Raw genomic sequence first — 230686 nt, forward strand, 5'->3', positions numbered from 1 at the left:
CTGGACCAGGCGCGCTACCCGTGGGTGCTTCCGGGCGTCACCCTCCCGCAGGCGCCGCCCGCGGTGAACAACTGCTGCACCTTCGTGGAGGCCCTGACGGTGAAGGCCTTCTCCGACGCGCACGGCAGCGCCTTCGAGTGGGACTCGCGCCGTCACCGGCAGATGATGATTGCGTCCTCGGAGGACTACTTCTCACCCGTGACGGCCGCCGTGGAGAGCGGCATGGGAATTCCCTCGCCGTCCCCGGACGTGCCGCCCCACCCGTGGACGCTGGTGCAGGGCTGGCGCAACCAGTGGCGCTCGGGGCACACCTTCCTCGTCGTGGACCACCACGCCGCCACCGACAAGGTCCTCATGCTGGAGTCCAACACCTCCTACGGACTCGATGGGGTGGGCTACCGCGGCATTGGAAACCTACGCGACAAGGGGCTCAAACCGCCCGCCCGGTGGTGGGAATTGCCCGACGTGTGGACCTGGCGCCGCGTCACCTCCACGTACCTCTTCCGGCAGCAGGCGTGGCTGAAGGTGCGCAATCGCACGCTGTCCGGGCTCGAAAACGCTCACTCCTGAAGCGCCCAAGCATTTCTGGTATTCCAGTTCTGGCGCGAGTGCATCTGCCTTTCACCCTCGCGCCAGGAAAGGGACCCGGACATGCGAGAGCGTCGAATGGAATGGAGCTGGGGAGCGGTGTTCCTGGGAGTGGCGGCGGCCCTGACGGGCTGCGCGCCGGACACGGGCGAGGCGAAGGCGATTCCGCTCACGGAGCAGCAGGCGCTGGCGGCCTGCTCGTACGTCATCACCACGAACACGTACGTGGGCGCGGACTGGTGGGGCACGCTCGTCTTCAAGAACACCGGCACGGCGGCGATGACGAGCCCCACCATCGCCTTCGGCGTCCCCAGCGGCGTCGTCTGTGATTACGACGAGCCGGGCTGGACGCACACGCAGAGCGGCACGACGTGCACGTACTCGAGGACGTCCGGGCTGACCGTCGCCGTGAATGCGTCCTACACGTTCTATTACTCGACGTCGTCGTCCACGTCCTTCACGGCCGCCAACGTGAGCATCAGCGACCCGAGCTGTGGAAGCACCCCGCCTCCCACGGGCACCGGGCTGAGCGCCAACCAGAAGAAGGTGTCGGAGGACCTGACGAGCATCTGGGAGAACGACACGCCCAACATCGACTACGCGTACTCGGAGAACATCCAGGACGGGCGCGGGTACACGAATGGGCGCGCGGGCTTCTGCACGGGGACGGGCGACGCCATCCAGGTCATCCAGTGCTACGTCAACCTGCGCAGCGCGGCCAACGGCAACCTGATGGCGAAGTACATGTCCGGGCTCACCACCATCAACAACCGCTTCCTGTCCACGGGCGAGGACCAGGCCTCCACGGCCGAGCTCGACTCGGTGGGCAACTGGCGGGCGGACTGGGCGACCAGCTACAACAACACCACCACTCGCGCCGACTTCAAGAGCTGCCAGGACCAGATCAGCGACAAGCTCTATTACACGCCGGCGATGACCGAGGCCGCGAAGTGGGGGCTCACCCAGGCGCTCTCGAAGGCGGCGCTGTACGACGCGTTCATCAACCACGGCGAGTCCGGCGCGCGGAGCATGATTCGCTCCGCCAACACGGCGCTGGGCAACTCGGGGCAGGTGGCGCCGGTCATCGGGTACAACGGCATCACGGAGAATGCGTGGCTGCAGAAGTTCCTGGAGAAGCGCCGCGACGTGCTCGCCTCGGACTCGACGTGGATTGACGCCGTGGACCGCGTGGCCGCGTACGAGAAGCTGCGCCGCAAGGGGAACTGGGACCTGGGCACGGCATTCCGGAACGATGTTCGCGCGCGGGATTGCTGGGGGACGACGTACCCGGCCAGCGGCTACACGGTGCGCGCCATCAACCCGGATGGGACGTGGAGCACGCCGGCCTCATACACGTACTCCTGCCAGTGACGGGCTGACGCCTCACCGCCGGAGCGCCCCTGCACGGGTGCGCTCCGGCGAGTGGACGACTCACGCCGTGAAGCGTCGACGGCGCAGGTCCAGCATCCACGCCTCCAGGGCGTCGACGGCGGCCTCGGGCGGGTCCTCCGGCAGCACGGACTCCGCCAGGGCCGCGTCGAGCACCTCGAAGGAGCGCGTCACCTCGGCGCGCCACTTCTGGCTCAGCTCATCCGGAAGCTCGCTCTTCTCTCCGCGCTTCTTCTGCTCCACCAGCGCGTGCGCCTCCGAGAAGCCATACAGGTCGAGCAGCTCGGTGACGTCCGTCTCCACGGTGCCGGTGCGCAGCGCGTGCGTGCCCGTCAGCGTGGTGCGCAGGACATAGAGCAGCTTCTTGGCGGACTTGAAGCCGCTCTTCTCCCACTCGCGCAACTGGCCGTAGGCGAAGCCCCGGTAGTGCCGGTGCACCCGGCGCGACAACACGGCGCGCACGTGGGGCTTGAGCCCCTCCAACTCCGGCGAGGCGCGCACGCAGATGGCGCCCAGCACGCGCTCGATGTAGTTGCCGTTGCCTTGCAGGATGCCCTGGAGCACCGGCTGCAGCTCGTTGGACGAGTAGTCCACCTCGACGCCGTCCACCACTTGAAGCCGCTCGGCGGTGATGTGCTTCGGCTGGAGGCCGAGCAGCGTCGCGGTGGGGACGACGTGGATGGACTTCAGGTCCAGGTCACTGTCGGGAGAGGGAAAGCCATACGCATGCGCCCCGGACAGGGCGATGACGAGGTGCTCGCGCTTCGCCGACTCCTCGTCGAGCACCCGGTCCGCCACCACCCGCTCATGTTCCTTCAGCGTGCCCTTCATTCCGCATCCCTCCACTCCATGGCCGGGGCCTCTGGTGCGTCTCGTCCCAGCGGGCCGGGCTCCTTCAGCACCCAGCGCCGCGCCACCTCGTCTCCCACGCGCCGCAGCAGCCGGTCCGCCCGCTCATAGTCCGGGTGCTCCGGCAGCTTGCTCTCGCGGTGCGCCGCCTCCAGGTCCGGGGCCATGGCCTCCGCGTCGCGCAGCACGTCCTCCAGCGGCACGCGGCCCGCCTTGATGTCCAGCAGCCGCGCCTTCAGCGCACCCGACGCCTCGAACGTGGGCGTGCCTTCCCGCAGCCACCCGGTGGCAGTGGCCACCAGCCGCAGCAGGTTGTAGGCGTTCTTCGGCCGCAACTCGCGTGCGGACGGAGGCCGCTGCCCGCCGCCCCGTGCGTACGCAGTGAGCGCCGCGAAGTCGTTGGCCGTCAGGAGACCCTGGTCCCACAGCGAGCGGTAGAGCTGCTTCACGTACGTCTTCGCCGCCAGCAGGGCGTCCTGCTGCGTCGGCGCGCTGCGCGGAGACACCGCGGCCAGCCGCTTCGCCACCTCGTCCAGGTCCGGGGCGGGCTCCTCGCACAGCCACTCCAGGAGCAAATCGCGGTGCTCGGCCAGCCGCTGGCTGCGGGTGAGCTTGTCGAGCTGGCTCATGGCGTACCGGCCGAAGCTGCCGAAGATGGCCTTGGACACGAAGGCCTCGCGCTCGGCGAGAAGCCACTCGCCCAGCACGTCCGTGGCCTTCGCGCCGGGGACGAAGAGCGTCTCCAGCGTGTTCGGGTCCGCGCGCAGCGCCTGCTCCACTGCCTTGCGCACCTCCCAGTAGGTGGTGCTGCCGTCGGCGCTGACCAGGTCCATGGGTGCTTCCACCAAGCCGAAGGTCCACGCCAGCGGCAGGGCGAACACGCCGCGCACATCCACGTCCGAGTTCTCGTTGGCCAGGCCCCACGCATGGCTGCCCACGCGCGTCTCCAGCACCACGCAGGGCGTCAGCGCGCTCCACGCGGCCTCGCGGCGCCGGGCGAAGTTCACCTGTCCCACGCGCCGGGGCACCAATTCCTCGCGCGCGAACCACACCTCGCCCATGCCGACAATCTGCACGTCGAAGCCGCCGTCATGGGCGCGGACCACGCGGCCCACCACACCCTGGGGGATGCGGCGCCCGCCCGAGGCCATGCGCTCCACGCGCGTCGTCACCTCGGTGCCGTGCGGCAGGGGCACCGACAGCCGGTCCACCTGCTCCAGGCCCCGGATGCGGCCGGCGCCCGTGCGTGGAGAATCCGTCGGAGAATCACTCATGGCTCACACCTCCCGTTGCTCAGCGGGTCATCGTGGACGGGGCAGCCCACGCGGACCTGACGTCGCGCCGCCATGTTAGTGGAACCCCGCGAGCTGCGAGCATGCGACGTCAACACAGTGGGTCGCGGGAGGGCCCATACCGCCCGTGGTGGATGGCCTCCACGACGTGCTGCGGCGGACGCGCCCAGCCTCGCCGCGCGCGGCGAGGGGTTTCCCCGGGTACCCGCCGCGCGGCGAGGGCCGGCGGGCCTGTCAAGAAAAGGTATTGGGCCTCCAAGGTGTCTGTATTCACCCGCCCTTCAGTCAAGCTCAATTTTTTACGCATTGAGAGGAATATCTAGAATCCTCGGATGCGAAAACTTTGCCATCAGCGGAGATTCCTGACGCTTGTCTTCTGTCTATGGGGGTTCATCCCCCTGCACACAGCCCGAGCCGAGGGAGGATTTACAGAGCGCATCGTTGAAGCCATCCGCTTCTACGAAAACCTCGACTACGAGCTGGCACTCGAGCAACTCCAGCTCGCCAGGAAGGTCGCACGGAGCGCTGAAGACACGGTCACCGTGGCGCTCTACGAGGGAATCGTCCAGGCAGAGCTGGGCCAATGGGAGGAGTCGCGTGCCGCGTTCCGCGAGGCACTGAGGGGCCGCCCCGAAGCGCGGCTGCCTCAGCGCGTCTCTCCCAAGCTGAACCGGGAGTTCGAGTCGCAGCGAGCGCTCGTGGAGGAGGAGCTGAAGGCGTCGCGCCAGGAGGCGCCAGCGTTGGCGAATGTGGCACCCACTCCGGCGGAGGTTGCGCGAACGGATGAAGCACGGCCCACGAAGGAGGCTTCGGGGGCATCCGCGCAGCTGGGGACAGACCTGCCTGAAGCCGGGCTGGCGAGGGCTCCGTCCGTGACGACGAGCCCGGCGCTGGACGTGGTGTTGCCGGAGCCCTCCACCGCGGATGCACGCTCGAGCCGCGTGCCCGTGCTGACGTGGGCACTGCTGGGCGTGGGCGTGGCCGCGGGAGGAGCAGGCACCGTCTTCGGACTCAACTCGCGCACTCAACTGGAGGACGCGCGGAGCTCCATGCTCCGGGGTGAGCTGACCGACAACCACTCGCGCTCACAGCGCAGCGCGCGGACGGCCAATGTCCTCTTCGGTACGGCGGGGTTGGCGGCGGCAGGAGCGGTGGTGACGTGGCTGCTGGGTGGCAGCGCGGCGGAGCCCATGCAAGGAGTTGCGCAATGAAAGCCTTGATTTCGTGGGGTGCCGCCGCGCTGATGACGCTCTCGGCGTGTACAGTCCCCAACCTGGAAGACATCGACCCGGGAAGCAGCATTGAGGTGGAGGTCTCATTCGACTTCCGAGCCGGCTGTATCACCGTGCTCTCCCGTGACAAGGCAAACCCGGCCAACTCGGAGCGCCAGACGTTTCCCGTGATGGACCGCGACGCGGCGACGCGCCTGGTGAAGGCTTCCGTGAAGCGAACGGCCTCGTGGGGCCCGGCGTTGGAGATCATCTCCACCGCGCACGAGCACACGTGCGACGGGGCGGAGGTGGCGCGCAATGCCCAGGAGGCGACCCTGGAGCGGCTGGGCATCCAGACGCTGACGGTCCACCTGAGCGCGGTGGATGCGGACGGTGATGGCTACGTCCCTGCCGCGAATGGAGGCACGGACTGCGATGACGGCAACGCCGAGGTGGTCACGCGCAGCTTCTACAAGGACGAGGATGGGGACGGGTACGGAGCGGGGACGGCCGTGCGGGGCTGCGTAGCAGCCCCCCAATACGTGGAGCAGGGGGGAGACTGTGATGACGCGTCCTCCGCGAGAGCCCCGAACCAGGCAGAGCTCTGTGATGGCGTGGACAACAACTGCGTCGACGGCATCGACGAGGGGCTGCCTTCGAGAACCTTCTACCTGGACTCCGACCATGACGGAGTGGGAGCAGGGGCAGCCCTGAGCGCCTGTAGCGCACCGGCGAATCATGTCAGCGACAGCGGGGATTGCGATGACAGCGATGCCGCGCGCAAGCCGGGACTCGCGGAGGTCTGCGACGACAAGGACAACGACTGCGACACCGTGGTGGACGAAGGGCTCACGGTGTCCAGCTACTACCGGGACGCGGACGCGGATGGCTACGGCAACCCGGCGGACTCGCGGGAGAAGTGCGACCAGCCCACTGGATACGTGGCCAGCAATACCGACTGCAATGACACCCTTGCCTCGGTGCACCCGGGCGCCGCCGAGGTGTGCAACGACGTGGACGACAACTGCGTGGGCGGTGTCGATGAGGGCCTGCCCGTCAGCACCTACTTCCGGGATGCGGACACCGACGGCTATGGAAGCCCGACGGACGCGCGGCAGAAGTGCGACCGGCCCACTGGATACGTGGCCAGCAACACCGACTGCAATGACACCCTCGCTTCGGTGAATCCGGGCGCCGCCGAGGTGTGCAACGACGTGGACGACAACTGCGGCGGCGGCACGGACGAGGGCTTCAACAAGACGTGGTACCGGGATGCGGATGCGGACGGCCATGGGGCTGGCGCCGCGGTGACGGCCTGCACCGCACCGGCCGGACATGTCGCGACCAGCGGGGACTGCAACGACACCGTCGCCGCGGTACACCCGGGCGCCACCGAGATGTGCAACGACGTGGACGACAACTGCGCGGGCGGTGTCGATGAGGGCCTGCCCGTCAGCACGTACTACCGGGACGCGGATTTGGACGGCCACGGAAACCCAACGGACTCGCGACAGAAGTGCGACCAGCCCGCCGGGTACGTGGCCAACAGCACCGACTGCAATGACGCGCTCGCATCGGTGCACCCGGGCGCCACCGAGGTGTGCAACGACGTGGACGACAACTGCACGAGCGGTGTCGATGAGGGTCTTCCCGTCAGCACGTACTACCGGGATGTGGATAAGGACGGCTACGGCAACCCGGCGGACTCGCGGCAGAAGTGCGACCAGCCCACCGGATATGTGCCCGACAGCACCGACTGCAATGACAGCCTCGCCTCGGTGCACCCGGGTGCCACCGAAGTGTGCAACGACGTGGACGACAACTGCGTGGGTGGTGTCGATGAGGGCCTGCCCGTCAGTACGTACTACCGGGATGCGGACTCGGACGGCTACGGCAACCCGGCGGACTCGCGACAGAAGTGCAACCAGCCCGGCGGGTACGTGCCCAACAACACCGACTGCAATGACGGCCTCGTCTCGGTACACCCGGGCGCCAACGAGGTGTGCAACGACATAGACGACAACTGCGCGGGCGGTGTCGATGAGTACATCAACAAGACGTGGTACCGCGACGCGGACGCGGATGGCTATGGGACTGGGGCCGCGGTGACCGCCTGCGTTGCACCGGCTGGCCATGTCGCGGCCAGCGGAGACTGCAACGACAACGCGAGCTCCGTGCGGCCGGGTGCCACCGAGGTGTGCAACGACGTGGACGACAACTGCGCGGGCGGTGTCGATGAGGGCCTGCCCGTCAGTACGTACTACCGGGACGCGGACTCGGACGGCTACGGGAACCCGGCGAGCTCACTGCAGAAGTGCAACCAGCCCGGTGGGTACGTGCCCGACAGCACCGACTGCAATGACAGCCTCGTCTCGGTGCACCCGGGCGCCACCGAGGTGTGCAACGACGTGGACGACAACTGCGTGGGCGGTGTCGATGAGGGCCTGCCCGTCAGCACCTACTACCGGGACGCGGACGCGGACGGCCATGGAAACCCGGCGGACTCACTGCAGAAGTGCAACCAACCCTCCGGGTACGTGGCCAACAGCACCGACTGCAATGACGTCCTCGCCTCGGTGCACCCGGGTGCCAACGAGGTGTGCAACGACATAGACGACAACTGCGCGGGCGGTGTCGATGAGTACATCAACAAGACGTGGTACCGCGACGCGGACGCGGATGGCTATGGGACTGGCGCCGCGGTGACCGCCTGCGTTGCACCGGCTGGCCATGTCGCGGCCAGCGGAGACTGCAACGACAATGCGAGCTCCGTGCGGCCAGGTGCCACCGAGGTGTGCAACGACGTGGACGACAACTGCGCGGGCGGTGTCGATGAGGGCCTGTCCCTCAGTACGTACTACCGGGATGCGGACTCGGACGGCTACGGAAACCCGGCAGACTCGCGGCAGAAGTGCAACCAGCCCAGCGGGTACGTGGCCAACAGCACCGACTGCAATGACGCCCTCGCCGCTGTGAATCCAGGCGCCACGGAGGTGTGCAACGACGTGGACGACAACTGCGTGGGCGGTGTCGATGAGGGCAGCAACAAGAACTGGCACCTGGACTCAGACCAGGACGGCTACGGAGTCGCCGGCAACGTCGTCGTGAGCTGCAGCAAACCCGCCAACCGTGTAGCCCCGACCGCCACCTTTGATTGCAATGACGCGAACAGCGCCGTGAATCCCGGCGCCGCCGAGCGGTGCAATGACATAGACGACAATTGCGATGGCAATGCAGATGAAACCTGGCCAAACAAGGGCAAGGGGTGCCTTTATGGCGGCAACTGCCCTGGCGTTTATGTGTGTCGTTCCGACGGCACCGGCGTGACTTGCACTCTAGCGATTGAGCCCATCGTGGATACGGACGGAGACGGGGTCAGCACCAGCACCAGCCCTGGTCAGAATGCGCAGTGTTTCGCGGACACTCCTCCGTCCAGCCTGGCGGCCAGACAGGACGACTGCGATGACTCGGACCCCTACAACAAGCCGGATGGCGTGGAGGTCTGTGACGACCGTGACAACAACTGCGGAGACGACGTCGACGAAGGCGACATCTGCGCCGGAGCTGGCTGGAAGGAGCTCACGGACGCGGCGGTGCTCGGGCGCGACTGGTACGCCGTCGCAGTGAATCACGGCAACCCCAGCGGCTACCCGGTCTGGCTGGCGGGTGAGCAGGACGCACTCGCCCGGCGTGCCGGCCCCGACGAGCCGTTCGTCAGCTTCGACGGAGAGTGTGGCGCGGGCGTCCGGTGGACCGCCGCCTGGGTCCGGCCGAGCGACGGCCATGTCTTCCTGGCCGGGAGCAACGGCTTCCTGGCCGAGCACACGGGCGAGAGCTGCACAGTGACACGGTTCTGGGGTGAGACCAGCGAGGCCATGCGCATCCAGGGCTTCGCGTCAGGAGAGACCACGACGCTCTCCATCACCGCGGGGCGTGGAATCTTCAGCTGGTCTCCAGGCAGCGCGCCCGTGAAGGTCGGCACGGCCAATCCAGCCCTCCGGGGCGAGCCGTCCCTGCCTGACACGACGGAAGCGCGCGGCTTCACTCCCACGGCAGTGGCCGCACCTGACCCCTCCTCTGTCTACGTCACGGACTCGGAGGGGGCCATCCTGCGCCATACCGGAAGGGCGGGCACCGCCACCTCGAGCTGGGTCACCCACTTCCGTGCGAGTGGCGTGCTGCTGGACCTCGACCTGGCCTCGTCCGCCAATGTCTGGGCCGTGGGCCCTGACGGGCGCGTCGTCCACTTCCCGGAGCCGTAGCGAACTGGCTCCCCGGGCCCACCAGGGGCCCGGGGAGTCATCCCCGGCGTCACGCCGCGAAGGGCCGGCAGGACGCCATCGGGCTCAGTGCGTCCCCGTCACCCCGGCGTCGTGCCCGCGGTCCGCGGCCAGCGTCACCTCGGGGTCCGGCCGCTTGTCGCGCATGGTGACGAACTCCTCGGCCGCGGTGGGGTGGATGCCCACGGTGGCATCGAACTGCGCCTTGGTGGCGCCGCACTTCACCGCCACCGCCAGGCCCTGGATGATTTCGGGCGCGTCCGCCCCCACCATGTGGCAGCCCAGCACCTTGTTGGAGGTGCGCTCCACCACCAGCTTCATCATCGTCCGCTCGTTGCGTCCGCTGAGCGTGTGCTTCATCGCCTTGAAGTTGGCGACATACACGTCCACCTGCCCGTGGCGCTCACGCGCCTCCAGTTCCGACAACCCCACGCACGCCACCGGCGGCTGGCTGAAGACGGCGGACGGCACGTTGGTGTGGTCCATCTTCATCGGGTTGTCGTGGAACAGCGTCTCCGCCAGCGCGCGTCCCTCGGCAATCGCCACCGGGGTGAGGTTGAGGCGGTCCGTCACATCTCCTACCGCGTAGATGTTCTCCACCGACGTGCGGGACCACTCGTCCACCATGACGGCGCCGCGCGGATCCAACTTCACGCCCACCTCCTCCAACCCCACCCCGCCCGTGTTGGGCACCCGGCCCGTGGCGTACAGCACCGCGTCCGCCTCCACCGTCTCGCCCGCCTTCGTCAGCAGGCTCACCCCGCCGTCGGCGCGCTTCTCGATGTCCCGGATGAAGGTGTCCACCAGGAGCTCGATGCCCTTCTTGCGCATCTCCTCCGTAAGCACCGCGCGCACGTCCCCGTCGAACCCGCCGAGCACCGTGGGGCCGCGGATGATGACCGTCACCTTGGAGCCCAGCCCGTGGAACACCCCCGCCAGCTCCACGCCGATGTACCCGCCTCCCACAATCGCCAGCCGCTTCGGCAGCGAGGGGAAGGACAGCGCGTCATCCGAGGTGAGCGCATGCTCGATGCCCGTCACCTCCGGAGGCAGGTACGGCCGCGAGCCCGTGGCCACGAGGATGCGCTCGGCCGTGTACCGCTTCCCGGCCACCTCCACCGTGTGCGGGTCCACCAGTCGCCCCCGCCCCTCCACCACCGTCACGCCCGAGTCGCGCAAGAGCCGCGCGTATACGCCGCCCAGCCGCGCCAACTCCTTGTCCTTGGCGTCGCGCAGCCGAGCCCAGTCGAACGTGGGCTCCTGCACCGTCCAGCCGTACCCGGCCGCATCCTGGAAGTCCTCGTGGAAGTGGGAGCCGTACACCAGCAGCTTCTTGGGCACGCAGCCCCGGTGCACGCAGGTGCCGCCCAGATCACGGTCCTCGCACAGCCCCACGCGCGCCCCGTAGGAGCCCGCCCGGCGGCTGGACGCCACGCCTCCAGAGCCTCCGCCGATGGTGAACAGGTCGAAGTCGTAACGGGCCATGGTCCTCTCTCCTCCAGATGCGCCGCGCGTGTCCCCCAGAGATAGCCTCTGGGGGGCGCACGCCGCACCCGAAGTGTGGGGCCGGGGGGCCCGAAATCCGCGACAGCGGACACTGCGAGCATCAATTCAGGGGCGAGGCGAGCGCCATGATGCGCTCGCGCAACTGCGCCAGCAGCCGCCGCGTCCCCTCCAGCTCCGCCTTGCAGCGCTCCAGGCGCTCCGCCATGCCCTCCATGCTGGCCGAGTCGGCGCGCAGCTCGATGTCGCGGCAGTGCGCCTCCAGGGCCGTGGCCCCGAACCAGGCCGCGTTGGACTTGAGCGTGTGGGCCGCCCGGCCCAGGTCGTCCATCCGCCCCCGCCCCAGCGCGGTGTACGCGTCGTCCAGCAGGGCCGGCATGCTGTGCAGGGCGGTCTCGATGAGCTCGGGCAGGATCTGCCCCGACTGCGCGCCCAGTTCCCGCCACAGGCGCGCGAGCGCGGAGGGCTCCAGGCCGGGGATGCGCGCGGCCTCCGGCAGCTCGTCCACGTACGAGGGCGCGGGGGCGGCGGGCGTGGGGGCCGGCCGGCGGGAGGTGACGGCCTCGGAGCGGCGCGGCTGGCAGCGCAGCAGCGACGCGGCCAGCGCCTCCACGCGGATGGGCTTGCCCAGGAAGTCGTCCATGCCCGCCGCGAAGCACTGGTCCCGGTCCGAGTCCATGGCGTTCGCCGTCATGGCGATGATCCACGGCTGCGCATGGGGCGGCACGTCCGCGCGGATGCGGCGGGTGGCCTCCAGCCCGTCCATCTCCGGCATCTGCAGGTCCATGAAGACGACGTCGAAGCGCTGCTGCGAGACGGACTTCACCGCCTCCACCCCGTTGAAGGCCACCTGCGCGCGGTAGCCCAGCTTCTCCAGCACGAGCAGCGCCAGCTTCTGGTTGGTGGGGTTGTCCTCCACCAGGAGGATGTCCAGCGGCAGCCGGTCTCCCGGGCGTTCTCCGGGGAACGGCCCCCGGCGCGGCGGGATGCGCTCCACGCGGGCCGCGTGCGCCTGCCGGGCCACGTCGTGGGAGAAGCACGCCATCAGCGCGTCATGGAGCTGCGAGGCCTTCACCGGGCGGGACAGCACCCCGGAGAACAGCCCCTCGGGGGTGGCGCCCCGGCGGCCGGGCGAGGTGAGAAGCAGGAGCGGCAGCGCCCGCATGTCGCCCCACTGGCGGATGCGCGCCGCCAGCGCCGGCCCGTCCAGCCCCGGCATCTGGTGGTCGATGAGGGCCACGTCGAAGCGCGCGCCGGCCTGCAAGCTCGCCAGCGCCTCCGCGCCCGAGGCCGTCTCCACGAAGTCCAGCCCCCAGGACTGGAGCTGCCGGCCCAGAAGCCGCCGGTTGATGGCGTTGTCGTCGACGATGAGCACGCGCCGCCCCTGCAGGAGGGGCTGCTCCGGGAGCAGGTGCACCGCGGGCTGCTGCGCCGCGGCCCGCGCGCTCAGGGAGAAGCGGAAGGTGGTGCCGCTGCCGCGCTCACCCTCGTTCTCCACCCAGATGCGGCCACCCATGGCCTCCACCAGCCGCTTGGAGATGGCCAGCCCCAGCCCCGTGCCCCCGAAGCGCCGGGCCACGGACGCGTCGAGCTGGTTGAAGGGCTGGAAGAGCCCCGCCCGCATCTGCTCGGGGATGCCCGGCCCGGTGTCCTGCACGGCGAAGGTCAGCTCCCACGGTGCATCCGCCGCCTCGGAGGCCCGCACGGCGTCCACCGCCACCACCGCGCCGCCCCGCTCGGTGAACTTGAGCGCGTTGCCCACCAGGTTGAGCAGCACCTGGCGCACGCGCGACGCGTCGCCCACCAGCATCTGCGGCACGTGCGGGGCGATGTCGCAGCCCAGGTCCAGCCCCTTCTCGCTGGCGCGCACCGCCAGCAGGTCCAGCACCGACTCCACGCACTGGCGCAGGTCGAACGGGTGCAGCTCCGTCTCGAAGCGCCCGGCCTCAATCTTGGAGAAGTCCAGCACGTCGTTGAGCAGCGTGAGCAGCGCCTCGCTGCTCTGGCGGATGGTGGAGACGAAGTCCCGCTGCTCCTCCGACAGCGCGGTGTCGAGCAGCAGCCCCGTCATGCCGATGATGGCGTTCATCGGCGTGCGGATTTCGTGGCTCATCGTCGCCAGGAAGAGGCTCTTGGCCTGGTTGGCGGCGTCGGACGCCTGGCGCGCCTTCTGGAGGTCGGTGATGTCGTGGTAGATGGCGATGAAGCCCAGCTGCCGCCCGCCCACGGATACCGGCAGCGCGAGCAACTCCACGTCCACCACGCTGCCATCCTTGCGCACCCGCCGGGTGACGGAGTGGACGCGGCCCCGCGCCACCACCTCGCGGCTGGCCCGCTCCGCCTCCGGCAGCACGGACTGCTCGGTGGCGACGAGCTCGAAGATGTGCCGCCCCAGCGCCTCCTGCGGCGTGTACCCGAAGAGCCGCTCCGCCTCCGGGTTCCACGACAGCACGCGGAACTGGCGGGTGATGGTGACGATGGCCACCGGGCTGTTGCGCACCACCGCCTCGAAGAACTCCTTCTGCTGGCGGATGGACGCCTCCACCTCCAGGCGCCCCGTCATGTCCTGGAGCTGCAGCACCCAGCCCCCGCTGGCGCCGTCCGTGAGCGGCAAGGGCAGCGTCAGCACGCGCAGGTAGTACGCGGTGCCCCCGCCGCCCGGACGCTGGCCGGCCAGCTCCGTCTCCTGCGGGGCTTCCGCGGAGGGGCGCGACTCTGGCGGACGCCACCCCGGGAGGACCTGCGTCACCGGGCTGCCCACGAGCCCGGCGCGCGGCCCGAAGAACCGCTCCGCGGCGCGGTTGAGCTCCAGGATGCGCTGCGCGGAGTCGAGCACGAGCACCGCGTCACGCGAGTGCTCGAACACGGCGGAATGTGCGCTGGACGCCAGGTCGGACACCCTTCCCCCTACCTCCCAGTGTAGGTCGGCCCATCTGCCCTCCACCTCGCGGCGGACGGCTTTGTTCGGAGCCCGCATCATGCCAGACAGGCGAGCGGCGCAGCAGCGGACGACGCTTCCCGGTAAGGAAGCCGGAAAGCCCGGAGGAGCAGCGAGCAAGGAAGAGACGTCGCCCCGCGTCAGGTGAACCAGGCCCCGCCCACACTCGGGGAGCTTTCCCTGGTGCTCGGGAGTCAACGAAGATGGGCGGACAGGAGCCTCCCCCATGCGCCCCATCGCCCTTCTGCTGGGCCTCGCCACCACGCTCGCGGGCGCCCAGCAGCCGGCCGCCGCCGACCCTCCCCAGGATTCGCTCCCACCGCCTCCACTCACGTCCTCGCCCACGTCTCCGGACGAGCCCGAGTGGGCCACGCCTCCGGCCTTCACTCCTCCCGCCGCGTCCGAAACGGAGCAGCAGGAGGTGCCCACCCCCACCGCGCGCCCGGCACAGGAGCCCGCGCGTGAGCCACGCCCGCCGGCCCCCGTCGCGGAACCCGCGCGTGAGCCGGGCCGCCCACCGGCGTCGGCGCCGCTGCGGGCCCTGGAGCCGCCGCCGAAGCGCTCCTCCGTGCGCTACAGCCGCCTCTCCGCGGAGTCGGGCGGCCCCACGCTGGTCCTCTCGGAGGCGCTGGGCGGCATGGTCCTCGGCGCCATGCTGGGTGACAGTTACGACACGCCCGGGGGGCGCAGCGACAACGCGTACATGGGGGCCATGGTGGGCGCGCTCACCCTCGGCACGGCGAGCACCCTCTACCAGTACTTCATCCCCGTGAAGCGCAACGAGTCGGTGCTCGCCGCGGGCGCCGCGACGCTGGGCTTCACGGCCGGGGTGAGCGCCGCCAACGGGTGGGATTTGGACAGCCGGCAACGGGCGCTGCTCGCCCTGGGCACCTCCCAGGTCGGCGTCGCCAGCGTGCTGCTGCTCACCGCGGGCGGCGAGGACGTGAGCGACGGCGACACGGGGCTGGTGGGCATGACGTCCTTCTATGCCCTCATCACCACCGGGCTCGTCGAGTACATCGGCTCGCGCCAGTCGGGGGACTCCTTCCGCTACACGCCGCTGCTGATTGCCCCGGCGGCGGGGATGCTCATGGGCGGGCTGCTGGCCATTCCGCTGGAAATCGAGCCCTCCTCCATCCGCGACGTCACCCTGTTCCCCATGGGCATGGGGCTGACGGCGCTGCTCGTCGGCTCGCGGCTGGACGTCAGCAACGTCACGGTGGCGAAGACGGTGCTGGGCACGGTGGCGGGGACGTTCGCCATCACCGTGCTCCTGTCCGCGCTGGCGCCGGACGAGCCCACGCAGCGCGAGCGCCGGGCGGACGGCTCGTTCCAGCCAGTGCCCGTGCCAGTGGTGATGCCGGCGGGCCGGGGCAACGACGCGGTGGCCGCCGGCCCCGGTCTGTTCATGCGCTTCTAGCGGCTGGTCCACCAGGCCTTGAAGGCCTTCCAGGAAATCTTCCCGGTGCGCTCGGTGTCGACGCTGTCGACGGCGATTTCCAGCTCCTCGTCGTTGACGGGCTGCCCGAGCGCCTCCAGCAGCCGAGCGAATCCGGCGCGGTCGATGGAGCCGGTGCGGCTGCGGTCATAGCGCTGGAAGATGTCGAGCAGCTCGTTGCCGGAGCTGGTCAGCTCGTCCACCGCCGCGTGCTCGGGCGCGAGCGGCTGGATGCCGGCGGACGAGGTCTCCACCTGCTCCACGAAGGGAGAGCCCGTGGCCGGCCGTTCGCTCCAGGCCGGAGGCGCGGTGCGCTCCTCGCTCGGGGGCGCCGCCTCCACCGTCGGCTCGCTCGGGGCGGAGGGCCTCGCCGCGGGCTTCCGCGTGCGCGCCGCCGGAGTGGGGGCCGTCCGGGCGCCGGCCGGCTTCGCGGCGGACTTCCGGGCACCCGCGGGCTTCCGAGCAGCGGCCGGCTTCGCGGCGGGCTTCCGGGCACCGGCCGACTTCGCGGCGGGCTTCCGGGCACCGGCCGACTTCGCAGCGGCCTTCCGGGCACCGGCCGACTTCGCAGCGGCCTTCCGGGCACCCGAGGACCTGGCCGCCGACTTCTTCACGGCCGCCTTCTTCGCCGCGCCTCGCTTCGAGGCGGACTTCCTCGCGCCGGCCTTCTTCTTCGCGGGGGCCTTCTTCTTGGCCGCCTTCTTCGATGTGGGGGCACGCCGGGATGACTTCTTCGCAGCACTCGTCTTGCGTGACTTCGTCGCCATGATGAGACCCTCCCTGGACGGCGCTCATCGTAACGCTGTTGCGGTGCGGGTCAGCAGCCTTGTGTCGCGCGCCCCCGGCCCCCGGGAGCCCAGCGTCCGGAACGCCTCGGGGCGTCCATGAGCCGAACGACGACAACCGCACGGGGGGGATTCCCGTTGGTGCCACGTTTCATGCACTCTGCGCCCGAAACGCACGCGGCCCCTGGCGCCTGGCCGCGTGCCACTCCAAATCTGCGGAATCGGATGATGAGGGGATGCGTGCAACAGAGGGACTGGACGTTGTCTGGCATCTGCCTGGCGGTGCTGCTTGGTCAGGCGCCGGTGGCCGCGGGGCCGCCGGCCCAGGGCACTCCGGCGGGGAAGACGCTGCCGGCCCGGACCGCGGACTCCGCCTTCTTCATCGCCCGGAGCACGAACCGGAACCAGGTCCACTACGGCATCCGTGTCGACGCGGACTGCCGCCCCCAGGGGCCGCAGCCGGTGCATGCCTACTGGCGGATGCTGGAGAAGGGCGAGAAGAACACCGAACCGCTGCTCGGCCGTGAAGCGCCCGCCTACGGGCTGGGCGACGTGCAGCCGGTGGAGGCCACCTCCACCGGCTGGCGGGTCCACGTCCGGCTGCGGGCCTGGCCGGACCGTGTCATCGACCTGGACGTCTTCCGGGAGAACGGCCAGTGCGCCGCCCGGGCGTACACCCTCATGGAAGGCAGGGTGGCGCAGATTGAGCGCATCTTCGTGAAGACGGCCTGGCCCACGGGGGTTGACTACGTGCTGCTCAGCGGCACCGGGGTGGATGGCCGCTCGGCCCGGGAGGTCATCAAGAAGTAGGCGCCCCCGGGCGCCATGAGCGAGCCACCGGACAGGCGCCTGCCTGTCTGCCGAAGTCTTTAAAGACCCACCCCAGGCAGCAAGCCCTGGCTATCCTGGAACCCTGGCGTGCAAACTGGTAGCAGGCCGTGCGCTGGTCCTCATGGCAGCTTGGCGTTGGATGGCGGTAGCAAGAGGGACCTGCGAGATGTTCACATGCCGCCATGCGCAGCGAACAGGGCCGCCCGCGCACCCAAGCGAGACACCCGCCCGGACCCCATTGGACTTCCGCGTCTGAATGAATGACTCACTAGAGACTCTCCTCGCCGACGGCATCATCGAGGCCGTCATCGGCCAGTTGAAGACCGGCAAGGAGGCGGAGGTGTGGCTGGTCCAGCACGCCGGCCAGGTGGTCGCGGCCAAGCTGTACAAGGAGCGCCACGAGCGCAACTTCCGTAACAACGTGGGCTACCGCGAGGGGCGCGAGGTGCGCAACTCGCGCACGCGCCGCGCCATGGAGAAGGGCAGCCGCTTCGGTCAGGCCGCCGCCGAGGAGGCGTGGAAGAGCGCCGAGTCGGACTCGCTCTACAAGCTGCACGCCCAGGGTGTGCGCGTGCCCCAGCCGGTGCTGTTCTACGAGGGCATCCTGCTGATGGAGGTGGTGCTCGACGCGCAGGGCCACCCCGCCCCGCGTCTGGTAGAGGCCCCGCCCGCCACGCCCGAGGAAGCCCAGGCCCTGTACGTGGACCTGCGCTCCCAGGTCGTGAACATGCTGTGCGCCGACCTCATCCACGGGGACCTGTCCCCGTTCAACATCCTGATGAGCTGGCAGGGCGCCATCATCATCGACTTCCCGCAGACGGTGGCGGCGGCGCGCAACAACCGCGCGGAGTTCTACTTCCGGCGTGACCTGGACAACGTCCGCAACTTCCTCGCGGGCATCGCCCCGTGGCTGTACGACGCCGCGGGCGACACGGGTGAAATCTGGAATGCCTACGTGCGCCGGGAGCTGACCCCGGACTTCACGCCCCGGGGCAACTTCCGCGAGGCGCCCCGCCGCAACGGCGCGCCGGCCCGGGGAGGCTTCAAGGGTCCGCGTGATGGGCGCCAGGGCTTCGCCCAGGAGCACTCGGAGCCGGCTCCGGCGGAGCTGGTGCCGGTGGTCCAGTCCACGATGACGCCCGAGGAAGCGGCCGAGGCCGAGCTGCGCGAGCTGGAGGCCCTGGTGCTGAAGCAGGGTGGCGGCGAGCGCGGCAAGCCCGCGGCGACGCCTCCTCCGCGAGGGGGACGCAATCGCGCTGGCGGTGGCCGTCCGCCGCCGCGCTCGGGTGGCAATGGCGCGCGTCCGCCCATGGGTGGAAACGGCGCGCGTCCGCAGAACGGGCAGCGCGCGGCGAACGGTGCCCCGCCCGCCGCTGGTGGACCTCGGGGTGGCGGCAACGGCCGTCCCGCGGCGAACGAGCCGCGCGGTGGAGGCAATCCAGGCGCACGGCCCCATGAGCCGCGTGCGAACGGTATTCCGGGTGCGCGGCCCGAGCAGCGTGCCGGTGGCAACCCGGGGGCGCGTGTCGAGGAGCGTGCGAACGGAAACCCGGGGGCGCGCTCCAACGAGCCGCGCGGACGTGGCAACCCGGGCACGCGGACCAACGAGCGTGCTGCGAACAACCCGGGCGCTCGCATCAACGAGCCGCGCGCGGGGGGAAGCCCTGGCACACAGCCCAACGAGCAGCGGACCGGCGGCAACGGGCGTCCGCCCCGGAACGAGCAGCGGCCTGGACGCAATAATGGCCGCCCGCCCCGGAACGACGCACAGGCCGCCGGGGGCAATGGCTTCGCCCCGGCGGGCGAGCCGCGCAACGAGCCGCGTGGCAACGGCGCCCCTCCGAGGGGCGAGCGGCGCGGAGGTCCTGGCCGCTCGCAGCCCGTGGTGGAGACGCGGCCGGCGAGCAGCGCGGCGACCACCGGTCCGGCGACCAACAACCTCCGCGAGGCGCGCTCGGCGGGTCCGGGCAACGGCAACGGCCCGGCTCCCAGGCAGCAGCGGCAGGGACCGAACCGTGGGGGCCCCCGGCCCGCGCGGACCTCGGCGCCCCAGGTCTCGTTCGTCGGCCGGCCGGCCCCGTCCTCAGACCCGGGGCCTCACGAGACGGGTTCCTGAGCAGTCCGAGCCCCCGCCATCATGGTGCGGGGGCTCACCCCACCCGGATGACCACCTTCCCGAAGTGCGCCCCGCTCTTGAGGTACTCGAAGGCGGCGCGCGCCTCGGCGAAGGGGAACACGCGGTCCACCACGGGCCGCACGCCGTGCAGCGTCAGCGCGCGGTTCATCGCCTCGAAGCCCTGACGGTGGCCCACGAGGATGCCCTGCACGCGCAGGTTCTGCATCAGGATGGGCGTGAGCGGCACCGTGCCCGCGCCGCCGCTGAGCACGCCGATGACGGACACCGTGCCGCCGACGCGCACCGCGCGCAGTGACTTCTCGAACGTCCCCGCCCCGCCCACCTCCACGACGTGGTCCACGCCCACGCCGCCCGTCATCGCCCGAGCCGCCTTGTCCCAGTCCGCCGTCGTCGCGTAGTTGATGACCTCGTGCGCCCCCAGCGCGCGGGCCTTCTCCAGCTTCTCGTCCCGGCTCGACGTCAGGATGACGCGCGCCCCCAGCATCCGCGCAATCTGGAGCGCGAAGATGGAGACACCGCCGGTGCCCTGCACCAGCACCGAGTCCCCCGCCTTCAGTCCCCCGTACGTGACGAGCGCGCTCCACGCCGTGACGGCCGCGCACGGGAGCGTCGCGGCCTCCTCGTCGGACAGGTGCGCGGGCGTGAGCACCACGCCGTCCTCATGGAGCAGCATCGTGTCCGCGAGCGCGCCATCCAGCGGCCCGCCCAGCGTGCTCGTCTGCGCCACACGGCTCGGCTCCCCGGCGAGCCACGCCTGCGAGAAGAGGCCCATCACCCTGTCACCGGGCTTCACGCGCGTGACACCCTGCCCCACCGCGTCCACCACGCCCGCCCCATCCGAGTTCGGAATCAGCGGCAGCTTCTGGCGCGGGTTGTAGCGGCCCTCCACCATCATCAAGTCGCGCTGGTTGAGGCTCGTGGCCTTCACCCGCACGCGCACCTGGAACGGCCCGGGCGTCGGGTCCGGCCGCTCGCACGCCACCAGCTTGTCCAATCCGAATCCGTCTCGAATCTCGTAGGCCTTCATGGGGCCGTTCTATCGCGCTCCATCAGTGTGGGGTCGCCCTTTCACCGCCCGCGCGCCTACACTCTGTCGCCAACAGTGCACGCCCTCCTCCTCACCCTCGCGCTGCTCGCCGCCGCGCCCACGCCACGCTTTCCCCAGGGCACGGCACGGATGGAGCCGGGGCCCGCGCCGCACGGCCTGCCCGACTGGGACGTGAAGCGCTGCGAGGAGTGCCACCCGTCCCAGGTGGAGTCCTGGCGAAACAGCGGTCACGCCAACGCTCGCATCGACGACGTCTTCCAGGTCGCCATCACCGAGGACCGCCCCGCCTGGTGCGTGCAGTGCCACGCCCCTCTCGCGCGCAACCTGGAGCGCGGCGCCCTCCCACCCAACAGCCCCACCGAGGAGCACGGAGTCACCTGCGCCGGCTGTCACGCCACGCTCGGCGAGGCCCGCACCACGCCGGGCATGCCCTGCGCAGGCTGCCACCAGTTCGGCTTCCCGGTGCTGGACGGCGGAGGTCAGCGGGTGCGCCTCTCGTCCACTCAATGGCAGCAGGACACGGTGGGCGAGTGGACGCGCTGGCGCGAGCAATCGCATGACACGCGCCACTGCACGGACTGCCACATGCCGCGCGGAGACCACGGCCTGGGCGGCACGCGACGCACGGAGTCCCTCAAGGCCGCGCTCGTGGTGGAGCAGACGCGAGGCGCGCTCCGAATCTCCACGCGAGAGGTGGGCCACGCCTTCCCCACGGGCGACGTCATGCGCTGGGTGAGCGTGGAGGTGGCGAACGAGCCCCTCTTCGAGTCCCCGCGAACGGTGGCCACCTTCGGCCGTCGGCTCGAAGTCCGCGCCTGGCCGGGCGAGCCACTGCCGCACCTGGGCGCGGTGGAGGACACCCGGCTGCGGCCCGGAGAGACGCGCCGCGTGCCCGTGCCCGAGAGCGCCCGCTACGCCCGCATCGTCTATCACCTCGTGTCCCGGGAGCAGGAAGACTCGGGGCTGTACCCCGCGGGGCTGTCGCGGCTGGTGCTGTGGGCCGCGCCAGTGCAAGCCCGCCCGCCGTCCAAGGACAAGGAGCACGAACCATGATTCTCCTCTCACTCATCCTCGCCGCCGCGCCGCCGGTGATGCTCGAACCCGACGCGGGCGGTGCGCACCGGCTGCACCCGCGACGCGTGACGGCGTCCTCCTTCCTGGAGAACGGCTGGAACAAGCACGCGCAGAACTACCTGCCCCTCTACGTCGCGGACGACGACCCGACCACCGCGTGGGTGGAGGGCGCGAAGGGACGCGGCGAGGGCGAGGCCCTGGAGTGGTGGGGCCCCGCGCTCACGAAGGCGAAGTCCTTCCGCGTCTTCCTGCGCAACGGCTTCCAGAAGTCCGACAAGCTCTTCCGCGCCAACGCGCGCCCGCGCAAGGTGAAGCTGGAGCCGCTCGTCCAGGCCGAGACGGGCGCGCAGGTGACGGGCACCGCGCTGGAGGCGGAGCTCAAGGACGTGCAGGGCTGGCAGGAGGTGCGCCTGCCCGTGCCGGCGCAGGTGCAAGGCGTGCGGCTCACGCTCGTGTCCACGTACCCCGGCAGCGCGTACGACGACACCTGCCTCAGTGACTTGCGCGTCTACGTGGAGGGCGAGGACCCCTACAAGCCCGAGGCGGAGGCCGCCGCCTACGAGCAGGTGCGCTCCTTCGCCTACGAGCGGAAGCAGGCCGCCGAGCGCAACGACACCCAGGCGAAGCTGGAGTGGGCGCCGCGCTACAAGGCGGAGAAGCTGCTGTCGCTGAAGCGCACCTGGGAGCAGGGCGCCATTCCCGAGGGCATGTCCGGAGCAGTCGGCGTCCTCGCCACCGTCCCCGAGAAGGAGGCCTACCGCGAGGCGCTCGCTCGTGCGCGCGAAGTGGCTACCCTGTTCGACCGCGCGGACCTGGAGCGCGAGGGCCAGGACTCGGAGGCCCGGGCGAAATGGACGCGCGTGAAGCCCGCCCAGCTCCGGCCCCAGCGGGCCGCCGCGCGGGCCGCGCTCTCCGTCATGGATGACGACGGCCTGGTGCGCATCGCGGGGTTGCTGCACCAGGGGGACGCCTCCTTCTTCGAGGCCGATGCCACCCAGGCGCAGATGCGCGCGCGAATCGAGAAGACCCGCAAGCAGGAGGCCCAGGTGCAGAAGGTCTGCGTGTCGCAGTGCGTGGAGCGCCGCAAGACGGAGGCACCGCCCGCGGACGGCTATGACTGCAGCTGCGAAGAGGAGTGCATGGGTTGCTTCGACGGCCCGCTGAGCAGCAAGGAGGAGCAGCTCAAGCACCAGCTCACCGGCGGCGAGTTCATCGTCGGCCCCCTCGCACGCCCCACCGCCTTCCTGCGCGGACTGACCGAGGAGTCCGGAAGCCGCGAGTCCTGGCTCACCTTCCGTCAGACGCTCGTCAGCTACGCGGGGGACAAGGCCAGCGTGGTGATCATCCGCTCGCACGCGGAACAGAACCTGGAGGTCGGCGAGCCCCTGCGCATCCACGTGCTCGAGTGGACCGAGGCGGGCGGCAAGGCCCGCGTGTCGTCCATCACCTCCTTCATCGTCAATGAACTCACCGTTCGCGTGGTGCGCTACCGCCCCGCCACCAACGCCTGAAGGCGCTCCACGGCCTGCCGCACGGTGAGGATGGTGAAGGGCAGACCGCTGCGGCCGGCCATGGACAGCACGCGCTTGTCCTTGCTCACCAGCCACACGGCCCCGGCGCGGGCGGCCAGGAGGAGGAACATCTGGTCGTCCCTGTCGCGACAGCGGGGCAGTTCCGGCGTGGGTGTCCCCTCCCCCGCCGGCACCACGCGCACCAGGGCCCGGTAGCGCTCCTGCGTCTTCTGCCGCGCCGCCGCGTCCCACCCCGGACGGAAGTTGCGAGACGCGAGCACGTAGCCCAGCTCCGCCAGCGTGTCCGCGTCCGCCCAGGCCGTGAGCGTCCCCGCCTCGAGGGCCTCGGCCAGGGGGCGGGCGTACGCGTCGTCGAAGGCGAAGAGGTCCAGCACCACGTTGGTATCGAGGACGACTGGGAGCGAGGAAGGCATGGGGGATTCCGGGGTGGGTGCGCTATGTTCGCCCCGGAGAACGCGAGGGCGGGATGGAATTACAGCTCCTGAAGTGTCCTGGCTGCGGCGCGAAGCTTCCACCACCTTCCTCGCCCAACGGCATCCTCGTCTGCGAGTACTGCGGCGCCATGGTGTCCGCGTCGGGCTCGGCGGTGTGGCCCAGGCCCGCGCGCCCCGCGGACGACCCGCCCTTCGCGCCGGACCGCCCCCGCGTCACCGTCGCGGGCACGCGCTACGTGCTGCTCGGGAGATTGGGACGCGGGGACAGCAGTGACGTCTTCCTCGCGCGGCGCGACGCGCGAATCACCGAGATGGTGGTGCTCAAGGTGGTCCGGGCCCTCTCGGACGCGGACCTCGTCGCGCGCGAGTACGAGATTCTCGAAGAACTCCACGGTAGCAAGGCCCAGGGCGCCGAGCACTTCACCCGGCTCCTCCCGCAACCGGTGGCGAGAGGCCCCGTGAAGGACCCGGAGGGCACCCCGCGCGCGGCGGCGGTGTACCGGTGGAACAGCGGCTTCCAGCACTCGCTCACCGGTGTGCGCGACGTCCACTCCAGCGGCGTGGACCCGCGCGCGGCGGTGTGGATGTGGAAGCGGCTGCTGGAGGTGCTCGGCTTCGCGCACCGCAGCGGCTACGTGCACGGCGCGGTGCTGCCGCCGCACCTGCTCATCCACCCGAGGGACCACGGCCTCATGCTGGTGGGCTGGTCCAGCGCGGTGCGCTTCGCCTCGAACCAGCCCCTGCCCTGCACCAGCGCGCGTCATCGGGACTTCTACCCGGAGGCCCCCTGGAATGGCGCCGCGCCCACGCCCACCACCGACCTGGTGATGGCCGCGCGCTGCATCGCCTGGGTGATGGGAGGAGACCCGGCGACGGGCTCGGTGCCGGGAGCGGTGCCGCCGCCACTGGCGGACCTGCTGAAGCAACAGTGTGACGTGGACCACCGCCAGGTGGCCTACGACGCGTGGCAGCTCAAGGAGCGCGTGTCCCAGGCGGCGCGCGAGTCCTTCGGGGAGCCGAAGTTCATCCCCTTCACGATGCCGGGGTGGCGCTGATGGGACACGGGAGCTACAGCTACGAGGCTCACGAGACGATGACCCGGGCGCGGTCGGAGTTGCCGCGCCAGGAGGTCTTCCGGCAGGAGCGCTGCCATCCGCTGATGGAGCCGAACGGCGTGAAGTGGCGCGAGAGCCGCGACAGCGAGGCGCATCCACAGTCGCTCGGCATCATCTTCTCGCTCGACGTCACCGGCTCCATGGGAGAAATCCCCGACCTGCTGGCGCGGCATCGGCTGCCGGCCTTCATGAAGGCGCTGCTGGACGCGGGCATTCCCGACCCGCAGGTGCTCTTCATGGCGGTGGGTGACGCGGACTGCGACCGCGCGCCGCTCCAGGTGGGCCAGTTCGAGTCCTCCGAGCGGCAGATGGACCAGTGGCTCACGTGGAGCTACCTGGAGGGAGGCGGCGGCGCGGCGGGGACGGAGTCCTACGAGCTGGGCATGTACTTCGCTGCCCGCCACACGGACCTGGACTGCTGGCGCAAGCGCAAGCGGCGCGGCTACTTCTTCATGACGGGAGACGAGCGGCCCTACGGCTATGTCTCGCGCAAGCAGGTGAAGCAGCTCATCGGCGACACGCTGGAGCAGGACCTGCCGGTGAAGCAGGTGGTGGACGAGCTGCAACACACCTACGAGCCGTTCTTCCTCATCCCTGACCTCGCGCGGCGGCGCAACTGCGAGCGCGACTGGCGGGAGCTGCTCGGCGACCGCGTCATCTGCATGGAGGACCCCACCGACACCGTGGAGGTGACAGCGGGGCTGGTGGGGCTGTGCGAGGGCGCATTCTCCGACCTGGATGCGGTCGCCCGGCACTTGAAGACGCAGGGCCTGACGCGGCAGCGACTGGGTGCCGTCATCCGCGCGCTCACGCCCTTCGCGGCGACGCTGGGGCGGGACGGCATCCCCCGGCCCGAGCTGGAGGACGAGCACCTGCCCACGAACGACGACAACTCGGGGCACCGGCGCCTGCGCTGATTCGCGGCCGATTCCCCATGGAGCGCTGCCGGACCTCACGGGCATTGTCACCCCGTGGGCCTGTTTTCGCCCGGGCACGACCAGACTCATGCGCCCGTTGCGAATACGTCGTCAGGACGTCCGACATTCCCGCGACAGGTGCCGCATGCCTCTCCCCAGACTGACCCTGCTTTCCGCCGTTCTGCTCACCGGCTGTGCGACCAGCCCCGCCGCGAACCGCACTGAATCCACGCCTGCGCCCTCGGCGTCAGCACCCGCCGAGCCGCGCACCGTCCGTGAGGCGCTCGCCCGGGAAATCACCGCACCCTTGCCGAGCAGGCCCGTGGAGGCCGAGGGAGTCCTCTTCCGAGGCCAGGTGCTGGCCGCGGGTACGCCGGAGCTGATGAAGCGCCCCAACGGAGTCACCATCCTCACCCTCCCGATTGGGACCTCCGAGCCAGTGACCTGCCTCTTCTACACGAGCCCCATCGATGCCGGGGCCGCGGCGAGGGGCCTGCTCGAGGCAATCCTCGATGACGTCACCGTGGAGCGGGTGCGCGCCACGGACGTCAAGTCCTTCACGGGCAGCCCCGCCATGTACCTCGAAGCCGACTACTCGCGAGGCACCGCTCCTGCGGTGCAGCCAGGCCGCATCAAGGTAATGGTCCACGCGGACCCCGTGCTTCCCAAGTCCTGCTTCCACAACGAACTGGGATACGCGCGGACCTTCCTCGACGTCACCGAATCCATCGCCACGGGCCTCACCTCCACGGCGCCGGAGCAGCCGGTGGCGCCCTACTACAGCGACGTTCAGGTGATGCGGGTGGGCGAAGTACCACTCGGGTTCCAGTACACCGCGCTCTTCGGCTCCAAGGCGGGCGGGAGCATCCTGGAGGTCAGCACCACGACGGTGCGTCCCGGGGCTCCGGGCCAGCAGCTCCAGTTCCAGGACACCAACATCACCGAGCAGGCGGATACCTCGGGGGTGCTCGTGGCCAAGAGCTATTCCAAGCGGGTCAACGACACGGTCGCCGCGAACGTGCGCTTGCGCCGGCAGCAGGACGGGGGCTACGGCGTCGAGGGACAGGTGGGCGCCAAGGACGCAAAGGCGCAATTGGGGGGAGAGCTCATCGGTGAGGTCGGGCTCGCCGCGCGGCTTCGCGAAGGCCTGCTGAAGGGCCAGGATGGGGCGCTGGAGGCCATGCTGTGGGTGCCTCCCGCCGACGCGTCCGCGCCGACGAAGGTGGTGGTCCGCCCCCGCGCGGAGGCGGGAGCCCGCGCCGCCACGATGGAGTTGGGACCAATGTCCGTGAAGGTGGAGCTCGACGCCCACGGCTTCCCCCAGCGGATGGAGATTCCCTCGGGAAGCGCCACCGTCGTCCAGGAGCGGCTGTCCCAGACTGGCGAGCCGTAGGAGCAGGCAGGGCCGCGTTCGGGTTCGACGCGGCCCTGGGCGGCTGTACACCGTGCGATGCTGTGGGCCGTCCGCCGCGTCACGCCCTGCCCATGAGTTCCTCCCGCACAGCCCACCTCGTCGTCGACCTCGGCTTCGGAGATGCCGGGAAGGGCACGCTCACCGACTGGCTGGTGCGCCGCCACGACGCGCGCCTCGTGGTGCGCTTCAACGGAGGAGCCCAGGCCGGCCACAACGTCGTCACCGATGACGGGCGGCACCACACCTTCTCGCAGTTCGGCGCGGGCACCTTCGTCCCGGGCGTGCGCACGCACCTGGCGCGGCCCACCATCCTCCATCCGCTGGCCATGCGGGTGGAGGCCCGCTACCTCGCGGAGCGCGGCGTGCCGGACGCGCTGGACCGGACCACGGTGAGCGAGGGAGCGCGAGTCATCACGCCCTTCCATCAGGCGGTGGGCAGGCTGCGCGAGCTGGCGCGAGGCGCGGGGCGCCACGGCACCTGCGGCGTCGGCGTGGGCGAGACGGTGCGGGATGCGCTCGCGCACCCGGAGGACGCGCTCCACGCGGGAGACTTGAGCCAACCCGTGTCGCTCGCGCGCAAGGCCCGCGCCGCACAGGAACGGCTGCGCTCGGAGCTGGCGGACGTGCTGCGCGCCGCGAGGACACATCCCCAAGCGGCGCCAGAGCTGGCGCTCCTGGATGACCCGGACGTCGCCGAGCGCTGGGCAGAAGCCGTGCAGGCCCTGCGCCCCCGCGAGCGCGTGGTGGGCGACGACGCGTTGGGAGCACGGCTCCGCGAGGGCACCACCGTCTTCGAGGGTGCACAGGGCGTGCTGCTGGACGAGTGGCGCGGCTTCCACCCACACACCACCTGGAGCACCTGCACCTTCGACCTCGCGCTGGAGCTGCTGCGCGAGCAGGACTTCGACGGTGACATCCACCGGCTCGGCGTCCTGCGCACCTATGCCACCCGCCACGGCGAAGGCCCCTTCCCCACCGAGGAGCCCACCCTCGCGCCCGCCCTTCCCGAGCCACACAACGGCGCCGCGGGCTGGCAGGGAGGCTTCCGCGTGGGCGCCTTCGATTCCGTGCTCGCGCGTTACGCCCTGGCCGCTTGTGGCGGCGTGGACTCCCTGGCACTCACCCACCTGGACCGGCTCGCGGCCCGCTGGCCCGTGTGCACGGCGTACCGTGCACCGTCGATGGAGGACGACGTGCTCGTCCGGGACGCAGCGGATGCGTCCCGCGTGACGGCGCCGCGCCTGGGCCCACACCGCGACCTCGCCCACCAGGAGCGCCTCACCCGCGCGCTGGCCGCGTGCACGCCCAGCCGCGAGGAGCTCCACCTGGGAGAGCCTCCCGCCGGGCGAGCGGACCGCTTCGTGGCGTGGGTGGAATCCACGCTGGGAGTCCGGGTGTCGGTGACGTCCCACGGCCCCGCCTCACGAGACAAGCGGGAGCGGGGGCTGACGGGGCGAGCGGCTCCAGGCTAGCCTTGGGCCCCACACACGAGGGGGTCGTGACATGGGGTACGGCAGCTACAGCTACGAAGCGCACGAGGCGATGACGAAGGCCCGCAAGGACCTCCCGCAGCAGGAGGTCTTCACGCAGCGCGCCTGTCACCCGAAGATGGACCCTCACGGCGTGCGGTTCCGCGAGAGCCGTGACAGTGAGGCGCACCCCAACTCGCTCTCCGTCGTCATGGCGCTCGACGTGACGGGCTCCATGGGCAACATCCCCGAAATCCTCGCGCGCCAGACGCTGCCGTCCTTCATGAAGGACCTGATGGAGGCGGGCATCCCCGACCCACAAGTGATGTTCATGGCGGTGGGCGACGCGTACATGGACCGCGCGCCCCTCCAGGCGGGCCAGTTCGAGTCCTCCGAGCAGCAGATGGACCAGTGGCTCACGTGGATGTTCCTGGAGCGCGGCGGCGGCAACAACCCGGGGGAGACGTACGAGCTGGGCATGTACTTCGCCGCCGAACACACCGCGATGGACTGCTTCGAGAAGCGAGGCAAGAAGGGCTACTTCTTCATGACGGGCGACGAGCCCGCCTTCCACTCCGTGTCGAAAGAGCACATCGAGAAGCTCATCGGCACGAAGCAGGGGCGCGACGTGCCCATGGAAGAAGTGGTCAGCCGGCTGGACAAGACCTTCCACCCGTTCTTCCTCATCCCCGACCAGAACCGCCGCGGCCGCTGCGAGGCGTTCTGGCGCAAGTACATGGGCGACAGGGTCATCTGCATGGACGACCCGGCGGACACCTGCGACGTGGCCGCCGCGCTGGTGGCCCTCACCGAGCGCGCCGTCCCCAGCGTCGACGCCGTCGCCGCTCGGCTGCTTGCCTCGGGCACGCCGAAAGAGCGCGTGAAGGGCATCGTCCGGGCCATCGAGCCCTGGGCTCAGGTCCTCCGGCGCGCGACGTAGGACACAGACACGCCAGGGCTCTCCCACGGGGCCTCGCGCCGTGGTAGCCCGGGGGCGTGAGCGACTCCTTCGAAACACTCGGCCTCTCGCGGGAGACGCTCGGCGCCCTGCGCCGGGCGCGCTTCGCCCGGCCCACTCCCATCCAGGAGCAGGCCATTCCTCCCGCCCTCGACGGGCGGGACATCATCGGCTGCGCCGCCACCGGCACCGGCAAGACGGCCGCGTACGTGGTGCCCCTGGTGGAGCGCTTCGCCAGGAGGAAGGGCACGCTCGGCCTGGTGCTCGCCCCCACGCGCGAATTGGTGCTGCAAATCGCGGAGCCGGTGCGCTTCTTCGCCGAGCCGCTCGGCCTCACGCACGCGGTGGTCATCGGCGGCGAGGACATGGGGGCCCAGGTCCATGCGCTGAAGGAGCGTCCCACCTTCGTGCTCGCCACGCCCGGTCGGCTGGTGGACCTGCTTGAAAACGACGCCGCCGCCTTTCCGCACCTGGAGGCACTCGTGCTCGACGAGGCGGACCGGATGCTGGACATGGGCTTCCTGCCGCAGCTCGAGCGCATCTTCGCCGCCCTGCCCCACCGCCGGCAGACGCTCCTGTTCTCAGCGACGCTGGGCCCGGACGTGAGCCGCTTCGCCCGCCAGCGCCTCTACAACCCCGTGCGCGTGGAGGTGACCCGCAGCGGCACTCCCGCCGAGCGCGCGGAGCAGCGGCTCTACTTCGTGAGGGCGGAGGAGAAGACGCCGCTGCTGCTCACGCTGCTCGCCAGCGAGGAGCAGACGACGCTCGTGTTCGCCCGGGCGAAGGAGCGCGTGGAGAAGGTCCACAAGGCGCTCCAGAAGGCTGGCTACCGCGCCGCCCTGCTGCATGCGGACCGCACGCAGAACCAGCGCCGGCAGGCGATGGAGGGCTTCCGCGACGGCACGTACCGCGTCCTCGTGGCCACGGACATCGCCGCGCGCGGCCTGGACGTGGAGGACGTGGGCCACGTCATCAACTACGACCTGCCGCACGCCCCCGAGGACTACGTCCACCGCATCGGCCGCACAGCGCGCGCCGCGGCGAGTGGCGTGGCGTCCACCTTCGCGATGACTCGGGAGGGACAGGTCGTCACGAAGATTGAGAGCATCATGCGCGCGGAGATTCCCCGCGTCGCCGTGCCGCGCGAGGACCCCGTGTTCAAGGAGCACTGGGAGAACTTCCTCGCCGCGCAGAGGGACCCGGGGCCGCCGCAGCAGGGAGCGAGCCAGCCCAAGCGCTCTCCGGACCAGGGCCCCGGACGGCACGCGCGGACGCACAAGAAGCGCGGTTCCTAGGACCTGCGCTCCTTCTCCAGCTCCGCCCGGAAGAACGCACTGCCCCGGGCGAGCTCCTCCATGTACGGCCGCACGTCCTCGCGGGCCTCGGGGGACAGCTTCGCGAAGGGAATCACGTGCTCGTCGGGCACGTAGCGGAACGTGAGGTTGATGCGGCGGGTGCGGAAGTCTGGCAGCTCCGGCGGCATCTCGTGACCAGCGCGCGTGTCCACCCGCTGCACGCGGTGGAACGTCTGTTCCTTCCACCGCGCACCACCGAAGAGCTGGAGTGCGCCGTCGTCCAGCCACTGCTCCAGCACCACCTCGTCGCGCTCACCCGGGCGGGTGGAGGTGACGAATTGGAGGAGGGCGCGCTCGCCGAAGGACAGCGAGGCCACCGGCCCCGGCTCGAAGTCCTTGTGCTCGCCCACCCGCGCGGTGTCCACCCAGCGCCCGTCCTCCAGGCGGTTGCCGTAGAAGTTCACCAGGCACGTGTTGAGGTGCCAGCCCTTCGGCATGTCCGGCCCGCGGAACATCCGCCGCGCCAGCTCCTCAATCTTCGTCACCTGACGCTGGAGCACCGCGGGGAAGGGCTCGGCCTTCACGCACCGGTTCAGCACGCCCTTCGGCGGGCGGTAGTAGTCCAGGCACGCGAACTGCCAGTTGCCCAGCCAGTACACCGGCCGCAGCAGCCGCCGCTGCGACTGCCCCGGCGGTGGCGGGAAGTGCTTCGAGTAGCGCTCCTCCCACAGCGGATGGAGCGTACCGAGCCACGCGACCGCCTCCGCCTTGTCCGCGGCGGACAGGAAGCTCGCGTTGTAGTGGTGGCCCGGGGTGCGCTGGCGGACCTTGTGGGCCAGTGAGCGCCCCCGGTGGGGAGGAAATGCCATGGACGCCTCAGCGCCCGTGCGAGATGCCGGCGGAAGCCCCCTCGGCGGCTCCCGTGCCCACGGCGGGCGCGGCGGCGGCACCCGCGGTGGTCACATTCACCATGGGCGCGGCGGCATCAGGCCCGGGCGCGGCGGTCTTCACCACGGCGGGCTCGGTGGCAGCGGCCGGAGTGGCCTTCACCTCGGACGCGGCGGCACCCTCGGAGGTCTTCGCCACGGCGGGCACAGCGGAGCTGCCCTCGGCGGTCTTCGCCACGGCGGGCTGCACGGAGCTGCCCTCGGCGGCGACACCCGCGGCGGGCACGACGGCGTTGCCCTCGGAAGAAGCAGCCACGGCCGGCACGGCAGCGGCCGGAGCCGGCTTCGCGCAGCCCGAAGCGGCCTGGGCCTTCGCGGCGACGAGCGCAGGGGCCGGAGCCTCGGGCGGCAACCGGCGCGGAGGCAGCAGGAACGGCGGAGGCACGGGGCAGTGCGTGCAGGGCCCGCGCAGCGGCACGGACAGCCGCTGCCCGGCGCGCAGGAAGTTGCTGCGCATCCGGTTGGCCTTCTTGATCATCGACACCGTCGACCCGTACTTCAGCGCGATGCCGCCCAGCGTGTCACCGTTGCGAATCCGGTGCGTGGTGACGTTGTACTCGGGCTGGAGCGCCAGCAGCGGCTGCACCCGGCGGCCCAGCTCCTGCGCGCGCGGGTTGTGGAAGCGCACGTGGAAGTGGTCGCGGTGCCGGCGCGCGTGGCGCACGACGCCGTTGGGGCCGTCGTTGAAGAGCGAGTCGAGCCACGCCTTGTCCTCGCCGATGGACACCGCGTAGTTGTAGATGACCTGCCGCACGCGCTTGTCCACGAGGACCATCTGCACGTCCGTCTTCGTGATGAGCGCGCGCAGGAACGCCCAGTTGAGCGGCACGTTGATGTACTTCTCGCGCTCGCGCTCACGGATGGGGTCCACCGTCGGGTAGTAGAAGCCGACGTCCACGTCCCGGCCGTTCTGGTGGCTCTTGTGGGGGCGCAGGTAGCCGCCCTCCTTGTTGCTGATGCCGTTGACCCGCAGCGGCGGCGCTTCCGGGAACTTCGCGCGCACCTCGCGGATGGCCTCGGTCAGGTAGTTGACGGTCTCCTCGGTGGCGTAGGCCACCTCGGGGGAGACGACAATCCACTCCGGCCCCTGCGGGAAGCGCTTCGAGTTCACCAGCCGGCCGCTGTGCACGAAGCCCACCGCCATGGACCCGAGCGCGGAGATCTCGTCCTTCCACTTCTTCGCCAGGTCCTCGTCGGAGATGTCCGCCGAGTACAGCGGCCCCGTTGGCACGTCCCCCGTGGTGGCCACGGCCTCCGGGGACTCGCCGTCATCACCCGCCTCGCCGTCGGCGACCTCTGCCTCGTCGTCCTCGCCCTCCTGGTCCTCGGCGGACAGCGCGCAGTTCCCGCTGGGAGCCGCGGCCACCGCTTCCGCGGCGCCAGTCGCCACGGGCGAGGCACTCTCGGCGGCGGGAGCCGGTGTCGGGGCAGGCGTCGTCGGCGCCTCGGAGCGCGGCGCGTCCGAGACCTCCGGACGCACGGCGGCGAGGGCCGGCGCAGTGCCAGCAGTGGGGGCCACGCGCGCGGCACAGCCGGCGCAAACGAGCAGGAGCCAGATTGGGTAACGCACCGGGGCGAAGGATGACCCGGAATCCGTCCGGGCTCCAAGTACCTGCCTCGGATTTGTGAACGCCTCCCTGCCCCTGGGGGCAGAACGGGCCCGCCCACCACACGTTTCCAGAGGGAAGCGCTCCACCCCACCACCCTGCCCGGCTGCTGTCCGGCGAGGCGCGGCGGGGCCGGTTGACGCCCGCATCCCGCTCCGCGTGGGACTCACGCCAAAGCGGGATGCGGAAGGGACTTCAGCCCGCCTTCGGAGCGGGGGCCGCGGGCGGCGGCTCGGCGATGGCGACGTCCAGCGCCAGCTCGATCATCTCGTCGAACGAGGTCTGCCGCTCCTGCGGGCTGAGCGCCTCGTGCGTGAGGAGGTGGTCGGACACGGTGAGCAGCGCGAGCGCGCGGGCGCCCGTCTCGGCGGCGATGCCGTAGAGCCCGGCGACCTCCATCTCCACGGCGAGGATGCCCATGCGCCCCAGCGTGGCGTTGAGCTGCTCCTGCGGGTGGTAGAAGAGGTCGGAGGAGAAGACAGTGCCTGCGCGTACCGGCCGGCCGCGCTTCTCGGCCGCTTCCACCGCGCGCCTCGCCAGGGTGAAGTCCGGCACCGCGGGGAAGTCGTGGTCCATGAGCCGCATCCGGTTCACCCTGGAGTCGGTGCCGGCGCCGGTGGCGACGATGACGTCGCGCAGCTTCACGTCCGTGCGCAGCGCGCCGCAGCTGCCCACGCGGATGAGGACGCGCGCGCCGTACGTCTTGATGAGCTCGGTGGCGTAGATGGAGACGGAGGGGATGCCCATGCCGTGCCCCATCACCGAAATCCTGCGGCCCCGGTACGTCCCGGTGAAGCCGTACATGTTGCGCACGGAGGTGACCCCACGGGCCTCCTCCAGGAAGCGCTCGGAGATATGACGAGCCCGCAGGGGGTCGCCGGGCATCAGCACCACGTCGGCGAAGTCACCGGGTGCGGCGGAGATATGAGGAGTTGCCATGGCCGCGCACCATACCCTACGGGCCGGCCACCCAGGACACGTGGAAGTGCGCATCCAGCGTGGACTGCGTGTAACTGGCCGGGAGCGCCGGGAAGGGCGCGGCCTGCTTCACGGCCGCCAGCGCGGCGGCATCCCACGCCTTGGAGCCCGACGCCGTCGTCACGGTGGCGGACACGAGCTTCCCGTCCCGGCCAATCACCGCCTGCACCACCGCCTTCTTCCCCAGGGCCGGAGTGCCCTTCGGCTGCCGCCACTTCCCGGCCACGCGGGAGTAGACCTTCTGCTGGTAGGCAGCACTCTTCATCTCGTTCTGGAAGAAGGCCTCCAGGCGCGGGCTGCCGGCGGCGGCCAGGGCCACGGGGGCCACGGCCAGTGCGAGCAGCGTCACGAGGGCCAGGCGGCGGGTGCGGAACAGGGTGTCCATGGTGCGCGCGAGGCTACCTCCACCCCCGGAAGGGAGCACGGGCCACTATCGCCCGCGCCAGCGCGGGTCGAGAATGGGACACCCGCCCGCCAGGGATTGCGCCCGCCATGTCCTCCACCCTCATCGACTCACCGTCCATCGCCCCGCTCCTGCCTCCCGGACCGCGCGGTGAGCCGCTGCTGGGCAACCTGCGCGCGCTGCGCAGAAATCCGCTCGCCTTCTTCCCCGAGCAGGTGCGCGAGTACGGCGACGTGGTGCGCATCCGCGTCGGGCCGATGCACGTGACGCTGCTGGCCCACCCGGACCTCGTGCGCCACGTGCTCCAGGACAACGCGCGCAACTACAACAAGCAGACGCGCGGCTTCGCGGTGATTCGCGAGCTGCTCGGGCAGGGGCTGGTCACCAGCGAGGGGGACTTCTGGTTGCGCCAGCGCCGGCTGGCCCAGCCCGCCTTCCACCGCCAGCGGCTCGCGGGCTTCGCGAGCACCATGGTGGACGCGACGGCGGACCTGGCCCGCGCGCTCGAGCCGCGCATCGCCAGCGGCCAGCCCTTCGACGTGGCCGAGGACCTCACCCACCTGACGCTGCGCATCGCCGGCCTCACCCTCTTCGGCACCGAGGTGGGCGACGAGTCGCGCGCCGTGGGCGACGCCCTGGGCCGCGTGCAGACCTTCGCCAACTCTCGCCTCACCCAGCTCATCCCGCTGCCGCGCGCCCTGCCCCTTCCCTCGCACCGGCGCTTCGAGAAGGACGCGGGCACGCTGGACCGCGTGGTGCGCGCCATCATCGAGCGCCGCCGCCGCGAGGGCGGTGAGCACCACGACCTCCTGCAGATGCTGATGGACGCGCGCGACGAGGACACCGGCGAGCGCATGAGCGACACCCAACTGCGCGACGAGGTGATGACGCTGCTGCTGGCCGGGCACGAGACGACGGCCAGCGCGCTCGCGTGGACGGTGATGCTGCTCTCGCAGAACCCCGACGTGCGCGGCAAGCTGGAGGCCGAGCTGGCGCGGGAGCTGTCGGGCCGCACGCCCACGGTGGAGGACCTGCCGAAGCTCGCGCTCACCCGCCGCGTGGTGGACGAGTCGCTGCGCCTCTATCCGCCCGCCTGGATTTTCTCCCGCGCCGCCATCCAGGACGACGTCGTGGGCGGCTTCCGCATCCCCAAGGGCTCGTACGTGCTCATCGTCCCGTGGGTGCTGCACCGCCACCCGAAGCTCTGGGAGAACCCCGACGCCTTCGACCCGGACCGCTTCCTCCCCGAGCGCGAGCGGGAGCGTCCGCGCTTCACCTTCTTCCCCTTCGGCGGCGGACCGCGCCAGTGCATCGGCAACCAGTTCGCGCTGATGGAATTGGTGCTCGTGCTGGCCACGCTGCTCCAGCGCGTGCGGCTGGACCTGGCACCGGGGCACTCCCTCGCTCCGGCGCCCGCCATCACCCTGCGCCCCAGGCCCGGCGTCTGGGTGACGGCCACCCGGGCCTGACCTTCGGGTGGCCTGCCTCGTGGAATGAACGTTCCTTCCGGTCCTGCCGGCCGCCGGGCAGGGGCGCGTCATGTCCACTCCATGCAGGCCCCGCCCGCGCCCGACTCAAGCCGCCAGGGCCGGGTAGTCCGTGTAGCCGCGCGCGTCGCCGCCGTAGAACGTGGCCTGGTCCGGAGCGTTGAGCGGCGCGCCCTTCTGGAGCCGCTCGGGCAGGTCCGGGTTGGCCAGGTACGGAGAGCCGAAGGACACCAGGTCCGCCAGCTTGTCGTTGAGGACGGCATTGGCACTCTGGAGCGAGTAGCCGCCATTCACCATCAGCGGTCCGCGGAAGCGCTCACGGATGAGCGGCAGCAGGCGGGGCGTCTCCGGAGCCGCCACGGGCGCCATGACGTGCAGGTACGCCAACCCGAGCTTGTCGAGCGCACCGGTCGCGTAGCCGAACGTCCGCGCCGGGTCCGAGTCCGACATGCTGTTGAACGCGTTCATCGGCGACAGCCGCACGCCCGTCCGCTCAGCGCCGATGGCGCCGGCCACCGCCTCCGTCGCCTCCAGCAGCAGACGCGCGCGGTTCTCCACGGTGCCGCCGTACGCGTCCGTGCGGTGGTTGCTGCCGTCGCGCAGGAACTGGTCGAGGAGATAGCCATTGGCGCCGTGCACCTCCACGCCGTCGAAGCCCGCTTCCCTCGCCCGGCGCGCGCCCTCGGCGAAGCCCTGGACGATGCCCGGCAGCTCGCTCGACTCCAGCGCACGCGGCGTGACGAAGTCCTTCGGGCCCTGGGTGGTGTAGAGCGTGCCCTCGGCGGCGATGGCGGACGGCGCCACCGGCAGCGCCCCGCCCGGCTGCATCACCGGATGGGAGATGCGCCCCACGTGCCATATCTGCAGGTAGATGCGCCCGCCGCGCGCGTGCACGGCGTCCGTGACGCGGCGCCAGCCCTCCACCTGCGCGTCGGTGTGGATGCCCGGCGTGTTCGGATAGCCGTAGCCCTGGAGCGAGAACTGGGTGGCCTCGGTGATGAGCAGGCCCGCCGACGCGCGCTGCGCGTAGTACTCCGCCATCAGCGGCGTGGGCACCTGCCCCTCCGCGGCGCGGTTGCGCGTCATCGGCGCCATGACGACGCGGTGGGGAAGCTTCAGGGAGCCGATGCTGACCGGCGTGAACAGGGGCTGCTGCGACATGGTGCGCCTCCGCGAGGACCTCGATGGCGCATCGAAGTAATGGGCACCCCTCAAACAATCAAATGAATGTTTGAATGCCCCTTGGCGACGTCGCTCAGTCCAGCAGGTCCTTGAAGGCCTTGGCGAGCAGCGCGCGGTTGAGGACGCAGTAGGCGTGGGGGCCATCCTTGCGCTTCGTGATGATGCCCGCGCCCTCCAGCACCTTGCCGTGGTGGGACAGCAGGGCCCCGCTCACACCGAGCGCGTCCGCGAGCTCGATGCCGCACATGTCCCCCCGCCGCGCCAGCATCTCGACGATGCGGACGCGGCACGGGTCGGCGAGCGCCTTGAAGACCTTCGCCCGCTGCGCGGTGCAGGCCTGGTCGGAGAGCTGGGGAGCGGGAGATGCCACGAGGCAACCCTAACCAGCGCGGCCCGTGCGCCGCAACGCAACAGGCCCCTGCCACGGAGCACGAACCCCGCCCCCACGCCCGCGAGCTGGATGGCGGACAGGGCCCGGCCCGGCCGCAAGCACGGCGAGCGGGCACGGGGAGACACCGACCCTTCGGGTTGCATCCCCTCCCCCCGTCCGGGACATTACCGGGGAGGTAGGGTCCATGCTCGGCTATCAGGCCAACTCACAGTGGCGGGACATGTCCGACTTCGTGGTGCACTTCACGAAGCCGGGAGCGCCGTACCATGACTCCTACCAGAACATGATGAGCATCCTGGGCTCGCGGACGCTCATCCCCGGCGCGGAGGGCTTCGGCATCGCCCGCAGGGAGCTGACCGTCGCGGAGCGCCACCGCTCGGTGTGCTTCAGCGAGATTCCGCTGGACCAGCTCTCGCGGCTCGTCCAGCGCCGCAGCCTGTACGGCATCGCCTTCAGCAAGAGCTACGTCCTGTCCCAGGGCGGCGGCCCCGTCTGGTACGTCCAGTACGGCTCGCCCGCGCACCTCGCGCTGAAGCACCAGGTGCAGCAGGCGCTGGTGGCGAAGGAGCCGCAGCGCGAGCCCATCTGGTCCATGACGCCCTTCGTGGACATCCAGGGCGACACCCACAACGCGCCCTACAGCTACCGCTTCGACTGGGAGCGCGAGTGGCGCGTGCCGGGGCTCCTGCGCTTCACCGAGTACGACGTCGCCGCCCTCCTCCTTCCCGAGGAGTTGCATGCCACCGCGCGCGGCTTCTTCGAGTGGGCCGTGAAGGAGAAGGCGGGCCCGGGCTACTTCTGCCCGTGCCTGGACCCGCTGTGGACGTCCGCGCAGATTGCCGACGCCCTGGCGAAGCACGCCGAGCAGTCGGCGCGCCTCAAGACGGGGTAGTACGGCCCTACTCGAACAGGGACACCTCGGCGAGGGAGGAGAGGGTCCTGTGGAAGCCGTTGTTCCCGTTGGCGTACGACGTCCCGGTGAGCCGCACGTAGCGGACCGGCCCCACGTCCTCCAGGGGCGTCTCCCCGAAGAGGCCTGCGCCATCCGCCCTGTAGAGGCGCCCATCGAAGGGGCTGTCCCACTGGGTCTGGTCGGCGAGGCGCCAGCGGCCCCGGTCGATGGGGTCCTCGGACAACAGGAGGGGCGTGAGGGCCATGCGCGTCCACTGCTCGCCGTCCACGCTGCCTTCGAGGATGAAGTAGCTACCGTTCGAGCCTTCCATGCCCCGCACCACGGCGTGCTTCAGCCGGGCGGGCTCGGGCAGCGTGAGGGTGAGCCACACGGGGGGCGGGAGGCCCAGGGGGAGCCGCACCGGCTCCAGGTGCCCGTCCGTCCACGGGCAGGGGTCCTCGGGCTTGGGCACGGGCGTGCAGGACACGCCCCGGCTGATGGGCTTGAGGGTACCGGCGGGCACCGGCAGGGGCGCCGTGCGCCACTCCTGGCGGAACGTCAGGGGAGAGTGCTTCGCCCCCAGCGGGTAGAACCACCACTCGCCAATGCTCATGGCCCGCAGCTGCACCTCGGGGCTTGCGAAGTCCTCCAGCACATAGGGGCTCGCCGTCCATGGCGAGGGGGCGCCCCACCAGTGGAACACCGGCTTCCCGCCGCTCGTGAGGAAGAGCACCGGCTCGGGCGCCGACGGATGGCCGGGCACCACCTCATTCTCGAGCGTGACGATGTTGGCCTCCTCGCCGGTGACGGGGACCTCCGGCGCGGGGGGTGCCGGCTCGAAGGACACGACCTGCCCCTCGGGCCCCGGCGTCAGCGTCAGGCGCGCGTCCCAGGTCTTGAGCAGCGGCAGCTCCACGTCGTCCCAGAACTCGAAGGACACGAAGGTGCCCGCGCCATCCTCCTCCAGCCGCGAGACGCGGTAACGGTAGGCAGTGGGGAGCTCGGCCTGGTTCGGATTCACGGCTTGCACGTCGCCAAAGCGCATCTCCAGGAAGTAGTCCCCGGTGGCCTCGGTGGTGGCCGTCCCATAGGGCGTGAATTTCGGCTTGGGCCAGGGCTCCGGCGGGCCTCCCGAGTTCGTGGGGTACTCCACCTTCGCCCGCTCGTAGGCCAGCGTCGCGCCCACCAGCGGCGAGCCGTCCCGCTGCTCGGCGCGGCCATAGACGAAGACGGGGTCGTCCTGCAGCCGGTCACATCCGGTGGAGGCGAGGACGAGCAGCCCCAGAAGCTTGAATGGATGGCGCATCTCAGTAGCTCCCCTTCAGGCCGAGCAGTGGAACGATGACGGGAATCCCCACGGACTCGCGCTGCAGCTTTCCGCCCTTCCGCGTGTACTCGTAGGCGAACACCTCCGTTTGGAGCGAGAGGTTGAGCACGTCCAGCGAGGCCTCCAGGTTGAAGTCGTCGACGGCCCAGGACTTCGCCACGCGGAAGTCCACGCGGAAGAACGGCGCCAGACGGTCCACCTGGTCCGCGTCCTTGCGCACCCACGCGTTGAAGTTGTCCGCCGTGCGCACCTCGCGCTGGGTGACGGAGGAAATCTCCCCGGACTCCGGCCGGCCGGTGTTGAAGTGCACCACCGTGCCCACCGTCCAGTTGTTGCGCAGCTTGTAGCTGAGCGCCGCGTTGAAGACGTGCGCCTGCTCGAACGCGAAGGGCACGTCCGCCTCCGCCATCTCCCGGACGGAGGTGTCGTCGTTGTACCGGGCGAACCGCTTGTGCCGCTTGCTCTGGAGGAAGCTGTACGTCACCCAGCCGAACCAGTTGCGGCCCAGCGGGTGGCGCGCCATCAAGTCAATTCCATACGCGTAGCCGCTCGCTGCCGGGTCCTCGCGCAAGAGGCCCCGGCGCTGCCGGTTCTCCAGCACCTGCTTCACGTCGAACTCCACCGTGCGCCACAGCGGGTTGTAGAAAGCGTCCGCGCTCAGCTCCAAGCCCTCGGCCGCCTTCCACTCGGCGCCCACGTCGAACTGGGCGCCTTCCTGCAGGCCGTAGCGCAGGCCGGACACGTCCATGGCGGGCAGGTGGAGCAGGATGGTGGGCGGCTGGTGGAAGAGGCCCGCGCCGCCCTTGAGGGTGAGCGTGTCACTGAAGACGTGGCGCACGCTGAGGCGCGGCTCCACGGCGACGTGGTTGATGCCGGGCACCAGGTGGTACGAGTCCACGCGCGCCCCGGGCACCACCAGCCACTTCTCCGCGGGCCGCCACGTCGCGGAGACGTACGCGCCGGAGAACGTGCCCAGCGACGAGGGCTGCTTGAGCGGATGCGCGTCATCCGAGGGCCGCCAGCCTGGAGGCCGCGCGGAGCCGGTGATGGTGGTGGCCACGCGCCGGTGCTCCACGTCTCCGCCGACCTGCACTTCCAGCGCGTCCGAGAACCGCCGCTTCCAGCCCGCGCGGGCCGAGAAGGACAGCTGGTCCAGCCCGTACTCGCCCGAGGTGACCTGCGTGAGGCCCTCCCCCGGACGCAGCTCCAGCGTCCGCTTCCCCACCAGCCCCACCTCGTCGAGGCCCACGGTGAGGCCCAGCTCGCCCTCGCCGCCCGCCAGCGGGTGCGTGCCGCGCAGGTCCACGCGGTGGAAGCGGGAGATGATGGTGCCGCCCAGGCCGCCCTCGTAGTTGCCCGAGTCCTCGCCGACGTCATCCGAGCTGCCCAGCGCGAACAGGCGCAGCCGGCCCTCGCCCACCTTCTGCTCCACGCGCAGCTGGTAGTCCCAGAAGCCGGCATGGAGGGGGTTGTCCTCCTCGTCGTTGAAGATGGCGTAGGCCACGGGGATGAGCAGCCCGGTGTAGCTGTAGCGGCCGGCCACGGTGACGGAGGTGCCCGTCTTCTCGAAGGGGACCTCGACGAAGCCTCCCGCGTTGATGAGGTCCGCGTAGGCGGTGGCGTGCAGCCTGTCGTCATGGGGCCGGGACAGCCGCCCCTCCACCGCGCCGCCCAACACGCGCCCGTACTGCACCGGCGGCGAGCCCGGATAGAAGTCGATGGTGTCGATGAAGTCCGGGTGGATGACCGCGGGCCCCAGCAGCAGGTGATACAGCATGGGGACGCGCACGCCGTCGAGGAAGTAGCCCGTGGCGGCGGGCTGGCCGCCGCGCACCACCGGGTAGCCCAGGCCGGAGGCGACGCTGGACACGCCGGGCATCAGCATGATGACGCGGAACGGGTCGCCCTGCGTGCCGGGCACCTCGCGAATCTCCTGCTCGCGCAGGCTGATGCGCGTGACTTCGGTGCGCGGCCGGTCATCGCGCACCACCGTCTCGTAGGGGTTCACCACGGTGGGCTGGAGCCGGTACACCACCGCGAGGCTCTGCCCCTCCACCACCGTCTCCTCGAAGGTGAAGGGCTGGTGACCCGGCGCGCGGACCTCCAGTCGGTGCGCGCCCGCGGGCACCTCCACCTCGAAGCGGCCCTGCTCGTCCACCAATGTGGCCGGCTCCGGGCTCCCGTCGACGAAGAGCGCGGCATCCACCACCGGGCGCCGCGTACCCCGGGCGCGCACCTCGCCCTGGATGCGGGCCTGGGTGAAAACGAGTCCGGCGGGAGGCTCGAAGCGGTAGCTGTAGTTGATGCGCATGCCCACGGGCTTGCCGGCCATGAGCCCGGGGGTGAAGCGCAGGCCCGGGGCGGCCTTCACCGCGGCCTCGGTGAGGGCCTCGTGCACGGAGGGCTCCGCCACCTTCACCTCCGTGACGGCGCCGTGCTCGTCCACGAGCAGCACCAGCTTCACCTCGGACTCGGTGCCCTTCAGTCCCTCGGGCCACGCGGCGGGGGAGTTGGCGACCAGGGTGGGCGGCTGCAGCCACACCGCGCCGCCGTCGGCGGCCAGTCCCAGGCGGGATGCATCGTCGGAGGAGACGACCGTGCCGGCATCCGTGGTCTGGACGTCCACCTCCACCGCGCGGGGCTCGCTGGTGGCGGTGGGCGGGGCCTGGGCCCCGGCGACACCGGGCAGGGCGGACAGCGCGAACAGGAACACTGCGAGTCGTCTGGAGATGGTCATCACCTGGTCGGGATACGCAGCCAAGTGTGCCACCTGGCTCTCGACGGCCTCCGCGCCCCTGGACCTGCATGTGCGAGCGAAACTGTCTACCCCTCGCGACGGGTCGGATGCCGTGTCCGGGACACCGCGCGCCACGCCCGCAACCATCTGGGAGCCGGAGCGAAAGGCGCTTGACCCTGCACCTTGGTGCAGACCGTAGCCTCCTTCGCATGAACCGACCCGAAGCCCTCCGAACCACGTCCCGCGTCGTCCGTGCCAGCGCCCTCTACGACCTGGTCGTCACCCTCCCCTTCGCCACGCCCTTCACCGGAGGCTGGCTCCTCCAGCAGTTGCACCAACTGCACGGGTGGCTCGGCCTGTCCGGCGCCACCCCGCCCGACTTCGGGCCGATGCACCTGTTGTTCGTGAGCCTCATGGGCACCATCGTCACGCTGTGGGCGGTGCTGCGCATCTATCGCCCCGAGCCCCTCTTCGGCGCGGTGGACACGGCGGGGCGCGCCTTCTTCTCCCTGTGGATGGCCTGGGCGCTGTGGAAGGGGCAGACGTCCATCCTCGCCGTCATGCTCACCCTGGAGCTGGCATGGTTCTTCGTGCAGGGTGGTGCCATCCTGTGGTGGAGGAACCACCATGAGCACGCGCGCCTCTCCCCAGCGGTCTGACGTCCCCGCCAGCCTGCGCATCAGCGACCTGGCCACCGCCGCGGGCGTCGGCATCCCCACGCTGCGCTTCTACGAGCGGAAGAAGCTGCTGCCCGCCCCCCGCCGCACGGCGAGCGGCTACCGCGTGTACGAGCCCCGGCACGTCACGCGCGTGCGCTTCATCCGCCGGGCGCAGGAGCTGGGCTTCTCGCTGCGCGAGGTGGGCGCACTGCTGGCCGTCTCGGACCGGAAGGTGCCCTCCTCCACCGAGGTGGAGCGCTTCGCGGCGGCGAAGCTGGAGGCCATCGACGCGCGGGTGAAGGACCTCCAGCGCATGAAGCGCGCAATCCTCAAGCTGCTCGCGGAGGGCGTCTGCGACACGGAGGCCGAGTGCCCCGTCCTCTTGTCCCTGGGCGGACTCCCTCCGGCCCGTCGCGCGAGGGGCTGACCCGTCCGGGCGCCGGCCCATCACCGCCCCGCGCGCCTTCGAGGCGAAAGACGCGTCATTTGATGCGGGCGGGCTGCGTCCGTAGGGTAGCGCCCCGGAACACCACACGGGGCCACACGCCACCACCATGGACCTCACCCTCTGGGCCACCTTCGCGCTGACGATATTCGTCCTCTCCATCACCCCGGGACCGGCGGTTCTGCTCGTCATCTCCCAGGCGATGTCGCGCGGCTTCAGCGCGGGAATGGGCGCGGCGCTCGGGGTGCAAGCGGGGAACGCGGTCTACTTCTTCATCTCCGCCGCCGGGCTGGGCGCGGCGCTGGCCACCTCCCCCATCGCGTTCAACGTCATCCGCTACGCGGGCGCGACGTACCTCGTCTACCTCGGCGTCCGCACCATCCTGAGCGCCCGGACGAGCCTGTCCCTGGAGCAGCGGCCCCGGCCCGCGCTGTGGGACAGTGGCTTCGCGCAGGGCTTCATCAAGCAGCTGGCCAACCCCAAGTCCATCCTGTCCTTCGGCGCGCTGCTGCCCCAGTTCATCCACCCCGGGAAGAGCGCCGTCACGCAGTTCGCCGCGTACGGCCTCACCTGCGTCGTGGTGGAAGTGCCGGTGCTGGCCGTCTACGCGTGGCTCGGCGTCGCGGGGGGACGGCTCTCCAGCTCCTCGCGGGCCATCGTCTGGCGCGAGCGGGTGGCCGGCGTCGCCCTGGTCTCCGTGGGCGCAGTGCTCGCCACGATGCGCGGCGCCGTCTGACGCGCCTGCCTGGCTGCTCCTTCCCGTTCGAGGGCGGACAGTGACGCGCCCCGACTGACTCCCCGCGCCGTCACCGGATGGTTACTCCTCTGGCCCTGAAGGCGGGATGGGCGAGGGGGAGGACTCAGGTGGCGGGGAAACGCTTTGCGGGCGTCTTGCTGGCATGTGTCACGGGCCTGATGGTAGCCTGCGGAGGCTCCAGCGCGGGCGGTGGAGGAACGGACGCACCCGGGCCGGGGGACGAAGCCCCGGGTCCCAGCCCCTCCCCGACTCCAGACGGCGGTCAGCCCGACGCGGGCCTGCCGCCCCCCGAAGACACCGACAGCGGGACGCCCGACGCCGGCCAGCCTCCAGACGAAACGGACGCTGGCACCCCGGACGCGGGGACGCCGCCGCCGAAGCCCACCGTGTGCGCGCCCACCGCGGGCGAAGCGCGCTGGGTGCAGGAAGGCGAGCCGGTGACGGCCACCGTGACGTGCGGCACGGGCCACAAGGCCACGGACGTGCGCTTCACCGTGGACAACCTCCCGCAGGGCGCGAGCTTCGACGAGCCCACCGCCACGCTGCGCTGGACTCCCACGCGGGCCCAGTCGGCGGTGTGGAACCTCGTCCTGCGCGAGCAGAGCACCGGCGAGACGGGCACGCTCAAGGTGGGCGTGGCGCCGAACATCGTGGCCGCGGACAAGGTCGAGTTCGCTGACCCCGCGACGTACACGGAGGAGTACGGGCTGCCCGTGTTCCATCTGTCCTTCGAGGGCGGCCTCACCTCGGGTGGCTACCGGCCCGCGCAAATCGTCTACCGGGGGCGCCGCTTCGAGATTGAAGCGCAGTACCGCGGGGCCACCTCCAGCGTGTTCCCCAAGCGCAGCCTCACCTTCAAGTTCAAGGACGAGGACCTCTTCAGCGAGCCCGTCTTCGGAGACGGCTTCAAGGACAGGAAGCGCGTGGTGCTCATCACCACGTTCAATGACAACTCCTACGTCCGCGCGCGCCTGGCCTTCGACCTGTGGAACCGGATGGCGCCGGACCACGTGAAGATTCGCACCTACAGCGCGGTGCTCTACATGAACAACCGCTTCATGGGCGTCTACACGGTGGCAGACCACGTGGACAAACGCCTCATGGCCGCGCACGGCATCTCCAAGGACGCGGACCTCTTCAAGGCCGTGGACAACAACGCCAACTTCTCCCGCCTGGACCATGCTGGCCAGCCCAAGCCCTCGCTCGACCTGGGCTTCGAGAAGAAGGAGGGCACGCCCGAGGAGGGCAAGCCCCACGCCTTCGACACGCTGAATGCCTTCGTGGCCTTCGTGGCCGACTCGGACGCGGCCGCCTTCCGCACGGGCTTCCCGCAACGGGCGAAGGCGAGCGACTACGAGGACTGGTGGATCTTCAACACGCTCATCCTGGGCACGGACTCGCAGGGGAAGAACGCCTACCACGCCTTTGACCCGGCGACCGGCGGGCCGTGGCGCTTCATCCCGTGGGACATGGACGCGAGCCTGGGCCAGAACTTCGACACCACCCGCTCGTCGCCCACCGCGCGCCTCACCTTCGAGGGCGACAACCTGCTCTTCAAGCGGATGCTGGACGAGCCGTCCATCGCCGGGCCCATGCGCGAGCGCTACCGGAAGCTGCTGCGCGAGGAGTTGAAGCTGGAGACGGCGCTCTCCCTCATCGACGGCTACGTGAAGGAGACGGCGCCCGCCGCGAAGCGCGACTGGGCGAAGTGGGGGCCGAAGTACAAGACGTTCGGCACCGAGGCCAGCGGAGGCGCCGGCAACTTCCCCGCCTGGGACGACCGCCAGGACTTCAACGAGTACGAGGGGGAAGTGGACTACGTGCGCCAGTGGGTGAAGACGCGCTGGCCCGCGCTGCAGGAGCGGCTGCCGTAGGCCGGCGCAGCCGCTCCAAAGGTGGGCGCGGTTAGAACTGCTCCCAGCCCGGCACGCGCGGGTAGCGTCGCACGTGGTGTCACCACCGGCCCCCGTGCCCTGCCTTGGAGATTCCTCTGACTCCTTGGACGAGGCATCCGGTGCGCCCATACCATGCGCGCAATGCCTTCCCTCCGAACACAGGCCTTTGCGCTACAACTTGCGCTCGCCTGCACTGCCCTGGTGTCGGGCTGCTCCCGGCCCGCACACTCCAGCGCGGGCCGCGGCTACTACGCCCAGTCCACCTGTATGGATAGCGAGACATGCTGCCTGCAGCGCAACCCAGGAGTTCCTGATGCGTGCGGGCTTTCAGCCGCGGAAGCCGCTGTACTCATGGGCGGCGCGAAGGCCGCGTCGGACAGCGCGGCCTCGGAGTGGGACGACTCGCACAACGCGGACCTCCCAGAGTGGAAGCGGCGCTGCATCCGGACGTATGGCGAATGCCAGGAGGACGGCTGGACTGGCTCCTGCTACGAGTGTTTTCGCTACTGCGAGGGCCAGCAGGAATGGCCCATCGACAAGTGCTACCGGCGGAAGGAGGAGAAATAGCCCATGTCCTACGCAATCGACTGGGACCCCATCCGGGCATTGGCTCGCCGGGTCCTGCGCGAAGGCGCTCCGCTCGTGCTCACGGATGAAGTGCGCTCGCTCCTCATGCGCACCGCTCGCGAGGTCGCCATCAGTGACGACGACGCGGCGCGGGCACTCTCCACGGAGGCCGGAGCGCTCGAACTGCTCCGGGCGACCTCTGCGCGCATCACGGATGGCTCCAACAGGCTCGTGGACGCGCTCTACAGGATGAAGCGTCACCGACTGGCGGGTGACTACGACAGCGCACGACAGGAGATGCGCGACGTGCTCGCCGTGGAAGTCGTGCCCTTCTACCGCGAGCGCGCGCAAGATGCGCTGGACGACCTGGCCGACGACCCTTGAGGGGCGGAGGCGCCGGCAACTTCCCCGCCTGGGGACGACCGCCAGGACTTCAACGAGTACGAGGGGGAAGTGGACTACGTGCGCCAGTGGGTGAAGACGCGCTGGCCCGCGCTGCAGGAGCGGCTGCCATAGACGGGCGCAGCCGCTCCAAAGGTGGGCGCGGTTAGAACTGCGCCCAGCCCGGCACGCGCGGGTAGGGAATGGCGTCGCGGATGTTCTGCAGGCCGCACATGTAGACGATGAGCCGCTCGAACCCGAGCCCGAAGCCCGCGTGCGGCACCGTGCCGTAGCGGCGCAAGTCCCGGTACCACTGGTAGTGCTCGGGCTGGAGGCCGAACTTCCGCATGCGCGCGTCGAGCACGTCCAGCCGCTCCTCGCGCTGGCTGCCGCCGATGATTTCGCCGATGCCGGGGGCCAGCACGTCCATGGCCGCCACCGTCTTCCCGTCCTCGTTGATGCGCATGTAGAAGGCCTTGATCTGCTCGGGGTAGTTCATCACCACCACCGGCCGGCCCACGTGCTCCTCGGTGAGGTAGCGCTCGTGCTCCGTCTGTAGATCTTTGCCCCACTCGGGCGTGTACTCGAACTTCTTCTTGGCCTTCTTCAGGATTTCGATGGCCTCGGTGTAGTCGATGCGCTCGAAGCTGGAGTTGATGAACTTCTCCATGCGCTCGGTGACGCCCTTCTGCACGCGCTCCTCGAAGAACTTGAAGTCCGGCGCGCAGTCGGCGAGCACCGCCTTGAAGACGGACTTGAGGAAGCGCTCCGCCAGGTTCGCGTCCTCGTTGAGGTCCGCGAAGGCGATCTCCGGCTCAATCATCCAGAACTCGGCCAGGTGGCGCGTGGTGTTGGAGTTCTCCGCCCGGAAGGTGGGGCCGAAGGTGTAGACCTTCGACATGGCCATCGCGTAGGCCTCCACGTTCAGCTGGCCGGAGACGGTGAGGTACGCCTCCTTGCCGAAGAAGTCCTTGTGCCAGTCAATCTTGCCTTCCGGCGTGCGAGGCGGATTCACCGTGTCCAGCGTGGAGACGCGGAACATCTGCCCGGCGCCCTCCGCGTCGCTGGCGGTGATGATGGGCGTGTTGACCCAGAAGAAGCCCTCTTCGTCGAAGAAGCGGTGGACGGCCTGGGCCGCGCGGTGGCGCACGCGCGTAATCGCGCCGAAGGTGTTGGTGCGCACGCGCAGGTGGGCCACGTCGCGCAGGAACTCCAGCGTGTGCTGCTTGGGCTGGATGGGGTAGGTGTCCGGGTCGTCCACGAAGCCCAGCACCTGGACCTCGTCGGCCTGCACCTCGAAGGCCTGGCCCTTGCCCTGGGACTTCACCAGCGAGCCCCGGGCGACGACGGAGCAGCCCGCGGTGAGGTGGAGGATCTCCTTCTCGTAATTGGGCAGCGTGGCCGGGGCGACGACCTGGATGGGGTCGAAGGTGGAACCGTCGCTGACGTTGACGAAGCTGATGCCCGCCTTCGAGTCGCGCCGGGTGCGCACCCAACCACGGACCTCCACCTTCGCCCCCTCCTCCACCGCGCCCGCGAGGACCTTCTTCACACTGACGACCTGCATTGACGCTCTCCCTTGAGCCGATTCAGGGAGGCGAGTTAGCCGTGCGCGGGCCCGGAGGACAAGCTCGGAGACGCCCCGGAGCACCCGGAAACCCCGTCCGGCAGGCCGTTCCCCGGCCTGGAACCGGCGGCTCCAGGGGCCCCGCCAGGGGCCGGAAGCCGGGGGGCCCTGGACTCCCCCCTTCCCCACCCCGTCCGGAGGCCCTTCTGGGGGCATCCAGGGGCCCTGGCGGGTGCCTGGACGGCCACCGAGCATGTCAGACCCCATAGGTATCTTCTTCCCATGGCCGCCAGAAAGGGGCCTCGCACTCCCCGCAGAACTTCCACGCCATTCGCGGGCCCTCGGGCCTGCCCTGGCCTTGCCATACCTGGAGAGTCACATGGCTTCTCGCACCACGTCCAAGCGCAACGCCGTCGCCCGCAACCGCTCCACCGAGGCCACCAAGGCCGCCTTCGACGAGCTCGCCCGCAAGGCCCGCAACAAGCCCGTCGTCGTTTCCAAGGAGCAGGAGGCGCTCGACACCCACGCCAAGAATGTCCTCGCCGACGTTTCCGGCCTCACCGCCGAGACGGCCGTGAAGAAGGTGACCGAGGCGGGCCTCACCATCAACAAGACGCTGGCCGGCATCAACGAGCAGGTCATCTCGCTGGTGGAGGAGCTCAAGCAGCTCGACGAGGCCATCCAGCTCAAGACGGAGGAGCTCAACGGCCTGCACGGCAAGGACGTGGCCGCGAGCGCCATCGACGTGCTGGTGGCCGAGTACGACAAGAAGAAGGCGGAGCTCGAGGCGGAGATGGAGCGCCTCCAGAAGGACATCGAGGACACCCGCGCGAAGGCCGCCGCGGAGCTGGCCACGGAGCGCGAGGCCGCGGAGCTGGCGCGCAAGCGCACCGAGGAGGCGTACTCCTACGACACCCAGCAGCTGCGCAAGAAGGAGCAGGACGCCTTCGCCGAGGGGCTGCGCCAGCAGGCCGCCACCGAGCGCGACCGCAAGGAGAAGCTGGAGAAGGAGTGGGCCACGCGTGAGGAGGCCCTGAAGCTGCGCGAGAACGAGCTGGAGACCCTGCGCAAGCAGGTGTCCGAGTTCCCGCTGGTGCTGAAGAAGGAGACGGACACAGCGTCCGCGATTGTCGGCAACCGCGTGAAGTCCGAGTGGGAGCTGAAGCTGACGCTCGCCACGAAGGACGCGGAGACGGCGCAGCGCGTGGCCAGCATGGAGATTGCCTCGCTGAAGGACACCGCCACGAAGCAGGCGCAGGCCATCCAGACGCTCCAGGCGGAGCTGAACGAGGCGAAGCGTCAGGTGCAGGCGATTGCCGAGAAGGCCCTCGAGTCCGCCTCCGGCGCCCGCGCGCTGGCCGAGGTGCAGGGCGTCATCCAGAGCCGCGAGTACAACAAGGGCAAGTAGTCCCAGCGGTCCTGGGTGCACCGGCCCCCGCGCTCTCCTCCCACGTGGGAGGGGACCGCGGGGCGCCGTGCTTGCCTGCGGCGGATGCTCCATCCGGGTGACTGACGCAATCCTATTACGCACTGCGGGGGAGCCGGATTTCACCCGTGGAAGGTGGAGTTCTGCCCATCGTTCGCGGCGGCAGGCGCGGAGCGTTTGCGACCGGGGCGAGTCACGGGATGTCTGGCTTCTGACATAGGATGCGCGGCCCATTCCGGAGTCCCCATGGTTCGCGCTGAACGCCCATCCCGTCTGTTGCTGCTCGTTCCCATCCTGGCACTGCTCTCCTCGGTAGCCTGTGGCGACGACCCACCGAACAACACTCCTGACAGCGGCACGCAGGTCGTGGACTCCGGCACGCGTCCCGGTGACGCCGGCACAACGGACTCGGGCACGGGTGACACGGACAGCGGCACCGGCACGACGGACGCGGGAACGGACGACGCGGGCACCGGTGGGACGGACAGCGGCACGGGTGATACGGACGCAGGCCACGGCGACGTGGACAGCGGCACGGGCGACACGGACGCAGGCCACCACGACGTGGACAGCGGCACGGGTGACACGGACGCGGGCCACCACGACGTGGACAGTGGGACGGGTGATACGGACGCGGGCCACGGCGATGTGGACAGCGGCACGGGTGACACGGACGCAGGCCACGGCGATGTGGACAGTGGCACGGGTGACACGGACGCGGGCCACGGCGATGTGGACGCAGGTCCGGGCGACGTGGACAGCGGCACCGGCAGCACGGACGCGGGCTCTGGCGACACGGATGCGGGCACGGGTAACACGGACGCCGGCACCGACGGCGGCGTGGCCTGCATCCCCAGCGGCTACGACCCGGGCCCGGGCAACCCGGACGTGGTCGCCGACCCGTCGGCGGACATCCTCGTCCGCCTGCGCGCCATCCCCGGCCTCACCGTGCAGGAAAACCCCAACGGCAACAACCTCCCCGCGGGCTACCGCTTCTTCGTCATGCGGTACAACCAGCCGGTGGACCACGCCCACCCGGAGTGCCAGCGCTTCGAGCAGCGCCTGACGCTGCTGCACACCTCGGCCACGAAGCCCATGGTGCTCTTCACGAGCGGCTACTACGTCTCCACGTCTCCCAGCCGCTCGGAGCCCACGCAGTTGCTCGGCGCCAACCAGGTCTCGCTGGAGCACCGCTTCTTCCCGCCCAGCATCCCGGAGCCCGCGGACTGGAGCCAGCTCACCATCCGCCAGTCCGCCGACGACTTCCACCGCATCACCCAGGCGCTCAAGCCCATCTACACCGGCAAGTGGGTCTCCACCGGCGGCAGCAAGGGCGGCGAGACGGTGGTGTTCTTCCGCCGCTTCTACCCGGACGACGTGGACGCCACCGTGGCCTACGTGGCACCCATCGCCCGCCGCGACGATGAGCGATTCCCGGCCTTCCAGGTCACGGTGGGCGGGGATGCCCAGGCGGCCTGCCGCGAGCGGCTGTGGGCCTTCCAGCGCGAGACGCTCTCGCGCCGCGAGCGGATGCTCGAACTGCTACAGGCCTATGCCCAGGACACGGGCCTGACCTACACGCAGCTCGGCTTCGAGCAGGCGCTGGAGCACGCCGTCATCGAGACCTACTTCGCCTTCTGGCAGTACGACGCCCCGTCGCGCTGCAACCAGAACATCGCCGGCACCACCGCCTCGGACGAGGCGCTGCTGGCGACGATGGACTACGAGGTCGGCCTGAGCAGCTACTCCGACCAGGGCATCAGCGGCTACTGGGCCTACTACTACCAGGCGGCGCTGGAGCTGGGCTGGCCCCAGCCCTACGAGGCGCACCTCGGCTCACTCATCCACCACCCGGGCACGGACACCGGTGACGTGTACTCGCCACCCGGCATCCCCTTCGTCCACCGGCCCCAGGCCATGGTGGACATCCAGGACTGGGTGTCCTTCCAGGGCCAGCGCCTGATGTTCGTCTACGGCAGCCTGGACCCGTGGACGGCCGCGGCCTACGCGCTGGGCAATGCGCAGGATTCGTACTTCTACCTCGTTCCCGGCGGCAACCACGGGTCGCGCATCGTCCAGCTCCCGTCGGACCAGCAGCAGGCGGCGAGGGCAACCCTCAACCGCTGGATGGGGCTGTCCACCCTGAAGTACGCCCCGCCCGTGTCGCTCGAGGAGGAGCCGCCCGAATTCGGACCGCGCCTGCCGCCACGGCTGCGCTCGGACGAGGTGCGCTAGAAGCGCGCGCAGGGAGATCCGCTTCTCCGTGCCCCGGGACTGCGTATGGGTAGTCCCGAGGCATCCGCCCTACCCGCAGGCCTTTTCCATCAAGGCTTGAAAGCGCAATTGCTCCCGGAGGGGCGCCAAGTCGGGGTCGTCCATCGCTAGTTCCCGAGTGGGAACCGGCCGCAACTCGAGCGCTTGGGACAGGCACTCCAGCGCCAGTTCCCCGGCACCGGCTCTCGCATGGCAGCAGGCCAAGTTGTACAGGACGTTGCCGCGCGCCTCGCCCTCGGGGCTCAACATCAGTGCCTGGGAGAAGCTCTTCACTGCCTCGTCAAAGGCTCCCAGGCGAAGCATCGCGAGGCCCCGGCCGGTCCAGTCCTGGGCCGAGCCGGGAGTCAGCTCCAGGGCCTTGTCGAAACTCCCCAGGGCCTCTTCGTACCGCGCCAGTTGCATGAGCGCCGCCGCTCGCCCGCGCCAAGTGACAACGTCCTTCTCCCAGCGCTTCAACACCCGGTCGAACAGGACCACCGCCTCCGCGTAGCATTCGAGCAGGAGGAGATTGCTGCCCTGGAAACGCCAAGTGAAGGGTCCGAGAGCCGCCGGTTTCAGGGGAGCGCCGCGAGACTGAACCAAGTGCTGGAGGTTCTCCCCACCCCTCCACGCTTCCAACCATTCCCCTCCTGAAAGGTCGACCATCACGGTGACGTGCTCGTCGAGCATCGCCTGGAGTTCATCTGGCCGCTGCAGCTGAATCAACGCCATGGCTCGCCCCATAAGCAACTGGCCATCATCAGCGAGTCCCGCGCCCAGCGCACGCGCGTAGCTCTCGAGAGCCTCGGGGTAGCGCTCCAGCACCACCAGAGCATGAGCGCGCATGCGCCAGAAGACGGGCTCTCCTGGCAGGTGATCCAGTGCCCTCTCGCATGCCGCGATGACCTCATGGAAGCGCCCGGCATCGAAGAGTGCATCAACCCACAAAGGCCAATGAGCGCCATCAGGCACGGATGGAGCGCCCCTGCCCAGGGAATCCGCCGCTTCACTGAACCGCCCGAGCGCGACCAAGGTGCCGCCCCGCAGCCTCCAGAGCATGCTGTCCGAGGGGGCGCTAACGAGGAGAGCATCGAATTGTGAGAGCGCTAACTCATAGCGCCCCGCCCCCACCAAGGCGAAGACGTAGTGTCGGCATTTGCGGCTGTCATCAGCATCATGGAGTGCGTATGCGGCAAAGCTCTCGCATGCATCCTCGAACCGCTCCAACTCCATCAGGGCCACGGCTCGCTCGTGCCAGAGTTGCGGATGGTCCGCATCGAGCTTCAGACCCTCGTCACAGCTCGCAACGGCCTCGGCATGGCGTTCCATAGCGCTCAGCGTGCGCGCGTGCTCCAGCCAGATCGCCCCTGCATTGCGCTCTCCGCCCGGACCGCGCGTCGCCTCCTGGAAGCTGGAGAGTGCTTCCTCGCGGCGATCGAGAATCCTGAGTGAGATGCCGCGGAGCAACAGCACCAGGCCGTCGCCTGGAGAGAGTTCCAGCAGCCTCGAACAACATTGGAGGGTCTTTTCGTAGCGCTGCTGATTGAACATCGCCATGGCGTACCGGAGCCATGCGAGTTCGTGGTCAGGCTGCAGCCGCAATGCCTCTTCGAAGCAGGAGGCTGCCTCCTCGTATCTTCGCTGTGCGAGGAGCCGCTCGCCTACCTCCGAAACCAAGATGCGGCTGACCAAGTGCGCTTCCAAACCCACCGCGAGAGCCCTGGCATGCGCCGCAGCCTGGCCCAGCCACGACTGCTTCAGGTGCTCGGCCGGCTCGGACTCGGCTCGGAGCACCAATGCTGACAGCCGGGCGATTCCCTGCAGCGAGGGAAGATACCCGAAGCAGATCTCCAGCTCCTTGTTCCTGAGGGCCGGTAGCTTGGCCTCGATGTCGGCGATGTACTTGCCCTTGCTGATCCGCCCTTCCTCGACATCTACCTCGTCCGGAATGGTCCGTTCCAACATCCGGATGAATCGCTTCTCGTCGAAGAAGCACTTTCCATAGAACACGGTACAGTAAATGCCTTGCAGGAATTTCCTCGTGGACTCGGCCAGGAGACATCCCTCCTCCCCGGCCGACTCCAGGTCCACCTCTGCCGACAGTGCGGTGACAGCGTCGTTCACGATTTCCTCGGCGTCGAAAAACAACGCCTCGAAGAAGCATGAAACGAACAGCACCTCGCGGTCCTGCTGCCGCGAGAGAAGGAGATGGTAGAGGCACTCCGTGGTGTGCCGCCGCCAGTCGGGGTTGCCGTATCTTTCGGAGTAGGAACCGCCGAATGCAATTTCCCGTGCCGCCTTCTGATGGAAATACTCGGCGAGCCGCGAGTGCATCCAATGGAAGAGGTCCGGGTCTTCCTGACGTAACGACTGCTGGACAAGGTCTCGCGACACATCATCCATGCGGTACTGCCCCTGGGCGAGCGTGATGTAGTCGTGCTCCTTGAGCCACTCGAAGCAGTCTGGCCTGCCCGCGAACGCCGGAGCGAACTCCTCACAGGATGCGAGGTGCGCGAGCACGCCGCGGTCCAGCCATCGGCAACAGGCGGCAAGCTGCACGAGCAGCATCGAGTTCCGGTCGAGGTCCCAGAACAGCAGGTTGACTATCTTCTCCCCGAGTCTGGACAGGTCCAGGTGGTTCGTCGATACCTGCCACTGATTCCGCCGGATAGCATCCAAGTAGTAGGGGAGCCCTTTCGTTGTCCTGTGGATTCTCCCGACGACGTCTGGAGCGGTGATTCCAATCTCCTCCAGGTACCGCCGGGCGTGCTCTTCCTGGAATCGCTCCAACTGGAAGGTTTGGAGTAGCCCCGAGTCCTGCTGGAAGCGCCGCCAGGGTTCTGACTCTTCGATGCAGTACCGACCGGCGACCACGATGCGAATCGCGCTCGTCCGGACCTCTTGGACGGAGAGCAGGTACTGCCAAAGCCAGGTCTCTATCTCGCTCGAGGCCTTCTCGTACGTATCGAGAATGATAACAATCGGTTTCGACGTGCAGGCCTGATGCAGGTATCGCGCGAAGGCACGGGTGAGCTGCCCGAGCGGGTCCAGCAACAGCTCCTGCAACGCCCGATTGGCTTTCGTTGCCTGATGCTGCGCCAGCAGTCGCTGGACCTCGTCCTTTATTTCGAGGAACTTTACGGCGATGTCCACGGAAGCGTCGGACGCCTTCTCCACGATTGGAGCCGGAATAGCGGGTATGGGAAGAAGCTGGGCGATGCCCCTTCCCGCGAGCGAGGCCAGGCGCCTCACCGTCTCTATCTGGGCCTTGTCCGCCGGCGTCCTACCGTCAGGCGCCTTGGCCTGCAGCTGCGTCAGCGTCTCCTGGTATTGCGAGTGCAGCGTCTTGAAGGTGTCCTGCCGCAGCAGCCTCGCCGCACGCCAGGACATGGAGCCTTCGAAACGCGCGTCGACCTCGTCATGAAGCGCCTTCATCAGCTTGATGGGCGTCTCGATGCCGGTCGTCATGCCGAAGGAGACCCTGACGAAGAACGCGCTCCGCGAAAGCTCGGCTTCTAGTTTTTCCTGTAGGCTCGTCTTCCCCACGCCTCCCATTCCCCAGAGGCCAAAGACGACGGGATGTGCTTCGGGCTCCCTCAAGGCTTCGGAGAAGCGCATCATGAAGTCATTGGCTACGGGAGTGAGGATGTAGGGCCCCTTGTCATTCATAAGAGCCGCCCTCCGAGCGCAATGAGTGTCAACACTTAATCCCCCTGGAATGCGTTCCACCACCTGCCTGTTCGTCAAATCATCTCAAATTCCCGGCGAAGTGCTGGAGCACCGGAGCCCGTGCTTCGTTCGGCGATGAACGTTGCACGTACCGAGACGCCCGGTGTCAGAGCGGGCCCACCTTCAAGGCCTGGAGGATGGCGGCCGCGGAGTCCTTGCCGGACAGCGCGGCGCCCTCCATGAAACCCTGCCACTCGTAGAACGAGTTGGCGTGCTCGCCCGCGAAGTAGAGGTTGCCCACGGGCTTGCCCTCGTTGCCGCAGATGCGGGTGAACTGGCCGGGCTTGTAGGCGGTGTAGCTGCCGCGCGTGTTGGGGTTGCTCGGCCAGTGCTCCAGGTGCGCGAGGATGCGGCCGCACGCGCCGCGCTTCACCGCCGTGGCCGTGCCCGGAACCACCCGGTCCAGCGCCGCCACGAAGCGCTCCGCCTCGTGCGCCACGTTGTTCGGGTCCAGCGAGGCTCCGCGCGCACCGCTGGAGTAGTCCGTGAGGACCGCGTCCTGCGCCGTCGCCCGGCCCGGGTTCGTCTCCCACGTGACCTGGTGGTCCGCCAGGTCCGAGTACGTCGCGCCGTCGCACCCGCGCTCGCGCCACACGGGCCCCTGGAAGCCCACCATCATCTTCGCGTTGGTGCCGTAGCCGAGCTGCTGAATCGCCAGCGTCTTCCACGCCGGCAGCGCCAGCGACACATCCAGCAAAACGCCGCGCAGCACGGTGAAGGGCACCGCGAACACCACCGCGTCGTACGTGACCGTGACGGCCGTGCTCCCACGCCGGAAGGTCAGCTCCACCGCGCCGGCCGCCGTCTTGCGCGCGGCCTCCAGCCGCTCGCCGTAGCGGAGCTGTCCGGGCAGCCGCGCCGCCAGCTCGCGTGGCACCTGCTGGTTGCCGCCCACCAGGTGGTAGCGCTCGTCACTGATGCCGAAGGGCTCGAAGCGCGAGCGCCGGTTGGCGCGGATGAAGAAGAGGAGGTTGAGGCAGCTCTGCTGGTGCGCCTCCAGGCCGTACTCGCCCTCGTACGCGGCGATGATGCCCGCCTTCACCACCGGCCCCGCGCCGCGCGTCTCCAGGTAGGTGACCAGGTCCATCAAGTCGTATTGCCGGTCCACCGCCGTGTGCACGTCCGCCGTCGGCTCGGCGGAGAGCGCCTGCAGGTCCGGGCGCATGGCGGCGACGAAGGCGCGGTACTCATCCACGACGGCGGACTCGGGATGGCGCTGGCCTCCGAAGAAGTAGAACACCTCCCCGGGCCTCTTCGTGACGTCCTCCTTCGCGAGGTTGAACTCCTGCGCGTAGGCCAGCATCGTCTTGTGCCCTGTGTCGATGAACTCGGCGCCGCGCTCCGCCACCTGCCCGGGGAAGCTCACCGGCCCGCTGAAGGCCCCACCCAGCGAGAAGACGCGCCCTCCGGGCCTGTCGTTCGCCTCGTGCACGGTGGCGAGGATGCCCGCGCGCTTCAAGTCATACGCGCACGCCAGCCCCGCCAGACCCGCGCCGACGATGCCCACTCGCAGCGAGGACGGCGGCGGCTTCGCGGCTTCTGCCCCGGCCCGTGCTCCCGCCAACCCCACGCCCACCGCCGTCAGGCCCTTGAGCACCTGGCGGCGGTCCATCCGCATCCACTGCGTGGCCTCCCGGCTGGGGGCTCCCCGCAGCTCCGACGCCAACACGACACGGGTGGTCTGACGGAACAGCTCGAACAGGGGGGTACGAGCCAAAGGGGCCTCCAGGCAGATGGAGGCCCGATCTTCTCGCGCTCAAAAACCCTGCCTAGAGCGCCCTGCCCAACCCTGTCGTGAATTCCACGCGAGCACTCAAGGGTTCCCCAGGCCGTACCCCAGCAGCTCGAGCGGGGTGGCGAAGTAGATCCACCCGAAGAAGCCGCCCACCGCCGAGACAGCCGGCGGCTCGAACCATGCCTTGTTTCGAACACCCGCGAGGGCCAGCCACCAGCCGAACAGCAGCGTCCAGGCAATCTGGATGGTGCCGGTGACGACATACGAGGCCACGACGAAGGGCATGTAGAAGGGCCCGAGGACGCGCGCCTGCAACAGGTGCTGTCGCTCGTGCTGGCCCGCGCCGCCGAGATTCACGGTGCCCAGCGTCTGGAGCACCTTGCTGCCAAAGCCGCCCCCGCCCCTCGGAGCGAAGCTGATCCACGCCTGCCCCTCGGAGTCCGTGCGCGAGGGCGTGCCGAAGAAGATGTAGATGATGTTGCCGACCACGAAGCCGAACATCGTGTTGGGCAGGCTCCAGGTCAGGTCGACAATCATCTCGAACCATCCGAGCGGCGACTCCAGGTCGTAGATGTTCAGGATGGCCGCCTCCAGGCCATACAGCAGGCCGAAGCCTCCACCAATGGCGAGGGCAATCAGTGGCGGGATGACCCCCTTCGTCACGTCCAACTGGCTGATGACCAGCATCACCACGGAAGGGAAGACGAGACAGAAGACAAAGGTGATGACGCCTTGCACGAACTTGGACATGAGACCTCCATGAAGAGGTCCCCCTGAGCACGCCCACGGGTCGGGGGACGGACTCCCGCGGCAGTCAGGCCCTGGGGCGTCGCCCCGGGCCTTCCCTCGCGAGGGAGTCCGCCCCTGTTCTCCGTGACGCGCCGGCCGGTGTGCCGCCGGCCCGCCCGTCCAGGGAGCGCACCTCCGAGCGTCAGAGCCTCAGGCCGTCAGTGCACCGTCGAGGATGGTGAGGGCCTCGGCGAAGACGGCGTCCGGAATCGTGAGTGGGAAGAGGAAGCGGATGACGTTGGCGTGGACGCCGCAGGTGAGGAGCATGAGCCCGCGCTCCAGCGCCCGCGCGCGCACCTGCTGCGTGAAGTCCGGGTCCGGGGTGTTGCCTCCCGGCTGGCAGAACTCCACCGCGAGCATGGCGCCCAGGCCACGCACCTCGGCCATCCGCGGCTGCCGGGCCTTGAGCGACACGAGCCGCTCCCGGAGCTGCACACCGAGGCGCTCTCCCCGCTCCACCAGCTTCTCCTCCTGTATGACATCCAGCACCGCGTGCGCGGCGGCGATGGCCATGGGGCTGCCGGCATAGGTGCCGCCCAGTGCTCCCGGTGCCGGCGCGTCCATGATGTCCGCCCGCCCCGTCACCGCGGACAGGGGGAAGCCTCCGGCCAGCGACTTCGCCAGCGTCATCAAATCAGGCGCCACGTCGTGGTGGTTCATCGCGAACCAGCGGCCGGTGCGGCCGAAGCCCGTCTGGATTTCGTCGGCGATGAGGAGGATGCCGTGGTCGTCACACACCTTGCGCAGCGCGCGCATCAACTCCGGCGGCGCCACGTAGAAGCCGCCCTCGCCCTGCACCGGCTCGATGATGATGGCGGCCACGCGCTTCGGCTCGATGTCGGCCTTGAAGAGGTACTGCAGCGCCTTGAGTGAGTCGTCCACGTCCACCCCGTGCAGCGGCATGGGGAAGGGCACGTGGAAGACTTCGGCCGGGAAGGGGCCGAAGCCCGCCTTGTACGGCACCACCTTGCCGGTGAGCGCCATGCCCATCATCGTCCGCCCGTGGAAGGCGCCGGTGAAGGCGATGACACCGCTGCGCCCCGTGGCGGCGCGGGCACATTTCACCGCGTTCTCCACCGCCTCCGCCCCCGTGGAGAAGAACGTCGTCTTCTTCGGGTGCGGGCCAGGGACGAGCTGGTTCAGCCGCTCGGCGAGCGCGATGTAGCTCTCGTAGGGAACGATCTGGTAGGCGGTATGGGTGAAGGCGTCGAGCTGCGCGCGCACCGCCTCCACCACACGCGGGTGGCGGTGGCCGGTGTTGAGCACGGCGATGCCGCCGGCGAAGTCGATGTACCGGCGGCCCTCCACGTCCCACAACTCACTGTTCTCCGCGCGGGCCACGAAGAAGGGAGCCATGACGCCCACCCCTCGCGGAGTGGCGGCATCCTTGCGGCGCAGCAGGTTGGCGTTGTCTTTCATGTCCATTCCCTTCCCGCTCAGAACTTCACCATGACGTGGCGCACGGCGGTGTAGTCCTCCAGGGCATACATGGACAAATCCTTGCCGTAGCCGGAGCGCTTCACGCCGCCGTGGGGCATCTCGCTCACCAGCATGAAGTGCGAGTTCACCCACGTGCAGCCGTACTGGAGCTGCGCCGCCACCCGCATCGCCTTGGAGAGGTCCTTCGTCCACACAGAGGACGCGAGGCCGTATTCCGAGTCATTGGCCCACGCAATCGCCTGCTCCTCGTCCTCGAAGCGCGTCACCGACACCACCGGGCCGAACACCTCGCGCCGGACGATTTCGTCCTCCTGGCGGGCGCCGGCCACCACGGTGGGCTCGAAGAAGAAGCCCTTCGTCCCGCGCGCCTTGCCGCCCACCGTCACCTCCACGTGCTTCAGGTCCGCGGCGCGCTCCACGAAGCCCGCCACGCGCTGGCGCTGCTTCTCGGTGATGAGGGGGCCCATCTCCACGCCCGGTGCCTCCTGCTCGCCCACCTTGAGGGACGCCACTGCGCTGGACAGGTCCGCCACCAGCTTGTCGTAGACCTTGCGGCCCGCGTAGATGCGGCACGCCGCGGTGCAGTCCTGCCCCGCGTTGTAGAAGCCGAAGGTCCGGATGCCGGACACCACCGACTCCAGGTCTACGTCGTCGAAGACGATGACAGGCGCCTTGCCGCCCAGCTCCAGATGCGTGCGCTTGACGCCCTGGGACGCCGCCTCCAGCACCTTCTGGCCGGTGGCCACGTCGCCCGTCAGCGACACCATGCGTACCTGCGGCTGGCGGATGAGCGGCGCGCCCACGGACTCGCCGCGCCCCGTCACGACATTGACGACGCCGGGCGGGAAGAGGCCGGCCATGAGCGTGGCCAGCTTCAGCGTCGTCAGCGGCGTCTGCTCGGACGGCTTGAGCACCACCGTGTTGCCCGCGGCCAGCGCGGGGCCCAGCTTCCACGCCGCCATCATCAGCGGGTAGTTCCACGGGGCGATGGAGGCCACCACGCCCAGCGCGTCGCGGCGAATCATGCTCGTGTAGCCGGTGGCATACTCGCCAGCCACCGCGCCCTGCATGGTGCGCACCGCGCCCGCGAAGAAGCGGAACACGTCCGCCACCGCGGGAATCTCGTCCGCCAACGCCAGCGCGTAGGGCTTGCCGCAGTTGAGCGACTCCAGCCGGGCCAGCTCCGCGCCCTGCGCTTCAATGGCATCCGCCAGCTTCAGCAGCACCGCGGCGCGGTCCTTCGGCGGCGTGCGAGACCAGGCGGGGAAGGCCTTCTCCGCGGCGCGCACCGCCGACTGGATTTGCGGGAGGGACGCCTCGGGGACGCGGGCCAGCACCTCGCCCGTCGCCGGGTTGAGGACGTCCTCCGCCGGGCCCTCGCCGGCCACCAGCTCGCCACCCATCAACAGCTTGCTGTCCATGCGGTCCTCCCCTGTGTGTCACGCGGTCGTCGTGACCGCCCTGCGCGAAGCGGCCACCGTGGCCGCCCGAATCATCTGCTGCTGCCGGCCACGTCCTCCGTGCCGCGCGTCAGGCGCCAGGCCACGAGGATGGGGACGGCTGTAATCAGCATCACCCACAGCGCCACCACGTTCGTCACCGGCACGTCGCGCGGCCGGCCCAACTGGTCCAGCAGCCAGATGGGCAGGGTCTTCTCCTGCCCGGCGGTGAAGGTGGTGACGATGAGCTCGTCGAAGCTGAGGGCGAAGGCGAGGATGCCGCCGGCCAACAGCGAGGTGGCCATCTGCGGCAGCGCCACGTGGCGGAACGTCTGGAAACCGTCGGCGCCCAGGTCCGCGGAGGCCTCCAGCAGGCTGTGCGGCATGCGCCGCAGCCGGGCCACCACGTTGTTGTAGACCATGACGACGCAGAACGTGGCGTGGCCCACGGCAATCGTCCAGAAGCTGGGGGACACGTCCGCCAGACGGAAGGCGGACAGCAGGGCGATGCCGGTGATGATGCCGGGGAGCGCAATCGGCAGGATGACCATCAGGTTGATGGCCTCCTTGCCGAAGAAGCGGCGGCGGTAGAGCGCCCCCGCCAGCAGCGTGCCCAGCACCAGCGCCACCGCCGTGGATGCCAGGGCTACTCGCAGGGACAATGCGATGGCGGCCAGCACGTCCTCGCGCTCGGCGGCGGCCCGGAACCAGCGCAGGGTGAGCCCCTTGAGCGGGAAGCTGAACGCGCTCTCCTCGGTGTTGAAGGCGTAGAGCCCCACCATGAGGATGGGGAAGTGCAGGAACAGCAGGCCTCCATAGGCCAGCACGCGCAGCCACACCGGGGCCCGGGGGCCGTCGTCCCTGCGCGCCTCAGAGCGCATCGAAGGCTCCCAGCCGGCGGGCCACGGCGAGGTAGAGCCCGATGATGACGATGGGCACCACCGTGAAGGCCGCCGCCATGGGCATGTTCCCGATGGAGCCCTGCATCGTGTAGACCATGTTGCCGATGAAGAGGCCGGGCGGGCCCACCAACTGGGGAATGATGTAGTCCCCCAGCGTGAGCGAGAAGGTGAAGATGGAGCCCGCCACCACGCCCGGGAAGACCAGCGGCAGGAGCACCGTGCGAAACGACTGCGCCGGCCGCGCCCCCAGGTCCGCCGCCGCCTGCAAGAGGTTGCCCGGCACGCGCTCGATGGCTGCCTGGATGGGCAGAATCATGAACGGCAGCCACACGTAGGTGAAGACGAGGAAGCGGCCCAGGTTCGACGTGGACAGCGACGAGCCGCCCACGCCCGGCAGCGACAGCACCCACTCCAGCGCGGGCATCAGGTACATCCGCTCCACCATCCAGTAGACGATGCCGCCCTTGGAGAGGAGCACCGTCCACGAGTAGGCCTTGACGATGTAGCTGGCCCACATGGGGAGCATGACGGCGATGTAGAAGAAGCCCTTGCGCCAGCCGGTGGCGTAGCGGGCCATGTAGTACGCCACGGGGAAGCCGAGCAGCGCGGAGGCCACCGTCACCGCGGCCGCCATGCCCAGCGTGCGCAGGACGATGTCGTGGTTGGCCGCTTCCAGCAGCGCGGCGTAGTTCGCCCACGTGAAGTCGGGCGTCACGCCCATGGTGAAGTCGTCGAAGGTGTAGAAGCTCTGCACCAGCAGCGACAGCAGCGAGCCCAGGTACACCCCACCGAACCAGAGCAGCGGCGGCGTCAGGAGCAGCAGCAGGTACAGCGTGCCGTGCCGGTAGAGCACGTTGGCCACCAGTCGCGACAGCCGGTTGCGGGGCTGGCCCGGCGCGGGCAACGCCATGGGAGACGAGGTGCCCATGTCTACCCTCCCCCCGGCTCCAGCTGCACCATCGCCTCGCGGGCCCAGGCCACGCGCACCGCGTCGCCCCGGCGAGGCAGGGCCGCCTCGTCCACCTCGCCGTTGAGCAGGCTGAGCGTGAGCACGTGATTGCCCTCCACCTGCACCTCATAGCGGCTGGTGGCGCCGTGGTACTGCACCTCCACGAGCCGGCCCTCCACGCTGACCCGGTTGCCTTCCGCGGCCTGCGCGAAGCGGACGTGCTCGGGGCGCACGGAGAAGGGCTGCTCGCTGCCGGTGAGCCGGCGCGCCAGGTCGCCCTTCACCACGTTGGCGGTGCCCACGAAGCCCGCGACGAAGACGGTGCGCGGCCTCGCGTAGAGGTTGCGCGGCGTCTCCACCTGCTCGATCCGGCCCTGGTTGAAGACAGCCACCCGGTCCGACATGGACAGGGCCTCGCCCTGGTCGTGGGTGACGTAGACGAAGGTGATGCCCAGCCGGCGCTGGAGGGACTTCAGCTCCGCCTGCATCTGCTCGCGCAGCTTGAGGTCCAGCGCGCCCAGCGGCTCGTCCAGCAGCAGCACGCGCGGCTTGTTGATGAGGGCCCGCGCCAGCGCCACGCGCTGGCGCTGTCCGCCGGAGAGCTGCCCCGGCCGGCGCGCGCCGAAGCCGGCGAGCGCCACCAACTCCAGCGCGCCTTCCGCCTCGCGGTGGCGCGCCGCCTTCGCCACGCCCTTCACCATCCGCCCATAGGCCACGTTGTCCAGCACGCTCATGTGCGGGAACAGTGCGTAGTCCTGGAAGACGGTGTTGACGTCGCGCTCGTATGGCGGAAGGCCGGCGGCCTCCTGGCCGTGCAGGAGGATGCTGCCCGACGTGGGCTGCTCGAAGCCGGCGATGAGGCGCAGGCAGGTGGTCTTCCCCGAGCCCGAGGGCCCGAGCATGGAGAAGAACTCACCGTCCTGGATGGACAGGGACACGCCATCCACGGCGCGGACTCCGCCGTAGTGACGGCTGATATCGCGAAGCTCGACGGCGGTGCTGCTCATGGCGTGTCCCTGGCCCTTCGGCTACCGGCCGCCCATGATGGCGATGTAGTCCTGCGTCCAGCGGCTGTAGGGCACGCACGTGCCCTGGCTGGCGCACTTCGCCACCGGCGTCTTCCAGAAGTGCACCTGCGAGAAGCGCTCGAAGCCGTTGGTCTTGCAGAAGTCCGTGCCGCCCGGCGCCTTCGTCTTGCACGCCTCCGGAACCACCGGGTTGGAGCCGAACCACTCGGCGAGCGAGGCCTGCAGGTTCTTGTTGAGCGAGTGCTCCATCCACTTGTACGCGCACACCGGGTTCTTCGCGCTGGCGTGCATCATGGTGGTGTCCGCCCAGCCGGTGGAGCCCTCCTGTGGAATCACCGAGTCGATGGGCTGCTTCTCGCCCTTGAGCGCGTTGACCTGGTAGCCCCAGGCGCTGGAGGCGACGACGCCCTCGTTCTTGAAGTCGCTCATCTGCACGGTGGTGTCGTGCCAGTAGCGATGCGCCAGCGCCTTCTGGTTCCGCAGCAGCGACATGGCGGCGGCGTACTGCTTGTCATTGAGCTCGAACGGGTCCTTGATGCCCAGCTCCGGCTGCTTCTTCATCAGGTACAGCGCGGCGTCCGCGACATAGATGGGGCCGTCATACGCCTGCACGCGCCCCTTGTTGGACTTGCCGTCCGGCAGCTTCTGCTCCTCGAACACCACGGCCCACGACGTGGGCGCCGTCTTGAAGACGGAGGTGTTGTACATGAGCACGTTGGGGCCCCACTGGTAGGGGACGCCGTAGTGCTTGCCCTCCACCGTGTGCCAGGGCGCGTCCTTCAGTCGCGAGTCCACGGTGTTCCACGAGGGAATCAGCGCGGTATTGATTTCCTGCACCTTCTTGCCGTGGACCAGGCGGAGGCTCGCGTCGCCGGAGGCGGTGACCAGGTCATATCCCCCCTGGTTCATCAGGGAGACCATCTCGTCCGAGGTCGCGGCCGTCTTGACGTTGACCTTGCAGCCGGTGTCCTTCTCGAACTGCGTCACCCAGTCGTATTGCTTGTCCGTCGCACCGCGCTCGATGTAGCCGGGCCACGCGATGATGTTGAGCTGGCCTTCGGGCTTGCCGAGCTTCTGCGGAGGAGCGGCCAGCGTCTGGGTCGCGAAGACCATCACTGCACCCACTGCGAAGTGCTTCAGCATGCGGATTTCCCTCCCCGTTGGTGATGCCGGTCGACTCTAGAGGAGCCCACGGGACCGGCAAAGAGGTGCCCGGCTGTTCCAGCAACGCAGCGGGTCGTTCGTCCACGGCGTGACTTCCGGCGTCCCCGCCAGGACACCATGGCAGCGGCAAACACGCGGTCCAGGTGACACGGACCGCGTGGCCCGGAGGACGCACGAGCGCCCGTTTCGAGTGCCGGGCGCCCTCGGAGGCCGCGTTTTCCCGCTGGTACGGCGGTTGCTCTGCGGCAGCCGGCAAGGTCCTCGCCGCCCGCTGTCTCCCCCACGGAGCCCGTCATGCCTTCTCCCTGCCGCTTCCCGCTCATCGGGTGGGTGCTCGTCACCACCCTGCTCATCGCCGCGTGTCAGCGCGGCGCCGACCCCGCCCCCGCCTCGCCCGCGAAAGCCCCTGGCGAAGCTTCGGAGGTGAGCGCCCTCGCGAGCGCCAACATGGCGCCAGCCGTCAGCCTGCCTCCACCCGTGGAGCCTCCGCCGCTCCCACCTCCCGAGCCCCCCCGGAACACCGCCGAGGCCGCCACCGGAGGGAGCGCGGAGGGGCTCTCCATCCTACGCAGCGCCTGTGAGCAGGCCGGCTGCGAGCTGGTCCTCACCTTCGGCGCGCCCATGGAAGCGAAGTCGGTGTCCGTCCAACTGACGCCGCCACAGCAGGGCACCTGGGCCTGGCGCTCGCCCACGGAGTACGTCTTCACGCCCGCGCCCGGGGCGCTGGGCTGGGGCCACCCGGTGATGGTGCGCGTGGACCGGGCCGTGCCCGTCGCGGACGCGGGGCCGGCGCTCGCCTCGGCGTGGGAGGACACCTTCCAGGTGCCCTTCTTCCAGGCGGCGGGAAAGGTGGCCGCATGGCCCGTCATCCCGGGCAAGCCGCGCTTCATCGCCTTCCTCAATGACTTCACGGACCAGGTGGGCACCGGGCCGCTGCTCGCGCTCTACGACCAGCCCGTCTCCGTCAAGGCGCAGGGCAGGCGCATCCAGGCCGAGGACAGCGACGGCAAGGCCGTGCCCGTGAAGGCGTCCGCGCTGGCCGCCGGCGAGGGCCCCACCAGCGTGACGGTGGACCCGAAGCACGTGCTCGTCCTGCGCTTCCCGCGCCTGCCCGAGCATGGGAGCACGCTGCGCGTCATGATGCCTGGCGACGGCGAGCAGGACTCCCGCGAGCCCGCCGCCGTCTTCAGGTCCCTCACCGTCAACCGCAGCCTGAGGGTGGAAGCGCCCTACCTGGACTCCGAGGAGGCCGACCCGCAGCGCGCGCCGCTCACCTCCCGGTGGGTGCTGAGCTTCAACAACCCCGTCGACGCGGAGGCGCTCCGGGCACACCTGTCCGTGCAGCCCGCACCCGAGTCCCTGGATGTGGCCGGCTGGGGCCGCGGCGCGTCGGTGACGATGACGCTGACCCCCGGCCAGCAGTATCGCGCGTCGCTCACCCGGGGGCTGGTGGACGTGCTGGGCAACCCGCTGGAGGGCGGCCCGAAGTGGACGTTCCGCGCGATGGATTTGCCGCCCCAGCTCCAGCTCCCCGCGCAGCAGTTGACGCTGGAGCGCACCGGCGCGCGCCTGCCCTTCCAGGCGCGGAACGTGGGTGCCCTCCAGGCGAACGTGTTCCGCATCAACGCGCCAGACGCGTTCGTGCGCGCCTCCACCCATGAGCGGCAGACCGACTGCGCCAGCTACGGCGAGCCCCTGGGCCCCGCGAAGACGCTCGGCGCGCCCCGACCGAAGGTCCTCAACACGCTCGAGCCGCTGGAGGTGTCGCTCGAGGGCAGCAAGGCCAGCCTGTACTGCGTGGAGCTCAGCGGGAAGGGCCGGGGCAGCGAGGCGGGCCAGGACGGAATCCAGGACGCGGTGCTGGTGCAGCTCTCCGACCTGGGCCTCACCGCGAAGCTGTATGGCGGCGGCGTCCTCGTGTGGCTCACCCGCCTGAGCGACGCGACGCCCGTGGTGCAGGGGCAGGTGGCGCTGCTGGACGCGGCGGGCACGCGCCGCGCCTCCGCGGAGACGGGGCCGGACGGGGTGGCGCTGTTGCGCGCGCCGGGCCTCACCTCCGCCAGCAGCCTGGAGCAGCGCTTCTTCCTCTCCGCGCGCAAGGACGATGACCGGCTGGTGGCGGAGGTGAGCGAGGAGCGGCTGTCCTCGGCGTGGCAGTTCGGTCTGCCCGGCGAGGTGAAGGGGGCCGAGCGCCTCCCCTCGCTCGTCTTCACCGACCGGGGCGTGTACCGGCCTGAAGAGACGGTGCACATCAAGGCGCTGGTGAAGGACGCGGGGCGGCTGCCTCGCGGCAAGCGCGCGGTGCAGGTGCAGGTGCAGGACCCACGCGGCCAGGGCGTGCTGGACACGCAGTTGACGCTGGACGCCTTCGGCACGGCGGACGTCGACCTGAAGCTGAAGGCGGGGGCGGCGGTGGGTGAGTACTCGCTGCGCCTCACGCATGGAGAGCGCGCGGCGGGCCACAGCTTCCGCGTGGAGGAGTACCGCGTGCCCACCTTCGAGGTGAAGGTGTCCAGCGCGCAGAAGGAGTGGCCGCTAGGCGCGGACGTGGAGGCGGTGGTGGAGGCGCGCTACCTGCACGGCGGCGAGCTGTCCGGCCGCGAGGTGCGCTACCAGGTGTGGCGGGCCCGCGAGCCCTTCGCGCCCGCCGGCTTCACGCAGTACGCCTTCGGCCTGCCGGAGGACGGCTCGGGGAGCGCGGGGCTCATCTCCAGCGCGGACGAGCGCCTGGACGGCCAGGGCCGCGCCCACGTCCGCTTCAAGGCGGACCACCCGTCCTACGCCGGCCCCCAGCGCTACACCGTGGAGGCGAGCGTCACCGACGTGGACCGCCAGGCCTACGCCGGGCGGCTGTCTCGGGTGGTGCACCCCGCCGCCTTCTACGTGGGCGTGCTGCCCCCCGCGCGCGCCGTGGTGCGCGCCGGCGAGGTGCTGGAGGTGCCCGTCATCGCCCTGCGGCCGGACGGCGCGGTGCAGGAGGGCGTGCGGGTGCGCGCGCAGTTGGAGCGCGTGGACACCCATACCTACGCGCGGCTGAGCGGCACCCACGCGCAGCTCGTCAACCGGGAGGAGAAGGTGGAGGCGGGCCAGTGCCTGGTCACCACGGAGAAGACGGCCGTCACGTGCCGGCTCACCGTCCCCGAGGCGGGCGCGTACCAGCTTCGGGCCTGGGCGCAGGACACGGCGCAGCGGGTGGTGCAGACGGGCTTCCGCGTGTCGGCGGCGGGAGACACCACGGTGGCCTGGCCCCGCTTCGACCAGGACCGCATCCAGGTGGTGGCGGACAAGCCGCGCTACCTGCCGGGCGACACGGCGCGGCTGGTGGTGCAGACGCCCTTCGCCGAGGCACGCGGGCTGCTCACCGTGGAGCGCGGCGGCGTGCTGGAGCACCGCCTCTTCGAAATCCACGGCGACACGCCGACGCTGGAGATTCCGCTCACCGACGCGCACGTTCCCAACGTGTATGCCTCGGTGGTGCTGCTGCGCGGGCGCATCCACGCGGAGAAGGACGCCACGGGCTTCGAGACGGGCGCGCCCGCCTTCAAGCTGGGCTACGTGCAGCTCCAGGTCGAGCCGAGGAACCAGCGCCTCGCGGTGGACGTCACGCCGGAGAAGCCGGTGGGCCGCCCGGGCGGCACGGTGCGCGTGGACGTGACGGTGCGGGACGGCGCGGGACACCCCGCCTCGGGACAGGCCACGGTGATGGTGGTGGACGAGGCCGTGCTGGGGCTCACCGGCTACCGGACGCCGGACCCGGTGCCGGCGCTCTACGCGGCACAGGCGCTGGGCGTGCGCACCGCGGAGAGCCGGCTGGAGCTGCCGCACTCCCGGCGGGTGCGGCACGAGGTGCTCTTCCCGGGCGGTGACGGCGGCGAGGGCTTCGCGCTGGGAGACTTCCCGGCCGACCTGCGCACCCTCTTCCAGAGCACCGCGTACTGGAACCCGCGCGTCGCGGTGGGGCCGGATGGCCGGGCCAGTGTGAGCGTGAAGCTGCCGGACAACCTCACGCGCTACCGCATCATGGCCGTGGTGGTGGACGAGGCGGGCCGCGCCGGCTCCGGGGAGCAGGCGCTGCTGGTGAAGAAGCCGCTGATGCTGCAGCCCGTGCTCCCGCGCTTCGCCTACCCCGGCGACGCGCTGCGCGTGGAGGTGCTCGCCTTCAACGGCCAGTCGGAGGCGGGCCCGGTGCAGGTCACCGCGTCGTTCGACGGGCTGGAGCTGAAGCAGGGCGCGGACCTCACGCCGCCCGCCCTGACGGTGAAGCCGGGCGAGTCCGCCGCCTTCGGCTTCCCGGTGAAGGTGGCCGGACGTGGCGCCGCGAAGGTGCGCTTCGCCGCGCGCCTGGGTGAGGAGACGGACTCGGTGGAGGTGACGCTGCCCGTGCTCAACCCCGGCTCGCGCCGCGTCCGGGTGGCGAGCTCGCAAGTCTCGGGCGAGCAGCGCCTGGAGCTGGCGCTGCCCGCGGACCGGCAGCCCGGCAGCGTGGAGCTGGAGGTGACGGTGTCCGGCACCGCGCTCAGCGAATTGAAGGACGCGGTGGGCTACCTCATGGACTACCCCAACGGCTGCATCGAGCAGACCACCAGCACGGCCTACCCGCTGGTGGTGCTGAAGGAGCTCTTGCCGGAGATGGGCGTGACGGTGAACGAGGCCGACCTGAAGAAGTTCTCCGAGGCCGGAATCAAGCGCATCCTCTCCTTCCAGACGACGGCGGGCGGACTGTCCTACTGGCCCGGCGGCACGGAGCCGCACGCCTTCGCCACGGCCTTCGGCCTCACCGCGCTCATCGAGGGCAAGAAGCGCGGCTACGACGTGCCGGACGAGTCCCTCAAGCGGATGGGGGACTACCTGGAGCTGCGGCTGCGCGACGGCAACATCACCGAGTCCATTCCCCACGGCGGCATGGCGGACGCGGACACGCGGGCCTTCTTCGTGATGACGCTGGGGCGCCTGGGCCGGCCGCAGCCCGCGTACGTGTCCACGCTGTGGCGCGAGAAGGCGAAGCTGACGCCCTTCGGCCTGTCCTTCCTCGCCGTGGCGGTGAGCGAGATGAAGGGCCAGGACGCTTCGCTGCTCCAGCCCCTCCTCGCGGAGGTGGAGAAGGCCGCGAGCCAGTCCACGCAGGAGGCCTGGTTCGATGGGAAGCCGCAGGGAGGCTGGTCCATGGACTCTCCGCTGCGCACGCACGCCACCGCGCTGCTGGCCTCCGCTTCCACGGGTGGGGCCTCCGCGCAGCTCGGGGGCAAGCTGCTGACGGGCCTGCTCAAGCGGCAGCGGTACGGGCTGTGGGGCAACACGCAGGAGAACGTCTTCGGCATCATGGGCGTGGCCCGCCTGGCGCAGTCGGCGCAGGGGGGAAGTGCGCCGCGCATGTCGCTCACCATCGATGGCAGGCCGGTGAAGGACGGGGACCTGGAGGTGGTCAGCCAGCGCGTGCGCCGGCTGCGGCTGTCGGAGGCGGACCTGGGGCTGAAGGCGGGACAGGCCCACACGCACCAGGTGCTGCTCAACAACCGGAGCCCGGGCCCCGCCATCCTCCGCGTCCGCGCGCAGTACGAGGCGGAGCTCAACGCGCAGAACCGCGCCCCGCGTGAGGAGGGCTTCCGCGTGGAGCGCGCGTACGAGACGGTGTCCGGCGAGCCGCTGAGCGGCGCCATTCCCCTGGGCTCGCTGGTGCGCGTGCGGCTGAAGGTGCGGGCGGACAGCCACCAGAACTACGTGGCCATCGACGACAAGCTGCCCGCCGGCCTGGAGCCGATGAACACCAGCCTCGCCACCACGGAGAAGGTGTCCCAGGGCCCGCTCACCGCGGCGCTCCAGCGGGGACTGGCCTCGCTGTCCTACAGCGAGATGCGGGACCACCGCGTGGCCTTCTACGTCGACGACATGGGCGCGGGCGACTACGAGTTCAGCTACGTCGCCCGCGCCACCACGCCGGGCACCTTCCTGCGTCCCGCCGCCGGCGCCGAGGCGATGTACGCGCCCGAGGTGACGGGCACCACCGCCATCGACGAGGTCACCGTGCAATGAGCCGCCCCTCCTCCAGGCACCGCCGCGTCCTCCGCTTCTGCGCGGTGGCCACCGGCGTCGCGGCCCTGGCCACCGCCGCCTGCGCGGTGGCCCTGTGGGCCGCCGTGGTCCTCCGTCCCTTCCCGGTGGAAGACCTCCACGTGCGCAGCGGGGATTCGCTGCGCATCCACGACTCGCGGGGCCGGATGCTGCGCGAGGTGGTGAACGCGGACGGCGAGCGCGTGCGGTGGCGCGCCCTGGAGGACATCTCCCCGCTGGTGGTGCAGGCGACGCTCGCCGTGGAGGACGCGCGCTTCCATGAGCACGCGGGCGTGGACCCACGCGCGGTGGCGCGCGCGGTGGCGCAGGCGGTGCGCTACCGGCGCGTGGTGTCCGGGGCCTCCACCCTGACGATGCAGCTGTCTCGACGCATCCACCCGCACCCGCGCACGCTGCGAGGGAAGCTCGGGGAGATGGTGGACGCGCTGCGCCTGGAGCGCGCGGTGGACAAGCACACCGTGCTGGAGCAGTACCTCAACCGCGCACCGTACGGCGCCGGCGCCGTGGGCGTGGAGGCCGCCAGCCAGCGCTACTTCGGCAAGCCTGGCATGCACCTCAGCCTGGCGGAGGCGGCGCTGCTCGCCGGGCTTCCCCAGGCCCCCACCATCCTCAACCCGCTGAAGGACCTCGAACGGGCCCGCGCCCGCCAGCGCACGGTGCTCGCGCGCATGAGGGCCACCGGCGCCATCTCCGACGAGGAGCACGCACGCGCCCTCGCCGAGCCCCTGCGCCTCGCCGGCCGGGACGCGCCGCCCACCCCCCTTCCGGACACGGCACTCCACTTCACGGACTACGTCGTGTCCCGGCACCCCGCCCCGGGCGAGGTGCGCACCACGCTGGATGGAGACCTCCAGCAGGAGGTGGAGTCCCTGGTGCGCGGCCACGTGGACTCGCTCGCCGCGGGGGGCGTGACGAACGCGGCGGTGGTGGTGTTGGACAACGAGGCGTGCCACCTCCTGGCCATGGTGGGCTCGGCCCGCTACGGGGACGCGGCGGCCTCGGGCGCGGTGAACGGCGCGCTGGCGCGGCGCCAGCCCGGCTCCGCGCTCAAGCCCTTCACCTATGCGCTCGCCTTCGAGCACGGAGACACGCCCGCCTCCGTGGTGGCGGACGTGGAGACGCGCTACGGAGAGGCGGACGGCGACCTCTTCGTGCCGAAGAACTACTCGGGCGACTACTCCGGCCCGGTGCTGATGGGCGAGGCGCTGGGCCGCAGCCTCAACGTGCCCGCCATCCGCGTGGCCCGGCGCGTGGGCCTGGAGCCCCTGCTCACCCGGCTGCGCGAGGTGGGCTTCACCTCGCTGGACGCGCCCGCCTCGCACTACGGCCTGGGCCTCACCCTGGGCAATGGCGAGGTGACACTGCTGGAGCTGGCCCAGGCCTACGCGATGTTCGCCCGCGGCGGCCTCACCTGCCGCGCCACGCCCTTCGACGGTCCGCCCCAGGAAAGCGACACGCCGCGCCGCGCCTTCTCCGAGGAGGTGGCGTGGCAGATCACGGACGTGCTCGGCGACGAGTCCCTCCGCATGCGCGCCTTCGGCGCGGGCAACGCGCTGATGCTGGGCTTCCCCGTCGCGGTGAAGACGGGTACCAGCACCAACTGGCGGGACAACTGGGCCGTGGGCTACACGCCGCGCTTCACCGTCGCGGTGTGGACGGGAGACTTCTCCAACCGCCCGCTGCACGGGATGACCGGAGCCACCGGCGCCGGCCCCCTCTTCCACAAGGTGATGAAGCGCGTGGTGGAGCGCGCGGGGCCCGCCGCCCTGCCCGCGCGCGCCTCGCTTCCGGCCGGCCTGGTGGAGGGCACGGTGTGCGCGCACTCGGGCCAGGTGCCCACGCCCCTGTGCCCCGTGCGGCGGCGCGTGCGTCTGCCGGCGGCGCGGGTGCCGGACCAGCCCTGCCCCTGGCACCGCGAGGTGCGCCTGGACGCACGCAACGGCCTGCTCGCCGGGGACACGTGCCCGTCCGAGCACGTCGTCAAACGCGTCTTCACCTTCCTCCCGCCCGCGTATGCCACCTGGCAGGCCACGCACACGGAGGCGGCGCCCGCCGCGCCCTCGCGCTACTCCCCCCTGTGTCCGGAGAAGGGCGCCGTCCCGGGAGCGGCGGTCATCACCTGGCCGCGCCAGGGCGAGGTGTTCCTCATCGAGCCCGGCTATGCGCGGAGGACGCAGACGCTGCGGCTGAGCGCGGAGGTGGAGCCCCGGCTCGCGGGGGTGACGTGGCTCGTGGACGGCCGCCCGGTGGGCCGGGCCGCGTGGCCCTATGACGCCTCGTGGGCCCTCCAGCCCGGCCGGCACCGGCTGGAGGTGCTGGCCCAGGGGCTGCGCAGCGAGCCGGTGGAAATCGAGGTGCGGTGAGCGGCGGGGGACGTACGATGGAGTCCCCTCTGCCCCCGGAGACAGCCCCCCACCATGGATTCCAACGAGCTTGCCCGCGTGCCGGGCATCAACCCGAACGTCCCGGACGCGTCCCGCGTCTACGACTACATCCTGGGCGGCACGCACAACTTCGAGGCGGACCGCCAGGCGGCGGAGTTCATGCTCTCGCTGGTGCCCTCCACGCGGAAGTGGCTGCGGATGCTGCGCGCCTGCCTCCAGACGGCCGCCCAGCGCATGGCCGCGGACGGCTTCAAGCACTGGGTGGACTTCGCCTCCGGTCTGCCCACCGCCGACCACGTCCACTCGGTGATGCCGGATGCCCGCGTGCTCTACAGCGACATCAACCCGCTGACCATCGACTCGGCCCGACACCTGCTCGGTGACGACCCGCGCGTGAAGTACATGGAGTGCGACGTCCGCGGCGCGGGCGAGTTCCTCCGCCGGCCCGACGTGGAGACGTTCCTGCAGGGACAGCGCAAGGTCGCCCTCGGCGCCAACGCCATCACCGTGTTCCTCTCCGCCGAGGAGAACCGGAAGTTCTTCAGAGACCTCTACGACTGGGCCGCGCCGGGCTCCAAGCTCTTCACCACCTTCGAGACGAAGGAGGCGGGCCTCACCACGCCGAAGTGGGAGCAGTTCGTCGGCATGTTCCAGAAGATGGGCGAGGCCTTCCACCTCTACTCGCTGCCCGAGTACCTGGACCTGTGCGGCCCCTGGGCCCAGGACCGCATGGGCGTGGTGCCGGTCAGCGAGTTCATCGGCCTGCCCCCCGGGCACATCACCGAGGAGGACCGCGAGGAAATCGGCATCGAGTTCTACGCCGTCATCCTGGAGAAGCGGTAGGCAGGCGCCAGGCCGCCTGCCCGCCTGGCGTCGCCGTGCACCTGGCCGTGGAGCAGCCGTGCGGGCATCCCTCCGCACGGCCTCCGTCGCGTGACTACCGTGTCCAGCAGGTAACGCGCGCAACGGCAAGGAGACACAAGCATGTTCCAGGCGAGAAGGCGTCGGGTCCTCGTGGGCGTGGTGATGGGAGCGGCCCTGAGCGTGTTGGGGGGCGGCTGCGGGTCCACCAAGGCGGCAAAGGTGGACGAGTCATGGCTGGCCCGTGTCCCCGAGGACCAGCTCGGCGACGTACGCGGCGCCCAGTCCGAGCGGCGCAAGGCCCAGGATGAAGTCACGCGGGCGGACGTGGCGCTGAAGGACGCGGAGCGCTCGATGCAGGTGGCCCGCCGCAACGCGGACGCGTCCAAGCTGCGCCGCGACGCCAACAAGGCCGCGCTGGAGGCGGCCCAGGCCACCGGCCAGGGCGCGGAAATCGAGCGGGCCAAGGCCGAGCTGATGAACTCGGAGACGGGCGTCACCGCGTCCCAGGCCCATGTGAACTGGCGCCAGCAGTCCATCGAGGCGCTGGACGCGCGCAAGAAACTGCGGGAGCGGGAGCTGGAGGTGGCCGACGCGCGCCTCAACCAGGCCGAATACCAGGCCCTGAAGGCGCATGGCGACGTGCGCGCCGAGCAGCTCTCCGAGGCGGACTTCGCCTCCAAGCTCGCGGAGGCCCAGCGCCGGGCGGAGGACGCCCGCAGGAGCGTGGACTCGCAGTCGAAGGAAGAGCAGCAGGCCCGCGCCCAGTGGGAGCAGCTGCGCCACCAGGCCCAGGGCTACGGCGGCAGCGGCGCCCCCGTGCAGGAGTGACGCGGCGGTAGCACGAAAGCGGCCTGGGGCCGGGGCCGTCCTGGAGACCCAGGACGGCCTTCCCCGCCGCGCCCGCGCATGCGAGGGTGCCTCCGCCAAGCGCCCCCCGGCGCCTCCGGCCGGTGCGGAATGGGCCGCATCCGTGACAGGCGGGCCCCCGACCGTGACGCCCTACGAGCAGATTTTCGAGAACAACCGTCGCTGGGCGGAAGAGCAGCTCCGGACGGACCCCGAGTACTTCGCCCGGCTCTCCGTCGAGCAGCGTCCGGACTTCCTCTACATCGGCTGCTCGGACAGCCGCGTGCCGGCGAATCAAATCATGGGCCTGGCGCCCGGGGACGTCTTCGTCCACCGCAACGTCGCCAACCTGGTCAACAACGTCGACCTCAACGTGATGTCCGTCATCAACTACGGCGTCCGGCACCTCGAGGTGAAGCACATCATCCTGTGCGGCCACTACGGGTGCGGCGGCGTGAAGGCCGCCATGATTCCCAGGGATCTGGGCATCCTCAACCCCTGGCTGCGCAACATCCGCGACGTGTACCGCATGCACAAGGCGGAGCTGGACGGCATCAAGGACGAGGCGCTCCGCTATGACAGGCTGGTGGAGCTCAACGTCATGGAGCAGAGCATCAACGTCATCAAGACGGCCGCCGTGCAGCAGGCCTATCTCAAGCGCGGCTTCCCCACCGTCCACGCGTGGGTGTTCGACATGCGCAACGGCCTCATCAAGGATTTGCGGCTCGACTTCCAGAAGACGCTGCGCGAAATCCAGGAGATCTACGACCTGACGGGCGTCTGAGCGGGCCGAGGCGGAGAGGCCGGCGCCGGCCGGCCCTCACTTCGGCGGGCGGAAGACGTACTGGAAGACGGGCGCGTCCTGCCCGGGCGGGTACTGCGCGTCCAGGAAGGCGAAGTACGCGTGGCCGGCAATGAACGCGTCCTTGAGGCTGTCGTAGAGGACGGCCACCTGCGTGGCGCGCCCGGACTCGTCCACCTGGACGCGCACCTTGAGGTTGCCCTTGAGCTCCGGCACCTCCTTGAGCCGCTCCATGTAGAGCGCCACCAGCCCCAGCGACACGCGGTTGTAGACCTGGTCCGCCGTCCCCCGGGCCGGGGTGGCGGGCAGGCGGAAGCGCTTCACGAGCGCCGCGGCCTCCCCTTCCGCCTCCGGCACCCGCCGCTCCGGGGCCGCGAGCGCCGCGCGGTACGCCCCCAGCGCGTCCTGGAACCGCTCCTGCTTCAGCACCAGCCGGGCCCGGCGCACGTGGACGTCGGAGCGCGCCGGGGCCCGCTCGGACGCCTTCACGAGGAAGCCTTCCGCGGCGGCCACGTCGCCCCGGGCCTCGGCCAGCTCCGCCAGCCGGAGCGCCGCTTCCGCGTCCCTGCCGTCCGCCTCCATGAGGCGCCCCAGGGCCTTCTCCTCGTCGGGACCCCGGCCCAGTTCCGCGTACAGCCGCGCCAACTGCCAGAGTGACGCGGGCTCCGCGCCCCCCAGCGCCACGTAGCGCTCCAGCGACGCCGCGGCCTTGTCCTTCTCCGCCGCCGCCAGCCACAGCCCGGCCTGGAGCCGGTGGGCCTCCCTGTCGCGCGGCTTGAGCGCGACGAGCTTGTCTCCGGCCACGGCGGCGGCGCGCACGTCGTTGCCCGCCTGGGCCAGCCGCGCCAGCGTCTTGAGGGCCTCGGGCTGCTCGGGCCAGGCCTCCACGGCGCGCGTCAGCTCCGCGCGCGCGTCGGCCTCGCGCCCCGGCTGCTGGGCGAGGAACAGCCCCAGCGCCGTGCGAATCTGCGGCGCGTCCAGCTTCGCGAGCGCCTCGCGGAAGCGGGCCTCCGCCTCCGCCGGCTTGCGCTCCGCCTGCAGCAGCATCGCCTCGGCCCACAGCGCGGGCGCGAAGCCGGGCGCCTGGCGTAGCGCGGTGGCGAGCACCCCGCGGGCCTCCGCCAGCATCCCCCAGCGCACGTAGATGAGCCCCATGCCCACGAGGGGCCAGGGGTTCTCCGGGTAGAGGGTGGAGAGCGCCTTCAGCTCGTTCCAGCACGCGTCCATGGGGAACAGCAACCACGCCCGGTACACGCGGGGCATGGAGTCGTGCGGCCGCTCCCGGGCCTGCTCGTCGAAGTCGTCCTCCAGCGCGCGGGCCCTGCCCTGCACGCGGGCCGTCTCGAGCTGGCGGAGCACCCCCATCACCTCCGCCTCCGGTGGCAGCGCCCGGCGCGAGGCCGCACCCCAGGCGGGGGCGGCCAGCACGAGCCACACGAGGGCCGATAGACGCAGGTACGGACGGGAGGCCATAAAAGCGCGGGGACCATACCAGACGGTCCCCGCGCCACGACTGCTCCCTTGCTCGGCGGTCCTACGAGACCCGACGGTCAGCCAATCTCGATCTTGCAGGTCGAGCTGCAGCCGTCGCGGCTGTTGGTGTTGCCGTCGTCGCACTCCTCGCCGCCCTCTTCCTGGCGGGTGCCGTCGCCGCAGCGCGGGCCCCACACGCAGCCACGGGCGCACTGGCCGTAGCCGCCGTCGTTCACCCCGTCATCGCACTCCTCGCCCTTGGTGGTGTCAACGATGCCGTCACCGCAGGTGGCGGTGCACTCGGTGCGGCGGGTGACGAAGTTGTTGAGGGTGAGCTTGTACGAGGAGGCGGTGGTGTGGCGCTCGGCCTGGAACACCACCACTTCGTAGATGCCGCCCACGCGCAGGTTCAGCTCGGTGGCCTTCTGCGACAGGGTGATGCTGCCGTCCTGCGCGCCGTGCACGCCGCCCAAATCGAGCGCCAGCTTCCCGTTGATGAACACCCACACGTCGTCGTCGCCGCGGAAGGTGAGCACCTCGGTGCCCTTGTACTCGAACCAGTAGCGGGCCTCGCTGGTGAAGCTGAAGTTGTGGTTGTTGTTGCGGGCGGGCTCGTCGCCGGACGCCACCCAGCCCTTGCCGTCGAGCGGGAAGAAGTTCGGGTTGTCGTACACGTACGAGCCGTTGGCCTGGCGGTTCAGCTCCAGCGTCCCGACGAGCGACTTGTTGACGTTCGTCACGTCCGTGTACCACTGGGCGAACGTGTCCTTGCCCGCGGTGGAGGCCGAGCCGCCCGTCGCCCGCGCGTACTGGGGCTTGCCGTCGGCGCCCAGCGCCACGGCGACGATGCCCGTCTCCCCCACGTTCTTGTTCTCGAAGTCGATGTGGCCCCGCGGCAGGGCGCTCGTGGCCGCCAGGTCATAGCCGCGGAAGTCGCGGTAGACGGTGGGGATGGAGACCTTCGCCGGCGGGTCCTGCGTGACGACGGTGCAGGCAAAGCCCTCCTCCAGGCGGCACGTCGGCGAGCAGCCGTCGTTGGCGCGGGTGTTGCCGTCGTCGCACTGCTCGGCCGTGCTGTTGGGCAGCATCACGCCATCACCGCACACGGACGTGCAGTTGCCGTCGGTGCCGCAGTCCGGCTCCTTCTTGCACTGGGGCGAGCAGCCGTCGCCCATGTCGTGGACCTTGACCGGGCCGTCGTCGCACTGCTCGGTGCCCTCGACCTTGCCGTCGCCGCAGACCGTGGTCTGGCAGACCTGGCCGAGGTTGGGGCACTTGTAGCCCTCCTCCAGGCGGCACAGCGCGCTGCAGCCGTCGCCCGCGGTGGCGTTGCCGTCCTCGCACTCCTCTTCACCGGCGATGATGCCGTCACCGCACTTCGCCGCGCGGCAGCGGCCACCGGACAGCGGGCAGTTGTAACCGGGCTCCACGGTGCACGTGGCGCTGCAGCCGTCGCCCGAGGTGATGTTGCGGTCGTCGCACGCCTCGGGCGCCTCGACCTTGCCGTTGCCACAACCCTGGGTGCGGACGCAGGGCTGGCCGGCCGTGTCGCAGGACCAGCCGGGCTCCACCTCGCTGCACGCCGCGCTGCAACCGTCGCCGCTCACCGTGTTGCCGTCGTCACAGGCCTCGGTGGACTGGCGCTCGAAGTCACCACACGTGACGGGGATGTCGTCGCCACCATCCACCCCGGAGTCGACGTCCGGATTGGAGCCGCCGTCCGGCTTGCTGGAGCCACCACCGCCACCACAGGCGGCGAGCGCAAAGAGGAGAGAAGCGAGCACGAGTCTCGCGAGTCGGGGAGTCGTAGGCCTGAGGGGGGTCAGCATGAACACAGATGCTGAAAGTGCTTGAAGCATGTGTCAATCCATCCATGAGGCCCGGCCTCTCGACGGCCCCCAAGCCGTGCAGGATTCACATACATGTGCAGGATGAGCGGACTTTCGCCCGGTCCGAGTGACTCGCGCCCACATGCACATCCATGCCGGGAGAGCAGCCATTCACGGCTTCCCCGCCGGGCTTCCAGGCGTGGCGGTAACACCGGAACGTCTGTATTCGCGTGTTTTCAGTCCGCCGTGTTGCGCAGGTACTGCGCGTAGAAGCGCACCGCGCCCGCGTAGCCCTGCACGGACACGCGCTCGTCGCGGCCGTGGAGGCGCGCCAGGTCGGCGCGCTCCAGGCGCAGGGGCATGAAGCGGTAGACGCTGTCGCTCAAGGCCGTGAAGTAGCGCGCGTCGGCGGCGCCCACCATGAGGTACGGCGCCACCAGGGACTCGGGGAACACCTGGCGGATGCTCCGCTGCAGCACGCCCCAGGCCTCCGAGTCCGTCCGCGACACCGGCGAGGGCTCGCTCTGGAAGGACAGCGTGCCCGCCTTCACCCGCGAGTCGTCCACCACGCGGCGCACGTGCTCGAGCACGCCCTCCACGGAGTCGCCGGGGAGGATGCGGAAGTTCACCACCGCGCGGGCTCGGGCCGGCAGCACGTTGTCCTTCACACTGCCCTCGAACATGGTGGCCGCGGTGGTGGTGCGCACCGCCGCGTTGGTGGAGGGCTGGGCGCTCAACTGGCGCACCACCAGCGGCTCGAAGAGCCACAGGTTGGCGAACACGAGCCGCATGCCGAACGGCATCTCCGGCCCCATGAAGTCGAAGAGGGCCCGGCTCCCGCCCCGCAGCCGGGCCGGCATCGGCTGCTCCTCCAGGCGCGTGACGGCGCGGCTGAGCACGCCCACGGCCGTCTGCTTCGGAGGCATGGACGAGTGGCCCCCCTCCCCCTCCACCACCAGCTCCACGCTGACGAAGCCCTTCTCCGCCACGCCCACCAGCGCCACCGGCGCCGTCACGCCCGGGACGGTGCCCGTGAGCATCATCCCGCCCTCGTCCAGCACGGACTCCAGCGTCACGCCGCGCTCGCGCAGCATCCGCGCCACGACTTCCGCGCCCCCGTGGCCGCCCACCTCCTCATCCCCGCCGAAGGCGAGCAGCACCGTGCGCTTCGGCGCGTGCCCCGCCGCGAGCAGCGCCTCCACCGCCTCCAGGATGGCCAGCACGCTGCCCTTGTCGTCCAGCGCGCCCCGGCCCCACACGTACCCGTCCGCCACGTCGCCACTGAACGGAGGGCGCGTCCAGGCGCCTTCCGTGCCGGGCTCCACCGGCACCACGTCCAGGTGCCCCACCAGCAGCACCGGGCGCAGCGAGGCGTCCGTGCCCTGCCACGTGTAGAGGGCGGAGTGGCGGCCCACGGCCTCGCGCTTCAGCGACGCGTGGACGCGGGGGAAGTGCTCCCGCAGGTAGTCGTGCAGCGCGGTGAAGGCGGCGTCGTTGGCGGGCGCCCCGTCCGACGCGGCCACCGTCTTCAGCCGCAGCGCCCCCGCGAGCCGGGCCGCCGCCGCGTCCGCGTCCACGGAGAACGGCGCCGCGGCCTCCACGGCCACCTGGCGGGAGGGGGCGGACAGCGTCCTCGTCACGAGGACGCCGGCCAGCAGGCACAGGCCGAGCAACAGCAGCAGCAGGAGGCGTTTCATCGAAGGGGCTCGCGAAGGGGGCGCCCTACGCTAACAGACCGGGAAATCCCCCTTTCGGGCCCTCCGGCATCTCATACTCCGAGAGGAATCCGACCCACACAGCCGCGAAAACCCCGAGAGAGTCTCATATTCAATTTTCCACTGTAAGTGTCAGGGAGTTCTCGTATATACGGACCTTCTCCGAGGGGTGGGTCCATGCAGATTCAGTCCATGACGAACCGGTGGGTCGTCCTTCTACTCATGGCGGGAGCGGTGTTGGTGGGGTGCGGTGGGAAGGCCGACGACACGGGGCTTCCGGGGGCCCCGTCCTCGGTGAAGGCCGACGCGGCGGACACCCTGGCCCTGGTGAAGTGGACGCCGCCGACGACGGACGGCGGCAACCCGCTCATGTACTACGTGGTCCGCTGCGAGCCGGCGTGCGGCGGCGCCATCGTCGCCGCGGACGAGATGCAGGCCACGGTGCGCGGCCTCAACAACGGCTTTCCCTACCTCTTCAAGGTGTCGGCGGTGAATGCGAAGGGCGAGGGCCCGGCCTCCATCCCCACGGAGGCAGTGACGCCCCTGGCCGGCGTCGAGGTGGCCAACCCCACCGTCCCGGGCCAGCCCCGCTCCGTGCGCGCGACGGCGGGCAACGGCGAGGCGTACGTGAGCTGGCTGGCGCCGGCCAGCTTCGGTGGGCGGACCCTGAGCTCCTACCGCGTCACCGCGGAGCCGGGGGGCGTCACGGTGACGGTGGACGCGCCGGCCGCGAGCGTCACCCTTCCCGGCCTCCTCAACGGCGTGCCCTACCGCTTCGAGGTGGTGGCCACCAACGCGGTGGGGGACGGCCCGGAAGTCTCCACCTCCCTGGTGCAGCCGCGCTCGGGCGGCGCGCCGACGAGCTGGGTGTCGGGCTACTACGTCGGCTACCAGCGCGCGCTGCTCCCGGTGGAGTCCGTGGACCTGTCGGGCATCACCCACCTCGTCGTCGGCCGCTTCAAGCCGGGCCACTGGGGCACGGTGAGCGCGGACCTGGACATCACCGACTACGAGGGCCCCGTCGTGGCGAAGGCGCTCGCCGAGCGCGCCCACGCGCACGGGCGCAAGGCACTGATGATGCTGGGGGGCTACGGCGAGCATGACCGCTTCCTGACCGCCACGACCGACGAGTCGCGTCCCATCCTGGTGAAGAACCTCATCAAGTTGATGGACGAGCTGGGCTACGACGGCATCGACGTGGACTGGGAGCCCATCAACCTGGCCGCGGAGACGCCCGAGGGCGCCGAGCCCCCGCCGGATGACGGCGAGCAGCTCCTGGCGCTGCTGGATGACCTGCGCGCCGCGCGGCCGGACATCATCCTCACCATGCCGGTGGACTGGCTGAACTCCAACTTCGGGATGAGCCCGGTCCGGGCGGAGTTCATGGGGCGGCTGGCCGCACGCGTCGACCAGATGAACATCATGTCCTACAAGATGAGCGGCAACTGGGGCAGCTGGGAGAGCTGGCACTCCAGCCCGCTCACGGACGACTCGCCCCACCGGCCCACCTCGGTGGCCAGCTCCGTCCAGGGCTACCTGGCGGCGGGGGTCCCCGCGGGGCGGCTGGGCGTGGGCATCGGCTTCTTCGGCACGTGCTGGCAGGGCGTGACGGAGCCGCGCACCCCGCTCGACGGCCGGCGGGACGTCGTCGAGGGGCAGAGCGACAACGCCATGAGCTACACCAACATCATGACGGAGTACTACGAGCCCGAGGCGTACCGCTGGGACGGCCAGGCGAAGTCTCCGTACCTGTCCTTCCCCTCCATGTACGGCCCCGGACACTGCAACTACATCTCCTACGAGGACGCGCAGTCCATCGCCGCCAAGGGGCGCTTCGCGCGCGAGCAGGGACTGGGGGGCACCATCCTGTGGACCATCAACCAGGGCCACCTGCCCCGGGCCGCCGAGGGGCAGAAGGACCCGCTCCTGCAGGCCGTGAAGCGCGCGTTCCTGGACCCGTGAGCCCGAAGGCGCCTCAGCGTTGGAGGCAGATTTCCCCGCTCGCCTCGTTGGCGAAGGTGGACGTGCCGGTGCCCTGGAAGAGGATGTAGCCGGTGGCCCCGGCGAAGATGCCGGTGCCACCCACGACGACGTCCCTCGCCCCGATGAGCCCGTTCGCCGTGTCCAGGATGCCCGTGTCGCGCGTCGTCAGCGTGCCGGCCTTCGTATGGAGGGTGAGCAGCCCGGAGTAGACCAGCGTCGTGGGCGCCTCGGTGGCCGCCGCCGGCTGGAGCGAGTCCGCCACGAAGCGGGTGCGCCCGTTGAGCAGCCCGTCCCCCTTGAATTCTCCCGTGGTGCAGATGCCCACCGGACTCTCACAGGCGCCGGCGCTGAGGGTGCTCGTCAACGTGCCGGAGACCTTCACGCACCTCGGCCTGGGACGCTCCCGGGCGGACGCGGACAGCCCCACCACCACGGCCCCCACCAGGACCGTCACCGCGAACCCACGAACACGCTTCAGCATAGTGCTCCCTCCCGTGAGGCCGGAAAGCTACAGCATGTCTGGCTTTCTGGGAGTGCCTTGCAGGCTGATGTCAGTGCTGCCCCCTCCTGGGATACGTGAAACCCACCTCCCGGCTGCCGCCTCGCGGACACCCGGCGCCGGGCGCGAAGTGCTGGTTCCAACAGGGACGCTGCCCCAGCATGCGCCCCATGGAAACCCACGGGCCCGTCACAGCGCTCACCATCGCCGGCTCGGACAGCGGGGGTGGCGCTGGCATCCAGGCCGACCTGAGCACCTTCGCGTTCCACCGCGTCCACGGCACCAGCGCCCTGACGGCCGTCACCGCGCAGAACACGCGGGGCGTCACCCGCGTGGACGTGCTGCCCGCTGCTTCCGTCGTCGCGCAAATCGACGCGGTGGCGACGGACATCGGCGCGGGCGCGGTAAAGACGGGCATGCTCGTCAACCCGGACATCATCACCGCGGTGGCCGGACGGCTGCGCGAATTGAAGCTGGGGCCGCTGGTGGTGGACCCGGTCATGGTGTCCCGGGCCGGCGCGCGGCTCATCGACGACGCGGCCGTGGGCGCACTGAAGGCCCTGCTGCTGCCGCTGGCCACGGTGGCCACACCCAACCGTCACGAGGCGGAATTGCTGGCGGGCCTGGAGCTGCACACGCTGGAGGACATGCGCGAGGCCGCGCGCCGCATCCACCGGCTCGGCCCCCGGGCGGTGCTCATCAAGGGCGGCGGCATGACGGGCGCCCTGCGTGGGACGGACGTCTGGTTCGACGGGGAGCGCCTGGAGACGCTGCACCTGCGCTCGGTGGAGACGCGCAACACCCACGGCACCGGGTGCACGCTGTCGGCGGCCATCGCCGCGCACCTGGCACTGGGGCGTGACGCCCTGGACGCCACCCGGCGCGCCAAGGCGTATGTCACCGCCGCGCTCGAGCACCCGCTGGCGCTGGGCAGCGGCCCCGGGCCCTTCAGCCACTTCTTCCCGCTGGACGGGTAGGCCCCCGCCAGCCGGGGCTCCCGGGCTCCGGGGCTGCGCTCCCCGGAGGCCGGTGCGCGGGCGCGCTACTTCGCGTCCTTCGCCTGCGCCGTCGCGCCCGGAACGGGGAAGCCGCGCTTGCGCATCAGCGCGTCGATGCCCGCGTCACGGCCGCGGAAGCCGCGGTAGGCCTCGGCAGGGTCCAGCGTGTTGCCCACGGAGAAGACATTCTTGCGCAGCCGCTCGGCCACGGCCCTGTCGTAGGCGCCCTTGCCCGCGGTGAAGGCCTCGAAGGCGTCCGCCGTCAGCGTGTCGGACCACAGGTAGCTGTAGTAGCCCGCCGAGTACCCGTCGCCGGCGAAGACGTGACCGAACTGCGGCGTGCGGTGCCGCATCACGATTTCCCTCGGCATGCCCAGCGACGTCAGCGTGTCGCGCTCGAAGGCATCCGGGTCGATGGGCTTGTCCCCCGCCAGATGCAGCTTCATGTCGATGAGCGCGCTCGACAGGTACTCCACCGTGCCGAAGCCCTGGTTGAACGTCGCGGCCTTCTCGATGCGGGACACCAGCGCCTTCGGAATGGGCTTCCCCGTCTGGTAGTGCAGCGCGTAGGTGTTGAGCACCTCGGGCGTGGACAGCCAGTGCTCCAGGAGCTGCGAGGGGAACTCCACGTAGTCGCGCGCCACGGAGGTGCCCGCCAGCGACGGGTACGTCACGTTGGAGCTGAGCCCGTGCAGCGCGTGGCCGAACTCGTGGAACAGCGTGGACGCGTCCTCCCAGCTGATGAGCACTGCTTCCCCGGGCGCGCCCTTCACGAAGTTGGAGTTGTTGGAGACAATCGTCGTGACTTCGCCGCGGAACCGCTCCTGGTTGCGGTACGCGTTCATCCACGCGCCGGAGCGCTTGCCGGGCCGCGCGTACGGGTCGAAGTACCAGAGCCCCACGTGGCGGCCGCTGGCCTTGTCCTTCACCTCCCAGACGCGCACGTCGGGGTGGTAGACGGGCACGTCGTCGACCTGGGTGAAGGCGAAGCCGAACAGCTCGCCCGCCACCCAGAACATGCCCTCGCGCAGCTTCTCCAGCTGCAGGTACGGCTTCACCTCGTTCTGGTCCAAATCATACTTCGCCTTGCGGACCTTCTCCGCGTAGTAGCGGTAGTCCCAGGGCTCGATTTTCAGCTTCGCGCCCTGCTTGTCCGCCACGGCCTGCATGTCCCGGACTTCCTCGTGGACACGGGCCACCGCGGGCTTCCAGACGGCCTCCATCAGCTCCATGGCGCGCTCGGGCGTCTTCGCCATGGTGTTCTCCAGCCGCCAGTGCGCGTGCGTCGCGTAGCCCAGCAGCTTCGCGCGCTCGGCGCGCAGCTTCAGCACCTCGGCGATGATGGCGTTGTTGTCGCGTGCGTCGCCGTTGTCACCGCGGTTGACGTAGTTGCGCCACACCTTCTCGCGCAGGTCGCGCCGGGCCGAGTACGTGAGGAACGGCTCCATGGACGAGCGCGTATTGGTGATGACCCACTTGCCCTTCAAGCCCCGCGACTCGGCCGCGGCCGCCGCGCCGGCGCGCACGGAGTCGGGCAGCCCCGCGAGGTCCGCCTCGGACTCCAGGACGACGGTGTAGCCCTCCTCCTCGGCCAGGACATTCTGGCTGAAGGACGTGTAGAGCGACGCGAGCCGCTGGTTGATGGCGGCCAGCTTCTGCTTCGCCGCCGCGTCCAGCTTCGCGCCCGAGCGGGCGAAGCGCGTGTAGTGCAGCCACGTGAGCCGCTGCTGCTCGGGCGTCAGCTTCGCCTTGTCGGGCGAGTTGTAGACGGCCTCGATGCGCTTGAAGAGCCCCGCGTTCTGGTAGATTTCATCGTCGAAGGCCGCGAGCTTCGGCGCCATCTCCCGCTGGAGCGCCTGGACCTCCGGGGAGGCCATGGTCGAGCTCCACACGCCGTAGAGCGTCTCCACGTCGGAGAACGTCTTCCCGGCCGCCTCCAGCGCGACGATGGTGTTCTCGAACGTCGGCGGGACGGCCGTGTCGACGATGGCTGCGATTTCCCGGCGGTTCTCCTCCATGGCCGCCTCGAGCGCGGGCTTGAACTGCGCCACCTGGACCTGGGCGAACGGCGGCAACCCACCGTGCGGCCCGGCCCACTTCGCGAGCAGCGGGTTCGACGGGGCGGCGGGCGCCGTGGAGCCAGACGGGGCAGTGGAAGGGGTGGAGGCAGACGGGGCGGAAGCCATGTTCTGGGACTCCTGGGCGGGCGGGGTCGTCGTGGCGCAACCGGCGGATGCGAGCACGGCCATGCCCGCACCGGCGAAGAGGAGCTTACGCATGAGAAGGGGGTCTCCCAACGAAAGGGTGGCTGTCTGGTAGGGGCGGAGCCTGGCGGCGGCCCGCCGCGAACCGTAGGACGGAATCGCGGCGCCCCCAACACGCCCGCCTGCCCGCCTCTTCCCGAGTCCCCCACGCCTCCCCACGGCGAGGCCCAGCCGCGCTGAGCCCCCCACCCATGCCGAGCCTCCCCCCACGCCTCGCCGCGCTGCCATGGCGGGGGCCCGCCCTCCACCTCGCCCCCCGGTGGAGCACGCGGTGTGTCATCTTCCCGGAGGCGCGAACGACCCTCCCCGCCCAGCCGTTCTCCCCATGGCCATGACCGTGACGAGCTCCCTGAAAGACCGCATCGAGAACCCGGAGTTGCTGACCAGGGTCGTCCCTGTCGAGGAGGCCGTGAAGCACGTGGCCGACGGCAGCACGGTGGCCATCAGCGGCTTCACCAAATCGGGCGAGCCGAAGACCTTCCTTCCGGCCCTGGCCTGGTACTTCTCGCAGCAACTGCCGCAGGCGGGCATCACCCTGCTGTCCGGCGCCTCGCTGTCAGAGAACGTGGAGGGCCCCCTGGCGCCCTTCATCCGCAAGCGCGGTCCGTACATGTCGTCGGCCGCGTCGCGCCAGCGCATCCACGCCGGGGAGATGGACTTCACCGACGTCCACCTGTCCGCCTTCGCGCGCAACCTGATGTACGGCTTCTACGGCGACATCGACGTGGCCGTGGTGGAGGTGTCGCGCATCCGGCCCGACGGGAGCGTCATCCTCACCTCCTCGGTGGGCATCAGCGTGGAGGCGCTCGCCCGCGCGAAGAAGATTGTCCTCGAGGTGAACACGGCGGTGCCGGACTACACGGGCTTCCACGACATCGTCCCGCCCGCGGTGCACCCGCATGTGGGCTGGCCGCTGCCGGTGGTGAACGTGAGAGACCGCATCGGCACGCCGTACGTGGAGTTCGACTTGAGCAAGGTAGTGGCGGTGGTGGAGTCCCGCACGCCCGACCACCCGGTGCCCTTCAAGGCGGCGGACGACACGGACAAGCGCATCGCGCGCAACGTGGTCGACTTCCTGCTCCAGTGCCGCGAGCAGTTCCACTGGGGCAAGCGCCTGCCGCCCATCCAGTCCGGCGTAGGCAACGTGGCCAACGCCATCATCGGCGAACTCTACGACTCACCCTTCCAGAAGATTCGATTCTGGACCGAGGTGTTCCAGGACGGAATGCTGCGTTACGTGGAGGACGACGCGAAGTTCGAATACGCATCCGCCACCGCGGTGTCCTTCTCCTCCGAGGGGCGCCAGCGCTTCATGCAGCTGTTCGAGCGGTGCCGCGACAGACTGGTGCTGCGGCCCATGTGGCTGTCCAACAGCCCGGAAATCATCTCCCGGCTGTTCGTCATCGCGATGAACACCCCCATCGAGGTGGACATCTACGGGCACGTCAACTCCACGCACATCGACGGCTCGCGCATCGTCAACGGGCTGGGCGGCTCGGGAGACTTCTTCCGCAACGCGTACCTCAGCATCGTCCACACGCCGTCCACGCGCCGGCTGAAGGACGGGCGGACGGTGAGCTGTGTGATGCCGTACGTGCGGCACATCGACCACACCGAGCACGACATCAAGTGCGTCGTCACCGAGCAGGGCTACGCGCTCAACATGGACATCCGCTCCCCGAAGCGGCGGGCGCAGGACATCATCGAGCGGTGCGCCCACCCGCACTTCCGGCCGCTGTTGCACGCATACCTGGCCATGTCGGGGGCTGGCGATGAGCCCCGCGCCACGGACATGCAGGCCCTGAACGGCTGGTGGCAGGACTACGACGCCGCGTGCCGCGCCTTTCCGGCGAGCCGGTGATGGTGGAGCGCAACGGACGCGAAGCCTGGCCCCCCGAGGTGTCCGAGCAGATGCGCGAGGTGGACCGGCTGCGGAGGAGCGGCCGGTACGCGTCGGCGCTCGCGCTCATCCGACAGCTCGCGGAGGCGCACCCGAGACAGGTGCGCATCCTGAGCGAGCTGGGGCAGACGCTGGGCATCTGGGGTGGAGCGCCGGCGGAGGCGCTCGTCTGGTACGAGCGCGTGTTGGAGCTTGCGCCCGGACACAACACCACGCGGCTGCACCGCGCGCTCTCGCTGGCCCGGCTGGGGCGGCATGCGGAGGCGGTGGCGGACTTCGACGCGTTGGTGGCCGGCGGTTACCGCAAGGCGCTCGTCATCCACATGAAGCGCGCGGAGTCGCTGGAGGTGCTGGGCCGGGATGTGGAGGCGGAGCGCGACTGGACGCTGGCGCTCGAGGAGGACCCGGACAATCCGTGGCTGCTCCAGCAGCGCGCCAGCGTGAGGACTCGCCTGGGGCGGTTGGCGGAGGCGGTGACGGACCTCACGGATGCACTCGCCACGCAGGAGGGTGAGGACGTGGACCCGGAGTTGCTGCGGGAGCGCGGGGCGCTGCGGACGCGGCTGGGAGACGTAGAGGGCGCGCGCGTGGACTTCGAAGCGGGGCTCGCGGCGTTTCGAGAGGGCGACCCGCCGGGATTGCTGGATGCGCTGCGAGCAGGGCTCGCGGACGCCACGCGCCGCTGACACGCGGTGGCTCCATTCGAGAGGGCAGCGCCAGCCGCGTCCGGAGCCAGGGGACTCCTCGCAAGCGGAACCACCGTGAGGCAGCAGGTAGCACGAGCGCCTGGAGCGGCAGGCGACCTGGGTCCGAGCCAGCACCGGGCACGCGACGACCACCGGCGCCTCCTGCGACTGGGGCGCGGAAGCCGCGGCGAGGCCGCCAGACATCACGGATGGAAGCTGGGTGGCGCCTGAAGGAGGGGTGTCCGTCCCCTGGGGCTCGGAGTCCTTGACGAGCGCCAGGGCGCGCCAGAGAACCGTTGCCGAGGCGAGGACCTCGGCTTCCGTCACCAACGCGCCCTCCTCGGCCGGCGCGCGTACCAATTCCACGAGCGCTCCCCATACCAGGCCCTCGCCCACCCGGGCGCTCCCCGGTGCCAGCGCCCCTTCACGTTCGCCTTGCTCCAGGACCTCGCGCACCATCGCCCGCGCCGCCCTGCCGTGCGACTGCTGCCCAAGCGCGCGTGGCGCACGCGGCCCGGAATCGTGGAGCTCATGCGGCCCCAGGTCATCTGCCCCGGCAGCATCTGGCTCGCACGGCACGGAGACCTCCGACTCATGCGCCCCCGTCGTAGCTGACCAGCAGACGTCTGACTCATGCGGCCCCGGGGCACCGCCCCCGGTGGTGACTGGCGCATAGGCCTCTTGAGCAGGTGCCAGGAGCGGCCCGAGTCCGCGTGGCATGTACGGACTCAACGCGTAGGGCGCATGGGGCCCAGGGGCATAGGGGTGCCAGTGCAGAAAGGTGAAGGCGAAGAGGCCGGGCTCCTCCAGGGCCGCACTGACCAGCTCCCACCAGAAGGAGAAGAAGGCCTGGCGGAAGTCCACGCCCTGCCTGCCGTGCTCACACTCGAAACCGCTGCGCGCCCGGATGCACAGGGTATTCTCGGCGAAGTCCCTCACCGCCAGCGCGAAGCCTCGCTTGCTGCCGTAGCGCCGGTAGAGCGTACCCACCGACACGCGCAGCGCCCGGGCCAATTCCGAGGCGTGCACGTTGTCGTACCCCCGAAGCGCCAACAACCCCGCCGCCTCGCACATGGCGTCGACGCGCATCTGCTCCAGAATTCCCATGCCCCTTCCCCCTGCCCCTCCGGGCGACTCACGGCTGGAAGTAACGTTCCTTCCACGCGCACCGGTCTACCGGGTGGGTCTGACATGGGGTTGGCAACCGGTGGCGGTGGCGAGGGAGGGAGCAGCTCGCAACGCCGGCTCAGGCCCGGCGCGTTCCGCTCCTGCCGCCCAGGTGGAGTGGACCTGTAGCCCTGCGAGCTCCGGCCCTCGCGAGGTCCGGGGATTCGGAGCCAGGTCGTATCAGTCGCAGCATTCCGTCGCGGCCAACACCATCAAACTGGCTTGACTGGTTGAACATCTGCAGGCGCGTCCCAATCATTGCTGGAACCTCGCGCTGCAGGTCTCGTCGTGGAGGACACGGCAGGCTGCGAGCAATGACGTTGCCTCATCGCGCCGAGCTGCTCGCGGACATCGCGCTGGTACACGACTTCGTGAACACCCTGGACGTGGAGAAGCGCACCGACGAGGCCTCCACCCCGGCGGCGCTCGCCACGTGGTTCCGCGGCCGGGACTGCTGGCTCCGGGAGACACGGTGTCGCCCGAGTCCTTCTCGGCGGCCATCCAGGTCCGCGAGGCGCTGCGAGCCGTGATGCTCGCGCACAACGGTGAGCCCGTGCGTCCGGAAGAACTGAAGACACTGGACCGGGTGGCGGCGGCCAGCCCGCTCACCGTGGTTTCGGCCCCGAAGGCGTCACGCTGCGCGCGCCGGCGCAGGACGGGTGGAAGGCGCTGAGAGCATCTTCGTGGCGGTGGCCACCGCTGGTGGACGACACCACCTCTCGGTGGATGGCGTCACCCGCCCGGTGGACCGGCGGTCAACGACTCCACGCGGGCCGTGCTGATGCGCGGCACCTCGGGATGAGGAGTCCGAGCCCTATGCCGCGACGTCCGCCTCGGGAGAGCGGCGCACCTTCGCGAGCGCGGCGACGAGCACCTCCGGCCCCGCGCCCGACTTGTGCGCGTTCTCGCTCAGGTGCCTGCGCCATGCGCGCGCCCCGGGCAGCCCCTGGAAGAGCCCGAGCATGTGCCGGGTGATGGCCCCCAGCGGCGCCCCCTGCCGCATGCGCCGCTCGACGTACGGAAGCATCGCCTCCACGATGGCGTGCCGCTCGGGCGGGGCCTCCTGTGCGCCGAAGAAGCGGCGGTCCGCCTCGGCCAGCAGATAGGGGCTCTCGTAGACGGCGCGGCCCATCATCACCCCGTCCACGTGCTTCAGGTGGTCGGCGGCGGCGTCCATCGTCTTGATGCCGCCATTGATGCTGATGTCCAGGTGCGGGAACTCGGACTTGAGCCGGTAGACGAGCTCGTAGCGCAGCGGGGGCACGTCCCGGTTCTCCTTCGGGCTCAGCCCCTGCAACCACGCCTTGCGCGCGTGCACGATGAAGCGCGAGCAACCCGCGGCGGAGACCTTGCGCACGAAGTCCTCCAGCGTCGGCCACTCGTCCAGGTCGTCGATGGCGATGCGCGACTTCACCGTCACCGGGATGCTGACGGCCTCACGCATGGCACCCACGAGGCGGGCGACGAGGTCCGGCTCCGCCATCAGGCACGCGCCGAAGCGGCCGGACTGGACGCGGTCGCTCGGGCAGCCGCAGTTGAGGTTGATTTCGTCGTAGCCCCACTCCTGGCCGATGCGCGCCGACTCGGCGAGCGCGGCGGGCTCGGAACCTCCCAACTGGAGCGCCACGGGGTGCTCCGCGGGCTCGTAGCCCAGCAGTCGCTCCCTGTCTCCGTGGATGACGGCGCCGGTGGTCACCATCTCCGTGTAGAGGAGCGTGTGGCGGCTGAGCAGCCGGTGGAAGTACCGGCAGTTCCGGTCCGTCCAGTCCATCATCGGCGCGACACACAGCGGCATGGGGCGAGGCGGCATCATGGAAGAACCCGGGGAAGCACCTGGAGCGTCCCTCGAAGCTGGCCGCTCCCCTGGCGGTTGCATCTACCCGGCTTTCCCGCCCCTGCCCACCCCTCTTTGACGCCTGGACGCACGGACAGGGAGGAGGCGGACACCCGTCCCCTGTAGGCTTGCGCCCGTGTCCCCGAGCCCTCCCCTCCTGGATGACATGTTGCTCTTCGTCGAAGTCGTTGCGACGGGCGGCATCACCGCCGCCGCCGAGCGGCTGGGCCTGCGCAAGTCCACCGTGAGCCGCCGCCTCGCCGCGCTGGAGGAGCGGCTGGGCATCCGCCTGCTCGAGCGCAATACGCGCCGGCTGCGGCTCACCGAGGCGGGCCGCGACTACCACGCGCACTGCGCGCGGCTCGTCGCCGAGGCCCGCGAAGTCAATCGCGCGGTGAGCGAGTCCCGGGGCACGCCCCAGGGCACGCTGCGCATCGCCACCCTGTCCCTGCTCGGCGAACTGCTCACGCCCCTCATCTCCGAGTTCCTCCTGCGCCAGCCACGGATGCGCGTGGAGGTGTCGCTCGCCGAGGCCCACGTGGACCTCATCGCCGAGGAGTATGACCTGGCGCTGCGCACCGGGCCGCTCGCGGACTCCACGCTGGTGGCCCGCCGGCTCGGGCGCCTGCGCACGGGCTACTACGCCAGCCCCTCGTACCTGGGCCGCCACGGCACCCCACACACGGCCGACGAGTTGCGGGGCCACGAGTGCGTGCTCCTCGCCGAGCCGGGCACGGACGAGGTCTGGTACTTCGGCGAGGGCCGGCGCGCGAAGACGGTGCCCGTGGCGGGCCGGCTGCGCGTGCCGAGCGTGCGCGCCGGACAGACGGCCGCGCGCGCGGGGCTGGGCGTGGTGCGGCTTCCCGCGTCGCTCGTCGTGGACGACGTGCGCGGGGGAATGCTCGTCCCCGTGCTGGAAGACGTGACGCCCCCGGGCATCCCCGTGTTCGCCGTCTACCCCAGCAGCCGCCAGCTCCCACCCAAGGTGCGCGCCTTCCTCACGCTGCTGTCCGAGCGCAGCGCCACGCTGCCCTGGGAGCCGGAAGCCTAGGGTCCGGGGCGCTTCGCGGAACAATGCGTTGCGCCAGGGGCTCTCGTCCCCGCGCGCCCCCGCCATTAGACCTTTCTCCACACCGAGGCGCCGGACCGTGCGGGCCGCGCCTCCCGAGGAGGAAACGTCATGGCGGGGAATGTCATCGAGCTGGCGGATGCGGACTTCCGGCGCGAGGTGCTCGAAGCGGAGGAGCCGGTGGTGGTGGACTTCACGGCCGCGTGGTGCCCTCCGTGCCGCATCATCGCACCCATGCTGGACGCACTGTCCACGGAGTGGCGGGGACGGATGAAGTTCACGAAAATCTCCACCGACTCGCACATGGAGACGGCGCAGCAGTACGGCATCCGCGCCATGCCCACCCTGCTCGTCTTCAAGGACGGCAAGGTGGTGAAGCAGCTCGTCGGGGCCATGCCGCGCAAGCGCCTGGAGGAGGAGCTGCGCCCGTTCCTCGGAGAGGTCTCCCTCACGGCGGCGTTCTGAGGCGCTCGGGGCCGGGTTGCGTGGCATTCCCACGCAATCATGGCTAGTCATGCGCGCATGCGCGCAATCGAACTCCAGAAGACGGGCAGCATCGAGGGCTGGGTGCAGGTAGAGCGGCCGGAGCCGAAGCCGGGCCCGGGGCAGGCCCTGGTGCGAATCCGCGCCGTGTCCCTGAACTACCGTGACTTGTTCATCGCGCTGGGCAGGTACCCGGGCAGCCGCCCGTCCAACCTCATCCCCACCTCGGACGGCGCGGGCGAGGTGGTGGCCGTGGGGGCCGGCGTCACGCGGGTGAAGCCCGGAGACCGCGTGGCGCCGACGTTCTTCCAGACGTGGACGGATGGGCCGAGGACGCCGGAGAAGGTGGCCCGCGCGCTGGGGGGCAGCGTGGACGGGGTGCTCGCGGAGTACGTCGCCGTGGACGCCGAGGGACTGGTGCACCTGCCGGAGCACCTCTCCTTCGAGGACGGTGCCACGCTGCCGTGCGCGGCCGTGACGGCGTGGAACTCGCTGGTGCCCGAGGGCGGGCTCGAGCCGGGGCAGACGGTGCTGGCACAGGGTACCGGCGGCGTCTCCATCTTCGCCCTCCAGCTCGCCCGGGCGCTCGGCGCGCGCGTCATCATCACCTCCAGCCAGGACGCGAAGCTGGAGCGTGCGAAGGGGCTCGGCGCGGATGGCACCGTCAACTACAAGCAGCACCCGAGCTGGGAGGAGCCGGTGCTGGCCCTGACGGGTGGACAGGGCGTGGACCACGTCCTGGAAGTGGGCGGTGCCGAGACACTGTCCCACTCCCTGCGCGCCACGCGGCCCGGCGGGCACATCTCCCTCATCGGCATGCTCAGCGGTGGCGTCGCGAAGCCGGACCCCGCCACCGTCGAGGCGAAGAAGCTGAACGTCCAGAGCACCTACGTGGGCAGCCGCGCCATGTTCGAGGACATGAACCGCGTCATCACCCAGCACCGGCTGAAGCCCGTCATCGACCGCGTCTTTCCCTTCGAGCAGGCGCGCGAGGCGCTGCGCCACATGGAGGCGGGCGCCCACTTCGGGAAGATTGTCGTCAAGCTCTGAAGCCGACGCGGCGGGGGCCGGCTTCGCGGCGCTACCGTTGACGGATGCCGGCCTGACGGCCCTGAGTACCCGCCGTCCGGCACCGGCAGTGAAATAAAACGAAGTGTGGAGATTCTCTCCAGGTAGGGTAGTCACGGGCGCGCCACGGGGGCGTCACGAACGCGTGACAGCCCCGGGCAAGCCTCGCCCGGACATCCGGGCGACCTGGAGGGACGGATGCTCGAGAAGCTGATGCCCAAGTCGGACGAGTTCTTCGACGACTTCGACGCGCAGTGTGCCGTCACCGTGCAGGGCGCGAAGCTGCTGCACGAGCTGCTGGTGGACTACCGGGACGTGCCCGAGCGCGTCCGGGCGCTCAAAGAGGTGGAGCACCGCGGTGACGAAGTCACGCACACCGCCTTCAACCGCCTCCACAAGCAGTTCATCACCCCGTTCGACCGCGGGCAGATTCACACGCTGCTGTCGCGCATCGACGACGTGCTGGACTTGACGAACGCGGCGGCGGCGCGGCTGCACTACTACGAAATCCAGACCAGCCTCCCGGACGCCACGGAGCTGGCGCGGCTGCTGGTGCTGAGCGCCCAGAAGGTCCAGGAGGTCGTCGCGGCGCTGCGGCTCATCAAGAAGCCGGAGCAGATTCTCGCTGGCTGCCAGGAAATCAAGCGGCTGGAGTCCCAGGCGGACGAGGCCCTGCGCGCGGGCGTCGGCCGGCTCTTCAAGAGCGGCGTGGACACGTTGACGGTCATCAAGTGGAAGGAAATCTACGACCTCATCGAGACCGCGACCGACAAGTGCCAGGGCGTGGCCAACATCATCGAAGGCGTGGTGCTGGAGCACTCCTGAGATGCTACTCACCGCCGTCGTCCTCATCGTCGCTGTCGCGCTGATTTTCGACTTCATCAACGGCTTCCACGACGCGGCGAACTCCATCGCCACCGTGGTGTCCACGCGCGTGCTGTCGCCCAACCTGGCCGTGGCCTGGGCCGCGTTCTTCAACTTCATCGCGGCGTTCGCCGGTGGCGTCCACGTGGCGAACACCATGGGCAAGGGCATCATCAACTTCGACATGCTCCGCGCCGAGGGCCCGACCGCGGTGCTCGCGGTCATCTTCTCCGCGCTGATGGGTGCCATCGCCTGGAACCTGCTGACGTGGTGGTGGGGACTTCCGTCATCCTCCTCTCACGCGCTGGCGGGAGGCATGATTGGCGCCACGCTGCCGGTGCTCGGCGTCAAGGGGCTGGTGGGCGCGGGCATCGCCAAGATTGCCGCCTTCATCGTGCTGTCGCCGCTCATCGGCATGTTCCTGGGCATCTCGATGATGCTGGCGAGCACGTGGTCGGTGCACAAGCAGACGCCGTTGCGGGTGGATGCCTGGTTCCGCCGGCTGCAGCTGGTGTCGTCGGGCATCTTCTCCTTCAGCCACGGCACCAACGACGCGCAGAAGGTGATGGGCATCATCGCGGTGGTGCTCTTCGGCACCATCTGGAAGGACCGGCCGTTCCACATCGACTGGTGGATGATCATCTCCTGCCACGCGGCCATCGCCCTGGGGACCTTCTTCGGCGGCTGGCGCATCGTCCGCACCATGGGGCACAGCCTCACCAAGCTGGCGCCCATCGGCGGCTTCAGCGCGGAGACGGGCGGCGGCGTCACCATCATCGCGCTGGCGCACTGGGGCATCCCCGTGTCCACCACGCACACGATTACGGGCGCCATCGTCGGCGTGGGCTCCACCAAGGGCTGGCGCGCCGTGAAGTGGGGCGTGGCGGGTCGCATCATCTGGGCGTGGGTGTTCACCATCCCCGCCGCCGCGCTCATGGCGGTGCTGGTCTACGGACTGACCCAGCTGGTCGTGCGCCTGGTGGGCTGAACGCCCCCGCGCGTAGTGCAACCGGGTATCACCTCACGGGTGGCTGGCTTGACTTGCATCCGCGAGTTCAGCCAGCCTTCCACTTCATGAGCGGCCTCCACGGGAGCATCGCGATGGGCGAGGGACATCTGTCCTCCGCCTCCGTGCGCCCGACGACTGCTCCGTCGTCCACCACCACCACCACCACGACTACCACTACCACCACGACTCCCCGCGGAGCGCGGGCGGTCTAGCTCGGAAACCTCCAGGTCTCCCAGCTCGGCCCCGCGCTCCCCGGCGCGGGGCTTTTTCGTTTTCACGCCATCCACCCTCCCAGGAGACCCCATGCAGCCCACCCCGCAGACGCCTCTCCCGCTGGCCCTCCCCTCCTCGCCGCCGAAGCCCGAGGTGTCGCCATGCGCGTGATGAAATTCGGTGGCACCAGCGTGGGCGGCGCGCAGCAACTGCGCCGCGTGGTGGATCTGGCGGCGGCGGCGCGGCAGGAGACGCGGGTCATGCTGGTGGCCTCGGCCGTGTCCGGCATCACCAACCTCCTCGTCGAGGCCGCACGGGTGGCCCAGGAGCGCGGCGCGGTGGACGGGCTGAGCGCCCGCTTCGAGGACACCCACGCCGCAATCTCCCGGGAGCTGGCAGACGAGCTGGGAGCGTCACGCCAGCGCCCGCTGGAAGAAGGACTCGCCGCCCTCGCCTCGGAGCTGCGCGGCCTGCTCCAGGGCGTGGGGCTGTTGCGCGAGTGCTCGCCCTCCGTGCTCGCGCACCTGTCGGGCCTGGGCGAGCGCGCCGCGTGCCTGATTCTGGAAGCGCTGCTGGAGGCGCGGGGCCTGGCGCCGCGGGCGGTGGACCCGCGCGAGGTGCTCCTCTGCTCGGGAGACCCGCTCCAGGCCACGCCGATGATGGACGAGATTCGCGCGCGCTTCGCCCCGCTGCGCGAGGGCGGCCCGGGACTGATGCTGATGCCGGGCTTCTTCGGCGGCGACGGCAAGGGCAAGACGCTGTCGCTCGGACGCGGCGGCTCGGACTACTCGGCGGCGCTGGCGGCGGCGGCGCTGGACGCCGAGCTGCTGGAAATCTGGACGGACGTGGACGGCATCTTCAGCGCGGACCCGCGCCTGGTGCCCGAGGCCTTCCCCCTGCCGGAGGTGAGCTTCGAGGAGGCGATGGAGCTGGCCTACTTCGGCGCGAAGGTGCTCCACCCGAAGACGATTGCCCCGGCCCGCGAGCGCGGCATTCCCGTGCGCGTCTGCAACAGCTTCCGCCCCGAGCACCCCGGCACCCGCGTGACGGCCGCCGCCGCCCCGCCCCAGCACCCGGTGCGCGGCCTGTCCTTCCTGCGCGACATCGCCCTCGTCAACATCGCCGGCGCGGGCCTCAAGGGCGTGCCGGGCACCGCCGCCCGCGTCTTCGAGGCCATGGCCCACGCCAGCATCTCCGTGGTGCTCATCACCCAGGGCTCCAGCGAGTGCTCCATCAGCTTCTGCGTCCAGCAGGCCGAGTCCGAGCGCGCCGTGCGCGCCCTCGAGGCCGCCTTCGAGGTGGAGCGCGAGGCCGGCAAGGTGGACACGATTGAGCGCCAGGGCGGGCTCGCGGTGCTCAGCATCGTCGGCGACGGCATGCGGCACCGGGTGGGCGTGGCGGGGACGTTCTTCAGCGCCCTGGCCGACGTGGGGTGCAGCATCGCCGCGATTGCGCAGGGCTCCAGCGAGCGCAGCATCTCCGCCGTCATCTCCGAGACGGACGGCCCCCGCGCCATGACGCACGTCCACGGCCGGTGCTTCGGCACCACCGAGGTGGTGGAGTTGCTGGTGGCGGGCGTGGGCAGCGTGGGCGGCGAGCTGCTGCGGCAGGTGCGCCAGCAGGCCCCCAAGCTGCGCGCGCACGGCGTGGACCTGCGGGTGTGCGCGATTGCCAACAGCCGGCACTGCGTGGCCTCCAGCGAGGGCATTCCCCTGGAGGGCTGGGAGGCGAAGCTCGCCGAGGGCGGTGACGGCCCCGCGCTGGACACCTTCCGCGACTGGGCCCGCGCCAAGCGTCCCGGCCGCCCCATCTTCGTGGACTGCACCAGCAGCGAGGACGTGGCGCTCGCCTACCCGTCGCTCATGGAGGCCGGGCTCCACGTGGTGACGGCCAACAAGAAGGCCAACGCCGGCCGGGGGAGCCACTGGCGCGCGCTGCGCGAGACGGCGTCCCGGCACCAGCGCCGCTTCCTCTACGAGACGAATGTCGGCGCGGCCCTGCCCGTCATCGACACGCTGAAGAACATGGTGCGCACGGGCGACCAGGTGCTGCGAATCGAGGGCATCCTCTCCGGCTCGCTCTCCTTCATCCTCGGGCTCGTCGAGGAGGGCGTGCCGCTGTCGCAGGCCGTGGGCACCGCGATGGAGCGGCGCTTCACGGAGCCGGACCCGCGCGACGATTTGCAGGGCACGGACGTGGCGCGCAAGGTGCTCATCCTCGCCCGTGAGCTGGGGCGCAACGTGGAGCTGGAGGGCGTGGCGCTGGAGTCCCTCCTCCCCGCGGACTTCGATGCATCCGGCCCGCTCGACGCGTTCCTCGCCCGGCTGCCGAAGGTGGATGCCCACTTCCAGCGCCGCGCGGAGATGCTCCGGAAGGAGGGCAAGGTGCTGCGCTACGTGGGCCGCGTCAGCCCGGAGGGGTGCTCCGTGGGGCTGGTGCCCGTCCCCCTCGAGCACCCGCTGGCGGCGGTGAAGGGCGGAGAGAATGCGCTCAGCTTCCTGTCCGAGCGCTACAGCCCCACCCCGCTGGTGATTCGCGGCTACGGCGCGGGCGCGGCGGTGACGGCGGCCGGCGTGCTCGCGGACGTGCTGCGCCTGGTGGAGGGGCCGCTGCCCTGACGCCTGCTCGGAAGGCCGCCGCCGGAAGAGCCCCCCTTCCCGCGGCGGCGCTCCAGCGCCCACATCGGCAGGCCTCCTACCTGGGGCCCGCGTTCCAGAATCTCCGTCGATGAGAACGTCCCGCCCGGGCCCGGCGCATTTGAAGTTGCCCGGAGAACTGCCCAGAATGCCCCGCTGCCCTCGACTCGTGAGCGGCAGGGGGAGAACGGAATGTTCGTGTCTCGCAGGTCAGACTGGGGCTTCACCGGAAAGACGCTGGCACTCGCGCTCACGCTCGCGCTGGTGGGCTGCGGCGACGACCCTGGTGGCGGTAACGAGGAGTGCAAGGGCGACGCGGGCAAACCGATGACGCTGAGCGGCAAGGTGACCTACGACTTCATCCCGGCCACCTACTCGACGTCCACGCGGACGGGCACGCTGGGCTTCGCGCAGGCGGCCGTGCGGCCGGTGCGCAGCGCGGTGGTCCAGGTGCGCCAGGGGACCAACATCCTCACCACCGGGGCGACGGACGAGCAGGGCAACTACCAGCTCAGCTTCACCCCGGGCGCCTGTGGCTCGCTGTCGCTCGTCGCGCTCGCCAAGTCCACGAACCCTGAAATCCAGGTCGAGGACAACACGGACGGCGATGCCATCTGGGCGTTGGGTGACAGCATCACCGCCACCACCACGACGAAGAACCTGCACGCGACGCACGGCTGGACTGGGGCGGCCTACAGCGCCAATGCGCGCACCGCGGCGCCCTTCGCCATCCTGGACAGCATGTACACCGCGTCCAAGGCCTTCATGGCGGTGCGCTCCGTCACCTTCCCCGCGCTCAAGGTGAACTGGAGCCCGGACAACGTCCCCCAGAGCGGGGACAAGAAGACCGGCGCCATCAGCACGTCGCACTTCTCCTTCACGGAGAACGAAATCTACATCCTCGGGAAGTCGGGCGTGGACACGGACGAGTACGACTCGCACGTCATCGTCCACGAGTGGGGGCACTACTTCGAGGCCAACCTTTCGCGCGCGGACAGCCCGGGCGGACCGCACAGCACGGGCGACGTGCTGGACCCGCGCCTGTCCTTCGGCGAGGGCTACGGCAACGCGCTCGCCGCCATGCTCCTGCCGGAGTCGATGTACGTCGACACGCTGTGGACGAACTCGCCCAGCGGCCCGCCGCTGGCCTTCGGCTTCGACGCGGAGACGGCGCCCAGCCCCACGGATGACGCGTCGCCGAGCGTGTTCTCCGAGTCCAGTGTCATGCGCGCGCTCTATGACATGTACGACTCCGGCTCCAACGAGGCGTACGACGGCGTGGCGCTGGGCCTGGGGCCCATCTACGACGTGCTGGTGGGGCCCCAGAAGTCGACGGACGCGCTGACCACGATGGGCTCCTTCATCGCCGGCCTCAAGGCGCAGTCGGGGGTGAGTGCGTCCGCGGTGGACACGCTGATGGCCCACTACGGGGTTGGCGCGGTGACGTCGCCCTTCGGCGAAGGGGACTCGAAGCTGCGGGCCATGTACACGCTCGTGCCCAACGCGTACCCGTACTCCGCCACCGCCACCCTGCGCGGCAAGGCGGACTACAACAAGCAGCAGCAGAACCGCTACTTCGTGTTCTCGGGCACCGGCCGGACGATGAACATCTCCGCGGCGAATACGTTGGAAGACGTGGGCATCGAAATCTACAAGCGCGGCGAGAAGGTGGGCTCCGCGGACGAGTCGTACCAGGGCACGGAGTCGGTCAGCATCCCCAGCACGAGCGGCGCGCAGTACGTGCTGGTGGTGACGGGCTACAGCGCCAAGGACCAGAACTACGACGCCAACGTCTCCATCACCAGCCCCTGAACGAGGAGCACACATGAATCGCAAGGCACTCGCAGTCCTCTCGGGCCTCCTCGCGCTGACGGCGCCGGTGGCCTGCAGCTCCCAGGCGAAGTCCACGACGCCCCCGGCCAGCTCGGACACCTCCAAGGTCGCCGCGCCCGTGGTGGTGGAGGCGAAGGTGGACGACAAGCAGGCGCACGTCACCCTCCGCTTCGACTCTCCGGCCAGCGACGTGCAGGTGAACGTCTCGGGCGTGGATGGCCTGGCGGTGAAGAGCGCGGGCTCGCCCGTGAAGGGCGGCAGCTTCGCGCGCTCGGACGAGACGTCCTTCGACGTGGACTTCACGCCCGGGCCCGGCCGCTCGCTGCTGGTGGTGGCCGTCACCGGCACCTTCCAGGGAGCCCCCATGTCGAAGGTGGTGAGCTTCTCGGTGGGCACGCCCACCACGGAGCAGCAGAAGACGTCCGGCACCACCGTCACCGGCAGCGACGGTGAGCGCATCAAGGTCATGCCCTCGGGCGGCCAGTAGCCGCACGGCGAGCAGCCCATGAGAGGCACGGCGGGGCGAGCGGGGATTCCTGCTCGCCCCGTTGCTCGTTCCAGGCTCGTGAAAGGCGCCCGCCGCGAAGGAGGACTGCGCGAAGCCCCAAAAAAACACAGCGGGAAGCGCGCCCCCCGACGCACTTCCCGCCGTATGAGCCACCTTGACGGGGCTCCAGGACCTCAGACTCCAGAAAAAAAAGCATTGGGAGCACGCCCCCTCGACGTGCTCCCAATGACCACGCGCTCCCACTCTGGAGCGCCCCCTACCCCGTTTGAAGCCAGCCCCCCCGGGCTGACCTCCCCCCACCCTCAGACGCAAAGCGTCCGAAACCTTGAGTGCCGTCAACGGCCCGGACACCCTCCCCGCCCACCTTTCAGACGCTCTGCGTCCGAAGCCCTTGGGCACCGCGGCTCTGCCCCGGCGCCCCCACCTTTCGAAAATAAATACGCACGGGGCCCGAATTCTTGAGCGCGGCCCTATTTATTTTTTCAGGCCCACAGGGAACCACACCCGCCGACGCGTCAGCCCACGGCCTGGGCCTCGTGCTCCAGGGACGCCGGGGCGTCCGCGAGCCGGCGCAGCAGCCGCCGGCGCACGACGTCGATGTGCTCGCGGAAGTAGTAGAGGTTCTCCGAATAGGAGAGCGGCATGGGGATGCGGTTGACCTCGCGCTCGGCCTCGTCGAGCCGACGCAGCATGTCACCCAGCGTCTCCCGGTCTGGATTCTCGTCGAGCTGGAGCTCGATTTCCTTCAGGCGCGCGTACCAGCGGACGATGCGCGAGCGCACCCGCCAGAGGAAGAGCGCCGGCACGGCGCGGAAGAGGGGCACCACCACGGCGATGATGGGCACGAGCATGACCCAGAGCCGGTCCACCAGGTTGGCGGCCCAGAACGGCAGGTAGCGCTGGAGCAGCGGCACGCCGGACTCGTAGTAGCGGCGGGCCTCGCTGCTCAAGGGGAAGCCCGTCTCCAGCGGCGCGGGGAACTCGCCCGTCTTGTCCAGCATGCCGGCGCTGCCGTGGACCTCGCTGGCGGCACGCAGGAGCAGGTACGCGAGCGCGGGGTGCAGGGTGTCCTTCGCCACGAGGTTGGCGGTGGGCGCCAGCACCGTCACGTCCTGAGAGGGGACGTCCGCCGCGAGGTCGAACACGCCGCGCGGCAGCACGTGCCGGGTGAGGTAGGTGAAGCGGCGGGTATAGGCTTCCGCGCGGGCGAAGCTGAGCACGTGGATGCCCGGCACCGCCGCCAGCTTCTGGATGGCCGGAGACTCCGCGGGCGAAACGAGGAACACCGCGTCGAGCTTCTCCTGCTTGAGCTGTTCAATGGACTCCTCTCGGCCGAGGGAGATGAGCTGCGTCGGCGCTTCGTCCACCTTGTTGGCCTTGAGCATCGTCAGGGCGAGCGAGCGCGTGCCGCTCTCCTCCGGCCCCACGGAGATGCGCCGGCCGCGCAGCGCGCGCACGTCTTCCATCGGCTCGCCCCGGTAGAAGACCCAGAGCGGCACGTAGGAGAGGCTGCCCAGCGAGACGACGCTCGCGGCCTTCTCCGCGCTGACGGTGCCACTCTGCACGAAGGCGACGTCCACGCCCGAGTTCTCGTCGGCGAGCAGCTCGATGCTGGTGACGGAGCCCTTCGTCGGGCGCACCTCCAGCTTGATGCCGTCTCGCGCGAGGATGGCCTCGTACTTGCGCGCGTAGAACCGGAAGCCGCCCTCGTCCTGCGGCGTCGCGATGACGAGCGTCTTCGGGGGCGCGGGCTTGACGAAGTAGAACGTCACGGCGAACGCGATGCCGATGAGGACAATCGCGGGGCCGAGGGTCAGCCACAAGTCGCGGCGAATCGTGCGCCGGAGCTGGGCCTTGATGAGGTCCGTCTTCTTCATGGTGGGGGCGGAGTATAGACGCCGCCCGCCCTTCCCCGCCGGGACAGGCCGGACGGAGCCCGGGCAGGCATGCGGCCCGCGACGGTGACGACACCCCCTGGCGGCGGTGGAGGCGCCACCACCGCCAGGGATGCGCCGGGCTCCGGGTCAGCTGTCGCCGCGCCGCTTGGCCCGTCCCCACTTCCTGGCGGACACGATGAGGGTGCTCAGCTGACGCCGGTGCTCGCGCCGCGCCAGCGGGTCCGTCTGGCGGACCTGGTGGGCCTGCTCGCGCCGGAGCTTCTCGAAGCTGTCGAGCCGCGCGGCCTCGAGCACGCCCCCCGCCACGGCTTCCCGCACCGCGCAGCCCGGCTCGCTCCGGTGCTCGCAGTCGGTGAAGCGGCACCCGGCGGCCAGCTCGAGGATGTCCGCGAAGGCCTGGCCGACGCCCTCCTCGTCGCCCCACACGCCCAGCTCGCGCATGCCCGGGCCGTCGATGAGGAGCCCTCCGCCGGAGAGCACGAACAGCTCGCGGTGGGTGGTGGTGTGGCGGCCGCGGCTGTCGTCCTCGCGGACGGGCTGCGTGGCCAGGCGCTCCTCGCCCAGCAGCCGGTTGACGAGCGTGGACTTGCCCACCCCCGAGGAGCCGAGCAGCACGCCCGTCTTCGCGGCGGGCAGCCACGCGCACAGCGCCTCCACACCCTCGCCGGTGTGCGCGCTCAGGGCCAGCACGGGCACGCCGGGGGCGAGCGCCTCCACCTCCTGGACGCGCGCCTCCACGTCGCCCAGGAGGTCCGCCTTGCTGAGCACCACCACGGGCGCCGCGCCGCTGTTCCAGGCCAGGGCGAGCGCCCGCTCGAGGCGGCGGGGATTGAAGTCGTCGTCCTGCCCGGCCACCAGGAACACCACGTCCAGGTTGGCCGCGATGAGCTGGCCCTCGCGCTCGCGGCCCGCCTCGCGGCGCACGAGGACGCCGCGGCGTGGGAGCACGGCGTGGAGCAGCGCCTCGCCGTCACCGGAGGAGAGCTGGAGCGCCACCCAGTCGCCGATGGTGGGCAGCGCCTGGGCGTCGGGCGCCTCGTGGAGGAGCCGCCCGGCGGTACGCGCGAGGAGGACACGCTCGGAAGTCTGGACGGAGAGCAGCCCGCGCGCCTGGCGCACCACGCGGCCGGGGACGAGGGGAAGGGAGGACTGTGAGAGGACGTCGGAGAAGGCGTGAGCGAGGGCTGGATTCCAGCCGAGAGACTCGAGGGACACGGGAAGGAACTCCGGACACGACGGCGCCAACAGGCGCACCTGGTTCTTCAGGGCACCCGGAGGGGAGCGGACCGCGCTGCGCCGGAACTTCGTGGCCGCTAGGCGGCCCGCACCCTCGGGGCGGACAGGGCCTTCACCGTCAGGACAAGGTCCGGCTTCATGGTGCCTCCGAGGTACGTGGGGCAGACGTCCATCGCCGCCCGTCGCGTCCCTTCATAACAACTCCTCCTCCCGCGTCCAACGTCCAGAACCGGGCACTCCACCCCGCCGGGCAATGTGCGCCCGCACGCGGAACGTCAGGGGGACTGGCATGACCGGGGACATGAGCCCATGTTGCCGCCGGAACGAGCGCCCCCCTCCGGTGTCCGACACCAGGCCGCTCTCCTGTACCCCCTACCTGGAGGGAACCCCTTGAGTGCCGCAGTCGACGTGCGCGGCGTGACATCTCCTGGAGCCAGTCCCGCGGTCCTCCTCGTGGAGGACTCGGCGGCGGATGCCATCGCGCTCCAGCGGGCGCTGCAGCCGCTCGGCGTCGCGCTCGTGTGCGTGACGTCGGGCGAGGAGGCCGTCCAGGCGGTGGAGCGACAGGACTTCGTGGCGGTGCTGCTGGACGTCTACCTGGCGGGCACCTGGGACGGCTTCGAGACGGCGCGGCGCATCCGCGAGACGCCGGGCCACCAGGCCGTGCCGCTGCTCTTCATGACGGGCTCGGTGGAGGACGCGCTGCTGCCCGCGCGTGCCTACCGCGCCGGCGCGGTGGACTTCCTCCACAAGCCCCTCTTCGCGGAACAGCTCACCGCCAAGGTCTCCGTGTTCCTGGAGCTGTGGCAGGCGCGGGAGCGGGAGCGGTGTGACTTGCGCGCCCGCGAGGCGCACGCACTGCGGCGCGCGGAGGCGGAGCGCCAGCGGGTGGATGCCCTCAACGCCACGCTGGTGGCCCACCAGGAGTGGCTCCAGTCCGTCCTGCAGCGGCTGCCCGTGCCCCTCATCCTGGTGGAGCGCGACACGGCCCGCATCCTCTTCGCCAACACCCGGGCCGACGAGTACTGGGGCGCCACCTTCCCCCGGGCGATGTCGGAGGACGACTACGCGCGTGCCTTCGCCCTGGTGGACCTGACGGGCCGAGAGCTTGCCCCCTCGGAGTACCCCGCCGTGCGCGCCGCGCACGGGGAGAACATCACCGGGCTCCAGCTCCTCGCGCGCACGCCCCGGGGGCAGCGGGCCGTGCTGGTGGACACCGCGCAGGTGCCCGCCCTGGGTGAGCGTCCCGCCTGCGCGGTGGTGACCTTCCAGGACATCACCCCCCTGAAGGAGGCCGAGCTCGCGCTGCGCAAGCGCGAGGTGGACAACGCCCGCCTGTACCAGGCCTCGCAGCAGGCGGTGCGCCTGCGCGACGAGTTCCTGTCGGTGGCCAGCCACGAATTGCGCACGCCCCTGACGCCCATCCGCATCAAGGTCCAGGCGCTGCAACGCCAGACGCAGGCCGCGGCCGGAGGCGTGCTCCCCGCGGACAAGGTCGCCTCCGTGCTGGACACGGTGAGCACGCAGACGCGGCGGCTCGGAAGGCTCGTGGACGCGCTCCTGGACGTGTCCCAGTTCAGCGCCGGGCGGCTGGAGATCCACCGAGAGCCGGTGGACCTCGCCGGCCTGCTGCACGAGGTGGCCGCGTCCTTCGAGGCGGACTGCGCGAAGGCGGGCTGCCGCCTGGACCTGCACGCGCCGGGGACGGTGGTGGGTGCGTATGACCGGCAGCGGATGGAGCAGGTCGTCTCCCACCTGCTGGCCAACGCCGTGAAGTACGGCGCGGGCCGGCCCATCCACCTGCGCCTGGAGGCGGACGGTGGGAGCGCGCGACTCACGGTGAGGGACGAGGGCATCGGCATCTCCCCCGAGGCGCTGCCGCGCCTGTTCGGCAAGTTCGAGCGCGCGGTGTCCGAGCGCCACTACGGCGGCCTGGGCCTGGGCCTCTACCTCGCCCGCGAAATCGTCGAGGCCCACGGCGGCACCATCCGCGTGGAGAGCCAGCCCGGCCTGGGGGCCTGCTTCGAGGTGGCCCTGCCGCTCGGCCCGATTCTTGGCTGACGGGAATTCCGGGTACAGCGGGTGGCAGCTTGGGACTATCGTCCCCGCCATGACGACACCCCCTTCCGCGCCCCCCGCGGACCTCGGCATGAAGCGCGCGGTCTCCCGCTGGGAAATCGTGGGCTTCTCCATCAACGATGTCATCGGCAGCGGCGTGTACCTGCTGCCCGCGGCGGCGGCGGCGAACCTCGGCTCGGCGAGCGTGGGCGCCATCGTCCTCGCGGGGCTGGGCGTCTTCCTGCTGGTGCTCTGCTTCGCGGAGGCGGCGAGCTACTTCGACCGGCCCGGCAGCGCCTACGTCTACACGCGCGAGGCCTTCGGCGACCTGGTGGGGTTCGAGGTGGGGTGGATGACGTGGCTGGCCCGCGTGTCCTCGGTGGCGTCGCTCTCCGCGGGCTTCGCGCGGGCGCTGGCCTACCTGTTGCCGCAGGTGAATGACGGCGTGGGGCGCGGGCTGGCCATCGCCCTGCCGCTGCTGTTGCTCACCGCCATCAACGTCGTGGGCGTGAAGTCCGGGGCGCGCACGGCCGTCTTCCTGGCGATTACGAAGACGGTGCCGCTGCTGCTCTTCATCGGCGTGGGACTGTTCGCCATGTCCTGGGAGCAGGCGACGTCCGTGGTGCCCAAGGCGGACGGCAGCCTGGGCGCGGCGGTGCTGCTGCTCCTCTTCGCCTACGCGGGCTTCGAGAACACGGCCGCGCCCGCGGGCGAGTTCAAGAATCCGAAGCGCGACGTGCCCTTCGCGCTGGTGGTGCAGATTGGCGTCGTCACCTTCATCTACACCGCGGTGCAGTGGGTGGCGCTGGGCACGCTGCCGGGCGTGGTGGTCGCGAAGACGCCGCTGGCGGACGCGGCCGCGCGTTTCCTCGGGGGTTGGGGCGGGCTGCTGATGACGGTGGGAGCGGTGCTCTCCATCCTGGGCACCAACAGCAACACGGTGCTCGCGGGGCCGCGCTACCTGTACGCGCTGGCCCGCGACGGCTTCGGCCCCGCGCCGCTCGCGTCCCTGCACCCGCGCTTCCGCACGCCGACGGTGGCCATCCTCACCCAGACGGCCATTGCCCTGCCGCTGGCCTTCTCCGGCTCGTTCGAGGTGCTCGCCACACTGTCGGTGGTGGCCCGGCTGGCCACCTACTTCGGCACCGCCATGGCCATCCCCGTGCTGCGGCGCAAGCTGCCCCAGCAGCCGGGCGCGTTCCGAATCCCCGGCGGGCCGGTGGTGCCCATCGCCGCCGCCTCGCTGTGCGTCGTCTTCGCCTTGAGCGCCCAGCCGCGCAACCTCATCGCCGGGGCCATTGCCCTCGTGGTGGGCGGCGCGCTGTACGCGCTGCGCAGCCCCGCTCGGACGGCGGCACCGGAGTAGGCCCGGGGCGCCTCTCAGCGGCCCTTCCACCGCACGTCCTGCTTCTCCACGGTGAGGAGGAGCCGGATGGCGGTGATGGCGGACTCCACGTCCACCGGGTCGCCTGTAATCGCGTCGCGGTAGAGGAAGGACTCGCCGATGCGGATGATGACGTAGGCCAGCGCGTCCAGGTCCATCACCGGCCTCAGGTGGCCCTGCTTCACGGCCTCCTCCAGCGACGCGCGGATGCTCGCGGCGCAGCGCTGCTCCACCGTGCTGCTGCGCGACATCAGGATGCGCATGGCGTACTCGGCGTCCTGCTGGACGAAGCGGCGCAGCGGCGCGTCCGTCACCAGCAACTCGAACAGCCGCCGGGTGACGTCCGCGATGAGCTCCGGCCCCTCGCCACGCGCGCCTTGACGGGCGGCGGCGAGGGCCCCCTCGAACAGCGAGGAGATGACCTCGCCGTAGAGCAATTCGCGGCTGCCCACCCAGCGGAACACCGTGGCGCGGCTGACGCCCAGCGCCTGCGCCATGCGGCCGATGTCGAAGCGCTCGCCCTGCCTCCACCAGGCCAGCGCCAGGGCGAAGAGGTCCTGGGGCGTGGCCTTCGAGGGCGCCTCCAGCCGCCGCGCCAGCGGAGTGGGCCGGACGGGCACGCGCGCGCGGCGGGACGGCGGGGCCGGACGCTCCGGAGCCTCGGGCGCGGCGCGGCGCTTGAGCGCGCGGGGTGACTTCACGTGGCGCTCTCCAGCAGCTTGCGCCGCCGGCGCCGGGCCCCCGCCACCACCAGGCGCTGGTACAGCGTGGGCAACATCCGCTGCATGAGGTCGATGAAGACGGCGTCACCACCGATGAGCTGGCGCCGACGATTCTTGAGGATGGCGGAGAGGATGTCCGAGGCGGCCTTCTCCGGCGTGGTGGAGAAGGACTTCTCGAAGTCGCTGGTGGAGCGCTCGTCCGTCCAGCCCTTGCGGTGCGTCACCCGGGCGCTGCGGGCGATGTTGGTCTTGATGCCGCCGGGGTGCACGCAGGTGACGCCAATGGGGACGGACTCCACCTCCAGCTCCTGGCGCAGCGCCTCGGTGAAGCCCTTCACCGCGAACTTGGCGGCGTTGTACGCGCCCTGCGTGGGCACGCCGATGAGGCCGAACACGCTGGAGACGTTGACGATGTGGCCCTCGCCCGCCGCGCGCAGGTGCGGGAGGAAGGCCTTGGTGCCGTACACCACGCCCCAGAAGTTGATGTTCATCAGCCACTCGAAGTCCTCGTACCGGGTGTCCTCGATGGTGGCGCCCAGGGCGACGCCCGCGTTGTTGATGACGACGTGGACCGCGCCCAGCGTCTGCACCACCGCGTCCGCCCAGGCATGCACGGCCTCGCGCTTCGCGACATCCACCCGCGCCGCGTCCACGCGCACGCCGTGCGTGCGGCACTGGTCCGCCGTCTCCCGCAGGCCCTGCTCGTTCACGTCGGACAGCGCGACGTCGCAGCCGTTGCGCGCCAGCAGCACCGCAGTCGCCCGGCCAATGCCCGAGCCCGCACCGGTAATCGCGGCGACTCTGTTCTTCACCGTCTTCATGGGCTGCCTTCCGTGACTCGCGTGGGGATTCGCATCGACACCGGGGACGCTCGCTCGGGCAGGGGCCACGGCGCGGGGAGCGCGGCGGGCCCGCGGCGATGCGGAAAGATGGCCACGTACTCGGAGGGCTCGAAGCGCTCCACGCGCCGCCGGTAGGTGAAGGTGAAGCCCGGCCAGAGGGTGGAGTTGCGCCCCGTGGCGTCCAGGTACCAGCTCACGCAGCCGCCCCGCATCCACACCGTCCCGGACATGCGCGTGTCGAGCTGCTGGTTGAAGTCGGCCTGGGCCTCGGGCGTGGGCTCCACCGCGGCCAGGCCCCGGCCCTCCAGGTAGCGCAGCGCGCCGAGCACGTGGTCAATCTGGCTCTCAATCATCAGGATGACGGAGGTGTGGCCCAGCCCCGTGTTGGGCCCCAGCAGCATGAAGAGGTTGGGGAAGCCGCTGACGGTGGTGCCCAGGTGCGCCTTCATGGTGCCGCCCCACGCCTCCACCAGCGAGCGCCCGTCGCGCCCGTGGATGTGGCGGGCGATGGGCATGTCCGTCACCTGGAAGCCGGTGCCGAAGATGATGGCGTCCACGGCGTGCTCGGTGCCGTCCGCCGTGACGATGGCGTGCTCGCGCACCTCGCGGATGCCGTCGGTGATGATGTCGACATTCGGCTGGGAGAGCACGGGCAGGTAGTCATCCGAGACGAGGACGCGCTTGCACCCCAGGGTGTACTTCGGCGTCACCTTCGCGCGCAGCACCGGGTCGGGGACGGAGCGCGCCAGATGCCTGAGCGCGCGCCGCTGGGCCAGCTCCAGAATCCACGGGTGCATGAAGCCGAGCGCCATCAACTCGCGCAGCGCGTAGATGGCGCCGCGTAGCAGGCGCTGCGCACCCGGCAGGCGCTGGTACAGCCGCCGCATCCGCTCGCTGATGGGGCGGTCCATCCTGGGCATCACCCAGGGCGGGGTGCGCTGGAAGAGGAGCAGCCGGCCCACCTGCGGTTGGATGGCCGGGACGAACTGGATGGCCGAGGCCCCTGTACCGATGACGGCCACCCGCCGGCCCGCGAGCGCGTAGCCAGAATCCCACCGCGCCGAGTGCATCACCTTGCCCTGGAAGCGCGCCAGGCCGGGCAGGTTGGGAATGGCGGGCTCGCTCAGGCCCCCCACCGCGGAGATGAAGACGTCCGCGGTGTAGGGGCCCTCGGACGTCTGGAGATGCCAGCGCTGCTGCGCGTCATCCCACCGGGCCTCCTGGAGGGCGTGGTGGAAGCGCACGTGCGGCCGGATGCCGAAGCGGTCCGCGCAGTCGCGCAGGTAGGCTTGGATTTCCCCCTGCGGCGAGAAGGCCCGGGACCAGGCCGGGTTGGGCGCGAAGGAGAACGAGTAGAGGTGGGACTGCACATCGCACGCGCAGCCCGGGTACGCGTTGTCACGCCAGACGCCACCCACGTCGTGGGAGCGCTCGAAGATGACGAAGTCCTGGAGCCCGGACTGCTTGAGGCGAATGGCCATGCCGAGGCCGCCGAAGCCACTTCCCGCGATGGCGATGTGGAAGTGGGGGGGACGTCGCGTGGGCACTGGAACCTCCCGGGGGAACAGGGGGCGCCCATGCTACAGGAGGGCGCATTGAAGCGGGATGCGTCGAACTGGAAATATGACGCATGGGCGACGGGTGGCCGGGCTCCCTCGAGGCCGGGGGCTCGGGCGGGGCGAGGCCCGGCTGCTTCGCCGGTTCGGGTGGATATGGTGGGGGGCGCCTGTTAGTGCAGGCGTTCGCCAAGGAGTCGCCGTGTTTCGATTCGAGAACGACCGGGCGCTCATCGAGTCCTTCCGCTCGCGAGACCGCCGGGTCATCGAGATGCCCGAGGGCATCACCTTCCCGCTCTTCGTCCGGGACTACCTCGCCTGGACGGAGACGTCCGGCGCGCGCGTGTACCTCATCTTCTCCGCGCCCGGCAGCCGCAAGCCCATTGGCATCATCTTCCGCCGCGAGCCGCCCGGCGGGGAGCCGACCTACCGCATGTGCGAGTGGTGCCACAGCTACGGCTCGTCCAGCGAGGTGGGCATGCTCACCACCGACGTGGACAACAAGCGCCGCGTCGGCGTGACGCTCTGCAATGACCTGCGCTGCAAGGAGAAGCTGGAGGACGCGGCGGACCGCTCCGGACGCCACCCGCTCCAGTTCCTGGAGCAGCTCAACGCGCGCATGTTCCGCTTCGCACACGAGGCGCTCGGCATCGAGTCCCCGCCGCAGCCCGCGGTGTAGTCGCGTTGCACGCGGCGGGACGCTCATGCGGCGTCTCCCGCTGTCGTGCCGCGAAGCAGTTTGGCAAGAAAGAACAAAGCTATCAACGGCTTGCGGCCTGCCGTACTCCCCTGACCCGACCGGGACGTTCCGTCCAGGGTTGCTCGGAGGAGTCACGCATGAACGCACCGTCCGTCTCGCGCACGGCCACCGTCGAAGGCATGCAGCTGCACTACCGGGTGTGGGGGGAAGGGCCTCCGCTCGTGTTGCTGCACGGCTTCACCGGCGCGGGCGAGGACTGGAGGCATGCCTTCGACCTCGACGCGCTCGCGGCGCGGTACCAGCTCATCGTGCCGGACCTGCGCGGCCATGGGCGGAGCAACAACCCGGAGGACACCTTCACCGTGCGCCAGTGCGCGACGGATGTGCTCGCGCTGCTGGACTCCCTGGGCATCTCGCGCTTCCGCGCCGTGGGCCTGAGCCTGGGTGGCAACACGCTCCTGCACATCGCCACGCGGGTGCCTGCGCGCGTGGAGCGGATGGTCATCGTGTCGAGCCCGCCCTACTACCCCGCCCAGGCCCGCCGCATCATGGCCCTGCTGACGGAGGAGACGCGGACGCCGGCCGAGTGGGCCGAAATGCGCGCGCGGCACGCGCTGGGGGATGAGCAGATTCGCGCGCTGTGGCGACATGGGCGTGGCTTCGCGGACAGCTACGACGACATGAACTTCACGCCGCCGTACCTGGCCACCATCACCGCGCCCACGCTCATCGTGTACGGCGACCGTGATCCGCTCTACCCCGTGGAGCTGGGGCTGGAGCTGTACCGCGCCATTCCCCAGTCACGCCTGTGGGTGGTTCCCGGAGGGGGACATGGCCCCATCTTCCTGGAGCACCGAGCCGCCTTCGCACAGACGGCGCTCGCGTTCCTCGGCGAGGACGCCGCCCTACCCGCTTGATGGGCCCTTCACGCCGGACCACGAGCGACACGTGAAGTCACGCGATGCGTCAAGCCACCTTGACGCACCCCTACCTTGACGCCCTCCCGACATCTGCATCAGGATTTCGACAGTAACGTGGGAATTTTCCCATGAGGGGGAAACATGTCGAACTGGTTTGACGATGTGATGCCGCAGGGGGAGGGCGAGGCGACGGTCGAGACGGTTCCAGCCGGAGCCCGCAATCCCAACCGAGCCGATGATCCGCGCTACTACACCGTGGAACCGGAGCCTGGGGCACAGGGTCGCCGCCGGGCTCCCACCCGGCCGCCTCCGGAGGACCGCGGCGACTTCTTCTCGGGCAACGACGTGACGGCGGATCCCTTCAGCGCCGCCCAGCCCGCCAGGGAGCCCATGGACGCGCATGAGCCCGAGCCTCGCGGCCGCCGGCCGGGGCAGAGGCTTCCGCCCCGGCATCCGCCGGAGCGGTCGCCGGACGAGATGCGCTCCTTCCTGAGCGAGGAAGGCCCCTCGCTTCCAGCCCTCCGGGAGCGGATGGGCCTGCCGCCGCTCCCTGAGCAGGGAGACTTCGCGGGTGGCGACGAGGCGGCGGAGGCCTTCACCGAGGAGGCGCCGCAGGGGGACGCGGGGGACGGCGGGTTCTTCACCGCCGAGAACGACCCGTTCGAGGTGCCCGTCATGGCCGGCATCGAGGCGGACCCCCACCAGCAGCGCCGGAACGAGATGTACGACAAGCTCGACAAGGTCGCGGGCGACATCGCCGCCGTCGGAACCATGGTGGGCACCGTCAATCCCGCGGTCGGGAAGGGCATTGCCGTCGCCGGCGCGGGCCTCCGGGTCGGGAATGAAATCGGCCGCAAGGTGGGCGCCGTCATCGATGACGCCTACGACCGCGACGATGCCAACCGTCAGCGGTGGCACGAGCAGGACCTCGACCGCATGAAGAACCAGAAGGCGCGGGAGAAGATCAACAAGACGACGCCGCGCGGCCACAACAAGATCACCGAGGACTGAGCGACATGCCCATTCGTCCGGACCCGGCAAAGAACAACGAGAAGACGGTCTTCTGCATCAACTGCCCTGGCGTGATCCTCAACCTGGCCAACTGCCGGTTCACCATCGAACCCGATGAGGGCTACGAGGAGGACCTGCCGCTCCCGTTCTTCGCGGCGTCCTGCATGAAGTGTGGCTACACGGAACTGTACCGGGACGGCTACCTCTTCCAGAGCAACCGCCCAGCGGAGAAGACCCGATGACACAGGTGATTCTGGGACCCGGCGAGGCCGTGAAGAAGCAGGCCATCGCCAAGACACGCAAACCGAACGAGACCTTCTACTGGGACTACCTGGCGACGATGACGAACAAGCGCATCTTCGCCGAGGACCAGCTTGGAACCTTGATCTTCAACTTCTACCTCAAGGACATCGACCGGGCGGAAGTCCACAAGAGCTTCTGGAAGGGCAACAGCGTCCACCTCATCCTGCGCAACGGCAATGACTTCATGTTCAAGCTCATGAAGGACAACATCAACGTCGATGAAGTCGCGACGCAGGTCTGGGTGAACACCATCAACCAGGTCCAGCTCGTCATGAAGAATCAGGTGCCGCAGACGCCCATGCGGTAGCAACCGCCGTCAGCTGAAAGCACCCCGGTGCGGCCCGTTCAGGTCAGTGTGCCCAGAAACGGTCCAGCGCGGTCCGCACCGGGTTGTCCATGCCCGGCTCCTCGAACACCGACTCCACGGCCTCCAGGAAGGCCCTCACCGCCGAGCGCTGTGCGGCATCCAGCGCACGGGTGAAGGCCTGGAACCCTCCGGCCCGCTCGTGCTCCATGGCCTGCCACTGCGCGGCGCTCCGGCCGCCCGGCGGTGGCCCGCTGGAGGGCTCCGGGGCGGTGAGCACGGACACCGCCGACTCCAGCACCGCGAACGACACCGGGTCCAAGGTCTCGGTGAGGAACGCGGTGAGGTACGCGGGCAGGTAGTACGCGAGCGCCTCCGGCGTGAGGTGCCGCAGGGCCACCCCCGCCATGCCCCACCCGAGCAGGGTGGGACCCGCGAGGCGCTTCCATGGAGCGCCCGCGAAGAAGCGGGACACGCCCGCCGCCTCCGGGTCTTCGTGTCGGTGTGCCTTGCCCGCCGGGTCATGCCACTGGCCCCCCCGGACCACGACCCCGCCCTTCGGAAAGGGCCGGTCCGGGAAGGCGCCCTGGAGCTCCGCCAGCGCCAACTGCACCTTCGCGGAGTCCAGTGTCACCATCAGAGGGGGCACCCGTTGGTCGCCAGACGGCACTCGCAGACAGTCACGCGCTCGTAGGCGATGACCTCCTCATTGTAGTGCGTCGTGTTGCCACCACGGAAGCACGTGGTGTTCACCGCGCTGCGCGCCAGTGCACACCGCAGGTTCCGGTCCTTGGCCGCCTGCAACGCCACGCAGTCGGCTCCGCGCACGGGGTACGGCCGGCAGCTCGGCGCGCCATGGCACTCCGTGTCCACCACGGCCTGCAACGCCAGGTGCTGCGCGTAGGTGCAGTCGCCCGGAGGCGTCATCCCGTTGCCAGGGAAGGAAGGCGACGGCCCGGCGAAGGCGGGAGTCGCCCCCAGTCCCAGGAGTAGCAGCAGTGCCGCCAGCGCGGGCTTCGCCGCCGCTCCCGCCGCGGGAGCCAGGGCCGGCAGGGAGGCAATCAGCAGGACGATGGCGATGATGATGATGGCGATGAGGATGATTTCGAAGATGGGCACGCGCACCGGCTCGCGCTTCCGGTCCGGGTCGCACGGGTCATCCGAGCCGCCATTCAGACCGCCGTTGATGAGGTAGGCGGCCGCCCCCGAGTCCGGGTCCTCGATGATGTAGCCCACGCCCTTCCAGTTGCCGTGCACCGGCGCGCGCTCGGACACCATGACGTGCTTGCCTGCCAGCACCGCGTCGTAGATCTCCCCCTCGATGTCCGCCGGGAGGTTCAGCCGCGGGGCGATGTCGTCGTAGTTCTCCGAAGTGATGCGGTAGATGGGAATCTGCTGCTGGTTGGCGTCCTTCAGCAACTGCACCGCCGACACGCCCGAGCCCTGCTCCCGCTTGAAGAGCGAGTCGAACGTCCTGCCCTCCAGCAGCGAGCCGAACGTGCCCGTCAGCCGGAAGACCTCCGTCGTGCTCCCGTTCGCCCGGTCCACCGCCGCAATCAACGAGCGCGCCACATCCATCTGCCGCGACACGTACGAGCCGGTGCGGGGGATGCCGAAGAAGTAGCCCACCTGCAGCGGCACGGAGAACAGGCCGATGGACGGCATGCGCATCACCAGCGCGTTGCGCGTGGACGCCACCACCTCGTTCAGCGCGTCGTACTGGGCCCAGTAGTACAGCGCCACCGTGTGCAGGTTCTCCGCCGCCGTGTTCGAGGGCCCCTGGGTGAAGCGCCGGTGAATCATCTCCTGCGTGACGCCCTGGCCGTTGATGCCGAACACCATCTCCTCGCCCGCCGTCACCTCGAACTCCTCCGGCCCGCTGCCCGGGTCTCCCGGCGAGAGGAACCGCGCCTCCCAGGTCTGCTCCGTGCCCATGGGGCTCGCGGGGCCCTGCGCCTGGTCCACGCCGTCCACCTGCACCACCGGGCGCACGTGAATCTGGTACAGCGGCAGGCTGTCGCCGGGGCTGCTCCGGTAGCTCGCCAGCACCGCGGCGTCCGCCGCCGTCGCGGGCGCGTACGTCACGCCCAGCCGCTTGCCCGCCAGCGAGGGCAGGTCCACCGTCCAGGTGAGCGAGGACTCCCCCACGGCCCGGTCGAAGGCGGACGCGTACAGCGTGAGCTCCACGCGGTGGCGCAGGCCGTCCGGCAACCGGTTGAAGCTGTTCGTGCGGGCCACCACCCGGTTGGGGAGCGCCCCGGCCAGCACGCTGCCCGTCTCGGGGATGATGACGCGCGCGCCGGTGAACTCGGACACGCTGCGCTGGGTGCCGAACTGGAACTCGATGTCCGCGCGCATCTTCAGCGTCCACGCGTCATACGCGGCCTGGTCCAGGCCGGTGAAGGAGCCCGTCTGCAGGTCCTCCGTCGCCGTCGCCATGATTTGCGCCGCCGCCGCGTCCACCCCGACGGGGACCGCCGCCTTCAGGTCCACCGGCGTGGTGAACGTGTACTGTTTGAAGGACGCATCCATCGCCACCCAGGAGTCCGGCTCCTTGTTGATGGCGCCGCGCGAGGGCACGAAGTCCACCAGCGCCTCCACCCACACGTGCTCCATCCGGATGCTCCGGATGGCGCCGCCCTGGGCCAGCGCGACGTTGGGGATGCCGCCCTGCCCCATGAGCTGCTGCGCCGCCTCCGGCCGCGTGACGCCGCCCACCCAGTTCATCACCTGGCTGGCCGGCACCTCGATGGTGCCGTAGACGTAGCGCGCGGGGATGCCGGCGGCCCGGTACAGGGCAATCAGTAGACTCGACGTGTCGAAGGCATTGCCCCGCCGGTTCAGCAGCGTCAGGTCGCTGCCCTGGAGCGAACCGTAGCTGGGCACCCACTGGATGTTGTTGCGGACCCAGTTGTAGATCTCCACCGGGTTGTTGTTCAGGCTGGCCGCGAGGTCGCGGATGGGCTGGGTGAGCTGCACGTCCTCCGTCGCCGCCAGCGCCTCCGGGGGCACCGGCACCGCCAGCGAGGCCTGGGCGTCGGCACCCGCTGACCTGCCGAGAGCGCCCGCCGCGCGGCGCCCCGCATCCTCCGTCCCGGCCAGCGACGCGGGGAAGGCCTCGGGGGTGGTGGCCGGCTCGCGCACCGTCGCGTCGGGGGCGCGGAAGGGCAGCTTGTCCAGCCGGGCCCGCTGATGCATGCGGCCCTGTGGGTTCTTCTCGAAGAAGGCGGCCACCTGCTCCACCGCCGCGGCGCGCTCCGCCGGCTGGTTCGCGTCATCCGCGCGGGCCAGCCGCGCCGACAACTGCTGGAGCTGCGCCTGCCGGGCCCGGGCCTGCTTCAGCGCCGCCCGGTGCCGCTCCAGCACCACGGGCGGCAGCTTCTGCGCCTTCAGCTCGCGCTCGGCGGCCTGGAACGAGGACTCCACCGCCGCCCCCGACGACACCGCCTCCGCCAGCTGCGTTCGGAGCGCCTTCACGTCCTGCGCTCCCGGCCGCACGCCGCGAGCCACGGGCCGCGCCAGCTTCGCGCGCTCCGCCACCGCGACGAGCCGCTGGCCGTATTGCTCCTCCGCCGTGGGCACGGGCCGCTTCAGCGCGTCGACCTCGCACCGGTTGGCCCCCGCGCCCGGGGACGCGAGGGGCGACAGGAAGGGCACCGGCGCGGCCGGGCCCGACGGCACCGCGCCGTGAGCCAGGCGCTGCGCCCGCGCCGCCGCCAGGCGCATGGCCGGCTGTGCCGCCGCGGCCATGGGCTGGAGCGAGAGGACGACCATCGCCACCGTGACCGTTACCGAGATGCCCTGCATCCATCCGTTGGGACGGTGGGGCGCTGCTTCAAGAGGTGCCTGCATGACGGATTCCTGCCCCCTCATGTCCCCCGAAGGGGACATCAATCCATGACTTGGTTGGCCTGTGGTTCCAGTCGCGACGAGACCGACTCAGAACGGCGGCGGCAGGTCCTGCGTCGCCTGCCGCAGCCAGACGCCGAGCGCCACGCGCAGCTCGGTGACCGACGGGTCCGTGATGCCCAGCAACGCGTCCGCCGCCTTGACCGCGGACTCGCAGGCGAGGACCGGCCACTCCGCCTCGTCCGCGGCGGCCTGTCCGACGGAGTTGGCGGCGGACTTCAGCGCGGTGGCCTTCGGATGGCCCGCCTTCGCCAGCGCCAGCAGCTTCGCCTGGATGTGGGTGAGCGTGTCCGGAGCCGTGACCTGCACGCGGAGCGTGGCGTTCATCGACACCGAGCCCGTGGGCCCGCCCTTCACCACCGCGGTGAAGTCCACCGGCTCCGGCGCCCTCGGCAGCCGCACCCAGAAGCGCACCTGCTTCGTCCCGCCCACCTCCAGCGGGAAGGCGAAGGTGAGCTGCCCGTCCACGACCTGCCCCGTCCCCGGGTCCACCAGCTCCACACCGGGAGGCATCGCCACCGTGGCGGTGATGGGGACCGCCATGCCGAGGTTCTCCACGTCCAGTTGCACCGGCACCACGGCGCGCCCACCGGTGGGCGGAGGCATCGGGTGCACGCGCTCCAGCAGCGCGCGGAGGACGTCCGCGGCCAGGCTCGTCTGCCCGTCGCGGGTGGCGATGGCCAACAGGTCCATGCCCGCGAAGCCGGACTCGCCCAGGCCGTATGCGTTCAGCGTCACCGCGTCCAGCGGCGTGGCCGGCGCGGGGTAGCCGCTCGCCAGGCGGAAGGTGCCCAGGCTCTGCGCGCCGCGCCGCTCGATGAGCAGCGGCTTCTCGCCCGCGAGCACCGCCAGCTCGCCGCTCAGCAGCGGGAAGCCGGGGGCGTCCAGCACCACGCGCGAGGCCCCGTTGACCTTGCTCACGTAGCGCACCCCCAGGGCGTCATGCACCGTCTTGTGGCGCGAGTCGTAGTCGCCCGCCACCAGGAGGCCCTCTCCGCGGAACACGGCCTCGCGCAGCTCCTTCTGGATGAGCGGGTCCAGCGTGAAGAACTCCGTGAGCAGCACGTAGGCGCCGTAGCCACCGGTGCGCAGCTGCACGGCGAAGGTCTTCTGCCACTCGACGATGTCGTAGGACCAGCCGGCGCCGTCCAACAGCGCCTTCAGGAACGCCTTCTGGGCAACGAGACCCGGCGCGCCAACGGGCCCGTTCGGGTCGTTGTCATGGCCGCTCTCCACGACGGGTGCGTCCAGCAGCACGAGCAGCCGGCCCCTGCCGCCCTGGCTCAGCGTCGCGCCGAACCGGATGGGAGGCGTCTCCACCTGGAAGCTCGCGAAGCCCAGGGCACGCGACTCGCCGGGCAGCTCCGCCCGGAGGACGCAGGCGTAGTCGCCCGTCGCCAGGCCCTGCGTGGAGATGCCGCGCGAGCGCACGTTGGGCACCCCGGCCGCCAGGTCCACCGTCTCCCGCACCTCGCTCAACACCGCGCCGGCGACCACGTCCACCAGCTGGCGCACCAGCACGACGCCGGGCACCGCGTCGCCGGAGGCGCTCCGCGCCGTGTCCGTGCAGGTGTTGGAGTCGCCCACGTACACCTTGGGCAGGGCCACGCTCACCGAGCCCGACACCCCCGCGAGCACGCGGCGCTCCACCTGGAACGTGGTGGTGCTCGTGCTCAGGACGGCGCGCGACAGCGCATCACGCAGCACCAGCGTAACGGAGTACGTGCCGCTGGCCGCGTCGGCCAGGGAGAGCGGGAAGGGCAAATCCACCAGTGCGCGGGGCATGAGCTGGCGCACGTCGCGCGTGGCGGTGAGCAGCGTGGCGCCGCCCGGCGTGCGCACCGTCAGCTCCGCCTTCGAGGGCGCGAGCAGCGCATTGGACGCGGCATTGCCCACGCGACCGGTGATGCGCACCGAGTCCCAGGCGCCATACACAGCCTTGTCCGTGGTGACGGCCGTGGTGGCGGTGGCCGAGGGCGCGCTGATGCGCAGCGGCGCCACGCCCCGGGCGAGCACCCGTCCGAAGGCGTCCAGCAGCCGGGCCCGCACCTCGTACTCCCCGGCCAGGGTGGAGCCGGTATTCCAACCCGCCGGCAGCGTGCGCGAGGCGCCCGGCGACAGCGTGTCCACCGGCAGCGGCGGCAGCTCCACCAGCGGCTCCATGCTCCCGACCGCGTGGATGGCCAGCACCACCTGGCCCGTGGCGGGCGTGGGCCCGGTGTTCGTCACCGTGCTCTGGATGGCGACCGGCGCGGCCGCCGGGTACGTCAGCGAATCCGTCGCCACGGCCAGCGTCATGCCACTGGCGGCCCGCACCACGGGCACCTCCAGCGGAACCTGGACCTTCTCCTCCAGGAACGAGTTGTCGAACTCCAGGAAGGCGCGCGTCGCCACCGGGCGCTGCTCGTCCAGCGCCAGGCCGTGCAGCGACAGGTCGAACTCCACCTCGCGGCCCGCGCCCGTCACGCCCAGCAGTCGCCAGGTGTAGGCCGTCACGCCGCTCGGGCCCGGCTGCACCGTGGTGGGCGCCAGCGTGGGGTTGGACAGCGTCACGTTGCCCGGCAGGTCCACGCGCAGGTCCACGTCGATGCCGCCCAGCCGCTCCAGCGCCTTGGGCATGAAGACCATGACGAAGCTGGTGGACGCCAGCCGGGTGCTCAGGCCGTTGTTGTAGTTGTCCCAGGAGCCGTCCGCGCGCTGCGTGGCCAGCAGGTACTGGATGGCCTTGCGAATCTGCGGGTCCGTGGGCGACGGGTCCGTGTATTCGAGCGCGATGCCCACCATGGCGGTAATCAGCGGGTCACTGCCATAGCCCACGTAGCGGCCCCAGCCGCCGTCCGTGCGCTGGCGCGCGCGCAGCAGGTCCGCCTGGTAGGTGACGGCCGTGTCGATGCGGGCCTTGAGCGTGCTGTCATCCACCCAGGGACGGGCCTCGGCGAGCCCCAACAACCGCAGCGCGAGCACGGTGTTGTCGCTGTTGTTGTCCTGGTAGCTCGCGAGCAGGTAGCGCACCGCGCGGGGAAGCTCCGCGCGCAGGGTCGCCAGGGAAGAGGTGTCCAGCGCCACGCGCCGCACCTCCTTCAGCGTGTTGTCCCCCGCGTAGCTCACGAACACCTGGTCCCCCGCCGCCGCGACGGCGCGCAGGCTGCCCATCTCGAAGAGGCGCTCGGTGCTGCCGTCCGGGCGTACCCGAAGCAGGCCCTCCGAGTAGGACTGGGCCACCAGCACGTACAGGCTGCCGTCCGCCGCCCGCGTCATCCGCATCGGCGGGTACGCGAGGCCGTCCGCGAAGACGGAGACGGTGCGGTCCGGCGCCACCTTGGCGATGCTGTAGCCCCACTGGTTGGACACCAGCAGGTTGCCGTCCGCGTCGAACACCACGCTGTACGGGTAGTAGATGAGCCCGCCGCTCGCGAACGTCTCCACCTGCCCCGTGGGCGACACGCGCAGCACGCGGTGGCTGTAGTAGTCCGTCGCGTAGAACCAGCCGTCCGGCCCCAGGGCCCCGTCGATGAGGTAGCCCCCCGCATTCACGTCCTGCCGCGTCCCGTCCGGCCGGACGATGACGACGGTGGGGTTGGAGGGACGGGCGACGAAGAAGGTGCCGTCCGCGGCGACGGCCAGGCCATACGTCGGCGAGGGCAGGTTCGACACGACGCGGGTCGCCTGCGCCGTGGCGCGGTCCAGCCGGTCGATGGCCCCGAAGTTCCGCAGCACGTACAGGGTGCCGTCCGGCGCGGCCGCGAGGTCCTCCGAGCTGTTCATGCTGCCCGCCGCGCCCACCGTGGCGAGCGAGTAGTCCTTCACGTCCGCGACTTCGGGCCGCGTCGCGTCCTTGAGGACGTTGGCGTAGCCCTTCACCGTCAGCGCGGTGTGGCTCACGTCCGTGTTCCACCAGCCCGTGGCGTAGTCCGGGGACCACCACGTCTGGTCACCGCTGGAGTACCGCCGCGCCTGGAGGTACTTCGCCGCGTTCAGCTTGGTGCGGAAGGTGCCGGCGATGTCCGGCCACGCGGAGAGCGACCACAGGCCCAGGGTGGTCTGCGTGCGCTGGAACTCCGGGTGGGAGATGCGCAGCCCGCCGTCCGACCATTGGCTGCTGGAGATGCTGTTGTAGAGGAACGTCGCGGCCTGGCGGTCCACCGGCGCCTTGTCGAAGGAGCTGGAGAGGCCGAGCAGGCTCTGCGTCTGGATGTGGCAGCCCAGGCACCGGTTCACCCGATGCCAGCTCACGGCCTCCGGCGCCGTGAAGACGCCGCCGCGGCGGACGGACTCCTTCACGAAGGCGAACAGCGGGTCCGTGCTGCCGCCCTGGGCGGTGTCCACGCCCTGCATGGCGACCTTGCCGCGCACCGTCTGGTTGCCCTCGGGCACCACGGTGCGGCTCACCGTGAAGCTGCCCGTCGCCTTGTCGCCCACGTACAGGCGGTCCGTCACCTCACCGGCCACGCCCGCCGTCACCGGCCGCACGCGCACCTGGAGGTTGCCGGCCTGCAGCGGCGTCCACGTGCCCAGGAACACCGTGGCCAGCTCCCCCACCGCGAGGGCGCCCGCGTTCGCCTGGGCGGTGAACAGCGTCTCGCCCGAGTCCGGGTGCACGACGGTGAGCGCGTAGGCGCCCGCCGCCAGCGGCACGTTGCCCGCGTTGCGCACCAGCACGGTGAAGGACACCGGCGTGGGCAGGCCCGCCTGGGTGAGCGGCGGGTTGATGTTCATCGCGCCGCTGATGGCCTGCGTGGCCTTCACGCGCGCGGCGGCGCTGTTCTCCGCGAGCACTTCGCCCGTCGGCAGGGCCCGGCTGACGGTGCCGGGCTCCACCACGCGCAGCACCAGCCGGTACACGCCCGGGGAGAACTGCGCCGTATTCCAGGGGATGGTGAGCGTCTTCACCTCGTCCGCGGCGAACGAGAACTCAGTGCCCGGGGTGGTGGTGCCCTCGATGAAGGGGCGGACCAACGCCACGCCCGTGCCCGTGGCGTCCTGGATTTCGCCCAGCACCAGCGCGGACTTCGGCGCGTCCAGCAGGCTGGCGATGCGGGCGGTGAAGGACACCGTGCCGTCCGCACCCGCCTCCGGCTGCGTGGCGTCCAGGGAGACAATCTGGAAGCTGTCCCCCGCCACCGGCACCAGCACGGGGCTGAACGTGTAGCTGCCGTGCGAGGCCAGCTTGATGCCGTGCGCCTGCGCGCCGTAGCCCACCGCTGACACCTTCACGGTGAACTCCAGCGACTCGATGCCCGCCAGGGTGTAGCTGCCGTCCGCGCCGGTGGTGATGGACAGCTCCGTACCTTCGACGGAGACCTGGGCGCCGGCCAGGGGCGCCCCCGTGTCGGCGTCCGACACCAGACCGGAGAGGTTGCTCGTGGTGGCGCTGCTGCCGGGCGGGGAGAGCTTGAGCTCCACCACCGCCTCGCCGAACGCGCCCACCTTCATCGTGTAGCTGGCCGGCGCATAGCCCGCGGCACTCACCGCGAGACCGAAGTCCTTGAGGGTGATGCCGGACAGCACGAAGCGCCCGTCCGCGGCGGTGGTGACACTCGCCCCCGTCTCCACCAACCGGACGGTGGCGTTGCTCACGGGCGCGCCATTCACGCCGTCGACCACCGAGCCGCGCAACGTGAGCTGGGTGGGCGACGGCGTGGCCGCCTCGGGGAACAGCGTCAGCGTGCCCATGTCGCCGATGCAGCCCGGCCCGAACATCAGGCTGAAGTTCAGCCCCTGGTAGCCGGCGGCGCCCACCGTGCCCGAGTAGCTGCCGCGCGGCACGGCGGCGATGCTGAAGGTGCCGTCCGCGCCGGTGGTGGCGCTCAGGCCGGAGCCCAGCGCGATGACGGCGCCGGCGAGCGGCTGCCCCGTCTTCCCATCCACCACGCGGCCCGACACGAGGCCGTCCGAGTCGTCGACGGGCGTGCTCTCCGGAGTCATGGCGAGCTGCGTGGACACCGTATCTCCCGCCGTCACCGTCACGGTGCCGGAGAGGGTGCGGTACCCGCTCTTCTGGAAACGGATGGCGTAGAGGCCCGGCGCCAGCGCGCCGAAGTCGAAGTCACCCGCGTTGTTGGTCAGCACCGAGCGTTGCGCGGTGCCCTCCAGGCTCACCTGGACGGAGGCGAGCGCCTGCGCCGTGGTGGAGTCCAGCACCCGGCCCCGCACGAGGCCCGTCTGCGCCGCCACGTCCAGCACCAGCCGGCCCGCGAGGGTGACCTGGTTCGCCTGGACGCCCACGGCCACGCTGGCCGACGTGAAGCCGGCCCGGCTGGCGGTGAGCGTGTAGCCGCCCGCGGGCAGGCCCGGGATGACGAAGTACCCTTCCGAGTTGGTGAGCACCGCGAGCTCGGACGACTCGTTCACGCTGACGGTGGCACCGGCGACGGGCTCGGTGCTGTTCGCGCGCACCACGTAACCGGAAACAGAGCCGGTGGGCGCGGGCGTCCCGCCGCTGCTCCGCGCCTCGTACGCGCGCAGCGCCTGGAGCACCAGGGCGGTGGTGTACGTATCCCGGGACCAGCTGTCATCGGGGAGCTGACGGCCCTGGAGCGCCGTGGCGCTGGCGCTCAGTCCGGACAGGTCCGTGGCCGCGGGCACCAGGGCCAGGAGCACCTGGGCGCTCACGAAGTCCTCGCCCCAGAGCGCGTCCGCCTCGGTGCGGGACACCAGGAAGCCCTGCGCGCGGGTGAGCGCCGCCGCCACGCCCTGCCACGTCGAGCGGTACGGCCACAGGGCGCGCAGGCTCGCCGCGCTCAGCAACACCGAGGCGTCATTCGCCCCTTCCGCCCAGCCGCCGTTGCCCTGCTGGCGCGCCAGGAGGAACGCCACCGCCCGGCCCACCTGCGGCATGGAGCCGTAGTTGGCCGCCCCCAGTGCCTCCACGGCGAGCACGGTGTCCGTGACGCTCGAGTCGAACCCCGGCCGGTGGCCGAAGCCGCCGTCCGCGTTCTGGTGCGTGAGCAGCCGCGTGGCGAACACCGTCGCCATGCGCCCCGCCAGGGCGTTGACGGTGACCTTGCGCGCGAGGAACTCGGTGTTGATTTCGGAGTGCGCGTTGAGCCAGGCGAGTGCCGGCTCGAAGCTCAGCGACAGCTCCTGGTTCAACGCGAGCTGCGCACGCAGCACTTCAGACGTGGCCTGCGGGCGCGTGGCGAGCGAGTCCGCGCTCGAGCCATAGCTGCCGTCCACATCCTGCTGCGCGACCAGCCAGTCCATCCCGGGAGCCGCGTGGGCCACCGACGAGAACAACAGCGCCAGCACCGCGAAACGGAAACGGCTCGCGCGCAGCGCGGCCCTAGCGACCCCAACGTGCATGGACAGGCCTCCCCCTGATGAAGACGGAGAAAGACAATCCGTCCCCAAGGCGCGCCCTATGTCTCACATCTGCAATTGCACGGTCAATGCACCTTTGTGTTCTCACCGCACGAGAATGTCAGGGTCATCCGAGATACTCCCCGCCACCGCGGGGCGTCAGCTCAATCCCAGCCCCGGAGCTGCACTCGCACGCGCCGCACCATCAGCTCCCACTCCTGACGCTTCAGGGTGGCCAGCACCCGCGCGCTGACGATGGTGAGCCCGGTGAGCGTCATCACCAGGAAGCCGATGCGGTGGTCCCTCAAGCCCGCGTCGAGCAGGTTGGCCGCCACGTCCAGCGTGAGGAAGAGCGTGCCCAGCGCGAGATAGGCGCGAATCTGCAACACCATTCCCACCGCCACACCCAGCAGGCAGACGCCGCCGAAGACAAGCGCATACGTCCCATCCGCCGACTCGCCCACCCGCATCGCGAGCTTCGCCGCCGCGGGCACGTACAGCAGCAGCCCGCCCACGACACGCACCGCGTTGCGGGCCGCCTGCGGCAGACTCGACGTGAACAACTGGCTCAGCATCAACAGCATCAACCCGAGTGGCGCCAGGTACACCTCCAGCCCCTCCAGCCCGTACGCGAGCGCCGCGATGAGCAGCGCCAGGTTGCAGGCCGCCGCCGCGAAGGCGCCGAACATCCGGCTGCGCTCCACCGCGCCCAGCGCCGCGTACAGCAGGCCCGAGCCGCCCGCGAGCAGCGCCGCCTCCTGCGTCGCATCCCCGGGCAGCACCAGCGCCACGCCGATGGGCAGCAGCGCCGCGAAGCGCCGCGTCGCCGCCTCCACCGGGCGCACGCCTGCCCGCCGCGCGAGCACCGTCACTCCCACCAGCACGAAGCCCAACGCCAGCGCGAAGAGTGCGTCGTGCTCGGGACGCAGGCCGTCCGCGTACAGGCTCCGCACCAGCGCGTAGACGCCCACCACCGACACCTGCACGAAGTATACGTGGCGGCCCGTGTGCTCGCGCCACGCGGCGTGCAGCGACACGAGGACCGACAGGCCAATGGCGGCGATGGCCAGCACCAGCACGTCCTCGGAGGCGCGGCCACTCGTGGCGACGAGCGCGAGCAGCCCGCCCACCACCACCAGCCACCCGTCGCGCCCCCACCCCAGGCCGGCCGACACGTCCTCCCGGCTCCGCTGCGTCACCCACCGGGCCAGGTGCAGCGCGAGCGCACTCGCCGCGACAGCCATGGCCAGCGCCGCACCGTGCGTCGTGAAGAGCGTCCCGTACCCCACCAGCCCCACGCCACCGAGGCTCGCGAGAATGACGAGGGTGGCCATGAGCCCGGAGACCACGGCGCTGCCCGCCACGGCGGACCCCACCCAGGCGACGAACCCGGCGAAGGCCCCCTTCCACTGGAACGCCGCCACGAGCAGCGAGGTGGCGAAGAGGGCCAGCGTCACGGGCACCGCGAAGGAGACCATCCACGAGCCGCCCAGCCCCAACAGCATCCTCCACAGCAGGGTGGGCATGGCCAGCACGGGCGACGTCTCTCCCCTCACTGCCACCGCGTACACCATCGCGAGCACGAGGTAGCCCAGCGCGGCCTGGTGCGCGCGCACGCGCGTCACGCTCGGGTCTACGCCCCGCCGCCTTGCCACCCAGGGGCCCAGCACCACCACCGCCAGCCCCACCAGCGCGAGCACGGGGCCCGGCCACGCCTCCAGGACGGGCACGAGGTGCGCTGTTGCGTGCACGAGCAGGAAGATGCCGACCCCGAGAACTCCACGGCCCTGCTGTCGAGCCCCGCCCGCGAAGAGCACCGCGCCCGTGGCGAAGGCGAGCCCCGCCGCCGTCAGCCCCGGCTGGAAGAACGCGGCGGCGCAGACGAGCCCCACCGCGATGACGGCCCATCCGCGCAGCGCCTGGCGCAAGGGCTCGTGCCGCACTCCGAATACCGCCGCGGCGTACACGAGCCCCGCGGCGGCGATGCCCGCGAACGCGCGCTGCCAGAGGAGGAAGAGCGTGTCCCCCGCCACGAGCCACGCCTCGGGCTGGAGCCAGTCCAGCGCCGTGGCGGACGCGAGCACTGCCGCGGCGTGTACCCACTGCCCATCAGGAGGAAGCAGCGAGACCAGGGACGGCCCGAGCAGGCCCTGCCGCGCGGCCAGGAGCGCGGCACCGGGCACGCCCAGCAGGAACCCCAGCTGCGCGATGGACACCGAGCGGAAGGAGAACGCCAGCAGCAGCGACAACAGCGCCGCGCCCAGCAGCAGCAGCGGCGGCACCACGCCGAGCGCGCGCGAGGGGTCCGGCATGCCGACGGCCACGGCGCTCTTGACGAGGACCAGCACCAGCGCGGCCACGCCCAGGTGGGGCACGGCGTGGTAGTCCCGGCCGTGCGACGGGTTCTCCAGCAGTCGCCCGAGCGCGGGCCCGAAGCGCCGCGTCGCCAGCGCGAGGCCCCACAGCGCGATGCCGATGAGCGGCAGGCGCCACGCGGATACGTCGGGCGGAAGCGGCCGACCCGCGCGGTTGATAACCGCCGTGAGCGCGATGAAGCCTCCGCCCGCCGCCAGCGTGAAGACCGAGCCGCGCAGGCGCCACGTCACGAAGCCGCGCGACACGAAGGCCACCAGCGCGGTGAGCGTGAGCAACCCACCCGCGAGCAGCACCTGAGACCGCTCCACGTCGCCCGGCGTGGACAGCCAGTTGAAGAGCGCGAGCGTGGTGGCCACGACCTGCACGAACACGGCGGCGGCGAATCCGTCCGTGAAGAGCTGCAGCCCCCGCGCGCCGAACGGCAGCGGGAGGAAGCCCAGCAGCATGCGGCCCTTGATTCGGAGCGGCGGCGTCCCATCCAGGGGCGCGGTCGGGACGGGACGGCGCAGCGCCGCGAAGGCCGCGAAGCCGAGCCCCACGGACGCGGAGACAAGGGCGGCCCACGCGGTGCCGGGAGCGGAGACGGTGCCCAGGAACTGCGCCACGGTGAGTGACAGCCCCGACGCCGCGAGGAAGGCGACCAGCCGGCTGCCGTCCCTCCTCGCGCGCAGCAACAGCAACGCCGACGCCAGCGCCGTGGGCACGCAGCTCAGCCGGCCATCCCATTGGTCCAGGAACGGAGCCAGCACCTCGGGCAGCACCGGCGAGACGCCGATGGCCAGCGACAGGCTGAGCGACGCCATTGCCAGCGACAGGTCATCCAGGGGCCGCAGCGCATTGGCATGGCCTTCGGGGTGCGCCCACGCGCCGTGCAGGAGCCCCACGAGGCCATAGAGCGCACCTGCCAGCGAGAGGACGGCCAGGTTCGTCGCGCTCGCGGCGAGCCATGGCGTACCCGAGACGTACGTGAGCGCACCGAACAGCGCGGCCACGCCGCCCAGGTAGTGCAGCCCCCGCCAGCGCCAGCCTCCCGTCCCGTGGGCCGCCACCGCGATGGCCGCCCCCGTCAGTACCTGGGGCCACAGGCTTCCCGAGCTCCAGCCCCACGCCGCACCCATGACGACGGGCATCGACAGCAGCGAGCCGACGATGCCCCACGTCAGCAGGCGGATGCGCGTCCCGTGGGACTCCGTCACCCGCGCCAGGGGCAGCAGCCCCGAGGACACCGCCGCGACACCGAAGGCCCACCAGGCCGAATCCCAGGGCGCCTGCGTACGCGCGAGCAGCGCGCCGGTCAGCATCGCCGCCATGACGAACGGGTGCACCAGCGCCCGGCGCCGCGGCTCCAGCAGGAAGAAGACCCCGGCGGCCAGCGCGGGCGCGAGCGCCGAGCCCAGGTCCACCTGGACGTCCCCCACCGACGACACGGAGAACGCACCGAGGGCCCCCGCGAGCGCACCGCTGGCCACCACCGCGTGCGCCAGCGTCTCCACCACCGGGCCCGCGCGGGGAAACGCGTCCCGCACGGCGTCGGAAGTCGCCGCCGCCGCCACCACCGTGGCGAGCGCCACCGCCCACAGCGTCATACCCGCGAACAGGGCACCGCCCGGCTCCAGCGCGTCGAAGCCGCCGGGCGCACTGGCCACGCAGAAGAGGGCCAGGCAGAGCGCCCCGTAGAGCGCCGCCCCCGCGCTGACGAGCGAGTCCATCCCCGGCCTCGCCGCCCGCGCGCGCCAGGCCGTCGCCCCCAGGGCCACCACACCCGCCGACGCGCAGAGCGCGCGCAGCCAGGGCTCCTCCTCGAAGCCCATCAACGGCAACCCCGCCAGCAGCGACGGCCACAGCGCCACCGCGAGCGAGGCCGCCGACGCTCCATGCAGCAGCCGCCCCGCCGCCCTCAGCGGAACGAGCCCGACGCCCGCGACGCCGAGCGCGACGGGTACGCCGATGAGCGGCGACAGCGCCACCAGCGCGGACAGCGCGACGAACACCACCGGCAGCAGCGCGAGGCCGATGCCCGCCAGCACGCGCCCCGCCGACAGCGAGCGCCGCGAGAGGAACACCCCCAGTCCGATGAAGGCCGCGTGGTAGCCGAAGAGCGCGCCCGTGACGAGGAGCTGCCGGGGCACCCCGCCCAGCGCCCGCCACGCCTCGCGCACGCCCATGAGCGAGCCGCCGAGCACCAGCACCGCGCCGAGGAACCACCAGATGTACTCGTTGAGGCGCGGCGTGCTCGAGGGCCCGCCGTCATCCAGCGCCACCACCGCCTCCAGCCCGCCGCCCAACCCGCCGGTGTGCCCGTGCGCGAAGAGCGCCTGTCCCGAGCCCAGCGCCGAGCCGAGGTCCTCCTCACTGGAGTCGCCGTCCGAGGCATGGCCACGCCGGGCCGCCGCGCGCTGCCGGGCCTTCAGCTCGCGCTCCGCCTTCGCGGCCTCCTCCAGGTTGTGCGCGAGCGCCGCGCCCCAGCCCGGGCGCCATCCCGCCGCCTGGCGCAGCGAGTCCGCGACGTCATCCGCCCAGGCCTCCACGCGGGTGGCGGAGGGCACCGGCTCGGGCCGCACGGGCTCCGGCGGCCTGGTCGCCTCCTCATGCAGCGTGGCGGAGAGTGACGCCTCCAACTGACCGGCCGTCACGCCATCCACGAGCCCATCGGAGCGCCAGCGCGCGATGTGGCGCCGCACCGTCGTCTGAACGAGCGCTTCGAGGTGGGGCTCCGTGACGGGGACGAGCGCGGAGCCGCACTCCGGGCACGCGTCGCCGGCTTCATCGGCGCGGAGACGCGCACAGGCTGGGCAAATCATGATGGCCCCAGCATAGCCCCTGAGCACCTGGGTTCTGCCAGGGCCCCCTGTCTCCAGGGCCACCAGGGCGCGCCCGGCGAGCGAGCTACCGGCCTCGCCTGCCCCGGAGCTCGCGGCCCGGCCCTCTCACGCGGCCAGCTCCTGCACCTCGAACGTCATGCCCGCCTTGCGCAGCCGCTCCACCAGCCGCAGGCCCATGCACGAGGCCGGGGTCAGCACGCCGCCCTGCGTCGGATTCGCGTCGAAGGCGAGGCTCAGCGCGGCCTCGGAGAGCATGCGCGCGGTGGCCGCGTAGCCCGGGTCTCCCTTCGCCGCCACCTTGCCCTTCAGCTTCACCTCGCGCCCGGTGCGCGGCGACTTCCCCTCGCCCAGCAACTGCGCCACGAAGAAGCCCCGCTCGCGCTCCTCCGCGGAGGGCCCCTGCCCCGGCGCGGGCAGCACCTTCGACTCCAGCAGCTTGCGCAGCGGCTTGACCTGGAGGGCGACGAAGAAGCCACCCAGGCCCGCCGTCATGCTCGTGGCCCGCGTCAGCCCCTTCACGCCGGCGCCGTAGCCCGCCACCTCGGTGTAGAGGAAGTCGCGCCCCCACGGAAAGCCGAGCAGCGCATGGCTGCGCCGCACCACGCGCGTGTTCACCGAGGCCATGACGAAGGGCCCCGTCCACTGCCCCGACTCCTGGCTGTAGCGCACCGTCGCCAGGTCGCGCTCGGCCGGGTTGCGCGGCTGGCGCGGGTCCGGGTCCAGCGCGTGAGGGTTGACGAGCACGCGCCGCACCGAGCGGTCCACGGCCACCTCCTCCAGCGCCTGCATGAGGCTCGCCACCGTGCCGCCGCTGGCGCCCGCGCGCATCGGCCCCATGTAGAGGCGCACCGAGCCCAGGTGCCCGCCATGCTTCTCGCGCATGTGCTCCTGCATCATCAGCGTGCCCAGGTCCGACGGAATCGAGTCGAAGCCGCACGTGTGGACGATGCGCGCGCCGCTCGCCCGGGCCTGTTCGTGGTGGTCGTCAATCATCCGCCGCATCCACTGCACCTCGCCCGTCAGGTCGCAGTAGTCCGTGCCAGCGCGGGCGCAGGCCGCCACCAACTCGTTGCCGTACTTCGCGTACGGCCCCACGGTGGTGCACACCACGCGGGTGCGAGTCACCAGCGCATCCAGCGACGCCGCGTCTTTCGCGTCCGCCACCAGCAGCGGCAGCTCCGCGCACGAGGCAACCTGCGTGGCCAGGCCCCGGCGCACCTCCTCCAGCTTCTTGAGGTCGCGTCCCGCCAGGGCCCACCGCGCGCGGTGGGAGTCCCGGGTCTGGGCGAGGTACTCGGCGACGAGGCGTCCGGTGAAGCCGGTGGCGCCCCACACGATGACGTCGAATTCGGCGGAGGACTTGCTCATGGGGCCGGCACTCTGGCCGCGCGTCCCCGTCCTCGCAACCCCGGTGTGGAGTCAATGCCCGCGACTACACGTGGTAGCAGTGGCCCGGGAGCGCCGCGCTCATGACAGCAGCTCCTCTTCGAGCGGAAGCTCCAGCAGCGACGGCGACGAGGAGTTCTGCCACCGCTGCCACAGCGGGCAGCCCCGCGCGCGGACCGTCTTCTCGCTCCAGGCCACGAGCGCCTCACGCGACTCATTCTTCAGCGCGCTGCTGTAGAAGGCCTCTGCCTCTCCGCCGTCCGGCATGCCCCAGAACAGGCGGAGGCTCGCATAGCCCGGGTCGGGCTGGCTGTAGTCGGTGACAACGAGCCCGTCGGGCCTCGTGAGGCACCAGGCATAGGTGGCCTCCCAGCCCTGAAGCTCCGCGCGCCGCAGGGGCAGCCCGGTGAAGAGCGCCTCCAGCACTCCCAGCAGTCGCTCGGCGAGCAGCAGCTCGAAGGCAATCGGGTCCTCCTGCTTGGCGGGGTCGTCGTCTCCCCACAGCCCCGCGAGACAGACGCTGTTGACGCCCGTGCGCGCGGGCCGCCCACCGAGCCGCACGTTGGCCGCCCAGAGCGCGTCGAGCACCGCGCGCGCCTCGTCCGGGCGCAGCCCTCCCGCATCCAGCAGCTGGTAGCGCTTGCGCTCACCGTCGTCCTCCCGATAGCTGGCGGAGAGCCCCACTCCATCCAACCCCTCCACGCGAATGTCGAGCGTCAGGCAACCCTCGCCCACCACGCGCGGCGGTTGAAACAGCGCCGCGAGCAGCGCCTCCACGTGGAGCGCGAGCTCATCGGGCGGAAGCGAGCGCAGCAGGGCGCTGTGCCCCTCTTCATCCGCCGACATCCAGCGGGCGGCATACAGGCGCGGGTTCGTCCGGGCGAGTCGTCGGTCCATCACCGCCACCTTGCCCACGCCGGGCGCCCGGATGCAACGGGCACCGGGCGTGGCTTCCGGTGGGCGCGCTACCTCCGGCGTCGCTGCTGCATGGTACGGCGGGCCGCCGCTCGGGCCTCACCGCGCGCGGCCACTTCCTTGAGCGCCTCGCCCTCTCCGCTGTCGCCGGAGAGGAAGGTGGAGAGCGCGCGAATCGTGGGGTAGCGGAACAGGTCCACCAGCGTCAGTGGCCGCTCCACCTTCGACTTGAGCTTCTCCAGCACCTGCACCATCAGCAGCGAGTGCCCACCCAGGTCGGCGAACTTGTCCTCCACGCCCACCTTGTCGAGCTTCAGCACCTCCTGCCAGATGCCGGCGAGCATCGTCTCCGTCTCGCTCTCCGGCCGGGTGAAGGCACCGCGCGCCTGCGCCTGCTCCGGGGCCGGCAGGGCCTTGCGGTCCACCTTCTTGTTCGGCGTCTGCGGGAAGGCACTCAGCGTGACGAAGGCCTGCGGCACCATATAGTCCGGCAGCCGCGCGCGCAGGAAGTCACGCAGTGCGTCCGCGGCCGGCGGCTCGCCCGGCTTCGCGATGAGATAGGCCACGAGCCGCTTGTCACTCGGCGTGTCCTCACGCACCACCACCACCGTCTCGCGCACCGCCGGGTGCTCGCCGAGCCGGGCCTCGATTTCGCCCAGCTCGATGCGGAAGCCGCGCACCTTCACCTGGTGGTCCAGCCGGCCGATGAACTCCACCACCCCGTCCTGCCGCCAGCGCGCCGCGTCCCCCGTGCGGTACATCCGCGCGCCCGGCCGCGAGGAGAACGGGTCCGGCACGAAGCGCTCACGGTCCAGTTCCGGCCGCTGGTGGTAGCCGCGCACCACGCCTTCACCGCCGATGTACAGCTCGCCCACCGCGCCAATGGGCAGCGGGCGCTGCCGCGCGTCCAGCACGTAGAGTTGCGTGTTGGCGATGGGCGTGCCGATGGGCACCCCCTCCCCCGCGTGCTTCACCGCGTACGTCGAGGACCAGATGGTCGTCTCCGTGGGCCCGTACATGTTGAGCACGTCGCCGGACACGGCTTCCGAGAGTTGCCGCGCGAGCGGAACGGGGAAGGCCTCGCCGCCCACCATCATCTTCTTCAGCCGCTTCAACCCCGCGCGGGCACGCTCCTCGGCCAGCAGCATGCTCGCCTGCGACGGTGTGCACTGGAGGTGCGTCACCGGGTGGCGCTCCAGCAGCGCGGGCACGGAGCCGTCCACCTCCTCGCCCTCCACCGGCTTCACGCCCACGCTGGCGTTGGCGCGCTGGAGCACCTGGGCCAACAGCGGCAGGTGCTTCATCACCAGCTCCGTCGGCACGCCGAAGTCCACGAGGCAGGCCACCTCGTCCACGTCCATGCCCTTCAGCTTGTCGACGAAGGCGACGCAGGCCTCCACGCTGCCGAAGAGGCTCGACGTCTGGAAGTAGCGCTCGAAGGAGAAGTCGAGCAGCGCGTCCATCTCCTCGGGAGAGAGGTTGTCCGTGCCGAAGTTGCCGTTGGACAGCGTGGTCTGCGCCTTGAACGCCGGGAAGCTCCAGGCCGCCTCCTTGATGAGGCTCACCGAGGACTTGAGGTAGGCCTTCATCGGGCCGCGCACCACCTCCTTCACCGTGGCTTCAGACTCGCCGACGAAGGTGTGCAGCATCAGCGTCACGGTGCCTTGCCCCGGGTGGCCCGCCTTGCGCCATGCCTCGCGGTAGAGGGCAATCTTCTGCGCCACCTCCTCCGGAGTCTGGCCGAGCAGGTGCGTCAGCACGTGGCAGCCCGCGCGCGCGGCCTCCTCGAATGTCTCGGGGTTGCCGGCGGTGGTGACCCAGACGGGCAACTCCTTCTGCACCGGGCGCGGAAGGGTGCGCAACTTCACCGTGCCGCCCGTGCCGCTCTTCGCCTCCAGCGTCTCGCCGCGCCACAGCCTGCGCACGTCTTCAATCTGCTGGAACATGATGCGCTTGCGGTCCGAGAAGCTCTCCGGCCGCAGCGCGAAGTCGTTGGGCTGCCAGCCCGCCGCGAAGGAGATGCCCACGCGGCCGTGGGAGATGTTGTCCACCACGGCCCAGTCCTCGGCGATGCGCAGCGTGGGGTGCAGCGGCGACACGAGGCTGCCCGCGCGGAGCTGCACGTTGCGCGTCACCGCCGCCAGCGCCGCCGACGTCACGGCCGGGTTGGGGAACAAGCCACCGAACGCATGGAAATGCCTCTCCGGCGTCCACACCGCACGGAAGCCGTGCGCGTCCGCGAAGCGCGCGCTCTCCAGCAGCAAATCGTAGCGCCCCTCGGGCCGCTCGCCTTCGTCGCTGGAGAAGTAGAAGAGGCTGAAGTCCATGGCCCGCGCGGCGTATTTCCCCTCCTGCGCGTCGCCGTGCCGCTCCGCGTGGATGACCACCGTGAAGCCCCGGGTGAGCGTCCAGAGCAACTCCAGCACGGAGATGTCGAAGTTGAGGCTGGTGACGGCGAGCCACGTGCCGCGCTCCGTGCCCAGGCGCTCGTCCATTCCGAGGCCGAAGTTCACGAAGTTGCGGTGCTCGATCATCACCCCCTTGGGCCTGCCCGTGCTGCCGGAGGTGTAGATGACGTAGGCGAGGCTGTCGGGCCCGGCCGGGGGCGTCTGCACGTCCTCGGAGGCGGCGATGCGCTCCCACGCCGCGTCCACCGCGAGCACCTGCCGCGCGGCCCTGGGCACTCGCGGGAGCAACCGCTCCTGGGTCAGCACCAGGTGGCAGCCCGAGTCCTCCACCATGAAGGCGAGGCGCTCCGCCGGATACGCCGGGTCCAGCGGGACGTAGCAGCCGCCCGCCTTGTGCGTGGCCAGCACGCCCACCATCATCTCCAGCGAGCGCTCCATGAAGATGCCGACGCGCACGTCCCGGCCCACGCCCTCGCTCCGCAGGTGGCGGGCGAGCACGTCGCTGCGCTCATCCAGCTCGCGGTAGGTCAGCGTGTCGCCACGGCAGACGAGGGCGGTGGCGTCCGGCGTGCGCCGCGCCTGCGCATGGAAGAGGCCGTGGAGGGTGGCGGCCTCCGGCAGCTCGCGCCGGGTGTCATTCCACTTCGCGAGCAGCGCGCGCTCCTCCGCGCCCAGCAAGTCATGCTCCCCCAGGGGCCGACCCGGAGACTCCCGGAGCGACGCGAGGAATGCGACGAGCTGGCGCGACAGCTCGGAGACGCGGCCCGCGTCCACCCGCGCGGCGTCGAAGAGGAGGTGTGCCTGCGCCCCGTCCGCGTCCACGGCGACGGTGAGCGCGGCGCCGGGCACCGCGTGGCGCAACTCCCCCGGCGCGGAGAGACACAGGGCCACGGGGTACGCCACCTCGCCCAGGTGGCGCGGCAGGCCGGAGAGCTGCGGCGAGCGGCCGAGCAGGTCTCGCGACATGACGCCCTTCTCGCGCAGCTGCGTCAGCGCCTTGTGGAAGGCCGCGGCGGCGGTGTCCGGCGCGTCCTTCATGGGCAGCTCGAGCCGGAGCGGAAGCTGTGAGGCGAAGAAGCCCTCCACGTCGCTCACACGGGCGCGCGTGCCGGCATCGCTGAAGCCCACGTCGAAGCGCGGCTCCGGAGACAGGCGCGACAGGAAGGCCGCGACGGTGAAGAGCAGCCGTTCCTCGGGCGGCAACTCCGGGGCCAAGCCGGCGGCGACATCGCTGGCGGCCAGTGTCAGCGAGTGCGTGCCCTCCTCCTTCGCGCTCCCCCCCAGGAAGGGCAGGTCCGGAGGCGCGAGCGTCTCCAGCCGTCCGAGGAAGAACGCCTCCGCCCTGCCTGCCAGCGTCCCCACCTCGGACAGGCGGGTGCGCAGCGCCTCCGGGGCCGGGGGCAGCGCGTCGCCCACCGCGAGGTTGCGGGAGCCCAGCAGCTCCGCCCACGACAGCGGCGCGCCGCACAGTCCCTTCGGCCCCTTCAGCGTGAGGTCCCCGCCGCCGAACGCCAGCGTCAGCGCGTCGCCTTCGATGGCGACGATGGTGCCCGGGCTCGCGTCGGAGCCCTCCTCCACCGCGCGCGCCTCGGAGAGGGCCACCGGCGCGCTGCCCAGCCACAGCTTCGCGAAGGCGAGCGGGTTGGGATAGCCGCCGTAGTCGAGCGCCGCCACCAGCGCGCGCGCATCCTCCACGTCGCCGTGCGAGTCCACGAGGGCCCCCGCCTCCGGACGCTGCGCATGCCCGAAGTAGCTGCGCTGGGAGAAGTCCTGGTCGAAGAGCTCGACGCGGCCGTCGACGAGCTCCGCGGCCAATTCCGCGAACGTCTCCATGCCCAGCGTGTAGCAGCGCGCGTTGAGGCTGAAGGCCGTCTCGTTGGGGGCGATGTCGAAGAGGCGCTGCTTGAGGATGCGCCCCCTGTCCGCACCCGACGTCATCTCGTGCCACGTGACGCCGTGCTGGGGCTCGCGGTGCAGCAGCGCCCACGAGGTGACGTTGAGGCCCGCGTAGCGGGGCAGCGGGCCGTCATGGAAGTTGATGGCCATGCGGCGGGGCAGCCGCAGCACCTCGTCCTTCACCAGGCTCAGGTTGACGATGCTGAAGAGCCAGTCGAAGGGCGTGGCGGAGAGGAAGGGCAACACCCCGTCTCCGGGTGGCACATGCTGGAGGCCCTGCGCCTCCGCCCACTTCTGGAGAGAAGGCTCGCGGGTGACGAGCCCGAGAATCCGCACGCCCCGCTCCTGGAGCGCCTCCGCGCATGGGACGACGAGGGTGCCCTCGCCGATGATGAAGCAGGTGGGCGACTCGACGGTCGTGGTCATAGGGATTTCGAGGCCTCGGCGAGGGCGGCGGAGTGCTTCAGCAGCTCCGCGTGCCCCACCCCGGGAAACGCGTGGAAGGAAGCTCCCAGCCTGCGCGCGAGCTCCTCGCCATGGGAGGGAGGCAGCGCCGCGTCCGCAAGTCCGTGCAGCACCCGGACCGGCGGCAGGCCCGCGGCTGCGAGCGACAGGTTGTCGTAGCGGTCCGGGGTCCGCAGCAAGCCGCGCAACCCCTTGTCCGTCACGTCCATCATCGTGAAGGGCGCGAGGAGGACGACGCCGCGCGCCGGCACTCCGTCCCTGGCCAGCGCGTGCGCCGCCGCGAGCGCAGCGTTGCTGCCCATGGAGAAGCCCACGAGGTAGATGGCGTCAGGGCCCGGCCGGTGCGTGGCGACGAGCCAGCGCACCGCCGCCTCGGCCCCGGCACGGAGGGACTTCGGCGACGGGCTGCCGGGAGAGCCGTCGAAGCCCGGCGGCGCTACCGCGGCCAGGCCCAGCCCGCGTCCGGCGTCCAGCGCCTCCAGCACGGAGCGCGCCTCCTCGAGGTAGCCCGGGCCGTTGCCGCCGAAGAACACCACCCAGCGCGTCTCGCCCGGCGCGGGAGCCCGCGTCAGCGCCCGCTGTCGAGGTGGCCCCACGACGTCGCTCAGCTTCCACCCGTCGGCGGTGAGCCGCGCCTCCGCGCCAGAGGCCAGGGGCGCGCCGTCATAGGGAAAGGGCCCTGGTGCATCCGCCTTCCTGTCCAGCCAGCCGAGCTTCAACACGGCGCCTCCCAGGGCGGCCGCGAGCGCCGCCACCGTCAGCTCCCGGCGCTTCACTTCCGGCCCGCCTGCCGAGCCTCATCCAATGCCGCGCGCAACAGGCGCCCCAGGATGTGGACGTTCGGCTCTCGCACCAGGCTGTCGTGGTCCCCCGGCACCTCGCGGATGCGCAGCGTCGGCACCAGCGGCTCCCAACCCAGCGTCGCGCCCATGTGCGAGTAGATGGGGTTGACCTCCTGCGCGCGGAACAGCGTCACCGGCCCGCTGTAGGGACGCGGCGCGTAGCGGCTCGACAGGAGCTGGAAGCGCTCGGTGAGCTGGAGGTCTCGCAGCTCGATGGGCAGCGACTCCCCGCGCTGCTCGTACCAGCGCAGCTTCACCGTGTTGATGAGCCGGCTGCCGTCGCGCTCCACCTTCTTGCGCAGCCGGTTCTTGAGGTAGGTCGCCGGGCCTTCCTCGCGCAGCGCATTCAGCCGCTCATCGAAGGTCAGCCGCCGCTCCTGGGTGCCGGGGTGGAAGGTGTCCAGGAACGCGAGGAGGGACACCTCCTCGCCCATTTCGCGCAGCCGCTGCGCCATCTCGTAGGCGACCACGCCGCCGCCGGAGTAGCCGCCGAGCATGTAGGGCCCGTGCGGACGCACCTGGCGGATGCCCTCCAGGTAGATGTTCGCCATCTCCTCGATGCTGTCCGCGGGCGGCAGCTTCCCGTCCACGCCGCGCGCCTGGAGGCCGTAGAACGGCTGCTCCCCGCCGAGCGCCCCCGCGAGGCCGCGGAAGTTGAGGACATTGCCGCCCGCGCCGTGCACGCAGAAGAAGGGGATGCCGGAGCCGCCCTTCTGGATGGCGACGAGCGGCGTCCAGCCCTTCGACGCGGACGTCGGGACCGCTGCTGGAGCTGCATTGCCCGGCGCGGCGTCGGGAGTGAAGGGAATCCCCGCGGCCTCGCGCACCAGCGCGGCGCACTGCTCCAGCGTGGGGGCCTCGAACAGGGTGGCCAGCGTCAGGTCCGCGCCGAGCGTCTTCTTGATGCGCGCGAACAGGCGCACCGCGATGAGCGAGTGCCCGCCGAGGTCGAAGAAGCTGTCCTTGAGGCCCACCCTCGGAGCACCGAGCAACTGCTGCCACAACTCCGCCAGCTTGCGCTCCACGTCGTCGCGCGGAGCGTCCGCCGCCGCCTGGGCCATGGCAGCACCCTGCGGGGGAGCAGCGGAGACCGCGGGCTTCTCAACGTCCTGCTTCGGGCGCAGGCGCGCGGCCAGCCCGTGCAGGTCCATGGAGCTGACGAACAACGCCGGAGTGCCGGAGAGGGCCAGCGCGCGCAGGAACGCCTCCTGCCCTTCCTCGGGCTTGATGCCCAGCAGCAGCCATGTCTCCAGCAGCGAGCCCTGCCTGCGCGGCGAGCGGCCGAACCGCTTCGCCTCGACGGCGGCGACGAGATAGCCCTCGATGGCGCAGAAGACGCGGCCGTCCGAGTCGCAGAGGGTGACGTCGAGCAGCGCCCCGCGCCCCTCCTCCTTGCGGATGCGCACGTGGCTCAGCGCCACCTCGGGCCACGGGCCCCACACGCGCAGGTGCCGGTAGGAGACGGGCACATGCAGCTTCCCGGGCTGGCCCGCATCCGGCAGCAGCGAGAATGCGAAGCCGGACGCGATGTCCAGCAGCCCGGGCGGCAGCCTGTACGTCGTCAGGTCTCCGAGGAACGAGCGCGGCAACTCCAGCCGCGCGAGGGCCTCGGACGCACCGAAGCCCGCGCTGCGCAGCACCTTCCAGCGCGGCCCGAAGGCGATGAGCGCGTCCTGGGGCAGCGCCTGCTCCCCCTCGCCAAACGAGAGCGGTCGCGCCGTGCAGCGCGAGCGCACCGCCCCCACGTCCAGCGGCGCGGGGGGTCCACCCACAACAGGGCTCAGGCGCGCGGTGGCGTGCTCCACCCACGCGCTTCCTCCCGAGCGGCTCGACACGCGGAAGGTGAAGCCATCGCCCTCGGGCGCCAGCGCCACCTCCACCTCGCGCACCTCGCCGTCCGGCACGTCGAGCGGCGCGACGAAGGCGAGGTGGTCCACGTCCAGCGGCGTGCCCGGACGCACCGTCTCCCAGGCCGCGCGTGCCAGCTCCACGTAGCCCGTGCCGGGAAGCACCGGCCCGCCACCGCGCATGCGGTGCTCGTCCAGCACCCAGAGCGCCTTCGCGTCGTAGATGGCGCGGAAGACGTGCTGGCCCACGGGCGCGTCCACACGCCGCTGCAACAGCGGGTGGGGCACCGACTCGCCTGGGGGAAGCCGCGGCGCCACCTGGGCCGCAGCCATGCCCACCTCCTGCCAGACGCCCCACCCCAGCGCGAGCGCGCGCTTCGCCGTGCCGGACGCCTCCAGCCGGGCCGCCTGGGCCAGCAGGAAGGCGTTGGCCGCGACGTAGTCCACCTGTCCCGGAGGACCGAGGTGCGCGCTCGTCGACGAGAAGCTGACGAAGAAGTCGAGCTGAGCGCCCCGCAGCGCCTGCTCCAGCGCGAGCGCGCCGAGCACCTTGGGCGCCAGCACCCGCAGCGCAGAGTCCCGCGTCTTCGACTCCAGCGGCCCATCCTCCAACCCGCCCGCCGCGTGCACCACGCCGTGCAGCGGTCCGAGGCGCGCCTTCACCTCGGCGAGAGCGGCCTGGAGCTGGCCCGCGTCCGAGATATCCGCCTTGAGCAGCAGCACCTCGGCGCCCAGCGCCTCCAGCGCGCGCTTCACGTCCGCATGTGAGGCACTGGCCGCGGAGCGGGACACGAGCGCCAGCCGGGCCTTCGCCTTGCGCGCGAACAGCTCTGCCAGCGTCCGGCCGATGCCGCCCAGTCCACCGGTGATGAGGTAGACGCCCTGCTCACGCAGTGGCGTCGACGCCTCCTGCAAGGCGGCCCGCTCCAGCACCTGCACGAGCCGGCGGCCCCCGCGCAGCGCCACGGGGACGTCCACGTCCGGCCGCAGCAGCTCGTCGGCCAGCTCGCGGGCCTGTGTCGCCGGGGCAGTGCCTGCCTCGAGGTCCACCGCGCGCGCGGACAGCTCGGGCAGCTCCTTCGGCGCCACGAGAACGGGACCGAAGGCGAGCGCCTGCTCCGGCGTCCGCGCAGGCCCGTCCACCGACATGCCGCCGCGCATCACCCGGACGTAGCGAAGCCCCGCGGGCAGCGACTCCGCGGTGAGGGACTGCATCAGCGCGAGCGGCGCGAAGAGGTGGCGAGACACCGCGCGCTCCCAGCCTCCCGCGTCCACGCCCGGCAGGTCCACCAGCCTCGGAGGGACACGGCCCTCGGAGCCCAGCGCATCCCAGAGCGCCTCCCAGTCCTCGCGCGCGTCGGGCCGGAGGGTGAAGGCGCCATCCGGCCTCCGAGCGAAGGCCTCGCCCGGGAGCACGCGCTGGATGAGCGCACCCCGGGCCCCCAGCTCGCGGGACAACTCCTCCGCGAGGGGCTCCTCGTCCGCCAGCAGCAGCCAGCGCTCTTTCTCGGCCGGGGCCTCCGGCTTCGGGCCCGGCTGCTCGCGGAAGCGCGGCGCGTAGCCCCACCGCGACACGTCCTCTTCGCGCACCAGCGGGCGCTCACCCTCGCGCCGGGCCATGAAGGAGCCCGCGCCCGGCTCCACCCAGTGGCGCTCACGCTCGAACGCATAGGTCGGCAGGCCCACGCGGCGCCGCTTCTGTCCGGCGAACAGCGCCGCCGCATCCAGGTCCACTCCCGCCGCCCACAGTCGCCCGAGCGCGAGCTGGAAGAAGGCCAGGTCCGCAACGGCATCATTCGGGTGCCGCAGCGACGGCACGAGCCCCTCGGCCTGGGGCTTCTCGCCCTGGGCACGCAGCAGCGACAGCAGCGTCTGTCCGGGTCCGACCTCCAGGTACACGCGAGCCTTGTCCGCCAGGAGCGCGCCCGCGCCTTCCGCGAAGCGCACCGGCTGGCGCAGGTGGCGCACCCAGTAGTCAGGCGACGTGGCCTCCTCGGGCGCAATCCACGTCCCGGTGACGTTGGAGACCCACGGCACCGTGGGCGCGGAGAAGCTCACCTTGGCGAGGTACTCGCGGAAGGGCGCGAGGATGGGCTCCAGCATGCGCGAGTGCGCGGCCACGCGGATGTGCAGGCGCCGGGCCTCCACCTCGCGCGCCTTCAACTGCGCCTCCAGCGCGTCGATGGCCGCCACCTCACCTGAGACGAGACACAGGCCCGGCGCGTTGTGCGCGCCCAGGTCCAGCCCGGGCCCGAGCAGCGGCTTCAGCTCCGCCTCGGGCAGCTCCACGCTGAGCATGGCCCCCGAGGGAAGCTGGTCGAAGAGCCGTCCCCGGCACGCCACGATGCCAAGCGCGTCCTTCACCGAGAGCACCCCGGCGAGCTGCGCGCAGGCGTACTCGCCCATGCTGTGGCCCAGGCACGCCACGGGCGTCACTCCACGCGACTTCCACAGCGCGGCGAGCGCCAATTCCACGGACAAGAGCGCGGGCAGCGCGTACGTGGCCTGCTCCAACTGCTCGCGCGCCTCGGCCTCCTTGCCAGCCTCGGGGAACAGCAGGGGGCGCAGCTTCAGCGACTCGTGTTGCTCCAGCAGCGAGAGGCACTCGTCCAGCGCGCGGCGGAACACGGGCTCCTGCTCGTGGAGCCCCTTCGCCATGCCGGGGTACTGCGCGCCGCCTCCGGGGAAGAGGAACACCACCGGGCGCCCCGAGGCCTCGGTGTGGGCCTGCGCCGTGCGGGCAGGCTCGGGCTGCTCCAGCACGCGGACGGCCTCCTCGCGCGAGGACGCCACCACCGCGCGCCGGTGCGCGAAGCGGCGGCGTCCGGCCAGCAACGTGAAGGACGTGTCCCCCAGATTCGGTGCGTTCTGCTCCCCCAGTCGCTGCGCGAGCCTGCGGCAGGCGCGCTCGAGCGCGGCGGGCGTGCGGGCGGAGAGCCAGAGCGTCTCGAAGGGCCGCGCGGCGGACGTCAGCGACTGCGCCGGAGCCTCCTCCAGGATGACATGCGCGTTGGTGCCGCCCACGCCCAGCGAATTCACCGCGGCGCGGCGCGGCCGCCCTCCCTTCGCCGCCCACTCGCGCAGCGTGGCGTTCACCGCGAACGGCGTGCGCGCGAAATCGATTTGCGGGTTGGGCTTCTCGAAGTGGAGGCTCGGCGCGAGCTGCCGGTGGCGCAGCATCTGGACGACCTTGATGAAGCTCGCCACGCCGGCCGCGGTGTCCAGGTGGCCGATGTTGGTCTTCACCGAGCCGATGCGGCAGAACCCGCTCTTCTGCGTCTGCGTGCGGAAGGCCTGGGTGAGCGCGGTGATTTCAATCGGGTCGCCCACCGGCGTGCCGGTACCGTGACACTCGATGTAGTCGATGCTGTCCGCGCTGACGCCAGAGACGTTGAGCGCCTCCACGACGGCATCCGCCTGCCCATCCACGGACGGCGCGAGGTAGCCCACCTTGCGCGCGCCGTCGTTGTTCACCGCGCTGCCCTTCACCACCGCGTAGATGGTGTCCCCATCCGCCAGCGCATCCTCCAGCCGGCGCAGCGCCACCACGCCCACGCCGCTGCCGAAGAGCGTTCCCTGCGAGCGGTGGTCGAACGCGCGGCAGTGCCCGTCCGGCGAGAGGATTTCCCCCTCCTGGTACAGGTAGCCCCGGTGGTGCGGCAATTCCAGCGTGACGCCCCCCGCGAGCGCCAGGTCGCACTCGCGCGCCAGCAGGCTCTGCACCGCCGAGTGGATGGCCACCAGCGACGTGGAGCACGCCGTCTGCACGTTGACGCTGGGGCCGCGCAAGTCGAGACAATACGAGACGCGGGTGGTGAGGAAGTCCTTGTCGTTGCCCGTGTGCCGCACGAGGAACAGGCCCACCTGCTCCATCAACTGCGGGTTGGTGAAGAGGTTGTACGGCATGTACGCGTTCATGCCGGAGCCACCGAACACGCCGATGGGGCCCTTGAAGGACTCGGGCGGGTGCCCGCAGTGCTCCAGCACCTCCCAGCACACCTCCAGGAAGTGCCGGTGCTGCGGGTCCATGATGGACGCCTCGCGCGGGCTGAAGCCGAAGAAGCCCGCGTCGAAGTCCTCCAGCCCCTCGAAGACCATGCCGGCCTTCACGTAGTTCGGGTCCTTCAGGAGCGAGGGCTCCACCCCCGCGGCCAGCAACTGGGCGTCCGTGAACCAGGTGACCGACGCCACTCCGTCGCGCACGCGGCGCCAGTAGGTGTCGACGTCCCGCGCGCCGGGAAGCCGGGCGGCCATTCCGACGACAGCGATATCTGGAGAGTCCGAAACCTCAACGTCGTCCGTCATACGGTCACTCGTCACTCGGCGTTTTGCGGCGAACCCGTTCCAACACACCTGAGGCGAGCAGGCGAGCCCCTGCCCCAGGCTACGAGTCCCCCTGCCTGCCCCCCAGGTGACGACCTGCCCCGGACCTCCGGGCCAGGAGTCTCCCCTCGGGAGGTGCCCGGGCACCTCCAGCGGGAAGGGTAACACGGTTGCTCAGCCGGGCAGTCGCGCTGGCACGGGCCGATGATCAGCCCCATCCAGAACCCGCGGCGGCGGATGAAGCGCCCCTGAAAGGGGACAGGGCCCTGCTTCCGACTCCCCGCGCACCCGGCGTATCGTCGCGGCCATGAGCGAGTCCACTCGAAACCGCCCGCCCCAGGGGCAGGTCGCCTACGACGACGTGGACGACCTCATCCGCACCGCCACGCGGATGATGCAGAAGGACGCCGCGCCGGAGACGCTCACCACCGACGACCTCAAGCGCATCGGCGAGGAGCTGGACATCCCAGGCCGGTACATCGACCAGGCGATGGCGGCCCTGGCGCAGCGCCACCAGGAGCAGGAGCAGGCCCGGCGCGAGGAGGAGGCCGCCGCGAAGGCACGGCGGGAGCGGCTCGGCCGGCGCCTGCGGCTGGGCGCCATCGTCGCCGCGAGCCTCGCGGGCGTGGCCGGGCTGAGCGGGCTGTCCATGCGCAACGGCCTGAACACCACGTTGCAAGAGGTGACGCGCCAGCGCGCGCAGGTGCGCAACGTGCTGGAGCGCCGCGTGGAGGTGGAGAAGCGGTACACCACCGCCATCCCCGGCCCGGAGCGCGACGCGCAGATCTCCGGGGCGGACAACCGGGTGGCGGTGGAGAAGCGCCGCTACGACGGGCTGGCCACGCAATACAACGCCGCCGCGTCCGCGTTCCCCCAGTCCTGGGTGGTGGGCCTCACCGGGCTCCCCTCCTCCGTGCCCCTGTCCACCGACGTGGGCACGTGGTGAGCCCCGTCACGGCGTGGTGAACAGGGAGCTGAGGGCGTCCGCGGAGGCGTAGGGCAGCCGCTCGGCGGAGCCGAACGGCTCGCGCTCGACGTCGTAGTTGGGCGCGTCCACCGCCGTCACACGCAGGTAGTGGATGGAGGCCGGAGCCAGCGTCCCGGCCGGCAGCCGCACCTGCGTGGCCGAGCCGGGCAGGTAGAAGCGCGCCTGCGTGGTCGCGGAGGTCTGCCCGGTCGGGAACCGGTAGAGGGTCATCCGGTACGCCGAGGGCGAGCCCATGGACGGCGGCAGCCAGGAGATGACGGGGCTGACGGTGCCCACCTCGCGCTGCACGCTCGCCGCAATCCCGTCGATGCTCAGCGAGCGGGGCGACGTCACGCGCGGCAGCAGCGGACCGGCCACGAGGTTCTCCAGCCGGTCAGACGTGCTGATGCTACCGCTGACGGTGTACTGGGTGGGGCTGCCGGCGACGGTGCCCACCACCCGGAACGAGTACCCCGTGGTACCCACCACGCCCCAGGTGGTGGGGAATGGGTTGCCATACGTCAGCCGGCGCGTGAGGTTGAACGAGGCGCCCGCTGGCAGCAGGAGGTTGAGCAGCTCGCCCGAATAGCCAATCCAACCGTTCGTCAGGCCATGCGCGGCGGGAACGATGCTGAACGTGGACGTGCCGAGCGTGGCCGCCGGATGCACCTCCGAGGCCCGGATGGTGTACTCGGGCAGGCGCCACTCGATGGGGAGCTCCGTCATGCTCACCGGCTGCATCACCCCGGTGATGGGCAGAGCGGTGGTACCGTTCGGCGTGAAGTTGAAGGCGCTCGTTTCCAGGCCGCGCACCACCGTTTCGTAGGCCAGCGCGCCCCCGTCCGGCAGCGTGCCCGCGTCCATCTGCCCGAGCTGACTCACGTACAGCTTGTCTCCGGCGCTCGCGTTGAAGACGGGCATGTTGCCCATGTAATTGGGCAGCGAGGCCTGGTTGGTCACGAGGCTCGTCTGGCCCGCGGCAACCCCTCCTGGAAATTCCATCTCGCCGAACACCTCCACCTGGCCGGACGCCACCGCCACGCTGGAGCCCGGCAAGTAGGAGCTCTTGTATGGCGTCCACGGCGCCAGCCCCGACAGGTTCAACTGCAGCGGCGTCTCGTACTGCGAGGTGAAGACGGTGTCCGCCCGTCCCAACCGGTTGGTGCCCAGCTCCACCTGCCGCTCGTCCGTGACGATGTAGCTGGTACCCGTCTTCAGGTAGTACGCGCCAGAGGGCACGCCGGTGAACTGGTAGCCGCCGGCCACCGCCGTGCCGGTGATGCGGGTGAACGTCAACCCGTTGGGGACGAGCACCTCGGGAGGGCTCGCCGACATGTCATTGGGCCGCGTCGCCACGCCCGCCGCCGTGTGGAAGCGCGTGGAGCTCGTCACCAGCACCGTGTTGCTGGGCGTGCCGGCATCGGTGTCGCAGCCGGCGGCCAGCTCCACGCCCATCCACGTCCCATCTCCCGCCTGCCCGGGGTCCACCACCACCACCGGGGGAAGTCCCTCGTCGGACTCCGGCGCGGTGCCGGGCTCACCGCCAGCGCAGCCAAGCCACGTGGCAACGGCGGGTACGACGAGGAACGAGAAGCGACGCAAGTGCATGGGACCTCCAGGGTTCCGACAGGGGGGCGTGCACCCTAGCGAAATCCCAGACAGCCCAGAAATGCGGGCTCATACCTGTTATCGCGGTAGAGCCGGACCCGGGCGCGGGGTGCCACGGGACACCGGCGCCACTCAGCGGCGGCGGCGCGCGGGCACCTTGGGCCGGCGGAGGTCCTCCTCCTTCGTCGGCAGCTTCGGCCCCGAAGCGAGGTCGAACTCGTAGGTGCCGCCGAGCAGGACTCTGAACTGGTAGATCTCACTCAACTCCGGCGTCACCGCCACGCCCGCGACGGCCTCCAGTACCAGGCCGGGGAAGGCCTCGTGGCGCAGCACGGGGATGATTTCCACCTGCGTGGCGTTGTCGCGCCACACCGGCGTAATCACATCCTCGAAGTAGATGCGGCTGACCACCTCCAGCCCCAGCATGGTGAACTTGTCGAGGTTGTACGTGCCGGCCAGCGATACCTGCACCGCGTCCGGGACGTCGAAGTCGGGCTGCGGGTCCCTGTCCCGCGTGCCCTGGTGGAAGTAGCCGCCGTTGAGCATGAAGCGCAGGTCCTTCGTCGCGCGGAACTCGCCGATGAGGGTGCCCTCCCAGTCCCAGGTGCCGTCCGACAGGCTGGGGATGATGCCGTCCTCGTCGCTGGGGCCCGTGGGCAGCGTGACGCGCCCGTAGACGCCCAGCGCCACCTTCGGCGTCTTCAGGAAGGACCACTGCAACCCCACGGGGATGTCACCGAAGGCGAGCTCGAACTCGTCCTCTCCCGGGAGGCCCAGCGCGAGCAGCTCCAGGTAGAGGTTGACCTCCAGGTTGTCGAGGATGCCGAAGCGCAAGCTCGGCGAGATCTGCTGGTAGGGCTGCGACTCTTCGAAGTCGAGCGCGAAGAAGCCCTGGTACCGCAGGCCCAGCTCCAGGTTGTCGCTCCGGGTGGTCTCCGCGGTGCGAGTGATGATGGCGCGATAGGGCCGGGCCTGGGCACGAGGAGCCACGAGACACACGGCGGCGAGGACGAAGACGAGCAGTCGGGTGTGCATGCCGACGGACGCTAGCGCGCGTCACCGCGCCGGAGCACCGCGCTCCGGCGCCCAACCGACTGGGCCCTGCACTTCTGCAACACCGGCGGAACGCGCCACTCAGTTGCGTGTGTGCACCGTCACGTGGGCGGACAGGCCCGCACGCAGGGTGAGTCCTTCCGGCGGGTGGCTCCAGGCGATGCGCACGGGCACGCGCTGCACCACCTTCACGAAGTTGCCCGAGGCATTGTCCGGCGGCAGCAGCGAGAAGCGCGCGCCGGTGCCACCCGACAGGCTCTCCACGCGGCCCTCCAGCGTCTTGCCGGAGTACGCGTCCACCTCCACCTCCACCACCTGGCCCGGCTTCATGTCGCCCACCTGGGTCTCCTTGAAGTTGGCCACCACGTACGTCTGCGTGGGCACCAGCTCCGCCACCAGCTGGCCGGCGCCGAGGAACTGTCCTTCATGGACGGAGAGCCGCGACACCTGCCCGTCCGAGGGCGCGAGCACGCGGGTGTAGTCCAGCCGCAGCTTCGCCTGCTCCAGCGTCGCCTCGGCCGCCTTCACCCGGGCATGGGCGAGCGCCGCGCTGGCCTGCGCAGTGGCAATCTTCGAGTCGATGGGCGCGCTCTGGTCGAGCTGCCCCTGGGCCTCGGCCACCTTGCCCTGGGCCATGCGGCGGCTCTCCTCGGCGGCGGTGAGCTGCGCGCGCGCACCCTCCACCGCGGCCTTCGCGGTGTCGGAGCCTGCCTGGGCGTCGTCCAGCGACTGCTGCGCCACCACGTTCTGCTCGCGCAGCGTCTTCGCGCGCTGCAAATCCAGCTCGGCCTTGCGCGCCTGGGCCTCCGCGCGGCTGAGGGCCGCCCGGGCCGCGGCCACCTGGGCCTCGGCGCCGCCCGCCGCCGCCGCGCTGGTGGACATCTGGGCGCGCGCCGTGGAGAAGCCGCCCCTGGCGCCCGCCGTCGTCACCGCCACCTGCGCATCCGCCGAGTCCGCCTGGGCGCGCGCGGACTCCAGCTCCGCCTCCGCCTGCTTGACCTGGGCGGCGTACTCGCGAGCGTCCAACTCCACGAGCACGTCACCCTTGTGCACCACCGTGTTGTCCGCCACCGCCACGCGCAGCACGGGGCCGGACACACGCACGGCCAGCGGCACCACGTCCGCCTCCACCTGCGCGTCGTCGGTGGCCTCCTGGCCGGCGGTGAGGACCTTGAACCCACCGATGAGCAGCAGCACCGCCGTCACGACGCCAGCGAGGATGAGGTAGGCGCGCTTGCCGCTCCGGCGCGGGGCCGGCGGGGCCTTGGGCGGACTCTCGGGAGTGACGAGCTGGGGAGCCGAGGAAGGAGTCGACATCTTCATATCTCCACGTCGATGTGCGGCTTCTCACCGGAAGCCGGGCCACCCTTGGGGGCCTTGAGTAGGAAAACCAGGGGCAGCACCACCACGAAGAGCAGCGCCGCCAGCACGAAGAGCTTGTCGAAGGCGAGCACCGCCGCCTGCCGCGCGACGGTGCCGGCCATCATGCGGAGCCCCAGCGCCTGGGCGCTCAGTGCGTCCATGCCCGTGCCGGCCAGGCCCTTCTGCATCGCCGCCATCCGGGTGGCCACCTCCAGCCGGTCCGGCGTGAGGTGCGCGGAGACGGCGGCCGTGGCGTGCACGGTGAAGCGGGACAGCAGCGTCGCGAAGATGGCCAGGCCGATGGAGCCGCCCACCTGCCGCAGCAGGGAGTTGAGGCCGGTGGCATCCGCCATCCGCTCGCGCGGCACCTTCGACAGCGCCACGGTGGAGAGCGGGACGAACAGCAGGCTGAAGCCCACGCCCTGGAGGGCAATCGCGAAGATGATGTTGTTCGTCCCCGTCTGCAGCGAGAAGTGGCTCATCTGGAACGCGCCCAGGCCGGTGAGCACCACGCCCGTCAGGATGAGCGCCCGCGGCGGAATGCGCCGGTAGAGGCGCCCGACGATGGGCATCATCACCATCATCACCAGCGTGCGCGGCATCAGCGCCAGCCCGGACTGGGTGGCGGTGAAGCCCAGCAGCTCCTGCATGAACAGCGGCAGCAGGAACATGCTTGCCATGAGGATGGAGAACACCAGCGCGTTGAACACCGTGCCCGAGGCGAACACCGGGTCCTTGAACAGCCGCAGGTTGACGGCGGGCACCTCCGCGGTCAGCTCCCGGATGACGAAGGCCGCCAGGCAGGTGAGGGACACCAGGGTGCACGCGGTGATGACGCCGGACTCGAACCAGTCATGGCTCTGCCCTTCCTCCAGGAGGTACTGGAGCGAGGCCAGCCCCACGCACAGCAGGATGATGCCGGCCCAGTCCATGTGCTTGCGCTGACGCTCGGCCTCGGCGCGCGCGAAGGTCCGCAGCTCCTCGTCCTCCTGGACGAAGCGCGCCACCATGAAGAATCCAAGGATTCCCACCGGGATGTTGATGAAGAAGATCCAGGACCAGTGGAGGTTGTCGACGATGAGGCCGCCCAGCGTGGGACCGATGGCCGGGCCCACCATGACGGCCATGGCGAACAGCGCCATCGCAGTGCCCTGCTCCTCGGGAGGGAAGGTCTGCCGGAGGATGGCCTGCTCGGTGGGCTGGAGCGCTCCTGCGCCCAGGCCCTGGACGAAGCGGAAGAGGACCAGCGAGGGCAGGTTCCACGCGAGGCCGCAAAGGAACGAGCCCACGACGAACAGCAGCAGGCACCCCAGGTACACGCGCTTCTGACCGAAGAGGCGTCCGAGGAAGCCCGTCAGCGGCATCACCATCACCGTGGCGATGACGAAGCCCGTCGTCGTCCAGGTGATTTCCTGCACCGTGGCGCCCACCGAGCCACGCAATTGGGGCATGGCCACGTTGACGATGGACGAGTCGATGGCGCCCATCAGCGTGCCGAACGTCACCGACAGCGTGACGAGCCACTTGTTCGTCACCTTGCGCGGAACCGGGACGGCCACCGGAGGATTGAGGGCGATGGTGGAAGCCATGGCGTCAGACCTCCACACCCTTCAGGAAGACGCGCGACAGCTCCTCCAGGCTCCTCTTCATGCCACCACCGCCCTGGCTGTCCCCGAGTTCCTGATGGAAGACGGCGCTCAGCATGCCCATCAGCAGCGTGGGGTAGAGCGCCTGGCCCTCGGGGCGCACCTGCCCGGCGCGCACGCCGCGGCTGACGAGCGTCTCCAGTCGCTTGTGCAGCTCGGCCCGTGACGGGCTCTGGCCGTGTTTCTTCTGGACCAGTTCCTCCGACTGCATGAGGACGCGAAGGAAGCCGCCGTGCTCGGCGACATGGTCCGCCAGCGCGGCGAGAAAGGTGGCGAGCTGCTCGCGGAAGGGGCGTCCCTGAGACTCGGCGAGCGCGGCGTCCAGCCGCTTCAGCAGCGCCTCGCGGCGGCGCTTCAGCAGCGCGTCCAACAGCGCGGCGCGGTCGTCGAAGTGGTTGTAGAGCGTGCCCACGGACACGCCCGCCCGCTCGGCGATGGTCTCCATGCGCGCCGCGGTCAGTCCCTGCTCAGCGAACACCTCCGCCGCGGCCACCAGGATGGCGTCGGCGGTGGCCTCTTTCAGCCGGGAGCGGAGATTCTGAGCCGGCTTTCTACTTTTTGAATCTCGATTCAGCATCTGAATCCTATTTACAGCATGGGGCGGCGGCGTCAATCCGCACGGGTGGTACGTGCCGGCAGCCGGACGACGCGGCCGCCTGGGCTCCAGGCAGGCAGCCGGGGATTCCGCTCACGACCAGGGTGAACCCTGGCTGGAACGGGCGTGCCCGGGGTGCCAAGACGCGACAAGCCCGTACACCCGGGCGGCCTTCCCGGGCGGTCGCCCCGTGGAAGGAACGTTCCTTCCGCCGCCACTCCTGGCCGGGGGGCGGCCAACCCACGGAATGAACGTTCCTTCCGCTGGAGCTCGGTCGGCAAAACGGCCCTCGCCCGCAAAGACAGACGTGGCGCGACGCGACAAAAAGAAAGGCCCGGGCTCACGAAGAGTCCGGGCCTCCTGTCTTCAGCGAGACGACCTACGGGTGCGAGTTGCTGCTCCAGCAGGTTTTGTACGCGTCATAGCCGCAGAAGTTGTTCGCGTAGGCGTTGCACTGCCCGTACGCGACGGACTGGAGGGCCCACATCCACTCGCTGGAGCTGCGGCACTTCCACGAACAGGTGCGGCCGCCGTTGTCCCAGCCGGCACAGTTGGCGGTCCACAGCGCGTTGACCTCGCCCTCGACGCGGTCGCGCGTCAGGACGGCCGACGAGGGGTCGGGGAGCTCGGTGGAAGGCTGCGCCGTCTCTTCCGTGCCCTCGGGAGCACCGCCGCAGGCGGAGAGGAGGACCGCGGACACCAGGCCCAGGATGACGTGCCTCATCACGGGATGCTCCAGCAGACGCTGTACGGCTCGCGGCCGCAGTCACGCACCGCGACGTCGTGGCACTGGCCCCAGGCCACGTCGTTGTAGCCGTACCAGTGGCGGAAGTCGTTCGCGGTGCACTTGAACGTGCAGTGACGCGCGCCGTTGTCGTAGCCCTCGCAGATGCCCTGCTCCGTCTCGCCGACCGGCGTCTCGGTGTCCGCCGGCATTTCCTCGGGCGCGCCGCCGCAGGCAGCCAGGAGGCCGCCCAGCGACAGACTGATGATCAAGGTCCTCATTTTCACGGGTGTGTTTCCTCGGGGTGTGTGGACCGGCCACCGGGCCGGCTATTTCAAGATTACCATACTTAAACTCATTTTCTCAATATCCGTGACTGCGACTACATTTATCGACACGTCCGGACTTTGACAATTCACAGACCGTACGAGTAGACCAGCCATCCCCGCCGGTCCTCGTCGCCTCTTCGTCGACCCTGGTTACACGCGGCACAGCTCGGGCGACGGCCGTAACTCCAAACGCACACAGAGGAAGACCCATGAGCCCGAACTGGCATTCGAGCAGTCTCGTCGTGTCTATTGGATGTCTCAGTCTCAGCCTGGCGTGTAGCACCGGAAGTATGGGTGAAGACCCGGGCTCCGAGGTGGCCGGGCAATCCTCCGCCGTGGTGACGGCCACCTTCGAGAGCGGGCTTCCCGGGCTCACCCCGGCGCAGCTGGCCCTGTTCCAGGAGGGACGCCTGGCCTTCGAGGAGGAGGAGGATGCCTCGGACGGCCTCGGCCCGGTCTTCAACGGCAACTCGTGCGCGACGTGCCATGTGCAGGGGGCCATTGGCGGCGCGGGGGAAATCGTGGAGACCCGCTTCGGGAAGAAGAACGCGGACGGCAGCTTCGACCCGCTGGCGCAGAACGGGGGCTCGCTCATCCAGACCGACGGCATCGGCCAGACGTCGCCCCTGTGCAACTTCACCGGCGAGGTGGTGCCCGCCGCGGCCAACGTCGTCTCGGGCCGGCTCACCACGCCGCTCTTCGGGCTGGGGCTCGTGGATGCGGTGCCGGACAGCACCTTCCTCAACCTCGCCAGCGTCCAGCGCCAGTACTACCCGAGCACCGCGGGCCGGGCCAACCTGGTGGACAACCCGCCGCTGGGAAAGAAGACCGTCGGCAAGTTCGGCTGGAAGGCGCAGGTCCCCTCGCTGCTCGTCTTCGCCGCGGACGCCTACCTCAACGAGATGGGCATCACCACGTCCATCTTCCCCACGGACAACTGCCCCAATGGAGACTGCGCGCTGCTCGCGAGCTGCGACCCCGTGCCCGACTCCCAGGGCCCCGAGGACGAGGGTGACGTGGACATGCTGAAGTTCCGTGACTTCATGCAGCTGCACGCCCCGCCGCCCCGGGGCCCCAGCACCCCGGACTCCATCGACGGCGAGGACCTCTTCTATTGGATTGGCTGCACCGACTGCCACGAGCCGTCGCTGACCACGGGCCCGAACAGCATCGCCGCCCTCAACAAGAAGTCCTTCTTCCCGTACTCGGACTTCCTCCTGCACGACATGGGCCCCCTCGGGGACGGAATCGTGCAGAACGGGGCCGGGGCCAACGACATCCGCACGGCGCCGCTCTGGGGCGCGCGGGTCCGCACGCGCTTCCTCCACGACGGCCGCGCGCACAACGTCCGGGACGCCATCCTCGCCCATGCCGGCCAGGGCAAGGCCGCGCGCGACCTCTTCGCGAACTACCTCTTCGAGGATGAGCGGGTGGCCATCATCGCCTTCATCAACACCCTGTAGGCCGTTCGCGCGGAGAGCGCCCAGAGGCACCATGCTCTCCGCGTGTCCCACGCCCCCACCGAGCGCCGTACTACCGGCGCTCGCTGTCGAGGTGGCGCATCTGCTCCTCCCCGTAGCGGTCGCCGGAAACCTTCACCAGCGACTCCAGGGCCGCGGCGTCCTCCTTCGACAGCGGCCGGGACAGCGCGCCCAACGCGTCCTCGAGCTGCGCCACCGTCTTCGAGCCCACCACGGGGACGAAGGCCGGCTGGCGCGCGAGCACCCAGGCAATCGCGAGCTGCCCCGGGGTCATCTTCCGCTCCTGGGCGAAGCGCTGGATGGCGGCGACCGCATCCTCGTTCTTCTCGCCGTTGGCGCCGGTGAAGCGCGGCAGGTACGCGCGGTAGTCGCCCTTCCCCTTCGGCTTGCTCCCGGACAGCAGCCCTCGCGAGAGGACGCCGTAGAGCGTCGCGCTGATGCCCAGCTCCTTGAGCACGGGGAAGATTTCAGCCTCGGGGCCGCGGGTCGACACCGCGTATTCAATCTGCAGGTCCGCGATGGGGTGGACGCGGTGCGCGCGGCGGAGGGTCTCCACGCCCACCTCGGACAGGCCGATGTGGCGCACGTAGCCCGCCTTCACCAGGTCCGAGATGGCGCCGACGGTGTCCTCGATGGGGACGGCCGGGTCCAGCCGCGCGGGGCGGTAGATGTCGATGACCTCCACCCCCAGCCGCTTCAGGCTGTAGGCCACGAAGTTCTTCACCGCCGCGGGGCGCGTGTCCATGCCGCCCCAGCTGTTGTCCGGCCCGCGCAGCGCTCCGAACTTCACCGAGAGCTGGACCTTCTCCCGCCGGCCAGAGATTGCGCGTCCCACGAGCATCTCGTTGTGGCCCATCCCGTAGAAGTCCCCGGTGTCGATGAGCGTGACACCCCGGTCGATGGCCGTCTGGATGGTGCGGATGCTCTCCGCGTCATCCGTCGCCCCGTACATGCCCGACATGCCCATGCAGCCCAGCCCGAGCGGGAAGACCTCGGGGCCCGTGGAACCCAGCTTCACCGTGCGCTGCGCCTGCTTCGACTCGTTCGTACCCATGTGTCGTCCCTCCGTGTGAGAGGGAGATTCATCATTCGCCATGCTGAAATCCATTGAATAGGATGCATCTCACGCATGAATGACATCTATGGGAGGAACCTGGACCTCAACCTCCTCCGGGTTTTCGTCGTGGTGGCGGAGGCGGGCAGCGTCACGGCGGCGGCGAGCCGCCTGTACCTCACGCAGCCGGCCGTGAGCGCGGCGCTGCGGCGGCTCGCCTCCACGGTGGGCGCGCCGCTCTTCGTCCGCGCGGGACGTGGACTGGCCCTGACGACGCGCGGCGAGCGCCTGCTCGCTTCGGCGCGGCCGCACCTGGGGGCGCTCGTGGAGGCCGCGCTGACACCGGCGACGTTCGACCCGAAGACGAGTGAGCGCACGGTGCGGCTCGGCCTGTCGGACGTGAACGAGGCCCTGCTCCTTCCGCCCCTGCTCCGCATCCTCGCCACGGAGGCGCCGCGCATGCGACTCGTGGTGCTCCCGGTGCAGTTCCGCACCGTCGCCGACGCGCTGACCACCTCGGCGGTGGACCTCGCGGTGACGGTGGCGGACGAATTGCCGGCGGGCACCCGGCGCTTGGCGCTCTTGAAAGGGGGCTTCGTGTGCCTCTTCGACCCGCGCCACGCCCGCGTCGGCAAGCGCCTCACCCTGGAGCGCTACCTGGAGCACGAGCACATCATCGTCTCCTACAACGGAGACCTGCGCGGCGTCGTCGAGGACCACTTCGACGTCCAGCGTCGGGTGCGGGTGTCGGTGCCGACGTTCCAGAGCATCGGAGCCCTGCTGGACGGCAGCGACCTGCTCGCCACGGTGCCCCTCATGGTTGCCAGGGACATCCTCTCTTTGCGCCCGCATCTGAAAACGACGGCGGTGCCGCTCCCCCTGGGGGGCACGGCCATGGAATTGCTCTGGCGGGGTGCCGTCGAGGACGACGAGGCCATCCGCTTCATCCGGGAGCGCGTGGTGGAGGTGACGAAGCGCCTGAAGCTCGGCGACTGAGCGCCCCAGCCGCGCGAGGTCCGGAACGCCTCGGGTGGCGCCCCGCCCGGGAGTGGTAGCCTGCGCCTCGTGGCGCACGCACCCGACGACGACGAGCAGGAGGGCGGAGACCCCACGGTCTCCCTCATGAAGGCCCGGTCCGGCCCGACGCGGCTGAAGCTGCTGGTGCTGTCCGGGCCCCAGGTGGGCCGGAGCCACCCGCTGGCCCCTGGCGAGTACCGCCTGGGCAAGTCCCCCGAGTGCGACATCGTCCTCAACGACAAGGCCATCTCGCGCCAGCACCTGCGCCTGGACGTGTCCGAGGTCGGCGTGAAGGCCACCGACCTGGACTCGCACAACGGCTCCTTCTGCGAGGGCATGCGCTTCTCCGAGCTGGAGGTGCGCCCGGGCGCGGTGCTCCGGCTCGGCTCCACCGAGCTGAAGCTGGTCCCCGAGGGCTCGCGCGAGCGCGTCATTCCCCCGTCGGACAGCACCCGCTTCGGCGGACTCGTGGGCGAAAGCCGGCGGATGCGCGAGGTCTTCACGCTGCTGGAGCGGCTGGCCCCGGGCGGCGCGGACGTGCTCATCCAGGGAGAGACGGGCACCGGCAAGGAGCTGTGCGCGGAGGCCATCCATGCGCAGGGCCCGCGCGCCAGGGGGCCCTTCGTCATCGTGGACCTCGCCGGCATCGCCCCCACCCTCATCGAGTCCGAGCTCTTCGGCCACGTGAAGGGCGCCTTCACCGGCGCGCAGGCGGACCGGGCGGGCGCCTTCGAGCGCGCCGCCGGAGGCACCGTCTTCCTCGACGAGGTGGGCGAATTGCCGCCCGAAGTCCAGCCCCGCCTGCTGCGCGTGCTGGAGCGGCGGCAGGTGAAGCGGGTGGGCGCCAATGACTACCGGGCCCTGGACGTGCGGGTGCTGGCCGCCACGCATGTCGATTTGGAGAAGGCGGTGCAGGAGGGCCGCTTCCGCGCGGACCTGTTCCACCGGCTCGCGGTGCTGCGGGTGACGCTGCCCCCTCTGCGCGAGCGGCCAGAGGACGTGCCGCTGCTCATCGACACCGTGCTGGAGCGGCTCGGCCGTCCCACCGGCGCCCTGTCGGACGCGACGCGCGCGCTGCTCCTCCAGTACCCGTGGCCGGGCAACGTGCGCGAACTGCGCAACGTGGTGGAGCAGGTGGTGAACCTCGGCGAGGAGGCACTGCCGGACATGGAGCGCGCCCCCACGCCCGCCATGGAGCGCACCGCCTCGCTGGACCTGCCCTTCAAGGAAGCCAAGGAGCGACTCATCGAGGGCTTCGAGCGCGACTACCTGCGCGGCCTCATCGAGCGCTGCGGCGGCAACATCTCCCGCGCCGCGCGCGAGGCCGGCATCGCCCGGCTCTACCTGCGCAAGCTGCTCCACAAGCACGGGCTCTCCGCCCGCGACACGGACGAGTGACTCACCGCCGCCGCGACTGCTTCGGAGCTCGCGGAGGCGGCGGCGGAGGCGTGTCCTGGGGAAGTGAGTCGATCCAGGCCTGGACCTCCCCGGCCTGCGCGGCGCGGCCGGACGCGGTGAAGTGCGCCTGCGCACGGGTGGCCTCGGCCCGAGCCTCCTGCGACTGCCCCTCCTTCCAGAGCGCGTGCGCGAGCGCAAAGCCCGACTCGGCCAGCGAGTCCTCCTGGGCCTCCGTGAAGGACACGGCCCGCCGCAACGGCTCCAGCGCCTCGCGCGTGCGCCCCAGGCCCAGCAGCGCCTGTCCGACGCCGTCGTACGAGTACTGGAGGTCCTCGTCCCCTTCCTCCAGCTGCTTCCGCTTCACGGCCAGCGCCTCCTCGTACACCTTCAGCGCCTCGTCGTAGCGCTTCAGCGCGAGCAGGCTCATGCCCTCCTCGTCCAGCGCCTCGGCCACGGCCAGGTGCTCGTTGCCGAGCAGCGTCCGCTGGAGGCCCACCAGCACCCGGGCATGCTCCAGCGCCTGGGGAAACTCCCTCAGCTCGCGCAGCGCCATGGACAGGGCCAGGTGCCGGCGCGCCACGTCCGCGTGCACCGGCCCCACCGCGGCCTCCGTCTGGCGGAGGGCCTCCTCCAGCACGGGCTTCGCCTCGGCGGCGGCGCCCATTTCCAGCAGCGTGCGCCCCAGCGTGAAGGCCACGCGGGCCCGCTTGGGGTGCCCCGGTGGCAGCGCTCGTGAGAGCTTCTCGGACGCCTTCTCCAGGAAGACTCGCGCCTCCTGGGGCGCCTCGCGCATGAGGGCGAGGTTGGCCTGATTCACCAGCAGGTCGCCCTCCAACACCGCGTCCCCGCCGAGCCGCTGGAGCGTCGCCTCGCCCAACTGCGCCCAGCGCGCGGCATTCTCGAAGCGCTTCCGCTCGCCCTCCACATAGAGGAGCTTGTTGAGCGCGGAGACCTTCAGCCGGTCGGCCCGCCCCGCCTCGGCGTCGAACACGGCGCGCTCCAGCAGCCCCGCGCCCTGCTCCTTCTCGCCCAGCACCGCCTGGAGCCAGCCCAGGTGGAAGCGCAGCTCCGCCATCAGCGGCAGGTAGCCCGTGGCCAGCACCTGCGCCTCCAGCGCCCCCGCCTGCTCCCGCGCGGGCTTGAAGCGGCTCAAATCCAGCAGCGCCTTCACCTCGGAGACCTTGCCCTCCAGCCGCTCCAGCTCCGCGCGCCGCTCCGGGTCCGCTGGCCGGGGCTGTTGGCCGGACAGCGCATCCAGGTCGGCGCAGTCGTTGGGCGAGGGCAGCGCGTACACGGCGTCCAGCGACTTCTCCACGCCCGCGCGGTCCGCGCCCGCCAGGGCGTCCACCAGCGCCCGCAAATCCTTCCGCCGACGCTCCAGGCACACCACCCGCTGTGACAGCAGGGCCTCCGTCTGCACCTGCCGCACCCGCGTGTCCTCGCACGCCTCGGTGTGCTGCCGCGCCCACGCCCCCGCATAGGCGTCCAGCGCAGCGCCCACGCGCCGGGCCAGCTCACCGGCCACCGGGCTGCCCGTAGCCTCGAAGGCCGCCGACACCCGCTGTCGCGCCGACGGGCCCCACGTGTCCGCCACCAGCCCCTCCGCCCCCGCGCACACCTGTGAGCTCCACCACGTGCCCGCGCCCACGACGCCCAGCACGCCCGCCAGCGCCACACCGAGGCCCATTCGCCTGCGCCGCCGCGACAGCACCTGCTCCTGCGACAGCGCCTCCAGCAGCGCGTCCATGGAGGCGAAGCGGCCCTCCGGCTCCAGGGACAGCCCGCGCATCACCGCGCGCCGCACCCAGGCGGGCACCTTCGCGTCGCGCGGCGGCTCCTGGATGGGGGACGCGGGCTGCACCGTCCCGGGCCGCTCCAGCGACACCGTCGCCCCCGGTGCACTCGGCTCCTTCGGCTTCAGCGCCGCGGCGGCCCGCGACAGCTGCTCCGGGTCGAAGGGGCGCTGTCCGTAGAGGGCCCGGTACAGCGCCGCGCAGAAGCTGAACTGGTCCGAGCGCGCGTCCACCGCGCTCCCCCGGAACTGCTCCGGAGACATGAAGGCCGGCGTGCCCATCACCACGCCGGACTGAGTGAGCGGCTCGTGCAGCGACGGGGAGAGGCGCGCGAGGGCACCGGGCACGGCCTCCTCCGGAGTGGCGTCCCCCACCGCGCGGGCCAGACCGAAGTCGGTGACGAAGACGCGCTCGTCGCGCCCCACCAGCACGTTGGCGGGCTTGAAGTCGCGGTGCACCAGCCCCGCCGCATGCGCGGCCACCAGCCCCCGCCCCGCGGCGAGGTACTTCTCCAGCACCTCACGCCAGGAGCGGGGCTGCGCCTGCATCCAGTCGCGCAGCGTGCCCCCGTCCACCAACTCCATGGCTACGTAGACCTGGCCGTCCCAGGGGGCCGCCTCGAAGACGGGGATGACATTGGGGTGGGAGATGCGAGCCATGGCCTGCGCCTCGCGCAGCAGGCGCGCGTGCCCCGCCTCCAGGTCCGCGCCCTCGCCCGTCACGCGCAGCAGCTTGAGCGCCACCTTCCGGTCCAGGTCCGGGTCATAGGCCGCGTACACCACGCCCATGCCGCCCTGCCCCAGCACCTTCAATGGGATGAAGCGCCCCACCCGCTCGCCCCCCGGCCGCCGGAGCCCGGAAGTCCCACCGGGAAAAGGCGTCGGCGCCGTGTTCGGGCCCGCGCGTGGTGGAGCAGGCACGGCGACAGCCGACTGCGATTGCGTCTCCGTGTGCTCCGGCGCCAGGTCGGGCGCGGAGCCCCAGTCATCACTGTCCTGCATGGCCCGCAGTGTAGCCGCATGTGTCGGGTGCGCCCCACACCCGGGCCCCCGGGGCTATCGACTTTCTTCGGGAAACGATAGAAGTCCCGGGACGATGATTTCCCGGCGCTGCCCCCCAGCGCCCCTGCTAGAGGCGGCCATCAGCGTGAAGCTCTCCCCCCACCTGAGTCCCCTGACGACTTCCTTGCGAATTCGCTCTTTCGAGAGGACGTCCCCCGCTCCGACTCCCGCGAAGTCACCCGAGACACCGTCGGCTGGCCCCTCGGCGTACCACCGGGACACCTTCGAGCGGGCCGCCGCCACCCGGAGGGACCTGCCCGCGCTGAGCGTGCCCCCGGCGCGGCTGGCGAACCCCTCTGTCCCCCAGCCCGTAGACGAGGCCGCCGAGGCGAAGGCCCGCCAGCAGTGGCGCGGCGACGACGCGGCCGTCGCGCAGACCACGGAGACCGACTGCGGCGAGGCGAGCCTCACGGAGTTGAGCAAGGCGAAGGGCGCGGCCTCGGGGCCCACCTCCGTCGAGCAGAAGCGCGACGAGGTCCGCGCCACGGCGGCGTCGGCTCAACGGGCCGTGCAGGACCGGTTCGACGTGAATCTGGCGGACGGCGCCCGCCCCGAGGAGATGGGCGCCATGCTGGGCTCCATGGGCGTCGCCGTCACCAAGGGGCTGACGAACTACGACCCGACGGCCATCAGCGACGCGCTGAAGGCGGGCCAGTTCGGCATGGCCATGGTGGACTCCACCACGCTCGCCAACTCCGCGCTCCCGCCCGAGCAGCGCAAGCAGGAGACGGGCGCCCTGCACTGGGTGACCATCGACGGGTACAACCACGGGGAGCTCAGCCATGACCCCATGGACGACAAGTTCCGCGTGAAGGACCCCGTCAACGGCACGTACTGGGTGGGCGCGAAGGACCTCCTGAAGGCCATGGACGTGGCCCGCATCCAGCACCACAACAACGGCGGCATGCTGCTGCTCGAGAACCGGCCGGACGTGACGACGGACGCGCAGCGCGAGGCCCTCTCCCGGAGCAACGCGGAGCAGACGCAGAGCCTCGGCAAGGGCAGTGGCATCGGCAGCAAGCGGCTCAGCGCGAGCGAGTCCAGCTAGGGTGCAACTCGGGCGACGGGGCGGTGTACGGCCTCAAGAAGACCACCACGTCCAACGTGCAGGACCCCTCGGTGGTGGACTCCTTCCGCAAGCAGGTCGGCGAGGCCCAGGGCTACGTCATCCCCACGGATGACGCGAGCCCCCTGGGCACCGGCGACACGCACCTCGACGTCCACCTGAAGAACGTCGCCTGAGGGCCGCGCTTCAGTTGCAGTAGTACGTCGGCGCCAGCTCGAGGACGCGCTGCTCGGCGAGCGGTGAGAGCGTGCGCAGGCGGGAGAGGAAGAGCGGGGCCTTCATCCCCATGCCGATGAAGCCCCAGACGTACGAGCGCTCCTGGACCTCGAAGATTTCCTTCCGCTCCGCCTCGGTGAAGGTCCGCTCCGCCGCCTTCTCGAAGGTCTGCAGGTCCAATTGGAGCTGCGCGTTCAGCGTGCCGCGCAGCGCCTGGAGCAGCTCGGCGTACTCATCCATGGCCGCGGCCACCGTGTCCGGCGCCTGGTCGATGATCTTCTGCGCCTCCAGGAAGTCGAGCCGGGTGTGCTGCGCCTCCTCGAGCCAGTGGTGCTTGAGCATGTTGCGGAACAGCGGGTCCAGCGACTCACGCTCGTTGTCGCGCATGGTCTCCACGTAGTGCTGCTGCGTCATCAACTCCATGTGGAGGTTGAAGAAGAGCACGCCCAGGTTCGACTTCGTCATGATGGCCTTCGCCACCGCGACCTGGTTGTCGAGCAGCGCCGGGGCGACCCGGAAGCCGCGGGCGAAGGTCTCGGTGTAACGCGCGAACAACTGCTGGTGCTTGATTTCCTCTTCGCTGAAGCGAAGCAGCGCGCGCATGTGCAACGGGTTCCCATGCAGCTCGAGTCCGGCGCGCTGCGCCGCCAGGGCCACGGCGTACTCCTCCAGGAACAGGAACAGGTGCGCATAGCTGTTGGAGCGAATCTGATTGAGCATCAGCTTCTCGCCCGCGTTGAGACAGCGGATGCCCTCCGTCCCCGTCAGCGCATCCGAGAGGAAGCGCCGCGTGAAATCCAGCGCGGTGTCCTTCGGTAGCAGGTCGTCGATCTTCCACGCGACACGCTCACTGCTCTGGATGCAGGACTGATACTCGTGGTTTTGATTGAGCATCCTGAAAGCAGATGTCCGTTCGCCATTCCACGTCAAGGCGCACACCCGGACAACGGTGGCTGGTGGTTGTTCTGAAAGGATTGATTCAGTGGGGCTTGAAGCGTGCGATTTCAATGGCTTGCACCCCGGCCACGAGAATCGTCACGACCGGGCGCGCCAGCCGGCCTCCGCGAGTGTCCCGGGAGGGAACCCCCTCCCTTCGCCCTCAGGGCGAACGCTCCCCCCGAGGCCTCACCGATGCGCACCCCGCTGCTTTTCTCCAGGCCCCGCGCCGCCGCCTTGCTGCTCGTCCCCCTGCTCTCGCTGTCCTGCATGGGCGCTCCCGAAGAGTCCTCGCGAGACACCGACACGGCCGAAGCCACGACTCCGCCCGTGACACCCGAGGCCCTGGACGCGGCCGCGCCCACGCTGGCGACGGTGCTCGTCGCGGCGGGTGACACGTGGCGGTACCTGGACACGGGCGCGGACCTCGGCACGGGATGGATTTCCGCCGGCTTCGCTGACGGGACATGGGCCCAGGGGGCCGCGCCGCTGGGCTACGCCGAGACGGACCTCGCCACCACGGTTTCCTTCGGCACCAGCGCCGCCAACAAGCACATCACCACGTACCTGCGGAAGTCCTTCACCGTGGAGGAGGCCTCGCGCGTCAGCGCGCTGCTCGTCCGCTTCCAGCGCGATGACGGCGTGGCCGTCTACCTGAACGGCACCGAGGTCCTGCGCAGCAACCTGCCCGCTGGCACGGTGGGCTACCGCACCCTGGCATCCGCCACCGTCGCCGAGCCGGCGGAGGAGACCACGTGGCTCACGCAGTCCCTCGAGCCGGGAGCGCTGCGCACCGGCACCAATGTCATCGCCGTCGAACTGCACCAGGCCGCGGCGAGCTCCTCCGATTTGAGGTTCGACCTGGAGCTGAGCGCCACCGTCGAGCCGGCGCCTTCGCCCATCTCCTCCTGCTACCCCTTCGACCTGCCCGCGACGAGCGTCCTGCGCGCGTCCCCCAAGAAGGTCTTCGGCTTCTACTACCCCATCTTCCCCATCTCGATTGAGAACGCCGACCCCGCCGTGGACCACTGGCTCAGCTGGCTGACGCCCGAGGCCCGGAATGGGGAGTACGCCTCCATCGGTGGGCTGATGCGAGACAGGCCCCTGCCCCGTGCGCCCTGGGCCGACGGCGCCTGGCGACAGCGGGACTTCGAGGTGGAGGTGCGACGAGCGATTGCCGCCGGGCTCGACGGCTTCATCTACGAGCACCCCTACCGCGTCTCCTCGGACGCGCGGAACAACCAACTGACCACCATGCTGGCCGCGGCCGCGGCGGTGGACCCCGCGTTCCGCATCGTGCTCAGCCCGGACTTCCCCACGGAAGCCACCGGGACGACGGACGGGCTGGTGACGACGATTGCCGGCGTGGCCAACCACCCCTCGGTGTACCGGCTCAACGGCAGCATCGTCCTCGCAAGCTTCTCGCCCGAGCGCAAGCCGCTGTCCTTCTGGGCCACGCTGCGGGACAGGCTCGCCGCCCAGGGCATCTCCGTCACCTACTGGCCGATGCTGCCCTACACGGGGGACACGACGAAGTACGCGGACTGGAACGACCTCGTCGCCGGCTACTCGACGTGGGGTGAGCGCACGGCCGCCTCGGCGGAGAACATGCGCCGCTGGAGCGTGGAGGCGCACCGGCGGGGGCGGTACTGGATGTCCCCCGTCGCCTTCGAGGACGTGCGGCACAAGCTCACCGACAGCGTCGACAGCAGCCGCGTCTACTGGGAGGCCCAGAACAGCCTGACGTTCCGCTCCCAGTTCGAGAAGGCCATCGAGGGTGACGCGGACTGGGTGTCACTCCTCACGCTGACGGACTACACGGAGTCCTGGATGACGGCGTCGCAGGAGCGGGGCTACGTCATCATGGATTGGATTGCCTGGTACACCACCTGGTTCAAGCTCGGCCGGCGGCCCACCATCGTCCGCGACGCGCTCTACTACACGCATCGCGAGCACCGCGCCGACGCGCCCTACGACGCCAGCCGGCAGACCGCGCGAGCCATGAAGCTGCGAGGCGGCACGCCCGCGTCGAACCAGGTGGAGCTGCTCGCCTTCCTCAAGGAGCCCGGCCAGCTCGTCATCACCCAGGGCAGCGACGTGAGGACGCTGGAGGTGACGAGCGCGGGTGTGACGGCCTTCCCGGTGCCCATGGTGCCGGGCACCACGCCCGTGTTCGAGCTGCGGCGCAACGGGGTGACCCTCCAGCGACTCCAGAGCGCGACGCCCATCCTCACGCAGGTCGTCTACCAGGACATGATGTATCACGCGGGCGGTGGGCGCTCCTGCACGCGGCCCTGAGCAATCTCGAACGTGTCGGCTGGATTCCAATTCATTGGCATCCAGCCGCAACGGGATGGAGCCGTGCGCTACCCTGCGGGGCACATATCGCAAGGGAGAGTCATGAAACTCGTATCGCTATTCCCACCACCCCCGACGAAGCTGGGGAGCATCGGGCTGTTGCTGCTTCGCCTCGTCACGGGCGTCGCCTTCATGATGCACGGGTGGTCCAAAATCCAGAACCCGCTCCACTGGATGGGGCCGGAGGCACCGACGCCCGGCATTCTCCAGGCGCTGGCGGCGCTCTCGGAGTTTGGCGGAGGACTGGCGTGGATTCTGGGCGCGCTGGTGCCGCTGGCCTCGCTGGGCATCTTCTTCACGATGGCCGTCGCGGTGTTCTTCCACGCCGTGGTGCGGGGAGACCCGTTCGTCGCCAAGGGCGGCGGGAGCTATGAGCCCGCGCTCGTGTACCTGGTCATCGCCGTGGTGATGCTCACCGTCGGGCCCGGCCTGTACTCGGTGGATGCGTGGCTGCGGCAGCGGCTCGCGCGAAGCTGAAGCGGAAATGAAGGGGCCGGCCGACTCCTCGTGGGAGATGACCGGCCCCGTGTCACTGCGTCTTCCCGTCTTGGCTCAGGACATGTGCAGCGAGGCCGCCGTGGACGTGGCCGGCTGCGGAGCCAGGGCGGAGCGCTGCAGCCAGCCCGCGAGCCCGAGAAGCACGAGCCCCGAGGTGCGCAGGGTGCGCAGCAACTCGACGCCGTGCGCCGGCTCTCCGGGCAGCAGCGGTGCGAGCCAGGTGCGCGCGTCGTAGAAGAGCCACATCGCGCCGGACACGCCCATGGCCCACCACACCCAGGCCAGCCGCCCGCCGCGCAGCATGTACGCGACGCCGAGGATGGGCGCGATGAGGCCGATGGTCGTCATGTCCGAGAGCGTCGACACGAGGCTGATGACGGCGGACATGGTGGCGCTGGGGCTCCCCCCCATGTCCTTCACGCCGGTCAGCAGCGAGGGCACACCCACCGCCAGCGCGGCAAGGACGGTCACCCCCCACAGCGCATTCGAACGGGCGCTGGAGGGTGGCTGCAGGCCGGACTGCCGGTACGTCATCGCCAGCAGGATGAGGCCATACGCGTTGCAGAGATTGGCCAGCACCACGACGACCATCCGGTACGGCAACAGCGGGGACTCGGTGAAGGGGACATCCGGCACCGCGTGCAGCCAGTAGCTGCGCAGCGCGGTGCTGACCAGGGACAGCGTGGCCCCGGCGGCGATGCCGCCCCAGACCTTGCGCAGGTAGTCCCCCGAAGCGAACGAGCCCGCCGCCATCAGCGTCCCGCAGACGGCCAGCAGGCCGCTGCTCCAGCCCGCGACGTCATGCACCAGTTGGAGCTGGTGGGGCGCGCCGAGCGAGCTGGCGGCGGCGGCGAGGTGGACGAGCTGGAGGACGGCGGCCCCCACGAACCACGGCGCCACGCTTCCGGTGGCGCGGCCCATCGAAGGCGCGCTCATCGCGGCTTCCCCAGGGCCAGGGAGGTGGAGACCTCGGTCAGGATGACCTTGGTGTGCAGGGCGCCGATGAAGGTGTTGAGCATCGGCTTGAGACCCTCGAGCAGCTGCGGAAGGTCTTCGAGGGTGACCTGCTCGGGGGGACGCTTGAGGGTACGCAGGGATGCCGTCTGGATGGCCATCTTGGCGGTGAAGGCTCCGAGGAGCGGTTCGAGGTGACGCACGAGGATGTCGTGCCAGCCCGGGGGAGTGGTCTGGGATGACAGGGGAGGAATACGCAACCTCCGACGAGGGGGACCCCCAGCGTAGGGACATCTCCACCCGCAGACGAGTGGGGGAGCGCCATCCCGCTACAGAAATGCATCCTGTTGCGCTGAGTATCCGGAGAGAGCGGTTCTCCCCCGCGCTTGCATGCCTGCTCTTCGAGGGCCCGCCTGGCCTTCCACGCGGCGAAGGACTCCCTCCCTTCGCTTCCACCCACACGGCCGTGCTCCATACACTCCGCGCCGCCTTGCCGCCCCCCGTCTCGCAGTCTCCCCGCGCGTCCGCGCGGTCCTGGCCCGCGGCCCTCGCGGCGCTCCTCCTGCTCGCGTCCTGTGAGCAGGCCACGCGCGCGCCGTCGGCGCTCGCCTACGCGGGCTCCGGCACCATCAGCGACACCGTCCTGCCGGCGCTCAGCCGTGGCTTCGTGGACGCCGGGGGCGTGCCGGTGGACGCGCGCTTCTACGTGGGCTCCAGCGCGGGGATGCGCATGGTGTTGGAGGGGCAGGCGGACCTGGCCGGGCTGGCGCGTGCGCCGAAGAGCACGGAGAAGGCCCTCAACCCCTACTACGTCATCTTCGCGTACGACGCGCTCGCGGTGCTCGTCCACCCGGACAACCCGGTGAAGGACCTCACGCGCGCCCAGGTGAAGGCGCTCTTCACCGGACAGGTGAAGAACTGGCGCGAGCTGGGTGGGCACGACGGGCCGGTGGAGCGCGTCACGGTGGAGCTCAACAGCGGCTCCGGCTCGGTGGACTTCTTCCGCGAGACGGTGATGGAGGGCGCGAGCTTCGGCCCCGGCCGCGTCATCCCCCACCCCGACGACTGCCAGCGCTATGTGGCCTCGCACCGCGACGCGGTGACGTTCCTCTCGCTCTCGCAGGGCGTGGAGGGCGTGCGCCGGCTGGCGCTGGACGGCGTGGAGGCCACGCCCGCCACGGTGCGCACCGCGGACTATCCCCTCTCGCGCCCGCTGGTGCTCGCCACCCGCGGCGTGCCCGAGGGCTCCCTGCGAGCCTTCCTCGACTTCGTCATGTCCCCGCCCGGCCAGGCGCTGGTGGCAAGAACCTTCGTCCCCGTCCACGCGGACCGCTGAGCCCCCTCCATGCCGCTCCTGCGTCGCCTCGAAATCCGCAGCAAGCTGATGCTCCTCACCGTCGTCATCCTGGCCGCCTTCGTGGCGAGCCACGCGGTGCAGGTCTCCACGCTGGAGCGCTTCCGGGTGGGCGGCCCGGTGTACGCGCAGCTGGCGCGCCACTCCCGCACGTACGACACCGTGCAGTCCCTGTTGGGGGAGCTGAGCGCGGCGCGTGCCGTCCTCCACCTCATGCTGCTGCCGACGTCGGCCGACCGGCAGAAGCAGCTGCAGGGGCAGTGGGAAGAGGTGGCCGCCGGCGTGGACGCGCGCTTCACCGCGGCGCTCTCCGTGGCGGACGCGCCGGACGCGCGGCTGTACCTGGAGGACGCGCGCGGCACCTGGAGCGGGTACGCGAAGGCGCTGCGCGAGCAGGTCTTCGCCTCCGCGCATGAGCGGCGGGTGGCGACGGTGGCGGCCTTCGTGGATGGAGCGCCTGGCCGACGCTACGCCCGGGCGACGGAGCAGCTGGAGGCGGCGGCCAACGGCCTGCGCCTGCGCTCGAGCGAGCTGGAGCGCTCGGTGGAGCAGGGCCTCGCGCGCACGCGCCAGGCGCTCATGGGGGCGGGGACGGTGCTCTTCCTCCTCCTCTGGGCCGTCAGCGTCGGGGTGCGCCGCTCCATCACCCGCCCGCTGCGGGCGTTGGTGGACGCCGCGCGGCAGGTGGACGGGGGGGACTTGTCTGCCCGTATCGCCACCGACGCGCGGGACGAGCTCGGCGAGCTGTCGCGCGTGCTCGGCCACACCGTGGCCCGCCTGCGCGAGCTGCTGGTATCGGTGCACCAGGCCGGCCAGGAGACGGCCGCGGCGGTGGAGCGGCTCGCCCTGGCCGCGGACGAGCAGAACCGCAGCGTGAGCCGCCAGGCGGACGCCGTGGCGCAGGCGAGCGCCCGGGCGCAGGAGATTCGCCAGATGTCCGACGTGGCCGCCCACCAGGCCTCCGAGGTGCTCCGCTCCGCGGAGACGGCGGATGCCGTGAGCCGCTCGGGCATGGAGGCGCTGGCCGGCAGCTTCCAGGGCATCCAGGACATCCACACCCAGTTCGACCGCATGAGCGGCTGCGTGGAGGACCTCGCGCGGCGCAGCGCCCGCGTGTCCGCCGTCACCGACACGGTGAGAGACCTCGCGAAGCAGAGCGACATGCTGGCCATCAACGCCGCCATCGAAGCCACGCGCGCGGGCGAGAAGGGCCGGGGCTTCAAGGTGGTGGCCACGGAGATTCGCTCCCTCGCGGACCGCTCCGTGCGGGCCACCGCCGAGGTGCGCGAGCAACTGGAGGCCACCACCGAGGCGGTGAAGGCCGCGGTGAAGATTACCGAGCAGGGCCGCACCCACGTGGAGCACGGGCTCGGCCAGGTGCGCACGGGCGAGACGCGGCTGGAGGAGCTCACCCGCATCCTCCAGGAGTCCAGCAGCGGCCTGCGCCGCATCGCCACCGCCGTGGAGCAGCAGCACGAGGGCGTGGGGCAGATTTTTTCCGCCGTCCACGAGCTGTCCACCACCACCAACGACGCCGTGAATGCCGTGGACGCCATGCGCCAGTCCGCCGAGCAACTGCGCAGCGTCACCCGGCGCCTCACCGGCTCGTTGTCCGGTTTCTCATTTTAGGAGACAAAGAGAGAATTAAACGGCAATCCTTGGAATGTAGCTTTCTCGTGAATCTCCATTCCAAGGAGCCCGTGCATGCGCTCGAGGTTGCGGTCGACGTTGATGACGTTGGTGGTGGGACTCTCGCTGGGGGAAGGCGCCGCGTTCGCCGAGACCTCCCAGCAGCCCACCCCGGAGTCCCTCCGCGCCTCCGAGCCCGGACACCCTGGCGCCGTGAGCTGGACGGAGGAGCTGGCCTCGGGTGAGGGCTCCAGCGACCTGGTGCGGACGCGGGACGGCCTGCTGTACGAGCCCAACGCCGTCATGCGCCGGCGCGAGGGCCTGCTGCGGCTCACGGGCCTCTACACCTTCCCGGCCCGCAGGCTGGAGCAGCCGGTGGACACCGTCCGCCCGCTCGTCCAGGCGAAGTCCTTCCTGGGCACGGGCGTCGAGGTGGACGTCCGCGTGCGGCTGGCGAATGGCGCCTGGAGTGAGTGGAGCACCTCCAGCGCGGGCGAGGCCGTGCGCCTGCCCCGCGCCGGCACGGAGGTGCAGGTGCGGCTCGCGCTCGTGGCGGACGAGCACGGCCGGGGCCCCGTGGTGCAGGACGTGGCGCTGGAGGGGACGCTGGAGGGCGGCACCTCCGAGACGGCGGACCTCCAGACGCTCGCGCCGCTGACCTACCGCATCTACGCCACGCGCGAGGGCCTGGTGGGCGGCACCACCGCCAACGGCCACGTCATCAAGAGCAATGACCGCTTCGTGGCCCTGCCCTCGCGCCGGGCGCTCGCGTCCAACGGCGGCTCCGAGTACCAGGTGCGCGTGTGCTACTCGAAGACGGCGAAGTGCACGACGACGTCCGTCTGGGACGTGGGGCCGTGGAACACGAAGGACGACTACTGGAACCCCTCCAGCGTCCGCGAGATGTGGAAGACACTGCCGCAGGGCAAGCCCGAGGCCCAGGCCGCGTACCAGGACGGCTACAACGGCGGGCTGGACCAGTTCGGACGCCGGCCCGCCAACCCCGCGGGCATCGACATCGCGGACGGCTCGTTCTGGACGGACCTGGGGATGAGCAACAACGACTGGGTGGACGTGACGTACCTGTGGACGTCGGGCGGGGGCACGTCGACGGACCTGGTCATCGACAGCCACAACGCCAACAACGACACCACCAAGGGCTACGTGCAGCTGTCGGCCAACTGGGCCGCGGGCACCAGCGCCGGCTACTACGGCAGCGGCTACTACTACGCCTCCACCCAGGCCCTCTCCGACCCGGCGGTGTTCTTCTTCTACCTGCCGGCGGCGGCCACGAAGACCATCGACGCGTGGTGGGTGGCGGGCACCAACCGCTCCCCGACGGCGCCCTTCATCATCACCAACGCCTCGGGCACCAACCTGGCCACCGTGTCCGTCAACCAGCAGGTCAACGGCGCCCAGTGGAACACGCTCGGCACGTGGAGCTTCCCCGCGGGCTGGAACAAGGTACAGCTGAGCCGCTGGACGACGACGGGCTACGTCGTCATGGCCGACGCCGTCCGCGTGCGCTAGCCGCACGAGGGCCGGGGGCACCGGGGCCGCTCGAGGCCCTCCGTGCCCCCGGTGCCTGATTCCCGGCTCAGGCGCTGGGCGCGCGGCCGGCGCGGCGGGCCGCGAGCTTTGCCTTCGCGAACTCCCAGATGCCGGGCGACAGCGAGATGAGCACCACGAGGATGATGACCTTCTCGATGTGCTTGTCGATGTTCGGGATGATGCTGCCGAGCACGTAGCCCGTGAAGGACATGGACAGAATCCACGCCGCGCCGCCCACGATGTTGTACGTGGCGAAGCGGCGGTACGGCATCTTCGCGGCGCCGGCCACCACGGGCACGAAGGTGCGCACCAGCGGCATGAAGCGGGCGATGATGATGGCCTTGCCGCCGTGGCGCTCGTAGAACTCGTGCGCGCGCTGGAGGTACTCGGGCTTGAACAGGCGCGAGTCGGGCTTGTTGAAGAGCGCCGCGCCGCCCCGCTTGCCAATCTGGTAGCTCACCGCGTCGCCGATGATGGCCGCGGGGATGAGCAGCGCATTGAGCAGCCAGATGTTCAGGTCCCCCTTGGCGGCGTACAGGCCCGCGGTGACGAGCAGCGAGTCGCCCGGCAGGAAGAAGATGAGCGCGCCTGTCTCCAGGAAGATGATGAGGAACAGGCCCGGATAGCCGGCCCACTCGATGAGGGGGCCGGGGTCTCGGATGAGGTGGAGGAGCTTCTGGAGCAATTCCATCATGGGCTGACTGCCTATCAGTAACAGGCCCCCTTCCACGAGGGTGTTGCGGGCGCCTGTCAGCCCGACCCCTTTCCCGGGGGGCCGGGCGGCCCCGGATGTCGGACGCCTGGCGGCCCCCCTCCCTGCTAGACGCCGCCCGCGGGCACCGGAGGGGGCACCCGGGCCCGGGCCTCTCGCACGTCCCAGGCCCACAGCACCCCCCACTGCGGGGCAACGGTGGCCAGGAACACCAGCGGCCACAGCGGCGTGTACGGCAGGCGCAGGGAGTAGATGCCCAGGAAGTACACGTAGAACTGGACCAGGAAGGCGAAGAGCGAGTGGCGCCCGATGACGCCCGCCCAGCGCATGTAGGGCAGGAGCCAGCCGCGTTGTTCGGCGCGCATCATCAACCCCAGCCCGGAGAGCACGGCCCCGCCATAGAGCGCGAGGTACGTCGGGCCCGGCGGGTACTTCTGGGCATGTGCGGTGAGCTCGGACAGGGCCTCGGCCGCGCCGCCGACCCACTGCTCGCCGCCCAGGCGCCGCAGCCAGAAGTGGACCGCGGACAGCAGCACCCCGGTGGCCCCCATCCCCACGCCCACCCACTGGAAGCGCCGGGCCACGCGCACCACGTCCGCGCGCCCCCACGTCCCCAGCCACTCCCCGAAGAGGCTGCCGACCAGGTAGAAGCCCAGCCACGGAATCGTCGGGAAGCCGGAGACGAGCACGGTGAGGTGCTGCTGCCCGAACAGCACCTCCTTGAAGGCCTCCGCCGCCAGCGAGTGCGGCCACCACTCCAGGCTGAGCAGCCAACTGACGGCGAACAGCCCCAGGCCGAGCATCGCGCGCGACTGACCTCCCAGCCGCGTCACCAGGGAGGGCCCGACGAGCAGCGCGAGGCCGATGGTGTCCGTCACCGGCAGCACCCGCAGCAGGTACCAGGGCTCGTCCGCCCAGAAGCGGCAGGTCGGCACGATGAGGACGTGGCCCACCGTGAGCAGGAAGAGGCCGCGGCGCTGGAGCAGGCGCTTCATGGTGCCAAAGCGCTCGGGGGCGCGCGCGTAGAGCAGCCCGAGCATCAGGCCGCTGATGAGCATGAAGCCCGGCGAGGCCATGCGTGTGAGGAGATTGAGCCGCTCGCGCAGGTGCTCCGCGTCCGCCCCCAGGCGGTACAGGTACCCGTCCGCGAAGTGTGACAGGAACACGAGCAGCATCACCGTGCCGCGCATCGCATCCACCGCGAGCAGCCGCCCACCTGTGCTCCGCGCAACCGCGGGCACGCCTTCCGACGTCGCATCAGGACTCATGAGTGTTTCCCCCCTCCGCGGACCACCCACGCGGTGCGAACCTCCGTCGCGCGCGCCATCGTAGGGCGCCGGGCCACGCAAGGCGAGGCCAGGCAGCGGGAGCAGCAACCCGCTGGATTGCTTTCCACGCCAACCAACCTTCAACAGCAGCGGCCGCCACCCCCGCGGTAGCGGGCCTGGAGCCGCTCGTCGAAGAAGCGGGCGTAGCTCATCACCTCCCGCTCCGGATGGTGCTGGCGCATGTGCGCGACGTAGGTGTCGTAGTCGGGCACGCCAATCATCAGCCGGGCGGTCTGCACCGCGCGGCGCCAGCCTCGCTCCAGCCACGTCCAGTCGGCGGCCATGTCAGCGGGCCTCCACGGCGAGGGGTACCGGTGGCGTCTCCCGGTCCGTGGGCACCGGGGAGCGGCGGGCCGCCAGCGCGGCTCGGAGACCGAAGAGGACGGTGGCCACCACCAGCAGCATGAACAGCCCGGTGAGGGTGGCATCCAGGTAGTCGTTGTGGATGATGCGCTCCATCTCCTCCACGGACTTCGCGGGCGCCAGCACCCGGCCCTCCGCCGCCGCCGCGGAGAACGCGCGCGCATGGGCGACGAAGGACACGCGCACGTTGCCGCCGAAGACCTTCTGCCAGCCCGCCGTCAGCGTGCAGATGACCAGCCACACGGCGGGAATCGCGGGCACCCAGGCGTAGCGCTCGCGCTTCATCTTCACCAGCACCACGGACGCCAGGGTGAGGGCAATCGCCGCCAGCATCTGGTTGGCGATGCCGAACAACGGCCACAGCGTGTTGATGCCGCCCAGCGGGTCCACCACGCCCTGGTAGAGGAAGTAGCCCCAGGCCCCGACGCACACCGCCGTGGCAATCATGTTCGCCCCCCAGGACTCCGTGCGCTTCAGGGGCGCGTATACGAGGCCGGCCAGCTCCTGAATCATGAAGCGGCCCACGCGCGTGCCCGCGTCCACCGTGGTGAGGATGAACAGCGCCTCGAAGAGGATGGCGTAGTGGTACCAGAAGGCCATCATCCCCTCGCCGGAGACCAGGCCATGGAGGATTTGCGCCATGCCCACCGCCAGCGTCGGGGCGCCGCCCGCGCGGGAGAGGATGGAGGACTCACCGATGTCGCGGGCCGTCTGGCTGAGCACCTCCGGGGTGACGACGAAGCCCCACTGGCTGATGGCCCGGGACGCCTCCTCCACGGTGGTGCCAATCACCGACGGCGGCGAGTTCATGGAGAAGTACACGCCCGGGTCCAGCACCGACGCGGCGATGAGCGCCATGATGGCGACGAAGGACTCCATCAACATTCCGCCGTAGCCCACCACGCGCGCGTCCGCCTCCGTGGCCAGCATCTTCGGCGTGGTGCCCGAGGAGATGAGCGAGTGCCAGCCGGACACCGCCCCGCAGGCGATGGTGATGAACAGGAAGGGGAACAGGCTGCCGGAGAACACCGGGCCGCTGCCGTCCACGAAGCGGGTGAGCGCGGGCATCCGCAACTCCGGCGCGGCCAGGACGATGCCCACCGCCAGCAGCAGCACGGTGCCAATCTTGAGGAAGGTGGACAGGTAGTCGCGCGGGGCGAGCAGCAGCCACACCGGCAGCACGGAGGCGCAGAAGCCGTAGGCGATGAGCATCCACGCCAGCGCCTTGCTGTCGAAGTTGAACAGCGGGCCCCAGTACGCGTGCTCGGCGACGCGGCCGCCCAGCCAGATGGACAGCATCAGCAGCACGAAGCCGGCGACGGACACCTCCAGCACTCGGCCGGGGCGGATGTAGCGCAGGTACACGCCCATCAGCACTGCGATGGGAATGGTCATCGCGACGGTGAAGGTGCCCCAGGGGCTGTGCGTCAGCGCCTTCACCACCACCAGCGCGAGCACGGCGAGGATGATCATCATGATCATCAACACGCCAATCATCGCCGTCACGCCCGCGGCCGGACCCAACTCCATGCGGACCATGTCGCCCAGCGACTTGCCGTCGCGGCGCACGGACAGGAAGAGGATGACGAAGTCCTGCACCGCGCCGGCCAACACCCCGCCCGCGAGAATCCAGAGCGTGCCGGGCAGGTAGCCCATCTGCGCGGCCAGCACGGGGCCCACCAATGGGCCCGCTCCGGCGATGGCGGCGAAGTGGTGGCCGAAGAGCACCCACCGGTCCGTGGGCACGTAGTCCAGGCCGTCGTTGCGGCGGTGGGCCGGGGTGGCGCGCGTGGGGTCCAGGGCCAGGGCCTTCTCCGCCACGAAGCGCCCATAGAAGCGGTAGCCGATGAGGAAGACGGAGACGGACGCCACCACCAGCCAGATGGCGTTGATGCTCTCCCCCCGGTGAAGGGCCACCGTGCCCAGGCTGACGGCGCCAGCGATGGCCAGCAGCACCCACGCCAGCTTTCGAGCCACTCCACCCATGATGCCTCCATGCGGCCGAAGCCCCGAAGCAGGCGCGGCCCGAGCGAGTCCTTCCGGGACAGGCTAGCGCGCGAGCCGCCTGCTCAGCGGCCGAAATGGAGTGCGGGTGTCGTCTGCCAATCTCCGCCGCTCACTCCAGGTACGCGGGGAACGCCGGCAGCGACTGGATGTCCCCGGGCTCGTGCTGCACGACGAGCCGCGCGCCGGTGTTGCGCATCAACCGGTGGACACGGTCGATGGACGCGAGCGTCTCCGAGCGGCTCACGTTGAACGGGGGGACGAGCGACTTGTCGAAGTTCTCCCGCGCGTGGAAGAGGTCGCCGGACAGGATGACGGGGCCCGTGCGCGCCAGCCGCACCATCAGCACCTGGTGGCCGGGGGTGTGGCCCGGCGTCTTCAGGATGCGCACCGAGCCATCGCCGAAGACGTCGTGGTCCAGGGCGATGGAGACTGTCTTGTCCTTCGCATGGCCCCGCACCAGTCGCGGGTCGACGCCCATCGGCGTGGGCGAGCCCAGCGCCCATGCGAGCTCGGCCGCGTTGACCAGCCACGTGGAGGTGGCGAAGGCCGGGGCGTTGCCGGCGTGGTCGGCGTGCAGGTGCGAGAAGGAGACGAAGTCGATGTCGGACGGCTTCAGCCCCAGCTTCCCCAATTGGGAAACCAGCGTCGCGGAGACGCGGAAGCGCGAGCCCGGCACGGGCTCCTCGCCGTCGGGGAGCGCGGCCAGCTTGTCCCCGAGGCCGGCATCCCACAGCAGCGTGCCCCGGGGGTGCTGGATGAGGAAGCACGGCGCGGTGAGAGTGCCCCGCTCTCCCGCGTGCTCACCGGTATCGGAGAACATCCCCATGTCCGCGATGTCGATGCGGCCGCAGTCGAGCGTGTAGAGCCGCACCGCAGGAGCCGGCGCAGCCGGAAATGGTGCGGCCGAAGCCGACGCAGCAGATGCCTGTGCCGTCGCAGCCTGTGCGGCGGAAGCCGGCGCGGCGGCGTAGACGGCATCCCGAACGGCGACGGGGAACGCGCCCGACATGCCCTCGAGAGCGGTGTTGGTGAGCGCGACGACGGTGAGGTTTCGCCGCGGGTCCACGAACCAGCTATGACCATACGCCCCGCCCCACTGCCACGTCCCCGCCGACTGCGGACTCTTCGCCGCTACCGGGTCCACGAGCACCGCCGAGGCGAGCCCCCATCCCCAGCCGGGCCCCTGCGTCTGGGCCTCCGTGCCCACCTGGTCGGTGCCCCACTGCTGCACGGTGGCTGCCGCGAGCACCGGCGCGCCGCCCTTGCGGAGGGCCTCCAGGAACTTCAAGAAGTCCTCCGCCGTCCCCACCATGCCCGCCCCACCGGACGGGAAGGCGCGCCGGTCCAGGGCCCGGCCGGGTGCGTAGCGGACGGTGCCGCCACCGAAGGGCACGAGCGCCACCTCGCCCATGCGCACCGGCTCCGGGCGCCCGTCCGCGTAGGCCGTCGCGAGCCGCACGGCGTCCCGGGCGCCAAAGCCCGTGTCCTTCATGCCGAGCGGTCTGGTGACGAAGCGCTCCATCACCGTCGGAAGTGGCGCTCCGCCCGCGCGGGCGACGACTTCGCCCAGCACGTCAATCGCGACGGAGTAGCTCCAGCGCTTCCCGGGCTCGGACGCCAGCGGCACCGAGGCGATGCGGCGGAGGTTCTCCTCCAGCGTCAGTCCGGGCACGTCATCGAGCCCGTCGGAGACGCCGGCCCGGTGATACGACCCCTGCTCGGGCTGGAAGAAGCCGTACGTCAGGCCCGCGGTGTGGGTCAGCAGGTGGCGCACGGTGATGACGGGCTCGCGGCCGTCCGCCAGCTTCGGGCGGAACGTCGGAATCCACTTCGTGACGGGGTCCTCCAGGGACAGCGTGTGCTGGTCCACCAGGGCCAGCGCCGCGGCGGACACGAGCGGCTTGGACATGGAGGCCAGCCGGAACACGGCGTCCTCGCGCATGGGCTTCTTCGCCTCGCGGTCCGCGAAGCCGGCGGCGCGCCGGTAGACGACCTTCCCGTCCTGCGCGACGAGGACGACGGTTCCAACGATGCGCTTCTCCGCGAGCGCCCGGTCGATGACCGGGTCCAGCCGCGCCGCCATGGCGCGCGCCTCGGTGACAGCGGGGTCGGCGGGGGACACACCAAGGCCGACAGCCACCAGCAGGGTGGCGATGGCAGAATACATGGGGCGGTGCTCCTGTTTGTATAATGAACGCTACGTAAATAGGACCCGCCGCGGCCCATTTCAAGAACGAACGCTATGAAAACCAGCATGCCCCCCACCCCACGCCCGCGAGGACGGCCCCGCGAATTCGACGCCACGAAGGCGCTGGACCGCGCCATGGAGGTGTTCTGGAGGCTCGGCTACGAGGGCGCGTCGATTGCCGATCTCACGGAGGCGATGGGCATCACCGCGCCCAGCCTCTATGCGGCGTTCGGCTCCAAGGCCGAGCTGTACCGGCAGGCCCTGGTGCGCTACCAGGCCGACCAGGGGTCCTTCACCGCCCGCGCCTTGGAGGAGGAGCCCACCGCGCGGGGAGCCATCGAGCGGGTGCTCCGGGAGTCCGCCAGGAACTTCCCCCGCCGGAAGCAGTTGGCCGGATGCATGATCACGGCGGCGGTGCTGACGTGCGCCCCCGAGAACCGGCCCATTGCCGAGCATGTCGCCGGAATGCGGAGGGCCACGCTGGCCCGCTTCGAGGCCTGCATCCGCCAGGGAGCCGAACAGGGGGAGTTGCCGGCCGGGACGGACGCGGCGGCGCTGGCCCGGTACTTCGGCGCCGTCATCCAGGGCATGACGGTGCAGGCCCAGGATGGAGCGAACGAAGCCGAGCTCCTCGGCATCGTGGAGGTCGCGATGCGGGCCTGGCCCGCGGGCTCAGCGGGAGGAGCCCGCGGCAGGAAGACCGCCACCCGCTCCGGGTGAGCGGAACGCCCTAGTAGTTGCCGCCCGCGCCACCACCGCCCGAGCTGCCGCCTCCGCCGCTGAAGCCACCGCCGCCACCTCCACCTCCGCCCCTACCCCCCCAACCCCCGCCGCGCCCCCAGCCACCACCGCCCCAGCCCCAGCCGCCGAGGATGATGCCCCGCCGCCTGCCGCGGCCGCGTCCCCCGCCCCGCATGGCGAAGATGAAGAAGACGAAGAAGGCCACCATGAGGCAACCCAGGCCCCCCACGCCGCCGCTCCCCTGGGGCTCGCGCCGCGAGGGAGTCTGGCGAGGCAGGGCCGAGGCGCCCGGCAGCGGCTGCCCGGTGAGCGTCTGGGCAATGGCGTTGCTGCCATCCTCCGCCGCCGCGTCGTACTCCCCCGCCTTCAGCCGCGGCGCGATGTACTGCTTGATGATGTCGTAGGCCTGCACGTCCGTGAGCTCGCCGCCCACGCCCTTGCCGGTCTCCATCCACACCTGGCGCTCGTTGGGCGCGACCAGCAGCAGCACACCGTTGTCCGCGCCCTTCTGGCCCAGCTTCCAGGTGTTGAAGGTGGTGTACGCCGCATCCTGCACCGTCTCTCCTTCGAGCGAGCCGGTGAAGAAGACGGCAACCTCGTAGCCGGACTGCGTGCGCAGTTGTTCCAGGCGCTGCTCCAGCGCGCCGCGCCGCTGGGCATCCAGCACGCCCGCGGTGTCGGTGATGTGTCCCTGGATGGGCGGCGGCGTGAAGGCCGCCTGCGCCACACCCGCGCACAGCAGCAGCGCGAGCGCGCCGGCGGCCGCGCGCGATGCCACCACCGGACGCATCAGAAGTTCACCTGCGGCGCCGCCTGCGAGGCGGGCGAGGCGCGGAAGTACTCACGTGGCTTGAACGTGCCACCGGTGGCGCGCCGCACCACCGAGCCTCCCACCTTGCCCAGCTCCGTGTTGTAGTCGCGCACCGCCGCGTTGTACTGCTCGCGCGAGCGCAGGATGCGGTTCTCCGTGCCCTCCAGCTGCACCTGCAGCGCGCGAAAGTTCTCGTTGCTCTTCAGCTCGGGGTACTTCTCCTGCACCACCAGCAGGCGCGACAGCGCGCCGGAGAGCTGCTCCTGGGCCTGCTGGAACGCGGCCACCTTCTCCGGGTCCTGCAGGTCCTCGCCGCTCAACTGGATGCTGGTGGCCTTGGCGCGCGCCTCCAGCACGCTGCCGAGGATTTCCTTCTCCGAAGCGGCCGCGGCCTTCACCGTGTTCACCAGGTTGGGGATGAGGTCGGCGCGCCGCTGCAGCGCTGCCTCCAGGTCCGCCCAGCGCTGCTCGGCCACCTGGTCCTTCTCGATGAGCACGTCGTACTTCTGACAGCCGGTGACCATCGCGACCGCGAGCAACACCAGCAGCGTGTTGCCTCTGAAGGGGCGAGCGTTCATATGGCGTCAAAAGTAGGAACCGTGCTCCGCACCGACAAGAAGGGCCGGCCCGCCCGGCTGGGCTGGGCAGTCAGGCAGCCGTGCGCCTCGTCCCCTGGTGCATGCGCTGAAACACGAATACCGTCGCATCCTGCAAATCCATCTTTCCAGGAGCAGACATGCGAACGAGCTTCATCGGGGGGTTGTTGCTGGCCGCGGGCGTATTGCTGGCGGGCTGTGGCGGGACGGACGCACAGGAGGAGCTGCAGCTCGGCGAGACGGAGCAGTCGGCGCTCCAGGCGTGTGGCACGAATCTGCCGCCGTGTCCGTCGGGCTTCTACTGCGTGGGGGGATTCCGGGGCTCCTGCGAGCCGGTCAATCCCCCTCCCTGCGGGCCCGCGCTGCCCGCGTGCCCGGACGGCTTCTATTGCTTCGCCTATCCGCGCGGCTACTGCCGGCCCAGCCCCTAGCGAGCAATCAGCTCCAGGTCCGCTCCTGGTTGCGGGCGTTCTTCTCGCGGAACGCCTGCTCCAGGTCCACGCCCACGCGGTTGGCGATGGCGAGCAGGTAGTTGAAGACATCCACCAGCTCCTCGCCGAGCTGGGCGCGGGCCTGCTCCGGAGGCATGGCTCCGCCCTCGTCGAAGAGCTTGTTGTAGCGGCGCACCGCCTTGAACACCTCGCCCACCTCCTCGCCCATGAGGAAGCAGTTGTGGACGAGGTCCACCTTCAGCCAGCCATGCAGCGCCTCCAGGTCGTGGATGTAGCGCTGGTAGTCCTTCATCGACGCGCCTTCAGGGAGCGAAATCATGGCCCTCCTCCTAGGCGAGCCGCGCCGGGCTGTCGATGCCCTCGTGGTGGGACGTCAGCGCAGCACTGTCTCCTGGAGGAAGCGGGTCAGCGACTCCGCCATCTTCTGGTGCGTGGCGGCCGACGGATGCCAGTCCTCACCGACGCCATCGGCTCCGGGATTCTGCACGGTCATCAGGTGGCGGTAGACGCGGTCATCGCCCGCGCGGTTGCGCTCCGCCACCAGGTCGGTGACCCACTCGCCGACGTGCGCAGCGGTCACGGTGCCCTCCACCTCCTGCTGCTTGTACCCGTCCGTCATGCTCCCGAGCGTGCACACGATGCGGGCCTTCGGATGCAGCTCGCGCAGGCGCGCGAGGAACTTCCGGTACGCCGTCTTGAATGCTGTCTCGTCGGGAAGGAACTGAGGCGTACCAAAGCCGGCGAAGGCGTCGTTGGTGCCGGCATTGATGACAATCACGTCGGGCGAATAGCCCCTCGAGTCCCAGGCCGCGGGCTGGTCCGGCACCGCGAGTTCGTAGATGGCCGGCAGCAGGTCCGACGTCGACATGTCCAGGTTGCGGTACACGCCGTGGCCCGAATAACAGACGTTCACCAGCTCCGCGCCCAGGTTCCGGGCCGTGAGCCAACCGTAGCTCCGCGTGGGGTTCTCGTGCTTCGACGTGAAGGTCGGCGCCCTCCACGACGGCGAGTCGGGAATGAGGGCCACCTCGGTGCCATAGCCGCAGGTGATGGAGTCGCCGACGAACTCCATCCGCAGCCCGGGGCGGGCCGGCGGTTCTCGCAGCTCACCGTGGACCTCGAGCGCGACGAGCGCGCTGTGCCCCACGGAGGACTCGGTGCGCTTGAGGATTTCCACCGTGTGGAGCCCTGGCTCCAGCCCGCTGGCGAGCTCGTAGGTGGACTCGTCACGCTGGACGGCGAGCGGCTTCGGCGGCCCTCCATCGAGGCTCACGTCGAAGTAGTTCGTCCCCACGTCGCCGCCGAGGCCGAAGTCGTTGAGGCGCATCCGCACCGCGTCCCCCCAGAAGCGCGCGCGAATCGTCATGCCGGGGTGGGAGAAGACGACGCCCGCGCCGGAGCCGTACCACCGCCCGGTGTATTGAAGACGTGCGTCGGAAGCCGGCACCGTCACCCACGTCAGGGCCCCGGGAGAAGGGTTCGACACCGAAGGCGCCGTACACGCCGCCAGCCATGCGCAGAGTCCGAGCATCACGTTCCGCCGCTTCATGGCCGTTGCTCTACCACGGGCGACCTCGCCCGGCGGAGGGACGGGGGGCAGCGTGCCTGGATGGCCGCCGGCGCAGCGGCCCCTGCACGCGGCGGGGCGCGTCCCATCGGATGCTCGCGGCCTGGAGACACGACCGCCGGGCCCCCAATGAAGGCGGGCCCGGCGGCGGAATGCAACGCTTCAGCAGGAACGGCGGGGACTACCGGCCGTCGCGCTCGTCCACGGTGAGGCAGGGTTCCATCTTCTCGGGGGCGACGAGGTACAAGTCCTCGCGGCCCAGGTCCTGGGTGATGCCCGGCGTGGCGAAGCCAATCTGGCCGCCGCCGTCATACACGAGGGCCAGCCAGTCGTTCTGCGACGCGGGGTACCCGTCGGTGGTGACGCCGTTGCGGTTGAAGTCCCGGGCGTAGGACCCGGCCTGGATGATCCCATCGCCGTTGAAGTCCAGGTTGGTGCTCGCGTTGCCAACGACCTGGACGTTGTTGAAGCGAAGCCCGCTGATCTTCGCGAGGTCCGCCTCCGTGGTCGGGGCGGCGGGCGCGAACGCGGTGACCTCGATGACGGCCGCTTCGCTGAAGGCGGACACCCGCACGCGCGAATAGTCGAGCACGTTGTTCAAGCCACCAATGCCGAAGCCATAGAACTGGTACTCGTAGTTCATGATGCTCAGGTAGTGGGGCTTGTAGTTGCTGTCATCGGTCCCACCGTGGCGCAAGCCGATGTTGTGCCCCAGTTCGTGCATGAGGGTGCCGGCCTGCTGCAACTCCGTGCCACCGCCGATGAAGCCCAGCGTCACCACGAAGTCATGCGCGGGAATGCCGCGCGAGATGCCGCTGGAGTTTCCGCCGCTGTACCGGTTCGCGAACAGCATGTAGTGGAAGTAGGGCGCGCGAATCGCGGCGAAGTACTTCCCCTTGATGACGTCGAAGTCCGTCCAGACGGGGCTCAGGTCCGAGTCCGCGTCCGCGGCGGCGATCTGCTGGTCCACCACCACGTGCAGGGTGATGCCCGTGGAGCCATCCGGGTTCGTCACCGGAGCGTTGGCGAAGGCCGTGATGACCCGGTTCAGCATCGCCTGCGTCGGCTGGAGTCCCGGGTAGTAGTCCGCCTCGATGAAGATGTCCTTCCTGCGCGCGTTCGCGCCGAGGGCCGTCAGGTCCAGGCCGCCGCCGAAGCCGAACGACTCCGCGTAGTCATTGAGCCGGTCCCCATCCGTGTCGGGGTTGTTGGGGTTGGTGCCCAGCAACGTCTCCACGGCGTCGCAGACGGCGTCGCCGTCCGTATCGGGGAGAAGCGCGCAGGCGGGGATTGGGAGGGGGATGGCCGTTGCCACTTCCACGCCCTGGCGGGTGGTGCTGGCCGTCTCCGCTTCCGGGCGGTCGGCGCTGCCACACCCGTTCAATCCCAGGAGTGCGACGGAAGCCGTCAGCAGGGCCTTGTGCAGATTAGACATAAGATTCCTTTTTCTTCGCAAATGATTGGCATCGCGCCAATCGCCCCTTCTTTGCAATTTGCAGCTTTTTTCGTCTATTCTATTTTTACCTGATTCGCACGACTTAGACTGTCGTTGAATGGGGCCGGCGCGAAACTCCAGGCCCTCGTGAAAGAGGATGGTAAAGTTACATCCTCTCGAAGACTCGAAGGTGCCGGACGGATGCTCCCCCTGCAACGCTGGCTGCCACCGGCCGAAGCCGCTTCCTACCTGCGCCCGTACGACGCGTTCCGGAGCACCGGTGCCCGCATCGGCATGGATGTCGATGCCTCGGTGCTCGCCCACGGCTTCTCCAACAGCGGCGCCGGGCTGTTCTCGGGAGGGCGGGTGGCGTCGCTCGTCCTCGAGAATGACCGGGGCTCGACCTTCGTCGACGGCGACCTGCTCGTCGACGGGTGGTTGGAGAACCCGGGCGGGCTCGTCTTCGTACGTGGCAACCTCATCGCGCAGACGCTCTTCACCCGCGGCTACCTCATCGTGCTCGGAGAACTCCGGGTCCGGCGCCTGTTCGGCGAGGACGAGCCGGACGGCACCTACGTCTTCGGCGAGGCCCACGTCGAGAGCGCGGTCTTCTCCCACAACCATCTCTTCGACGTGTGGGGGACGAGCACGCTCGGAGAAGAGGTGCACGACGAAGTGGACGGGCGCGAGGCGATGCGGCAACGGCTCGTCGACTGGGGCGTGCTCTCCGACCCACGGGCCGAATATTACCTCGACGAGGTCCAGCGCGGCCTGCGCGCCCTGGCCGAGCAGTGGGGCCCGCTGCCCGAGGACCAGGCCGCGCGGCGGTACACGCCGAAGCCGACGGAGGTCATCGCCCCCGAGAGGACCGCGGCTCCCCGGCCCGACGTCGTCATCGAGCTCGAGCGTTGGCTCGACGAGGCGGGACTGACGCAGCGGCAGCAACTCGAGGCGCTCCGCACCCACTGGCTCCCCCGGCTGACGGACGCGGCGGCCCGGGTCGAAGCGCGGCGCCTCATCCGCAAGGCCCTCAACTCGAAGAAGCTCATCGACGAGCGGGACGCCCTGCTGCTCGCTCTCGAATAGCCGGCCCGCGTGTCCGGAGTGCGGGCCGGCCGTGGGGACGTCACGCATTGTAGCGCAAGGCGTTACAATCCTGAGACACATGTAACATGGATTGATACACGCACGGCGAGTCCTGGGGCGCGGACGTTCTGGAGTGCCCTACGGCATAACGGGTGCAGAGCAAGGGCGCCACTCCATCAGGGAGGGGACCCATGACAAGAAACATGCTGATAGTAGTGGTTGCGCTGCTTGCCGCCGTTCCCACGGTGTCTCAGGCGGGCGCTGCCAAGTTGACCCAGAGCTCGACGACCTCGGGCTACTCCGCCAACAACTTTGGCTATTGCGGCTCCGGGACGCGAAACTTCATGGTTTCGTATGAATACTGCCCCGGCATCATCATCGTCGGAGGGAGCTGCGGGCCGTACGGCACGTGCGGGGCCAATCCCTATCGCATCAAGGCCAATCTGTACCACAATGGAAATCTCATCTCTTCCATGCAGTATCAGACCTCTTCCTCCTGGGCGAACTTCCCCTTCTACAACGTGGGCGTGCAGGCGGGGACGTACAAGGCCACGGTGACGCTGGAGAAGCGGAACTGGACCTGCATTGGCTGGTCCACCGTGGAGACGGTGTCCACCAGCGTCATCGTTGCGAACGCCGCTCCGGCCACGCCCAACTTCAACATCAACGGCATCCCACCGCCGGCGAGTGGCGCTCCCATCAATGTCTGCGCCAGCAACATCAAGCTGAACGCGGATCCCACGACCTGCGAGAACCACTACTTCGTGACTGTCCAGGAGAGCGACCGCTGGTGGACCCGTACCAACGATTACGAGTGGGGGCGGTGGTTCAGTGGCCAGGCGCCCAATGGGCTGAACCTGCAGCAGCTCTCCACCACGTTCAGCTATTCGCCCTATTTCATCGGCTCGGCAGGCCGCCAGGGGTCTCCGCTCATTGGCGGCAACCTTCCGGGAGGCGCGCCACGGCACTACCGGGTCAGTGTGTGCACCGGAGAGCCCTCGTGGAATTGCAAGACAGGGCTCATCAAGGTGGACGGCAATTGCTTCGCGGCAACGGCCGAGGACGGCGAGGACGCCCAGAGCCTGAGTGACGAGGAGCGCAGCGTCGTCGAGGAGGAGCGGGGGCCCATCTCGGAGCCCATGCCGGATATCAAGCCGCCCACGGAGTGCGCGGACCCCAAGACCAAGGCTCTCTGAGCCAGGGCCCTGCGTCCCCTCTGCCGAGATGGGAGGGGGCGCAGGTGGGCCTCGATTTAATTCGAGTTAATTCCACGGCTCTCGCGAGTGCCGCGACACTCCCCTTCGGTCGATGTTCGACCACATCGAGGGGGGCGAGTCCCACTCGCGAGGAGACCGCATGAAAGCCGAACATTTCGTTTGTCGATGGGCCCTGGTCACCCTGGCCCTCGGGCTGGGCGCCTGCCAGCCCACCGAGGATGCACCCGAGGCGGACGCTGAGCTGGTGGAGCAATCACAATCCCAGGTGTCCGCCACCGTCATGCGCCAGCGCTCGGACCTCATCAAGGCCGTGCTGGCCGCGGACCCCAACGTGGACAACCCGCTGCTGTGGGCCGGCATCGCCAATACAGAGACGGACATGGCCTTCTGTTACGGCGAGCACTCTCCCCAGGAGTGTCCCGGGCCCTACTCCTCGGACTGCAACGGCCCCATCCTGGCGGGATACGCGGATGGTGCCTGCATCAACCAGGCGGGGGGCCTCGGGATGTTCCAGTTCGACGCCCCCGGCACCTATAGCAACACGCTGGCGGTGTATGGCAATGGCATCCTGACGGTCCAGGGGAGCATCACGCGCGCCGTGCAGTACGTGAAGGACATGGCCTGGAACTCCGAATACACGCCCTACTTCGCGACGTACCAGGACATGTACAACTGGCTCAACAACATCCGGGTAGGAGGGCCGTCGTGGGACCTCTGGCTCGGGGTCCTCGCCCGCCACTACAACGGCACGACCTGGGGCTCGAGCGACTGGGCCTACGTCAAGACGAAGTACGACACGAAGACGCGCGCCATGCTCAACCTGTATGGCGAGAGCTACTGGTACGGCACCACGCCGCCGCCTCCTCCTGGAACCACGTGCAGCCCCGAGGGCGGCCTGTTCTGCGGGAACAACGGCGTGCCGGGGGACTCGAACTTCCTCTACGTATGCAAGGGGGGTGTCCCCGTCGTGAAGCAGGTGTGTGCCAATGGTTGCAACCGCGCGCCCGCGGGCCAGCCGGACTCGTGCCTTTCCGGCAGCGCCGCGCCGAAGACGTGCTCATGCGCCAACGGCGCCTACAAGAATGGCACCCCCATTCCCCAGTCCCTCACCTACTGCGGCTTCCGCACCTGCGGCTCGGACAACAACCTCTATGAGTGCGGCACGGGCAACCAGTGGTTGAACACGGGCGTGGCATGTGGCGGCTCGTGCTCCTGCGCCAACGGCTCGCACATCAACGGCACCACCATCAGCGCGGCCAACACGTCGTGCCACATGGAGGTGTGCGGAGGCGGCAATACCTTCTACGAGTGCATGGGCACGTCCTGGTCCGCTGTCTCCGGCTCCTACTGCCGGATGAACTGAGAGAGCGCCCGACATGAACAGCCATCTATTCCGTCAGGCGGCCTGTGCCCTGTGGGTGCTGGGATTGGCCGCGTGCAGCGACGAAGGACTGGACGAGGCCACCGGCGCGGAGGAGCTCTCGCAGGTGGAGCAGGACGTGACGTGCGCCTGTTCCGGCGGTGCCTACCACAATGGGACGACCATCCCCACGAGTGCCACCTACTGCGGCTTCCGCGTCTGTGGCGGCGGGAACGTCAACTACGAGTGCACCTCGAGCGGCTGGGTTGCCGTAGCCGGGTCGAGCTGTGGCCAGGGCCAATGCCGCTGCTCGGGTGGCGCGGATGACCAGGGGCGCGCCATCGACCCCAACGTCACCGAGTGCGGCTTCCGCGTGTGCGGCGGCGACCATCAGTTCTACACCTGTGGCACGGGAGGCTGGACGTCCACGGGCCTCAGCTGCAGCTCGACGGGCACCTCGGGCGGCCCGACGTGCCTGGCGAGCCAGGCCGGGGCCTACTGCGGCAACGACAACATGGCCAACGCCGTGGCCTCGACGCTGTACCAGTGCCCGGGCGCCAATCAGGCCCCCACGTCCTCGCAGGCGTGTCCCAACGGCTGCGTGGTGGCACCGGCGGGGACGGCGGACTACTGCTCTCCGGGCAGCAGCCTGGGCTACCGGCTGCCCTGGCCGCGCACCACCGGCCCCATGTACCTGACGCAGGACTGCAATGACTCCTGCTGCGGGGACCACGTCAGCTGGGACAAGTACGCGTGGGACTTCGCCACGTCGCCCAGCGTGGGCTTCCCGGTGGTCGCGGCGCGCGCGGGCACCGTGACGCACCTCAAGATGAACAGCACGTCCGGCTGCAACTCCAGTAGCTGCGCGAGCCAGGCCAACGTCATCGTCATCGACCATGGGGATGGCACGCAGTCCACGTACCTCCACCTGCAGGGCGGCACGCTCGCCACGGGGGTGACGTGCGGAGGAAGCGTGGTCCAGGGACAACGGCTGGCCACGGCGGGAACCACGGGTTGGTCCAACGGCGTCCACCTGCACTACGAGGTGAGCCGCGTGCACACGGGCGCCCCCACGTGCGAGTGCGGGCCCACGGGACAGCTCTGCGCGGCCGGCACCGTGCCCTGGAACAACTTCTGGCCGAACGCGACGTACCCGACGGTGGCCATCCAGTTCGATGAGTGGCCAGCGGCCAGCACGTGCGCCAACCGCCGGGTGACCCTGCCCGCGTCGCTCAACTGAGGCGCGGCGTGGGCTGAAGCACCGGTGGGCCCGCTCCAGCAGCCGTGGAGCGGGCCCACGATTGCATTTGCCGCACGCGGGACGGACGCATCAGGTGTCTTGCGTGTTGCGTCAATGACGGTTAACAATGCTGGCGACGTCCTGGCTTGTCAGCACTCCATGTCCAACCCTCCCGTCTACACGCCAGGTTGCTCCCGCCCCTCCGGCCTCGAAGGGCCTGCTCGGCACGTCAGTGCCAGCGCCATCGGCCGGTCCGGGCAGTGTTGTTGTTGTCGCGCGTGCTGAGCGCCCCGCAGCCCCCTTCCCTCAGCGGCCCTTTGTCGTTCTCCTGTGCTCCCCGGACCTCCCGGTAGCACGTGCAATGCCCCTCCACGTCTGAACTGGCGTCCCTCCATGTCCAATCCCGCCCCTCGTGTATCCACGAAGGCAGTCCTCTTCGCTTCCCTGTGGCTCTCCATGGGAGCGTGGGCTCAAGCCGCGCCCCCGGAGCCTGCTCCCGCCACCCAGGCTCCGCGGGAACCGGACGTCCCGGCCGAGACCAAGCCCAAGCCGCCCCCGTCGCCGGGGGTCATCATCACCGCCGCACCCGGCAAGGGCTTCACCGTGGCGACGGATGACGGGAAGTACTCCGCGACGGTGCGTGCCCGCTTCCAGATGCGGGAGACGGTGACGGGCCAGGACGTGGAGGGGGCGCCACGGAAGTGGACGCAGGAGCAGAACGTGCGCTCGGTGCGGCTCTTCCTCCTGGGCAACGTCCTCAACCCGGACCTCAAGTACACGCTGCAGCTCGCATTTGGCGGCAACGACTTCGAGGCCGGCTCCTCCAGCCCGATATTCGATGCCTGGGTCGAGTACACGGCGGTGCGGGATTTGAACGTCCGCGTGGGCCAGTTCTTCGTTCCCTTCGACCGCGCGCGCACCATCCGTGAGTCGAGCCTTCAGTTCGTGGACCGGCCCCTCGTCATCGGCGAGCTGACGTTGGACCGGGACATGGGAGTGATGCTGTCGTCGAACGACTTCCTCGGGGTGCGCGGGCTGCTGAGCTACAACCTGGGATTCTTCGGAGGCGAGGGCCGCAACCGCTTCGGGGCCTCGACGCCGGGCCTGCTCTACGTCGCCCGCTTTGCGGTGCGGCCCTTCGGCCCCTTCGACGACGACGTGGAGGGGGACCTGCAGCGGCTGCCGAAGCCCCGGCTGATGGTGGGCGTGGCTGGCGCGTACAACCAGAAGACGAACCGGCAGCGCAGCACCACGGGCACCACCTTCACGCTCGGCACCTTCGACTATGTGCACGCGGACGTGGACGCGGTGTTCAAGTACCGCGGCCTCTCCATGCTCGCGGAGGTGCTCTACCGTGACGGGTCCCCCTCATTCCGCGACGGCACCGTCAACGGACAGCCGGTCCGCGAGTGGTCCCGCTCGGGCTGGGGCTACGTCGTGCAGGCGGGCTACATGCTCACCTCGAAGTTCGAGGCCACCGGGCGCTTCGACGTGCAGCGGGTGGACTCGGACAGCGACCCCGCGCTCATCACCCAGGTGGACCAGCAGGGACGCGAGCTGGGCGCGGGCCTGAACCTCTACCTGAACGGGCATGCCTTCAAGTTCCAGGGGGACTACGCCTATCAGTTCGGACGGACGGGGCCGGCACGGCACCTCGTCCGGCTCCAGCTCGACGCGTCCTTCTGACCCGCCATCGCCGCGGACTCAGCGACTCGAAGACGCCGCCTTGTTGGCGGGCTCCTCGCGCAGGAGCTGGACGGCGCGCTCCAGCAACTCGTCACGGCCCGCCTGGAGTCCCGCCACCGTCGGCCGCAGCTTCACGTGGGGCTCGAGCCCCTTGCGCTGCAGCTGCCGTCCATCCCCGTGGAGCACCTGCTGTCCGGTGAGATAGAAGGTGATGCCGCCGGGCAGCACCGCCTGGGTGACGTCGCCATTGGTGCCCGCGGTGGCGCTGCCCAGGAAGACGGTGTCCGCCGCGGCCTCCAGCATCAACCCGGTGTGCTCGGCCTGGCTGATGGTTCGCGAGTCGATGAGCGTCACCGTGCGGCCCCGGTACCTGGGACTTTCCACCTCTGGCAGCGAATCGCTGAGCGTCAGCCAGCCCGCGTGCTGGCCTCCCGCCAACGGGCGCTCGTACCGGGCATAGGGGCGCGAGCCCTTCACGTCGAAGTAGGGCCCGAGTGCCCACATCGTGCCGCGCGGGTAGCCGCGCAGGTCGAACACGATGCCGCGGGTGTCCTTGAGCTTCTCGAACATCGCGGGCACCTGCGGGGCCTCCAGCTTCTCCAGGTCCACGAAGCCGATGTTCCCCTCCAGCACCCGGTAGGGCTCCTCCTTCGAGGGAGGCAGCTTCCACCGGGGCGTACGGATGAGCTTCACCTCCCTGGCCCCCTGGGCGCCGCGCACGCCGAGGACGACCGTGGAGCCCTCCTCTCCCCCGAGCGTGCGCAGCAGGGTCATGTCCCGGCGATGACCGGGCAGGGAGCCCGACACGTACGGGGCGAACCGCCGCACCCGCGCTTCGATGGGCTCGCCGTCAACCTTCTCGATGATGTCGCCCGGCACGAGTCCGGGCGCGGACTGCGCATCGAGCACCTCCACCACCACGGCCTTGCCGTCGATGTCCGTCACCCAGACCGGCGGGGCGACGCCGAAGAAGCGCTGGAGCTCCGGATGGCCTCGCACCGAGGCGTGGCCGTCCTGGAGCCACGTGGCCGCCTCGGCCAGCGCGAGCACGTACGCCGTCGCGTCCTTCGCCGCATCCAGCTTCTCGAGCAGCTCCGGCAGGCGGGCGTCCCACGGCCGGTCCATCAGGTCCGGGTAGGCGAAGAAGAAGCGCACCACCGTCCACAGCTTGGCCCCGGCCAGCAGCCGCATCTCCCGGGAGGGCTGGAGCGCGTCCTTGTAGCTCGGCTCCGGGCGCCAGGCGACCGTGGGCCGAGGGGCCACCGCCACGCCGGCCTTCCGCTTGGGGGGACGGGCGGCCAGCATGAGCGCCTGGCGCATCCCTTCGTCCGGCCCATCCAGACGCGCTCGCGCGGGCCGCTTCACGTCCGCCTCCAGGGGCAGCACCGTCTCATTGAGACTCACCAGCGCGTGATACCCCTCGCCCAGCGGCACGGTGTCCTGCGTGTTCGTGGCGCCCTCGTTGAGCGGGCCCTCGGCCACCAGGAGCGCCTTCCCACGGGCGCGCAGGGCCAGGATGGACAAGTCGATGGCGGAGTCCTCGTCGACCAGGAAGACGAGCAGGGCCGGCTTCTTGCCCGGAGTGCCCGTGACCACTTCGTCCGCGGGCGACGTGAGCTCGGTTCGATAGAAGCCCTGCGCGCCATCCTGCGGCCTCAGGCCCAGGTGGTGCACCTCGCGCAGGCCGGGAACGCTCAGCTCGCCGTCGATGAAGTGCGGTAGCAGCCCCGGCACCATCCACGAAAGGCCATAGCGCTGCAGTCCTCGCATGCGCAGGTCCATCACCACCGCGCGAGCCTTCGCGGCGTCCGCGTCCAGCGTCGCTTGCAGCTCCTGCATGGAGGCCTCCCCCTGGGGCCCCAGGAGGTTGCGCAGGTCGAGCACGAGGACGTCCTTCTCCCAGCTCTTGAGCGCACGCAGGGTGGGGGCCGGGCCGGAGGAGGCGGGGGGCTTCTCACGCTCCACCAGCGTGGCCGAGTCCCCGAGGGCCGCGAGCATGCCCTGGACCGCGGCGGCATAGGCCTCCGCGTCCCGCGCTGCCTCCACCCTGGGCAGCGCGGAGAGGAAGGCAGCGTCCCACTCGGCGGGCATGGAGAAGGCCCGCGGGTGGCGGAAACGAACCTCGCCCCACAGCTTCACCAGGCGCACCCGGCGTTCGGCGCGGAGCGCCTCGGGCGAGGCCGTGGCGGGAACCTGCGCCAGGGCATTTCCCGTGAGGAGCAGGGCACCCAGACCCAGCCATGAGACCCATCGCAGCCAACCGCTCTTCATCGTGCCAACCCCTTGTCGCGGGAACCCGCGAGCGTAGCCCAGCCCCGAGGGGCCTCCGGATGTGACCCGGCCTGCCGGTGAATGGACATACACGTGGAAGTCTTACCTGACCCGGGCAGCGGAGGGCCATTTCCGGGCGTGATAGACTTCGGCGCATGGACAGGGTCGCGCTCTTCTTCTGGCTGGGCATGCTGTTCGTCGCGGTCAACATCATGTGGGCGCTGGCCCAGGCGGTGGTCGCGAGCGCGTTCGGCGCCCGGCCGCTGACGGTGCAGGTCGGCTACGGGCCGAAGCTGCTGGCGTGGCGCATGGCCGGAATCGGCTGGAGCCTCCACCCCATCGTCCTGGGCAGCTCCGCGTCATTCACTCCAGAGGCCGAGGACGGCGCGGACGCGACGAGCCTCAAGAGCCGGCTCAACAAGCTGCCCCCGCCACTCCATGCCCTGTCCCTGGCCATCCCCTGGTATGTGCAGATTGGCGTCGCCATGGCGTGCCTGGGCCCCGCGGAGGGCTTCCACCAGTTCACCGAGGGTTTCCCCGCGGTGTTCAACATCCCCGCGCTGCCAGGCCGCGTGGAGCGCTTCGTCGGACTGCTGCGTGACGGAGAGGTGCTTCGCGCGTGGGGCATCATGAGCGCCCGGATGGCCGCGCTGAACCTGCTGCCCATCCCCACGCTGGCGGGAGGCTACCTGATGCTCCTTCCCTGGCGCGACAAGTCTCCGACGTGGGTGCGCCCCGTCGCCATCGCACTGCTCGCCGTCGTGCTGCCCTGGGCCGGGTACGTGGCGTACCTCTTCGTCCGGGCCATCCTCTAAGCCAACTTCGTCGGATCGCCGAGCGTCGCGTTGAGCGCGACGGCTTTGCGCACGAGTCGACGCGCCAGGGCAGCGTCAATCGACATGCCCTCGCCCAATACCAGATTCGCCATCTCGTATTTGCCGCCGGGCTTGAGGCGCGGCTCGATGTCGCGCAATCGCTGCCCGCGCCAGAAACCGAACAACACGCGCTGTTCCTCCGCGCGGATCAACAACACGGGCCCGTTCGACAGATAGACGAGGTGCCCCCATTTCACGACTTCATCGAGCCCGCGCACCGCATGCACGGCGGCCCGCAGATGCTCGACGCAGTCGCGTTGCCAACCGGCGAGTGCGACGACGTAGGCCTCCGGGTTGGCGGCGGGCTTCGACTTCTGCATGGCGACTCCTTCGACGCGCGGCCTTGAGCTGCGGGATACCACAGGTATCCCTCAGCCCTTCCGACAGGGTTGACTCAGGGGCAGAAGCAAGTGCCATTACACGCGTAGTCGAGAGTACAGGGCGTGCTTCCACAACCCGCTACGCACGTCGCCTCGCTGCCGTACCAGCGGGTGTAATTGCACGTCCACTTCTGCGAGCAGATGGCCTGCTGCGTGACAGTGCCTTCCGGGAGCTGTTCAGCGACAGGGGCCGACTCGGACGCCGGTGCCTGCTCAGGCGCGTACGTGCCGCCGCAGCCCGCGGAGACGGTGAGGCCCACGACAGCAGCCAGCAGGGACAGGGTGATTCGCATGGGACAGACTCCTGGGTGCCACGAGTTGGACTTCAACCGCGCCTCCTGACCCGAGCGGTGACGCATGCGCGGTCCCGGATGCGCCACACGAGCATGGAGGTCTCGGGGGGTAGAGGAAGGCCTGATTTGCGGAGGCTACACCTGGGTTCCCCTCGAATACGAGCCGCTCCCGTCCGCCGGCCCATGAGCCGTTGGGAATTGCTCAGGGAGCCAGGGAGGCGGGAGCCACGGCCTCCGCCGTGCCTCGCGTCGCGGGCTCGGCGGACGGCCCCAGCCGGATGCGCCGGCTGAGCGCGAGGCTCGGCGCCTCGAGGAGCCGGTGGAAGACCCATGCGAAGCCGATGCAAGCGGCGGTGGCGAGTACGAACCACATGGCCTCCCACGCCGGGCTCCGGCCGGTGAGCCGGAGGCCCACGCGGAAGAGCGCGCCCGTCACCGTGTTGTGCGTGAGGTAGAGGCTGTAGGAGATGGCGCCCAGCCCCTGCAAGGCCCGCCACGACAGCCACGTCTCGAGCCGGCCCGCGAGCCCCACGGCCAGCACTAGCGCACCGGTGGCCGCCGCCACGTGCAGCTGCACGTCCGCTCGCACGAGCCCCATGACGCCCACCAGCGCCACCTGCAACGCCGCCGCCGCGACGTGCGCGCCCGAGCCCGCACCGCGACGCACGACGGCGCGCCACACGAGCACGCCGGTGAGGAACAGGTGCCAGCGGTCCACGAACAGCCCGTGCAGGTGGAAGGGCTCCAGCCCCACCAGCCACAAATCAGCCAGCAGTGTCGCGGGCCAGAGGGCCGCCGTGAGCGCGCGCTCGGGCCCCAGGCGCTCGCGCAGACGGGTGACGCCGAGGAGCAGGAGCGCGAAGGTGGCGTAGAACTGGAACTCGTAGCAGAGCGTCCAGTACACCGCGCTGAGCTGACGCACGCCCAGCAGGTCCGTCAGGTATGTGAGGTGGGCGAGCACCTCGCCCCAGGTGGGCAGGAGGTACGTCTTGCCGGGGACGAAGCGCACCGAGAGGAGCCCGAACCCCACGGTGAGCGCCAGGGACGCCCAATAGGCCGGGTCCAACCGCACCGAGCGGCGAGCCAGGAAGCGCCCCACGTAACCGGGCGTGACGTGCGCATGCGCCATGCTCGCGGCGATGACGAAGCCGCTGATGACGAAGAAGACGGTGACGCCCGCGTCTCCCCGGCGCAGCACGCCATTCAGCACCGCGCCGAGGAAGGGTTCCAGATGCGCGAGGTGACCGCCCTCCCGGGCATGGAAGCCGACGACGGCGAGCGCCGCGAAGCCTCGCAGCGCGTCGATGAAGACATAGCGGGGTCTGGAATCCGCAGGCATCCGAGGGACACTTCGTCGGGGATGCGGGATTAGACGTCGGCGCCGCGCGGGATTGCAACCCGCCCCCTCCCCTACTTCCGGGCGGCGGCGAGGATGTATTTCGGCAGCAGCTCCTCCCGGAACTTCTTCCACACCGGGAACTGGCTGTAGTTGCCGCCGGTGAACATCACGGTGAGGTCGAGCTCCGGGATGACCATGATGAACTGCCCGCCATTCCCTCCGGCCTCGTACTCGGAATAGACGCGGTCGCCCACCTTCAGCTCATGCCGCCACCAGGCGTAGCCGTAGGTCCGGTCCGCGCGCATGACGGAGTGACGCGCGACGGAGCGCTCCACCCAGCGCTTGCTGACGACGCGGCGCCCGTTCCAGACGCCGCCCGACAGGTAGAGCTGCCCGAGCTTCAGCGCGTCCCGGGGACGCAGGTGGAAGCCACCGCCCAGGTACGCGTCACCGGCGGGCGTGAGGTTGAGGTGGTAGTTTCGCATCTGGAGCGGCGTCGCCAGCGAGCGCGCGAAGAAGTCCGGCAGCCACGTGCCCGTCGTGTTGCGCAGCACGCCGCCGAGCAGATTCATTCCCGCGGAGCAGTACACGGCCTGCTCCGCGCCCGGCTCCCGCTCCATCGGCAGGTTCAGTGTGTACGTGTACCAGTCGGACTCCTGCTCCTGGAGCGTGTTCTCGTTGCCCGGCGAATCGCCGTTGTCATCGTCACACGCGAGCCCCGACGTCATCGTCATCAGGTGCTCCACCGTCAGGCGCGCCTTCCGCGGGTCGGGCGTGCCGGCGTCCTTGTAGTCGGGGAACAGCGAGTACACGGGCGTCTCCGGCGACAGGCGCGCGCCCTGGTCGATGGCGATGCCCACCAGCGCCGGCGCGAAGGTCTTCGCGGCGGAGCGGAGGTCATGCGGCCGCTCCTTGTCGTAACCGTGGAAGTACTCCTCGACGACGAGCTTCCCGTGGCGGGCGATGAGCAGCCCATGGATGAGGGGCGCGGACACGTCAGCGGGCTGGGCGTCGAGGATGCGCTGCACCAACTCGCGCACGGGACCTGTGTCCATGCCCACGTCCGAGAGCGACGCGGTGGCCCAGCCGTCCTCCTCCGCGATGGGCTTGCGGTACGTGTACGGGCCCGGGGACGGCGTGCGCGGGTAGAGACTCACGGCCTGCTCCCTGTCGCGCCGGGTGAGGTCCAACGTGCCCAGGAACATGAAGGGCAGCGACAGCTTTCCGGCACGCGCGTCGTAGGTCCCCTCGAAGCGCGGGCCTCCCTCACGCGCGCTGACGAGCCGGACGGTGTCCCCCGTCATCGAGACACGGAACACGGGCTGCGGAGGGAAGTTCTTCTCCGGGTTGCGCATGATGGCCTGGACGGTGCCATCGGGCGCTTCCTGGACGACGAGGTAGAGCGTGAAGCGGTCCTCCATCGGCTTCACTGCGCCGCGCCAGACGCCCTTCTGCACGGCGCGCAATTCCACGGGCGTGGCATAGCGGACGCCGCCCACGACGATGGCCCGCTGAATCCAGTGCCCCACGAAGCGCTTGCCGTCCGGCGTCAGCGCCCCCCGCAGCTCGCCCTGGCCTCCGGGCAAGACGACGGAGAGCACCTTCTGCTCCTCCCGGCCCGGAGCCTCGAAGCCGCCAATCCGGGCCAGCCACGCGCCGTTGTCCCGCAGGAGTGTCAGCTCGCCCTGGACCTCGGGACCGAAGACGCGCTCACCGCCCCAGATGCCGGCGAGCTGCTTCGCCGGGTCCGGGCTCGCGGGAGCCGCGGGCTGCGCCAGCCCCGTCCCGGACACGAGTGAAAACACCAACAGCGGAACCGCCAGACGGCGGTGGGCGTGAAGGAGCATGGCGGACGTCCTCGTGGGTGCAGGGCTCGGTGCTTGCCGCTCCGGGCCCTACGCACGGCACGAAGAACGATTGCTCTTGCAACTCACGCCACCTTCACCGGGCGCCTTGTCGCGCGAGAGGATGACCGCGCTGTAGGAGCCGGGTCAGAACCGGAAGCTCTGGGCCACCGTGAGCAGCTGCTCCTCGTACTCCCCGTTATTGGCGAGACAGGCCTGCGTGGAGACGATGTAGCCCCGCTGGTCCTTCACGGTGATGTACATGTGGCCCACGTGGGTGGCGTTCTTCACCACGAGCTCGCGACCGGGCAGCCCGCCCACGGTGGCCGGCTTGTCCTCGAGCACCTCCCAGTACTCGCTCTTTCCGTAGTCGTCGCGCTGCAACTGCACGTACGCGTCGAGCGAGTAGTCGTCCTTGCGCGAGCGCATCACCCCCGCGTTGTCGAGGCACTTGGAGTTCCCCGTCCCCGACGGACGGATGCCCGCCACCTCGAAGCCGTCGATGTCGCGCTCGCGCCAGCCCTGGGGGTACTCGATGGAGAAGCCGTCGCCCTCGTAGCGGCCGCCCAACTCCGGGTCCTCGCCGAGCTTCAAGACGTAGCCGCGTACGGCCTCCGCGTTGCGCACGGTGAGGAAGCCCAGGCCGCCGAGCACCGCCAGCACCGCGAGGCTCGGCACCGGCCGCGTCACCAGGCTCCGGACCGCGAAGACGAGTCCCTGCACCGCGCCCACGACGAAGGCCAGCGCTCCGATGATGGCCAGCACGTAGAAGAACCGGCCCGTCACACTCGCGAGCCACAGGGTGAAGACGAAGAGAAGCGGCCCTCCGATGAGGGCAAAGAGGAAGCCCAGCGGGTGCTCGGGCTGCTTCTCGGGCGCGGCGGATTCAGGAGTCGAGTCGGACATGCACCCGAAACGCTAGAAGGCCGGGGGTGGTGGAAGCAACGCCGTCCCCCCCGGGTCTGCGGGCACTCACGGGGTTCGACACCGTCAGTCGGTGAACGTGTTGGGCTCCTTGCTGAAGCCCGCCTTCGCATGATGCGTCAACCGCTCGGAGCGGGAGGCCTGCTCGAGCGCGGCGATGACGGCCTTCTCGGCGTCCGCGGCCCAGTCCTTCACCTTGGCCGGGTCGACGCCCTTCTCGCTCACGTACTTCGCGAGCGCCTCCGAGGCCTTCTTCATTCCCGTGCCGGCGTTGACCGCGAGGTCGGTCATGATGGCGTTGCCATACTCGCTGGTGACGACGTCCTTGAGCTTGATCTGCCCCTTGGCCGCCGCGCCCCTGGCATCCTTGCCAGTCACCGCCACCGGGTGGTTCCGGATGTCGGAGATCTTCCCCTGGTTGGCGAACTTGATTTGCGCCTGCTGCATCTCCGGGGCGGCGCCCGCGGCCATGAAGACGGCCGACAGCTTCACGTCGGTGCGGATGGCCTCCGCCGCCTCGACGCCCTTGAGCACCGTGCCGTCACCCCGGGTGAGCACCACGCCCTTGTCGTCGATGCCGAGCCCATACCGGCCGAAGTGCTTCTCGTAGAGCGCCGAGTCGTTCTTCTTCAGGTCCCGCATGAACTCGGCCAGCGAGCCGTTGCCGCTCTTTCCCAGCGTCCACTGGGTGAAGCCCCAGGAGACGCGCCCGATGTCCCAGGTGTTGACCTTGCTGAAGGTACCCTCCAGGCCCGAGATGGACGCCAGCACCTTCCGCCGGTCTTCGCTGATGCCGCTCTTCTCCAGCTGGGTGTCGACGTCCGTGCGTGAGTCGCCCTTGATGGCGCCTCCATCCAGCGCCTTCCATGAGTTCGTGTAGGCCGTCTCGCGGCCATCGCGCATCCGCACGGTGGTGCCGTCCACCGTGATGTCCGAGCGGGTCTGTGGCACGTCGACCATCGGCTGGTATGCGTCCACCCTCGCGAGCGCGGTGGCCTTGACGCTCTTCTCGGTGGCCTGGGCGGTGGTGAGCCGGGCGTTCGCCGCGTCGAGCTCGGTCTTCTGGGCGTTCTTGAGCGCCTCGGCCTCGACCGGGTCCTTGGGCACCTTCGCCTTCTGGTGCCGGGCCTTCAGCTTGCTGACCGCTTCCTCGGCATGCTTCACCTCCGCGCTCGCATGCTGGAGCTCGGGGTTCGAGCCGATGTGTGTCTTCAGCCACGCCTTGACCTTGTCGCCCTCGGCGGCGACCTTCTTGTCGGCGGCCTCGAGCTTCGCCTGTGCGGCCTTCTTCGCCGTGTCGGTGGTCGCCTTGTCGAGGGCCTGCTGCGCCTCGTTGCGCCCCTTCACGGCTTCCTTGAGCGGGTTGTAGACCTTCGCCTTCGGAGGCTTCCAGGTCGCGACGTTGATGGGAATCAACAGGTTGAGCTCGACGGCGTTCCCGCGCTTGATGGTGCCTTCGTCGTGCGAGGTCACCTTGATGCCGTCCAGGTTCTTCTGGATGTCGGCGGCCGAGGCCTTCGCCACGGCGGCGGCCTTCACCGGCGCCTGCACCGGAGCGGCGGGCCCCGTCGGGGCGGCAGGAGCGGTAGGAGCCGCTGTCACCGGCCTGTCGAGCGCCGCGAGGGCGCGCTTCAGGTCGGGCCCTTCCAGCTCGAGCTCGAGTGCGTCGCGCAGCGAGGTGCCGGTGAGCTTCTCGTACTTCTGCGCCACCTGCGGGAGCAGCGCCGGGTCCGTCCCCTCCAGGGCCTCGAAGACCGCGGCCTCGTCGGTGCCCCAGATGTCGTCCATCGCGGCCTTCAGCTTCGCCGCCGCCGTGTCCACCGGCCCGGCCGTCGCCTTGCTCTTCGTGGCCGAGGCGGACATCGGGTTGAACGAGAAGGCCTGATTGCCAGGCGGACGCCCGCGAATCTGGTCGGCCAGGCGCTTGAGCGTCGTACCCACCGCGCCATCCGAAATGGCCTTGAGGAGAAAGGCACGCTCGGCGCCGGCATCGGCCCGGGGCGACGCCTTGGCGCTGACACCCGCCTTCGACAGCAGGGTCGACAACTCCTTCTGCTGGGCGGGGCTGAAACCGCTGATGGCCCGGGCCGCGACGCCAACGATGGGCGCGGAGAGCGCTCCGGACAACGCCTGCTGCAGCGCCTGACGGATGGGGCCTTCCGCGAAGGTGGCGAGCTGCTGTTCGAGCTTCTGCTGCGCCGGAGCCTTCGACACCGACGGGCGTGCGGCCTCCATCGACGAGTCGGGTCTGGCGGGGGCCGGGGCCGCAGCGGGCGCGGCAGTCTGCGTCGCCCGCGCCATGGGAGCATCGACCTTCGCGAGCTGCGGAGCGGGTGGGCGGGTGATCTTGACCATGCCCCCAAAGCCTAGACCAACGCCTGCGCGCCTCGAAAATCCCCCGGGAGGCCTCCCCATCCACTGCCTACTGCCCTGCTCGGATGATTTCAGCCATGGACCGCTCCGCCAGCGCGGTGATGGTCAGTGAGGGGTTGACCGTCCCGGTGCTGCCGGGAACCGCCGCGCCGTCGACGACGTAGAGGTGCGTGTAGCCCTTCACGCGACCGCAGGCGTCGGTGGCCGCCCCCAGCACCGCGCCGCCGAGGGGGTGGGCCGTGAAGGAGGCGTTGACGTCAGGGGCCAGGATGGGGACGCCGACCTGCGTGCCGCTGGCGGCGGCGATGCGGTTGTTGACGACACGCAGCGCGGCCACGGCGTTGTCGTTGCCCTGGCTCGGCCAGTCGAGCACCACCTTCTGGCGGGTGCTGTCGTAGCGGAAGCTCCCGCGCTGGGAGTCCAGGGCCATGCCGAGCGTGCCAATCAACCCCGGGTTGGCCGGCAGGTTGGGGACGTACCAGTTCTCCAGCGTGACGGGCATCCCACCCTCATCGAGGATGCGCGAGGCACACGGCGAGCCCTGGTTGAATCCTTCGAGACTCGAGAACGAGCGGGCTATCGCCGCGTCTCCGTTCGAGCCCCAGCCGGCGCCGATGCTCTCGTCGAGGTCGGGCAGCGCGCCGGTGTCGCGCGCCGCGACGAGCAACTCGCTGGTGCCGATGGAGCCCGCGCCCAGGAACAGCCGGTCAGCCGTCAGGGTGCGCTTGCGGAGCACCGTGCCATTCGGAGCGATGACGTCGACCTGTACCCAATAGCGGCCGTCCACCTCGCGGCCGATGGCGGTGACGCGGTGACCAGGGTGGATGCTCACCCTGCCGGTGGCCTCGGCCTGGGGGAGGTAGTTCTGCCCGAGGTCGTACTTGGCCCCGTTCGCATTGCCGAAGGTGCTCTCCCCGATGATGGCGGAGGGGCGCGACCTTCCAGTCAGCTCGCTCCGCACGACCTCCCACTGGAAGATGGAGTCGATGCGCTGCGGGGTGTAGCCCGCCTGGGTGACGTGGGTGTCCCAGAGCCGGGAGTGTCCGAAGGGAGCGCTCTGGTACACATCCGACGGCATGGGGGAGACGCCGAGCATCTGGCGGGCGAGCGGGTAGTAGCGCCGGTCCATCTCCTCGTAGCTCACGACGCCCTGGAAGACCTGGTCGAAGAAGCGCTGCTCGGGCTGCACCATCGCCCCGGTGAAGACGACCGAGCCGCCGCCCACGGCGGCTCCACGCCAGACCTTGATGTGCTCATAGTCGGTGACGTCGAGCACGCCGCCGAAGGAGTCGACCGGCCGGGTGATGCCGTCGAATCCCGTGAAGCTCTTCCTGAACCACACGGCCCGGCCGTCGAGCAGCGATTCAGAGGAGAAGCTCTGCCGCCACGGGTCTCTCGGCCAGCGCGAGCCACGCTCCAGCATGGTGACCTGCACGCCCGCCTGCCCGAGCCGCAGCGCCGCCACGGCCGCACCGAAGCCCGTGCCAATCACGAGGGCCTCGGAGTGCGAGGGCGCGCTGGGCAGCGCCCGGAAGATCTCCGGCACCACGAGCCGGTACGCGAGCTCGTTGAGCGAGCTCACCGGGGGAGAGGCCTCGGCGGCATGCGCCACGCCGGCCCCGAAGAGGGAGGAGCCCGTGCCAGTCACCGCCCCCAGGGCTCCGAGCTTGAGCAGGCTGCGTCGCGAGATGTTCATGCGTCTCCCCTTCCAGCGCGTGGGCGGCGACCTTCCGCCGGATGGGAGGAATTGTCAGCGGCCCGCGGTCCTGGATCTGCCCCGCGCCGCCCTCCCCTACGGCTGCGCGGGGCGTCCCTCGGGCACGAGGGAGCTGCCACACTCGTTGGCCCCCCCTCCGTCGCCGAGCTGGAGTCGCTCGACCTGGGCGCCCCCCGGCGCATGCGCTTCGGCATCACCCGAGGAGGGGACACCGTGAAGCGCCGGCTCGACAGGCCACGCGCCCTCCCCCTCCACCGCAATGCAGTCGAGGAGCGCGAGGAGCCGCTCTTCGACGGGGATGGACCCGTCGTCGACCGGAAGCTCGCCGCGGGCCCTCAACCGACCGCGAGGCGGGCCCGGCGTCCTCGGCCCGCGAAGCTGCCCCTGAGTCCGAATCATCCGCCCGGTCCTCAGCCTCCGCCGTGAGCGGAGGCGTGCCGCACGGGGCCTCATGGCGCGACCGTGGGCGGCTTCCAGATGAAGACGTTCCGCCGGGTGCTGTTCGCGACGACGAACACGTTGCGCGCGGGGCTGTAGCGGAACCGGCCATAGGTGCCATTCGAGGCCGGTGGTCCCGGGTCGTCGCCCGTGCCGGTGACCTCCACCCACTTCCCGGTCTGCAGGTCGAGAATCGCCAGCCTGCGCCCGCCTGGATACGCCACGAACCGGTCGAGCACCGGCGAGTACGCGAGTCCGGGTGCCCCGCCCACCGGCGAGCTCAGGCCCGTGGTGGCGACGGTGGCGTGCGTCTTGCCGGGCGCGCTCAGCGCATAGGTCGACACGGTGGCGCCCTCGCGGACCAGCGCGAGGACGTTGCGCTTCGTGTCCACGGCGGCGCCCGCGTAGTAGTAGCCCTCGCCGTTCGGAGCGTGTGCGGTCCATGTGTCGGCGACCGGGTCGTACTCGTGGAGCTTCCGCGAGCCGATGTACCAGAGGTGCCCCCGCGCATCGGCGGCGCTCGCGCCGTAGTCGATGACCGGATTGTTCGCGCCGCGCACCCACCGCGCGGTCGCGAAGTCGAAGCCCAGCACCAACTGCGAGCCCGTCTGGCCGCTGGGATAGGTCCCCACGGAGCCCAGCACGTAGAAGCGACCCGTCGCCTCGCTGAAGGCGATGTTGCCGTAGGTGTGCGCACTGCGCGGCTGCTGCACATCCAACTGCGAGCGGATGCTCGTGTCCTCGCAGAGCTCCGAACGGACGTAGCCGGTGGACCCCAGTCCCGCATCGGGAATGTCCAGCGAGGTAACGGAGGGGTACAGGCCGCACGACTCCACCCGCTTGTCGCGCATCACCGGCGTGACGCTGTTGCCCGTCATGCCCGAGGGCAGCTCCGTCCACCGCTTCCACATCATCGACGCGAGGTCGAAGGTGAACACGTTGTTGTACGGCGAGTCGTCATGCCCACCGCCCCAGACGACCAGGCGGTCGCGAAGCGAGTCGTACGCGCCGCCGCTCCACGCAATCATCACCGCTTCACACGGGTAGCTGGAGTACGGCTGGGGACAGACATCCGCCATCTGCGTGTTCGGCAGCTCCTTCCAGGAGCCCTCGGGCATGGCGGCGATGATGGCGTCTATCGGCCCGGGCTCGACTCCGCCCGCGTCGGGCACACCGCTGTCGGCGCCGTCTCCTCCATCCACGCCAGTCCCGGCGTCACCTCCCCCGTCACCCGGGAGAGGCACCTCGGCCGACTCACTCCTGCCGCAACCCGGGGCAACGAGAGCCCAGAGAAGGGCCGACAACGGGACGACACTACGAAGGGTTCGTTGCATGTCTCATCCAGCGGGGACCGACGTGAACACAGCATCCGAGATGTACGCGGGCGGGACGGTTCAGCCCCTCACGACGCCGTCGTAGACGCCGTAGCCACCGGGAATGAAGAAGTCCCTGCCCGGCTCCAGGCCGAAGGCCCGGATGGCCGTCGCCACGATGTCCTGCGAGCGCGGCGCGCGCGTCACCCGCTGTCCGGACTCCTCCACCAGCGTCACCGGCGCGCCCATGGGCGAGCCGTTCATCGTCCGATAGAAGACCGGCTGCTGCAGCGTCCGGTCGACGAAGGTGTCCACGAAGGCCCGCTGCGCGGCCGCGTCCTGCTCCGCGTATTCCGCGTCCGTCGGTGGAATGCCGCGCAGCGCGAGCGAGGCCCGCCGCAGCAGTCGGCTCGGCGCGAGGACGTCGCTTCGCTCGCCCGCGTCGGGGTTGTTCGTGGGCGGAGGCTCCACGCAGCCCGCGTCCTGCGAATCTCCGGGCGGCTCGACGGGCGAGTTGCCTCCGCCCGAACACCCCATCCAGACCACCAGGGGCAGGACCCACCATAGAGGGCTCGGCGAGCGCACCGGTGCAGATGGCTCAAGCCGAGCGTTGAGACACATCGACATGCGCGGATTCATTCAATCCGACAGAGCAACGCGCATGCCGCGCACTCGCGGCGCTGGCGACAAGCGCGTCTCTCTCGGAGACAACACGCGCAGTGCGGGCGAAGAGAGCGGCGTCGACGGGGAATGCCCCCCACACGTTGGGGCGCCTTCCCCTCAGATCCCACATCGTCAGAACGTGAAACCGAAACGCAGGATGTCCATGTTGATGTCCACGATGCGCCCGTTCCTCTTCGCATCGCCCCACGAAATGCCGTACTGGGCACCGAGGTCGACCTCCTCCCGTCGCTGATTCCAGCTGTAGCCCACGCCCGCGCCAATCACCGCGGCGAGGAAGGAGCGGGAGCGCGGAGCCGTCTTCCGGTACCCCAGGTCGAGGCCGAAGGTGAGCTGTCCTCCCGTCGTGCTCCGCGTGGCGGGCCCCACCGTTTCGCCGTCGGGGCGGTCCTGCGCATGGCTCCACATGCCGCCCAGCTTGGGTTGGATGAAGAAGCCGTCCCCCCGTGCCCCGGGCCACGGCGTCCAGGCCACCCCCGTGTAGGCCTTGAGCGCCCGGACGGTGCCGCAGCGACCGACGTCTTCGGAGCAGCGGCGGCGCGTGTACATGGGCGTGACTTCGATGACCAGGTCGCTCCTGTCCGACACCTGGAGGTTCGTGCCGACAGGGAGCGCCAGGTGGAGCGCGCCGGCGAAAGGCCCCATCAGCAGGAGGGAACCGTGCGTTATCGGCAGCGTCCAGAGCGCATGCGCGGGCCGCTCTCCTTCCGGCGCTAGGGACGTTGGCCTCTCCGCCGCCTCCGCACGGGCCGCTGCAACGAGAAGGAGCACCAGAATCAGCATGACCTTGTTCAAACGCGTGCCTCCTGCCTCAGGGTGGGCCCCCCGCGAAGCAAGGGCTGTTCCATGGGCATGCATGAGGCCCCTACAGAGTGAAACGGTGACGGCGCATGACACCCCTGTCAGAGGCCGCGCGCAGGTGCACCGGACGCGGATGTCACGGCCCTCCCTTGACGTGGCGGAGGGAGATTCCATCGGTCGAGGTGCTCACCTGGAGACGGTAGCACCGGTGGGCGCCCGCCCCCCCGTGGCACGTCGCGGTGGGAAGTAGGGCAGACTGGGGAAAGGCCCTGGCGCCACGGACGGCGCGGAGGGCGGACGGGCAGTGCCCGTACCGGGGGCCGGGAGCCGAACCATGAAACACGTCGAAGCCAGGATGACGGCCGTCACCGGACCCGTGGGACGGTTGATGACGACAGTGGAAGGGGATGGCGGAATCCCCACCCTCTTCGTGCACGACGTCGCCGCCGACCGGACGCACTGGGCCCAGGTGCAGCACGGCCTCGCGACGCGCAGCGTGGCCTTCGACCTGCGAGGGCTGGGTGAGAGCGGCGGCTCCCAAGGGCCCTTTGGCGTGGAGGCGGCGGTCGAGGACGTCGCCGCCGTGGCCGACGCGCTGGCCCCCGAGAAGGTCCTCCTGGTGGGCCATGGCTTCGGGGCCGCGGTGGCCGGCGCCTTCGCCGCGTACTACCCCGAGCGGCTGGCCGGGCTGCTCTACGTCGAAGCCCCGGGAGACCTGCGCCGCATGCCCAGGACCGAGGCGGAGGCGTGGCTCGACAACTTCAGCGCGGCGAAGTACGGGGCCTTCCACGAGCACTGGCTCGCCCCGCAGTTGCTCGCCGCCAAGGAAGCAACGCGCGTCCTGGTGATGAAGACGATGCGCACCTCGCGGCGGGAGGCCATCGCCGGGAATCTGGAGTCGCTGCTCGGCCATGACCCGGACGCGGCCTTCGAGCAGTTCAAGGGCCCCACGCATGCGCTGGTGGCGACCGCGGGTCCGGAGACGCTGGCGGGCCAGCACCCCACGCTGTCCCGCGCCGTGGCGCCGCACGCCAGTCACTGGCTGATGCTGGACGCGGCGCAGTGGTTCCACACGGAGCTGGTCCGCTTCCTCGGCCAGTGCCGGCACCACCACTGAGGCGCCGCGCCGGGCTCGCCCGTCCGCGAACCGGGCGGGTTGACGGCGGTGCGCTCCAGCACGCCCACCCCACCCTTCGGGCCGGCACCTGCTCCGGTACCTGCGCTCGGCCCCCGGGCCGCCCCGGGTTGTTCCCGCCGTGGCGCGCTCACAGCTTCGTCGAAGGCGCTCTTCATCCACGATGCACGGGCGTGGCCCCTGGCGCCCCGGCGATACCGGTGCGCGGAGCGGAGGTGTGCACATGGCGGGAGCCCGGGCACTCACGCGCGGGGAGGCGGGAGCCGGTGTGCACTGGCGCTCGCGGCCGGGCGACCTCAACCCGGTTGCCTGGTGGGTCCACCACACGCTGTGGTTCCTGCCCGTGCTGGGCGCACTGCTGGGGGCCCTCCTGGGCGTGCTGATGGTGCGCCCGCCGGGGCCACTGGCCACGGTGCTGCGCGGCGTGGCGTGGCAGGCCTCGGTGCAGGAAGCACGGACGATGCTCTCCTCCGTACTGGGCATCGCGCTCTCCTCGCTGAGCATCGTGCTGTCGCTGTCCATGCTCGTGGTGCAGAACGCCGCCGGGCAGTACTCGCCGCGCCTGTTGCGGCTGTACCTGCACAGCGCGGGCATCCGCGTGGTCATCCCCATGTTCGTCGCCACGAGCGTCTTCTGTCTCGTGGCCGCGCAGTTGTTCGGGTTCGTTCCCGGGGCCGGGAGGCAGCCGCGGCCGGCGCTGAGCCTGGCCATGCTCATGCTCGTCCTCTGCGAGGCGTCGCTCATCTTCCAGGTGCTGGAGACGCTCCAGTTCATGCGCGTGGAGAACCTGGTGCGACGGGTGGGGCGCGACACGCTGCGTGTCGCGCGGAGGCTGGAAGCGCGCCGCCAGAACGACCTCGCGCCACGCCCGGCTCCGCCGCCTTCGTCGAGCACGTCCTGGCCGCTCCGGGCCCTCGAGAATGGCTTCGTCGCGGATGTGGACGGGCGCAGGCTCGTGGCCGTGGCCCAGGAGCTGGGGCTCGTGGTCCACCTGGACGTCACCATCGGCGAGCCGGTGACGCGGGGCGCGGTGGTGGGCCGGGTGGAGCCAGGCGGCCGCGGCCCGGCGGAGTCGCGCGAGGTGGCGGAGGCCCTCCTGCCCGCGCTGCTGATGGACCGCTGGAGGGACCTGGACTCGGACGTGGCGCTGGGCGTGCGGCAGCTCGTGGACGTGGCCATCAAGGCGCTCTCGCCGGGCATCAACGACCCGTACACGGCCGTGGAGGTGGTGGACCAGCTCACCTTCCTGCTGTGCGCCATGAGCCGGATGAAACTGGGCCCCCGCGTGCTGCCGGATGCGTCCGGGCACCCCCGCGTCTTCCTTCACGCCGCCACGCTGCAAGACTACGTGTCGCTCGCCACGGACCAGATTCTCCGCTACGGCGCGGGCGAGCCCGCCGTGGTGGTCCGGCTGCTGCGGCTGGTAGGTGAAGTCGGCCAGCGCGCGCGGCGCCCGGAGGACCGGCACGCGGCCCGGGAGGCCCTGCGGCAGATTCAGGCCCAGGCGGAGCGCGCCCTGACGGACACACCCTGGAGGGAGCGGATCCGCGGCCACGCGGAAGCGGCGGAGCGCGCGCTGGAGGGCGAGCCGCTACCGGCCCTGCCCGCCATCGGATTCTGACCCTCCACGCCGCGGCCTCAGCGAAGGGGGGGCTCGGACCCGCCTTCCTCTTCCTCCACCGGGGGCGTTCCACGCCGGGAGCGCGGGCCCTGCTGCCAGGGCCAGCGCCCTTCCAGCTCCACCTCCAGCGTGAAGCTGAGAAAGGTCCGGATGAGGACGATGAGCCCCAGCACGAACACCTGGCCCAGCGTGGGGGACTCGGTGACGGTGCGGATGATGTCCGCCGCCACGAGCAGCTCGAGCCCCAGGAGGATGGGGGAGCCGATGAGGGTCCTCAGCAAGCGGTACCGCTCCCGGATCGAACGGCCCCTGTCACGCACGAGGGTGACGACCGCGGCGAGCACCACGCCCAGCACCATCACCGACACGCCCAGGGCCTCGAAGAGCCAGGCGGCCAGGGCCACGAAGCGGGTGAATTCCATCGAGCACTCCTCGGCTCGCGGTGGGCGGCCTCCGGCTGGGGGGACGGCCCGATGACGTTGAGGACGGCGCGTCCCACGCGCCAGCCCTCACGGCTGCCGCCATGCACGCGCTCGCGGGCCTGCCTCCGCCTCCCTTGTGTCAGAGGGTGCCCGGGGGTGGAACCGCCCGCTCAGTCCGGCCGCTTGCGGCGGCGCGACATGATGCGGCTCAGCGCCACCTCGGTGATGCCGAGATAGGCCGCCACGTCGCGCTGGGGAACGCGTCCGTGCAGGTGCGGATGCTCCTCCCAGAACTTCACCAGGCGCTCCTCCGCGGACAGGTCGAGGAACTCCTGCTCGCGGCGCTCCTTGAGGATGAAGTGGAGCTCCGCCACCCGGCGCGCCAGCCGCTCCCAGCACACATGGCCCTGCTCGAGCGCCTGGAAGTCGCGGGTCTGGAACACCAGCACGCGGCTCGGCTCGAGCGCCTCAATCGACGTCATCGACGGCAGGCCCTGCAGCATCTCCGCGTAGGCGCCAATCAGCTCGCCCTCCGCTCGGAACGCCTTGATGGACTCTCCGCCGCGTGCGGACACGCGCACGGCCCGGAAGACGCCCTGGAGCACCACCGCGAACCGGTCCGCCGCGTCTCCGGGCCGGAGGAACAGCTCCCGCTTCGCGAGCGCCTGCTCCTTCGCCACTGCCTCCGCCTTCTCCCATTCCTCGGGAGGCAGGGGGGCCTGCGTGGAGAGGCGCTCGAAGAGCTTCGGAAATCTCACGGGGAAAAGACCTCGGCTTGACCCAGGTTAAGGCGGCAGCCGCACCGGACGCCATACATCGGTGGCATGTCCATCAACGTCTACGCCGTGGCCACCCCCTTCGTCATCGCCCTGGCCCTGGCGGAGTTCGCGTACTGCGGGGTGAGGCGCAACGGCTACTACAGCTTCCAGGACTCCATCGCGAGCATGGGCACGGCGGTGATGAACCAGTGCGTCAACGTGGCGGTGGCCCTGCTGGTGCTGCCCCTCTTCGCGCAATTGGGCCAATTCGCGCCGTGGAAGCTGGACGTCTCGTCGCCGCTGTCGGTGGTGGCCCTCTTCCTGGGCGTCGACTTCCTCTTCTACTGGTTCCACCGCTTCGGCCACCGCACCAACATCGGCTGGGCGGCCCACTCGCCGCACCACTCCACCGAGGAGCTCAACTACGCCGTGGCCCTGCGCGCGAGCGTGACGCAGCGCCTCTTCTCGTTCCTCTTCTACTGGCCGCTGGTGCTGGTGGGCTTCCCGCCGGAGGCGGTGCTGGCGATGGTGGCCTTCCACCTCGTGCTGCAGTTCATCCCGCACACGCGCGTCATCCCCAAGCTGCCCCGGTGGGTGGAGTCGTGGCTGAACACGCCGTCGCACCACCGCGTGCACCACGCGCGCAACGACGCCTACATCGACAAGAACTACGCGGGCTTCCTCATCATCTGGGACCGGATGTTCGGCACCTACGCCGAGGAGACCGAGCCGTGCTCCTACGGCCTCACCACCCCGGCGAACACCTGGGACCCGACGGCCATCAACTTCCAGGCGTGGGGCCGGCTCGTCGGTGACGCGGTGGCGACCCGGAGCTGGTGGGACCGCCTGCGCGTCTGGGTGATGCCCACGGGCTGGCGGCCCGCGGACCTTCCGCCGCGCTCGCTCGGGTACTGGAAGCAGGACGGCGTGGAGGTGAAGTTCAGCTCGGTGGAGCTGCCCGGCATCCGCGGCTACCTCGTCTTCCAACTGTTCGCGTCGATGCCGTTCATGCTCCTGGTGAGCCACCATGCCTCTCCGCTGTCGGGCTGGCAGCAGGTCTCCCTGAGCCTGTTGCTCTGGGCAATGGCCACCGCCTGGAGCGGGATGCTGGAGTCCAAGCGCTGGAGCCTGCCGCTGGAGCTCGCGCGGGTGCTCGCCATGGGCGTGGCGGTGACGCTGTGGCTGGCGCGGGCCGGGGCGCCCCAGGCGTGGAGCGCACTCACCGCGGCGTGGCTGCTCGTCTCGCTCTCCTGGCTGCTGGTGGCTCGCGGTGGTGCCACCCGGCGGGCGCCGGCGAAGCCCTTCCCGGGCTGACCGGAGCCCCCGGCCCGGGAACGGCGCCCACGTTCATCGCCATCGGCCCCAGACGCAGGAATCAGGGCCGCGTCTCGGCCTGGCGGTTCGCCGACCCGTGCGTGCCCTGCGTGCGCACGCGCGCCAGGGTCCGCGCGAGGAACGGCTTGTCCGCCGGGGTGCGCTCGGCCTCCGCGGTCCATGCCGCCTCCACCTTCGCCAGTGGGGCCCCCTCCAGCAGCGCGAGCATGCCCGAGTCGGCGGTCAGCGCGGCGGCGTCGCTCACCGCCGCGCGGCAGTCCTCGAGCGCACCCACCCGGTCTCCCAGGGCCTCGCGCACCCAGCAGCGCGTGCCGCGCGCGTACGCCAGCCCCGGTGCGAGGGCGACGGCGCGGTCGGCCGCGATGAGCGCGTCCGCGGCACGGCCAGCGGCCAGCAGGTACCAGGCGCGGTTGTTATGGGTGGGCACCCAGTCGGGCGCGAGTGCCACGGCCTGGTCGAGGTCGGCGATGGCGGCGTCATGCTCCTGGAGGCCGTGGAGCAGCTGCGCACGGGTGATGAGCACGCTGACATCTCCCGGCTCGTCGCGCAGGAGCCCGTCGAGGAGCTGCCGCGCGCGTGGGAAGTCGCCCACCTGGGCCGCCACCGCCGCCTGCCCCCGGCGCGCCTCGCGCTCCAGGACTCCCGAGGCTCCGCGTGCGGCCTCCGTGAACGCTGCGATGGAAGGCTCCGGCCGGCCCAGTGCCAGCTGGGCCCAGCCTCGCTGGATGAGCGCCTCGGGATTGCCCGGCGCCAGGAGCAGCGCGCGCTCCGCGGCCCCGAGCGCCTCCTCGGTGCGGTGCACTTGCAGGAGGACCCGGGCGAGGCCGATGTGGACCGCGGGGTCCGCCTTTCCCGCCGCGGTCAGCGCGGCCGCCTCGCACTCCGGGACGACCTCGGCCGGAGCCTCCTCGTAGCTGCGCAGGTAGCAGCGCCGGCTTCGCGCGATGGTCGCGTCACCGCCGGCCGAGAGCATGGCCCCGTAGTCGGCAATCGCCTCGCGCGTCTGGCCGAGGGCCTCGTGGACATGGGCCCGCATCCAGTACGCATTCCCGAGGTCGACACCGGCGTCCACCCCCTCGTTCGCGAACGCGAGCGCCTGCGCGGGCTGCCCCACCTGGAGGGCGTTGTGGGCCGAGGCGCGCGCCTCCCGGGCGCGAACCCACGGGTCCGCCCGCACGCTCGCGGACACCCCCACGCCCACGAGCACCAGGAGCCCCGCCAGCGCACCGAGTGCCACCATCCGGGCGCCCACGCCGCGCGGCGGAGCCTCCGCTCCCCGCAGCACCCAGAGCCCGAACAGGCTCCCCACGACGAGCCCTCCGAAGTGAGCAGCGTTGCTGCCGGGGCTGATGGCGGCGAGGAGGAGCCCACCTCCCACGACGTAGCTGGCGAGCCGCCACAGTCGCTTGCGCCGCTCCTCCTCGGAGAGCGGGTCGGCCCGGCGCAGGAGGGCGGCGAGCTCCACGCCCATGAGCCCGAAGAGCGCGCCCGACGCGCCCGCTCCCGCTCCCGCCGGGGAGGCCGCTACCGAGACGAGCGCGCCGCCCACCGCGGCGATTCCATAGAGCGGGAGGAAGGTCGCCGTCCCGAGCCGGCGCTCGCACGCCGGCCCCAGGTCCCACAATCCCCACAAGTTCAGGGCCAGGTGCCAGACAGCCACGTGGACGAAGGCGCTGGTGAGCAGCCGCCACACCTCACCGTCGACGAAGATGGCGGGCCCGTACGCGGCGCCCCAGCGCAGCAGGTCCTCCCCCGAGGCCGTGGCCGTACTGGAAAACAAGCCCGCGCGGACCTGGAGCGCGAAGACCGCGACGTTGGCGAAGGCAATGGCCCAGGAGGCCGGAGTGAACCGGGACACACGGGCGGGAGGAGCTCCCGGCGTGGACGGCGCTGCTTCGGAGGTCTGCATGGGTGGCGCGCAGCTTCGAGCACCTGGACCGCCGCGCGCAATCCACCCTGCCCTTCACGGAGGGACTTCCCGACGCCAACGCCACGTGGAGAGAGAGGGCCCGGGGCCGCCCGGTCGGAGGCGGCCCCGGGGCCCGGTGCTACGGCTTGCAAGCGCTGTTGAGCCCCAGCCCCATGTCCAGATAGGCGCGCGCGCCGCTGTTCCAGAACTTGCGCATGACATGCTCGGCCTGAGGCATCTGGTGGCCCGCACCGCACACGTCCGTGTTGATGCTGGCCTTGAGGTTGTGGAAGTCGTCCTCCTCCAGGAAGTCATGGGAGGCCACCGTGGCGGACATGTGGCACGTGCGGCAGAAGGGCTTCACGACGCCGTTGTAGAGGCCGAGCCCCTTGCGCTTCGTCGTCGTCCAGGAGACGTCGTCATGCGGGGCTCCCCTCGGGCGAAAAGCCCGGAAATGAGCCCTTCACCGTCGGGAGAACGGCGACCCCCGAAAACCTTCTCTCACCCTCGTCCGCCGCCGAAGTCCTCCCTCAGCGGAGGTTGGCGAGAATCATCAGGGCGACGACCCAGTCGACGCCCAGCTCCACCGACGTGTACGTGGCGCCCACGAAGGAAGTCCCCACGCCGACGCCCAGGTGAGCGAAGGCTCCAGCGAAGAGCTTCATCCCCGCCTCCGCGCCGATGTTGAACCGCGCCCCCCGGGAGTTCAGCTGGGCGCCCGTGAGCAACCGCGCGTAGGGCGCCGCCCAGTTCGTCAGGAAGTGCTGATAGCCGGCGTACCCGTTCAGCTCCCCGCGCGACGCGTGGGCGGTCGACAGCGTCATGTTGACGCCCACGTTGAGGCGCCGCGCGAGAAACGCCATGGGCTGAACATTGATGTCCAGCGCCACGCCGCCGTCGCCCACCATCGCGAAGCGGTAGCCCAGGACGACCTCCACCACGGACTTGTCGATGGAGAGCGCATTCTCGCGCAGGCGCGCAGCGCCCATCTCGTCGCCCCGCGCGGCATGGAGGTCCGCCAGGGCCAATGCACCCTCCTCCACGTTTGCGTCGTACGTCTTGCGCAGCGGCGGCTCCGCGCCGTCCAGGTCACCCTGCTCCATCCGCAGCCGGCCCTCGGTCAGACAGGCTGGCATGTAGTCCTTCTGGCAGACCCGCCCGTAGGCCGCCGCCGCTTCCTCCCGCCGACCCTCACCGAGCAGCTGCGCCCCCCAGGCCTCGCACGCGCTCAGGTCACCACCGTCACAGCGTGACGCGAGGTCGACGGGCGCCTCCACACCCGAAGCAGCGGTGGTGGCACACGCCGACAGCCCGCAGGCCAGCAGCGCCAGCCACCAGCGCGCTGCGTGGAGCGGACCACGACGCCGAGTCACGGAGGTATCCATGCGGCCGTATTAAATCACGAAGCTGTGACATCGCTGGAACCGGAAGGTGCTCGAGCCGGGTGAGCCGGGGAAAATTGGTGTATTGAGACAACTCCCCCGCAGTCCCCCAACCAGGAGTCCCTGATGCGTCGTATTGGCTCAGCCCTTCTTGCCGTGAGCATGCTCGCCGGTTGCGGCGGTGTGGAATCCGCCCCCGCCTCCGAGACCTCGTCCATCGAGAGCCAGCAGGCGCCGCTCACCACCACGGACGTGGATGTCGCCCCGGAGTGCCAGGGCATCCTCAACTTCGTGAACGTTGCGTCCTACGCGACTCTGGACGCGTACCTGCCGAGCGACGTCGCCAGCAACCTCGTCGCCGCGCGCGCGGTGTCGCCCTTCACCACGCTGGCGCAGGTCACCGCGGTCCGCGGCGTGGGCCCGGCCCGCCTCGAGCAGATCGAGGGCGGAGCCCGCGCCCAGAGCTACATCGGTCCCAGCTGTGTCGGCATCATGGACACGCTCGCCATCTCCGCGGACGACAATGCCGCCATCGTGTCCCTGGTGAACACCATCAGCGACTCGGAGCTGCACGACGTCCTGCCGGATGCGTGGAACGGCGCCTCGAACCTCCTCAACCTGCGTCCCTTCACCTCGACCCAGGCCATCTCGGACGTGTACGGCATTGGCGACGTGAGCCTCCGCAACATCCGGAACTCGGCCACGCTGAGCCGGCCCCTGGAGGCGCTCATCTCGGCCGTCAATGCGCTGCCGCAGCCGGACTACGGCGCGAAGATGGCCCGCCACTTCGACTGGTGGCAGACCGTCATCGCCCAGCACGGCTACGGCCATCAGCTGGAGTGCTTCGGGCTCGAGCCGACCAGCACCCCGTACTCGGCCACCGTCCGTCCGAACCTGGCCGACGCCGCCGAGGTGCGCGCCGAAGTCCTGGGCACGGTGAGCTTCGCCAACCGCAACAACCAGATTTCCAGCAGCGTCGTCACCGCCGGCCTGGCGAACCTCGACGCGCTGACCGCGGGGCGCTCCTTCAAGGGCTGCTACCTCAGCTACGCGGATGACCCGTGGAGCGGCCACAACATCGCCATCTACGTCGACACGGTGAATGGCTTCAGCGTGATGACGCACACCTACTGGAGCGAGTGAGCCCTTGGGCCTTCGAGGCGCCTGGCTTCCAAAGACAGGCGCCTTTTCACAAGCAGTTGTCGCTCACACGGAAACACTCCGGACGTGGATGAGTAGAGTCCGCCTGCCCGCTGCTTGCCCGGCGGAGAGCGCTCGTTCATCCCGTCCACCCATCCTCCTCCTCGAGCAGCCGGCCCACCGTCCCACGATGGGCGATGGCCAGTGCCTCGCTCGCGCCCGAAGCGCGCGGCCAGGCCTCGATGAGGGGGAAGACATGAAGGGAAGCAACAGGCGTACTCCACGCCTGGGAGCGTTCGTCACGCTCCTGGGGATGATGGGCTCCGTGCCCGCGTTCGCGGCCGGCCCGGCCGGTGGTGCCTCCGAGCCACCCACTGCGCGGCAGCCGCCCGTGGGCGCTCCAGGCGCGGCCTTCCGCGCGCGGGAGCTGCACCGTCCGCCCGCGCTGGTGGGCAGTGGGGAGCTGGCGCGGCAGAACACGCGGGCCTTCATCGACTGGGCCGGCATGTCCGTGGCGGACGAGCGGGAGACGGCGCGCCGGGAAATCGCCGCGGCCGCGAGCAACCCGGACATCGTCCGCGCGGTCATCGACGAGGCGCGCACCGCGAAGGAGTCGGACCACAGCCGCGCGCTCGTGTCGCTCGCCATCCTGGGCGAGATGCGCAGCGCGGAGGGTGAGAAGTTCCTCCGGGACCTCATCCAGCAGCCGCTGCCCACCGTGGGCACCGTCGTCGAGGGAGACCTCCTCGAAGCCACGGCCCTGGCGCAGCTCCAGGCCAAGGCCGTGGCCGGGCTGGCGTACCGGCGCACGCGTGACGCGGATGCGGAGGTGATGCGCGTGGCGGCCCGGCACCCGTCGAAAATCGTCCGGGCCGAGGCCATCAGCGCGTACCTGTGGAACCACGGCGATACCGACGAGGCCCGCCGCGCGCTGGCGCCGCACGTGCGCAAGGACGAGCAGCTCCTCCTCGAGCGCGTGCGCCGGGTCAGCGGCGAGAGCGCGGAGTCCTTCAACCGCAAGCTGGCCGCGTACCTGGAGGCCCACCCGGAGGTCCTGCCGCCCGCGCCCGAGAAGCTGTCTGGCCGGCCCGGCCCGGCGGAGCAGACCCCCCATCGGTTCAACGAGCCGCCTCCCGCCCACTAGGCCCTTCGGGCTCCCAGGGACGACGAAAGGATTACCGTCATGAACTTCAAGCAAAGCATTGCCCTTGTATCCACCCTGTGCACGCTGGGCGCGGCCTCCGAGGCGCTGGCCGTGTGTGACCAGTCCGGCGCCAGCCAGGCGGACCGGGACCTCTGGAACATCCATGGCTGCTGGCAGGACTTCTACATCTGGCAGTACCAGACCTACGACCTGCGCTCCGGAGACTGGAGCAACCGCGGCTGGAACGACGCCTGCAACGTGGCGCTCGAGTTCCCCAAGCACTGGAACGCCGCGTACCTGGTGACGTACGGACTGGCGGACAACGGCTCCCAGTCCTTCCACGGCACCGTGGACTACCGGGCGACGGCGGAGGCGGCCAGCAGCAACTTCCACGACAGCCTGTACCACGGCGTCACCGACGACAGCGGCATCTTCGGCCGCTTCAGCCCGCGCTTCTGGCCGTGGGACACGGACCGCGTGGACACGGCCTGTCCGCTCTACAACCGCACCCACCCCAATGCGAACCCGGGCTCGCGCGCCGGTGACTTCATGCATGAGGGCTGGCACGCGAACTTCGACAAGTACGGCATCAACAACGGTGACCAGGGCGGCCACCGCGCGGGGCCGCAGGGCGGCTGCACCATCAACGGCTGCGACTACTTCTACTTCCACGGCATCGGCGCCTACGCGTTCGGCGCGATGTGGGAGAACAACGGCACGGCCAGCCGCTTCCACTCGCCCAACCAGGTGCAGGTAGAGTTCCTGTGCGACGTGGCGGACCAGCCGCAGCCGTGGATTCCCGCCACCGTGCGGCAGTCGGCCGCGGCGGATGCGAACACGCGCGCCGTGACACGCTTCATCAACGGCCCGGGCTACACCTGCGGTAGCCCGCGCCCCTGGTAGCCGGGAGGTCCACCCATGGCGCACCTGAAACGCAACCGCTCCTTCTTTCAGGTGCGCCTCCTGCCGGCGTGCCTCTTCGGCCTGCTGGCCTGTTGTGCGGATGAAGGCCCCCCGGACGCGTCCGAGGGGCTCGGCGCGTGGGCGTCCGTGGCGCTCACGGACAGCCCCGCCTCGGGGCTGCACCACACCACCGTGGCCGGCGGGGACGACGTCTTCGTCTGGGGCGGGCTGGGCTTCTGTACCAGCCAGGGGCTGTGCGGCACCGGGGCCCGCTTCAGCGCCACCGCGAATGCCTGGACACCGCTGTCGGGCGTCCAGGCTCCCGCCGCGCGCTACCTGCACTCGGCGGTGTGGACGGGCCAGCGCATGCTCGTCTGGGGCGGCGTGGGCTGCGGCTCGAGCCTCCTCACGCCCTGTGGAGACGGCGCGGCCTACGTGCCCGCCACCGACACCTGGACTCCGCTGGCCTCCACGGGGGCTCCGTCTCCCCGGGGCTGGCACGGCGCGGTGTGGACGGGCTCGCGGATGTTGGTGTGGGGTGGCGAGGAGCCCGCCAGCAACCGCGTCCTGGGCGATGGCGCCCTGTACTCACCCGAGGCCAATGCCTGGACGCGCATGGCCGCGACGGGGGCGCCGTCGCCCCGCCGCTATCACGCGATGGCGTGGAGCGGGCGCGAGCTGCTCGTATGGGGCGGCAGCGGCGATGCCAGACGGGACGTGGCGCTGGGAGATGGCGCCGCCTATGCGCCGGACTCGGACACGTGGCGTCCGCTCGGAACGGCGGGCGCGCCCGCGGCCCGGTGGGCGCATACGGCGGTCTGGACGGGCCGCGAGCTCATCGTCTGGGGCGGGCTGGGCTGCTCGCGCGACGGAGCGGGACAGCCGAGGCTGTGTGGTGACGGCGCCCGCTATGACCCCGAGACGGATGCGTGGACCCCGCTGGCGAAGGAGGATGCGCCGACTCCACGCTCCGGGCACTCGGCCGTCTGGACGGGCGAGGAGATGCTCATCTGGGGCGGCGCGGCGGAACAGTGCGCGGATGACACGTCCGGCGCCTGTCGGGATGGCGCGGCCTACAACCCCACGACAGACACCTGGACGCCGCTGAGCAGCCGGAGCGCCCCCGAGGCCCGCTCGAGTCACACCGCCGTGTGGCTGGGGACGCGGATGTTCCTCTGGGGAGGCGTCGGCCGTGGAAGCGAGGCCACCCTGCTGGATGGCGCCCTGTTCTCTCGCGGCCCCTGACTGAGCGCACCGGAACCGCGTCTCCCCATCGACTCCGGCCGGGACGTCACCCGCGCCCGGCCGGGCTCACGGCGCTGCCTCTCCAGCACCTACGGCAGCACCGTCACCGCATCACCGCTCAGGCGGACCTTGAGCGTCACCTGGTTGGGGAGGAGGTCCTCCTCCTCGATGACATCCTGCTCGTCCACGCCCACCCGAAGTGAGTACTCGCCGTCCGCCACGTCGGTGATGTCCAGCCACTGGCACGGTGTCGCGGCGGTGTAGACATCCGAATAGCCCGGAGAGATTCCCGTCCGTGGGTAGTAGTCGGTGTAGGGCTGTGCGTCCGTGCAATAGCGGGTGGCATCGACGAGATAGAAGCCCTGCTTGCGGCCCACCGCGGTGGCGTCTCCCCGCGCGTCTCGCAACGTGTAGTCGGCGAAGCCGACGAGGTGGTCATGCAGATGGCACTCGTCGTAGACGAACAACTCCGGGCGCTCCTCCGGTGACGGGACGGTGGCGGGCCCCGTGCCCCGGTTGATGATGGACGTGTTGAAGCGCAGCAGGCGCCGCTCGCCGCCGACGGGCACGCACCCCTCGACCACCTCGCAGGCATCCGCCGCGAAGGTGCGCCGCTCCACGAACAGCGTCCGCGCGAGCGCGTCCGCGTCCACCGTGAGGTCCGCCTTTCCATTCACCGGGTCCACCGCCAGGCCGCACGCCTTCGCCTCGGGCAGGTAGGGCGGTGCCTCCGGAGTGGCCGGCACCTGTCCGCCGCCGAGAACCCACACCCGCCCCGTTGCCGCTCCCTGCCCCGTGGGAGCGAACCCCACCACCAGGTCGTCGTACCCATCTCCATCCAGGTCCCCCGCGGCCGCGGGCGTCATCCCGGTGAACGTCGCGAAGCTGGCGGGCAGGAGGCGGTCCTCCCGGGGCCAGGCCCACACCGGCTTCAGCGGGCCGGAGACGGCCTCCGCCGGAGCGAAGAGGTAGAGCCGCCCGTCGGCCCCCATCACGAAGTCGCGGGCCTGGCCATCCCCGGTCACATCCCCCAATGCGAGGGTGGGGTAGCCAATGCCGAAGAAGGCGGGGTCGTCCAGCAACTGCCACACCGGCGTGGACGCGAAGCCACCCTCTGGACGGGACAGGTGCAACTGCCATGCGCCGCCCAGGCCGCTCAGGAACAGGTCCGGACGACCATCGCCGCTCAGGTCCGGAAGGGCATACGCGCTCTCGGCCTGGATGGACCACACCGGCTCCACGGTGAGCGGGCCTTCACAGGCGAGCGCGCTGCCGGGCTTGCAGCCGAGGTAGAGCAGGAGGCGTCCATCCACGTCCTTCACCAGCAGGTCCTCGGCGCCATCCAGGTTGGTGTCTCCCACCAGTCGGCTGGAGGAGGCCGGGAGCGTCCGCACGATGGAGAACGTCCCATCCGGAGCGCGGCGGTAGACCCACAGCAGCCCCGTGGTGAGGTCCGCGCCCACGAGCTCGTGCAGTCCGTCACCATCCAGGTCCACGAACTTCGCGGGCTGGAAGAGGCCATTGCCCGGGACCCGGAACACTGGCGCGGAGAAGACGCGCGTCAGGTCCTCCTGGCCCGCGTAGATGGCAATGCCATACCTGCCGGTGACGAGCACATCCGCGAAGGCGTCTCCGTTGATGTTGCCCAGGCTCACGGTGAGATTGCTGCCGTTGGTGCGTGGATGGGTGTTCTGCCACGACACCTCCGTGGTGATGGGCTGCCGGGAGAAATAGGACGCCTCTCCCGCGAACAACGAGATGCGGCCCGGGTCCAGGGCGGTGGCCTTGCAGGGCGGCGCGGTGACGACGAGGTCCTGCCGGCCATCGCCGTTGAGGTCCCCCAGCGCCACGGACCTCCCGAAGCACCCACCGTCGTGCGTGGGGTCTCCTTCCGCCGCCCACAGCGGCGTCTCGGAGAGCATGGGCGCTGAACCCGCATCCGGCGGAGCAGGCTCCAGGTCGCTCGAGCATGCCCAGAGCGAAACCGTCAGGACCGCCACCACCCACGTTCGCAGGATTCCCATGTGCATCCCCCAGGGGCTGTGAGGGCTCTAACGGTAGTCCCCGCCGATTCCCCTCATGGGAAATGCACGTCACCGCGCAACAATCGCTCCCACTCCGCCCCCGAGGTCCTCAGGGAATCGGCATGTTCAGCCCGTTGAGGAACGAGTCCTCGAAAAGCGCCTGGTTGGCGGAGATTCCGAACCGGACCAGCCGGCCGCCCTGATGCGCGCCGACCTCCAGCGTGCGTCCGGAGGACGGACCGCTCTGGACGATGGCGATGCGCACGAGCTCGTAGTCGACGACGTCCAGCGTCGTGGCGGCGACCGTGGCCAACGGGTCCCACCAGAAGATGGGCAGGCCGGAGGTCACCGCGGAAGTAATGACGGGGTGGTTCACCAGGTCGCGGACGAACTGGGCTTCGGGCGTGGTGGCCCCGGCATCGAGCCGCGCGATGTAATCCGCGCGGATGGGTACGTGGTTGGAGGCGTCGGCGCCGACCATGACGATGTCGGTCAACAGGAAGTGGTCGAGCGTGGCCTGCGCCGCGGCCGGGTCCGCCCAGGGATTGAACGTCTGCGTCTGGTCGAACGTCGTCTCCAGGCCGCAGCACAGTCCACCGGGCACCCGGAGGGCACCGCCCACCACGAACACGTGAGAGACTCTCGGGGCCAGCGAGTCGCCACCCTGCGCTGCGCGGAGCTCGATGGCCCCGGCGACGTTGGTCAGCGGCCCCGTGGCGATGAGCGTGACGGGCCGCTCCGACTCGACGAGTGCGTTGATGAGGGCCTGCTCGGCGGGCATCGTGGAGGGCTCCTCGCTCGCGGTGCAGCCCGGTGTCACGTCGGTCAGCACCTGCTCGAAGGTCAGGCGCAATACGTCGGGGAAGGCGTTGACGCCCACGCGACGGCTGTCCGCGACGGGCACGTCGCCGAGCCCCCACTGTTCGAGCAGGCAGCGCGTGTGACGGATGGCACGCCCCGGGAGACCCGCGCCCGCGCTGGTGACGGTCACCAGCCGCAAATCGATCTGCCCGGCCTTGTGGAGCCGGGCCAGGTGCGCCAGTGCGGCGGCGTCGTCGAAGTCCATGTCGTTGTCGAAAATCACCGGAGGCCGCAGGGTGTCCGCGTGGACGTCCCGCCCCGACGGAGTGTCGTCGCCAGGTGCGTCCTCCCGCGCACAGCCGGCGAGCGCGAGGAATGCCGCCGCCACCCACGCGGCCCCCCAGCGGACGCCCCAGCTCCTGGATGTGACGGGCTGACGATTCATGCGCGGCCTCCCGGGTCGATGACGCGACGAGCGGGCGCTCCGCGCGGCCACCGCTCGGCGTGACCCACGCCGGTAGGTGTGCATGTGCCAACGGGAAATCAGCGGCCTTCGAGGAGGAGGAGCACGTCCTCGAAGGGACGACAGGCATTGCCCGGCGAGCTGCCCGTCCGTAGCTGCCGTTGACGAGCGGACGCCCCCGAATCGCTCAGAACCTGTAGACCGCCGCGAGCCGGACGAGAGGCTGCACCGCGTCCTGCTCCTCGACATGCGTTTCGCGCGTGGCCACCAGACACGGCGTGAAGAGGATGCACTCCGGGGTGGGCGGAACCCCGGTCTCACTTCGCGTCTGGCTGAGGTCCGCGCCCGCGCCGAGCGACACGAGCCACTTCTCGCCGAGCGTCTGCGAGTAGCCCAGGAGTCCCCCAACCGACTTCCGGTAGCCACTCGTCTGCTCGTTCCGCTCGAAGTATGTGGCATCCGCCTGGAGCGACAGGAAGAGGCCCTGGTACGGCCGGGCACCGACGTAGAGACGGCTGCCCGCCTGGAGGCCCACGGCATCCATGCCCAGGCCCAGATGGAAGCCGCCGAAGACCGTGACGTGCGGCATCAGCGGGTGCTCGAGGTCCACGGAGAAGACCGGCGCTTCGGGCGGGGCGGCGGCGACCGAGAGCGAATGGCCGCGCATCCCCATGGCGAGCGCACCGCGCGGGCGGCTCGATGCGGACGGTGCGGATGTCGTGGGGGTCTCCTCACCCGGAGCCTCCTCCCGGGCCATGGCCAACACAGGGGTGGTGAGCAGACCGGCGGCGACGACGACACGAGAGACGTGCGGATTCATGGTGCCCACGGCGCAGTCACGAAGCGTGCCATGGGCAACCCCATGGAACGACTGAGCCCCGCGAGGCCGGGTGTGCACCCGGCTGCACATGCGCGAACGGCGTTTCCGCCACCTCGCCTTCGCCCCTGGACCGGGACTTCGGCCAGCAGGTCAGTAATGGATGCGCGCGCTCATGGCCCGGTGGTCCGAGTAGTTGAGGTCGCCCCGGTCGCTCCCGGTGAACTGCATGTCGGCATCATCCCCCTCGTTGAACGTCACCGTATCTCCATGAGGGCCCGTCCCCGGCCGCCGTCTCGCGGATTCGTACCGGCCCGGTGGCCCGGGTGGGCCACCGGGAGCTCCACCATCCTTCAGGGGGTATAGAGGTAGGCCCAGTTCAGCTGCGTCGCATAGGAGATGGTGTTGAGCCGCTGATAGGCATTGAAGGTCTGGTAGATGGTGGCGCTGCAGGAGGTCGCGGTGCAGGACTGCAAGGCGCCGGGATGGACGCCCGAATAGAGGCTCCGGACGGCGTTCGCCCAGGTCAGGAAGAAGGGGCTGGAGAACTTCCGGATGATCGTCCCCAGGCTCAGCCACCCCTGGTCCGCCCCGACCTGCTTGTAGAGACAGAGCTGGTTGCCTTGAAGGGACGTCTCGTCGAAGAGCCAGAGGCTGGAGCCCGCACAGCCGCTGTCGACGAGCAGGTCATCCAGGTCCTGCTGGGTGACGCGCGTCCCGAGACTCCGGATGATCGCGTCGCGCGCCTCGATCTGGGCGAGCTGCTCCTCGCGGGTGATGAACGTCGTCTCCTGCGACATCGTCCCATCCGGCAGCTCCCGGAGGATGGTCTGCGAAAACAGCGCGTCCTCCCGGACTTCGGGCGCATCCGTCGACAGGTCTTCAGGCGGCCCTCCACAGCCCATGACCAGGGTGAGTCCACAGACCATCATCCACGTGTTCGAGCGCTTCATCGGGGCCTCCTGGGTGCGTGGCTGAACGGGCGGAGAACAATCTAGCTTGTCTTGTTTTACGTGTTTTATCCGAATCGAGCAACCCATGGTGTCCCTGCCCCAGGCAACGCCCGACGCGGCCAGGGGCCGGAGCCCTCGCGCGAGCAGACCCTTTCACGCGGCTCCGGCACTCCGCATGTTTCCTCTCGGGCGGGCCGTCTCGTGGCTCCGGAGGGAGGTGGCCGTGGCGAATCGTGACATGAGCGCTGGGCCACCGGGAGGAGAGAGCCTCGCTCGCTCGCGGGCTGTCCCCACCTCCAGTGCCTCCCAGTACGAGCTGCTGCTCCAGGTGGGAGCGAGCCTGCATGCCACGCTGGTCGTGGACGGCCACGGGCGGATTGTCTGGATAGACCCGGTGATGGCCGGCGCCGCCGGGTGGCGGGGCGACGCTCCCGTCGGCCACCACATGGAAGAGGTGCTCCGCGACCTTCCCTGGCTCGAGCAGGCGCTCGACGCGGCCCTCGACGGCACGGAGGGGCTGTGCGAAGGCGGCGGGCGGGAGCAGCGCCTGAGCGCCATCGTGGTGCCCGTCTTCGGAGAGGACGGCGCGCAACTGGGAGCCTGCGCCCGCCTCCGGACCGTCGAGCCCCCGAAGCCGAAGCCCGCGTCGGAGCAGCGCCTCTGCCAGGCGGAGATTGCCGAGGAGCGCAAGGCGAGGGAGCACCTCGAGCAGAAGACGTCGCTGCTGCACGCCACATTCGACTCCATCACCGACGGCGTCGTCGTGGTGGACCTGGAGAGGAACATCACCGCCTTCAACAAGCGGTTCCAGGAGATATGGGGCCTCACGGACGAGATGTTGAAGGAGCCGAGCGCCGAGAAGGCACTCGCGAGCGCGGCCCCGCTGGTCAAGGACCCCGAGCGGTTCGTCACGCTCATCCAGCGGAGGTTCATCCCTTCCCTCGATGAGGACCACGACATCGTCGAGCTGCGGGATGGCCGGGTGCTCGAGCGCAGGTCGATTCCGCAGCGCGTGGGAGACACCATCATCGGCCGCATCTGGAGCTACCGGGACGTGACGGCCGAGCGCCATGCCCAGGCGGAGCAGGCGCGACTGCTCGCCGCCGAGCACCACGCGCGCGAGCGGCTGGAAGAGTCTTTCGCCGTGCTCGACACCTTCCTCAACCATGCGCCCATCGGCCTGGGCTTCCTCGGGCGGGACCTGCGCTACCTGCGCATCAACGACGCGCTGGCCGCGCTCCATGGCCGGCGCCGGGAGGAGGAAATCGGGAAGACCATCCGCGAGATGACGCCGCACATGGCGCCCCACATCGAGCCCCTCATGCGCCAGGTCCTGGAGACGGGCACCCCCATCATCGGAATCGCCATGACGGGAGAGGTGCCCGCCACGCCGGGCGAGCCGCGACACTGGCTGGTCAGCTACTACCCCGTGCGGACGGAGAGCGGCGCCATCCTGGGCGTCGGAGCGGTGGTGGTGGAGGTGACGGAGGAGCGCCGCGCCCAGGCCGACCGCGAGCGCCTGCTGCGCGAGGCCCAGGAGGCCATCCGCGTCCGGGACGACTTCCTGTCCATCGCCGCCCACGAACTGAAGACGCCGCTGACACCGCTCCGACTCCATCTGCAGATGATGAAGGGACAGGCCGGCGCCGGACGCCCCGTGGCACCGCACCACGTGGACAAGGCGCTCACCCAGGTCGCCCGGCTGTCGGTGCTGGTCAATGATTTGCTGGACACCTCGCGCATCCAGGCCGGAAGGCTGGAGCTGTCGAGCGAGCCCATCTCCCTGCGGGAGCTCATCCGGGAGGTCCTCTCGGACTTCCGCGTCGTCGGCACCCTCCACTCACTCGAGTTCGAGGAGCCCGGCGAGTCCCTCGTCATCATGGGAGACCGCGGCCGGCTCGCGCAGGTGCTGACCAACCTGGTGGAGAACGCCTTCAAGTACAGCCCCACCGGCGGTCCGGTCCGCGTCACGGCGCGGCGCGAGGGAGGCGAGGCCCTCGTCTCCGTGCAGGACGAGGGCATTGGAATTCCCGAGGACCAGCAGGCGCATCTCTTCGAGCGCTTCTTCCGCGCGCGCAATGCGCCCATCTCCGGCTTCGGTGGACTGGGCCTGGGGCTCTACATCTGTCGCGACATCATCGAGCGTCACGGCGGACGCATCTGGGTGGAGAGCGGGGTGGAGCGCGGCTCCACCTTCCACTTCTCCCTGCCCCTCGTGGAGCAGGCCCCGGCCCGTGCACGACCTACAGGCCGGCAGTGACTCGAGGCGTGACGCAGGACCGCTTCCCTCCCCTGTCCGTGACGTCGGTGCACCTCGGGACTGTCAACGCTCGGGCAGCGGGCTGACACCGACGGCGAGGTGAGTTGGCGGAGACTCCATGCCTAGCCTCCACGGCACGGGGCGGGGACGCTCGTAGGGGGAAGGCACATGCGTCGTGCATCGGATGTCGCCGCCGTCGCCCTGGGCATGGCGGTGCTGCTGGCCGCGCGAGCGGACGGAGGAGCAGCGGACGCGAGTCGCCGCCTCCGGTGCGGCGACACCCTCACCCGCGACACGCGGCTCACCCACGACCTCGCGTGTCCGGGCACGAATGGCCCCGCGCTCCGAATCACCGGCGCGGGCGTCGTCCTCGACCTGGGAGGACACACCGTGCGCCGCTCCGGTCCGGATACGGGGTTGTCGGAGGGCATCCGGGTCGAGGCCGACAGTACGGTGCGCAACGGCACCATCCGGGGCTTCACCTGGGGCTACATCGTCGACTCCGGCCAGGACGTGCGGCTGTCCCGGCTCACCTTCAGTGACAACGGGCACGCCGTCTTCAACCGCTACGGCAGCGCGACAGCCATCACCCTCACGGACTGCACCCTGCTCCAGAACCGCACGGGGCTGGGCAGTGAGCAGGACGCGGGCACCGGCACCTTCCGGGTGCGCTCGTCGCTCTTCAGCGGGAACAGGCTCGCCTTCGCCGCGAACTTCCATACCGTCGAGGTGGACCGCTCGACCTTCCACGCCAACGCGCTCGTCTTCTGGTGCCCCTTCGGCAGCGTCACCGTCCGGGCGAGCCTGCTCTTCCGGAATGAAGTCGTAGGCTGGGTGCCGCTCGGCGAGTTCGGCTACGGCTCCTGCGGCGAGGCGCGATTCGTCAGCACCGTCTTCTCGAACAACGGCGCCTTCGGCCCCGCGGAGGAGCCGGCCTGGAAGCCGTTGGGCCTCGTGCTGCGCGACTCGTGGCTCGTCGACAACGGCACGGGGCTGGAGGCCCGGGCGCGGACGCTCGACGTGCAGGGCAATACCTGGCGGGGCAACGGGAGCGGGCTGCACGTGGCCGAGCGGCCCGAGTTCCCCACCGAAAGCACTCCTTCCGCGCCAACCCCCTGAAATCAGGCGGGAGCTGCTCCCAATCTCACTTTCAAGGAAACAATTGACCCGTGGGTCCGATAACTACCATGTAGGGAATCGCCCCCTTACCCCCTGAGGGCCCCCATGGGTTTCAAGATCCCCAGCTTCAGCGACGTGAAGAAGACGGTGACCAACACCGTGAAGGACGCGAAGGACGCGGTCGTCGGCACGGCGAAGGACGTGAAGAACACCGTCGTCGACACGGCGAAGGACGTGAAGAACACCGTCGTCGACACCACGAAGGACACCTTCGAGGTGGTGAAGCACAACCCGGTGACGGACGCGCTGAAGAAGGCGGTCACCGACCCGAAGGACCTGGCCCGCGACACGTTCCAGACGGGCCTGCGGCTCGCGTACGACGGCGCGACGAAGCTCCTGCCGGACGGCGCGGCGAATCAGCTCGTGAAGGCCGCCGAGGGCGGCGTGGACGCGCTGGCCAAGACGTCCGAGCTGCTCACCGGCAAGAACTCCTCGCTCACGGAGAGCCTGAAGACGCTGGGCAAGGTGGACCTCGAGGGCATCACCCGCACCACGGACCCGGTGACGGGCCAGAAGCTGCAGGGTGACTGGCCCAAGCTGTGGGGCACGTGGCTGCTCGAGGAGAAGCCGAAGGACCTGGGCACGTGGGACAAGACCGCGGACGGCACCGACCGCGTCACCGTCCGCGACAACGCGTACACGGAGGACCTGGCCGGCCGGCCGCACCAGCAGCAGGTGACGGAAGAGTTCTTCAAGCTGTACCCGAACCCGAAGCCGGGCGACGTGTTCCCTCCCAAGAACGCCACCGCGGAGCAGAACGACAAGGCCCTGTATCGCTTCACGGGCCCGGGCACCGCCGAGGCCAGCAAGGAGAAGTACACGTCGCTGGAGTGGTTCATCGGCTCGTACCGCACCGAGGTGAAGTGCACCGGCATCGACGAGAAGACCGGCAAGCCGAACCTCACGTACGAGGTGGTCAACAACTCGCACTTCGAGTCGGGCACCCGCGTGCCGGCGACCTTCCAGGAGAAGGGCCTGCCTCCGGCGCTCGTCCAGGACCGCAAGCGTGAGACGGGCCTGGGCGTCGGCGGCGACTGGATTCAGCGCTACACCTGGACCAGCAACGGCGTGGACAATCCCACCAAGTAACGGCGTCCTGAAGCGATGAGGAAGGCCCGGTGGTCGCGCACAGCGGCCCCGGGCCTTTGTCTTTTCAGCGCCGCATCGACGGGAGGAACGGCGGAGCCGGACCTGACGCTCGCCTGCGAGGTTGCTCGGCGACGGCACGGCGGCTCTCATCACCTTCTCATCTGCATCTCAGGAAACCATCATGGACGGCGCGTAGGCTTCTCCCCAGGCCGATGAACGGCTCACGTTGGAGGAAGTGGATGAAACGCGCTGTCATCATCACGCTGTTGTCGCTCCTGCCCGGTACCGCTGCGCTCTCGAAAGAACCGGGGAAGGAGAAGGGCGAGGCCCACGAGAAGCGGGCCCCGGTCGAGCTGCCGAAAGCGGTGAAGGACGCCATCGCCGCGCGCTATCCGGGCGCCACCGTCACGGAGGCGGAGGCCGAGCATGGTGGCTACGAAGCCACCGTGAAGACCGCCGACGGCAAGGAGATGGAGCTGAAGCTGAAGGCGGACGGCACGGTGCTCTCGGAGCACGAGGATGAAGAGGACAAGGACTGAAGCCGTCAGGTCTCGCCCGCGGCACTCCGAGCGCTCCAACCGCGCGGTGGCCGCTGCGGCTGACGGCCGAGGACGCAATCAGGCCGCCCCGAGTGGTGTCCAAGAGGCTGGAACCGATGGCCGGATTCCAGCTCAATCTCGGGAGAAATCACATGAAGTCGAAGTCTTTCGCAGTGGTCGTGGCCGCCGTCCTGGGCGCTGTCGGTTGCGCGGGCGGCGCGCGCACGGAGGCAGGACAGCTCAAGGCAGGCGACCGCGTCGCGCTCACCCTGAGCGCCGACGGGAAATCGGCTCAGGCCATCACGAGTGACTCGACGGACGACGACGCCGAGACCAACGACGACCAGGAAGGGCCTGATGGCGACGGCGACGGTGAGACCAACGACGACCAGGAAGGGCCTGACGGCGACGGCGACGGTGAGACCAACGACGACGGCCCCACCAGCGGTATCTCGAGTGACCTGACCTCCTCCTCGGCAGGCGAAGTCCTCGCGCCGCGCTCGGGCGTTCGCGAGCTGTCGGCCGGCTCGTTCGAGGCGCTCGGGATGAAGATCCAGGCGCAGGCGCTGCCTGCTGACAGCGCGGCGGTCCGCTTCGTCGGCTCCGTCAACCCGGACGGCACCTTCGTCGCATCGAGCGTGAAGGGCTCGCGCGCGGCCCACTCCGCGCTCAGGGGCACGCTGCAGGCGGTCGAGCGCACCGGCAACGGCACCGTGACGCTCCAGGTGCTCGGCCAGGCGGTGACCGTCAGCGAGACCGCAAAGGTCGACCTGGTGAAGTCCCTCGATGAGGAGAGCGCGAAGGAAGACGACGGCATCGATTGAGCAGGAGGGCGGCAGCGAAGGCTGCCCGGCGCCCATCGCGGCTCCCTCCCCTCCGGGAATCGCC

General features: G+C 70.4%; 170 protein-coding genes and 2 pseudogenes (1 of these 172 cut by a window edge). 81 read left to right on the top strand and 91 right to left on the bottom strand.

Going from position 1 to position 230686, the window contains the following annotated elements; all coding sequences use genetic code 11:
- Both OV427_RS07495 and OV427_RS07500 read left to right on the top strand, forming a co-directional pair.
- Nucleotides 1-570, top strand: partial view of a hypothetical protein gene (locus OV427_RS07495; RefSeq protein ID WP_267855417.1) — the 3' portion only. The gene continues 351 nt to the left of window position 1, outside the view; only the last 570 of its 921 coding nucleotides appear in the window; the start codon falls outside the window, past its left edge; it ends in the stop codon at nucleotides 568-570.
- 81 nt (nucleotides 571-651) lie between these two features.
- Nucleotides 652-1959 (top strand): chitosanase, encoded by a 1308-nt coding sequence (locus OV427_RS07500; RefSeq protein WP_267855418.1) that lies wholly within the window; start codon nucleotides 652-654, stop codon nucleotides 1957-1959.
- 60 nt (nucleotides 1960-2019) lie between these two features.
- Here OV427_RS07500 and OV427_RS07505 read toward each other — a convergent pair whose 3' ends face one another.
- Entirely contained in the window at nucleotides 2020-2808 is a 789-nt protein-coding gene (locus OV427_RS07505; RefSeq protein WP_267855419.1) for a DNA polymerase beta superfamily protein, read from the bottom strand.
- Nucleotides 2805-4100, bottom strand: a complete 1296-nt coding sequence (locus OV427_RS07510; protein ID WP_267855420.1) for a DNA polymerase beta superfamily protein — start codon at nucleotides 4098-4100, stop codon at nucleotides 2805-2807. Before OV427_RS07510 ends, OV427_RS07505 begins: the two co-directional genes overlap by 4 nt.
- Nucleotides 4101-4450: 350 nt before the next feature.
- On the opposite strand from OV427_RS07510, the gene OV427_RS07515 reads away from it, so the two are divergent.
- Both OV427_RS07515 and OV427_RS07520 read left to right on the top strand, forming a co-directional pair.
- Nucleotides 4451-5329 carry a hypothetical protein gene (locus OV427_RS07515; protein WP_267855421.1) on the top strand — a complete coding sequence of 293 codons (879 nt, stop codon included), beginning with the start codon at nucleotides 4451-4453 and terminating at the stop codon, nucleotides 5327-5329.
- Nucleotides 5326-9591 (top strand): putative metal-binding motif-containing protein, encoded by a 4266-nt coding sequence (locus tag OV427_RS07520; protein WP_267855422.1) that lies wholly within the window; start codon nucleotides 5326-5328, stop codon nucleotides 9589-9591. The genes OV427_RS07515 and OV427_RS07520 overlap by 4 nt, the downstream gene beginning before the upstream one ends.
- 84 nt (nucleotides 9592-9675) lie before the next feature.
- Here OV427_RS07520 and gor read toward each other — a convergent pair whose 3' ends face one another.
- Together gor and OV427_RS07530 are read right to left on the bottom strand one after the other, a co-directional pair.
- On the bottom strand, nucleotides 9676-11094 hold the full coding sequence (gene gor / locus OV427_RS07525; protein ID WP_267855423.1) for a glutathione-disulfide reductase: 1419 nt from the start codon (nucleotides 11092-11094) through the stop codon (nucleotides 9676-9678).
- A 121-nt stretch (nucleotides 11095-11215) separates the two neighbouring features.
- A complete protein-coding gene (locus OV427_RS07530; protein ID WP_267855424.1) occupies nucleotides 11216-14011 on the bottom strand; it encodes a response regulator in 2796 nt (931 codons plus the stop codon).
- Nucleotides 14012-14276: 265 nt separating this feature from the next.
- On the opposite strand from OV427_RS07530, the gene OV427_RS07535 reads away from it, so the two are divergent.
- Complete coding sequence (locus OV427_RS07535; protein WP_267855425.1) at nucleotides 14277-15470, top strand: hypothetical protein; 1194 nt, start codon at nucleotides 14277-14279, stop codon at nucleotides 15468-15470.
- Here OV427_RS07535 and OV427_RS07540 read toward each other — a convergent pair.
- Both OV427_RS07540 and OV427_RS07545 read right to left on the bottom strand, forming a co-directional pair.
- On the bottom strand, nucleotides 15467-15742 hold the full coding sequence (locus tag OV427_RS07540; protein ID WP_267863386.1) for an EF-hand domain-containing protein: 276 nt from the start codon (nucleotides 15740-15742) through the stop codon (nucleotides 15467-15469). The two genes, OV427_RS07535 and OV427_RS07540, sit on opposite strands and share 4 nt — an antisense overlap.
- Nucleotides 15743-15859: 117 nt before the next feature.
- A pseudogene (locus OV427_RS07545) lies at nucleotides 15860-16255 on the bottom strand (hypothetical protein); the annotation flags it as partial.
- Between the two features lie 258 nt (nucleotides 16256-16513).
- Here OV427_RS07545 and OV427_RS07550 point away from each other — a divergent pair.
- Both OV427_RS07550 and OV427_RS07555 read left to right on the top strand, forming a co-directional pair.
- Entirely contained in the window at nucleotides 16514-17083 is a 570-nt protein-coding gene (locus OV427_RS07550) for a DUF4833 domain-containing protein (protein ID WP_267855426.1), read from the top strand.
- A gap of 277 nt (nucleotides 17084-17360) precedes the next feature.
- A complete protein-coding gene (locus tag OV427_RS07555) occupies nucleotides 17361-19220 on the top strand; it encodes an RIO1 family regulatory kinase/ATPase (protein WP_267855427.1) in 1860 nt (619 codons plus the stop codon).
- A gap of 34 nt (nucleotides 19221-19254) precedes the next feature.
- On the opposite strand, the gene OV427_RS07560 is transcribed toward OV427_RS07555, so the two are convergent.
- The gene (locus tag OV427_RS07560) at nucleotides 19255-20268 is read right to left on the bottom strand and encodes a zinc-dependent alcohol dehydrogenase family protein (protein WP_267855428.1); all 1014 of its coding nucleotides are present in this window, start codon (nucleotides 20266-20268) and stop codon (nucleotides 19255-19257) included.
- 75 nt (nucleotides 20269-20343) lie between these two features.
- Here OV427_RS07560 and OV427_RS07565 point away from each other — a divergent pair, with 75 nt between their 5' ends.
- Nucleotides 20344-21342 (top strand): multiheme c-type cytochrome, encoded by a 999-nt coding sequence (locus tag OV427_RS07565; RefSeq protein WP_267855429.1) that lies wholly within the window; start codon nucleotides 20344-20346, stop codon nucleotides 21340-21342.
- The gene (locus tag OV427_RS07570; RefSeq protein WP_267855430.1) at nucleotides 21339-22874 is read left to right on the top strand and encodes an NADase-type glycan-binding domain-containing protein; all 1536 of its coding nucleotides are present in this window, start codon (nucleotides 21339-21341) and stop codon (nucleotides 22872-22874) included. The genes OV427_RS07565 and OV427_RS07570 overlap by 4 nt, the downstream gene beginning before the upstream one ends.
- Here OV427_RS07570 and OV427_RS07575 read toward each other — a convergent pair.
- Nucleotides 22850-23308, bottom strand: a complete 459-nt coding sequence (locus tag OV427_RS07575) for a PIN domain-containing protein (RefSeq protein ID WP_267855431.1) — start codon at nucleotides 23306-23308, stop codon at nucleotides 22850-22852. The two genes, OV427_RS07570 and OV427_RS07575, sit on opposite strands and share 25 nt — an antisense overlap.
- Nucleotides 23309-23361: 53 nt before the next feature.
- On the opposite strand from OV427_RS07575, the gene OV427_RS07580 reads away from it, so the two are divergent.
- The 6 genes from OV427_RS07580 (at nucleotide 23362) to OV427_RS07605 (ending at nucleotide 30497) form a co-directional block, all read left to right on the top strand.
- Nucleotides 23362-24384 carry a hypothetical protein gene (locus OV427_RS07580; protein WP_267855432.1) on the top strand — a complete coding sequence of 341 codons (1023 nt, stop codon included), beginning with the start codon at nucleotides 23362-23364 and terminating at the stop codon, nucleotides 24382-24384.
- A complete protein-coding gene (locus OV427_RS07585) occupies nucleotides 24384-25361 on the top strand; it encodes a VWA domain-containing protein (protein WP_267863387.1) in 978 nt (325 codons plus the stop codon). Before OV427_RS07580 ends, OV427_RS07585 begins: the two co-directional genes overlap by 1 nt.
- A 307-nt stretch (nucleotides 25362-25668) precedes the next feature.
- A complete protein-coding gene (locus OV427_RS07590) occupies nucleotides 25669-26754 on the top strand; it encodes a hypothetical protein (protein ID WP_267855433.1) in 1086 nt (361 codons plus the stop codon).
- 92 nt (nucleotides 26755-26846) lie between these two features.
- Nucleotides 26847-28247 carry an adenylosuccinate synthetase gene (locus tag OV427_RS07595; RefSeq protein ID WP_267855434.1) on the top strand — a complete coding sequence of 467 codons (1401 nt, stop codon included), beginning with the start codon at nucleotides 26847-26849 and terminating at the stop codon, nucleotides 28245-28247.
- Between the two features lie 31 nt (nucleotides 28248-28278).
- Nucleotides 28279-29184, top strand: a complete 906-nt coding sequence (locus tag OV427_RS07600; protein WP_267855435.1) for a VWA domain-containing protein — start codon at nucleotides 28279-28281, stop codon at nucleotides 29182-29184.
- Nucleotides 29185-29240: 56 nt separating this feature from the next.
- The gene (locus OV427_RS07605; protein ID WP_267855436.1) at nucleotides 29241-30497 is read left to right on the top strand and encodes a DEAD/DEAH box helicase; all 1257 of its coding nucleotides are present in this window, start codon (nucleotides 29241-29243) and stop codon (nucleotides 30495-30497) included.
- Here OV427_RS07605 and OV427_RS07610 read toward each other — a convergent pair.
- The 4 genes from OV427_RS07610 to OV427_RS07625 all read right to left on the bottom strand — a co-directional run bounded on the left by OV427_RS07610 (nucleotide 30494) and on the right by OV427_RS07625 (nucleotide 34414).
- On the bottom strand, nucleotides 30494-31366 hold the full coding sequence (locus OV427_RS07610) for an alpha-ketoglutarate-dependent dioxygenase AlkB (RefSeq protein ID WP_267855437.1): 873 nt from the start codon (nucleotides 31364-31366) through the stop codon (nucleotides 30494-30496). The two genes, OV427_RS07605 and OV427_RS07610, sit on opposite strands and share 4 nt — an antisense overlap.
- Nucleotides 31367-31373: 7 nt before the next feature.
- A complete protein-coding gene (locus OV427_RS07615; protein WP_267855438.1) occupies nucleotides 31374-32834 on the bottom strand; it encodes a penicillin-insensitive murein endopeptidase in 1461 nt (486 codons plus the stop codon).
- 412 nt (nucleotides 32835-33246) lie between these two features.
- Nucleotides 33247-33990, bottom strand: coding sequence for a purine-nucleoside phosphorylase (gene deoD, locus OV427_RS07620; RefSeq protein ID WP_267855439.1), 744 nt, complete (start codon nucleotides 33988-33990; stop codon nucleotides 33247-33249).
- A gap of 16 nt (nucleotides 33991-34006) precedes the next feature.
- Nucleotides 34007-34414, bottom strand: coding sequence for a TonB family protein (locus OV427_RS07625; protein ID WP_267855440.1), 408 nt, complete (start codon nucleotides 34412-34414; stop codon nucleotides 34007-34009).
- A 107-nt stretch (nucleotides 34415-34521) separates the two neighbouring features.
- Between OV427_RS07625 and OV427_RS07630 the strand changes: the two genes are divergently transcribed.
- Entirely contained in the window at nucleotides 34522-35901 is a 1380-nt protein-coding gene (locus OV427_RS07630) for a cytochrome P450 (protein ID WP_267855441.1), read from the top strand.
- Nucleotides 35902-36006: 105 nt separating this feature from the next.
- Here the strand turns inward: OV427_RS07630 and OV427_RS07635 are convergent, their stop codons facing one another.
- Both OV427_RS07635 and OV427_RS07640 read right to left on the bottom strand, forming a co-directional pair.
- Entirely contained in the window at nucleotides 36007-37080 is a 1074-nt protein-coding gene (locus tag OV427_RS07635) for an alkene reductase (protein ID WP_267855442.1), read from the bottom strand.
- 94 nt (nucleotides 37081-37174) lie between these two features.
- Nucleotides 37175-37471: an ArsR/SmtB family transcription factor gene (locus tag OV427_RS07640; protein WP_267855443.1), complete on the bottom strand. Its 297-nt coding sequence runs from the start codon at nucleotides 37469-37471 to the stop codon at nucleotides 37175-37177.
- Between the two features lie 205 nt (nucleotides 37472-37676).
- Between OV427_RS07640 and OV427_RS07645 the strand changes: the two genes are divergently transcribed.
- Nucleotides 37677-38384, top strand: coding sequence for an abortive infection system antitoxin AbiGi family protein (locus tag OV427_RS07645; protein WP_267855444.1), 708 nt, complete (start codon nucleotides 37677-37679; stop codon nucleotides 38382-38384).
- Between the two features lie 7 nt (nucleotides 38385-38391).
- On the opposite strand, the gene OV427_RS07650 is transcribed toward OV427_RS07645, so the two are convergent.
- Both OV427_RS07650 and OV427_RS07655 read right to left on the bottom strand, forming a co-directional pair.
- Nucleotides 38392-39690 (bottom strand): hypothetical protein, encoded by a 1299-nt coding sequence (locus OV427_RS07650; RefSeq protein WP_267855445.1) that lies wholly within the window; start codon nucleotides 39688-39690, stop codon nucleotides 38392-38394.
- A 1-nt stretch (nucleotide 39691) separates the two neighbouring features.
- Nucleotides 39692-42472, bottom strand: coding sequence for a TonB-dependent receptor domain-containing protein (locus OV427_RS07655; protein WP_267855446.1), 2781 nt, complete (start codon nucleotides 42470-42472; stop codon nucleotides 39692-39694).
- 185 nt (nucleotides 42473-42657) lie between these two features.
- On the opposite strand from OV427_RS07655, the gene OV427_RS07660 reads away from it, so the two are divergent.
- The 6 genes from OV427_RS07660 (at nucleotide 42658) to OV427_RS07685 (ending at nucleotide 47155) form a co-directional block, all read left to right on the top strand.
- Nucleotides 42658-43107, top strand: coding sequence for a hypothetical protein (locus OV427_RS07660; protein ID WP_267855447.1), 450 nt, complete (start codon nucleotides 42658-42660; stop codon nucleotides 43105-43107).
- Nucleotides 43076-43534, top strand: a complete 459-nt coding sequence (locus tag OV427_RS07665) for a heavy metal-responsive transcriptional regulator (protein WP_267855448.1) — start codon at nucleotides 43076-43078, stop codon at nucleotides 43532-43534. Before OV427_RS07660 ends, OV427_RS07665 begins: the two co-directional genes overlap by 32 nt.
- A gap of 127 nt (nucleotides 43535-43661) precedes the next feature.
- The gene (locus tag OV427_RS07670) at nucleotides 43662-44288 is read left to right on the top strand and encodes a LysE family translocator (RefSeq protein WP_267855449.1); all 627 of its coding nucleotides are present in this window, start codon (nucleotides 43662-43664) and stop codon (nucleotides 44286-44288) included.
- Between the two features lie 179 nt (nucleotides 44289-44467).
- Nucleotides 44468-46183 (top strand): CotH kinase family protein, encoded by a 1716-nt coding sequence (locus tag OV427_RS07675; RefSeq protein ID WP_267855450.1) that lies wholly within the window; start codon nucleotides 44468-44470, stop codon nucleotides 46181-46183.
- A 372-nt stretch (nucleotides 46184-46555) separates the two neighbouring features.
- Nucleotides 46556-46771: a hypothetical protein gene (locus OV427_RS07680; RefSeq protein ID WP_267855451.1), complete on the top strand. Its 216-nt coding sequence runs from the start codon at nucleotides 46556-46558 to the stop codon at nucleotides 46769-46771.
- A 3-nt stretch (nucleotides 46772-46774) separates the two neighbouring features.
- Nucleotides 46775-47155: a DUSAM domain-containing protein gene (locus OV427_RS07685; protein ID WP_267855452.1), complete on the top strand. Its 381-nt coding sequence runs from the start codon at nucleotides 46775-46777 to the stop codon at nucleotides 47153-47155.
- Nucleotides 47156-47318: 163 nt separating this feature from the next.
- Here the strand turns inward: OV427_RS07685 and asnS are convergent, their stop codons facing one another.
- Nucleotides 47319-48719 (bottom strand): asparagine--tRNA ligase, encoded by a 1401-nt coding sequence (gene asnS, locus OV427_RS07690; RefSeq protein WP_267855453.1) that lies wholly within the window; start codon nucleotides 48717-48719, stop codon nucleotides 47319-47321.
- Between the two features lie 379 nt (nucleotides 48720-49098).
- Here asnS and OV427_RS07695 point away from each other — a divergent pair, with 379 nt between their 5' ends.
- Both OV427_RS07695 and OV427_RS07700 read left to right on the top strand, forming a co-directional pair.
- Complete coding sequence (locus tag OV427_RS07695) at nucleotides 49099-50127, top strand: kinetoplast-associated protein (protein WP_267855454.1); 1029 nt, start codon at nucleotides 49099-49101, stop codon at nucleotides 50125-50127.
- 264 nt (nucleotides 50128-50391) lie between these two features.
- Complete coding sequence (locus tag OV427_RS07700) at nucleotides 50392-52380, top strand: S28 family serine protease (protein ID WP_267855455.1); 1989 nt, start codon at nucleotides 50392-50394, stop codon at nucleotides 52378-52380.
- A gap of 69 nt (nucleotides 52381-52449) precedes the next feature.
- On the opposite strand, the gene OV427_RS07705 is transcribed toward OV427_RS07700, so the two are convergent.
- The 9 genes from OV427_RS07705 to OV427_RS07745 all read right to left on the bottom strand — a co-directional run bounded on the left by OV427_RS07705 (nucleotide 52450) and on the right by OV427_RS07745 (nucleotide 65552).
- Nucleotides 52450-56067 (bottom strand): tetratricopeptide repeat protein, encoded by a 3618-nt coding sequence (locus tag OV427_RS07705; RefSeq protein ID WP_267855456.1) that lies wholly within the window; start codon nucleotides 56065-56067, stop codon nucleotides 52450-52452.
- A gap of 166 nt (nucleotides 56068-56233) precedes the next feature.
- Entirely contained in the window at nucleotides 56234-57844 is a 1611-nt protein-coding gene (locus OV427_RS07710; RefSeq protein ID WP_267855457.1) for a flavin monoamine oxidase family protein, read from the bottom strand.
- Between the two features lie 96 nt (nucleotides 57845-57940).
- Nucleotides 57941-58612: a hypothetical protein gene (locus OV427_RS07715; RefSeq protein ID WP_267855458.1), complete on the bottom strand. Its 672-nt coding sequence runs from the start codon at nucleotides 58610-58612 to the stop codon at nucleotides 57941-57943.
- Between the two features lie 189 nt (nucleotides 58613-58801).
- Nucleotides 58802-60070 carry a 4-aminobutyrate--2-oxoglutarate transaminase gene (gene gabT, locus OV427_RS07720; RefSeq protein ID WP_267855459.1) on the bottom strand — a complete coding sequence of 423 codons (1269 nt, stop codon included), beginning with the start codon at nucleotides 60068-60070 and terminating at the stop codon, nucleotides 58802-58804.
- 17 nt (nucleotides 60071-60087) lie between these two features.
- A complete protein-coding gene (locus OV427_RS07725; protein ID WP_267855460.1) occupies nucleotides 60088-61512 on the bottom strand; it encodes a gamma-aminobutyraldehyde dehydrogenase in 1425 nt (474 codons plus the stop codon).
- Between the two features lie 71 nt (nucleotides 61513-61583).
- Entirely contained in the window at nucleotides 61584-62411 is an 828-nt protein-coding gene (locus tag OV427_RS07730; RefSeq protein ID WP_267855461.1) for an ABC transporter permease, read from the bottom strand.
- Nucleotides 62401-63360: an ABC transporter permease gene (locus tag OV427_RS07735; protein WP_267855462.1), complete on the bottom strand. Its 960-nt coding sequence runs from the start codon at nucleotides 63358-63360 to the stop codon at nucleotides 62401-62403. Before OV427_RS07735 ends, OV427_RS07730 begins: the two co-directional genes overlap by 11 nt.
- A 2-nt stretch (nucleotides 63361-63362) precedes the next feature.
- Nucleotides 63363-64388 carry an ABC transporter ATP-binding protein gene (locus OV427_RS07740; RefSeq protein ID WP_267855463.1) on the bottom strand — a complete coding sequence of 342 codons (1026 nt, stop codon included), beginning with the start codon at nucleotides 64386-64388 and terminating at the stop codon, nucleotides 63363-63365.
- 21 nt (nucleotides 64389-64409) lie between these two features.
- Complete coding sequence (locus OV427_RS07745) at nucleotides 64410-65552, bottom strand: ABC transporter substrate-binding protein (protein ID WP_267855464.1); 1143 nt, start codon at nucleotides 65550-65552, stop codon at nucleotides 64410-64412.
- Nucleotides 65553-65867: 315 nt separating this feature from the next.
- Here OV427_RS07745 and OV427_RS07750 point away from each other — a divergent pair, with 315 nt between their 5' ends.
- From OV427_RS07750 to OV427_RS07770, 5 genes are all read left to right on the top strand, one after another.
- Complete coding sequence (locus OV427_RS07750; protein ID WP_267855465.1) at nucleotides 65868-71603, top strand: alpha-2-macroglobulin family protein; 5736 nt, start codon at nucleotides 65868-65870, stop codon at nucleotides 71601-71603.
- Nucleotides 71600-74005 (top strand): penicillin-binding protein 1C, encoded by a 2406-nt coding sequence (pbpC, locus tag OV427_RS07755; RefSeq protein WP_267855466.1) that lies wholly within the window; start codon nucleotides 71600-71602, stop codon nucleotides 74003-74005. Before OV427_RS07750 ends, pbpC begins: the two co-directional genes overlap by 4 nt.
- 54 nt (nucleotides 74006-74059) lie before the next feature.
- Complete coding sequence (locus OV427_RS07760; protein ID WP_267855467.1) at nucleotides 74060-74869, top strand: SAM-dependent methyltransferase; 810 nt, start codon at nucleotides 74060-74062, stop codon at nucleotides 74867-74869.
- 141 nt (nucleotides 74870-75010) lie between these two features.
- Nucleotides 75011-75718 carry a hypothetical protein gene (locus OV427_RS07765; protein ID WP_267855468.1) on the top strand — a complete coding sequence of 236 codons (708 nt, stop codon included), beginning with the start codon at nucleotides 75011-75013 and terminating at the stop codon, nucleotides 75716-75718.
- A 163-nt stretch (nucleotides 75719-75881) separates the two neighbouring features.
- Entirely contained in the window at nucleotides 75882-76520 is a 639-nt protein-coding gene (locus OV427_RS07770) for a carbonic anhydrase (RefSeq protein ID WP_267855469.1), read from the top strand.
- Between the two features lie 36 nt (nucleotides 76521-76556).
- On the opposite strand, the gene OV427_RS07775 is transcribed toward OV427_RS07770, so the two are convergent.
- The 3 genes from OV427_RS07775 to OV427_RS07785 all read right to left on the bottom strand — a co-directional run bounded on the left by OV427_RS07775 (nucleotide 76557) and on the right by OV427_RS07785 (nucleotide 81537).
- Complete coding sequence (locus OV427_RS07775) at nucleotides 76557-78011, bottom strand: hypothetical protein (protein ID WP_267855470.1); 1455 nt, start codon at nucleotides 78009-78011, stop codon at nucleotides 76557-76559.
- A 77-nt stretch (nucleotides 78012-78088) separates the two neighbouring features.
- A complete protein-coding gene (locus OV427_RS07780) occupies nucleotides 78089-79840 on the bottom strand; it encodes a DUF4215 domain-containing protein (protein ID WP_267855471.1) in 1752 nt (583 codons plus the stop codon).
- 236 nt (nucleotides 79841-80076) lie between these two features.
- Nucleotides 80077-81537: a M20 family peptidase gene (locus OV427_RS07785; protein WP_267855472.1), complete on the bottom strand. Its 1461-nt coding sequence runs from the start codon at nucleotides 81535-81537 to the stop codon at nucleotides 80077-80079.
- Between the two features lie 195 nt (nucleotides 81538-81732).
- Between OV427_RS07785 and OV427_RS07790 the strand changes: the two genes are divergently transcribed.
- Nucleotides 81733-83517 (top strand): glycosyl hydrolase family 18 protein, encoded by a 1785-nt coding sequence (locus OV427_RS07790; RefSeq protein ID WP_267855473.1) that lies wholly within the window; start codon nucleotides 81733-81735, stop codon nucleotides 83515-83517.
- Nucleotides 83518-83530: 13 nt separating this feature from the next.
- Here the strand turns inward: OV427_RS07790 and OV427_RS07795 are convergent, their stop codons facing one another.
- Nucleotides 83531-84019: a hypothetical protein gene (locus tag OV427_RS07795; protein WP_267855474.1), complete on the bottom strand. Its 489-nt coding sequence runs from the start codon at nucleotides 84017-84019 to the stop codon at nucleotides 83531-83533.
- Between the two features lie 179 nt (nucleotides 84020-84198).
- On the opposite strand from OV427_RS07795, the gene thiD reads away from it, so the two are divergent.
- Entirely contained in the window at nucleotides 84199-85014 is an 816-nt protein-coding gene (gene thiD / locus OV427_RS07800) for a bifunctional hydroxymethylpyrimidine kinase/phosphomethylpyrimidine kinase (protein WP_267855475.1), read from the top strand.
- Nucleotides 85015-85079: 65 nt separating this feature from the next.
- Here the strand turns inward: thiD and OV427_RS07805 are convergent, their stop codons facing one another.
- Nucleotides 85080-87314 (bottom strand): M3 family metallopeptidase, encoded by a 2235-nt coding sequence (locus tag OV427_RS07805; RefSeq protein WP_267855476.1) that lies wholly within the window; start codon nucleotides 87312-87314, stop codon nucleotides 85080-85082.
- A 316-nt stretch (nucleotides 87315-87630) separates the two neighbouring features.
- On the opposite strand from OV427_RS07805, the gene OV427_RS07810 reads away from it, so the two are divergent.
- Both OV427_RS07810 and OV427_RS07815 read left to right on the top strand, forming a co-directional pair.
- Nucleotides 87631-89160, top strand: a complete 1530-nt coding sequence (locus tag OV427_RS07810; RefSeq protein ID WP_267863388.1) for an acetyl-CoA hydrolase/transferase C-terminal domain-containing protein — start codon at nucleotides 87631-87633, stop codon at nucleotides 89158-89160.
- Nucleotides 89133-89885: a tetratricopeptide repeat protein gene (locus tag OV427_RS07815; protein WP_267855477.1), complete on the top strand. Its 753-nt coding sequence runs from the start codon at nucleotides 89133-89135 to the stop codon at nucleotides 89883-89885. Before OV427_RS07810 ends, OV427_RS07815 begins: the two co-directional genes overlap by 28 nt.
- A gap of 948 nt (nucleotides 89886-90833) precedes the next feature.
- Here the strand turns inward: OV427_RS07815 and OV427_RS50740 are convergent.
- Nucleotides 90834-90992: pseudogene (locus tag OV427_RS50740) on the bottom strand (helix-turn-helix domain-containing protein); the annotation flags it as partial.
- Between the two features lie 493 nt (nucleotides 90993-91485).
- On the opposite strand from OV427_RS50740, the gene OV427_RS07820 reads away from it, so the two are divergent.
- Complete coding sequence (locus tag OV427_RS07820; protein ID WP_267855478.1) at nucleotides 91486-91725, top strand: ABATE domain-containing protein; 240 nt, start codon at nucleotides 91486-91488, stop codon at nucleotides 91723-91725.
- Nucleotides 91726-91866: 141 nt separating this feature from the next.
- Here the strand turns inward: OV427_RS07820 and dusA are convergent, their stop codons facing one another.
- Nucleotides 91867-92865, bottom strand: coding sequence for a tRNA dihydrouridine(20/20a) synthase DusA (gene dusA / locus OV427_RS07825; RefSeq protein WP_267855479.1), 999 nt, complete (start codon nucleotides 92863-92865; stop codon nucleotides 91867-91869).
- Nucleotides 92866-93052: 187 nt separating this feature from the next.
- Between dusA and OV427_RS07830 the strand changes: the two genes are divergently transcribed.
- From OV427_RS07830 to OV427_RS07850, 5 genes are all read left to right on the top strand, one after another.
- Nucleotides 93053-93937 (top strand): LysR family transcriptional regulator, encoded by an 885-nt coding sequence (locus OV427_RS07830; protein ID WP_267855480.1) that lies wholly within the window; start codon nucleotides 93053-93055, stop codon nucleotides 93935-93937.
- Nucleotides 93938-94066: 129 nt separating this feature from the next.
- Complete coding sequence (gene trxA / locus OV427_RS07835; protein WP_267855481.1) at nucleotides 94067-94420, top strand: thioredoxin; 354 nt, start codon at nucleotides 94067-94069, stop codon at nucleotides 94418-94420.
- Nucleotides 94421-94477: 57 nt separating this feature from the next.
- Complete coding sequence (locus tag OV427_RS07840; protein WP_267855482.1) at nucleotides 94478-95488, top strand: zinc-dependent alcohol dehydrogenase family protein; 1011 nt, start codon at nucleotides 94478-94480, stop codon at nucleotides 95486-95488.
- 216 nt (nucleotides 95489-95704) lie between these two features.
- On the top strand, nucleotides 95705-96331 hold the full coding sequence (locus OV427_RS07845) for a DUF47 domain-containing protein (protein WP_164001520.1): 627 nt from the start codon (nucleotides 95705-95707) through the stop codon (nucleotides 96329-96331).
- A 1-nt stretch (nucleotide 96332) separates the two neighbouring features.
- Nucleotides 96333-97358 (top strand): inorganic phosphate transporter, encoded by a 1026-nt coding sequence (locus OV427_RS07850; protein WP_267855483.1) that lies wholly within the window; start codon nucleotides 96333-96335, stop codon nucleotides 97356-97358.
- A gap of 67 nt (nucleotides 97359-97425) precedes the next feature.
- Here OV427_RS07850 and OV427_RS07855 read toward each other — a convergent pair whose 3' ends face one another.
- The gene (locus OV427_RS07855) at nucleotides 97426-97560 is read right to left on the bottom strand and encodes a hypothetical protein (RefSeq protein ID WP_267855484.1); all 135 of its coding nucleotides are present in this window, start codon (nucleotides 97558-97560) and stop codon (nucleotides 97426-97428) included.
- 193 nt (nucleotides 97561-97753) lie between these two features.
- On the opposite strand from OV427_RS07855, the gene thrA reads away from it, so the two are divergent.
- The 3 genes from thrA (at nucleotide 97754) to OV427_RS07870 (ending at nucleotide 102548) form a co-directional block, all read left to right on the top strand.
- The gene (gene thrA / locus OV427_RS07860) at nucleotides 97754-100210 is read left to right on the top strand and encodes a bifunctional aspartate kinase/homoserine dehydrogenase I (protein WP_267855485.1); all 2457 of its coding nucleotides are present in this window, start codon (nucleotides 97754-97756) and stop codon (nucleotides 100208-100210) included.
- A gap of 210 nt (nucleotides 100211-100420) precedes the next feature.
- Nucleotides 100421-102040 carry a hypothetical protein gene (locus OV427_RS07865; protein WP_267855486.1) on the top strand — a complete coding sequence of 540 codons (1620 nt, stop codon included), beginning with the start codon at nucleotides 100421-100423 and terminating at the stop codon, nucleotides 102038-102040.
- Nucleotides 102041-102053: 13 nt separating this feature from the next.
- Nucleotides 102054-102548, top strand: coding sequence for a hypothetical protein (locus OV427_RS07870; RefSeq protein WP_267855487.1), 495 nt, complete (start codon nucleotides 102054-102056; stop codon nucleotides 102546-102548).
- 536 nt (nucleotides 102549-103084) lie between these two features.
- Here the strand turns inward: OV427_RS07870 and OV427_RS07875 are convergent.
- Together OV427_RS07875 and rsgA are read right to left on the bottom strand one after the other, a co-directional pair.
- The gene (locus OV427_RS07875) at nucleotides 103085-104446 is read right to left on the bottom strand and encodes a TAXI family TRAP transporter solute-binding subunit (RefSeq protein ID WP_267855488.1); all 1362 of its coding nucleotides are present in this window, start codon (nucleotides 104444-104446) and stop codon (nucleotides 103085-103087) included.
- 147 nt (nucleotides 104447-104593) lie between these two features.
- On the bottom strand, nucleotides 104594-105682 hold the full coding sequence (rsgA, locus tag OV427_RS07880) for a ribosome small subunit-dependent GTPase A (RefSeq protein WP_267855489.1): 1089 nt from the start codon (nucleotides 105680-105682) through the stop codon (nucleotides 104594-104596).
- A 411-nt stretch (nucleotides 105683-106093) separates the two neighbouring features.
- Here rsgA and OV427_RS07885 point away from each other — a divergent pair, with 411 nt between their 5' ends.
- A complete protein-coding gene (locus tag OV427_RS07885; protein ID WP_267855490.1) occupies nucleotides 106094-107764 on the top strand; it encodes a hybrid sensor histidine kinase/response regulator in 1671 nt (556 codons plus the stop codon).
- A 49-nt stretch (nucleotides 107765-107813) separates the two neighbouring features.
- On the top strand, nucleotides 107814-109127 hold the full coding sequence (locus OV427_RS07890; protein ID WP_267855491.1) for an APC family permease: 1314 nt from the start codon (nucleotides 107814-107816) through the stop codon (nucleotides 109125-109127).
- A gap of 14 nt (nucleotides 109128-109141) precedes the next feature.
- Here OV427_RS07890 and OV427_RS07895 read toward each other — a convergent pair whose 3' ends face one another.
- The 3 genes from OV427_RS07895 to OV427_RS07905 are packed head-to-tail and all read right to left on the bottom strand — an operon-like array spanning nucleotide 109142 to nucleotide 112256.
- Complete coding sequence (locus OV427_RS07895; protein WP_267855492.1) at nucleotides 109142-109846, bottom strand: QsdR family transcriptional regulator; 705 nt, start codon at nucleotides 109844-109846, stop codon at nucleotides 109142-109144.
- Nucleotides 109843-110688, bottom strand: a complete 846-nt coding sequence (locus OV427_RS07900) for an SDR family NAD(P)-dependent oxidoreductase (RefSeq protein ID WP_267855493.1) — start codon at nucleotides 110686-110688, stop codon at nucleotides 109843-109845. The genes OV427_RS07895 and OV427_RS07900 overlap by 4 nt, the downstream gene beginning before the upstream one ends.
- Nucleotides 110685-112256: a flavin-containing monooxygenase gene (locus OV427_RS07905; RefSeq protein ID WP_267855494.1), complete on the bottom strand. Its 1572-nt coding sequence runs from the start codon at nucleotides 112254-112256 to the stop codon at nucleotides 110685-110687. The genes OV427_RS07900 and OV427_RS07905 overlap by 4 nt, the downstream gene beginning before the upstream one ends.
- Nucleotides 112257-112467: 211 nt before the next feature.
- On the opposite strand from OV427_RS07905, the gene OV427_RS07910 reads away from it, so the two are divergent.
- The 5 genes from OV427_RS07910 (at nucleotide 112468) to OV427_RS07930 (ending at nucleotide 115506) form a co-directional block, all read left to right on the top strand.
- Nucleotides 112468-112944 (top strand): FBP domain-containing protein, encoded by a 477-nt coding sequence (locus OV427_RS07910; protein ID WP_267855495.1) that lies wholly within the window; start codon nucleotides 112468-112470, stop codon nucleotides 112942-112944.
- A gap of 158 nt (nucleotides 112945-113102) precedes the next feature.
- Complete coding sequence (locus OV427_RS07915; RefSeq protein ID WP_267855496.1) at nucleotides 113103-113882, top strand: alpha/beta fold hydrolase; 780 nt, start codon at nucleotides 113103-113105, stop codon at nucleotides 113880-113882.
- Nucleotides 113883-114026: 144 nt separating this feature from the next.
- Nucleotides 114027-114896: a hypothetical protein gene (locus OV427_RS07920; RefSeq protein WP_267855497.1), complete on the top strand. Its 870-nt coding sequence runs from the start codon at nucleotides 114027-114029 to the stop codon at nucleotides 114894-114896.
- A gap of 5 nt (nucleotides 114897-114901) precedes the next feature.
- A complete protein-coding gene (locus tag OV427_RS07925) occupies nucleotides 114902-115138 on the top strand; it encodes a hypothetical protein (protein WP_267855498.1) in 237 nt (78 codons plus the stop codon).
- A complete protein-coding gene (locus tag OV427_RS07930; protein WP_267855499.1) occupies nucleotides 115135-115506 on the top strand; it encodes a hypothetical protein in 372 nt (123 codons plus the stop codon). Before OV427_RS07925 ends, OV427_RS07930 begins: the two co-directional genes overlap by 4 nt.
- A 43-nt stretch (nucleotides 115507-115549) precedes the next feature.
- Here the strand turns inward: OV427_RS07930 and OV427_RS07935 are convergent, their stop codons facing one another.
- The 9 genes from OV427_RS07935 to OV427_RS07975 all read right to left on the bottom strand — a co-directional run bounded on the left by OV427_RS07935 (nucleotide 115550) and on the right by OV427_RS07975 (nucleotide 145973).
- Nucleotides 115550-116140 (bottom strand): DUF6714 family protein, encoded by a 591-nt coding sequence (locus tag OV427_RS07935; RefSeq protein ID WP_267855500.1) that lies wholly within the window; start codon nucleotides 116138-116140, stop codon nucleotides 115550-115552.
- Nucleotides 116140-119355, bottom strand: a complete 3216-nt coding sequence (locus OV427_RS07940) for a transglutaminase domain-containing protein (RefSeq protein ID WP_267855501.1) — start codon at nucleotides 119353-119355, stop codon at nucleotides 116140-116142. The genes OV427_RS07935 and OV427_RS07940 overlap by 1 nt, the downstream gene beginning before the upstream one ends.
- Before the next feature lie 87 nt (nucleotides 119356-119442).
- Nucleotides 119443-126714, bottom strand: a complete 7272-nt coding sequence (locus OV427_RS07945) for a carboxypeptidase regulatory-like domain-containing protein (RefSeq protein ID WP_267855502.1) — start codon at nucleotides 126712-126714, stop codon at nucleotides 119443-119445.
- 161 nt (nucleotides 126715-126875) lie between these two features.
- Nucleotides 126876-131888 carry a hypothetical protein gene (locus OV427_RS07950; RefSeq protein ID WP_267855503.1) on the bottom strand — a complete coding sequence of 1671 codons (5013 nt, stop codon included), beginning with the start codon at nucleotides 131886-131888 and terminating at the stop codon, nucleotides 126876-126878.
- Between the two features lie 126 nt (nucleotides 131889-132014).
- Complete coding sequence (locus OV427_RS07955; RefSeq protein ID WP_267855504.1) at nucleotides 132015-133277, bottom strand: saccharopine dehydrogenase family protein; 1263 nt, start codon at nucleotides 133275-133277, stop codon at nucleotides 132015-132017.
- Nucleotides 133278-133376: 99 nt separating this feature from the next.
- Complete coding sequence (locus OV427_RS07960) at nucleotides 133377-134192, bottom strand: hypothetical protein (RefSeq protein WP_267855505.1); 816 nt, start codon at nucleotides 134190-134192, stop codon at nucleotides 133377-133379.
- A gap of 68 nt (nucleotides 134193-134260) precedes the next feature.
- Nucleotides 134261-138940, bottom strand: coding sequence for a MupA/Atu3671 family FMN-dependent luciferase-like monooxygenase (locus tag OV427_RS07965; RefSeq protein WP_267855506.1), 4680 nt, complete (start codon nucleotides 138938-138940; stop codon nucleotides 134261-134263).
- The gene (locus tag OV427_RS07970; RefSeq protein WP_267855507.1) at nucleotides 138937-139755 is read right to left on the bottom strand and encodes an alpha/beta hydrolase; all 819 of its coding nucleotides are present in this window, start codon (nucleotides 139753-139755) and stop codon (nucleotides 138937-138939) included. Before OV427_RS07970 ends, OV427_RS07965 begins: the two co-directional genes overlap by 4 nt.
- The gene (locus tag OV427_RS07975; RefSeq protein ID WP_267855508.1) at nucleotides 139752-145973 is read right to left on the bottom strand and encodes a type I polyketide synthase; all 6222 of its coding nucleotides are present in this window, start codon (nucleotides 145971-145973) and stop codon (nucleotides 139752-139754) included. Before OV427_RS07975 ends, OV427_RS07970 begins: the two co-directional genes overlap by 4 nt.
- A 325-nt stretch (nucleotides 145974-146298) precedes the next feature.
- On the opposite strand from OV427_RS07975, the gene OV427_RS07980 reads away from it, so the two are divergent.
- Nucleotides 146299-146937, top strand: coding sequence for a hypothetical protein (locus OV427_RS07980; protein ID WP_267855509.1), 639 nt, complete (start codon nucleotides 146299-146301; stop codon nucleotides 146935-146937).
- A 6-nt stretch (nucleotides 146938-146943) separates the two neighbouring features.
- Here the strand turns inward: OV427_RS07980 and OV427_RS07985 are convergent, their stop codons facing one another.
- From OV427_RS07985 to OV427_RS08015, 7 genes are all read right to left on the bottom strand, one after another.
- A complete protein-coding gene (locus tag OV427_RS07985; RefSeq protein WP_267855510.1) occupies nucleotides 146944-148566 on the bottom strand; it encodes a hypothetical protein in 1623 nt (540 codons plus the stop codon).
- A gap of 132 nt (nucleotides 148567-148698) precedes the next feature.
- Complete coding sequence (locus tag OV427_RS07990; protein ID WP_267855511.1) at nucleotides 148699-149601, bottom strand: transporter; 903 nt, start codon at nucleotides 149599-149601, stop codon at nucleotides 148699-148701.
- 99 nt (nucleotides 149602-149700) lie between these two features.
- On the bottom strand, nucleotides 149701-150936 hold the full coding sequence (locus OV427_RS07995) for an HlyD family secretion protein (RefSeq protein WP_267855512.1): 1236 nt from the start codon (nucleotides 150934-150936) through the stop codon (nucleotides 149701-149703).
- 2 nt (nucleotides 150937-150938) lie between these two features.
- Nucleotides 150939-152570 (bottom strand): DHA2 family efflux MFS transporter permease subunit, encoded by a 1632-nt coding sequence (locus tag OV427_RS08000; protein ID WP_267855513.1) that lies wholly within the window; start codon nucleotides 152568-152570, stop codon nucleotides 150939-150941.
- Between the two features lie 4 nt (nucleotides 152571-152574).
- Nucleotides 152575-153204, bottom strand: a complete 630-nt coding sequence (locus OV427_RS08005; RefSeq protein WP_267855514.1) for a TetR/AcrR family transcriptional regulator — start codon at nucleotides 153202-153204, stop codon at nucleotides 152575-152577.
- 397 nt (nucleotides 153205-153601) lie between these two features.
- Nucleotides 153602-153946: a hypothetical protein gene (locus OV427_RS08010; protein WP_267855515.1), complete on the bottom strand. Its 345-nt coding sequence runs from the start codon at nucleotides 153944-153946 to the stop codon at nucleotides 153602-153604.
- The gene (locus OV427_RS08015; RefSeq protein WP_267855516.1) at nucleotides 153946-154227 is read right to left on the bottom strand and encodes a hypothetical protein; all 282 of its coding nucleotides are present in this window, start codon (nucleotides 154225-154227) and stop codon (nucleotides 153946-153948) included. Before OV427_RS08015 ends, OV427_RS08010 begins: the two co-directional genes overlap by 1 nt.
- A 338-nt stretch (nucleotides 154228-154565) precedes the next feature.
- On the opposite strand from OV427_RS08015, the gene OV427_RS08020 reads away from it, so the two are divergent.
- Nucleotides 154566-155738, top strand: coding sequence for a di-heme oxidoredictase family protein (locus OV427_RS08020; protein ID WP_267855517.1), 1173 nt, complete (start codon nucleotides 154566-154568; stop codon nucleotides 155736-155738).
- A 70-nt stretch (nucleotides 155739-155808) separates the two neighbouring features.
- Here the strand turns inward: OV427_RS08020 and OV427_RS08025 are convergent, their stop codons facing one another.
- Nucleotides 155809-156810, bottom strand: coding sequence for an aldo/keto reductase (locus OV427_RS08025; protein ID WP_267855518.1), 1002 nt, complete (start codon nucleotides 156808-156810; stop codon nucleotides 155809-155811).
- A gap of 75 nt (nucleotides 156811-156885) precedes the next feature.
- Between OV427_RS08025 and OV427_RS08030 the strand changes: the two genes are divergently transcribed.
- Both OV427_RS08030 and OV427_RS08035 read left to right on the top strand, forming a co-directional pair.
- A complete protein-coding gene (locus OV427_RS08030) occupies nucleotides 156886-157806 on the top strand; it encodes a LysR family transcriptional regulator (protein WP_267855519.1) in 921 nt (306 codons plus the stop codon).
- A 126-nt stretch (nucleotides 157807-157932) separates the two neighbouring features.
- Nucleotides 157933-159225 (top strand): sigma 54-interacting transcriptional regulator, encoded by a 1293-nt coding sequence (locus tag OV427_RS08035; protein ID WP_267863389.1) that lies wholly within the window; start codon nucleotides 157933-157935, stop codon nucleotides 159223-159225.
- Nucleotide 159226: 1 nt separating this feature from the next.
- Here the strand turns inward: OV427_RS08035 and OV427_RS08040 are convergent, their stop codons facing one another.
- Entirely contained in the window at nucleotides 159227-162019 is a 2793-nt protein-coding gene (locus OV427_RS08040; protein WP_267855520.1) for a serine/threonine-protein kinase, read from the bottom strand.
- A 184-nt stretch (nucleotides 162020-162203) separates the two neighbouring features.
- Between OV427_RS08040 and OV427_RS08045 the strand changes: the two genes are divergently transcribed.
- On the top strand, nucleotides 162204-163127 hold the full coding sequence (locus OV427_RS08045) for a hypothetical protein (protein WP_267855521.1): 924 nt from the start codon (nucleotides 162204-162206) through the stop codon (nucleotides 163125-163127).
- A gap of 23 nt (nucleotides 163128-163150) precedes the next feature.
- The gene (locus OV427_RS08050; protein ID WP_267855522.1) at nucleotides 163151-163321 is read left to right on the top strand and encodes a hypothetical protein; all 171 of its coding nucleotides are present in this window, start codon (nucleotides 163151-163153) and stop codon (nucleotides 163319-163321) included.
- Between the two features lie 10 nt (nucleotides 163322-163331).
- Here OV427_RS08050 and OV427_RS08055 read toward each other — a convergent pair whose 3' ends face one another.
- Nucleotides 163332-164255: a diiron oxygenase gene (locus OV427_RS08055; protein ID WP_267855523.1), complete on the bottom strand. Its 924-nt coding sequence runs from the start codon at nucleotides 164253-164255 to the stop codon at nucleotides 163332-163334.
- A 237-nt stretch (nucleotides 164256-164492) separates the two neighbouring features.
- Between OV427_RS08055 and OV427_RS08060 the strand changes: the two genes are divergently transcribed.
- On the top strand, nucleotides 164493-166595 hold the full coding sequence (locus OV427_RS08060) for an endo-1,3-alpha-glucanase family glycosylhydrolase (protein WP_267855524.1): 2103 nt from the start codon (nucleotides 164493-164495) through the stop codon (nucleotides 166593-166595).
- A 102-nt stretch (nucleotides 166596-166697) separates the two neighbouring features.
- Nucleotides 166698-167132 (top strand): DoxX family protein, encoded by a 435-nt coding sequence (locus OV427_RS08065; RefSeq protein WP_267855525.1) that lies wholly within the window; start codon nucleotides 166698-166700, stop codon nucleotides 167130-167132.
- 75 nt (nucleotides 167133-167207) lie between these two features.
- On the opposite strand, the gene OV427_RS08070 is transcribed toward OV427_RS08065, so the two are convergent.
- Together OV427_RS08070 and OV427_RS08075 are read right to left on the bottom strand one after the other, a co-directional pair.
- On the bottom strand, nucleotides 167208-168089 hold the full coding sequence (locus OV427_RS08070) for a hypothetical protein (RefSeq protein WP_267855526.1): 882 nt from the start codon (nucleotides 168087-168089) through the stop codon (nucleotides 167208-167210).
- Nucleotides 168086-168310, bottom strand: a complete 225-nt coding sequence (locus OV427_RS08075; protein WP_163998960.1) for a hypothetical protein — start codon at nucleotides 168308-168310, stop codon at nucleotides 168086-168088. The genes OV427_RS08070 and OV427_RS08075 overlap by 4 nt, the downstream gene beginning before the upstream one ends.
- 287 nt (nucleotides 168311-168597) lie before the next feature.
- Between OV427_RS08075 and OV427_RS08080 the strand changes: the two genes are divergently transcribed.
- The 3 genes from OV427_RS08080 to OV427_RS08090 all read left to right on the top strand — a co-directional run bounded on the left by OV427_RS08080 (nucleotide 168598) and on the right by OV427_RS08090 (nucleotide 172620).
- Entirely contained in the window at nucleotides 168598-169443 is an 846-nt protein-coding gene (locus tag OV427_RS08080; RefSeq protein WP_267855527.1) for a phosphate ABC transporter substrate-binding protein, read from the top strand.
- A gap of 9 nt (nucleotides 169444-169452) precedes the next feature.
- Nucleotides 169453-171090 carry a methyl-accepting chemotaxis protein gene (locus tag OV427_RS08085; RefSeq protein ID WP_267855528.1) on the top strand — a complete coding sequence of 546 codons (1638 nt, stop codon included), beginning with the start codon at nucleotides 169453-169455 and terminating at the stop codon, nucleotides 171088-171090.
- Nucleotides 171091-171165: 75 nt separating this feature from the next.
- Entirely contained in the window at nucleotides 171166-172620 is a 1455-nt protein-coding gene (locus OV427_RS08090; RefSeq protein ID WP_267855529.1) for a hypothetical protein, read from the top strand.
- Between the two features lie 67 nt (nucleotides 172621-172687).
- Here OV427_RS08090 and OV427_RS08095 read toward each other — a convergent pair whose 3' ends face one another.
- From OV427_RS08095 to OV427_RS08115, 5 genes are all read right to left on the bottom strand, one after another.
- Entirely contained in the window at nucleotides 172688-173335 is a 648-nt protein-coding gene (locus OV427_RS08095) for a VTT domain-containing protein (RefSeq protein ID WP_267855530.1), read from the bottom strand.
- Between the two features lie 125 nt (nucleotides 173336-173460).
- Complete coding sequence (locus tag OV427_RS08100) at nucleotides 173461-174621, bottom strand: heparan-alpha-glucosaminide N-acetyltransferase domain-containing protein (RefSeq protein WP_267855531.1); 1161 nt, start codon at nucleotides 174619-174621, stop codon at nucleotides 173461-173463.
- A 140-nt stretch (nucleotides 174622-174761) separates the two neighbouring features.
- The gene (locus tag OV427_RS08105; RefSeq protein WP_267855532.1) at nucleotides 174762-174965 is read right to left on the bottom strand and encodes a YbdD/YjiX family protein; all 204 of its coding nucleotides are present in this window, start codon (nucleotides 174963-174965) and stop codon (nucleotides 174762-174764) included.
- 1 nt (nucleotide 174966) lies between these two features.
- Nucleotides 174967-177030, bottom strand: coding sequence for a carbon starvation CstA family protein (locus tag OV427_RS08110; protein ID WP_267855533.1), 2064 nt, complete (start codon nucleotides 177028-177030; stop codon nucleotides 174967-174969).
- Between the two features lie 130 nt (nucleotides 177031-177160).
- The gene (locus tag OV427_RS08115) at nucleotides 177161-179218 is read right to left on the bottom strand and encodes a serine hydrolase (RefSeq protein WP_267855534.1); all 2058 of its coding nucleotides are present in this window, start codon (nucleotides 179216-179218) and stop codon (nucleotides 177161-177163) included.
- Between the two features lie 87 nt (nucleotides 179219-179305).
- Here OV427_RS08115 and OV427_RS08120 point away from each other — a divergent pair, with 87 nt between their 5' ends.
- The gene (locus tag OV427_RS08120) at nucleotides 179306-179959 is read left to right on the top strand and encodes a TetR/AcrR family transcriptional regulator (protein ID WP_267855535.1); all 654 of its coding nucleotides are present in this window, start codon (nucleotides 179306-179308) and stop codon (nucleotides 179957-179959) included.
- 10 nt (nucleotides 179960-179969) lie between these two features.
- Here the strand turns inward: OV427_RS08120 and OV427_RS08125 are convergent, their stop codons facing one another.
- Together OV427_RS08125 and OV427_RS08130 are read right to left on the bottom strand one after the other, a co-directional pair.
- Nucleotides 179970-180770 (bottom strand): TPM domain-containing protein, encoded by an 801-nt coding sequence (locus tag OV427_RS08125; RefSeq protein ID WP_267855536.1) that lies wholly within the window; start codon nucleotides 180768-180770, stop codon nucleotides 179970-179972.
- Nucleotides 180770-181369, bottom strand: coding sequence for a LemA family protein (locus OV427_RS08130; protein ID WP_267855537.1), 600 nt, complete (start codon nucleotides 181367-181369; stop codon nucleotides 180770-180772). The genes OV427_RS08125 and OV427_RS08130 overlap by 1 nt, the downstream gene beginning before the upstream one ends.
- 158 nt (nucleotides 181370-181527) lie before the next feature.
- Here OV427_RS08130 and OV427_RS08135 point away from each other — a divergent pair, with 158 nt between their 5' ends.
- A complete protein-coding gene (locus tag OV427_RS08135; protein ID WP_267855538.1) occupies nucleotides 181528-181818 on the top strand; it encodes a hypothetical protein in 291 nt (96 codons plus the stop codon).
- Nucleotides 181819-181825: 7 nt separating this feature from the next.
- On the opposite strand, the gene OV427_RS08140 is transcribed toward OV427_RS08135, so the two are convergent.
- The 3 genes from OV427_RS08140 to OV427_RS08150 form a co-directional block, all read right to left on the bottom strand.
- Nucleotides 181826-182158 (bottom strand): MazG nucleotide pyrophosphohydrolase domain-containing protein, encoded by a 333-nt coding sequence (locus tag OV427_RS08140; RefSeq protein ID WP_267855539.1) that lies wholly within the window; start codon nucleotides 182156-182158, stop codon nucleotides 181826-181828.
- A 54-nt stretch (nucleotides 182159-182212) separates the two neighbouring features.
- A complete protein-coding gene (locus OV427_RS08145; protein ID WP_267855540.1) occupies nucleotides 182213-183388 on the bottom strand; it encodes an SGNH/GDSL hydrolase family protein in 1176 nt (391 codons plus the stop codon).
- A gap of 199 nt (nucleotides 183389-183587) precedes the next feature.
- Nucleotides 183588-184841 carry a hypothetical protein gene (locus OV427_RS08150; protein ID WP_267855541.1) on the bottom strand — a complete coding sequence of 418 codons (1254 nt, stop codon included), beginning with the start codon at nucleotides 184839-184841 and terminating at the stop codon, nucleotides 183588-183590.
- A 201-nt stretch (nucleotides 184842-185042) separates the two neighbouring features.
- Here OV427_RS08150 and OV427_RS08155 point away from each other — a divergent pair, with 201 nt between their 5' ends.
- The 5 genes from OV427_RS08155 to OV427_RS08175 all read left to right on the top strand — a co-directional run bounded on the left by OV427_RS08155 (nucleotide 185043) and on the right by OV427_RS08175 (nucleotide 191430).
- A complete protein-coding gene (locus OV427_RS08155; protein ID WP_267855542.1) occupies nucleotides 185043-185927 on the top strand; it encodes a hypothetical protein in 885 nt (294 codons plus the stop codon).
- 191 nt (nucleotides 185928-186118) lie between these two features.
- Complete coding sequence (locus tag OV427_RS08160) at nucleotides 186119-187123, top strand: hypothetical protein (RefSeq protein WP_267855543.1); 1005 nt, start codon at nucleotides 186119-186121, stop codon at nucleotides 187121-187123.
- A gap of 160 nt (nucleotides 187124-187283) precedes the next feature.
- Nucleotides 187284-188507, top strand: a complete 1224-nt coding sequence (locus OV427_RS08165) for a hypothetical protein (RefSeq protein WP_267855544.1) — start codon at nucleotides 187284-187286, stop codon at nucleotides 188505-188507.
- 13 nt (nucleotides 188508-188520) lie between these two features.
- Nucleotides 188521-189744, top strand: coding sequence for a M23 family metallopeptidase (locus OV427_RS08170; protein ID WP_267855545.1), 1224 nt, complete (start codon nucleotides 188521-188523; stop codon nucleotides 189742-189744).
- Nucleotides 189745-190137: 393 nt separating this feature from the next.
- Nucleotides 190138-191430, top strand: a complete 1293-nt coding sequence (locus tag OV427_RS08175) for a porin (RefSeq protein ID WP_267855546.1) — start codon at nucleotides 190138-190140, stop codon at nucleotides 191428-191430.
- An 18-nt stretch (nucleotides 191431-191448) separates the two neighbouring features.
- Here the strand turns inward: OV427_RS08175 and OV427_RS08180 are convergent, their stop codons facing one another.
- Nucleotides 191449-193701: a S41 family peptidase gene (locus OV427_RS08180; protein ID WP_267855547.1), complete on the bottom strand. Its 2253-nt coding sequence runs from the start codon at nucleotides 193699-193701 to the stop codon at nucleotides 191449-191451.
- Between the two features lie 155 nt (nucleotides 193702-193856).
- Here OV427_RS08180 and OV427_RS08185 point away from each other — a divergent pair, with 155 nt between their 5' ends.
- A complete protein-coding gene (locus tag OV427_RS08185; protein WP_267855548.1) occupies nucleotides 193857-194516 on the top strand; it encodes a hypothetical protein in 660 nt (219 codons plus the stop codon).
- On the opposite strand, the gene OV427_RS08190 is transcribed toward OV427_RS08185, so the two are convergent.
- The 11 genes from OV427_RS08190 to OV427_RS08240 form a co-directional block, all read right to left on the bottom strand.
- Nucleotides 194513-194896 carry a DUF1801 domain-containing protein gene (locus OV427_RS08190; RefSeq protein WP_267855549.1) on the bottom strand — a complete coding sequence of 128 codons (384 nt, stop codon included), beginning with the start codon at nucleotides 194894-194896 and terminating at the stop codon, nucleotides 194513-194515. The two genes, OV427_RS08185 and OV427_RS08190, sit on opposite strands and share 4 nt — an antisense overlap.
- A gap of 74 nt (nucleotides 194897-194970) precedes the next feature.
- Nucleotides 194971-195249: a hypothetical protein gene (locus OV427_RS08195; RefSeq protein WP_267855550.1), complete on the bottom strand. Its 279-nt coding sequence runs from the start codon at nucleotides 195247-195249 to the stop codon at nucleotides 194971-194973.
- A gap of 202 nt (nucleotides 195250-195451) precedes the next feature.
- On the bottom strand, nucleotides 195452-196588 hold the full coding sequence (locus tag OV427_RS08200) for an acyltransferase family protein (protein WP_267855551.1): 1137 nt from the start codon (nucleotides 196586-196588) through the stop codon (nucleotides 195452-195454).
- 71 nt (nucleotides 196589-196659) lie between these two features.
- The gene (locus tag OV427_RS08205; RefSeq protein ID WP_267855552.1) at nucleotides 196660-198435 is read right to left on the bottom strand and encodes a serine hydrolase domain-containing protein; all 1776 of its coding nucleotides are present in this window, start codon (nucleotides 198433-198435) and stop codon (nucleotides 196660-196662) included.
- Between the two features lie 144 nt (nucleotides 198436-198579).
- Nucleotides 198580-199338 (bottom strand): hypothetical protein, encoded by a 759-nt coding sequence (locus OV427_RS08210; RefSeq protein ID WP_267855553.1) that lies wholly within the window; start codon nucleotides 199336-199338, stop codon nucleotides 198580-198582.
- Nucleotides 199339-199422: 84 nt separating this feature from the next.
- Nucleotides 199423-201711 carry a hypothetical protein gene (locus OV427_RS08215; protein WP_267855554.1) on the bottom strand — a complete coding sequence of 763 codons (2289 nt, stop codon included), beginning with the start codon at nucleotides 201709-201711 and terminating at the stop codon, nucleotides 199423-199425.
- 67 nt (nucleotides 201712-201778) lie between these two features.
- Nucleotides 201779-203425, bottom strand: a complete 1647-nt coding sequence (locus tag OV427_RS08220) for a GMC oxidoreductase (RefSeq protein ID WP_267855555.1) — start codon at nucleotides 203423-203425, stop codon at nucleotides 201779-201781.
- 96 nt (nucleotides 203426-203521) lie between these two features.
- Nucleotides 203522-203845, bottom strand: a complete 324-nt coding sequence (locus OV427_RS08225; protein WP_267855556.1) for a hypothetical protein — start codon at nucleotides 203843-203845, stop codon at nucleotides 203522-203524.
- A 50-nt stretch (nucleotides 203846-203895) separates the two neighbouring features.
- Complete coding sequence (locus tag OV427_RS08230; protein WP_267855557.1) at nucleotides 203896-205086, bottom strand: hypothetical protein; 1191 nt, start codon at nucleotides 205084-205086, stop codon at nucleotides 203896-203898.
- Nucleotides 205087-205278: 192 nt separating this feature from the next.
- Nucleotides 205279-205734, bottom strand: a complete 456-nt coding sequence (locus OV427_RS08235; protein ID WP_267855558.1) for a hypothetical protein — start codon at nucleotides 205732-205734, stop codon at nucleotides 205279-205281.
- Between the two features lie 258 nt (nucleotides 205735-205992).
- Entirely contained in the window at nucleotides 205993-206673 is a 681-nt protein-coding gene (locus OV427_RS08240; protein ID WP_267855559.1) for a hypothetical protein, read from the bottom strand.
- A gap of 340 nt (nucleotides 206674-207013) precedes the next feature.
- Between OV427_RS08240 and OV427_RS08245 the strand changes: the two genes are divergently transcribed.
- The gene (locus tag OV427_RS08245; RefSeq protein WP_267855560.1) at nucleotides 207014-207796 is read left to right on the top strand and encodes an alpha/beta fold hydrolase; all 783 of its coding nucleotides are present in this window, start codon (nucleotides 207014-207016) and stop codon (nucleotides 207794-207796) included.
- A gap of 241 nt (nucleotides 207797-208037) precedes the next feature.
- Nucleotides 208038-209435, top strand: coding sequence for a DUF2254 domain-containing protein (locus OV427_RS08250; RefSeq protein WP_267855561.1), 1398 nt, complete (start codon nucleotides 208038-208040; stop codon nucleotides 209433-209435).
- A 17-nt stretch (nucleotides 209436-209452) separates the two neighbouring features.
- On the opposite strand, the gene OV427_RS08255 is transcribed toward OV427_RS08250, so the two are convergent.
- Together OV427_RS08255 and OV427_RS08260 are read right to left on the bottom strand one after the other, a co-directional pair.
- Nucleotides 209453-209857: a DUF1622 domain-containing protein gene (locus tag OV427_RS08255; protein ID WP_267855562.1), complete on the bottom strand. Its 405-nt coding sequence runs from the start codon at nucleotides 209855-209857 to the stop codon at nucleotides 209453-209455.
- A 170-nt stretch (nucleotides 209858-210027) separates the two neighbouring features.
- A complete protein-coding gene (locus OV427_RS08260) occupies nucleotides 210028-210615 on the bottom strand; it encodes a Crp/Fnr family transcriptional regulator (protein WP_267855563.1) in 588 nt (195 codons plus the stop codon).
- 66 nt (nucleotides 210616-210681) lie between these two features.
- Here OV427_RS08260 and OV427_RS08265 point away from each other — a divergent pair, with 66 nt between their 5' ends.
- On the top strand, nucleotides 210682-211929 hold the full coding sequence (locus OV427_RS08265) for a sterol desaturase family protein (protein ID WP_267855564.1): 1248 nt from the start codon (nucleotides 210682-210684) through the stop codon (nucleotides 211927-211929).
- A gap of 61 nt (nucleotides 211930-211990) precedes the next feature.
- Here the strand turns inward: OV427_RS08265 and OV427_RS08270 are convergent, their stop codons facing one another.
- From OV427_RS08270 to OV427_RS08280, 3 genes are all read right to left on the bottom strand, one after another.
- The gene (locus OV427_RS08270; protein ID WP_267855565.1) at nucleotides 211991-213808 is read right to left on the bottom strand and encodes a rhomboid family intramembrane serine protease; all 1818 of its coding nucleotides are present in this window, start codon (nucleotides 213806-213808) and stop codon (nucleotides 211991-211993) included.
- Nucleotides 213809-213998: 190 nt separating this feature from the next.
- Nucleotides 213999-214223 carry a hypothetical protein gene (locus tag OV427_RS08275; RefSeq protein WP_267855566.1) on the bottom strand — a complete coding sequence of 75 codons (225 nt, stop codon included), beginning with the start codon at nucleotides 214221-214223 and terminating at the stop codon, nucleotides 213999-214001.
- Nucleotides 214224-214389: 166 nt separating this feature from the next.
- Nucleotides 214390-215232 (bottom strand): hypothetical protein, encoded by an 843-nt coding sequence (locus tag OV427_RS08280; RefSeq protein ID WP_267855567.1) that lies wholly within the window; start codon nucleotides 215230-215232, stop codon nucleotides 214390-214392.
- A 135-nt stretch (nucleotides 215233-215367) separates the two neighbouring features.
- Between OV427_RS08280 and OV427_RS08285 the strand changes: the two genes are divergently transcribed.
- The 4 genes from OV427_RS08285 (at nucleotide 215368) to OV427_RS08300 (ending at nucleotide 219673) form a co-directional block, all read left to right on the top strand.
- The gene (locus OV427_RS08285; RefSeq protein ID WP_267855568.1) at nucleotides 215368-216384 is read left to right on the top strand and encodes a hypothetical protein; all 1017 of its coding nucleotides are present in this window, start codon (nucleotides 215368-215370) and stop codon (nucleotides 216382-216384) included.
- A gap of 253 nt (nucleotides 216385-216637) precedes the next feature.
- The gene (locus tag OV427_RS08290; RefSeq protein ID WP_267855569.1) at nucleotides 216638-217525 is read left to right on the top strand and encodes a hypothetical protein; all 888 of its coding nucleotides are present in this window, start codon (nucleotides 216638-216640) and stop codon (nucleotides 217523-217525) included.
- Nucleotides 217526-217564: 39 nt separating this feature from the next.
- Nucleotides 217565-218428: a hypothetical protein gene (locus tag OV427_RS08295; RefSeq protein ID WP_267855570.1), complete on the top strand. Its 864-nt coding sequence runs from the start codon at nucleotides 217565-217567 to the stop codon at nucleotides 218426-218428.
- A 15-nt stretch (nucleotides 218429-218443) separates the two neighbouring features.
- Nucleotides 218444-219673 (top strand): Kelch repeat-containing protein, encoded by a 1230-nt coding sequence (locus tag OV427_RS08300; protein WP_267855571.1) that lies wholly within the window; start codon nucleotides 218444-218446, stop codon nucleotides 219671-219673.
- A gap of 89 nt (nucleotides 219674-219762) precedes the next feature.
- On the opposite strand, the gene OV427_RS08305 is transcribed toward OV427_RS08300, so the two are convergent.
- The 4 genes from OV427_RS08305 to OV427_RS08320 form a co-directional block, all read right to left on the bottom strand.
- Nucleotides 219763-221697: a lysyl oxidase family protein gene (locus tag OV427_RS08305; RefSeq protein WP_267855572.1), complete on the bottom strand. Its 1935-nt coding sequence runs from the start codon at nucleotides 221695-221697 to the stop codon at nucleotides 219763-219765.
- 109 nt (nucleotides 221698-221806) lie between these two features.
- A complete protein-coding gene (locus OV427_RS08310) occupies nucleotides 221807-222943 on the bottom strand; it encodes a nucleoside hydrolase (RefSeq protein ID WP_267855573.1) in 1137 nt (378 codons plus the stop codon).
- A gap of 205 nt (nucleotides 222944-223148) precedes the next feature.
- Complete coding sequence (locus OV427_RS08315) at nucleotides 223149-223781, bottom strand: hypothetical protein (RefSeq protein WP_267855574.1); 633 nt, start codon at nucleotides 223779-223781, stop codon at nucleotides 223149-223151.
- A gap of 350 nt (nucleotides 223782-224131) precedes the next feature.
- Nucleotides 224132-224731 carry a hypothetical protein gene (locus OV427_RS08320; RefSeq protein ID WP_267855575.1) on the bottom strand — a complete coding sequence of 200 codons (600 nt, stop codon included), beginning with the start codon at nucleotides 224729-224731 and terminating at the stop codon, nucleotides 224132-224134.
- Between the two features lie 238 nt (nucleotides 224732-224969).
- On the opposite strand from OV427_RS08320, the gene OV427_RS08325 reads away from it, so the two are divergent.
- The 5 genes from OV427_RS08325 (at nucleotide 224970) to OV427_RS08345 (ending at nucleotide 230622) form a co-directional block, all read left to right on the top strand.
- Nucleotides 224970-226991, top strand: a complete 2022-nt coding sequence (locus OV427_RS08325; RefSeq protein WP_267855576.1) for a PAS domain-containing protein — start codon at nucleotides 224970-224972, stop codon at nucleotides 226989-226991.
- A 168-nt stretch (nucleotides 226992-227159) separates the two neighbouring features.
- Nucleotides 227160-228110 carry a right-handed parallel beta-helix repeat-containing protein gene (locus tag OV427_RS08330; RefSeq protein WP_267855577.1) on the top strand — a complete coding sequence of 317 codons (951 nt, stop codon included), beginning with the start codon at nucleotides 227160-227162 and terminating at the stop codon, nucleotides 228108-228110.
- A 105-nt stretch (nucleotides 228111-228215) separates the two neighbouring features.
- The gene (locus tag OV427_RS08335; protein ID WP_267855578.1) at nucleotides 228216-229259 is read left to right on the top strand and encodes a hypothetical protein; all 1044 of its coding nucleotides are present in this window, start codon (nucleotides 228216-228218) and stop codon (nucleotides 229257-229259) included.
- 239 nt (nucleotides 229260-229498) lie between these two features.
- Nucleotides 229499-229798, top strand: coding sequence for a hypothetical protein (locus OV427_RS08340; RefSeq protein WP_267855579.1), 300 nt, complete (start codon nucleotides 229499-229501; stop codon nucleotides 229796-229798).
- 152 nt (nucleotides 229799-229950) lie between these two features.
- On the top strand, nucleotides 229951-230622 hold the full coding sequence (locus tag OV427_RS08345) for a hypothetical protein (RefSeq protein ID WP_267855580.1): 672 nt from the start codon (nucleotides 229951-229953) through the stop codon (nucleotides 230620-230622).
- The last annotated feature ends 64 nt before the right edge of the window (nucleotides 230623-230686 follow it).

Source organism: Pyxidicoccus sp. MSG2 (assembly GCF_026626705.1).
In the GTDB taxonomy this organism is placed as follows: Bacteria; Myxococcota; Myxococcia; order Myxococcales; family Myxococcaceae; genus Myxococcus.

Excerpts from the sequence above, each read along its gene's own strand:
- OV427_RS07740 (WP_267855463.1), bottom strand. The coding sequence starts at position 64,388 with ATGAGCAGCACCGCCGTCGAGCTTCGCGATATCAGCCGTCACTACGGC.
- OV427_RS07520 (WP_267855422.1), top strand. The coding sequence starts at position 5,326 with ATGAAAGCCTTGATTTCGTGGGGTGCCGCCGCGCTGATGACGCTCTCG.
- OV427_RS08300 (WP_267855571.1), top strand. The coding sequence starts at position 218,444 with ATGGCGCACCTGAAACGCAACCGCTCCTTCTTTCAGGTGCGCCTCCTG.
- OV427_RS08010 (WP_267855515.1), bottom strand. The coding sequence starts at position 153,946 with ATGAGGCACGTCATCCTGGGCCTGGTGTCCGCGGTCCTCCTCTCCGCC.
- OV427_RS08220 (WP_267855555.1), bottom strand. The coding sequence starts at position 203,425 with ATGAACATCTCGCGACGCAGCCTGCTCAAGCTCGGAGCCCTGGGGGCG.
- OV427_RS08290 (WP_267855569.1), top strand. The coding sequence starts at position 216,638 with ATGAAGGGAAGCAACAGGCGTACTCCACGCCTGGGAGCGTTCGTCACG.
- OV427_RS07875 (WP_267855488.1), bottom strand. The coding sequence starts at position 104,446 with ATGAAGAAGACGGACCTCATCAAGGCCCAGCTCCGGCGCACGATTCGC.
- OV427_RS07560 (WP_267855428.1), bottom strand. The coding sequence starts at position 20,268 with ATGAAGGCCTACGAGATTCGAGACGGATTCGGATTGGACAAGCTGGTG.
- OV427_RS07680 (WP_267855451.1), top strand. The coding sequence starts at position 46,556 with ATGGGCGGCGCGAAGGCCGCGTCGGACAGCGCGGCCTCGGAGTGGGAC.
- OV427_RS08110 (WP_267855533.1), bottom strand. The coding sequence starts at position 177,030 with ATGGGTGGAGTGGCTCGAAAGCTGGCGTGGGTGCTGCTGGCCATCGCT.
- OV427_RS08150 (WP_267855541.1), bottom strand. The coding sequence starts at position 184,841 with ATGTCTAATCTGCACAAGGCCCTGCTGACGGCTTCCGTCGCACTCCTG.
- OV427_RS08320 (WP_267855575.1), bottom strand. The coding sequence starts at position 224,731 with ATGAAGCGCTCGAACACGTGGATGATGGTCTGTGGACTCACCCTGGTC.
- OV427_RS08025 (WP_267855518.1), bottom strand. The coding sequence starts at position 156,810 with ATGGGTACGAACGAGTCGAAGCAGGCGCAGCGCACGGTGAAGCTGGGT.
- OV427_RS07870 (WP_267855487.1), top strand. The coding sequence starts at position 102,054 with ATGAATCGCAAGGCACTCGCAGTCCTCTCGGGCCTCCTCGCGCTGACG.
- OV427_RS08135 (WP_267855538.1), top strand. The coding sequence starts at position 181,528 with ATGCGAACGAGCTTCATCGGGGGGTTGTTGCTGGCCGCGGGCGTATTG.
- OV427_RS08215 (WP_267855554.1), bottom strand. The coding sequence starts at position 201,711 with ATGGTCAAGATCACCCGCCCACCCGCTCCGCAGCTCGCGAAGGTCGAT.
- OV427_RS08335 (WP_267855578.1), top strand. The coding sequence starts at position 228,216 with ATGGGTTTCAAGATCCCCAGCTTCAGCGACGTGAAGAAGACGGTGACC.
- OV427_RS08130 (WP_267855537.1), bottom strand. The coding sequence starts at position 181,369 with ATGAACGCTCGCCCCTTCAGAGGCAACACGCTGCTGGTGTTGCTCGCG.
- OV427_RS08085 (WP_267855528.1), top strand. The coding sequence starts at position 169,453 with ATGCCGCTCCTGCGTCGCCTCGAAATCCGCAGCAAGCTGATGCTCCTC.
- OV427_RS07900 (WP_267855493.1), bottom strand. The coding sequence starts at position 110,688 with ATGAAGACGGTGAAGAACAGAGTCGCCGCGATTACCGGTGCGGGCTCG.
- OV427_RS07935 (WP_267855500.1), bottom strand. The coding sequence starts at position 116,140 with ATGGTGACACTGGACTCCGCGAAGGTGCAGTTGGCGCTGGCGGAGCTC.
- OV427_RS07685 (WP_267855452.1), top strand. The coding sequence starts at position 46,775 with ATGTCCTACGCAATCGACTGGGACCCCATCCGGGCATTGGCTCGCCGG.
- OV427_RS08055 (WP_267855523.1), bottom strand. The coding sequence starts at position 164,255 with ATGCTCAATCAAAACCACGAGTATCAGTCCTGCATCCAGAGCAGTGAG.
- OV427_RS08140 (WP_267855539.1), bottom strand. The coding sequence starts at position 182,158 with ATGATTTCGCTCCCTGAAGGCGCGTCGATGAAGGACTACCAGCGCTAC.
- OV427_RS08195 (WP_267855550.1), bottom strand. The coding sequence starts at position 195,249 with ATGCGAATCACCCTGTCCCTGCTGGCTGCTGTCGTGGGCCTCACCGTC.
- OV427_RS07580 (WP_267855432.1), top strand. The coding sequence starts at position 23,362 with ATGGAATTACAGCTCCTGAAGTGTCCTGGCTGCGGCGCGAAGCTTCCA.
- OV427_RS08005 (WP_267855514.1), bottom strand. The coding sequence starts at position 153,204 with ATGCTGAATCGAGATTCAAAAAGTAGAAAGCCGGCTCAGAATCTCCGC.
- OV427_RS07610 (WP_267855437.1), bottom strand. The coding sequence starts at position 31,366 with ATGGCATTTCCTCCCCACCGGGGGCGCTCACTGGCCCACAAGGTCCGC.
- OV427_RS07760 (WP_267855467.1), top strand. The coding sequence starts at position 74,060 with ATGGATTCCAACGAGCTTGCCCGCGTGCCGGGCATCAACCCGAACGTC.
- OV427_RS08040 (WP_267855520.1), bottom strand. The coding sequence starts at position 162,019 with ATGCAGGACAGTGATGACTGGGGCTCCGCGCCCGACCTGGCGCCGGAG.
- OV427_RS07650 (WP_267855445.1), bottom strand. The coding sequence starts at position 39,690 with ATGCGCCATCCATTCAAGCTTCTGGGGCTGCTCGTCCTCGCCTCCACC.
- OV427_RS07745 (WP_267855464.1), bottom strand. The coding sequence starts at position 65,552 with ATGCTGAAGCACTTCGCAGTGGGTGCAGTGATGGTCTTCGCGACCCAG.
- thrA (WP_267855485.1), top strand. The coding sequence starts at position 97,754 with ATGCGCGTGATGAAATTCGGTGGCACCAGCGTGGGCGGCGCGCAGCAA.
- OV427_RS07635 (WP_267855442.1), bottom strand. The coding sequence starts at position 37,080 with ATGTCGCAGCAGCCCCTGTTCACGCCGGTCAGCATCGGCTCCCTGAAG.
- OV427_RS07645 (WP_267855444.1), top strand. The coding sequence starts at position 37,677 with ATGCTCGGCTATCAGGCCAACTCACAGTGGCGGGACATGTCCGACTTC.
- OV427_RS08180 (WP_267855547.1), bottom strand. The coding sequence starts at position 193,701 with ATGAAGAGCGGTTGGCTGCGATGGGTCTCATGGCTGGGTCTGGGTGCC.
- OV427_RS07765 (WP_267855468.1), top strand. The coding sequence starts at position 75,011 with ATGTTCCAGGCGAGAAGGCGTCGGGTCCTCGTGGGCGTGGTGATGGGA.
- OV427_RS07700 (WP_267855455.1), top strand. The coding sequence starts at position 50,392 with ATGGTTCGCGCTGAACGCCCATCCCGTCTGTTGCTGCTCGTTCCCATC.
- dusA (WP_267855479.1), bottom strand. The coding sequence starts at position 92,865 with ATGATGCCGCCTCGCCCCATGCCGCTGTGTGTCGCGCCGATGATGGAC.
- OV427_RS07750 (WP_267855465.1), top strand. The coding sequence starts at position 65,868 with ATGCCTTCTCCCTGCCGCTTCCCGCTCATCGGGTGGGTGCTCGTCACC.
- OV427_RS07995 (WP_267855512.1), bottom strand. The coding sequence starts at position 150,936 with ATGTCGACTCCTTCCTCGGCTCCCCAGCTCGTCACTCCCGAGAGTCCG.
- deoD (WP_267855439.1), bottom strand. The coding sequence starts at position 33,990 with ATGGCAACTCCTCATATCTCCGCCGCACCCGGTGACTTCGCCGACGTG.
- gabT (WP_267855459.1), bottom strand. The coding sequence starts at position 60,070 with ATGAAAGACAACGCCAACCTGCTGCGCCGCAAGGATGCCGCCACTCCG.
- OV427_RS08295 (WP_267855570.1), top strand. The coding sequence starts at position 217,565 with ATGAACTTCAAGCAAAGCATTGCCCTTGTATCCACCCTGTGCACGCTG.
- OV427_RS07595 (WP_267855434.1), top strand. The coding sequence starts at position 26,847 with ATGAGTTCCTCCCGCACAGCCCACCTCGTCGTCGACCTCGGCTTCGGA.
- OV427_RS07705 (WP_267855456.1), bottom strand. The coding sequence starts at position 56,067 with ATGAATGACAAGGGGCCCTACATCCTCACTCCCGTAGCCAATGACTTC.
- OV427_RS08095 (WP_267855530.1), bottom strand. The coding sequence starts at position 173,335 with ATGATGGAATTGCTCCAGAAGCTCCTCCACCTCATCCGAGACCCCGGC.
- OV427_RS08190 (WP_267855549.1), bottom strand. The coding sequence starts at position 194,896 with ATGCAGAAGTCGAAGCCCGCCGCCAACCCGGAGGCCTACGTCGTCGCA.
- OV427_RS08170 (WP_267855545.1), top strand. The coding sequence starts at position 188,521 with ATGAACAGCCATCTATTCCGTCAGGCGGCCTGTGCCCTGTGGGTGCTG.
- OV427_RS07555 (WP_267855427.1), top strand. The coding sequence starts at position 17,361 with ATGAATGACTCACTAGAGACTCTCCTCGCCGACGGCATCATCGAGGCC.
- OV427_RS08265 (WP_267855564.1), top strand. The coding sequence starts at position 210,682 with ATGTCCATCAACGTCTACGCCGTGGCCACCCCCTTCGTCATCGCCCTG.
- OV427_RS07965 (WP_267855506.1), bottom strand. The coding sequence starts at position 138,940 with ATGACCACGACCGTCGAGTCGCCCACCTGCTTCATCATCGGCGAGGGC.
- OV427_RS08020 (WP_267855517.1), top strand. The coding sequence starts at position 154,566 with ATGGGTGAAGACCCGGGCTCCGAGGTGGCCGGGCAATCCTCCGCCGTG.
- OV427_RS07930 (WP_267855499.1), top strand. The coding sequence starts at position 115,135 with ATGACACAGGTGATTCTGGGACCCGGCGAGGCCGTGAAGAAGCAGGCC.
- OV427_RS08205 (WP_267855552.1), bottom strand. The coding sequence starts at position 198,435 with ATGCTCCTTCACGCCCACCGCCGTCTGGCGGTTCCGCTGTTGGTGTTT.
- OV427_RS08035 (WP_267863389.1), top strand. The coding sequence starts at position 157,933 with ATGAAGGCCCGGTCCGGCCCGACGCGGCTGAAGCTGCTGGTGCTGTCC.
- OV427_RS07570 (WP_267855430.1), top strand. The coding sequence starts at position 21,339 with ATGATTCTCCTCTCACTCATCCTCGCCGCCGCGCCGCCGGTGATGCTC.
- OV427_RS07890 (WP_267855491.1), top strand. The coding sequence starts at position 107,814 with ATGACGACACCCCCTTCCGCGCCCCCCGCGGACCTCGGCATGAAGCGC.
- OV427_RS07865 (WP_267855486.1), top strand. The coding sequence starts at position 100,421 with ATGTTCGTGTCTCGCAGGTCAGACTGGGGCTTCACCGGAAAGACGCTG.
- OV427_RS07795 (WP_267855474.1), bottom strand. The coding sequence starts at position 84,019 with ATGCTGAAGCGTGTTCGTGGGTTCGCGGTGACGGTCCTGGTGGGGGCC.
- OV427_RS08345 (WP_267855580.1), top strand. The coding sequence starts at position 229,951 with ATGAAGTCGAAGTCTTTCGCAGTGGTCGTGGCCGCCGTCCTGGGCGCT.
- OV427_RS07535 (WP_267855425.1), top strand. The coding sequence starts at position 14,277 with ATGCGCCCCATCGCCCTTCTGCTGGGCCTCGCCACCACGCTCGCGGGC.
- OV427_RS07985 (WP_267855510.1), bottom strand. The coding sequence starts at position 148,566 with ATGCACTTGCGTCGCTTCTCGTTCCTCGTCGTACCCGCCGTTGCCACG.
- OV427_RS08340 (WP_267855579.1), top strand. The coding sequence starts at position 229,499 with ATGAAACGCGCTGTCATCATCACGCTGTTGTCGCTCCTGCCCGGTACC.
- OV427_RS07585 (WP_267863387.1), top strand. The coding sequence starts at position 24,384 with ATGGGACACGGGAGCTACAGCTACGAGGCTCACGAGACGATGACCCGG.
- OV427_RS08060 (WP_267855524.1), top strand. The coding sequence starts at position 164,493 with ATGCGCACCCCGCTGCTTTTCTCCAGGCCCCGCGCCGCCGCCTTGCTG.
- OV427_RS08070 (WP_267855526.1), bottom strand. The coding sequence starts at position 168,089 with ATGAGCGCGCCTTCGATGGGCCGCGCCACCGGAAGCGTGGCGCCGTGG.
- OV427_RS08255 (WP_267855562.1), bottom strand. The coding sequence starts at position 209,857 with ATGGAATTCACCCGCTTCGTGGCCCTGGCCGCCTGGCTCTTCGAGGCC.
- OV427_RS08175 (WP_267855546.1), top strand. The coding sequence starts at position 190,138 with ATGTCCAATCCCGCCCCTCGTGTATCCACGAAGGCAGTCCTCTTCGCT.
- OV427_RS07980 (WP_267855509.1), top strand. The coding sequence starts at position 146,299 with ATGAGCGAGTCCACTCGAAACCGCCCGCCCCAGGGGCAGGTCGCCTAC.
- OV427_RS07960 (WP_267855505.1), bottom strand. The coding sequence starts at position 134,192 with ATGGACCGACGACTCGCCCGGACGAACCCGCGCCTGTATGCCGCCCGC.
- OV427_RS08325 (WP_267855576.1), top strand. The coding sequence starts at position 224,970 with ATGAGCGCTGGGCCACCGGGAGGAGAGAGCCTCGCTCGCTCGCGGGCT.
- thiD (WP_267855475.1), top strand. The coding sequence starts at position 84,199 with ATGCGCCCCATGGAAACCCACGGGCCCGTCACAGCGCTCACCATCGCC.
- OV427_RS07785 (WP_267855472.1), bottom strand. The coding sequence starts at position 81,537 with ATGAAACGCCTCCTGCTGCTGCTGTTGCTCGGCCTGTGCCTGCTGGCC.
- OV427_RS08125 (WP_267855536.1), bottom strand. The coding sequence starts at position 180,770 with ATGCGTCCGGTGGTGGCATCGCGCGCGGCCGCCGGCGCGCTCGCGCTG.
- OV427_RS08090 (WP_267855529.1), top strand. The coding sequence starts at position 171,166 with ATGCGCTCGAGGTTGCGGTCGACGTTGATGACGTTGGTGGTGGGACTC.
- gor (WP_267855423.1), bottom strand. The coding sequence starts at position 11,094 with ATGGCCCGTTACGACTTCGACCTGTTCACCATCGGCGGAGGCTCTGGA.
- OV427_RS07790 (WP_267855473.1), top strand. The coding sequence starts at position 81,733 with ATGCAGATTCAGTCCATGACGAACCGGTGGGTCGTCCTTCTACTCATG.
- OV427_RS07920 (WP_267855497.1), top strand. The coding sequence starts at position 114,027 with ATGTCGAACTGGTTTGACGATGTGATGCCGCAGGGGGAGGGCGAGGCG.
- OV427_RS07915 (WP_267855496.1), top strand. The coding sequence starts at position 113,103 with ATGAACGCACCGTCCGTCTCGCGCACGGCCACCGTCGAAGGCATGCAG.
- OV427_RS07675 (WP_267855450.1), top strand. The coding sequence starts at position 44,468 with ATGGTAGCCTGCGGAGGCTCCAGCGCGGGCGGTGGAGGAACGGACGCA.
- asnS (WP_267855453.1), bottom strand. The coding sequence starts at position 48,719 with ATGCAGGTCGTCAGTGTGAAGAAGGTCCTCGCGGGCGCGGTGGAGGAG.
- OV427_RS08065 (WP_267855525.1), top strand. The coding sequence starts at position 166,698 with ATGAAACTCGTATCGCTATTCCCACCACCCCCGACGAAGCTGGGGAGC.
- OV427_RS08330 (WP_267855577.1), top strand. The coding sequence starts at position 227,160 with ATGCGTCGTGCATCGGATGTCGCCGCCGTCGCCCTGGGCATGGCGGTG.
- OV427_RS07735 (WP_267855462.1), bottom strand. The coding sequence starts at position 63,360 with ATGGGCACCTCGTCTCCCATGGCGTTGCCCGCGCCGGGCCAGCCCCGC.
- OV427_RS07940 (WP_267855501.1), bottom strand. The coding sequence starts at position 119,355 with ATGCAGGCACCTCTTGAAGCAGCGCCCCACCGTCCCAACGGATGGATG.
- OV427_RS08245 (WP_267855560.1), top strand. The coding sequence starts at position 207,014 with ATGAAACACGTCGAAGCCAGGATGACGGCCGTCACCGGACCCGTGGGA.
- OV427_RS08015 (WP_267855516.1), bottom strand. The coding sequence starts at position 154,227 with ATGAGGACCTTGATCATCAGTCTGTCGCTGGGCGGCCTCCTGGCTGCC.
- OV427_RS08225 (WP_267855556.1), bottom strand. The coding sequence starts at position 203,845 with ATGATTCGGACTCAGGGGCAGCTTCGCGGGCCGAGGACGCCGGGCCCG.
- OV427_RS07775 (WP_267855470.1), bottom strand. The coding sequence starts at position 78,011 with ATGGCCTCCCGTCCGTACCTGCGTCTATCGGCCCTCGTGTGGCTCGTG.
- OV427_RS08310 (WP_267855573.1), bottom strand. The coding sequence starts at position 222,943 with ATGAATCGTCAGCCCGTCACATCCAGGAGCTGGGGCGTCCGCTGGGGG.
- OV427_RS07510 (WP_267855420.1), bottom strand. The coding sequence starts at position 4,100 with ATGAGTGATTCTCCGACGGATTCTCCACGCACGGGCGCCGGCCGCATC.
- OV427_RS08030 (WP_267855519.1), top strand. The coding sequence starts at position 156,886 with ATGAATGACATCTATGGGAGGAACCTGGACCTCAACCTCCTCCGGGTT.
- OV427_RS07670 (WP_267855449.1), top strand. The coding sequence starts at position 43,662 with ATGGACCTCACCCTCTGGGCCACCTTCGCGCTGACGATATTCGTCCTC.
- OV427_RS07695 (WP_267855454.1), top strand. The coding sequence starts at position 49,099 with ATGGCTTCTCGCACCACGTCCAAGCGCAACGCCGTCGCCCGCAACCGC.
- OV427_RS08305 (WP_267855572.1), bottom strand. The coding sequence starts at position 221,697 with ATGGGAATCCTGCGAACGTGGGTGGTGGCGGTCCTGACGGTTTCGCTC.
- OV427_RS07950 (WP_267855503.1), bottom strand. The coding sequence starts at position 131,888 with ATGATTTGCCCAGCCTGTGCGCGTCTCCGCGCCGATGAAGCCGGCGAC.
- OV427_RS07845 (WP_164001520.1), top strand. The coding sequence starts at position 95,705 with ATGCTCGAGAAGCTGATGCCCAAGTCGGACGAGTTCTTCGACGACTTC.
- OV427_RS07830 (WP_267855480.1), top strand. The coding sequence starts at position 93,053 with ATGTTGCTCTTCGTCGAAGTCGTTGCGACGGGCGGCATCACCGCCGCC.
- OV427_RS08000 (WP_267855513.1), bottom strand. The coding sequence starts at position 152,570 with ATGGCTTCCACCATCGCCCTCAATCCTCCGGTGGCCGTCCCGGTTCCG.
- OV427_RS07730 (WP_267855461.1), bottom strand. The coding sequence starts at position 62,411 with ATGCGCTCTGAGGCGCGCAGGGACGACGGCCCCCGGGCCCCGGTGTGG.
- OV427_RS07840 (WP_267855482.1), top strand. The coding sequence starts at position 94,478 with ATGCGCGCAATCGAACTCCAGAAGACGGGCAGCATCGAGGGCTGGGTG.
- OV427_RS07850 (WP_267855483.1), top strand. The coding sequence starts at position 96,333 with ATGCTACTCACCGCCGTCGTCCTCATCGTCGCTGTCGCGCTGATTTTC.
- OV427_RS08285 (WP_267855568.1), top strand. The coding sequence starts at position 215,368 with ATGCGTCGTATTGGCTCAGCCCTTCTTGCCGTGAGCATGCTCGCCGGT.
- OV427_RS07725 (WP_267855460.1), bottom strand. The coding sequence starts at position 61,512 with ATGGACAGCAAGCTGTTGATGGGTGGCGAGCTGGTGGCCGGCGAGGGC.
- OV427_RS07945 (WP_267855502.1), bottom strand. The coding sequence starts at position 126,714 with ATGCACGTTGGGGTCGCTAGGGCCGCGCTGCGCGCGAGCCGTTTCCGT.
- OV427_RS07575 (WP_267855431.1), bottom strand. The coding sequence starts at position 23,308 with ATGCCTTCCTCGCTCCCAGTCGTCCTCGATACCAACGTGGTGCTGGAC.
- OV427_RS07660 (WP_267855447.1), top strand. The coding sequence starts at position 42,658 with ATGAACCGACCCGAAGCCCTCCGAACCACGTCCCGCGTCGTCCGTGCC.
- OV427_RS08155 (WP_267855542.1), top strand. The coding sequence starts at position 185,043 with ATGCTCCCCCTGCAACGCTGGCTGCCACCGGCCGAAGCCGCTTCCTAC.
- OV427_RS08100 (WP_267855531.1), bottom strand. The coding sequence starts at position 174,621 with ATGAGTCCTGATGCGACGTCGGAAGGCGTGCCCGCGGTTGCGCGGAGC.
- OV427_RS07810 (WP_267863388.1), top strand. The coding sequence starts at position 87,631 with ATGACCGTGACGAGCTCCCTGAAAGACCGCATCGAGAACCCGGAGTTG.
- OV427_RS07630 (WP_267855441.1), top strand. The coding sequence starts at position 34,522 with ATGTCCTCCACCCTCATCGACTCACCGTCCATCGCCCCGCTCCTGCCT.
- OV427_RS08120 (WP_267855535.1), top strand. The coding sequence starts at position 179,306 with ATGCCCCCCACCCCACGCCCGCGAGGACGGCCCCGCGAATTCGACGCC.
- OV427_RS07975 (WP_267855508.1), bottom strand. The coding sequence starts at position 145,973 with ATGACGGACGACGTTGAGGTTTCGGACTCTCCAGATATCGCTGTCGTC.
- OV427_RS07665 (WP_267855448.1), top strand. The coding sequence starts at position 43,076 with ATGAGCACGCGCGCCTCTCCCCAGCGGTCTGACGTCCCCGCCAGCCTG.
- OV427_RS07600 (WP_267855435.1), top strand. The coding sequence starts at position 28,279 with ATGGGGTACGGCAGCTACAGCTACGAAGCGCACGAGGCGATGACGAAG.
- OV427_RS08115 (WP_267855534.1), bottom strand. The coding sequence starts at position 179,218 with ATGTATTCTGCCATCGCCACCCTGCTGGTGGCTGTCGGCCTTGGTGTG.
- trxA (WP_267855481.1), top strand. The coding sequence starts at position 94,067 with ATGGCGGGGAATGTCATCGAGCTGGCGGATGCGGACTTCCGGCGCGAG.
- OV427_RS08160 (WP_267855543.1), top strand. The coding sequence starts at position 186,119 with ATGACAAGAAACATGCTGATAGTAGTGGTTGCGCTGCTTGCCGCCGTT.
- OV427_RS07780 (WP_267855471.1), bottom strand. The coding sequence starts at position 79,840 with ATGCTGACCCCCCTCAGGCCTACGACTCCCCGACTCGCGAGACTCGTG.
- OV427_RS07925 (WP_267855498.1), top strand. The coding sequence starts at position 114,902 with ATGCCCATTCGTCCGGACCCGGCAAAGAACAACGAGAAGACGGTCTTC.
- OV427_RS08235 (WP_267855558.1), bottom strand. The coding sequence starts at position 205,734 with ATGGGGTGTTCGGGCGGAGGCAACTCGCCCGTCGAGCCGCCCGGAGAT.
- OV427_RS08200 (WP_267855551.1), bottom strand. The coding sequence starts at position 196,588 with ATGCCTGCGGATTCCAGACCCCGCTATGTCTTCATCGACGCGCTGCGA.
- OV427_RS08210 (WP_267855553.1), bottom strand. The coding sequence starts at position 199,338 with ATGTCCGACTCGACTCCTGAATCCGCCGCGCCCGAGAAGCAGCCCGAG.
- OV427_RS07505 (WP_267855419.1), bottom strand. The coding sequence starts at position 2,808 with ATGAAGGGCACGCTGAAGGAACATGAGCGGGTGGTGGCGGACCGGGTG.
- OV427_RS07715 (WP_267855458.1), bottom strand. The coding sequence starts at position 58,612 with ATGTCCAAGTTCGTGCAAGGCGTCATCACCTTTGTCTTCTGTCTCGTC.
- OV427_RS08250 (WP_267855561.1), top strand. The coding sequence starts at position 208,038 with ATGGCGGGAGCCCGGGCACTCACGCGCGGGGAGGCGGGAGCCGGTGTG.
- OV427_RS07500 (WP_267855418.1), top strand. The coding sequence starts at position 652 with ATGCGAGAGCGTCGAATGGAATGGAGCTGGGGAGCGGTGTTCCTGGGA.
- OV427_RS08165 (WP_267855544.1), top strand. The coding sequence starts at position 187,284 with ATGAAAGCCGAACATTTCGTTTGTCGATGGGCCCTGGTCACCCTGGCC.
- OV427_RS08185 (WP_267855548.1), top strand. The coding sequence starts at position 193,857 with ATGGACAGGGTCGCGCTCTTCTTCTGGCTGGGCATGCTGTTCGTCGCG.
- OV427_RS07805 (WP_267855476.1), bottom strand. The coding sequence starts at position 87,314 with ATGCGTAAGCTCCTCTTCGCCGGTGCGGGCATGGCCGTGCTCGCATCC.
- OV427_RS08315 (WP_267855574.1), bottom strand. The coding sequence starts at position 223,781 with ATGAATCCGCACGTCTCTCGTGTCGTCGTCGCCGCCGGTCTGCTCACC.
- OV427_RS07515 (WP_267855421.1), top strand. The coding sequence starts at position 4,451 with ATGCGAAAACTTTGCCATCAGCGGAGATTCCTGACGCTTGTCTTCTGT.
- OV427_RS07955 (WP_267855504.1), bottom strand. The coding sequence starts at position 133,277 with ATGAGCAAGTCCTCCGCCGAATTCGACGTCATCGTGTGGGGCGCCACC.
- pbpC (WP_267855466.1), top strand. The coding sequence starts at position 71,600 with ATGAGCCGCCCCTCCTCCAGGCACCGCCGCGTCCTCCGCTTCTGCGCG.
- OV427_RS08105 (WP_267855532.1), bottom strand. The coding sequence starts at position 174,965 with ATGGCCGCCGACTGGACGTGGCTGGAGCGAGGCTGGCGCCGCGCGGTG.
- OV427_RS07625 (WP_267855440.1), bottom strand. The coding sequence starts at position 34,414 with ATGGACACCCTGTTCCGCACCCGCCGCCTGGCCCTCGTGACGCTGCTC.
- OV427_RS07990 (WP_267855511.1), bottom strand. The coding sequence starts at position 149,601 with ATGCACACCCGACTGCTCGTCTTCGTCCTCGCCGCCGTGTGTCTCGTG.
- OV427_RS08145 (WP_267855540.1), bottom strand. The coding sequence starts at position 183,388 with ATGAAGCGGCGGAACGTGATGCTCGGACTCTGCGCATGGCTGGCGGCG.